Origin of the sequence: Hymenobacter lucidus (genome assembly GCF_020447265.1) — a bacterium.
Taxonomy (GTDB): Bacteria; Bacteroidota; Bacteroidia; order Cytophagales; family Hymenobacteraceae; genus Hymenobacter; species Hymenobacter lucidus.
Genome location: NZ_JAJADR010000004.1, coordinates 1 through 230,686, shown reverse-complemented (window position 1 = coordinate 230,686; position 230,686 = coordinate 1). Strand labels below are relative to the sequence as shown.

182 protein-coding genes and 1 tRNA gene (1 of these 183 cut by a window edge) are annotated in these 230,686 nt (G+C 59.0%); 92 read left to right on the top strand and 91 right to left on the bottom strand.

Going from position 1 to position 230,686, the window contains the following annotated elements:
- Window positions 1–519, top strand: the 3' portion of a protein-coding gene (locus LGH74_RS15065) for a TPM domain-containing protein (RefSeq protein ID WP_226176931.1). It extends 303 nt beyond the left edge of the window; only the last 519 of its 822 coding nucleotides appear in the window; its start codon lies beyond the left edge, outside the window; the stop codon is at window positions 517–519.
- Window positions 520–601: 82 nt separating this feature from the next.
- On the opposite strand, the gene LGH74_RS15060 is transcribed toward LGH74_RS15065, so the two are convergent.
- From LGH74_RS15060 to LGH74_RS15040, 5 genes are all read right to left on the bottom strand, one after another.
- Window positions 602–3,109, bottom strand: a complete 2,508-nt coding sequence (locus tag LGH74_RS15060) for a T9SS type A sorting domain-containing protein (protein WP_226176930.1) — start codon at window positions 3,107–3,109, stop codon at window positions 602–604.
- Between the two features lie 220 nt (window positions 3,110–3,329).
- A complete protein-coding gene (locus LGH74_RS15055) occupies window positions 3,330–3,932 on the bottom strand; it encodes a 3'-5' exonuclease family protein (protein ID WP_226176929.1) in 603 nt (200 codons plus the stop codon).
- Between the two features lie 44 nt (window positions 3,933–3,976).
- Window positions 3,977–4,621, bottom strand: a complete 645-nt coding sequence (locus LGH74_RS15050; RefSeq protein WP_226176924.1) for a DUF1684 domain-containing protein — start codon at window positions 4,619–4,621, stop codon at window positions 3,977–3,979.
- An 84-nt stretch (window positions 4,622–4,705) separates the two neighbouring features.
- Entirely contained in the window at window positions 4,706–4,963 is a 258-nt protein-coding gene (locus tag LGH74_RS15045; protein ID WP_226176922.1) for a hypothetical protein, read from the bottom strand.
- A gap of 66 nt (window positions 4,964–5,029) precedes the next feature.
- Window positions 5,030–5,206, bottom strand: coding sequence for a hypothetical protein (locus LGH74_RS15040; RefSeq protein ID WP_226176920.1), 177 nt, complete (start codon window positions 5,204–5,206; stop codon window positions 5,030–5,032).
- 83 nt (window positions 5,207–5,289) lie between these two features.
- Here LGH74_RS15040 and polA point away from each other — a divergent pair, with 83 nt between their 5' ends.
- Both polA and LGH74_RS15030 read left to right on the top strand, forming a co-directional pair.
- Window positions 5,290–8,157: a DNA polymerase I gene (gene polA / locus LGH74_RS15035; protein WP_226176918.1), complete on the top strand. Its 2,868-nt coding sequence runs from the start codon at window positions 5,290–5,292 to the stop codon at window positions 8,155–8,157.
- Between the two features lie 136 nt (window positions 8,158–8,293).
- Window positions 8,294–8,713 (top strand): DoxX family protein, encoded by a 420-nt coding sequence (locus LGH74_RS15030; protein ID WP_226176916.1) that lies wholly within the window; start codon window positions 8,294–8,296, stop codon window positions 8,711–8,713.
- Between the two features lie 86 nt (window positions 8,714–8,799).
- Here LGH74_RS15030 and LGH74_RS15025 read toward each other — a convergent pair whose 3' ends face one another.
- Window positions 8,800–9,261: a lipocalin family protein gene (locus tag LGH74_RS15025; RefSeq protein ID WP_226176914.1), complete on the bottom strand. Its 462-nt coding sequence runs from the start codon at window positions 9,259–9,261 to the stop codon at window positions 8,800–8,802.
- A gap of 128 nt (window positions 9,262–9,389) precedes the next feature.
- Here LGH74_RS15025 and LGH74_RS15020 point away from each other — a divergent pair, with 128 nt between their 5' ends.
- Window positions 9,390–10,385, top strand: a complete 996-nt coding sequence (locus LGH74_RS15020) for a YpdA family putative bacillithiol disulfide reductase (protein ID WP_226176912.1) — start codon at window positions 9,390–9,392, stop codon at window positions 10,383–10,385.
- 72 nt (window positions 10,386–10,457) lie between these two features.
- On the opposite strand, the gene LGH74_RS15015 is transcribed toward LGH74_RS15020, so the two are convergent.
- From LGH74_RS15015 to LGH74_RS14995, 5 genes are all read right to left on the bottom strand, one after another.
- Entirely contained in the window at window positions 10,458–10,952 is a 495-nt protein-coding gene (locus LGH74_RS15015) for a hypothetical protein (protein WP_226176909.1), read from the bottom strand.
- A gap of 210 nt (window positions 10,953–11,162) precedes the next feature.
- A complete protein-coding gene (locus LGH74_RS15010) occupies window positions 11,163–11,654 on the bottom strand; it encodes a lipocalin family protein (protein WP_226176907.1) in 492 nt (163 codons plus the stop codon).
- Window positions 11,655–11,967: 313 nt separating this feature from the next.
- Window positions 11,968–13,308: an SGNH/GDSL hydrolase family protein gene (locus LGH74_RS15005; RefSeq protein WP_226176905.1), complete on the bottom strand. Its 1,341-nt coding sequence runs from the start codon at window positions 13,306–13,308 to the stop codon at window positions 11,968–11,970.
- Between the two features lie 20 nt (window positions 13,309–13,328).
- Window positions 13,329–14,579 (bottom strand): OmpP1/FadL family transporter, encoded by a 1,251-nt coding sequence (locus tag LGH74_RS15000; RefSeq protein WP_226176904.1) that lies wholly within the window; start codon window positions 14,577–14,579, stop codon window positions 13,329–13,331.
- A 133-nt stretch (window positions 14,580–14,712) separates the two neighbouring features.
- On the bottom strand, window positions 14,713–15,525 hold the full coding sequence (locus tag LGH74_RS14995) for a cyanophycinase (protein ID WP_226176902.1): 813 nt from the start codon (window positions 15,523–15,525) through the stop codon (window positions 14,713–14,715).
- A 474-nt stretch (window positions 15,526–15,999) separates the two neighbouring features.
- On the opposite strand from LGH74_RS14995, the gene mgtE reads away from it, so the two are divergent.
- The 3 genes from mgtE (at window position 16,000) to LGH74_RS14980 (ending at window position 19,208) form a co-directional block, all read left to right on the top strand.
- Window positions 16,000–17,385, top strand: coding sequence for a magnesium transporter (gene mgtE / locus LGH74_RS14990; protein WP_226176900.1), 1,386 nt, complete (start codon window positions 16,000–16,002; stop codon window positions 17,383–17,385).
- A gap of 129 nt (window positions 17,386–17,514) precedes the next feature.
- The gene (locus LGH74_RS14985; protein WP_226176899.1) at window positions 17,515–18,435 is read left to right on the top strand and encodes a magnesium transporter CorA family protein; all 921 of its coding nucleotides are present in this window, start codon (window positions 17,515–17,517) and stop codon (window positions 18,433–18,435) included.
- Window positions 18,436–18,491: 56 nt separating this feature from the next.
- The gene (locus tag LGH74_RS14980) at window positions 18,492–19,208 is read left to right on the top strand and encodes a nitronate monooxygenase family protein (protein ID WP_226176898.1); all 717 of its coding nucleotides are present in this window, start codon (window positions 18,492–18,494) and stop codon (window positions 19,206–19,208) included.
- A gap of 8 nt (window positions 19,209–19,216) precedes the next feature.
- Here LGH74_RS14980 and arfB read toward each other — a convergent pair whose 3' ends face one another.
- Both arfB and LGH74_RS14970 read right to left on the bottom strand, forming a co-directional pair.
- Window positions 19,217–19,624: an alternative ribosome rescue aminoacyl-tRNA hydrolase ArfB gene (arfB, locus tag LGH74_RS14975; protein ID WP_226176896.1), complete on the bottom strand. Its 408-nt coding sequence runs from the start codon at window positions 19,622–19,624 to the stop codon at window positions 19,217–19,219.
- Between the two features lie 48 nt (window positions 19,625–19,672).
- On the bottom strand, window positions 19,673–20,104 hold the full coding sequence (locus LGH74_RS14970) for a hypothetical protein (RefSeq protein WP_226176895.1): 432 nt from the start codon (window positions 20,102–20,104) through the stop codon (window positions 19,673–19,675).
- A gap of 223 nt (window positions 20,105–20,327) precedes the next feature.
- On the opposite strand from LGH74_RS14970, the gene LGH74_RS14965 reads away from it, so the two are divergent.
- A complete protein-coding gene (locus LGH74_RS14965) occupies window positions 20,328–22,382 on the top strand; it encodes a M13 family metallopeptidase (protein WP_226176893.1) in 2,055 nt (684 codons plus the stop codon).
- 296 nt (window positions 22,383–22,678) lie between these two features.
- On the opposite strand, the gene LGH74_RS14960 is transcribed toward LGH74_RS14965, so the two are convergent.
- Together LGH74_RS14960 and LGH74_RS14955 are read right to left on the bottom strand one after the other, a co-directional pair.
- The gene (locus tag LGH74_RS14960) at window positions 22,679–23,149 is read right to left on the bottom strand and encodes a nuclear transport factor 2 family protein (protein ID WP_226176891.1); all 471 of its coding nucleotides are present in this window, start codon (window positions 23,147–23,149) and stop codon (window positions 22,679–22,681) included.
- Between the two features lie 163 nt (window positions 23,150–23,312).
- The gene (locus tag LGH74_RS14955; protein WP_226176889.1) at window positions 23,313–26,108 is read right to left on the bottom strand and encodes a PA14 domain-containing protein; all 2,796 of its coding nucleotides are present in this window, start codon (window positions 26,106–26,108) and stop codon (window positions 23,313–23,315) included.
- 464 nt (window positions 26,109–26,572) lie between these two features.
- Here LGH74_RS14955 and LGH74_RS14950 point away from each other — a divergent pair, with 464 nt between their 5' ends.
- Window positions 26,573–27,580, top strand: coding sequence for a DUF3667 domain-containing protein (locus LGH74_RS14950; protein ID WP_226176887.1), 1,008 nt, complete (start codon window positions 26,573–26,575; stop codon window positions 27,578–27,580).
- A 13-nt stretch (window positions 27,581–27,593) separates the two neighbouring features.
- On the opposite strand, the gene LGH74_RS14945 is transcribed toward LGH74_RS14950, so the two are convergent.
- A complete protein-coding gene (locus LGH74_RS14945) occupies window positions 27,594–28,169 on the bottom strand; it encodes a hypothetical protein (protein ID WP_226176885.1) in 576 nt (191 codons plus the stop codon).
- A gap of 162 nt (window positions 28,170–28,331) precedes the next feature.
- Between LGH74_RS14945 and LGH74_RS14940 the strand changes: the two genes are divergently transcribed.
- Entirely contained in the window at window positions 28,332–29,279 is a 948-nt protein-coding gene (locus LGH74_RS14940; protein WP_226176884.1) for a 3-oxoacyl-ACP synthase III family protein, read from the top strand.
- A 6-nt stretch (window positions 29,280–29,285) separates the two neighbouring features.
- Here the strand turns inward: LGH74_RS14940 and LGH74_RS14935 are convergent, their stop codons facing one another.
- Together LGH74_RS14935 and LGH74_RS14930 are read right to left on the bottom strand one after the other, a co-directional pair.
- Window positions 29,286–31,310 (bottom strand): T9SS type A sorting domain-containing protein, encoded by a 2,025-nt coding sequence (locus LGH74_RS14935; protein ID WP_226176882.1) that lies wholly within the window; start codon window positions 31,308–31,310, stop codon window positions 29,286–29,288.
- Window positions 31,311–31,493: 183 nt separating this feature from the next.
- A complete protein-coding gene (locus LGH74_RS14930; RefSeq protein ID WP_226176880.1) occupies window positions 31,494–32,408 on the bottom strand; it encodes a DUF72 domain-containing protein in 915 nt (304 codons plus the stop codon).
- A 395-nt stretch (window positions 32,409–32,803) separates the two neighbouring features.
- Between LGH74_RS14930 and LGH74_RS14925 the strand changes: the two genes are divergently transcribed.
- From LGH74_RS14925 to LGH74_RS14910, 4 genes are all read left to right on the top strand, one after another.
- Entirely contained in the window at window positions 32,804–33,580 is a 777-nt protein-coding gene (locus tag LGH74_RS14925; protein WP_226176878.1) for a septal ring lytic transglycosylase RlpA family protein, read from the top strand.
- 121 nt (window positions 33,581–33,701) lie between these two features.
- On the top strand, window positions 33,702–34,307 hold the full coding sequence (locus LGH74_RS14920) for an outer membrane beta-barrel protein (protein ID WP_226176877.1): 606 nt from the start codon (window positions 33,702–33,704) through the stop codon (window positions 34,305–34,307).
- A 90-nt stretch (window positions 34,308–34,397) separates the two neighbouring features.
- Window positions 34,398–36,833 (top strand): penicillin acylase family protein, encoded by a 2,436-nt coding sequence (locus tag LGH74_RS14915; protein ID WP_226176876.1) that lies wholly within the window; start codon window positions 34,398–34,400, stop codon window positions 36,831–36,833.
- A gap of 33 nt (window positions 36,834–36,866) precedes the next feature.
- Window positions 36,867–37,259 (top strand): hypothetical protein, encoded by a 393-nt coding sequence (locus LGH74_RS14910; RefSeq protein WP_226176875.1) that lies wholly within the window; start codon window positions 36,867–36,869, stop codon window positions 37,257–37,259.
- A gap of 209 nt (window positions 37,260–37,468) precedes the next feature.
- Here the strand turns inward: LGH74_RS14910 and LGH74_RS14905 are convergent, their stop codons facing one another.
- The gene (locus LGH74_RS14905; RefSeq protein WP_226176874.1) at window positions 37,469–38,689 is read right to left on the bottom strand and encodes an alpha/beta hydrolase family protein; all 1,221 of its coding nucleotides are present in this window, start codon (window positions 38,687–38,689) and stop codon (window positions 37,469–37,471) included.
- Window positions 38,690–38,965: 276 nt separating this feature from the next.
- Between LGH74_RS14905 and LGH74_RS14900 the strand changes: the two genes are divergently transcribed.
- Entirely contained in the window at window positions 38,966–40,003 is a 1,038-nt protein-coding gene (locus tag LGH74_RS14900; RefSeq protein WP_226176873.1) for a hypothetical protein, read from the top strand.
- Window positions 40,004–40,499: 496 nt separating this feature from the next.
- On the opposite strand, the gene LGH74_RS14895 is transcribed toward LGH74_RS14900, so the two are convergent.
- Complete coding sequence (locus tag LGH74_RS14895; RefSeq protein WP_226176872.1) at window positions 40,500–42,071, bottom strand: DHA2 family efflux MFS transporter permease subunit; 1,572 nt, start codon at window positions 42,069–42,071, stop codon at window positions 40,500–40,502.
- Window positions 42,072–42,171: 100 nt separating this feature from the next.
- Between LGH74_RS14895 and LGH74_RS14890 the strand changes: the two genes are divergently transcribed.
- Window positions 42,172–42,561: a four helix bundle protein gene (locus LGH74_RS14890; RefSeq protein WP_226176871.1), complete on the top strand. Its 390-nt coding sequence runs from the start codon at window positions 42,172–42,174 to the stop codon at window positions 42,559–42,561.
- A 63-nt stretch (window positions 42,562–42,624) separates the two neighbouring features.
- Here the strand turns inward: LGH74_RS14890 and LGH74_RS14885 are convergent, their stop codons facing one another.
- The 3 genes from LGH74_RS14885 to LGH74_RS14875 form a co-directional block, all read right to left on the bottom strand.
- Window positions 42,625–43,734 carry an HlyD family secretion protein gene (locus tag LGH74_RS14885; protein WP_226176869.1) on the bottom strand — a complete coding sequence of 370 codons (1,110 nt, stop codon included), beginning with the start codon at window positions 43,732–43,734 and terminating at the stop codon, window positions 42,625–42,627.
- Window positions 43,735–43,807: 73 nt separating this feature from the next.
- Window positions 43,808–44,239, bottom strand: coding sequence for a universal stress protein (locus tag LGH74_RS14880; protein WP_226176868.1), 432 nt, complete (start codon window positions 44,237–44,239; stop codon window positions 43,808–43,810).
- 111 nt (window positions 44,240–44,350) lie between these two features.
- Window positions 44,351–45,688, bottom strand: coding sequence for a TolC family protein (locus tag LGH74_RS14875; protein ID WP_226176867.1), 1,338 nt, complete (start codon window positions 45,686–45,688; stop codon window positions 44,351–44,353).
- 211 nt (window positions 45,689–45,899) lie between these two features.
- Here LGH74_RS14875 and LGH74_RS14870 point away from each other — a divergent pair, with 211 nt between their 5' ends.
- From LGH74_RS14870 to LGH74_RS14835, 8 genes are all read left to right on the top strand, one after another.
- A complete protein-coding gene (locus LGH74_RS14870; protein WP_226176866.1) occupies window positions 45,900–47,993 on the top strand; it encodes a sigma-54-dependent Fis family transcriptional regulator in 2,094 nt (697 codons plus the stop codon).
- Between the two features lie 95 nt (window positions 47,994–48,088).
- Complete coding sequence (locus LGH74_RS14865; RefSeq protein WP_226176865.1) at window positions 48,089–49,417, top strand: AAA family ATPase; 1,329 nt, start codon at window positions 48,089–48,091, stop codon at window positions 49,415–49,417.
- Between the two features lie 9 nt (window positions 49,418–49,426).
- Complete coding sequence (locus LGH74_RS14860) at window positions 49,427–50,458, top strand: 5-methylcytosine restriction system specificity protein McrC (RefSeq protein ID WP_226176864.1); 1,032 nt, start codon at window positions 49,427–49,429, stop codon at window positions 50,456–50,458.
- A 348-nt stretch (window positions 50,459–50,806) separates the two neighbouring features.
- Window positions 50,807–52,456, top strand: a complete 1,650-nt coding sequence (locus tag LGH74_RS14855; RefSeq protein ID WP_226176863.1) for a TldD/PmbA family protein — start codon at window positions 50,807–50,809, stop codon at window positions 52,454–52,456.
- Window positions 52,457–52,504: 48 nt separating this feature from the next.
- Window positions 52,505–52,912, top strand: coding sequence for a four helix bundle protein (locus LGH74_RS14850; RefSeq protein WP_262904670.1), 408 nt, complete (start codon window positions 52,505–52,507; stop codon window positions 52,910–52,912).
- Between the two features lie 56 nt (window positions 52,913–52,968).
- A complete protein-coding gene (locus LGH74_RS14845; RefSeq protein WP_226176861.1) occupies window positions 52,969–54,303 on the top strand; it encodes a TldD/PmbA family protein in 1,335 nt (444 codons plus the stop codon).
- Window positions 54,304–54,384: 81 nt separating this feature from the next.
- Entirely contained in the window at window positions 54,385–55,077 is a 693-nt protein-coding gene (locus LGH74_RS14840; RefSeq protein ID WP_226176859.1) for a hypothetical protein, read from the top strand.
- A 225-nt stretch (window positions 55,078–55,302) separates the two neighbouring features.
- A complete protein-coding gene (locus LGH74_RS14835) occupies window positions 55,303–55,734 on the top strand; it encodes a hypothetical protein (protein WP_226176857.1) in 432 nt (143 codons plus the stop codon).
- Window positions 55,735–55,847: 113 nt separating this feature from the next.
- On the opposite strand, the gene LGH74_RS14830 is transcribed toward LGH74_RS14835, so the two are convergent.
- Window positions 55,848–56,477 (bottom strand): porin family protein, encoded by a 630-nt coding sequence (locus LGH74_RS14830; RefSeq protein ID WP_226176855.1) that lies wholly within the window; start codon window positions 56,475–56,477, stop codon window positions 55,848–55,850.
- 296 nt (window positions 56,478–56,773) lie between these two features.
- Between LGH74_RS14830 and LGH74_RS14825 the strand changes: the two genes are divergently transcribed.
- The 6 genes from LGH74_RS14825 to LGH74_RS14800 all read left to right on the top strand — a co-directional run bounded on the left by LGH74_RS14825 (window position 56,774) and on the right by LGH74_RS14800 (window position 65,104).
- Window positions 56,774–57,397, top strand: a complete 624-nt coding sequence (locus tag LGH74_RS14825) for a DUF4159 domain-containing protein (RefSeq protein ID WP_226176853.1) — start codon at window positions 56,774–56,776, stop codon at window positions 57,395–57,397.
- A gap of 80 nt (window positions 57,398–57,477) precedes the next feature.
- Complete coding sequence (locus LGH74_RS14820; RefSeq protein WP_226176851.1) at window positions 57,478–58,455, top strand: AAA family ATPase; 978 nt, start codon at window positions 57,478–57,480, stop codon at window positions 58,453–58,455.
- 88 nt (window positions 58,456–58,543) lie between these two features.
- The gene (locus tag LGH74_RS14815) at window positions 58,544–59,422 is read left to right on the top strand and encodes a DUF58 domain-containing protein (protein WP_226176849.1); all 879 of its coding nucleotides are present in this window, start codon (window positions 58,544–58,546) and stop codon (window positions 59,420–59,422) included.
- Between the two features lie 77 nt (window positions 59,423–59,499).
- Window positions 59,500–61,053 (top strand): BatA domain-containing protein, encoded by a 1,554-nt coding sequence (locus tag LGH74_RS14810; protein WP_226176847.1) that lies wholly within the window; start codon window positions 59,500–59,502, stop codon window positions 61,051–61,053.
- Window positions 61,050–63,293, top strand: a complete 2,244-nt coding sequence (locus LGH74_RS14805; RefSeq protein WP_226176845.1) for a DUF4175 domain-containing protein — start codon at window positions 61,050–61,052, stop codon at window positions 63,291–63,293. The genes LGH74_RS14810 and LGH74_RS14805 overlap by 4 nt, the downstream gene beginning before the upstream one ends.
- Window positions 63,294–63,304: 11 nt before the next feature.
- On the top strand, window positions 63,305–65,104 hold the full coding sequence (locus tag LGH74_RS14800; RefSeq protein ID WP_226176843.1) for a hypothetical protein: 1,800 nt from the start codon (window positions 63,305–63,307) through the stop codon (window positions 65,102–65,104).
- 25 nt (window positions 65,105–65,129) lie between these two features.
- On the opposite strand, the gene LGH74_RS14795 is transcribed toward LGH74_RS14800, so the two are convergent.
- Window positions 65,130–65,384: a hypothetical protein gene (locus LGH74_RS14795; RefSeq protein ID WP_226176841.1), complete on the bottom strand. Its 255-nt coding sequence runs from the start codon at window positions 65,382–65,384 to the stop codon at window positions 65,130–65,132.
- A gap of 136 nt (window positions 65,385–65,520) precedes the next feature.
- Complete coding sequence (locus LGH74_RS14790; protein ID WP_226176839.1) at window positions 65,521–65,760, bottom strand: hypothetical protein; 240 nt, start codon at window positions 65,758–65,760, stop codon at window positions 65,521–65,523.
- A gap of 134 nt (window positions 65,761–65,894) precedes the next feature.
- Between LGH74_RS14790 and LGH74_RS14785 the strand changes: the two genes are divergently transcribed.
- From LGH74_RS14785 to LGH74_RS14755, 7 genes are all read left to right on the top strand, one after another.
- Window positions 65,895–66,482: an RNA polymerase sigma factor gene (locus LGH74_RS14785; RefSeq protein ID WP_226176837.1), complete on the top strand. Its 588-nt coding sequence runs from the start codon at window positions 65,895–65,897 to the stop codon at window positions 66,480–66,482.
- A gap of 42 nt (window positions 66,483–66,524) precedes the next feature.
- Entirely contained in the window at window positions 66,525–67,688 is a 1,164-nt protein-coding gene (locus LGH74_RS14780; protein ID WP_226176835.1) for a S1C family serine protease, read from the top strand.
- 324 nt (window positions 67,689–68,012) lie between these two features.
- Window positions 68,013–69,695, top strand: a complete 1,683-nt coding sequence (locus LGH74_RS14775; protein ID WP_226176833.1) for a DUF1800 domain-containing protein — start codon at window positions 68,013–68,015, stop codon at window positions 69,693–69,695.
- A gap of 127 nt (window positions 69,696–69,822) precedes the next feature.
- Complete coding sequence (locus LGH74_RS14770; protein ID WP_226176830.1) at window positions 69,823–71,412, top strand: DUF1501 domain-containing protein; 1,590 nt, start codon at window positions 69,823–69,825, stop codon at window positions 71,410–71,412.
- Window positions 71,413–71,580: 168 nt separating this feature from the next.
- Window positions 71,581–71,922: a hypothetical protein gene (locus LGH74_RS14765; RefSeq protein WP_226176829.1), complete on the top strand. Its 342-nt coding sequence runs from the start codon at window positions 71,581–71,583 to the stop codon at window positions 71,920–71,922.
- A 180-nt stretch (window positions 71,923–72,102) separates the two neighbouring features.
- Window positions 72,103–72,321, top strand: a complete 219-nt coding sequence (locus LGH74_RS14760; protein WP_226176828.1) for a hypothetical protein — start codon at window positions 72,103–72,105, stop codon at window positions 72,319–72,321.
- Between the two features lie 168 nt (window positions 72,322–72,489).
- Window positions 72,490–72,714: a hypothetical protein gene (locus LGH74_RS14755; RefSeq protein WP_226176827.1), complete on the top strand. Its 225-nt coding sequence runs from the start codon at window positions 72,490–72,492 to the stop codon at window positions 72,712–72,714.
- On the opposite strand, the gene LGH74_RS14750 is transcribed toward LGH74_RS14755, so the two are convergent.
- Window positions 72,711–73,385 carry an SOS response-associated peptidase gene (locus LGH74_RS14750; protein ID WP_226176826.1) on the bottom strand — a complete coding sequence of 225 codons (675 nt, stop codon included), beginning with the start codon at window positions 73,383–73,385 and terminating at the stop codon, window positions 72,711–72,713. The genes LGH74_RS14755 and LGH74_RS14750 overlap by 4 nt on opposite strands.
- A gap of 277 nt (window positions 73,386–73,662) precedes the next feature.
- On the bottom strand, window positions 73,663–75,843 hold the full coding sequence (locus LGH74_RS14745; protein ID WP_226176825.1) for a T9SS type A sorting domain-containing protein: 2,181 nt from the start codon (window positions 75,841–75,843) through the stop codon (window positions 73,663–73,665).
- 420 nt (window positions 75,844–76,263) lie between these two features.
- On the opposite strand from LGH74_RS14745, the gene LGH74_RS14740 reads away from it, so the two are divergent.
- Entirely contained in the window at window positions 76,264–78,069 is a 1,806-nt protein-coding gene (locus tag LGH74_RS14740; protein ID WP_226176824.1) for a M61 family metallopeptidase, read from the top strand.
- A gap of 131 nt (window positions 78,070–78,200) precedes the next feature.
- Window positions 78,201–78,533 (top strand): hypothetical protein, encoded by a 333-nt coding sequence (locus LGH74_RS14735; protein ID WP_226176823.1) that lies wholly within the window; start codon window positions 78,201–78,203, stop codon window positions 78,531–78,533.
- 126 nt (window positions 78,534–78,659) lie between these two features.
- On the opposite strand, the gene LGH74_RS14730 is transcribed toward LGH74_RS14735, so the two are convergent.
- Both LGH74_RS14730 and LGH74_RS14725 read right to left on the bottom strand, forming a co-directional pair.
- Window positions 78,660–79,202 carry a DUF2911 domain-containing protein gene (locus tag LGH74_RS14730; RefSeq protein WP_226176822.1) on the bottom strand — a complete coding sequence of 181 codons (543 nt, stop codon included), beginning with the start codon at window positions 79,200–79,202 and terminating at the stop codon, window positions 78,660–78,662.
- 113 nt (window positions 79,203–79,315) lie between these two features.
- Complete coding sequence (locus LGH74_RS14725; RefSeq protein WP_226176820.1) at window positions 79,316–80,317, bottom strand: glycoside hydrolase family 43 protein; 1,002 nt, start codon at window positions 80,315–80,317, stop codon at window positions 79,316–79,318.
- 332 nt (window positions 80,318–80,649) lie between these two features.
- Here LGH74_RS14725 and LGH74_RS14720 point away from each other — a divergent pair, with 332 nt between their 5' ends.
- From LGH74_RS14720 to LGH74_RS14710, 3 genes are all read left to right on the top strand, one after another.
- Window positions 80,650–81,105 carry a DUF2141 domain-containing protein gene (locus tag LGH74_RS14720; protein WP_226176819.1) on the top strand — a complete coding sequence of 152 codons (456 nt, stop codon included), beginning with the start codon at window positions 80,650–80,652 and terminating at the stop codon, window positions 81,103–81,105.
- Window positions 81,106–81,376: 271 nt separating this feature from the next.
- Window positions 81,377–82,015: a LuxR C-terminal-related transcriptional regulator gene (locus tag LGH74_RS14715; protein ID WP_226176818.1), complete on the top strand. Its 639-nt coding sequence runs from the start codon at window positions 81,377–81,379 to the stop codon at window positions 82,013–82,015.
- 154 nt (window positions 82,016–82,169) lie between these two features.
- Window positions 82,170–83,093 carry an SMP-30/gluconolactonase/LRE family protein gene (locus LGH74_RS14710; RefSeq protein ID WP_226176817.1) on the top strand — a complete coding sequence of 308 codons (924 nt, stop codon included), beginning with the start codon at window positions 82,170–82,172 and terminating at the stop codon, window positions 83,091–83,093.
- A 96-nt stretch (window positions 83,094–83,189) separates the two neighbouring features.
- Here the strand turns inward: LGH74_RS14710 and LGH74_RS14705 are convergent, their stop codons facing one another.
- Window positions 83,190–83,618 carry a carboxypeptidase-like regulatory domain-containing protein gene (locus LGH74_RS14705; protein ID WP_226176816.1) on the bottom strand — a complete coding sequence of 143 codons (429 nt, stop codon included), beginning with the start codon at window positions 83,616–83,618 and terminating at the stop codon, window positions 83,190–83,192.
- A 313-nt stretch (window positions 83,619–83,931) separates the two neighbouring features.
- The gene (locus LGH74_RS14700; RefSeq protein WP_226176815.1) at window positions 83,932–84,645 is read right to left on the bottom strand and encodes a head GIN domain-containing protein; all 714 of its coding nucleotides are present in this window, start codon (window positions 84,643–84,645) and stop codon (window positions 83,932–83,934) included.
- A gap of 277 nt (window positions 84,646–84,922) precedes the next feature.
- Here LGH74_RS14700 and LGH74_RS14695 point away from each other — a divergent pair, with 277 nt between their 5' ends.
- The gene (locus tag LGH74_RS14695) at window positions 84,923–86,422 is read left to right on the top strand and encodes a gluzincin family metallopeptidase (protein ID WP_226176814.1); all 1,500 of its coding nucleotides are present in this window, start codon (window positions 84,923–84,925) and stop codon (window positions 86,420–86,422) included.
- 551 nt (window positions 86,423–86,973) lie between these two features.
- Here LGH74_RS14695 and LGH74_RS14690 read toward each other — a convergent pair.
- The 5 genes from LGH74_RS14690 to LGH74_RS14670 all read right to left on the bottom strand — a co-directional run bounded on the left by LGH74_RS14690 (window position 86,974) and on the right by LGH74_RS14670 (window position 91,498).
- Window positions 86,974–87,249, bottom strand: a complete 276-nt coding sequence (locus LGH74_RS14690; protein WP_226176813.1) for a hypothetical protein — start codon at window positions 87,247–87,249, stop codon at window positions 86,974–86,976.
- Window positions 87,250–88,047: 798 nt separating this feature from the next.
- Window positions 88,048–88,758 carry a toll/interleukin-1 receptor domain-containing protein gene (locus tag LGH74_RS14685; RefSeq protein WP_226176812.1) on the bottom strand — a complete coding sequence of 237 codons (711 nt, stop codon included), beginning with the start codon at window positions 88,756–88,758 and terminating at the stop codon, window positions 88,048–88,050.
- Window positions 88,759–88,892: 134 nt separating this feature from the next.
- On the bottom strand, window positions 88,893–89,132 hold the full coding sequence (locus LGH74_RS14680) for a hypothetical protein (RefSeq protein WP_226176811.1): 240 nt from the start codon (window positions 89,130–89,132) through the stop codon (window positions 88,893–88,895).
- Between the two features lie 12 nt (window positions 89,133–89,144).
- Complete coding sequence (locus LGH74_RS14675; RefSeq protein ID WP_226176809.1) at window positions 89,145–90,146, bottom strand: SPFH domain-containing protein; 1,002 nt, start codon at window positions 90,144–90,146, stop codon at window positions 89,145–89,147.
- 2 nt (window positions 90,147–90,148) lie between these two features.
- On the bottom strand, window positions 90,149–91,498 hold the full coding sequence (locus LGH74_RS14670) for a transposase (protein ID WP_226176808.1): 1,350 nt from the start codon (window positions 91,496–91,498) through the stop codon (window positions 90,149–90,151).
- A 163-nt stretch (window positions 91,499–91,661) separates the two neighbouring features.
- Between LGH74_RS14670 and LGH74_RS14665 the strand changes: the two genes are divergently transcribed.
- The 5 genes from LGH74_RS14665 to LGH74_RS14645 all read left to right on the top strand — a co-directional run bounded on the left by LGH74_RS14665 (window position 91,662) and on the right by LGH74_RS14645 (window position 98,930).
- A complete protein-coding gene (locus LGH74_RS14665; protein ID WP_226176807.1) occupies window positions 91,662–92,339 on the top strand; it encodes a hypothetical protein in 678 nt (225 codons plus the stop codon).
- Window positions 92,340–92,432: 93 nt separating this feature from the next.
- Window positions 92,433–94,055, top strand: a complete 1,623-nt coding sequence (locus LGH74_RS14660; protein WP_226176806.1) for a Na+/H+ antiporter — start codon at window positions 92,433–92,435, stop codon at window positions 94,053–94,055.
- A 189-nt stretch (window positions 94,056–94,244) separates the two neighbouring features.
- Entirely contained in the window at window positions 94,245–96,026 is a 1,782-nt protein-coding gene (locus LGH74_RS14655; protein ID WP_226176805.1) for a vanadium-dependent haloperoxidase, read from the top strand.
- Window positions 96,027–96,037: 11 nt separating this feature from the next.
- Window positions 96,038–97,570: a hypothetical protein gene (locus LGH74_RS14650; protein ID WP_226176804.1), complete on the top strand. Its 1,533-nt coding sequence runs from the start codon at window positions 96,038–96,040 to the stop codon at window positions 97,568–97,570.
- A gap of 133 nt (window positions 97,571–97,703) precedes the next feature.
- On the top strand, window positions 97,704–98,930 hold the full coding sequence (locus tag LGH74_RS14645; protein ID WP_226176803.1) for a hypothetical protein: 1,227 nt from the start codon (window positions 97,704–97,706) through the stop codon (window positions 98,928–98,930).
- Window positions 98,931–99,202: 272 nt separating this feature from the next.
- Here LGH74_RS14645 and ettA read toward each other — a convergent pair whose 3' ends face one another.
- The gene (gene ettA / locus LGH74_RS14640; RefSeq protein ID WP_226176802.1) at window positions 99,203–100,867 is read right to left on the bottom strand and encodes an energy-dependent translational throttle protein EttA; all 1,665 of its coding nucleotides are present in this window, start codon (window positions 100,865–100,867) and stop codon (window positions 99,203–99,205) included.
- Window positions 100,868–101,389: 522 nt separating this feature from the next.
- On the opposite strand from ettA, the gene LGH74_RS14635 reads away from it, so the two are divergent.
- The 3 genes from LGH74_RS14635 (at window position 101,390) to LGH74_RS14625 (ending at window position 103,861) form a co-directional block, all read left to right on the top strand.
- The gene (locus tag LGH74_RS14635) at window positions 101,390–102,694 is read left to right on the top strand and encodes a DUF349 domain-containing protein (protein ID WP_226176801.1); all 1,305 of its coding nucleotides are present in this window, start codon (window positions 101,390–101,392) and stop codon (window positions 102,692–102,694) included.
- Between the two features lie 133 nt (window positions 102,695–102,827).
- Window positions 102,828–103,049, top strand: a complete 222-nt coding sequence (locus tag LGH74_RS14630) for a DUF2795 domain-containing protein (RefSeq protein WP_019948259.1) — start codon at window positions 102,828–102,830, stop codon at window positions 103,047–103,049.
- Between the two features lie 32 nt (window positions 103,050–103,081).
- Window positions 103,082–103,861: an ABC transporter ATP-binding protein gene (locus LGH74_RS14625; protein ID WP_226176800.1), complete on the top strand. Its 780-nt coding sequence runs from the start codon at window positions 103,082–103,084 to the stop codon at window positions 103,859–103,861.
- A gap of 235 nt (window positions 103,862–104,096) precedes the next feature.
- Here the strand turns inward: LGH74_RS14625 and LGH74_RS14620 are convergent, their stop codons facing one another.
- From LGH74_RS14620 to LGH74_RS14605, 4 genes are all read right to left on the bottom strand, one after another.
- The gene (locus tag LGH74_RS14620) at window positions 104,097–105,269 is read right to left on the bottom strand and encodes a lycopene cyclase family protein (protein WP_226176798.1); all 1,173 of its coding nucleotides are present in this window, start codon (window positions 105,267–105,269) and stop codon (window positions 104,097–104,099) included.
- Between the two features lie 62 nt (window positions 105,270–105,331).
- Window positions 105,332–105,976, bottom strand: a complete 645-nt coding sequence (locus LGH74_RS14615; RefSeq protein WP_226176797.1) for an RBBP9/YdeN family alpha/beta hydrolase — start codon at window positions 105,974–105,976, stop codon at window positions 105,332–105,334.
- Window positions 105,977–106,147: 171 nt separating this feature from the next.
- Entirely contained in the window at window positions 106,148–107,011 is an 864-nt protein-coding gene (locus LGH74_RS14610; RefSeq protein ID WP_226176796.1) for an LOG family protein, read from the bottom strand.
- 206 nt (window positions 107,012–107,217) lie between these two features.
- Window positions 107,218–108,477, bottom strand: coding sequence for an ABC transporter permease (locus LGH74_RS14605; protein WP_226176795.1), 1,260 nt, complete (start codon window positions 108,475–108,477; stop codon window positions 107,218–107,220).
- 202 nt (window positions 108,478–108,679) lie between these two features.
- On the opposite strand from LGH74_RS14605, the gene queA reads away from it, so the two are divergent.
- The 3 genes from queA (at window position 108,680) to LGH74_RS14590 (ending at window position 111,413) form a co-directional block, all read left to right on the top strand.
- Window positions 108,680–109,729: a tRNA preQ1(34) S-adenosylmethionine ribosyltransferase-isomerase QueA gene (gene queA, locus LGH74_RS14600; protein WP_226176794.1), complete on the top strand. Its 1,050-nt coding sequence runs from the start codon at window positions 108,680–108,682 to the stop codon at window positions 109,727–109,729.
- Between the two features lie 103 nt (window positions 109,730–109,832).
- Window positions 109,833–110,558: a 2-C-methyl-D-erythritol 4-phosphate cytidylyltransferase gene (locus LGH74_RS14595; protein ID WP_226176793.1), complete on the top strand. Its 726-nt coding sequence runs from the start codon at window positions 109,833–109,835 to the stop codon at window positions 110,556–110,558.
- A gap of 75 nt (window positions 110,559–110,633) precedes the next feature.
- Entirely contained in the window at window positions 110,634–111,413 is a 780-nt protein-coding gene (locus tag LGH74_RS14590; RefSeq protein WP_226176792.1) for an enoyl-CoA hydratase-related protein, read from the top strand.
- Between the two features lie 198 nt (window positions 111,414–111,611).
- Here the strand turns inward: LGH74_RS14590 and LGH74_RS14585 are convergent, their stop codons facing one another.
- On the bottom strand, window positions 111,612–112,472 hold the full coding sequence (locus tag LGH74_RS14585) for a hypothetical protein (RefSeq protein ID WP_226176791.1): 861 nt from the start codon (window positions 112,470–112,472) through the stop codon (window positions 111,612–111,614).
- Window positions 112,473–112,665: 193 nt separating this feature from the next.
- On the opposite strand from LGH74_RS14585, the gene LGH74_RS14580 reads away from it, so the two are divergent.
- The 4 genes from LGH74_RS14580 (at window position 112,666) to LGH74_RS14565 (ending at window position 115,160) form a co-directional block, all read left to right on the top strand.
- Window positions 112,666–113,250 carry a DUF4142 domain-containing protein gene (locus tag LGH74_RS14580; protein WP_226176789.1) on the top strand — a complete coding sequence of 195 codons (585 nt, stop codon included), beginning with the start codon at window positions 112,666–112,668 and terminating at the stop codon, window positions 113,248–113,250.
- Between the two features lie 38 nt (window positions 113,251–113,288).
- Window positions 113,289–113,525 carry a hypothetical protein gene (locus tag LGH74_RS14575; RefSeq protein ID WP_226176787.1) on the top strand — a complete coding sequence of 79 codons (237 nt, stop codon included), beginning with the start codon at window positions 113,289–113,291 and terminating at the stop codon, window positions 113,523–113,525.
- A gap of 141 nt (window positions 113,526–113,666) precedes the next feature.
- Window positions 113,667–114,329 (top strand): DUF4142 domain-containing protein, encoded by a 663-nt coding sequence (locus tag LGH74_RS14570; protein WP_226176785.1) that lies wholly within the window; start codon window positions 113,667–113,669, stop codon window positions 114,327–114,329.
- 150 nt (window positions 114,330–114,479) lie between these two features.
- Window positions 114,480–115,160 carry a TMEM175 family protein gene (locus LGH74_RS14565; RefSeq protein WP_226176784.1) on the top strand — a complete coding sequence of 227 codons (681 nt, stop codon included), beginning with the start codon at window positions 114,480–114,482 and terminating at the stop codon, window positions 115,158–115,160.
- 75 nt (window positions 115,161–115,235) lie between these two features.
- Here the strand turns inward: LGH74_RS14565 and uvrA are convergent, their stop codons facing one another.
- Window positions 115,236–118,160, bottom strand: a complete 2,925-nt coding sequence (uvrA, locus tag LGH74_RS14560) for an excinuclease ABC subunit UvrA (RefSeq protein ID WP_226176783.1) — start codon at window positions 118,158–118,160, stop codon at window positions 115,236–115,238.
- A gap of 284 nt (window positions 118,161–118,444) precedes the next feature.
- Between uvrA and LGH74_RS14555 the strand changes: the two genes are divergently transcribed.
- The 3 genes from LGH74_RS14555 to LGH74_RS14545 all read left to right on the top strand — a co-directional run bounded on the left by LGH74_RS14555 (window position 118,445) and on the right by LGH74_RS14545 (window position 120,396).
- Window positions 118,445–118,903 carry a hypothetical protein gene (locus tag LGH74_RS14555; RefSeq protein ID WP_226176782.1) on the top strand — a complete coding sequence of 153 codons (459 nt, stop codon included), beginning with the start codon at window positions 118,445–118,447 and terminating at the stop codon, window positions 118,901–118,903.
- Window positions 118,904–119,024: 121 nt separating this feature from the next.
- Complete coding sequence (locus tag LGH74_RS14550) at window positions 119,025–120,080, top strand: hypothetical protein (protein ID WP_226176781.1); 1,056 nt, start codon at window positions 119,025–119,027, stop codon at window positions 120,078–120,080.
- 58 nt (window positions 120,081–120,138) lie between these two features.
- Complete coding sequence (locus LGH74_RS14545; protein WP_226176780.1) at window positions 120,139–120,396, top strand: hypothetical protein; 258 nt, start codon at window positions 120,139–120,141, stop codon at window positions 120,394–120,396.
- 82 nt (window positions 120,397–120,478) lie between these two features.
- Here the strand turns inward: LGH74_RS14545 and asnS are convergent, their stop codons facing one another.
- Entirely contained in the window at window positions 120,479–121,882 is a 1,404-nt protein-coding gene (gene asnS / locus LGH74_RS14540; protein ID WP_226176779.1) for an asparagine--tRNA ligase, read from the bottom strand.
- 241 nt (window positions 121,883–122,123) lie between these two features.
- On the opposite strand from asnS, the gene rpoN reads away from it, so the two are divergent.
- The gene (gene rpoN, locus LGH74_RS14535) at window positions 122,124–123,701 is read left to right on the top strand and encodes an RNA polymerase factor sigma-54 (protein ID WP_226176777.1); all 1,578 of its coding nucleotides are present in this window, start codon (window positions 122,124–122,126) and stop codon (window positions 123,699–123,701) included.
- A gap of 79 nt (window positions 123,702–123,780) precedes the next feature.
- Here rpoN and LGH74_RS14530 read toward each other — a convergent pair whose 3' ends face one another.
- From LGH74_RS14530 to LGH74_RS25120, 3 genes are all read right to left on the bottom strand, one after another.
- Window positions 123,781–126,765 carry a T9SS type A sorting domain-containing protein gene (locus LGH74_RS14530; protein ID WP_226176775.1) on the bottom strand — a complete coding sequence of 995 codons (2,985 nt, stop codon included), beginning with the start codon at window positions 126,763–126,765 and terminating at the stop codon, window positions 123,781–123,783.
- A gap of 240 nt (window positions 126,766–127,005) precedes the next feature.
- Window positions 127,006–129,918 carry a T9SS type A sorting domain-containing protein gene (locus LGH74_RS14525; protein WP_226176774.1) on the bottom strand — a complete coding sequence of 971 codons (2,913 nt, stop codon included), beginning with the start codon at window positions 129,916–129,918 and terminating at the stop codon, window positions 127,006–127,008.
- A gap of 264 nt (window positions 129,919–130,182) precedes the next feature.
- On the bottom strand, window positions 130,183–132,831 hold the full coding sequence (locus LGH74_RS25120; protein WP_226176773.1) for a T9SS type A sorting domain-containing protein: 2,649 nt from the start codon (window positions 132,829–132,831) through the stop codon (window positions 130,183–130,185).
- A gap of 276 nt (window positions 132,832–133,107) precedes the next feature.
- On the opposite strand from LGH74_RS25120, the gene LGH74_RS14515 reads away from it, so the two are divergent.
- On the top strand, window positions 133,108–133,605 hold the full coding sequence (locus LGH74_RS14515) for a hypothetical protein (protein ID WP_226176772.1): 498 nt from the start codon (window positions 133,108–133,110) through the stop codon (window positions 133,603–133,605).
- 36 nt (window positions 133,606–133,641) lie between these two features.
- Here LGH74_RS14515 and LGH74_RS14510 read toward each other — a convergent pair whose 3' ends face one another.
- Window positions 133,642–135,027 carry an FAD-dependent oxidoreductase gene (locus LGH74_RS14510; protein WP_226176771.1) on the bottom strand — a complete coding sequence of 462 codons (1,386 nt, stop codon included), beginning with the start codon at window positions 135,025–135,027 and terminating at the stop codon, window positions 133,642–133,644.
- 534 nt (window positions 135,028–135,561) lie between these two features.
- On the opposite strand from LGH74_RS14510, the gene LGH74_RS14505 reads away from it, so the two are divergent.
- Window positions 135,562–138,291, top strand: a complete 2,730-nt coding sequence (locus LGH74_RS14505; protein WP_226176770.1) for a TonB-dependent receptor — start codon at window positions 135,562–135,564, stop codon at window positions 138,289–138,291.
- Window positions 138,292–138,341: 50 nt separating this feature from the next.
- Here the strand turns inward: LGH74_RS14505 and LGH74_RS14500 are convergent, their stop codons facing one another.
- From LGH74_RS14500 to LGH74_RS14480, 5 genes are all read right to left on the bottom strand, one after another.
- On the bottom strand, window positions 138,342–138,941 hold the full coding sequence (locus LGH74_RS14500; RefSeq protein ID WP_226176769.1) for an alpha-ketoglutarate-dependent dioxygenase AlkB family protein: 600 nt from the start codon (window positions 138,939–138,941) through the stop codon (window positions 138,342–138,344).
- A gap of 2 nt (window positions 138,942–138,943) precedes the next feature.
- Window positions 138,944–139,639 carry a hypothetical protein gene (locus LGH74_RS14495; protein ID WP_226176767.1) on the bottom strand — a complete coding sequence of 232 codons (696 nt, stop codon included), beginning with the start codon at window positions 139,637–139,639 and terminating at the stop codon, window positions 138,944–138,946.
- A gap of 74 nt (window positions 139,640–139,713) precedes the next feature.
- Entirely contained in the window at window positions 139,714–140,997 is a 1,284-nt protein-coding gene (kynU, locus tag LGH74_RS14490; RefSeq protein ID WP_226176765.1) for a kynureninase, read from the bottom strand.
- A 138-nt stretch (window positions 140,998–141,135) separates the two neighbouring features.
- Window positions 141,136–142,164 (bottom strand): amidohydrolase family protein, encoded by a 1,029-nt coding sequence (locus LGH74_RS14485; protein ID WP_226176762.1) that lies wholly within the window; start codon window positions 142,162–142,164, stop codon window positions 141,136–141,138.
- Window positions 142,165–142,214: 50 nt separating this feature from the next.
- A complete protein-coding gene (locus tag LGH74_RS14480; RefSeq protein WP_226176760.1) occupies window positions 142,215–142,748 on the bottom strand; it encodes a 3-hydroxyanthranilate 3,4-dioxygenase in 534 nt (177 codons plus the stop codon).
- Window positions 142,749–142,937: 189 nt separating this feature from the next.
- Here LGH74_RS14480 and LGH74_RS14475 point away from each other — a divergent pair, with 189 nt between their 5' ends.
- The gene (locus tag LGH74_RS14475; protein WP_226176758.1) at window positions 142,938–143,729 is read left to right on the top strand and encodes an SDR family oxidoreductase; all 792 of its coding nucleotides are present in this window, start codon (window positions 142,938–142,940) and stop codon (window positions 143,727–143,729) included.
- A 37-nt stretch (window positions 143,730–143,766) separates the two neighbouring features.
- Here LGH74_RS14475 and LGH74_RS14470 read toward each other — a convergent pair whose 3' ends face one another.
- Window positions 143,767–145,209, bottom strand: coding sequence for a hypothetical protein (locus tag LGH74_RS14470; protein ID WP_226176756.1), 1,443 nt, complete (start codon window positions 145,207–145,209; stop codon window positions 143,767–143,769).
- 185 nt (window positions 145,210–145,394) lie between these two features.
- Entirely contained in the window at window positions 145,395–145,928 is a 534-nt protein-coding gene (locus LGH74_RS14465; protein WP_226176754.1) for a hypothetical protein, read from the bottom strand.
- Window positions 145,929–146,541: 613 nt separating this feature from the next.
- Here LGH74_RS14465 and LGH74_RS14460 point away from each other — a divergent pair.
- From LGH74_RS14460 to LGH74_RS14445, 4 genes are all read left to right on the top strand, one after another.
- The gene (locus tag LGH74_RS14460) at window positions 146,542–148,062 is read left to right on the top strand and encodes an ArnT family glycosyltransferase (protein ID WP_226176752.1); all 1,521 of its coding nucleotides are present in this window, start codon (window positions 146,542–146,544) and stop codon (window positions 148,060–148,062) included.
- 152 nt (window positions 148,063–148,214) lie between these two features.
- Window positions 148,215–150,527 (top strand): DUF6311 domain-containing protein, encoded by a 2,313-nt coding sequence (locus LGH74_RS14455; protein WP_226176750.1) that lies wholly within the window; start codon window positions 148,215–148,217, stop codon window positions 150,525–150,527.
- Window positions 150,528–150,605: 78 nt separating this feature from the next.
- Entirely contained in the window at window positions 150,606–151,355 is a 750-nt protein-coding gene (locus LGH74_RS14450) for a class I SAM-dependent methyltransferase (RefSeq protein ID WP_226176749.1), read from the top strand.
- A 42-nt stretch (window positions 151,356–151,397) separates the two neighbouring features.
- Window positions 151,398–152,354, top strand: a complete 957-nt coding sequence (locus LGH74_RS14445) for a glycosyltransferase family 2 protein (RefSeq protein ID WP_226176748.1) — start codon at window positions 151,398–151,400, stop codon at window positions 152,352–152,354.
- Window positions 152,355–152,411: 57 nt separating this feature from the next.
- Here LGH74_RS14445 and LGH74_RS14440 read toward each other — a convergent pair whose 3' ends face one another.
- Window positions 152,412–154,151, bottom strand: a complete 1,740-nt coding sequence (locus LGH74_RS14440) for a DUF6311 domain-containing protein (protein WP_226176747.1) — start codon at window positions 154,149–154,151, stop codon at window positions 152,412–152,414.
- Between the two features lie 213 nt (window positions 154,152–154,364).
- Here LGH74_RS14440 and LGH74_RS14435 point away from each other — a divergent pair, with 213 nt between their 5' ends.
- Window positions 154,365–155,807 (top strand): aldehyde dehydrogenase, encoded by a 1,443-nt coding sequence (locus LGH74_RS14435; RefSeq protein WP_226176746.1) that lies wholly within the window; start codon window positions 154,365–154,367, stop codon window positions 155,805–155,807.
- Window positions 155,808–155,885: 78 nt separating this feature from the next.
- Here the strand turns inward: LGH74_RS14435 and LGH74_RS14430 are convergent, their stop codons facing one another.
- From LGH74_RS14430 to LGH74_RS14420, 3 genes are all read right to left on the bottom strand, one after another.
- Complete coding sequence (locus LGH74_RS14430) at window positions 155,886–157,235, bottom strand: hypothetical protein (protein WP_226176745.1); 1,350 nt, start codon at window positions 157,233–157,235, stop codon at window positions 155,886–155,888.
- Window positions 157,236–157,319: 84 nt separating this feature from the next.
- Window positions 157,320–158,804: an energy transducer TonB gene (locus tag LGH74_RS14425; protein WP_226176744.1), complete on the bottom strand. Its 1,485-nt coding sequence runs from the start codon at window positions 158,802–158,804 to the stop codon at window positions 157,320–157,322.
- A gap of 110 nt (window positions 158,805–158,914) precedes the next feature.
- On the bottom strand, window positions 158,915–161,137 hold the full coding sequence (locus LGH74_RS14420; protein ID WP_226176743.1) for a S9 family peptidase: 2,223 nt from the start codon (window positions 161,135–161,137) through the stop codon (window positions 158,915–158,917).
- A gap of 250 nt (window positions 161,138–161,387) precedes the next feature.
- On the opposite strand from LGH74_RS14420, the gene LGH74_RS14415 reads away from it, so the two are divergent.
- Window positions 161,388–162,353 carry a hypothetical protein gene (locus LGH74_RS14415; RefSeq protein ID WP_226176742.1) on the top strand — a complete coding sequence of 322 codons (966 nt, stop codon included), beginning with the start codon at window positions 161,388–161,390 and terminating at the stop codon, window positions 162,351–162,353.
- Between the two features lie 69 nt (window positions 162,354–162,422).
- On the opposite strand, the gene LGH74_RS14410 is transcribed toward LGH74_RS14415, so the two are convergent.
- Window positions 162,423–163,913 (bottom strand): OmpP1/FadL family transporter, encoded by a 1,491-nt coding sequence (locus tag LGH74_RS14410; RefSeq protein ID WP_226176741.1) that lies wholly within the window; start codon window positions 163,911–163,913, stop codon window positions 162,423–162,425.
- Window positions 163,914–163,976: 63 nt separating this feature from the next.
- Window positions 163,977–165,356: a YgdI/YgdR family lipoprotein gene (locus LGH74_RS14405; RefSeq protein WP_226176740.1), complete on the bottom strand. Its 1,380-nt coding sequence runs from the start codon at window positions 165,354–165,356 to the stop codon at window positions 163,977–163,979.
- Between the two features lie 197 nt (window positions 165,357–165,553).
- On the opposite strand from LGH74_RS14405, the gene proS reads away from it, so the two are divergent.
- Window positions 165,554–167,029, top strand: coding sequence for a proline--tRNA ligase (proS, locus tag LGH74_RS14400; protein WP_226176739.1), 1,476 nt, complete (start codon window positions 165,554–165,556; stop codon window positions 167,027–167,029).
- Window positions 167,030–167,130: 101 nt separating this feature from the next.
- Here proS and LGH74_RS14395 read toward each other — a convergent pair whose 3' ends face one another.
- Window positions 167,131–167,709 (bottom strand): DinB family protein, encoded by a 579-nt coding sequence (locus tag LGH74_RS14395; protein WP_226176738.1) that lies wholly within the window; start codon window positions 167,707–167,709, stop codon window positions 167,131–167,133.
- A 74-nt stretch (window positions 167,710–167,783) separates the two neighbouring features.
- The gene (locus LGH74_RS14390) at window positions 167,784–168,365 is read right to left on the bottom strand and encodes a Crp/Fnr family transcriptional regulator (protein ID WP_226176737.1); all 582 of its coding nucleotides are present in this window, start codon (window positions 168,363–168,365) and stop codon (window positions 167,784–167,786) included.
- A gap of 114 nt (window positions 168,366–168,479) precedes the next feature.
- Between LGH74_RS14390 and LGH74_RS14385 the strand changes: the two genes are divergently transcribed.
- Window positions 168,480–168,947 (top strand): NfeD family protein, encoded by a 468-nt coding sequence (locus LGH74_RS14385; RefSeq protein ID WP_226176736.1) that lies wholly within the window; start codon window positions 168,480–168,482, stop codon window positions 168,945–168,947.
- Window positions 168,948–169,016: 69 nt separating this feature from the next.
- Window positions 169,017–170,018 carry a flotillin-like protein FloA gene (gene floA / locus LGH74_RS14380; protein WP_226176735.1) on the top strand — a complete coding sequence of 334 codons (1,002 nt, stop codon included), beginning with the start codon at window positions 169,017–169,019 and terminating at the stop codon, window positions 170,016–170,018.
- A gap of 141 nt (window positions 170,019–170,159) precedes the next feature.
- On the opposite strand, the gene LGH74_RS14375 is transcribed toward floA, so the two are convergent.
- Window positions 170,160–172,157 (bottom strand): OmpA family protein, encoded by a 1,998-nt coding sequence (locus tag LGH74_RS14375; RefSeq protein WP_489146037.1) that lies wholly within the window; start codon window positions 172,155–172,157, stop codon window positions 170,160–170,162.
- A gap of 302 nt (window positions 172,158–172,459) precedes the next feature.
- Between LGH74_RS14375 and LGH74_RS14370 the strand changes: the two genes are divergently transcribed.
- On the top strand, window positions 172,460–174,484 hold the full coding sequence (locus tag LGH74_RS14370; RefSeq protein WP_226176733.1) for a hypothetical protein: 2,025 nt from the start codon (window positions 172,460–172,462) through the stop codon (window positions 174,482–174,484).
- A 96-nt stretch (window positions 174,485–174,580) separates the two neighbouring features.
- Here LGH74_RS14370 and LGH74_RS14365 read toward each other — a convergent pair whose 3' ends face one another.
- Window positions 174,581–175,408: a hypothetical protein gene (locus LGH74_RS14365; RefSeq protein WP_226176732.1), complete on the bottom strand. Its 828-nt coding sequence runs from the start codon at window positions 175,406–175,408 to the stop codon at window positions 174,581–174,583.
- A gap of 136 nt (window positions 175,409–175,544) precedes the next feature.
- On the opposite strand from LGH74_RS14365, the gene LGH74_RS14360 reads away from it, so the two are divergent.
- Window positions 175,545–176,522 (top strand): isopenicillin N synthase family dioxygenase, encoded by a 978-nt coding sequence (locus LGH74_RS14360; protein ID WP_226176731.1) that lies wholly within the window; start codon window positions 175,545–175,547, stop codon window positions 176,520–176,522.
- A gap of 176 nt (window positions 176,523–176,698) precedes the next feature.
- Window positions 176,699–177,934, top strand: a complete 1,236-nt coding sequence (gene chrA, locus LGH74_RS14355; RefSeq protein WP_226176730.1) for a chromate efflux transporter — start codon at window positions 176,699–176,701, stop codon at window positions 177,932–177,934.
- Between the two features lie 78 nt (window positions 177,935–178,012).
- Here chrA and rfbA read toward each other — a convergent pair whose 3' ends face one another.
- The 7 genes from rfbA to prmC form a co-directional block, all read right to left on the bottom strand.
- Window positions 178,013–178,891, bottom strand: a complete 879-nt coding sequence (gene rfbA / locus LGH74_RS14350; protein ID WP_226176728.1) for a glucose-1-phosphate thymidylyltransferase RfbA — start codon at window positions 178,889–178,891, stop codon at window positions 178,013–178,015.
- A 132-nt stretch (window positions 178,892–179,023) separates the two neighbouring features.
- Window positions 179,024–180,031, bottom strand: a complete 1,008-nt coding sequence (locus LGH74_RS14345; RefSeq protein ID WP_226176726.1) for an SDR family oxidoreductase — start codon at window positions 180,029–180,031, stop codon at window positions 179,024–179,026.
- Window positions 180,032–180,135: 104 nt separating this feature from the next.
- Complete coding sequence (gene rfbB, locus LGH74_RS14340) at window positions 180,136–181,188, bottom strand: dTDP-glucose 4,6-dehydratase (protein WP_226176724.1); 1,053 nt, start codon at window positions 181,186–181,188, stop codon at window positions 180,136–180,138.
- 131 nt (window positions 181,189–181,319) lie between these two features.
- Window positions 181,320–182,345, bottom strand: coding sequence for a UDP-glucose 4-epimerase GalE (galE, locus tag LGH74_RS14335; protein ID WP_226176722.1), 1,026 nt, complete (start codon window positions 182,343–182,345; stop codon window positions 181,320–181,322).
- A gap of 103 nt (window positions 182,346–182,448) precedes the next feature.
- Complete coding sequence (locus LGH74_RS14330) at window positions 182,449–183,747, bottom strand: nucleotide sugar dehydrogenase (RefSeq protein ID WP_226176720.1); 1,299 nt, start codon at window positions 183,745–183,747, stop codon at window positions 182,449–182,451.
- Between the two features lie 16 nt (window positions 183,748–183,763).
- Window positions 183,764–184,354 (bottom strand): acyltransferase, encoded by a 591-nt coding sequence (locus LGH74_RS14325; RefSeq protein ID WP_226176719.1) that lies wholly within the window; start codon window positions 184,352–184,354, stop codon window positions 183,764–183,766.
- Between the two features lie 129 nt (window positions 184,355–184,483).
- Window positions 184,484–185,347 (bottom strand): peptide chain release factor N(5)-glutamine methyltransferase, encoded by an 864-nt coding sequence (prmC, locus tag LGH74_RS14320; protein WP_226176717.1) that lies wholly within the window; start codon window positions 185,345–185,347, stop codon window positions 184,484–184,486.
- Window positions 185,348–185,439: 92 nt separating this feature from the next.
- Between prmC and ribD the strand changes: the two genes are divergently transcribed.
- Window positions 185,440–186,474 (top strand): bifunctional diaminohydroxyphosphoribosylaminopyrimidine deaminase/5-amino-6-(5-phosphoribosylamino)uracil reductase RibD, encoded by a 1,035-nt coding sequence (ribD, locus tag LGH74_RS14315; protein ID WP_226176715.1) that lies wholly within the window; start codon window positions 185,440–185,442, stop codon window positions 186,472–186,474.
- Window positions 186,475–186,610: 136 nt separating this feature from the next.
- Window positions 186,611–187,093: a GAF domain-containing protein gene (locus LGH74_RS14310; RefSeq protein WP_226176713.1), complete on the top strand. Its 483-nt coding sequence runs from the start codon at window positions 186,611–186,613 to the stop codon at window positions 187,091–187,093.
- 105 nt (window positions 187,094–187,198) lie between these two features.
- Here LGH74_RS14310 and LGH74_RS14305 read toward each other — a convergent pair whose 3' ends face one another.
- The 6 genes from LGH74_RS14305 to LGH74_RS14280 all read right to left on the bottom strand — a co-directional run bounded on the left by LGH74_RS14305 (window position 187,199) and on the right by LGH74_RS14280 (window position 193,413).
- Window positions 187,199–187,963, bottom strand: a complete 765-nt coding sequence (locus LGH74_RS14305; RefSeq protein ID WP_226176711.1) for an SDR family NAD(P)-dependent oxidoreductase — start codon at window positions 187,961–187,963, stop codon at window positions 187,199–187,201.
- A gap of 65 nt (window positions 187,964–188,028) precedes the next feature.
- Entirely contained in the window at window positions 188,029–188,616 is a 588-nt protein-coding gene (locus LGH74_RS14300) for a TetR/AcrR family transcriptional regulator (protein ID WP_226176709.1), read from the bottom strand.
- 218 nt (window positions 188,617–188,834) lie between these two features.
- A complete protein-coding gene (locus tag LGH74_RS14295; RefSeq protein WP_226176707.1) occupies window positions 188,835–189,521 on the bottom strand; it encodes a phosphatidylserine decarboxylase family protein in 687 nt (228 codons plus the stop codon).
- A 279-nt stretch (window positions 189,522–189,800) separates the two neighbouring features.
- Window positions 189,801–191,087 (bottom strand): Glu/Leu/Phe/Val family dehydrogenase, encoded by a 1,287-nt coding sequence (locus tag LGH74_RS14290; protein WP_226176705.1) that lies wholly within the window; start codon window positions 191,085–191,087, stop codon window positions 189,801–189,803.
- 258 nt (window positions 191,088–191,345) lie between these two features.
- Window positions 191,346–192,251, bottom strand: a complete 906-nt coding sequence (locus LGH74_RS14285; protein ID WP_226176703.1) for a phosphatidate cytidylyltransferase — start codon at window positions 192,249–192,251, stop codon at window positions 191,346–191,348.
- A gap of 109 nt (window positions 192,252–192,360) precedes the next feature.
- The gene (locus LGH74_RS14280) at window positions 192,361–193,413 is read right to left on the bottom strand and encodes a CPBP family intramembrane glutamic endopeptidase (protein WP_226176701.1); all 1,053 of its coding nucleotides are present in this window, start codon (window positions 193,411–193,413) and stop codon (window positions 192,361–192,363) included.
- Between the two features lie 69 nt (window positions 193,414–193,482).
- Here LGH74_RS14280 and dusB point away from each other — a divergent pair, with 69 nt between their 5' ends.
- From dusB to LGH74_RS14260, 4 genes are all read left to right on the top strand, one after another.
- Complete coding sequence (gene dusB, locus LGH74_RS14275; protein ID WP_226176699.1) at window positions 193,483–194,472, top strand: tRNA dihydrouridine synthase DusB; 990 nt, start codon at window positions 193,483–193,485, stop codon at window positions 194,470–194,472.
- Window positions 194,473–194,929: 457 nt separating this feature from the next.
- A complete protein-coding gene (locus LGH74_RS14270; RefSeq protein WP_226176698.1) occupies window positions 194,930–195,946 on the top strand; it encodes a YCF48-related protein in 1,017 nt (338 codons plus the stop codon).
- A 232-nt stretch (window positions 195,947–196,178) separates the two neighbouring features.
- The gene (locus LGH74_RS14265) at window positions 196,179–197,144 is read left to right on the top strand and encodes a DMT family transporter (protein ID WP_226176697.1); all 966 of its coding nucleotides are present in this window, start codon (window positions 196,179–196,181) and stop codon (window positions 197,142–197,144) included.
- A 107-nt stretch (window positions 197,145–197,251) separates the two neighbouring features.
- Window positions 197,252–198,013: a PorT family protein gene (locus LGH74_RS14260; RefSeq protein WP_226176696.1), complete on the top strand. Its 762-nt coding sequence runs from the start codon at window positions 197,252–197,254 to the stop codon at window positions 198,011–198,013.
- A 15-nt stretch (window positions 198,014–198,028) separates the two neighbouring features.
- Here LGH74_RS14260 and LGH74_RS14255 read toward each other — a convergent pair whose 3' ends face one another.
- The 4 genes from LGH74_RS14255 to LGH74_RS14240 form a co-directional block, all read right to left on the bottom strand.
- On the bottom strand, window positions 198,029–199,006 hold the full coding sequence (locus LGH74_RS14255; protein WP_226176695.1) for a lipid A deacylase LpxR family protein: 978 nt from the start codon (window positions 199,004–199,006) through the stop codon (window positions 198,029–198,031).
- 42 nt (window positions 199,007–199,048) lie between these two features.
- The gene (locus LGH74_RS14250) at window positions 199,049–199,357 is read right to left on the bottom strand and encodes a hypothetical protein (protein WP_226176694.1); all 309 of its coding nucleotides are present in this window, start codon (window positions 199,355–199,357) and stop codon (window positions 199,049–199,051) included.
- A gap of 327 nt (window positions 199,358–199,684) precedes the next feature.
- Complete coding sequence (proA, locus tag LGH74_RS14245; RefSeq protein WP_226176693.1) at window positions 199,685–204,538, bottom strand: anti-phage protein ProA; 4,854 nt, start codon at window positions 204,536–204,538, stop codon at window positions 199,685–199,687.
- 115 nt (window positions 204,539–204,653) lie between these two features.
- Window positions 204,654–206,405, bottom strand: a complete 1,752-nt coding sequence (locus tag LGH74_RS14240; RefSeq protein ID WP_226176692.1) for an amino acid permease — start codon at window positions 206,403–206,405, stop codon at window positions 204,654–204,656.
- Window positions 206,406–206,720: 315 nt separating this feature from the next.
- Between LGH74_RS14240 and LGH74_RS14235 the strand changes: the two genes are divergently transcribed.
- On the top strand, window positions 206,721–208,454 hold the full coding sequence (locus LGH74_RS14235) for an FG-GAP-like repeat-containing protein (RefSeq protein WP_226176691.1): 1,734 nt from the start codon (window positions 206,721–206,723) through the stop codon (window positions 208,452–208,454).
- 165 nt (window positions 208,455–208,619) lie between these two features.
- Here LGH74_RS14235 and LGH74_RS14230 read toward each other — a convergent pair whose 3' ends face one another.
- The 5 genes from LGH74_RS14230 to LGH74_RS14210 form a co-directional block, all read right to left on the bottom strand.
- Window positions 208,620–208,862, bottom strand: coding sequence for a hypothetical protein (locus tag LGH74_RS14230; protein WP_226176690.1), 243 nt, complete (start codon window positions 208,860–208,862; stop codon window positions 208,620–208,622).
- Between the two features lie 49 nt (window positions 208,863–208,911).
- Window positions 208,912–209,451, bottom strand: coding sequence for a hypothetical protein (locus tag LGH74_RS14225; protein ID WP_226176689.1), 540 nt, complete (start codon window positions 209,449–209,451; stop codon window positions 208,912–208,914).
- A gap of 117 nt (window positions 209,452–209,568) precedes the next feature.
- Window positions 209,569–210,840: an alpha/beta hydrolase-fold protein gene (locus LGH74_RS14220; protein WP_226176688.1), complete on the bottom strand. Its 1,272-nt coding sequence runs from the start codon at window positions 210,838–210,840 to the stop codon at window positions 209,569–209,571.
- A gap of 151 nt (window positions 210,841–210,991) precedes the next feature.
- A complete protein-coding gene (locus LGH74_RS14215; RefSeq protein WP_226176687.1) occupies window positions 210,992–211,843 on the bottom strand; it encodes a helix-turn-helix domain-containing protein in 852 nt (283 codons plus the stop codon).
- A 101-nt stretch (window positions 211,844–211,944) separates the two neighbouring features.
- Window positions 211,945–214,968 carry a metallophosphoesterase family protein gene (locus tag LGH74_RS14210; protein ID WP_226176686.1) on the bottom strand — a complete coding sequence of 1,008 codons (3,024 nt, stop codon included), beginning with the start codon at window positions 214,966–214,968 and terminating at the stop codon, window positions 211,945–211,947.
- A 1,201-nt stretch (window positions 214,969–216,169) separates the two neighbouring features.
- On the opposite strand from LGH74_RS14210, the gene LGH74_RS14205 reads away from it, so the two are divergent.
- The 4 genes from LGH74_RS14205 to LGH74_RS14190 all read left to right on the top strand — a co-directional run bounded on the left by LGH74_RS14205 (window position 216,170) and on the right by LGH74_RS14190 (window position 223,080).
- Window positions 216,170–216,586 (top strand): hypothetical protein, encoded by a 417-nt coding sequence (locus LGH74_RS14205; RefSeq protein WP_226176685.1) that lies wholly within the window; start codon window positions 216,170–216,172, stop codon window positions 216,584–216,586.
- Between the two features lie 292 nt (window positions 216,587–216,878).
- Complete coding sequence (locus LGH74_RS14200; protein ID WP_226176684.1) at window positions 216,879–218,201, top strand: DNA/RNA non-specific endonuclease; 1,323 nt, start codon at window positions 216,879–216,881, stop codon at window positions 218,199–218,201.
- 47 nt (window positions 218,202–218,248) lie between these two features.
- The gene (locus LGH74_RS14195; protein ID WP_226176683.1) at window positions 218,249–221,806 is read left to right on the top strand and encodes a T9SS type A sorting domain-containing protein; all 3,558 of its coding nucleotides are present in this window, start codon (window positions 218,249–218,251) and stop codon (window positions 221,804–221,806) included.
- A 194-nt stretch (window positions 221,807–222,000) separates the two neighbouring features.
- Window positions 222,001–223,080, top strand: a complete 1,080-nt coding sequence (locus LGH74_RS14190; RefSeq protein ID WP_226176682.1) for a lipocalin-like domain-containing protein — start codon at window positions 222,001–222,003, stop codon at window positions 223,078–223,080.
- A gap of 177 nt (window positions 223,081–223,257) precedes the next feature.
- Here the strand turns inward: LGH74_RS14190 and LGH74_RS14185 are convergent, their stop codons facing one another.
- Window positions 223,258–224,469: a sensor histidine kinase gene (locus tag LGH74_RS14185; protein ID WP_226176681.1), complete on the bottom strand. Its 1,212-nt coding sequence runs from the start codon at window positions 224,467–224,469 to the stop codon at window positions 223,258–223,260.
- Between the two features lie 361 nt (window positions 224,470–224,830).
- Here LGH74_RS14185 and hemA point away from each other — a divergent pair, with 361 nt between their 5' ends.
- On the top strand, window positions 224,831–226,102 hold the full coding sequence (gene hemA / locus LGH74_RS14180; RefSeq protein ID WP_226176679.1) for a glutamyl-tRNA reductase: 1,272 nt from the start codon (window positions 224,831–224,833) through the stop codon (window positions 226,100–226,102).
- Window positions 226,103–226,362: 260 nt separating this feature from the next.
- On the opposite strand, the gene LGH74_RS14175 is transcribed toward hemA, so the two are convergent.
- Window positions 226,363–226,671: an ArsR/SmtB family transcription factor gene (locus LGH74_RS14175; RefSeq protein ID WP_129922283.1), complete on the bottom strand. Its 309-nt coding sequence runs from the start codon at window positions 226,669–226,671 to the stop codon at window positions 226,363–226,365.
- Window positions 226,672–226,911: 240 nt separating this feature from the next.
- Here LGH74_RS14175 and LGH74_RS14170 point away from each other — a divergent pair, with 240 nt between their 5' ends.
- Window positions 226,912–228,141: a Glu/Leu/Phe/Val dehydrogenase dimerization domain-containing protein gene (locus tag LGH74_RS14170; protein WP_226176678.1), complete on the top strand. Its 1,230-nt coding sequence runs from the start codon at window positions 226,912–226,914 to the stop codon at window positions 228,139–228,141.
- A gap of 41 nt (window positions 228,142–228,182) precedes the next feature.
- On the top strand, window positions 228,183–229,328 hold the full coding sequence (locus LGH74_RS14165) for a mechanosensitive ion channel family protein (RefSeq protein WP_226176677.1): 1,146 nt from the start codon (window positions 228,183–228,185) through the stop codon (window positions 229,326–229,328).
- Between the two features lie 86 nt (window positions 229,329–229,414).
- On the opposite strand, the gene LGH74_RS14160 is transcribed toward LGH74_RS14165, so the two are convergent.
- Window positions 229,415–230,338: a TerB family tellurite resistance protein gene (locus tag LGH74_RS14160; protein WP_226176676.1), complete on the bottom strand. Its 924-nt coding sequence runs from the start codon at window positions 230,336–230,338 to the stop codon at window positions 229,415–229,417.
- A gap of 272 nt (window positions 230,339–230,610) precedes the next feature.
- On the opposite strand from LGH74_RS14160, the gene LGH74_RS14155 reads away from it, so the two are divergent.
- Window positions 230,611–230,685 (top strand) — tRNA-Val (locus LGH74_RS14155).
- Window position 230,686 lies beyond the last annotated feature (1 nt).

Here is a 230,686-nt window from a genome sequence, read left to right as displayed (position 1 = left end):
ATCGGGCAGAAAGGCAAAAACAACGGCGTGCTGGTGCTGGTGGCTGAAAACGAGCACCTGGCCCGTATCCAGACCGGCTACGGCCTCGAAGGCGCCATTCCGGATGCCCTGGCCAAGCGCATTATTTCCAACACCATTGTGCCCGCCTTCCGCGAGCAGCGCTACTACGAGGGCCTCGACCGGGCTACCAGTCAGCTCATTGCGCTGGCCAAGGGAGAGTACCAGGCCGACCAAGCCCCGCCCGCCCAGCGCGGCCGCCGGGATTCGAGCGGCTCGGGCTGGATGTTCTGGCTGGTTATCGGCATCATCGTGCTCTTCATCCTGATGCGCAGCCGCGGTGGCGGCGGTGGCCGGGGCGGCGGGTTCCGCGGCGGCATGATTCCGCCCCTCATCTTCGGCGACTTCAGTGGCGGCCGCGGCGTATTTGGCGGTGGTGGCGACTTCGGTGGCGGCGGAGGTGGTTTCGGCGGCTTCGGCGGCGGCTCCTCCGGCGGCGGCGGCGCCAGCGGCAGCTGGTAAGAATTGTTTCCGAATCAGTTTCCAACAAAAAGGCCTGAACCGATGTGGTTCAGGCCTTTTTGCTTAGGGTAGAATTTCTGCCTTACTCCACTACCACGCGGCGCGTCACCGGGCCTTCGGCATAGTTCACGCGCAGCAGATACACCCCGGCGCGTAACTGCTCAACTGGCAGCGTGAGTGTAGGCTGCGTTACGGGCTGGTTCAGCACGGTGCGGCCCAGGTTGTCGAGCAGCTGCACCGACTGCGGCCGGGCAACGGCGTCGAGCGAGAGACTCAGCGTGGTGTGGGCCGGCACGGGCCAGGCCTGGGTGCGTGCAGCTACGGCGGCGGAGGCCGCTACGTGCAGCACATTCGGGGCCGTTAGGCGGGCAATGCTCATTGCGGGCTGGCCGCTAATAGCGGCGAAGTTGCCGCCCAACACAATGCCACCATCGGGCTGTACCAGCACGGCCTGCACTGCGCTGTTGGGCACGGCGGTCCGGGCGTAGGTAGCATCGGGCTGCCCATCTTCCAGCACCCGCGCTAGGTTAGAAGGCAAGCCCGAGGAAGTAAAGGAGCCGCCAAGCAGAATACGCCGGTTGGGCTGCACGGCCAGCGTATACACTGCGCCCGTTATGGTGGTGCCCGTTGCAAAAACGGCGTCCAGCGTGCCATCGGCATTCAGACGGGCCAGGCTGGAGCGGGCATTGCCATCATACAGACCAAAGAAGCCGCCCACCAGAATTTTGCCGTCGGCCTGCCGGGCCAGCGCATACACCCGCGCGCTGGCCGGGGTGGTGTTGGTATAGGAACCGGTATTGACGAAGGAATTGTCGACAGTGCCGGTGGCCTCGTAGCGTACTACGCGGGCGGTGGTACTATTCCCCTGCTGATACGTGCCGGCTACCACAATTTTGCCATCGGGCTGCACCAGCACATCCTCTACAACGCTTATCTGGCCCAGGCCGGTGGGCACGCCGGGCAGAAAACCCGCATCCACAGCGCCGGTGCTTCTCAGCCGGACCAGGCCATAGACGGCCGTGCCATTGAGTGAAGTCAGCCGGCCGCCCACCAGTAGGCTACCGTCGGCCTGCAACGCCAGGGCATTGATAAGGCCCTGAAAGAAAGCCGCAGTAAACGTGTTGTCGTAGCTGCCGTTGGCGTTCAGGCGCAGCACCAAGGCCGAGGAATTCAGCAGGATTTTGCCATCGGGCTGAATCTGGATGGCGTTGACGGGGCCGGGTAGGGCGCCGGTGTTGCCCGAAAATGCGGCATCCAAAGTACCATCCGCGTTGAGGCGAGCCAGCCGGTATGCCACCTGCCCGTTGAGCTCCGTAAATGTGCCGCCTACCAGCAGCTTGCCATCGGCCTGTCGCGCCACGGCGTAAATGACCCCGGGCAGCTGAAACGTGGGCACAAAAGCCGCATCCAGCGCCCCGGTGCTGCTTAGCTGCACCAGCGCAGACTGCCGGCCGTTGAAAGCCGAAAAATAGCCGCTGACCAACACGGTGCCGTTGGCCTGCAGCGCCAGCCCGGTGATGGAGCCATTGGGCCCGGCTCCCACCTGAAAAGAGGCATCGAGCGTACCGTTGGCATTCAGGCGGGCCACGCCGTTGGCCGGGCCGCCCGCGCTAAGCGAGAAGAAGCCGCTCACCAGAATTTTACCATCGGGCTGCAGCACAATGTTGTTATCGAAATACAGATTGCCGATGCTGCCGGAGGCAAAAGCCGGGGGCGTAAAGCCGCTGTCGACGGTGCCAGTGGCGGTGAGCCGTAGCAGGCCTATGTTGGTGCTGCTGGGGTTCAGGTTGCCGGCCAGCAGGATTTTACCATCGGGCTGCACTGTAATATCCGTCACGACGCTGCCGGCCTCCAGGGTTGGCACGAAGGTATCGTCGTAGCTGCCGTTGGCATTGAGCCGCGCAATACCGCTGCAGGCCTGCCCATTGAAAGTCGAAAAGTACCCGCCCAGCAGAATCTTGCCGTCGGGCTGCACCAGTACGGTATACACCTCATCACTGGCCCCAAAGCCAATATTGAAGCTGGCATCCACGGTGCCATCCGCATTCAGGCGCACCAGGTTGTTGGCTGGGCTAGTGTTGTAGGTATCAAAATAGCCGGCTACCACGACTTTGCCATCGGGTTGCAGGGCACAGTCGTCCACGAAGCCATCGGTGCCGCCAAGCTCGGCGCCGGTAGTCGAAGTCCAGGTGGCATCAATGCTGCCGTCACTATTGAGTCGTGACAAGCCTTTCTGGATGGCTCCGCCCGCGGTTATCTCGTTGCTCAGCCCTACGAGCAGGTACTTATTGCCCGGGGCATTTTTCACCTTTAGGATTTCATTCACCACGCCCACATTCTGCAGGAAGCTCTGGTCGAGCGTGCCAGCGGCATCGTAGCGCACCAGGCGGCTGGTGGCCACCCCACTGGCGCGGGAGAAAGTACCACTGACCACGCGCCGACCAGCGGCATCCACCAGCACGGAATACACCGAGGCGGGGGCGTAGGAAGTGGCGCGGGTGAAAGAGGGGTCCAGCGTTTGGGCACTAACGGCGGGCGCCAGCAGTGGCAACAGCAGCAGGCTGCACAGCAGGAGTCGGAATAGCTTCATGAAAGGGAGATAAGGAGAAAATAAGAAATCGGTAAGCAGGTGATTCAGACAAGCGGCCGGGCGTTGCAAGCACCCTACCAATCAGGCAGAAAAAGGCCTGATATATAGCAGAACACTCTTGTGGCAGCTTATGCGGGCTGAGGCCAGGCCGAAGGTAGCTCCAACGAAGCTACTTCCCCGCACCAGGCTTGGCCGGAATTCAGACTAAGTCGTTTTCAGTTTACTCCTGGTTGATCTGCTTGTACAGCGGCAGCTCGTAGAACGGACGCAGCAGCTGCACCACGTCAAGGGCATCGGCCAGGGCCTGGTGGGCCACGGTGTCGTCGGCGAAATGGGCGCGGGCCTTGCAGATGCTCATCGTGGGCAGCCGCGTGTCTTTGCGCCAGTTCAGGTAGAAGACGGCCGGGTCGAGCAGGGCGGGCTCGTGGCGCACCAGCGTGCCCCAGCCCGGCAAATGCCGCAGAAACGGCACGTCGAACGGCCCGATGTTCTTGCCTGCCAGCGTCACGACCACGCAGTCGTGCTTGTCCACTTTGAAGCCGTGCTGCAGCAGAAACCCACGTAGCTGCGGCACCAGCTCGGGCGGGGTGCAGAGCTCGGGGTTATCGTCTTTGCGGGCCAGCTCTTCCAGCAGGCGGGCATTCAGGGCCAGGGCGCCGGCCGTGCCCACGTACTCGGGGTGGCGCACCACGCGCCGGAAAGAGGGCAGCGCAGTCAGGGGCAGCAGGTGGCGCGTGTCTTCCACCACGGCCGCGAGTTCAATAATCTGGTGCCGGTCAGCATTGCCGCCGGTGGTTTCGAGGTCTAGGGAAACGTAGCGCATATGCCCCGGCTATACGGCCCGGGCGAGGTTTGTGCCGCCCAGGCTTAATGGTCGGCGCGCACCCCGGCCCGGATGGGTACCGGCAGGCGGTTTTCGGCGGGCGGTACCGGGCACGAGTACTTGCCACTGGTGTTGTAGGCGCAGTAGGGGTTGTAGGCCCGGTTGAAGTCGAGGGGCACCACGCTGGCTTTCGGAATCCGGAAGTCGATATACCGGCCGCCGCCGTAGGTTTCGTGGCCGTTGGTGGGGTCGGTGAAGGGCACAAACAGGTAATCCTCGTAGCCGGGCTTGCGCATCAACTCCAGGCCCTGGTACACGCTCAGCTTCAGCTTTTTACCATCCACCACGAAGTGCAGCTCGCCGTACTTGCGGTATTCGGGCTCCCGCAGGCCGGTGGTTTTCATTTTGAACGGCGCCGACAGCGAGTCGCGCACAAACGTGGCTTCCACGTAGTAGCGGTAGTCGGCCGGGAAGAAGGGCAGGCCCTGGAAAGCCGGCCGCGCCTCGGCGGGCAGCGGCGTTTGGGCCGGGTCTCGGTATTCGGCATCCAGCTCCTGCTGAAATGCCCGGATGCTGTCGGCATGCGCGGCCTTTGTGAGCCGTGAGCCGCTCTGGGCGCGGCCGTAGCTTACCAGGCCCACTACCATTGCCAAAGTCAGGACGATGCCTCGCCAGCTGGTCCTATTCATATCTATTTGACACTAAAAAGCAGGCCGCCTCACCGGGGTGGAACGGCAACAAACATACAAAGCCCGGCCCATACTCCGCCTATTCTACCACGATGCGGCGCGTGACGGGGCCATCGGCGTAGTCGACGCGCAACAGGTACACGCCGGCCCGAAAACCGCGCAGGGGCAGCGTGTACCTGCTGCAGGCTGGGGCTGCGTGAGCACCACGCGCCCTACGGCATCAGGTAGTTCCACGCTCCGGGGCTGGGCCTCCGCATCGAGCGAGAGGTTGAGGGCTTTGTGGGCGGGCATGGGCCAAGCCTGGGTGCGGGCCTGCAGCCAGGCATTGGTTACGTGCAGCACTGCCGGGGCCGTGAGACGGACGATTCCCAGCCGCGCCTGCCCGTATACTTTGGGTGAAGCCCCCGATCAGCAGTTTGCCATCGGCTGCTGCGCCGTCGCGTACACGGCGGCGGCTGGTGCAACAGTTGCCGGGGAGTACATGCTGATGGATGCAAACCCGGGGTCCACAGTCTGGGCACGTACGGGCAGATAAGTGGCCAGGACAGCTACCAACAAAGCCGTAATGCGTAGTAGTATCTTCATTCTCCGTTGCTTAGAATAACCAACTAAGCTAACCCTCATTCCGCTGCTGCAACGCCCTGCCCGTTGCTTACCTTCGCCCTGCTATGACCGACATCACCCAGACTCCCCGCAAGCTTTTCCTGCTCGACGCCTTCGCCCTGATTTACCGCTCCCATTTTGCCTTCAGCAAAAACCCGCGCATCAATTCCAAGGGCATGAATACCGGGGCCATCCTGGGCTTCACCAACACGCTGGTAGAAGTGCTGCAAAAGGAAAAGCCCACCCACATCGGCGTGGCCTTCGACGGCCCCAAGAAGACCTTTCGCCACGAGCAGTTTGCTGCCTACAAAGCTCAGCGCCAGGCCATGCCCGAGGATATCGGCACGGCCATTCCTTACATTAAGAAGATTATCGAGGCCTTTGATATTCCGATTCTGATTCTGGAAGGATTTGAAGCCGACGACGTTATCGGCACGCTGGCCCGACGCGCCGAGGAGCACGGCTTCGAGGAGGTGTACATGATGACGCCCGATAAGGACTACTGCCAGCTCGTCACCGAGAAAATCAAGATTTACCGGCCCGCCTTTATGGGCAACTCGGCCGAAGTGCTGGACCTGGCCCACGTGCTGCAGCGCTTCGAAATAGAGCGGGTGGAGCAGGTCACCGACATTCTGGGTTTGCAGGGCGACGCTTCCGACAATATTCCCGGCATTCCCGGCATCGGCGAGAAGACGGCCAAAACCCTGATCCAGAAGTACGGCTCGGTCGAAAATCTGATTGCCCACTCCCACGAGCTGAAAGGCAAGCAGCAGGAAAACGTCATCAACTTCGCCGAGCAGGGTCTGTTGAGCAAGGAGCTGGCCACCATTCACGTAAACGTGCCCCTGCCCTTCGAGCCCGAACAGCTCTGCTGCTCGGCCCCCGACGAGGAAAAGCTCACCGCCCTGTTCGACGAGCTGGAGTTCCGGCAGTTGGCCGCCCGCATCCTCAAAACCGGTCCGGTCCGTACTTCGGCTACACCTATTAGTCCTGCCAAAGGCAAGAAAAGCCTGGTGCCCACCGGGGCCGGCCACCAGGCCTCGCTGTTCGCAGCCCCTGTGGGCATCACCGAGTTTATCGAAACCGACCCGGCCGACGCGCTGCCCACCACCCGCCGCACCCTGGCCGAAGTCCCCCACCAGTACCACCTCATCGACACGCCCGCGCTGCGCAAAGAACTCCTTAAGTTCCTGCTGCTCCAGAAGGAAGTCAGCTTCGACACCGAAACCACTGGCCTCGATACCATGACGTCGCGCCTGGTGGGTTTGAGTTTTTGCTGGTTGCCCGGCGAGGCCTACTACGTGCCCGTGCCCCACGACGACCAGGCGGCCGCGCAGGCGTTGATAGACGAGTTCCGGCCGTTTCTGGAGCACGAGGGCATTCTAAAAATCGGGCAGAATATCAAGTATGACCTGACCATTCTCAAGCACTATGGCATCCGCATCGGCGGACCGCTGTTCGACACCATGCTGGCCCACTACCTGCTGGAGCCCGACATGCGCCACAATATGGACGTGCTGGCCGAAACCTACCTGCACTACACGCCGGTGTCTATTATCGAGCTGATTGGGCCCAAGGGCAAAAAGCAGAAGACCATGGCCGACCTGCCCCCGGCCGAAGTATCAGACTACGCCTGCGAGGATGCCGACGTGACGCTGCAGCTCAAGCACGTTTTCGAGCCCAAGCTGGCTGAGCTGGGCTTGCTGAAGCTGCTGAACGAGGTAGAAAATCCGCTGGTACCGGTGCTGGCCGACGTGGAGTACGAAGGTGTCCGGATTGATTCCTCGGCCATGGGCGAATACTCGGCCGAGCTGCAGGGCTATATCACCGACATCGAGAAGCAGATTTTCGCGGCGGCCGGCCAGGAGTTCAACATTGGCTCGCCCAAGCAGCTGGGTGAAATCCTGTTCGACAAGCTCCAGCTCGGCGGCGGAAAAATCAAGAAAACTAAAACCGGCCAGTACGCTACTGGTGAGGAGATTCTGAGCGTACTGGCCGTCGAAAACCCGGTGGCGGCGCTGGTGCTGGAGCATCGCCAGCTCACCAAGCTGCGCAGCACCTACGTGGAGGCCCTGCCTCAGCTGGTGTGCGAGCTGGACGGCCGCGTACATACCAGCTTCAACCAGGCCGTAACGGCTACCGGACGCCTTTCCAGCACCAACCCCAACCTGCAGAATATTCCGATCCGGACGGAGAAGGGCCGCGAAATCCGCAAGGCCTTCGTGCCTCGTGATGCCGACCACGTGCTGGTAGCGGCCGACTACTCCCAGATTGAGCTGCGCATCATGGCCGACTTCTCGCAGGACGCCACCATGATTGAGGCCTTCCGCCAGGGCATCGACATTCATAGCAGCACGGCCAGCAAGGTGTTTAAGGTGCCCCTGAGCGAGGTGGACTCGGAAATGCGCCGCAAGGCCAAAACCGTCAACTTCGGCATCATCTACGGCATTTCGGCCTTCGGACTGGCCCAGCGCCTGGGCATCGGCCGCAAGGAAGCCGTGGATATCATCGACGCTTATTTCGAGGAATTCCCGGCCGTAAAGCAATTCATGGACGCCAGCATCAACAAAGCCCGGGAGCAGGAATACGCCGAAACCCTACTGGGTCGCCGCCGCTACCTGCGCGACATCAACTCGCGCAACGCCACGCTGCGGGGCTTCACCGAGCGCAACGCCATCAACGCCCCCATCCAGGGCACGGCCGCCGACATCATCAAGATTGCCATGATTCGCATCCACGACTGGCTGGAAAAGGAAAACCTGGGCACCAAGATGATTCTGCAGGTCCACGATGAACTCGTGTTCGACGTGCCCAAAACGGAGGTCGACTACGTCATTCCCCACATCAAGGAGCTGATGATAAACGCCCTGCCCCTGAGCGTGCCCATGGAAGTGGAAGCCGGCACCGGCCAAAACTGGCTGCAGGCGCACTAGGCGAGGGAATTTGCAGCCTTATTTACTTAGCCCGTCGTGCTGCGCCTGCCGCCGCACGACGGGCTTTTTTGCGCCCGACTAGTATCCGACCGGGCGGTGAGCCGTATAGCCGGATTCACCTTCACCAGGAAAACCCATGCCCGACCAGACTCCCACTACTCCCCTACAAGATGTAGCCCGCGTGCTGTTGGGCAGCTTTATGGTTGTGGCCGGCATTGGCCACCTCACCTTTGCCCGTCGCGAGTTTCAGGCCCAGGTGCCGGATTTTGTGCCGCTCGACAAGGATACGGTAGTGCTGCAGTCGGGCGTGGTCGAAATCGGGCTGGGGCTGGCGCTGCTACTCTGGAAGCGGCGTCGCACCGAAATGGGCCTGGGGCTGGGGGCTTTCTACGCGGCCGTGTTTCCCGGCAACGTGCACCAGTACACTCACCACATTTCCGCTTTTGGCCTCGATACCGATGGCAAGCGGCTCGGCCGGCTGTTTTTCCAGCCCGTGCTCATTGCCACGGCGCTGTGGTCGACGGGCGCCCTCACGAACCTGCAACGCAGAAAATAGTTGCCAGCACCCGGAAAATACAAAAGGCCGGAATCCTGCGCGGGTTCCGGCCTTTTCGTATGCTTACAACAGCTGACTTCGTGGGTTTACTGGGCCGTAAACGTAGTGGTGGTCACGGCCGTCAAGTCGGGCTGCACGATGGTGTTTTTCAGCACCAGCTTCGACGACGACAGCTCGGCAATGTCCATCTGTACGGCGGCACTGCCACCCAGCTCCGGTGAGTTGATGTAGATTTTGGTTTGGTCCGAGTTGATATCCCAGGTACCCATAGCCATCTGCTCGCTATCGGCACACACATTTTTGCCTTCGTTTACTTCCAGCGACTTGTTGGAGTTGAAGACAATGTAGTTATCCTTCTCGCAGGCCTCCAGCGTTTTATACGCATCCTCGGTACCCGTCTGGGAGCCGGTGTACGTGACGGTGGCGGCCGTTACCTGCCATTTTTTGCCGGTCAGCGTACCGGCTTTCGATTCAACCTCATCTTTTTTGCAGGACCCGAGCGAGCCTACCAGCAGTAGAGATAGTACAATAAGGGAAGAGCGTTGCATGAAAGTAATTGAATTAAGAAAAGTGTGGACCAAGTTAAGCTCATTTGCAGCTAGCTACCAAGCATTTCACTCCTCATCAGGCATTTTATCTTAAACACTGGCCCGCTGCCGCTGGTATAGTACCCGATATGAACGAGAATACAATTTCCGCCGCACCGGCTACTTTCGATGCCGTCGTTATCGGGGCCGGGCCCGTGGGGCTGGCCTGCGCGCTGGAAGTGCGGCGCCGGGGCCTCAGCGTATGCGTGGTCGATAAGGGTGCGCTGGTCAATTCGCTGGTGGGCTACCCTACCAATATGGAATTCTTTTCGACGCCCGAGCTGCTCGAAATCGGGGGCTATCCGTTTCCCACCGCCCACTACAAGCCCCTGCGCGAAGATGCCCTCGACTATTACCGCCGCGTGGCCGTGGCCGAGCAGCTGCCCCTGCGCCTCTACGAGCGGGTACTGAGCCTCGAAGGTCAGCCCGGCGCCTACGAAGTCGTCACCGAAAAAGGCCGTCTGGCTACCCGCTACGTCATCGTTGCTACCGGCTTTTTCGATATTCCCAACCGCCTGAGCGTGCCCGGCGAAGATGCGTCCCACGTGAGCTACTACTACAAGGAGCCGTATGCACACGTTGGACAGCAGGTGGTGGTTATCGGGGCCAAAAACTCGGCTGCCAAGGCCGCCTTGCAGCTGGTGCGGGCCGGGGCGCAGGTTTCACTCGTCGTGCGTGGCGCGGCCATTTCCGAGTCGGTAAAGTACTGGATTCGCCCCGACCTAGTAAACCGTATTGCCGAGGGCCGTATCCGGGCTTACTTCCATACCACCGTTCAGCGTATTTCGGCGGCCGGCGTGGCCGTGCTTACCCCGGAAGGCCCCGCCACCTTGCCCGCCGACTTTGTGTATGCCCTCACCGGCTACCACCCCGACTATAGCCTGCTCGCCGCCCTAGGCATTAGTTGCCAGGACGATGTTGCCCGCACTCCCTCCCACAGCCCGGACACCTTCGAAACCAACCGCCCCGGCGTGTACGTGGCCGGTACCGTGTGCGGCGGCCTCAATACCAGCCGCTGGTTTATTGAAAACGGCCGCCACCACGCTGCCGTTATTGCTGCTCATTTGGCTGCAACAAGCTTATAGAAGCGGTAAAAAACACGGGCCCACTGCCTTTGAGAAAGCAGTGGGCCCGTGTAATACTCAGCTAGCTAAAAACTAGAAAGCAGTGTAAGTAACCAGATAGGTTTCCGTCACATTGTTATCCGTTTCCGTCTGCTTGATTTTGAGCGTTGTGGCACTCAGCTCAACGATGTCATACAGCTCACCGGAAGAGCTGGTTGAGGTTTCTGACAACAGCAATTTGGACTCATTCGAGGTGAAGTCCCAAGCTCCTTTGGATGATTGGGGGTCAGATGGTGAGCACCGGGTGGCACCCTCATCGAACACGGCCGACTTATCGGTATTGAACTTGAGGAAATCGTCTTTGGTGCAAGCGGGCGTATAAGGGTTTTTGTTCGGATCTACGCCATTATACAAGTCGATGCTGTTGGTGGCAGTGCCCGATGTTATGGTATATACGGCAGCAGAAGCGCGCCAGCTTTTGGCCGTCAGCAGGTCAGATTTAGACTGCGGCTTCACATCCTCATTATCTTTTTTGCAGCTGGTGAAGGCGCAGGCAAGAGCGAGGATGGCAATGGGTAAACGTTTCATAGAGAGGATAAAAAAAGGTGAAAATACAAGCGGGTACTGGCGACGCATAAGCAAGCCTTAAAGCCTTGACAAACGGCTAATGGGACAGGCACACAAATAGCAGCGTACAAAGCTAATAGAAGCAATGAGTTTCCAGCGCCTAAAAGCAAAGCAGCTGCCTTCTCGGGTGAGAAGACAGCTGCTTTGCTTTTAGAAAATTACCGCGGCAGGCTACTTTTTGGAATAGGTGTAGGTAAACTTATGGTCGCCATCGGTCAACGTCCGGATGCCGCTTACTTTCAACGTGTTGTCGCTTAGCTCAATAATATTGAAGCTGCTGCTGCCCAGGCCCTGCACGTTGGTTTTCAGAATCGTCTCGTTGCTGTCGAACGACCAGGTGCCGGTGTACTGCTGCGGGTTCGATGGGTCGCAGCGCGTGGGGCCTTCGCTCAGCAGGCAGGTGCCATTGGCGTCGTAACGCATCAGGTCGTCCTTGTCGCACTCGTCCAGGTAAGGAAACAGATCTGTTACCACGGTGCCATCGTCGGCCGTCAGGCCGGGCGTCACCGTCTGGGCCGCCAGTTTCCAGTCTTTGCCGGCCAGCAGCTCGGTTTTGGTCTTGGCAGGTGCAGGGTTGCTTTCCTTGTCTTTTTTGCAGGATGACGCTCCCATGGCAGTGGCGGCCAACAAGGCAAGCAGGGGTAAGTTGAATTGCGTTTTCATAGCGCGGACAAAGGGTATGAGGTTGGAGAAAAAAGCCTTTTCAACACTTCCAAACTTCTGTCTGTCAGTGTGAAACAAAGGTATAGCCTCCCTCCCACGCCTTGCAAAAAGCCCGCATCACATGATCCGGCTATTCCCAATACTCGTTGCAGCATCTATACATTTTCCATTATTTTTTTGCATCACATTTACATGTAGCTTATCTGCATTTCCCAGTAGATGAAAAAGCAACATTACCCTCGACCGGAACAAAAAAGCTCCCCCTCTGACCAGAGGGAGAGCTTTTCAACAGCTATTCTACAGAAGGTTGTGCTTATGGGAAACGCACGCCGCGGTAAGCGCCGGGGTTCAGTTGGGGCACGCTCGAGCCGTAGGTTGCATTGATGGCCTTAATCATCTCATTGGCTACAATGGCATAGCCGCGCGGCGTTGGATGCACGCCATCCAGTGAGAACAGGTTGCCGGTCACAAAGCTAGCTGTGTTGGTAATACCGTTGGTGATTACACCGTTACGGGCAACCGTAGTGAAGTAAGCATTGGCATCAAACAGGGCCAGATTGCGCTTCTGGGCTTCTGCCGTGATGACGGCATTCAGTTCGTTGGTACGGTTCGTTACGCTGGTAATTTCAGCAGCATCCAGCACAAACTGGCTGGGCAGCGGGTTGGCCATCGTAGCGCTGTAGCCTACGCCAATAGGCAGCGTAGTTTGGGTAGCACCGGTGCCGATAACGGCCCGCGCAGGCAATAGCAGCAAGTCGTTGGCCGTAGCCTCCCGTATCGTGTTGGTACCAGTCCGGATGTAGAGGCTGGCAGCACTGGCATTCGGAATCTGTGGGTTGGCTTTGATGCTGGCAATAACTGCTGCTACGGGCACCGTCGTGAACAACGGTACGTTGGTCACGTTCGGAATGGTAGCTACCAGGCCTTTGGTGCCACCAGTCGTCAGCACGTCCAACATCTGGTTGTACTTGGTGGTGAATTCGGCCACCGGCGTGAGTGTAGCACCTACGCCACCGGCGGTAGCAAACCCGAGCACGTCGTTGTTGCCCAACCAGTTCGTGAAGAAGGTTGGCTTGATGGTGTTTACCCGCTCCTGCACATACTGCAAGTAGCTGGCGGGCGAAGTACCCAACATACGCTCAAAGTAAGGGTTGAAGCCAACTGGGTTGTTCAGGCCATACCCGGCCGTGGTGATATCGGCGATGCGGATGCCGGGCACACCCAGGTTCTGGTTGCCGGTGCCGGTGTACTTGGCCAGCAGCGGCGTCTTGCTATCGGCTCCGATACCCACGGCAGCATTTGCTGCCACGTTGCCGATAATGGGGTTGCCCGTCGCGTCGAAACCGGTGATACGCAGGTAGCCGCTGCCGTTGCTTTGGGCTGAGTTGAACAAAGGCTGCTCAAACTCGCCCCCGCCGGCTGCCTTAAACTGCGTGGCCAGCAGATTAGGATACGAATTGAGTTGGCCTTCCAGATATAACCCGTTATCCGAGAAGCCCGCCGTCAGGGAATTGCCCACGGCGATGTAGCGCGTAAAGTCGGCAGAACCGGCGCTGGATTTGAAGTCACTTTCTAGGTCGGGTTGGCACGCAGTGATGCCCAGCCCCAGCAGTGCCACGAAGGGCACAAACTTGCGAAACATTGTAGTAGTCATGAGACGAGAGGGGAAGGGAATTAGAAAGTGTAATTCAGGCCCAGGCCCGGAATCACGATGTTGGTCTTGTAGGTGCCGGCTACCCGGTCCGTGGTCTGGTTGTTCTGCAGGTCCAGGGCGGTCTGGGTGCGCTTCTTGAGGGTCACAAACTGCGTAGACAGGTCGATACCGAAGTGCTCGGTTACGGCATAGGAAATACCGGCCGTACCGCTGATGCGGTCAGCATCGGGGGTTTCGGGCGTTACGTAGCCGTTTTTCACCGGCGAGTTGTCGTAGGCACCACCCACACGAGCCGTAAAGGCATCCGTGATTTTATATTGGCCACCCACCCGGAAGGTGAAGGCATCCTGATAGTAACGCTTCGAGGTCGAGAACGTCGAGCCGTTAATCTGCTGGTCGAATCTGAACTCCAGATTGCGGTAAGCACTCCAGTTCACGTAGTTGATATCGAAAGCCAGCGTCAGCTTGTCGCTGGGCATAATACCCAGGCCGATGCTGGTAGTAGCGGGCAGCGGCAACGTGGCGCCGAACTTGGTAGCCTGAAAGCGCGAAGCAAATGTGGGCGAGATGTTGGTGAATTTCACGTCGCCATCTTCCACCTGGGCATCGATCTTGGAACGGTAGCTGATACCCAATGACAGCATCGGCGAGGGCTTGAAGAAGATACCCGCGTTGTAGCCCAGCTTGGTTTTAGCCTTGCCGTCGAGCTCAATGTGGCCATAGGAATCGGGCAGGGGAATATCGCGCTGCAGGTTTACGGCACCGTAAGCCAATACTACCAAGCCCGCGCCCACGCTCAGCTGGTCGGTAAGAGCGTAGCTGAAAGTAGGCTGTACAAACACCGACTTCAGGTCGATATCCGTCAGCGAGGTGCGGCCTTCCCAGCCTTCGGCGTACTGAAGCTTGCTGCCGAAAGGCGTGTAAACGGCAATACCGGCGCGGAACTTGGCCTCGGTCGGGCCGTAGCTGGCAAACAAGCTAAAAGGCGTAACCACGGTGTTGCGCAGCTCGCGCTGCGTATTGCCGCCTTCCGCCACGAATGAGTTGCGGGCGAACGTCAGGTTACCGCCCAGCTGCACTCCCCGCTCCCGGACCATTGCCAGGGCACCAGGGTTGTAGAACATGGCTGCCTGGTCGAGAGAAAGACCTACGCCTACGCCGCCCATGCCGTTGTTCTTTATCCCGGCCAGCGACACTTGGTAGCCGCCCGCAACAGCCGCCGTACCCGAAAGCAGCGCGCCACTCGCGAGGAGTAGAGTTTTTAGATTCATAAAAAAAGAGAAAAGGGTGAGAAGTAGGGTTGTTGGGACTAAATGTAGGGAGAAAAACGAATTAAGTAGTAGGCGTGCCGACTATATAATACCCCGGCGGCGGTGGCTGCCGGGCCCCTTAAAAATGTAGCAATTATTCCGCATTTATCACCTGCCGGGTTTGCAGATTCAGGCGCTGCCCGCTCACGAGAAGGTGCACCCGGAAATCCCGGGCGGCCACGGGCTCCCCGCGGCCGATACGGCCCAGGTTGTTGCCGTGCATGTGGCTGCCATCTACCACCATCACCACGCCGTCGCCGAAGACTTCTACTTCGTGGCCATTACGGATGATGACGCCGGTTTCCTCGGCCAAGCCCAGGCCCAGGCACATAGGGTGGGCCAGCAGCGCGTGGGCTAGGCGGCCAAAGCGCCCCCGCTCTACAAAGTGCTGGTCGATAAGCAGATTAGCTACCAGACTCAGCCCATGATCGGTGCGGATGCCGCCCTTGCGCAGGGCCCGCCAGCCGTAGCCCGATACCAGCATGTGCTCGGGCAGCACCGAAGCGCCGGCACTGGTACCGGCCACCACAAAACCTGCCTCGGTGTGGTAGCGGTGCTGCAGCTGCTGCAAAAACTCGGTGCCGTGCAGAAACTGGGTAATCATTTCCTGGTCGCCGCCGGTAAAAAACACCAGTTCGGCTTCGCGCAGGCGGCGCAGGGAAGCTGGCTTGTCGGCCGAGTGCCGCTCGTCGATTTTGATAGGGTGCACGTTGGTACAGCCCAGCTCGTGCATAGCCCGGGCGTAGCGGGTGCCCGTCACGGTGGCGTCGCTGGCAGCCATGGCCAGAATGACGACGCTCGAATCGGGGCCGGGCAGCATGTCGCAGAGCAGGGCCAGCAGGGCATCATCGTCGCCGCCGCCGAGGGCAACGAGCGTTCCGAGCGGTAACGCGGACGACTGGAGCATAGGAAACAGGGGTAAGCTAGGATCAAATGTACACGGGATATTGAATTCCCAACGGCTGGCCAGAGGCGAGGTTGCCAGCGTTGAGCTGTCGGATTTGCCCGATTGGGCGGTCTGGCAGCTAGCAGTTTGGTTTGTTGCGTCTTATACATGAGCCTGCAGACGACTTTTTTTGAGCAAAAACTCCTTGCGGGCAATATGCCGGAGCAGCGGCCTTAGTGTAACAGAACGCCATGTCGACCATTCTGGAATTCCCGGGCTAAACTCCGTAAACGGGAAGCCCAACAGTTGCCGGAGGTGGCTAACGCGGATTAATCCAAGAATTACGGACGCGGCCGGGAATTGCGGGCGGTGGTTTGGCGTTACGGAAAATGACGCGAACCGGCGCGGCCGGCCCATTTTTTTGGCCTACTTTTGCGCGCCAAATTACTCACTCAATCTGCTGCCTAGCGAAGCACCTCCCTCCTGACTTTTTCCATGAATCAGCACCCGACTACTGACCAAATTACGTCCCTGATTCAGGAGGGCGAGTTTTTCAAATTAAAAGAAATCCTCAAGTCATTTGAGCCCTCGGAGCTGGTCGAGCTGATCGATAACGAAGAGGAGCGCGAGCAGCTCATTATTTTCCGGCTCCTGCCGCTGCAGCTGGCCACGGAGGTATTCGAATACCTCGACCTGGACATTCAGCGCCACTTTCTGGCCAACCTGAGTCAGGACAAGATTTCGGACATCCTCAACGAGATGTCGCCTGATGACCGGACGGCCCTGCTGGAGTTTCTGCCCGATGATTTCGTGAAGGAGCTGATTCAGACCCTCTCGGAGCCCGAGCGCCGCGTGACGCTGGAGCTGCTGGGCTACCCCGAGTACTCGGTGGGCCGCCTGATGACGCCCGACTACATTGCCATCCGCGAATCCTGGACGGTGCAGCAGGTGCTCGACTACATCCGGCGGCACGGCGGGCAGTCGGAAACGCTGAGCGTGCTCTACGTAACCGACCCGCGCGGCATCCTCATCGACGATATCCGCATCCGGGAGTTTCTTTTGGCCGACCCTGACCGGCGCGTGAGTGAATTGATGGACCGCCGCTACGTGAGCCTCAATGCCATGCAAGACCAGGAAGCGGCCATTGATGTGTTTCGCAAAAATGACCGGGTGGCCCTGCCCGTCGTCAATGATGAGGGAGTACTGTTTGGCATCGTCACGATTGACGATATTCTTGACATTCGGGAGGAAGAAGATACCGAAGATATTCAGAAGCTGGGGGGCTCGGAAGCCCTCGACGAGCCGTATCTGGCGACGTCCATCTGGGGTATGGTGAAAAAGCGGGCCGGCTGGCTGGTCATTCTGCTTATCGGCGAAATGCTGACCACTTCGGCTATGCACCATTTCGAAGACGATTTGCAGAAGGCAGCCGTGTTGGGGCTGTTTATTCCGCTCATTATTTCGGCCGGCGGCAATGCCGGCTCCCAGGCTACTTCTCTCATCATCCGGGCCATGAGTCTGGGCGAGTTTACGCTTTCAGATTGGTGGCTGGTAATGCGGCGCGAAATCATTTCGGGCCTGGCGCTGGGCACGATTCTGGGGGTGGTGGGCTCGTTGCGCATCGTGCTGTGGGCCAATTACGTCGACCCCGGCTACTTCGGCCCTTACTGGCTGCTGATTGCCGTGACGGTGGGCTTCTCGCTGCTGGGCATTGTGCTGTGGGGCGCCCTTTCGGGGGCTATGCTGCCCATGCTGCTCAAGCGCCTGGGCCTCGACCCGGCCACATCGTCGGCACCGTTTGTAGCTACCCTGGTGGACGTTACGGGCCTGATTATTTACTTCTCGGTGGCTACAATGGTACTGCGCGGCACGCTGTTGTAAACCAGCCGCCTTAGTACAGCTCTAATAAAGAAAGGCGCAAATCATTGCGCCTTTCTTGCGTATGCCCGGTATTGTCCCACTGGCTACCGGTGCCGGCTGCTCGTCCTGGGCTGCTGCTTTTAACTTGTTATGACCGAAGACCTTCTTACCAAGCAAGAGTGCCATTTCGCCTGGCTTGACATTACTAACCCTTCGGCCGGTGAACTGCAGGCTGTAGCCGAGCAATACGACCTGCCCGACTCTCTGGTGCGCGACTGTCTGGAACCTACGCACCTGCCCAAGTTTGAGACGACCAATGGACTCAACTTCGTGATTCTGCGCGTATTTGTGACGCCGGAAAACAACGAGGCCGATACCATTCAGGAGCTGAGCACCAAGATTGCCATATTCTACGCCGCCGACTACCTCATTACGGTTCACCGCCGGGCCCACCCAGTGCTGAGCCAGCTGAAACGGGTGGCTCAGTCGCCGGGGCAGGAGTGCATTTCGCCCGCCGAGGTAGCGGTGCATCTGGTGCGCTACGCCCTTAACAGCTTTGTGCAGCCCGCTCTGGTGCTAACCAAGGAGCTGGATGACTACGAGGCCGAAATATTTCTGAAGCGCGAAGTGCCCAACGCGTTGCAGGGCCTGTACTTTCTGAAGCGCAAAGCCTCGGCCGCCAAGCAGCTGCTGCTGCTTACCCGCGACATTATGACGATGCTGCGCCGCCAAACGCTGACGTCAGCTACTACCGACTCGACCCTGCTGCAGGACACCCAGGACTTGCAGGTGAAGGTCGAAACTCTCTACCAGCAGCTCGACGGCGCGGCCACCAACCTGATGAATCTGTACCTGTCGTTGTCGTCGCAGCGCACCAACGAGGCGATGCGCGTACTGACCGTATTTTCGGCCTTCTTTCTGCCCCTGACCTTTATTGCGGGCATTTACGGCATGAACTTCCAGTACATGCCCGAGCTCGGCTGGAAGCTGGGCTACCCCGGTGCCATGGTGGCTATGCTGGTTATTTCGGTGGGTATCTTCGCGTGGTTCCGGCGCAAGGGCTGGATCTAAAACGTCCTGTATCATTGCAGGAAATTTCCGCAGCCCAAGCCCGCTTTCAGCCTTCCATGCCGATTCCACGCTTTCGTTCCGTTGCCGCGCTGTTTGGCTTGCAGGGCTTGCTGGCGGGCTGTGCCGCCGTGGGCCACTTGCCCACGCTGGAACCCGGCGACTACCAGTTTTTCCGCACCAACGACCCGATACTGGCGGCGGCCGTGGGTAAGGAGCGGGCCTTCTACGTGGAACAGGCCCAGGATTCGCTACGGTTTTTTGGACAGGCCGATGCCAGCACACCCGACCACCGCTTCAGCTACGCCTTGCGCCGCGGCCACCACGCCATTCTGCTGGACCGCAAGTTCGACCTCGACGTTTTCACGATTCCCTTCAAGGCCCGGCCTGCGCGCGGGCCGGTGCCAGTGCAGCTCAATACCAACTTCAACGCGGCGCTGTATCTGGGCCGCCGCCTCGATTTTTACCACGTGAGCGGCCGGCAGTTGCTGGGCGGGCGGCAGGAGCCCCAGATTCGTACCGTGGGGCTGGGCTACGGCTTATTTACGGGACTGGGCTCTACCGCCATCAGTGCCGATGTACTGCGCCAGCCCGGCACCGGCATCGAGTACGAAGGCTTCGTAGTGCATGCCGGGGCCGCCGCCATCTACGATGCCCGCATCTTCAATCTGGGCCTGGCCATCGGGGCCGACCAGCTGCTGGGGCCCGATGGCCGCCATTGGCTTTACCAGCGCAAGCCCTGGTTCGGGGTGCTGTTTGGGCTCGATTTGAACTAGAAGTTTAGTTAAAAATCCGCTTTGCCCCGATTCGCCTTTTTTTCCCCATGCTTTTTCTTCGATTCGAGGCGCTTGCGCACGGCGCCTTTGCTGGGCTTGGTGGCTTTGCGGGCCTTGGGCTTGTGCAGGGCTTTGCGCAGCGTGTCGTAGAACTTCTGCACCACGATTTCCTTATTGCGCAGCTGGCTCCGGTCTTCCTGGGCCGTAAGCAACAATTCGCCCTCGGTAGTCAGCTTAGAAGCCAGCTTGGTCAGCAGCATCTGCTTTTGCTCCTCGGTCAGCAGCTGGGAGTCGGCTATGCGGAAGCGTAGCTCTACCCGCGACTCTACCTTGTTCACGTTCTGGCCGCCTGGGCCACTGCTGCGGCTGGTTTGAAACTGGAGTTCGGGCAAAAAGGATTCGATGGGTGGCAGCATGGGCAAGGAACGGCAGGAAGGCGGCAAAGTTACGCCTAAACCGCGCTGCTACAGCTGCTGCCAGAGCCAAGCGCCCAGCAGTAGCATCCGGGCCGTCCAGGCAAGAGTACGCAGCCAGTTGGTGCGCACCAGCCCGTCGATGGTAATATAGTTGTAGCCGTCCCGGGTCAGGCGGTTGTGAAATGGCACTGAAATAAAGAATGTCGTCAGCCAGATACCAACTACCAGCGCTAGGCTCCACCACCCGGCCGCGCCCAGCCCTTTAGCAGCCCAGGCCAGCCACCCAGCCAGCAGCAGCTCGGCCACCATCGGGCCCATCACCACCCAGCCCATGCGTCGCAGGTGGGCCTGATGGAAAGCCGCAAACCCCGCGCCGGAAGCCTGCACGAAGCCGGGATAATGCACGAGCTGCACCAACCAGATAACGCCGGTGAGGTAGGCCGCCAGGGCAAAGTTGAGCAGGAGCAGTTTGAGCAGCATAACTAGGCCGGATTGTGTGTTGTAGAGACGCTTCGTTGCGTCTTGGCGTTGAACGGCAACGGGTTGAAATCAACCAAGCGAAACAACGATTGAGACGCAATTACGCGTCTCTACAGCAGGCAAACATACTGTGCGCTGCAACTCTGTAGTATAGAGTTAGTCCTATGTGCTGGCAGAATCTTTACCTTCGACCTCCCTTCCCTATTCTTTCATGTTTCTTTCTATGAATAACGCCTCTGCGCTCAGCAAATGGCTGCTGGTCTGCGCCGTAGCCACGGCGGGCCTTTCCAGCTGCAACTCTGGCAACAAAGCCGGCACCGCTCAGCCCGACCTATTGCAGGCCAACCTCGACACCACCGTGCGACCCGGCGACGACTTCTTCGCCTACGCCAATGGCGGCTGGCTGAAGCGCCACCCCATTCCGGCCTCCGAAAGCTCCTGGGGCATCGGCAAGGAAGTACAGAACGAGGTGTATGCCCGCCTGCGCGCCCTCAACGAGGAAGCCGCCAAAGCCAACGCCGCAGCCGGTACGAGCCAGCAGAAAATCGGCGACTTCTGGGCTTCCGGCCTCGATTCGGTGGCTATTGACAAGCAGGGCACCGCGCCGCTGCAGCCGGAGCTGGACCGTATTGCCGCCATCAAAACTGTGGCCGATGTGCAACGCGTCATTGCCCGCCACAAGGTACTGGGCGTCAATTCGCTGATCGGGCTCTACGTGGGGCAGGATGCCAAGAACAGCGACAAAATGGCCCTGCACCTATACCAGGCCGGCCTGGGGCTGCCCAACCGCGACTATTACTTCAACAAAGACTCGCGCACCAGTAACATTCGTAAAGAGTACGTGCGCCACGTGGCCCGCATGCTGCAGCTGCTCGGCCAAGACTCGGTGGCGGCCCAGCGCCACGCCGGCCAGATCATGCAGCTCGAAACGCAGCTGGCCTCTTCCTCGCGCAAGCTCGAAGCCCTGCGCGACCCGTACGCCAACTACAATAAACGCAGCGTAGCCGACCTGAGCAAGCTCACCCCCGGCCTCGACTGGACGCCCTGGCTAACCCAGATGGAGCTAAAAGCCGATACCGTTATTGTGGGGCAACCCGAGTTTTACCAGAAAGCCGGTCAGCTGCTCAAAACGGTACCTCTCGACCAGTGGCAGGCCTACCTGCGCTGGCACCTCGTAAATGCCTTTGCCGGCCAGCTCAGTCGCCCCATTGATAATGAGCATTTCCGCTTCTACGGTACCGTGTTGCAGGGCAGCAAGCAGCAGCGGGCCCGCTGGAAGCGGGTGCTGGACGAGGAAGAAGCCGGCATGGGCGAAATCCTGGGCCAGCTGTTTGTGAAGGAATATTTCGCGCCCGAAACCAAGGCGCGCTACGCCAAAATCACGGAAAACGTGGTAGCCGCCTTCCGGGAGCATATTCAGGCCCTCGACTGGATGAGCGACTCGACCAAGCAGAAAGCCTTGGTGAAGCTGGCCAAAATCACCCCGAAAGTAGGCTACCCCGACAAGTGGCGCGACTATTCTAGCCTCGCCATTAAGCGCGACTCGTACGCGGCCAACGTGATGCGCGCCAACGAGTGGCAGTACCGCTACAACATCAACAAGCTGGGCAAGCCCGTAGACCGTACCGAGTGGGACATGACGCCCCAGACCTATAACGCTTACTACAACCCTTCCAACAACGAAATTGTGCTGCCGGCCGCCATCTTCGCCATTCCCGGCCTGGAAGACAAAAACGCCGACGACGCTGTCATCTACGGCTACGCCGGAGCCAGCACCATCGGCCACGAGCTCACCCACGGCTTCGACGACGAGGGCAGCCAGTTCGACGAGAAGGGCAACCTGCGCAACTGGTGGAGCAAGAAAGACCGCGCCGCCTTCCAGCAGCGCGTCAATGGCATCGTGCGCCAGTTCAACGGCTACACCGTGCTTGATTCGCTTCACATCAACGGCAAAGCCACGGCCGGCGAGAATATTGCCGATCTGGGCGGCATCGTCATTGCCTTCGACGCCTTCAAGAAAACGGAGCAGTATAAGAAAGGAGAGAAAATCGGAGGCCTCACCCCTACCCAGCGCTACTTCCTGGGTTATGCCTTGGGCTGGCAAAACCACCAGCGCAACGAGGTGCTGGCCCAGCGCATCCTCACCGATGTGCATTCTCCGGCCATGTACCGCGTCAACGGCCCCTTTGCCGACGTACCTGAGTTCTACGAAGCCTTCCAGGTAAAAGAAGGCCAGAAACTCTGGCGCCCCGACTCCGCCCGGGTGAAAATCTGGTAGACTTCTCAGTCATTACGGGGCGACACGTTTGTCATTGCGAGCAGCGTGAAGCAATCCGTCCTCTGCGAAGTATGACACATTCTTTACCCACCAAGCCCTTTCTCGTTGCGACGGGAAAGGGCTTTTGCTTATACCGCACAGTTGCACTTCGCGACGCGTTGAACGATAGTTGTTGAAGCGGCGCACACCTCGCCAAGTGCAACTGCGCAGTCAGGAGTTAGAGCTTGTCAGGCAAGGAAGTGCAGCACATTTCAGCGGACGGATTGCTTCGCCCTGCGTCCTCGCAATGGCAATTCTCAAACGCCGCGTGAGGCTTTAAAGTGCTGCAGGCCCTCGGCCGCCGACTTCCGCACTTTCTGCTGCAGAAACGGCGTCCAGCCCAGCAGCCAGCCCACCGGCCCCAGCGCCTGCCGGCTCCAGCGCCAGAAATTAAACTGGTCGTGGTGGGTCAGGATTTTGCCGTCTTTGAAGGTGAAGCGGGCATTGATATGATTATGAACGCGCCGCTTGGTTTGCGAAAATGTGTAGCGGGCATCCCACACGGCTTGGCCCTGTGCGTCGTCGGCCCGGATATGGTTGTAGGTCAAGGTCAGATCTTTGCCCCGCTCGCAGAGCATGCGCCACATAGCCCCGATGTCGGCACCCCGCAGCGAAAAGGCAGCATCGTCGAAAGTAGCTTCCGGGTGGTAGCAGGCGGCCATTGCGGCATGGTCGCGGCGCTGAAAGCCTTGGTAGAAACGATGCAGTAACTCTTCGTGGGGGTGCATACTTCGGGGTAGTCATGGTTGAGCCTAAAGGTGAAGAATTTCCTGCAGCTACGCCCTACCGGGCCGCTGTAGTTTCGGTGGCGGGCCCCCGGCGACTTTCCTGCAAAGGCACAAAAAAGCTGGCTCCCGCACCCAGGAGCCAGCTTTTACCAATTCAAGGCCGTTATTCCACCACTACTTTCTGCGTGACGATACCCGCTACCGAGGTCAGGCGCAGTTGGTAGAGGCCTACCGCCAGTTGGGGTAGCCGCAGGTCATATTCGCCGATGGCCGCGGCCGGCAGGGCCCGCCGATACACCGTCTGGCCCTGCATGTTCAGCAGTTCCAGCTGGGCCGGCTGGGCGGCTGTTTGCTGCACCCTTACCGAGAAGGAGCCCTTGTTCGGATTCGGGAAAACGGCGGCGCTCAGCGTGCTAGGTTGGGCCACCCGCACTACCACTACCGGCGAGTATGCATCCCGACCGTCTTCATCTACCTGGTGCAGCCGGTAGTAGCTCACGCCCGGCAGTGGGGCCCGGTCGGTAAGCTGGTAGCGTTGGAGTTTATCGGTGTTGCCGGCAGCCTCGCGGCGCTCTACTACCTCATAAAGCACACCATTGGTGGAACGTTCCACCTCAAAATAGTCGCTGTTGCGCTCCTGAGCCGTAGCCCACTCCACGTTTACATAAGTACCCGTAGGCTTGGCCTCGAAGCGCACCAGCTTCACGGGCAGGGGTGCCCCGGTAGCAGCGCTACAGGTGGTAGATCCGGGCACAATCTGGCGGGGTACGCCGGGGCCTTCGTACTCAAATACCAGTCGATTATTACCGGTATCCTCCCCGAAGTGAATCAGCATGTCGTGCAGACCAGCCGTGAGGGTAATAGTTGCCGATTTGGTAATGGCGCCGTGCAGCCCACCATTATCGACGAGAGCTTGATTGAGGCGCGGCGGCGACACCCGGGCCGCGTTGTCAATCCAGAGGTAAGAAGCATCATCCGATGTCAGGTAGAAGGTATAGTCACCGGCGGTAGCTACCTGCAAGCTGCCCCGATACCGGGCGCTGTAGTGGTCAGGATCCATCAGGGTATTGTCGGCGGGGGGCAGAATATTGCCCCAGCCGTCTTCGGAGTCGTAGTTCAGGCCGGGCTCCAATCGGGTGATGAAAGGCGTATTGGTGTCGAAAAACGAAGGCACATCGTTGAAGTAGCCCGTGTAGTACTCCCCGTAGAGGCCGGCCGTGGAGGGGCTGCCGTTGGGCGCGCTCAGGTTGCAGCCCGTCGGCGGCGGCGGCGCTACCTCAAACGTGAAGGCATCCAGAAAAATAGCGGTACCGTCGGCGTTAGTCACGGCTACATCCACTATGTAGGTGCCCAGCGGCACAGTGGCATCCGCCGAAATCTGGCCCTGCGTGGGGTGAATGGTGATGCCGGCGGGCAACGGGGTAGTGTTGGCAATAACATATTGCGCTACCGCCGTAGGGCTGGCCACCACGGGCAGCGGCGAGCTACCCGTAGTGCCCACTACCCGGGCCACCATCTGGGGCGAATACTCCAGACTGGACACCACCGCCTGCGCGGGCTGAATACCGGAGCACAGCAAGCCCGTAGGCACCACCTGCCGGGTAATACCGGGCCCCTGATATTCGAATACCATCGTCCGGCCGCCATCTTGCTCGCCATACAGCAGCCGCACGTTGTGCAGGCCGGCTGCCATGTACAGCGTCACCTGCCGGGTCTGGGGCGCGTGCAGCCCGCCGTTGTTGATGGCCGCGTCGCTGATATTCAGTGGGGAATTTAAGGCCGGATTATCCAGCCACAAAAAGGAAGCATCGTCTGAGGTTAGAAAGAACGTGTAGGTGCCCGACGTGGCAATGCGTAGGCTGCCCCGGTACTGCGCGCTGAAGTTGTTCGGGTTTTCCAGCGTGCCACCTGCCACGGCGGTAAGGTCGCCGAAGCTGTCGGGGGCATCAAAGTTCACCACCGGGTCGATGCGGGTAATGCCCGCGGCCCCGGAAAAGAACGTTAGCACATCGTTGAAGTAGCCGGCATAGTACTGCGCATACAGGCCCGAGGTAGCACCGTTGCCGGCGGGGTCGGTGCCGGTGCAGCCCGGTGGCGGCCCCGCCACTACCACTACCGAAGCCGCGTTGTGAAAAGTGCTTACGCCGTTGGCATTCGTTACGGCAATATCCAGGTCATACGTCCCGAGGGGCACGTTGATACCAACCGTCAGAATGCCGGTATTGGGGTGGATGGAGAGGCCTAAGGGCACGGGAGTGGCAAAGGCATAGTGCGTCACGGCCGAGCCGCCATCGGCCACTACCGGGGCCGCCGACTGTGTGACGTTGCCTACAAAAGCGTTGATAACCGCCGGCGAATAGGTGATGCCCTGGGGCGGACGGGGTGCCTGCGAAGCTGTGCAAAACATGCCGGAAGGCACAACCTGCCGCGGAATACCCGGCCCCGAATACTCCAGCACCAGAATATTGTCGCCGGTAGCTTCGGCGTAGTGAATCAACAGGCTGTGCAGGCCGGCGGGCAGCATCAGCGTCTGGGCCACTTCCAGCGGGGCGTGGTAGCCGCCGTTGTTTATTGTGCTTTCAATAGTAACGGCCGGCAGAGTCACGGCCGCCCCATCGAGCCAGAGGTAAGCCGCGTCGTCGGAAGTGAGGTAGAACGTGTACTCGCCCGTGGTCGGAATATTGATGCTACCGCGCAGTCGCACGCTGAAGTTGTCCGGGTCAGCTACCGGGCCAGTGGCAATACCGGTCAGGTCGCCAAAATCGGTGTTGGTAGCGAAGTTCACCTGCGGCTCGATGCGGTGTAGCAGCGGCGGCGCGGTGTTGGTCGTAAAGAAAGTCTGGTTGGGGTCGAAATAGCCCGGGTAGTACTCCGCATACAGACCATTGGCAGCAGGCTGCCCACCCGGGTCATTGCCCGAGCAGCCACTGGGCTGCGCTACTACGGCGGAGCTTATCAAACAGCTTAGCAGCAAGGTCATGGCACATCCAACCCAGCGAGAAGCAGAAACGAGAGTAAACAACAAGTTCATACTTAAGCTTTATATAGTCCAACAAAACAGTTGCCTTACCAAAGCTAGCAGTTTTTCAATTATTTGCAAGTTTTTAATTTTTATTTGGATTAATTGCTTCATATCTATTTCGCAACGCCTTCCGGTATAGCCTGTTTCAGCCACTGAACTCTCAGGTTGGTCGACCTCCACTCACAGTTTATATTCGTAATATTCCGAATTGCATATATGAATTTGCCGCTATATAAAGTCTTGTCAGTTTGCTGATTAGCTACTTTGACTAGTCCAACTGCCTGGAGTATCTCTTAAGCCGAAGTCTACCTTCTTAGCCGGTAGGGTTAGGGCCTTACCATATTGCGTCTTTTATTTGCGCTAGTCACTTAAGAGCCTTTCCTCTACACCTGCTATTCACCATGGCTCATTCTCACAACAAGCTGTCGGCTTGCGCAAACTGCGGCTACACTTTTCCCGAGGGCCCACCCGATGAGTTCTGCCCCAACTGCGGTCAGCAAAATCAGGAAGTAAGCCTGTCGCTGGGGCACGTGATGGAGGAGTTCCTCGAAGGCATCTTTCACTTCGACAGCAAAGTATTCCGCACGGCCAAGCTGCTGCTGCTGCGCCCGGGTGAGCTAACTAAGCGCTTCCTGGCGGGCCACCGCATGCCGTATGTGCCGCCCATCCGGCTCTACGTCTTCATCAGCTTTGTCTTTTTCTTCCTGCTTTCCCTCAGCGTAAAGCCCAGTTCCGACCGGCCCACCAAAGAGCTGCTCAGACCAAGCCGGTACTTGGAGCAAAAGAACGATTCCATCCGTAAGGCGGTGTCCCAATCGTCGGGGTTGATGATCCTCGACGGGCAGGACAGTATTTCCACGCAGGTTTTCGGCATGAAATTCAACCAGGCCGAGCTGGAAGCCCTCAGCGAGCAGGAGCTCACCCACGAGCGTATCGACTCCATTATTCGGGCCCAAAAGCAGGAGCCCACGCTGCTGCGGCGCACGGCGCTGCGCCAAACCATCCGCTCGCTGAATTCCTCTCCGGATGAGCTGGTGCATAAGTGGATGAAAAACCTGCCCATCCTGATGTTTGTGCTGATGCCTTTGTTTGCCCTGTTGCTCAAAGGCTTATACCGGCGCCAGCACCAGTATTACCTGGCCCATCTCATCTTCTCCATCCACTTCCACTGCTTCGTGTTCGTGCTCTTCATCCTAAATCTGCTGCTGAGCCGAGTGGGCAGCACCGACTGGTTTCAGACGGCACTGGTGTTTCTGCCGGCTGTCTATTTCTTTCTCGCCCTGCGCAACAATTACGGGCAGTCGTTTCTGAAAACGCTGAGCAAGGTGCTGCTGATGATGACGACCTACGGCATGGTACTGGCCGGGACCATCGTCGTGTCGATGCTGCTGAGCCTGCTGACGCTGTAGCTGCGCTGCCGACTTAGAAGTCGAAGAGGCCGCGCCGCTCAGTAGCTTTTTCCTTTTTCTTCTTGGCCGGCTTGTCTTTTCCGTCGCCCAGAATGCCGTTCAGGAAGCCCGTCTTTTTCTCCTTCACCAGCACGTAGCGCACCGAAAAAGCGGTAGGAAACCGGGCCCAGTCGGCCGAGCTGAACTCGACGCTGGGCTTGAAGTCGAAGGAGATGACCACGGGCACGAAGGCAATTTTGTACTCGGCCCCGATGATACCGTCGAAGCCGCCGAAAGCGCCATTGTCCTTGTGGTTGCCGAGGTGGCCGCCCGCGCCCAGGTAGTAGTTCAGGCTGGGGCCCAGAATGGGAAAGTGCCGCTCGGCCAGCACGGTGCCGCTCACCTCGCGGGTGCCCACCAGGCCCAGGCCTTCCAGGGTTACCTTGTCCAGAATCTTCTGCTGCACGGTGAGGCCGTAGTTGCCCGCGCCCAGCCGAGCGCCCACCGCCGTGCGGTATTTCTGGGCCTGTGCATTGGGGGCCAGCAGTTGTAAGGTGGTAGTCAGGAACGCCCAGCCCACGAGGCGGGAGCAGGAACAGGAAAAAGCCATAATCTTTCTTAGAGGTACTGCGAACTTCGCCCGGTAATCAGCGTTTGAACGCGCAAGTGCCCTGCAAAGTACGGGCCGACTGAGCAAAACACCCATTTTGCCCGGCATTGGCGTACCTTGCTCCCACTTTTACCCCTCCTCCCCCGCTTACGTTTCCACCCCGTGTACATTCATCAGGTGGCGGCTTATTTGCCCGCCCAAGTCATTACCAACGAACATTTCACCCGTCTGAATGGACTGTCGCACGAGTGGATAATTGAACGTACCGGTATCCGGGAACGGCGCAAAGCGGCCCCCGGAGAAAACACCAATACCATGGCCATCGAGGCCACGCAGCGGGTAGTAGCCCAATCGGCCCTGTTTCCGGCCGCCGCCGTCGACCTGATTGTGGGTGCCACCTACACGCCCCACGACACGATTTATACCGTGGCCCACGCCGTGCAGCGCGCCATTGGCGTTACCGATATTCCGGTGGTCAGCATTTCATCGGCCTGCTCGTCGCTGCTGAATGCCATTGAAATTGTGGAAGGCTACTTCGCCATGGGCAAGGCCAGTCGGGCTCTGGTGGTGGTTTCGGAGCACAACACGGCCTACAACAACGAGGAAGATACCGTGGCCGGCCACCTCTGGGGCGACGGGGCGGCGGCCCTGCTCATCAGCAAAGAGCGCCTGGCCCCCACCGACCTGCGCATGGTGGATCTGATTACGGCCGGGGCCGGCGGCATTGGCAAAGCCGATACGGCCGTGACGCTTAAGCCCGTCGAAAAAGGCATTGTGATGCCCCACGGCAAAGACGTGTTCATTCATGCCTGCCAGTACATGGCCAGCGTAACCCGGAAGGTGCTGGAGCGCAACAATTTGGCCGTAACTGACCTGAACTGGCTGATTCCACACCAGGCCAACCTGCGCATTACCCGCAACGTGCTGCAAGCCCTGGAACTGCCCGAGGAGCGCGCCGTGTCCAACATCGAGCAGCTGGGCAACACGGGCTGCGCCGGCGCCGCCATTGCCCTCTGCGACCAGCTCGACCAGATTCAGTCGGGTGAGCGGGTCGTCATTACCGTGTTCGGCGGGGGCTATTCCTACGGCGCAATGCTACTGGAGCGGTAAGCCGGGCTAGTTCACTTTTATAAAGGGGGCCGTGCCGGTTTTGCCGGCCTGGTCGCGCCAGCGCAGCACGTACCAGCCAGGGTGCAGGTCGCTGATATCGAGGCTGCGCGTGTTGAGCCCCGCCCGAGAATCGATACCGTGCAGCTGGCACACCCGCCCCACAGCATCGTAGACGTAGACCGAAAGGGTACCATCAGTGGTGCCGGAAAACAGGAACCGCAGCAGATTGCCGTCCACGGGGTTTGGATAAATCTGCAGGACTGCGCTGCTGCCTCCCGCCGCTTGCACCAGCAGAGGAGCGGCGCTATCAACAGAGCCGTCGGGGCGCACCAGGCGTAGGCGGTAGTAGCTCAGGCCCGCCAACGGACTGGGGTCAACTAAGCGGTAGGTATTACCGGCCGCACCGGCTGCCACGCTGCCCACTGGTTGCCAGGCGGTGGTATCGGCACCCCGCTCCACCACGAAGCTACTGAGGAAGCATTCGTCCCGCGTGGTCCAGGCAATTTCAGTTCCGGCGCTACTTCCGGAAGCAGCCAGCTTGGTAAGTGGGGCCGGCAGCATGGGGGCCGGACCACAGCCAGCGGCCGGAAAGCTTTGGGTACGCACTATCCGTCGCCCGCCGCTACGGTCATTCACGGTTAGGGTGCGGTTGGAGCGGCCCCGTGCCACCCCGTAGTACATCACGGCCGTACTGGCATTGACGTGGCCCAGCTGCTGGGCGTGGCCCAGCTCGTGCAACACCACCGTCTCAAAATCGTACTGCTGCCCGCTGGGTAGGCTCGGGCCATACTGCCAGTTCACGCCGTCGTCAAACTGCATATCGATTTCACCGACGCGGAAGCTGATGGTGCCATCGGGATTGAAACAGCCCTGATAGTAGCTGGTAGTGCGGCCTAGCACATTCGTCGGCAACTGAGCCCCTACGTCGAAGCCCACAGAGTTTTCACCATCGGAACCAGCCCCCGCTGCGGTCCGGTTGGGCCCGACAATCCAGTTGACACCCGTTTGGCAACGCCAGCCGGTGAGCAATGCGCGCTGGAAAGCGGCAGCGGCGGGCTGGTTGGTGGCAAAGGCTGTTTCGAACCGAAAGGTGTAGCCCCCTTCCCCATTCTGGTTGATATGATTGGGGCGCACGATGGCCGACGAATTCTGAGCCTGCACGTTGGTAGCCGCGTAGGGAATAACCACTGCCGTACTGCTGGTAGTTTGCAGGCCGGCGGCCGTAGTTACCCGCACCGTGCCGGTGCCCGCCGGGTTGCCGGTAGAGCCATACGAAGGAACTCGCACCCGAATCTGCGTATCTGTCCAGCTTACGTAATCGGTGGCTTGCGCTTGGGTGAAGGTCACGCCGCCGTCGTCGGCGCTGCGAAAATCAACGGTGCCCGTACCCCGCGTGCTGCCGAAGCCCGAGCCGCTGAGCGTCAGAACGGCGCCGATGCCGGCGGGCAGCGTGGTGGGCCCCAGGGAGCTGATAACCGGCGCCTGACCCTTGGCAGCTTCTACGGGGGTACGCCGCAGCTGGGCCTGCCGCAACGCCGGGTTGGGCTGCACTTCGCGGCGCGCCTGGCCCAGCGTGGCGCTCAGCTCAGCGTAAAAGTCGGGGCCAACTAAAGGATAAGCCCGAAAAGGCTCGGCAGCCGAGGCATCGGCCAGTTGGTAGCGGATAAAGCCCTGCTCACTGGCGTAGGGTGTCCAGGCGGGCCCGGCGGGAGTACCAGCAAAAGCGGCAGGGCGCAGGAAAAACACACCCTGGTCGCCGGGTTGCAGCCGTAGCGTGTTGGTTAGCCGTTGCTCATCAAGCTCCACCTGTCCACCTTCCGTAATTATCGTAAGCTCGGCAGGCAACTGGCCTTTCAGCACGCTATATACCCGGAGGCGATGGGACGTGTAGATGCGGCGGTGGCTGGCATCCCAGAAGCCGCGGGCATCGAGCACCTCTGCTTCTACCACCAGTGCGGCTTGGCGGGCCCGCTCGGCGGCCGGCAAAGGCACCAGCAGGCAGTGCCCAACCAGCTCCGCATTCTGGGCCATTCCGGAAGTAGGCAACAGGCCGGCAAGCAGAAAAAGGCCGGTTCCTAACCGGCAAAGAGTACCCCAAGGCTTCATAGTCAGCAGAAAAGCGGCAGAATGGACGTAAGCCCAAGGTACGTTAATTCAGGTAGTCTGGCTTGCGGGGCAGATGGGTAATTGCAGCCATTTTTCGCCGCACTATGCTTAAAACAGGCTGCCTTGCACCGGCTGCGGAATAATGCGCGGCGGCGGTACGGCCAAGCCCGTCAGCTCCCGCAGCTTTTCCAGGAAAAACTGCGTCCAGACCGGGGAATGCATGATATCCTTCTGGTGAATGAAGATGTAGGCCGTGTGCAGGCCGGCCTGCAGCCAGCCTGCAATACGCTCGGCCCAGGCTGTGGCGCGGGCGTAGTCACTGCCCACGAGGCCGTGGCCGTTGAAGCGGATAAAAGCCACCGGCGTGGTCAGGCGCTGGTGCAGCACGTCGCGGCGGCCGGCCACGTCGGTCAGCACCAGGGTTTTGCCCAGGGCTTCGAGCATGGCAAACACTGCGTCGCGCTGGCCTTTATCGGCAAACCAGGCCGGGTGGCGCAGCTCCACGGCCAGCGGTACATAGTCAGGAAAATCGAGCAGGTAACGCTCCAGACGCGGTAGATGCTCGGGGCCAAACGTGGGCGGTAGTTGCAAAAAAGCCATGCCCAACCGCTCATCCAGCTCGCTGATAGACCGGCAGAAGGTGGTAGTCAGCTCATCGGCGTTGTAGAGCTGCCGGTCGTGGCTGATGATCTGGGGCATTTTGGGGCAAAACCGGAACGAGACGGGCACCGCGTCGCGCCATTTGCGCACGGTGGGCGCGTCGGGGATGCGGTAGTGGGTCGTGTTCAGCTCAATGCTGTTGAACTGCCGGGCGTAGTGGTGCAGGTAATCGGTATCCTTGATACCGGCCGGAAAGTATGAGCCCAACCAGGCCTTGTTGGTCCAGATTGGGCACCCTATATATATAGCTGGTGCGGGCGTACCAATAGCCTGGGCCCGGGCCAGTACCGCCGCCGTTTCGGGGTGGTCGGGCGGCAGGCGAAAGTCAACGTAGCGCAGGTCAGAGAGTCGGCCAAAATCCATAGGGCAAAGTACGGCAAAACCACCGCTCCGGACGGCTTACTGCCTTAGCAAAATTCCGGGACTTTTGCAACATAGCTCCAGACATAGCCCGGCGTCGAATGACAAAATTTTTTAACCGGCGCATAGTCTTATTTCCAATATGGTTCGCACAAGCTCTATATAGAGTACAAAATCTGTCTTAAACAAACACAATCAGCTATTTCGGCTTTCCTCTATCGATTAATTAAATGCAAATTTTATATAAATAAGACAATTTCTCAGTCTTGCTGCTGACTAACGTAGTTGGCAACGGGTAGGTGGTTTGGAATCCTCGTCTAGATTTGTTCTGCTTACCAACCAGCAAACGCATGAAGTTGATACCGACCCGACTGCCTGTTCCCGGCTTGCTTCTGACCTTGCTTTTCGCACTGTTCACGTCTTTCCCGCAAGCAGCCCGCGCTACGCGCTTCGAAGAAGAAAAACCGGCCTCGGCCACGGCTTCCCGCGCAGTAGTGCTGCGGGGTCGTGCTTCGTGGTACGGCCGCGAGCATCAGGGGCACCGGACCAGCAACGGCGAACGGTTTGACCGCTTCAAGTATACCTGCGCCCACAAAACCCTGCCCTTCGGCACCAAGCTGCGCGTCACCAACCCCAGCAATGGCAAATCGGTAGTAGTGCGCGTATCCGACCGGGGCCCGTTCCGCCACCAGCGCATTCTGGATTTGTCGGAAGTAGCGGCCCGCCCGCTTGATATCGTGCGCCGCGGCGCCGTATCGGTAGTGGCTGAAGTAGTACCCAGCACCACGCCCCTCGGCCCCACCGACGCTCCCGATAACCTGGCCGCCCTGGCCACCGACTCGGCCGCCACCGTACTGGCCGGCACGGCCCTGACCGACATCATTGCCGGCGAAACCGAAGCCGCCGACGTAGTCGTTATTCCGGCCCCGGCCCCGAGCTTCGTGGTGCAGGCCGGTACTTTCGGCGACCCGCGCAATGCCGAGAGCGTGCAGGCCAAGATTCAGGCCCTGGACGAAAAGCTGACGGTAACTATTGCCGAAAGCAGCCAGAGCGGTAAGCCATTCAAACGTGTAATCGTGGGCAATTTCGCCGATAAGGCCGAAGCCGAAGCCGTGCAGCTGCGCCTCAAGCAGCTGGGCATTAGCGGCCTGGTACGACAGGCCGAAAACTTATAAAGCAGCTTCCGGGCTCGTAAAGGGCCTGTTATATGCTTCGCAACATCAAAAAAGGCCACAATAAGTGGCCTTTTTTGATGTTGTTTGCTTTTGGATCTATTTATCCCACTCTACATTTCTCATGAAAAAGCTATTTACCACCTCTGCGCTGGTTTTTACATCTATTGCCGGGGCCTTTGCCCAAACCGAACAAGGCAGCCTTCTGGTTGGCTCCAGTATTTCCCAGCTGACGTATGCCACTTCCGCCGACGGGGGCCGCAAGGATTTTACCCTGGGTGTTACGCCTACCGTGGGTTTCTTCGTGGCAAACCGGCTGGCCGTGGGAGCGGAAATCAATCTGGCCTACGTTTCCACCAATGCCAGCTACGGCAACGGCGGCTTCAAGGGCAAAGGGCTTGAATATGGCCTGGCGCCTTTTGCCCGCTATTACGTGCTGGATGCCCCCAAGCACAAGTTTTTCGGGCAGGCCTCTTACGGCATTGCCGGCTACTCCGGCAAGTCGGAATCGTATGATGGCGGCTACAGCCAGACCAACAAGGGCTCTTACTGGAGCGGCAGCGTGGGTGTGGGATACAACTACTTCATTTCGCCAATGGTGGCCCTGGAGGTGCAGCCCTACTACCGCCGCACGTCTACCGATCTGGAAGACGACATTCGCAAAAACCGCTGGGGCGTGTCGGTGGGCTTCCAGATTTTCTTCCCCAAAACGGCCGCTGCTGCGCAATAATCGTTTTTAATCCGGTACTTATGCTGGCCGTCCGGACTTCCCGGGCGGCCCGTATTGTTTTATCGAAAACCCACCTCTATTACTTGGTTCATGAAGTGGATTAAGGCCCTACTGGCTACTGCCCTCGCCCTGACACTTACCTGGGTGCTCAACACCAAACAGGGCGACATTCCGCCGTTCGGCAAGTTTCTGAGCCCGTTTGGCGGGTTCTGGCGCAATGCTGAAGCCGCCAACAACTTTGCCGCCACTCAGACGCTGACGATTCCCGGGCTGCAAGAACCGGTGCAGGTGCGCTTCGACGACAAGCGCGTGCCGCACATTTTTGCCCGCAACGACCACGACCTGTACTTTGCCCAGGGCTACCTCACGGCCCGCGACCGGCTCTGGCAGATGGATTTCGTGACCCACGTAGCGGCCGGGCGGCTGTCGGAAATTGTGGGGCCGGCGCGGCTCGAAACCGACCGGTTTTTTCGCCGCATGGGTTTGAAGTTCGGGGCCGAGAAAACGCTGCAGACCATGATGGCCGACCCCACGACCCGCACGGTACTCACGTCGTATTCTGATGGGGTGAATGCTTACATTGCCAGCCTCAGCCCGAAGGATTACCCCTTTGAGTACAAGTTACTCGACTACGCGCCCGAGCCCTGGGAGCCCATCAAATGCTCGTTGCTGCTCAAATACATGGCCTTCGATTTGAGCGGCCGCTCCGACGATTTGCGCCTGTCGAATGCCTTGGGCAAATACGGCTCGGCGGTAGTGAAAGACCTGTTTCCCGACTATCCGCAGCGCGAAGACCCGATTGTGCCGGTAGGTACGCCCCTCGATTTTAAGCCACTGCCCGCGCCGCCTACACCACCGGCCTTCACGGCGGCCATGTCGGAAAAGGTGCCGCAGCGGGAGCCCGACCCGGAGCTGGGCTCCAATAACTTTGCCGTGGATGGGAAGAAATCGGCTTCGGGCTTCCCGATTCTGGCCAACGACCCACATCTGCAGCTCAACCTGCCCAGCATCTGGTACCAGGTGCAGCTCTCGGCCCCGGGCGTGAATGTGTACGGCGTCACGATTCCGGGCGCGCCCACGGTTATTATTGGCTTCAACGACCAGGTGGCCTGGGGCGTGACCAACGTGGCGGCCGACGTGATGGACTTCTACCAACTGAAGTTCAAAGACGCCTCGCAGCGCGAGTACTGGCACGACGGCCGCTGGAAACCAGTGCGCCGCGTGGTGGAGCACATCGTGGTACGCGGCCAGCCCGACCGCTACGACACTGTGCTCTACACCCACCACGGCCCCATCGTGTACGACAAGGACGAGAAGCCCTTCCTGACCCAGACGCCCATCCGGCACGCCATGCGCTGGACGGCCCACGACGCCGACAATGAAGTGCTGGCCTTCTATAAGCTCAACCGCGCCCAGAACTACCAGGACTACACCACGGCCCTGGCTTCCTACGGCTCGCCGGCCCAGAACTTCATCTTCGCCAGCCAGCAAAACGATATTGCCATCTGGCCCAACGGCCGCTTCCCGCTGAAATGGCGTGACCAGGGCAAGTTCATCCTCGACGGCACCGACCCAGCCTACGACTGGCAGGGCTGGATTCCGCAGACTCAGAACCCGCACGTGAAGAACCCGGCGCGGGGCTTTGTGAGCTCGGCCAACCAGTTTTCGGCCGGGCCCGACTACCCCTATTACCTGCACTGGAACTACGCCAGCTACGAGCGGGGCCACCGCATCAACGAGCGGCTGGCGAGCATGACGCGCGTGACGCCCGACAGCCTGCGCCTGCTCCAAACCGACAACCTCAACCTGAACGCTCAGCTGATGCTGCCCCGGATGCTAAGCCTGGTGCAGGCCGCCGGGCTGCCGGAGGGTGCGCGCCGGGCCTATGACGAGCTCAGCCACTGGAATTACTTCTACGAGGCCGACGCCATCGGGCCCAGCATCTTCGAGCTCTGGTACAACAACCTGGTAAAGCGCCTCTGGGAAGATGATTTCGGGCTGAAAGCTACCGGCCTGGAAATGCGCAGCCCCGGCCGCGACCGGACCAACACGCTGCTGCTGCAGGAGCCCAACTCCCGCTGGATCGACGACCGGCGCACGCCCGCCAAGGAAACCCTCGAAACCCTGGCGTTGCAGTCCTTGCAGTTCGCCACCGACTCGCTTACGCGCAAGTTTGGGCCGCTGGGACCCGAGTGGCGCTGGGCCCACCAGAAAAGCACCGACATTCTGCACCTGGCCCAGCTGGTCGGCTTCGGCCGGATGGATCTGAACGTGGGCGGCGGCGCGGGTATCGTGAATGCTACGTCGGAGCGCAACGGACCCTCGTGGCGCATGGTGGTGGCCCTGGGGCCGCGGGTGCAGGCCTACGGCGTGTATCCGGGCGGGCAGTCGGGCAATCCGGGCTCGGCTTTCTACGAAAACATGATTGATACCTGGAGCGCCGGCAAACTCGACGAGCTGGTATTTCTGCACTCCGCCGACGAAAAACACCCACGCCTGCAGGCCGCCTGGACGCTGCAGCAGTAACCGTTCGATTTCCTCATTTCCCTTCGATATCCGATGCGTCTTTTCCTGGCAATCCTCGTTCTAAGCGCCGCGGTGCAGTTTTTCCTGCCGTGGTGGGTTATTACGCCGCTCTGCTTCGCGGCAGCTTTCGTTTTGCAGCGCCACGGCGGCCGGGCCTTTCTGGCCGGCTTCAACGGGGTGGGTATCGGCTGGTTTGGGCTGGCGGCCTGGTGGAACATTGAAAATGAGGGCCTGCTGGCCCACCGCGTGGCCCAATTGCTACCGCTGGGCGGTAATAGCTGGGCGCTGGTAGTCGTGGCGGCAGTGCTGGGCGGATTGGTAGGCGGACTGGCAGCCCTGGCCGGTGCCTGGGTACGGCAGGCCGTAGCTCCGGCCGGGGTAGCAGTGGACGAAAGCGTCGTAGCTGAAACCGCGCTGCACCGCTGACACGTTGTTTGGTCTGTCATCCTGAGCTTGCGAAGGCCCTTCCTCGCCTAGTCCACTCAGGTTTATAACAATGTAAAAAAGCCCTTTACCACATCGGTGGCAAAGGGCTTTTTACGTTTAATCAAGCTTGTCGCTCAAATGAGGCAGGTTCTTCGCAAGCTCAGGATGACAGACCCGGAAAAATGGCGTTCCGTTAGATCGTCTAATCATTAATAATACTGCGAGATGAACGCAAAGGCCTGCAGGGTATAAGTGGCCGCTGAGGAAAAGTGGTTGCCACCGGGAATGGGCCGCAACTGCACCTGCGTCGCGCCTCGGGCCTTCATGGCGTTGTAGGCGTCCTGGGAGTTGAAGAAGGGCACATAATCATCGGCCGTGCCGTGGAAAAGAGCCAGCGGGGCTTTGGGCTGCCAGTCGTAGATGTCGTTGGCGCGGAAGGCGGTCAGCATTTGTTGGTCGGTTTTGTCCAGAATGCCCTGGCGGAAGGGGGCCGTAAACAGCTCCTTGGCGTGGCTGGGCACCTCGCCGTACAGGTTGGCTTGCAGCTGCGCGGCCCAGGGCTGGTTCACATAGAACGGAATAGGCCGGTTGATGTCGTAGACGCGGTTATAGGTATCGAGCACCCACACGTAGGTACTCAGGAAGCTCAGCGGCTCATCCGACTTCAGAATATAGTCGGCAAAGGCCGACTTGTGGTAGGCCCCGGCCCCCGGCGCGCTGGCCGTAACGGTAAACTCGCCGGCTGCTTTTTCCTCCATTAGCTTATGCAAAGCCAGCGTGGCGTAGCCGCCTTCGGAGTAGCCGAGCAAAAAGTTTTTCTGATTGAGCGTCAGCTTTTCCTTGGCCGCAAACTCGCGGGCGGCCCGCAGCATATCCAACGACGCCGACGCCAGGGAAGCGCCGTGCTCATACGGGTGGGGCTGGGCCTTGGAAGCGCCGTAGCCGATGTAGTCGGGGGCCGAAACGACGTAGCCAGTAGAAGCCAGCACCGACACGGCCGACCATACCTCACTGCTCTGGCTGTAGTACGAGGGCGCGCGGCCTTCATCATCGGGACGGATGGTGCCGTGCTGGTAGCTGAGCAGCGGCAGCGCCTGAGTCGTCACGGGCACCAGCAACGCCCCGGAAGCCGTAATGGCCTTGCCGTCGGTGTTGAGCGTGGTGTAGTTGAGGCGGTACACCCGAATCGGGTACTTGACCAGGGCCCCGGCAATGGGAATTTCGGAGACGCGCCCGGCCAGTGTGGCGGCCGAGTACTCGCCAATGAGCGTGCTGCTGACTAAATGGGTTTCCGGAGCAGCTGGGGTTTCGGCAGTAGTCTGCGGCGCAGCGGCATCTTTGGTGCAGCTAAGGCCCGAGGCGGTACTGACGCCGGCCCACAGCAGAAACACCAGGCGGGCGAGGCGGAAGTTGAATTTCGGATGTGTCACGCGGAAGGAAATACGTTGAGTTACCTTTCCATAACACCATGGTCCCCAAAAGATTTCATTGCCGCCGCCTGAAAATCCGGTGGTCTGGAATGAGTCGATAGTCGAATAAGATTTTCGTCGTCGCGCCGCTTAAAAGCAGCTAATGAGCTCATTGCTAACCAATATTGAAAACAACGACAGCAGTAGCGGGGCTTGAATTCGGATTTTTTACGGTTCGGTTCGCGGCAAAAAGGCGTAACTTGCTGACCAGTCTTGCTTTCAACGTTACGTTCTTCAGTGTCTTCCTTTACCCGCTTCTCCCGTTTTTCCCGCCCGCTGCTGCCAGCTTTGGGCCTGATTTTCTCCCTGACCCTGTCCGGCTGCGGCACTCGCACCGAAGGAGAAACCGCCGACACCAAAGCCACCGCTGAGGTTCCCGCCCAGCCCGTCGTAGTCGACAGCGCGGCCCTCAAAAAGCAGGTAATGCTGCGCGACTCGCTCAAGGCCGACTCCATCGTGAAGAAAAGCGGCCAGCTGCCGGGCGCTATTCTACCGGGCAAGCGCATCATTGCCTTCTATGGTAATATCCGCTCGAAGGGCATGGGTATTCTGGGCCGGGAGCCCAAGGAGCAGATGTTCCGCAAGTTTGAAGGCGTGCTCAAGGAGTGGCAGGCCGCTGACCCCAGCATTCCGGTGCAGGCCGCATTGCACAACGTGACCATCACGGCCCAGGGCACGGCTGGTAAAGACGGCAAATGGCGCCTGATGAACTCCAAAGCCACCATCGAGGAAGTACTGAGCTGGGCCAAGGAGCACAACTGCATCCTGTTTCTGGATGTGCAGCCCGGCCACAGCACCCTGCAGGCCGAGTTGCCCAAGCTGGAGCAGTACTTGAAAGACCCCATCGTACACCTCGGCATCGACCCTGAGTTTTCGCTTTCGACGATGCCCGGCGTGCGGCCCAACCAGAAAATCGGCACCCTCGACGCCAAGGACGTGAACTTCACCATCAACTTCCTGGCCCGTATCGTGAGCGAAAACAAGCTTCCGCCCAAGGTGCTGACGGTCCACCGCTTCACCCGGAAAATGCTGACCAACTACAAAAACATCAAGCTCGACCCCCGCGTGCAGGTGGTGATGCACATGGACGGCCACGGCGAGCCTACGCTCAAAAAGGACTCGTACCACGACTACATCCAGACCGAGCCCGTGCAGTACACCGGCTTCAAGCTGTTCTACGAGTACGACGCCCGGCCCAAGCCCCACCACATCATGACCCCCACCGAGGTCCTGACCCAGCTCACCCCCAAGCCACTCTACATTCAGTATCAGTAGCAGTGAGTTAGTGAGTTAGTGAGTTGTCGTTCTAGGCTTACTCTTTCTTCTCTATACCACACCACCAAAAAGCCCCGTCGTGTCGCACGATGGGGCTTTTTGGTGGTGTGGTATAGGACAATACTTGTCCCAGAGTAGTTCCGGACTGCATGCGGTGGCCCGGGACTTGTCCCACTGCTATTCTGGACCTCTTGTAGTGTCCCGGTACAAGTCTCGGGGCACTTCCGGACCTCATATAGGACACTCTGACTTGTCCCGGAGCGTTGTTGTAACGCCGATAGTGCCCCCGGCCAACTCGGGAGGCACTTCCTGCCTTTGTGTGGGGCATGTGGTCTAGGCCAGAGGCACTTTCGGAGGGCCTAAAGGCCCTGTCGAGTTGGCGACAGGACCTTCAGGCAAAAAACAAAGGCGGCCGGGCCAAGCCCAACCGCCTTTGCTGCTGCATAAGCGCCGCCGGAACGACAACTCACTGAATCACTATTTCACAACCTCACCGCTAGTGCGCCGCGTTCAGGTCAATAGCCTCGCCGCGCCGGGCGCGCTTGATGAGCATTACCAGCGGCAGGCAGGCCAGAAAGAAGAAGCCCAGCATGGAGAAGATCTGACCGTAGGTGATGATGGATACCTGCTTCATCAGAATGCCTTCCAGGGCAGCGTAGGCCTGCTGCTGGGCCTGCTCGGCTGAGAAGCCCTTCGACATGAAGTTGGCGGTGAAAGCCTGGACGCGCTGCACCGTTTCGGAATTATAGAGCGAGATATTGGGCAGCATGCCTACGCGGTTCTGGTAGATGCTGCGTTCCAGCACGGTACCCACAATGGCCACGCCAAAGGAGCCGCCAAGCTGCCGGATCATGCCGGTGAGGCCCGCCGCCTGCCCGGCTTCCTTGCCCTGCAGGCCAGCCAGGCTCATCGTAGTAATAGGCAGGAAAATCAGGCCCATGCCCAGGCCGCGCACCATCAGGGGCCAGAAGAAATTATCCTCGCCGGCCGTAGGCGAAATGATTTTGGCCATCCAGAACGTGAAGACGAAGAAGATGAAGAAGCCCACCGGAATCATGTACTTCTGGGGCACGCCGGCTTGCAGCATCTTGCCGATAACGGGCATCATAAACCCCGAAGCCAGGGCGCCGGGCAGCAGAATGAGGCCGGTTTGGGCCGCGCTGAAGCCCAGAATGCGCTGGGTAAAGATGGGAAAGATGAACACCGAGGCAAACATGCCGAAGCCCAGCACAAACGAGAGTACCGCGCCCACGGCCAGGTTGCGGCTCTTGCCCAGCACCCGCAGATCCACGATGGGCTGCTCGGCCGTGAGCTCACGCCACACGAAGCCCACCATCCCGATGACGGCCAGGGCGGTAAAGAACAGAATCAGGTTGTCTTCAAACCAGTCGTTGCTTTCGCCCTGCTCCAGCACGTACTGCAACGAGCCCACACCCAGAATCAGCAGGAAGATACCGGCCCAGTCGATTTCGCGCAGGGGCCGCGGAATGGCATTCTTGATGCGCTCCGGGTCGCGGATGAAGGCAATGGTGAAGATGGAGGCCATGATGCCCACGGGCACGTTCACGTAGAAAATCCAGGGCCAGTCGTAGTTATCCACGATAAAGCCGCCGAGCGTGGGGCCAATGGTAGGCCCGATGATGACGCCCATGCCGAACAAGGCCTGCCCCAGGGGCAGCTGCTTGGGCGGAAACGTATCAATCAGGATAGCCTGCGAGGTAGCCATGAGGGCGCCGCCGCCGATGCCCTGCACAAAGCGGAAGGCTACCAACTCCCAGATATTGGTGCTCTGGCCGCAGGCAATGGAGGCCAGCGTGAAGAGAATCACCGACACGAGGTAGTAGTTGCGGCGGCCAAACTGCTCGGCCAGAAAGCCCGTCATCGGAATCACGATGACGTTGGCAATGCCGTAGGAGGCCACCACCCAGCTTACTTCCTGCTGCGTGGCCGAGAGGTTGCCCATCATCTGGGTCAGGGCCACGTTCACGATGCTGGTATCAATAAGCTCCAGCAAGCAGCACATCACCACCGTAATGACGATGATCCACTTGGTAAATCCGGTTTCCATATTTTGAGGGTAGGAGGGTATGGGGGTAGGTGGGAGGGGGTTGGGGGAATAGTTGTTGTTGTGATTTACTGCTTTCCTTTGGCCTCACCCAGTAAATATCATGACCAACAGCCAGTCCAATTTTAACTTTGCGGAGGAGTTTCGGCAACGAACCAAAGCTTTTGCCCTGCGGATAATGAAGCTGGTTGACAACTTGCCGACTACGACTTCTAGCCGGGCAGCCGCAGCCCAACTGGTCCGGTCGGGCACCTCGGTGGCGGCCAACTATCGGGCAGCCTGCCGGGCTCGTTCCAACCGGGAATTTGCGGCCAAGCTGCACATTGCTCTGGAGGAAGCCGACGAATCGGTGCTGTGGCTGGAGCTACTGAACGAAAACGGCGTTTTACCTGCAGGTCGCCTAGACGACCTGCTCGCTGAAGCAAAAGCGCTAATGGCAATACTAGGCAAAGCCGAAAAGACCGCCCGGGAGAAAGTGAGGAAGGATATATAAGTAAGAAAACCCAAGACCTCATCCCTCCTATCCTCTTACCCCCATACCCACCTACCCTGAAATCTACTTCACCTTCACCGTGGCCGTCACGCTCATGCCGGCGCGCAGGGGGTGTTCGGGGTCTACTTTGTCGAGGGCAATTTTAACTGGTACGCGCTGGGTTACCTTCACGAAGTTGCCACTGGCATTGTCGGGGGGCAGCAGGGCGAAGCGGGCCCCGGTAGCGGCCGACAACGACTCGATGTGGCCCTCGAATTCCTGGTTAGGATAGGCATCGACCTCCACCGTTACGGGCTGGCCTACTTTCATCTTTTCGAGCTGGGTTTCCTTGAAATTGGCCACCACCCAGGTTTTCTCGGAGGCCACAAGGCCCATCAGCTGCTGGCCGGGCGACACTACCTGGCCGGGCTGCACGTTCTTGCGGCTTACGATGCCGTTGCCGGGCGCTACAATAGTCGTGTAGCTGAGCTGCAGCTTGGCGTTGTCGAGGTCGGCCTGGCGCTGCTTCACTACGGCCTGGGCTACGGCTACCTGCTGCTGGGCGGCGGCTACCTGCTGGCGGGCTACCTGCACCTGCTGCTGGGCCGTGGCGCGCTGGGCGCTGGTCGACTTCAGGTTGGCCTGCACCGCGTCGTACTCGCTCTGCGGGATGATGTCTTCCTTGCGCAAAAAGGCGCTGCGCTTCAAATCCTTTTCGAGACGGGAGCGGTTGGCGTCACTCACCCCAATAGTAGCCTGGGCCGTGCTAACGTTGGCCGAAGCAGTGCCCACGCCGGCGCGAGCCGCTACTACGTTGGCCTGGGCGGCAGCCAGGGCCGCTTCGGCGGCATTCACGCGCTGCTGGTAGTCGGCCGCATCCAGAATTGCCAGTACGTCGCCTTTTTTCACGACCTGGTTGTCCTGCACTTTCACTTCCAGCACGGGGCCACCCACGCGGGGCAGAATCGGGTACACGTCGCCTTCTACCTGGGCGTTGTCGGTTTCTTCGTGGCTCTGGCCAAACAGGTAGCGCTGGTAGCCGAAGTAGCCGCCCACTAGTAGTACGAGGGCCAGAATAATGAACACAAATGGGCGCTTCGAGCGGCCTTCCTGCTCTTCCACCTCGGGCTCGTAGGCCGGCGCGGAAACGGAATGGGGTGCAGCGACCTGATCGGGTTGAACGGGAGTTGCCATGAGAATTATCGGTAAGTAGTTGTTCGTGAAGTTGTGTTTCGGATGGAAAGCCAGCCAGGCGGCAGCAATTTCCTTAGGCAGATTTCCGGTATTCGCCGGGGCTCTGCGAGTTGACGAGCAGCGTGGCACACGGCGCGGTGCGCACCACGGCCTCGGCGGTACTACCCATCAGAAAGCGGGTCAGCCCGGTTTGGCCGTGTGCTCCTATTACGATTAAATCGGCAGCGTGACGGCGGGCGGCGGCCACGATTTCCTGGGCTGCGTCGCCGCGCAATACGCTGGTTGTTACCCGGGCGCCCACCTGCTCGGCCGCCGCCCGGTGCTGGGCCATCTGGGCGGCCAAGGCCAGGTCGGCTTTGCCATCGGCCAGCGCCGGCTGGGGCAGCAGCACGTGCAGCAGCCGCAGTTCGGCCTTCGCCCCCGCCGCCAGCGTAGCCGCATACGCCACCAACGACGCCGTAGCCACGGAGAAGTCAATCGGGCAAAATATGAGCGAAAGAGTCATGGGTGAGTTAGTGAATTAGTGAATTAGTGAATTGGTGACTTAGTGAGTTTTCTGTTCTACTTGCACGTATTGCGCGGCATTGAACAGAAAACTCACTAAGTCATTAAGTCACTATTTCACTGTGTCCCAGATCTGCTCGCCGGTGGCGCGCTTGAGTTGGTACTGGCCGAGAGTGTAGTTGTAGATGGACTGCAGGCGGGCCAGACGAGCCTGGGCCAGGGAGGTTTCGGCGTCCAGTACGTCGAGGTTGGTGCCTACGTCGTAGCGGTAGCGGGCTTTGGCGCGGGTAAGCGCGTCGGTGGCCTGGGCTATCTGCAGCTGGGCGTTTTCGTAGCGGGCCGTGCTGCTTTGCATATTATTGGCGGCTTGCCGCACGTCGGCCCGGATCTGCTCCTGGGTATCCTGGATGCGCGACTGGGCCCCGCGAATGTTGGCCAGGGCTTCGGTACGCTGGTTTTTGTTTTTGTTGCCGTCGTAAATCGGCACCGAGAGCTGCACCACCCCCACTGTGTTGGGCCGAATCCGGTTTAGCTCGGGCTGATAGCCGTTTTTGGCACCTACCTGGGCCCCCACGCCCAGCAGCGGCATGTTGCTGCGCTCAATGAGCTTGAGGTTGAGGTTGGCCGTTTGCTCGGCGTCGCGGGCCAGCTTCACTTCGGGGCGGTTTTCCACGGCCTGGTTCAGGGCCGCGTTTACGTCCACGGCCTGGGGCGTATAGGTGAAGGTGCCGCGCACGGGTACCGTTACATACTCAGGCTTGTGCAGCAAGCGGGCCAGCTGCACCTGCTGATTCTGGAGCTGGTTTTCCAGATCAATGCGGGTGTTCTGGGCCTGGGTAATGCGCACCTGTGTAGTCGTCACGTCGAACTTGGTGCTCACGCCGCCTTCCACGCGCTTTTCCATTTCGCGCTGGTGCTGCTTGAGCGAGGCAATCTGGGCGTCCTGCACCTTAATGCTTTCCCGCACGAACAGGATATTGTAGTACACCTGCGCGGCCGAATAGGCTAAGTCGCGGCGCGTCACGTTGATCTGGTCGGCGGCCGTCAGGCGGCGGCTTTCGGCCAGGTTGTAGGTGGCGTCTTTCTTGCCGAAGTCCAGAATACCGTACTGCACGGTAATGTGGGCGTCGTAGTTGTTGTTGGGCTGAAACTGAAATGCCGGGGCATCAGGCGAAATTTGCAGCTTCACGACTGGGTCGATACGGGTGTAGGTAGCCGTACCGGTTACCTGGGGCAGGAAGCCGCCCTTGGCTTGCGTCACGCGGCTACTGGCGGCGTTTACCTCCTCTTCGAGCGTCGTAATGGCCGGGTTGGCATCGAGTACGGAACGAATGGTACCGTCGAGGGAAAGAGAATCGGCAATGACCGGCCCCTGAGCGTGGGCCGCGCCGGCTACCGTCAGCAGCCCGAGGGCAAACAGCGAAGCGGCAAATAATGGTCGGGAGTGCATCGGAAAAACGACTTGTTGGTGAGCCGCCTTTACCTAACTGCATGCCAAGGCATTAAAAAACGATTAACCTCATCAAAAAACAGCCTTAGCATTGCGGAAACGAGGAAAATAATTTTACTCCGGCCCATCGGAAACTATAGACAGGCATACCTGTTTTGCTTATATATCAGGAATACCTGAAAATAAGTCCTGCTATTTCAGGAAAAAAGCCATGCCGAACCAAGACGATTCTCTGCTGCTATACTTGAATGAGGCCATTGCTACCACGCGCAGCAAGGAAAAGCTGTTTCAGATTGTCACGGAAAAGCTGCGGCTCATTTTCCGCTTCGATATGATTGCCGTAGTGACCTTCGACAGCAGCCATCAGTTCAAGCGGCTCTTTATGCGCGACTACCTCGGCGACGTGCCCGACAACGGCAGCCGCTTGTCCGAGCCTACGCTGGTAGCCGGCTCACCCACCGAGCTGTTTGTGCGCGACCCGCAGGTACAGCAGGTTGATATCCGGGAGCTGACACCCGACTACCCCGAGTTTCTGCCGTTTCTGCTGCTGCAGCAGCGTGGCATCTACTATGCCACGTTCGTACCTCTGCGCACCGGCGGCCAGCTCATTGGCCTGCTCTCGATGGCCGCCCGCCAACGGCCCGAGTTACTGCCCGACGACCGGCTGCTGCTCGAAAAAATCGGCAGTTTGGTAGCCGTGGCCGTGAGCAACACGCTGGCCTTCGAGGAAGTGGCCCGGCGGGAGCGGGAAAAGTCGCTGCAGCTGACGGTGACCAACGCCCTGCTCAGCCGCAAAGACCGGGCGGCGCTGTTTCTGACCGTGGCCGAGGAAATTGACCGGATTGTGCCCATCGACTACTTCGGCGTCCGGATTCGGCGGCCGGCGCTGGGCACGCAGGGTTTCGTGGAATTCAGCAAGCAGCCCGACGGCAGCTTTCTGGTGCTGGAAGACAGCCGCTGGGAAGGCGTGCCCGACCGGGAGCAGATGCAGGCCGAAATCATCGGGGTATTTACGCAGCCCTTGCTGTTTACCGGGCCCGAATTTGAGCAGGCCGCCCGCCGCTACCGCCTGCTGCAGTATACGATGGAGAAGAACGGCACCCGGGCCATGCTGGGCGTACCGCTTTGGAACAAGGCCGAACACGCCGCAGCTCTCATTCTGGCCAGCCACCGCCCCGACGCCTTCACCACCGACGACCTGAACCTGGTGATGAGCCTGGCCCCGCAAATCACGCTGGCTATGCAGAACCTGTACGCCTTCGAGCAGATTGAAGCCTTGCGGGCCCAGCTGGAGCGGGAAAAAACCTACCTCATCGACGAAATCAACACCACGGCCAAGTTCGAGGATTTCGTGGGCCAGAGCGCCATTATGCAGCAGGTTCAGACGCGCATTGCGCAAGTAGCGCCCACCGATACCACCGTGCTGATTACGGGCGAAACCGGCACCGGCAAGGAGCTGGTGGCCCGGGCCCTGCACAACCTTTCGCCCCGGAAAGAGCGCGCCCTGATCAAGCTCAACTGCGCCGCTTTGCCCGCCCAGCTTATCGAAAGTGAGCTATTTGGGCACGAGAAGGGTGCGTTTACGGGCGCCCACGACCGGCGCATCGGCAAGTTTGAGCTGGCCGACGGCGGCACTATTTTTCTGGATGAAGTAGGCGAATTACCACTCGACTTGCAGGCCAAGCTGCTGCGCGTACTGCAGGAAAAGGAATTTGAGCGCATTGGCGGCCGGCGCGTCATTCACACCGACGTGCGCGTAATTGCGGCCACCAATCGGGTGCTGGAAGACGAAGTGGCAGCCGGCCGTTTCCGAGCCGACTTGTACTACCGCCTCAACGTGTTTCCGGTGCGACTACCGGCCCTGCGCGAGCGGCCCGAGGATATTGAGCCGCTGATGCGCCACTTCTTGGAACGCTTCACCAAGCAGATGGGCAAACCAGTGCGTGGCCTGCGCGAGCGGGACCTGCGGGCCATGCAGCAGTATAGCTGGCCAGGCAACGTGCGCGAGCTGGAACACGTGCTGGAGCAGGCCGTCATCGTGAGTCAGGGCTCCTTTCTGGAGTTTGCCGGCTTCTCGGCCGTGGCGGCGCAGGCCGGGCCACCCTTGTCGTTTCTGGAGCAGAATGAGCCCCTGAAAACTCTGCGCGAGCAGGAGCGCGACCATATTATGGCGGCCCTGCGGCGCACCGGCGGCCGGGTGAGCGGCCCTAACGGCGCGGCGGCTATCCTGGACATCAACGCCAAAACTCTGGAAGCCCGCATGAAAAAGCTCGGCATCCGGCGCGAGCATCAGGTAGTGGAGTAGTGCACCCAGTAGCACGAAGCTTGTAGTTGACGCTACCGAGCTTCAGCCGAACCCGACGCGGTTTGTTGCCGTTTTGCCCGTACTTTCCAACCTCAATGCCCGACTCCACCGCCCCGTTTACGCCCGCTCAGCTCACCCGCGACCATATCCTGCGGGCCCTGCGCCAGATTGACCGGGAAGCCCGGCCGCTGCCGCCCAGCACGGTGTACGACCTGGTGTATAAGGGCCGGCGCTACCCGCCGCGGCCAGTGCTGCAGCTGGCGTTCCGGCTGGCTAGCGGGCAGCCCGAAGCCACCTTGCCCCTGCTGGCCCGAAACCGAACCAACCAACTACTGGAGCAGCTCGACTTTACCGTAACCACCAAGCGGCCCATCCTGGCCAACTCGCCTCACGACGGCGACGTGGCCGCGCAGGATGCCATGCGGGAGCTGTATACCGGCAATGGGCACGAAGTTGCCAAGCCGGGCAAGGGGCGGGAACAGGAGCCCGCAGAAGCCCCGATACCGGTGGTTGCGGAGCCGAAGCTGGAGTATGAGCTGCCGCCCGCCACGCCCTACACCCACGAAATGGCGCTGGGGGAGCTGTTTTTATCGGCCGAAAATCTGGGGCAGGCGGAAACGGCCTTGCAGCGGCGGCGCAACCTGATTTTGCAGGGGCCACCGGGTACCGGCAAAACGTTTCTGGCCCGGCGGCTGGCCTGGCTGGGGTTGGGCAGCACTGATGCGGCCCGCGTGGAGCTGGTCCAGTTTCACCCCAGCTACAGCTACGAAGACTTTATCCAGGGCTTTCGGCCCGATATACACGGCACGTTTCGCCTCACGCCCGGCGTGTTGCTCGACCTGTGTCAGAAAGCCGCTGCCGACCCGGATAAGCCGTATTTTCTGCTCATCGACGAAATAAACCGGGGCAACGTGAGCCGGATTTTCGGGGAGCTACTGCTGCTTTTGGAGGCCGATAAGCGCGGGCCCCAGCACGCTGTGCGCCTGCCCTACGCCCCGGCCGACGCACCCCGGTTTTTTGTACCCGACAACCTATTCGTCGTTGCCACCATGAATACGGCCGACCGGTCGTTGGCCCCGCTCGACTACGCCCTGCGCCGCCGTTTTGCCTTCGTGCAGATGCGGCCCGAGTTTGGCGCGCCACTACAGGAATTTCTGGCGGCGCAACGGGTGCCGAAAGTTGTCATCAGCCGCTTGGTAAACAAGCTGACCGAGCTGAATCAGGCCATTGCCGACGACCCCGAGCTGGGCCCCGACTTTGAGTTGGGCCACAGCTACTTCTGCCAGCCGCCCGCCCGTCCTGAGCAGGCCGCCGCCTGGCTGGAGTCAATTCTGACCCAGGAAATAGCGCCCCTGCTGGATGAGTACTGGCTCGACCAGCCCGCCAAAGCTGCCGCCCACCGCCGCAAGCTGCTCGGCAAATAGCGCACGGGCATGATTCCAATTCAGAACCTGTACTACCTGCTCTGCTACGCCTGGAACCGGCTGCCGGAGCGCGAGGAGCTGGCGGCGGTGGAGGCTATGCCGTTTCATAAGCCCCTAGAGCTGCTTACCCAGGTGCTGCTCGGCGGTACGCGGCGGCTGTTGCGCCAGGGTCTGGCCATGGCGTATGGCGAGCGGGAAGAGGAGCTGCCCGAGCTGCGGGGCCGCCTGCTGCTCACGCCCAGCCTGAGCCGCGACTTGCTGCGGCGCGGCCGGGCCGTGTGCGCCTACGACGAGCTGAGCCCCAACACGCCCTTCAACGGGCTGCTGCTGGGCGTGCTGGAGCAATTGAGCCGCACCCGGGCGTTGCCGGCCGCGTTGCGCCACGAGGTGGGCACGGTGCGTCGCCGCTTTCCAGCGGCAGTCGTGCCGGTAGCCTGCACCACCCACACGCTGCGACGGGTGCGCAGGCTGCGGCTGCCGGGGCAGGAAGCCTTTCTGCTCAACATCTGCGCCCTGCTGCACCAGAGCCGCCTGCCTGCACCCGCCGCGGCGGGCCGCACCCGCTTCCGGGATTTTCGGCGCGACGAGCGGCTGATGGCCCAGCTGTTTGAGGCGTTTGTGCGCAACTTCTACCGCCACGAGCAGCGCCGGTTTCGGGTGCTGTCCGAAACCATTGCTTGGCAGGCCGAAACCGGGCAAACCGCCGATATGGCCCTGCTGCCGGTGATGATAACCGACACGACGCTGGAAGCTCCCGACCGCAAAGTTATCCTCGACACGAAGTACTACGCCGCCGCCCTGCGCCTGCGCTACGATCAGCAAAAACTGATTTCGCCCCACCTCTACCAGCTTTACGCCTACCTCCAGAACCAGCCCAAAGCGCCAGACCAGCAGCTGGAAGGTATCCTGCTCTACCCCGCCGCCCAGCAAACGGTGGATGTACGCTACACCCTCGGCGGCTTCCCCGTGCGCGTCGTCACCATCAACCTGAACCAGCCCTGGTCCGGCATTCACCATGATTTGCTGGCGCTGATTGAATAAGCTGTGTCATTGCAAGCAGCACAAAGCAATCCGTCCGCTGCGCAGTACGACACGCCCTTTTACCAGAAAGCCCTTCCCCATTGCGACGGGAAAGGGCTTTTCGTTTTAGAAAGTACCGCACATTTCAGCGGACGGATTGCTTCATCCTGCGTCCTCGCAAGGACAAAACGCGCTGCCGCGCAATGACACACGGTGGAATGCGCGGCCAGAACGAAAAATCACAATTTCACCACTTCACTATTTCACCGTTTGCAGCCCCCGGCAGCCACTGCGTGTCTGTGGAATTGAGTTTTCCCGCATTTCTGCCTAAACTGCTTTCACTCCTTCTATTTACCAAACTTCTACCCCTTGAAACGACGCGAATTTGTCGGGCTGACCAGCTTAGCAGCCGGCGCCCTATTCCTGCCCGGTTTCCCCGGTTTCGGCGGCACCCCGGTTGACCCCGAGCGGCTGCTGGAAGGCGTGGACCCCGCCCTGAAAAAGCGCCTAGCCGATGCAGCCCTGAACGCGGCTAAGTCGGCGGGGGCTACCTACGCCGACGTGCGCATCGGGCGCTACCTCAACCAGAGCATCTTCACCCGCGAAAAGCAGGTGCAGAACATTAGCAGTGGGGAAAGCTTCGGTGCGGGCGTGCGGGTGCTGGCCGATGGCAACTGGGGCTTTGCTGCCACCAACACCGTAACGGAAGCGGGCCTGGCCAAAGCCGCGCAGCTAGCCGTAGCCATTGCCAAAGCCAACGCCAAAGTGCAAAAGGAAAAGGTGAACCTGGCCCCGCAACAGGGCTACGGCGAGGTCTCCTGGAAGACTCCTATCGTGCAGAATGCCTTCGAGGTGCCCATTGCCCAGAAAGTGGAGCTGCTGCTGACCGCCAACGCCAAAGCGCTGGAAAACGGCGCGAGCTTCGTCAATTCTACCTTGTTTCAGATCAACGAGCAGAAGTACTTTGCCAGCACCGACGGGTCCTACATCGACCAGGACGTGCACCGCATCTGGCCCACCTTCGGCGTGACGGCCGTAGACCGCGCCACCGGCAAGTTCCGGACCCGTGAGGCCCTGAGCGCGCCCATGGGTATGGGCTACGAATACATGATGCCCAAAGCGGCCGACAAGATTGCCGGCCCCGCGGGCACGGGCCTGATCGGCTACAAGAATAGCTACGACATACTGGAAGATGCCGCCCTGGCTGCCCAGCAGGCCAAAGGCAAGCTCACAGCAAAATCGGTGACGCCAGGAAAATACGACATCGTGCTGGACCCCAACCACCTGGGCCTGACGATTCACGAAAGCATAGGCCACGCCACCGAGCTGGACCGCGTGCTGGGCTACGAGGCCAACTACGCCGGCACCTCGTTTGCCACCCTGGAGTGGAAGGCCAAAAACCAGCCCTACGGCTCGAAGCTCGTCAACATCATTGCCGACAAAACCCAGCCCGGCTCCCTGGGCGCGGTCGGCTACGACGATGAGGGCGTGAAAACCAAGCAGTGGGACATCATCCGGGACGGCAAGCTGGTAGATTACCAGAAAATCCGGGACCAGGCCGCCATGGTGGGCCAGAAGGAGTCGGATGGGTGCTGCTATGCGCAGTCGTGGCAGGATGTGCAGTTTCAGCGCATGGCCAACATCAGCCTCAAGCCCGGTACCCAGAAAATGAGCGTCGACGACATGATTAAGGGTGTCGATAAGGGCATTTACATTGCCGGCCGCGGCTCGTTCAGCATCGACCAGCAGCGCTACAACTTCCAGTTTGGCGGCACAGTGTTCTACGCCATCGAGAAAGGCAAAATTGCCGGTCAGCTCGAAGACGTAGCCTACCAGGCCAACACCCAGGAGTTCTGGAACAGCTGCGCGGCCATCTGCGACGAGTCGGACTACCGGTTGTTCGGCTCCTTCTTCGACGGTAAGGGCCAGCCGCCCCAGGTGTCGGCCGTAAGCCACGGCAGCAGCACCACCCGCTTCAACGGCGTCAACATCATCAACACCGCCCGCAAAATCGGGTAAGTTTTTAATGTGCTCAGGTGCTAATGTGAAGAATGTGCTCTTTTCGGTCTGTTCGGCCGCAATACGATAAAGTCGGATTCAACACCGGCCGATAACCCTATCGTCCGTATCTCTTTCGACTTCGCCTTGCAAATACTGGCCTATGTTCAGGAACTGGAGCAGGTTCGGCGCTTCGTTATTGCGCAGCAGCTGTTGCGCAGCGGCACTTCCATCGGGGCCAACGTGCGCGAAGCTCAACACGCTGAAAGCCGGGCCGACTTCGTGCACAAATGCAAGGTAGCCGCCAAGGAAGCCGCTGAAACGGAGTATTGGCTATTGCTGTGCAAGCATGCTCCATCTTACCCCAAACCGCCGGCTACCCTATTTGCCACGCTGCTCGATATTCAACGGCTTCTGTCGCGCATCATCAGCAGCACAAAGTACAATGCCACCGGCACTAGTAACGACCCGCATTGAACAGCACATTATCCATTAGCACATCAGCACTTTCCCACATCAGCACATTACCCAACATGGCAATACTAACCAAAGACGAAGCCCAGGCTATCCTGAAAAAGGTACTGAGCTTTAGCACGGCCAATGAGTGCGAGGCTACGCTCACCGGGCAGATGGGCGGCAACGTCCGCTCGGCCCGCAACGCCATCAGCACCGCCGGCGCCGTCGAAAACGTGCAGCTGAACGTTGAATCCCGGTTTGGCAAGCGCAGCGGCATGGCCACCTGCAACGAGTTCGACGAGGCCACGCTACGCCGCTGCGTGCAGCGGGCCGAGGAAATTGCGAAGCTGGCTCCCGAAAGCCCCGAATATATGCCCATGCTCGGCCCCCAGCAGTATCTGGACGGCGGCAAAGCCTACGTGCAGAGCACGGCCGACATTACGCCCGACTACCGCGCCCAGCAAACGGCGGCCAGCTTGCAGCTCTGCGAGAAGCGCAAGCTTTCCTCGGCCGGCTTCCTCAACGACAGCACCGGCTTCGTGGCCAAGCGCAACAGCAAAGGCCTCGAAGCCTACCAGCGTGCCACTACCCTGGAATATTCCGTGACGGTGCGCACCCCCGACGGCACCGGCTCGGGCTACGCCACGGCCGACTACAACGACATCAGCAAGTTCGACGCGGGCCGCCTCACCCAGATTGCGGCCGACAAAGCGTCGGGCTCGATGAACGCCAAGGCCATTGAGCCCGGCAGGTACACCGTGATTCTGGAGCCGGCCGCGCTGGTGGCTAATACCGATGCCTCGCTGCTACAGGCCCTGATGGGCGCCATGGATGCCCGCGCCGCCGACGAGGGCCGCAGCTTCCTGAGTAAAAAGGGCGGCGGCAACCGCAAGGGCGAAAAGCTCTTCGATGAGCGGGTTACCATCTACTCCGACCCAACCAGCGCCGACGTACCCGACCAGATTTTTGCCAACGACGGCCGGCCCCAGAAAAAAGTCACCTGGATTGAGAAAGGCGTGGTCAAGAATCTGTATTCGTCGCGCTTCTGGGCCCAGAAAGCCGGCATTCCGGATATTCCGCCGCCCGGCGGCTGGATTATGGAAGGCGGCACCCAGAGCTTGCAGGACATGATAAAGGGCACGGCCAAGGGCATTCTAGTCACGCGCCTGTGGTATATCCGCCCCGTCGATCCGCAGACGCTGCTCTACACCGGCCTCACGCGCGACGGAACCTTCTACATTGAGAATGGCCGCATAAAGCACCCGGTGAAGAACTTCCGCTTCAACGAAAGCCCCATCGTCATGCTCAACAACCTGGAAGCCATTGGCAAGCCCCAGCGCGTGGGCGGCAACATGGTGCCCCCGCTTAAAATCCGGGAATTCAACTTTACCAGCCTCTCCGACGCGGTGTAGCCGGCGGGATTTATTTCCATAATTTGCGGCTTCTTCCCTTGGGAGGAAGCCGTTTTTTATTCTTTTCTCGCCTGTATCCGCATGAAGCAAATTCTCTACGCAGCTGCTTTCTTATTGCCCTTCGTTACTGCCGCCCAGCAAACCACCCCGGCCGCGCCCGCAGCTACCGTAACGTTTGCTGACACGGCCGTGTATCGTGCCAACAACTATCTATCCTTTATGCCCGGCTCAATGCAGCTGATGGATGGCCGCACCGTGCAGGGCTACCTGCCCATACAGACGATGTACCCCGGGATTGATTATACATTTATCTACTATCTGGCCCACCCTAAAAGCAAGCCCAAGCCCGCCAAACAAACCGTGCAGGTAGCCCAGGTGCAAAGCGTAACAGTAGCGGGGCACTACCTCGAGTCGATGCGGGTGCCCGGTGAGCAGAAGGTAAAAATTCTGGCAGAGCGGTTCGTGAACGGGCCGGTGGAGGTGTTTCTGCAGGCAGAGCCTCAGCGCATACCCTTGCCCATTCCGATAGCGGGAGCCATGCTGCATACGGCGGTACCGTATACCAACAGTCACTTTTTTGTTCGCCGCAATGGCAGCCTGATCAAGGTGGAGCGCAGCTCTTTCAAAACCCAAATGAGTCAGTATCTGCAGGATTACCCCGAGTTGGCCACGAAAGTAAGCCAAGGCACAAAAGATTACCACTACCGCAACCTGCTGGCTATTATCACGGAATTCAACGCTCATATCGGCAGTACGCCGGGCTCTGGCCAATAAAGGCTACTACTTCGCATTGCCTGCACAAAGCCTCCGCGCCCAACAGCTGCGGAGGCTTTTGCTTTTGCCGGGGCTGACGCAATGAAGGTGCCGCCCGCGTTGAGTAGCAAGTACACAGCCACATATAGTGCGGCAGCTCTGCAACCATTCGGGCCGGTGGCGTCTCGTAAGTATACCCGCCCCGGCGGTTGCCAGCATTATTTTCCCACTCTACTCTCTTTACTTATGCGTCTGAATTTTACTACTGCCCGTCAATTAGTTGCTGGTATGAGCTTGTTGGCCGGCCTGGGCCTGGCCGGCTGCGCCGACAAATCGGAGGAGCCAGCTCCCGCGGAAGCTCCCTGCGGCACGGTAGCCATTGTGCGGCTCTGCCCCGGCAACACGCTGATGTGCCCCACCGAGCACACCACCCTGGAACTGCCCGACGGCACCCGGCTGCGGCCCACCGGCCCGCTTTGGGAAACCTACGAGCCTGGTCAGGTCGACGGCATGGCTATTAAAATCGGTTACACGCTGGGAACGCCGATAACGAGTGACGGCCCCGGCACATCGTATGCCACCATCACCTGCCTCGACCCGGCAGTATGGTGGTGCGGCACGAGCGACCTGATGAACCGAAGCGCATTGTCGCCCATGCGTAAGCTTAAGTCGCGCTAAGCAGCCAACGAAAGGCCCCGGATTCAGTTGAATCCGGGGCCTTTTTAATGATTACTGGGCAGAGTGTTACTTACCTAACGGGTAGCTCGCCAAAATCTGAATCACCCGGTCAGCTAGCGACCATTGGGTAGCTGAAAGCTGGCGTATACCTGAAAAACACGGTTTTTAAGCTGAGGGTCGTTTACGCCCTGCACCGATTTGACGTTGTTGATGTCGCTGAGGCCGGCGTTGAAGCGGGCTCCCACAGCAAAGCCCAAGGGCAGGTTTAGGCCCGCCCCTACGGCAAAGCCCACGTCGAGCTTCTTGTAGTCGTTCCAGGAGCTACGGTCGTTGCTGGAAATCTGTACTTCGCCGTTGCCTTCCTGGCCTACCTCCATCACGCCATCTTCCCGGGCTTTAAGCAAAAAGCCCACCTGAGGCCCGGCCTCGGCGTACACCGGCCCGATGGTGACTTTGGCCAGCACCGGCAGGTTGAGGTAATGCAGCTTGGAACGGTAGTTTACCAGGTCCGATTTGCGCTCGGTACCCTGCAGCGAATACAGTAGCTCGGGCTGAATGGACACGGGCCCCAGCACTTGCATTTCGTAGAACAGGCCGGCGTGGTAGGAGGTTTGGTAGGTGGCATCGGTGCCCACGGTGCCCTGTAGCACGGTCGAATTAAGGCCACCTTTTACGCCCAGCTGGGCTTGGGCCGAATTCCAGAAAAAGATGCTAAAAAGCAAAAATACGCTGAGTCGTTTCATAGCAGGTTTGTAGGTAGAGGGTTGAGAAACTGCCCGTAAGACTCCTAACGGCCGCCTCACCCCTATTCGTACGCAGACTTTTTGCTAAAGGCTGCGGCCGAGTTGCTGGCTGCACCAATTGCGGACCTGGTAAGCCAATACGCCAAGCCCGGGGTGGCACCGGCGCTGCCCGGGCTGCTCCCAGCGCTACTTTCCCGTACTTTCAGCTCACCTTGCTGGCAGCCCAAGCCACCTTCGGGTCGGGTTGCCGTCTTTGCCCCATCGTTTCCTGTCTGCTCTGCTCTTTTTCGCCCCGCATGCCCGTACCCTTCACCTTCGTGCGCCTCCAGTACCGCTCCGGCGACTGGGATGCTGTGGACGAAAGAATGCCCGCCAACCTGCTGCATTCCCTGATTCAGTACACAACGGTGCCCGTTAGCCAGAAGGAAAAGGCCGTGGCCCTCGACAGCCCCGAGCTGTTCAACTACCCGTTCTGCTACCTCTCGGGCCACCGGCTGGTGCAGTTTTCAACCCAGGAAAAAAAGAACTTCACGCAGTACGTGCGTAACGGCGGCTTTGTGTTCGTGGACGACTGCAACCACGACATCGACGGGCTGTTTGCGCGCTCTTTCGAGGAGCAGATGCGGCAGTGTTTCGGGGCCGGGGCACTGAAGAAAATTCCTAAAACCCACCCCATCTACTCGCAGTTTTTCAAGTTTCCGGATGGCCCGCCGCCTACGTCCTTCGAGCTCAACGGCTGGGGCGACGACCTGGTGCACGACTACCTGAAGGGCATCGAAATCAACGGCAAGCTGCGCGTGCTCTACTCCAACAAGGACTACGGCTGCGAGTGGGACTACGACTTCCGCAACAAACGTTTTTTGGCCGAAGACAACACCAAATTCGGCGTCAATATCCTGCTCTACGCTCTCACGGCGTAGTTTCCATGCTTTTCCTTTAAGAACAACTCTGCGAAAATCTGCGCTTACCTCCGTGAACCGCTGCGGAAAATTTCAACTGCATGACTGAACAAGATGTACGCCACCTGCTGGCCAAGCTACCGCCGCTGCGTCAGGAAATCGGCAAAATAATCGTGGGCCAGCAGCAGGTGCTCGATGAAGTGCTGGTGGCGCTGCTGGCCGGCGGCCACGCCCTGCTCGAAGGCGTGCCGGGCTTGGCCAAAACCCTGCTCGTACGCACCCTGGCCGCCGCCACCGATTTGCCCTTCCGCCGTATCCAGTTCACCCCAGATTTGATGCCGACCGATATTCTGGGCACCGAGGTGCTGGAGGAAGACCACGGCACCGGCCACCGCTCGTTCAAGTTCAACCCGGGGCCCATCTTTGCCAGCCTCGTACTGGCCGACGAAATCAACCGGACGCCGCCCAAAACCCAGGCCGCCCTGCTCGAAGCCATGCAGGAAGGCCACGTGACCTACGCCGGCCAGGAACACGCGCTGCCCCAGCCTTTCTTTCTGCTGGCGACGCAAAACCCCATCGAGCAAAGCGGCACCTACCCGCTGCCTGAAGCCCAGCTCGACCGGTTTCTGCTTTACATCCGCATTGGCTACCCCACCGAGCAGGAAGAACTGGCCGTGCTGAGCGGCACCACTGGCACGGTCCGCGCCGAGGTGCGCCCGGTGCTGGGCGGCGAGGATATCCGGCAGCTGCAGCAGCTGGTGCGCCAGGTCAGCCTCAGCCCCGAGCTGCTCGACTTCGTGAACCGGCTCGTGCGCGCCACGCGGCCAGCTACTTCAGCGGTGAAATTCATCCAGGAATACGGCCGCTGGGGCGCGGGCCCGCGGGCGGGGCAGGCCCTGATTCTTTGCGCCAAAGCTCGGGCGCTGCTCCAAGGCCGCTTCGCCGCCACGCTGGATGATATCCATACCCTGGCCCCGCCTGTGCTGCGCCACCGGGTGCTGCTCAACTTCAACGCCGAAGCCGAGAATATCACCCCCGATGATGCCGTAGCTGAGCTATTAAAGGCGGTATCTGTTTAGTTGTTCGTTGATTGTTGTCAGTTGTTAGTTCGTGCTGACACCTACTCCTAACAACTGACAACAATCAACGAACAATTAACACCTAGAAATGCTAACTCCTGAACTTCTTCACGCCCTGCACAACCTGCCCTTAGCTGCCAAACAGGCGGCCGAGGGCTTTCTGGCGGGCCAGCACCTGAGCCGGCGGCGCGGCGCGGGCATGGAGTTCAGCCAGTACCGCCCCTACCAGCCCGGCGACGACCTGCGCCGCCTCGACTGGCGCCTGGCCGCCCGCTCCGACCGGTACTACATCCGCGAGTCGGAAGTCGATACCAGCCTGACGGTGCATCTGCTGCTCGACGCCAGTGCCTCCATGAACCACCGCGACGACAACGGCCTGACCAAGCTCGACTACGGCCGGCTGCTGCTGGCGGCCCTGGCCTACCTGGCCCAGCACCAAGGCGACGCCGTGTCGCTCAGCATTCTACACCCGCAGGGCTTGGTGCACCTGCCCGCCCGCGCCGATACCCGCCAGCTGCCCCGCATCTATCAGACCCTGCAGAATACTACCGGGGCCGGCCACTTTCCCGCCGCCGCCCAGCTGGCCCCGCTGCTGGCCCGCCGCCAGCGCGCCCTCACCATCTGCGTAAGCGACCTGTACGAGGAGCAAACCGAAATAAGCACCCTGCTCATGCGCCTGCGGGCCGTGGCCGGCGACGTACTGCTGCTGCATCTGCTGGCCGGCAACGAGTTGACCTTCAGCTACCGGGGCGCCGTTACGTTCGAAGATCTGGAATCGGGCCAGCGGCTGCAACTCAATGCCGAAGAGCAGCGCGCCGGCTACCAGCAGCGCCTGCAGGAGTGGCTACGCACCACTGCCCAAACCGCCCGCCGCCAGGGCCTCGACTACTACCAGCTCAGCACGGCCGAGCCGCTGGATGGGGCCCTGCGGGAATTTTTGCGCCGCCGCCAAGCCACCTCTTTCTGATGAGGAGTGTCTTTGCGCCGATTGCCGGCCCGGACGCTGGTCCGTATATGTTTGTTTCGCTTTAACCCGTAGCCGCGTTGCTCACGTTTCTTGCCCCTTCCTCCGGTTTGCTGGCGTTGCTGGGCCTGGTCGTACCCGTGGCTATTCACCTCTGGAACCGCCGGCCGGCCCGCACAGTGCCGGTGGGCAGCATAAGGTGGCTGGCCGTGGCGGCCAACCGCCGGATGCGCAACCTGAAGCTGGAACAGTGGCTAGTCTTGCTCTTGCGCGCCGGGCTGGTAGCATTGCTGGCCGGAGCAGTAGGCGGGCCCGTGTGGCGGCAGCCGCCCCCGCCCCGGCTGGGCCAGGTGTTTATCAGTCCTGATCTGCTGGCCTCCGAATCGGTGGAAGCCGTGCGGGCCACCATCGACTCGCTGCGCCGGCGAGGCTTCGCGCTACGCCAGCTCAGCCGCAACTTTCCCCGCATTTCGGATACGACCTGGCAACAGCTGCGCACCGCACCACGGCCGCCGGCCACCGCTACCTACGATTTCTGGTCCCGTGTGCAGCAGGCCGCCGATTCGTTTCCCGGCCAGCCGATACGGGTGTATACCTCGGCCACGCTGCGCCATTTCCGGGGAAACCGGCCGGCACTGCCCACCACCGTTAGCTGGCAAGCCCTGCCCCTGCCCGGTGCCCGCACTACCTGGCTTACCGGGGCCAGCCTGAGTGCGCCCGACAGCCTGCGCCTGCTCTTCAGCCAAAGCACCACCGAGGCCGTGCTGACCAGCCGCCGCACCGTGGCCCGGCCCCAACAGAATGGCTTGCTGTTGCCCCGCATAGCCGGTTTGCCGCCGCTACGCTACCAGTCAGAGGCTGGCGGGCAAGCTTTTATTCAGGTTCTGGATACCGATTCCAATCGGGTGCCGGTGCAAACTCAGCCGCTGCGGGTGTGGGTCTATCATGACGCGGGCCATGCTCTGGATGCGCGCTATATGCGGGCCGCACTACGGGCCGCTGCCCTCGGGCTGGCGCCCCGCCTGGAGCTGGCAGTGGCCAGCACTCCGCCTGCCCTGACAAAAGAACTCGACTGGCTATACTGGCTGGCTGATACACCGGTGCCGGCTGCCTGGCAGCAGCGCACCGCCCGGGGCCTCATGCTCTGGCAGGACGGTCGGCAGCCCGGCACTTCGGTTGCAACTACTTTTGCTGTAACGCCCCAGGAAGAGCAATACCGGATAAGCCGCCTCGATACTACACTGTCCCACAACTCCGCCACGGTAGTCTGGCTGGCCGCCACTGGCCAGCCGGTACTCACCCACCAGCAAGCCGGCCGCGGCGGATTCTACCGGTTTCATAGCCGCCTGCACCCGGCCTGGAGCAGCCTGGCCGACAGCCCCGACCTGCCGCTGCTCTTACTGCCGCTGTTGCAGCCCGACTCAACCCACACCTTCAGCCCGCACGACCAGCGCCAGCTGGCTCCGGCGCAGATACTCGCCCCGCAACCGCCCAGTTCAGCCCCTCAGCCTGCCTGGCCAGCCCGTGCCTCGGCCATTGATATGCGCCCCTGGCTGCTGCTGGCTGCTGCCCTACTCTGGCTGCTGGAGCGGTGGGTGGCCGGGCGTACTGCCGCTAAACCTCGGGCCGTATGACTAGCGCAGTGACCACACCACCAATTGCCTCGGCCGAGGGCATCAGCCTGCTGCGCCAGATTCGCCAGGCACACCGGTGGCAGCGCACGGCCCGGCTGCTACTGCCCACATTAGCGGCAGCCGGCTTGCTGCTGTTGGGGGCTTACCGGTTGCCCCAGACCCAACTGCTGGTGTTGAGCGTAGCCGTGCTGGGCCTGGGGCTGGCCGGCTGGCAGCTGCGCAATATCTGGCGGCAGCCCCTGGCCGCCGTAGCCCGCCAGCTCGACCGGCACTTTCCCACCCTGGAAGATAGCACCGGGTTACTGCTGCAGCCCACGGCCGGGCTCAACTTGCTGGCCCGGTTGCAGCAGCAGCACGTAGCGGCCCGCCTGCAGCGGTTGCGGCAAGATGAGCCCCGGCCATTGCTGCCGGTGCGTTTTGCCGCCGCGTGGTGGCTTACTACTGGCCTGCTGGCGGGGGTAATCCTGTTGTGGTTTTGGCAGCCCGGGTCTTCCTATTCCCGCAATAATCCGGGCGTAACCATGTGCTTCCCAACGGCCCCGGCCAAACCCGGCCAGGTGGCCCCGCCCACAATTACCACCACCCACATCCGGATTTTGCCCCCGGCCTATACGCGCCGTGCCCCCAGTGCCGCCTCGGCGCCTTCCTTCCGCTGCCCGCAAGGCTCCCGGGTACAATGGGTAGTCGAAGTTTCGCGGGCGGCAACGGCACCGCAGCTGGAAATTGGCCGCCAGCGGCTGGCTTTCCGGCCCGTGCCCGGCCACCCCTTGCAGTTTGCCATTGCCCACACCTTCACAGCCTCCACGCTGTACCGCATCCGGTTTGCCGGGCAGGCTTCCGATGATTACGCCGTAGAAGTAGAGCCCGACCGGGCACCGGCCATTCAGATCCGGACGCCGAAGCCCTATACGCTAGTAGAGTTTGGGCAAAAGCCGGAAGTGGCAGTGCAATTTGCGTTAGGTGATGATTATGGCCTGACCAGCGTGCGGCTGGTAGCCACCGTAGCCCAGGGTCAGGGCGAGGCGGTGAAGTTTCGGGAAGTAGCCACCGACCTGAGTTCCAGCCTGCGCGGCCAGCCCACCCAGGCCACGCTCACGCACCGGCTGCGCCTGCTCGCGCTGGGCCTCACCTACGGCGACGAAGTATATTTCTATGTGCAAGCATGGGATAATAACCGCCACACGTCCCGCTCCGATACCTACCTGGTGCAGTGGGAAGATACCACCGTGGACGATTCCGGCTCGGACATGGCCATGGGCGTAAACGTAGTGCCGGCCTATTTCCGCAGTCAGCGCCAGGTTATCATCGATACGGAAAAGCTACTGGTTGAGCGGCGCCAGCTGGCGCCCACCGGATTCAGCAGCCGGGCCAACGACTTGGGCCACGACCAGAAAGTGCTGCGGCTGCGTTACGGCAAATTTCTGGGCGAAGAGTTTGAGGAAAGCTTTGGTCAGAGCGCCACCCGCCCGCCCACAGCCGACGCCGACCACACCGAAGAACCGGGCCACGCCGAAACCGAGGAGCTCGGTCACGACCACGCCGCTCCGGCCACCGCTGCTGATGCGTCGCCCGAAGCCGCCGCCGCGCTGCTCGACCCCTACGTGCATCACCACGACGACTCCGAAACGGCCGATTTTCTGGAGCCCGCCGTCAAGGCCAAGCTGCGCGGCGTGCTGAGTCAGATGTGGGAAGCTGAGCTGCGCCTGCGCACCGCCCGCCCCGCCGAGGCGCTGCCCTACGAATACCGCGCTCTGCGCCTGCTCAAGCAGGTGCAGCAGCAAACCCGCCTCTACGTGCGCAAGTCCGGTTTCGACCCTCCCATTATTCCCGAAGCCACTTCCCGCCTCACCGGCGAGCTAGCCGGAGCCACTGCCTCCCGACGGCAGCAAACTATTGCCGCCACTTCTTCCCAGGCCACTATTCGGGCCGCGCTGCAAACCCTAGCCCGGCTACGGCAGCACGCTGGCAAAGCCAGCCCCACCGAAGCCTTGGCGCTGGAGCGGGCCAGCGGCGCAGCGGCGCAGGCGGCCCTGCGCAACCCTGGCCGCTACCTTTCCGCCGTACGCGACTTGCGGCAGCTCACCACCGAAATTCGCCGCGGCCAGGTGCCCTGCCAGTCCTGTCTGCAGCAGGTAGCAGCCGCTTTGACTGACTTGTTGCCCCCACCGACGCCCGCGCCGGGCCGGCCAGCCGGGCCCGGCCGCGTGGCCCGGCGGTATTTTCAGGAGTTGAGCCAGTAAGTTTTTCGCCTATGCCTCAGCCGCCTGTCTTCTATCTTTTCCTGGTCCTCTGCCTGCTATTGGCCGGGGGCCTCACGCTGGCCGCCGTGCGCCGCCCCCACCGGCAGCGGCTTTGGCCCCGCCTGCTGGCCGGCTGGCTGGCCGTGCTGGCCTTGTGGTGGCTGGCATATCCGCCGCGGCGTACCGTAAGCGCCAACAGCTCCGAAATAATAGTTCTTACCCCTGGCTACCAAACCGATAGTGTGCGGCAGCTACTCCGAAAACTGGGGCCCGCCACCACGCTCTGGCGCTACGGCTTCAGCAATACCACTGCCGATACACCCAGCCTGCACAGCCTGCAGTTGCTGCGCGAGCGGTATCCGGAGCTGCGCCGGCTGCACCTTCTGGGTTGGGGGCTGCCCGTAGCGGCGCTGCCCGAGCTCGGGCCGTTGCGCCTTATTATGCATCGGCCCACGGCGGTGCGAGGCTTCCAACAAGCTGGGTGGAACCGCCGGGTGGAAGTGGGGCAACGCCTGGTGGTGGAGGGCTTCTTCACGGCAGCCTCGGCCCAACCGGTGTGGCTGAGCCTGCGCGGCGCCGGCCGCCCCGCCGATTCGGTGCGGTTACCAGCCGGCACTGGCCCTTTCCGGCTCCAGACCCTCCCCAAAACGGCTAGCCTGGCCGTGTACCAGCTCGTAGCGCGCCAGGGCCGTAATTTGCTGGCTACAGAGCCGGTACCGGTGGAAGTAAGCACTGCCCGGCCGCTACGAGTGCTGCTGCTGAACAGTACAGCTTCGTTTGAGTTTACTGCGCTGAAAAACTACCTCGGCACCCAGCAGCACCGCGTGGGCCTCCGCACCGGCCTCAGCCGCGGCTTGGCGCAAACCGAGTTCCTCAACCAAACGGCCCACGACCTCACCCGCGTGTCTTCTGCGCTCCTGGCCCACTACGATGTGGTGGTAACAGATGCTGCTACAATAGCGGCCTTCTCCTCTTTCGAAGTCCAGGTATTGCGCGAGTCGGTCCGCACTAACGGGCTGGGGCTGATTCTGCTGGCCGAACCCACAACCCTGCCGCGCGCCCTGCCCAGCCGCGCTGGCTTTACCGTAGTACCTCGTCCTACTGCCGCCGCCCGTTCCCAACCTATCCGCTGGCCCGAATCTACTAGCTCAGCCACCACACTGATTCCCGCTACACTGCGCCTCGCGGCCCCGGCCCGTCCTCTAGTTACCAATAGGCAGCGGCAGGCAGTAGTAGCTACCCAGCGCTTCGGCCTTGGTAGTGTTACCGTATCGGTGCTGCCCCAAACTTATCCGTGGGTGTTACAGGGTGATGGAAACACCTATGCTACCTACTGGAGCACATTGCTGCGCGCCGCGGCCCGGCCTTTGCCTACCTCAACGCAATGGCAGGTAGTATCAGCTTGGCCCCGGGCCCACGATCCAGTAGCGTTGCTACTTACCTCCAGTGTAAGTCCGGATCAGCAGCCTACAGTGGCAGGGCTACAGGGTGCTGCATCGGTTCCGCTGGCCTTAGCACAGGCGGCGCTGCTGTCCGAGTGGCAATCTGGGGTGTTTTGGCCGGCTGGTGCGGGCTGGCACCAAGTGCAGCTTAAGGGCCAGCTACCTTATTCGTTCTACGTTTTTGGGGCGCACCACTGGCTGGCACCCGAACAACGGCGACGGCAGCAAGCAGCACAGAATTATCGGCACCGCGCTTCAGCCAATACATCTTCTTCCGAGGCAGCAACCAGCCTGCCATATCCGGCCGCTTGGTTTTTCGGGTTATTCTTGCTGACGGCGGGCTTTCTGTGGCTCGAAGAAAAGCTCTGAGCCTGCCTGATGACTGATACTGAAGCTAATACCGAATATCCGGATGGCCGTTCAGCAAAGTATCTTCGGCATCCCCCACCAGATATTCGCCGACGGCAAACACTGCTGCGCTTGCCGCTGCGGCTTCCAAGTCGGGATGATCTGGCGACGCGGGCAGTGCTTTATCAGTCCCTAGGTCCGGAGTTTCGGAAAGGGCAGGCTGGGCAGTGCCGTGGATACTATAGTCGGACAAGGCTGATAGATAATAGCTTGAGAAAAATGAAGGATACAAATATTGCATTAAAAAAACTAAATATTTAATCTGTGTACCACTTATTTTTTTTCACTCTTGATTTACTCCAACAGAAACGGCCCGACTTTCCAGGTGGAAAATCGGGCCGTTTGCAGCTACAAGCCGGCTAATAGCCGGCGCGTAATTACTTCGTCTCAGTCGTGGTCGTCGTGGTCGAAGCCTCGGTGGTAGCAGCAGGAGCAGCAGCCGAGTCAGCGGTTACGGTCGTGGTAGAAGCCGAATCCGTAGTGGTCGTAGTGGTAGCGTCCGTAGCAGGAGCTTCAACCGTAGTGGTTTCGGTGGTTTCAGCCGTTTTCGTCTCGCACGAAGCAAGCGTGGTAGCGAATACGAGAGCCAGGGCAGAAACCTTCAGGAGATTCTTCATTTTGGTAGTACGTTTGAAAAAATTTAGTCTGAAAAACTTCCTTCATACCGTCTTTGTAAGAAGGTAACCCGCTATGGAAAAAATAATTTTTTCGGGTTACCAAAGGCCCTGTATTGTATTAACCGACAAAGCGAATGGGTAAGGGCAGTCCTTCCTACACCGATGAAGAGTTCGTGGCGGCCATCCGCCACGGCGACGACCGGGCGCTGGCACAGCTCTACCGCTTGCACTTGCCTATGGTCCTGCACTACGTTCTGCAGAATAGTGGAACCGAAGACGAGGCCAAAGATGTGTATCAGGAGGGCGTGATGGTGTTTTATGAGAAGGTGCGCGAAGGCTCGTTGGAGCTGAGCTGCCAGATCAAAACCTACCTCTACGCCGTGTGTCGCCGCCTGTGGCTAAAGCGCCTCGCCGAGAAAACCCGCTTCGGCGGCCGCCTCGACGACCACGAACCCTACCTCGAAACCGGGGCCGAGGCCGACCTGGCACTGGCTGAGGAGCGCGATAAGCGCTTCGCGACCATGAGTGAGGCCCTGGAACTCGTGGGGGAGCCTTGCCGCTCGCTTTTGGAAGGTTTTTACCTGCTGGATAAATCTATGCAGCAGCTTACGGCGGAGTTTGGCTACACCAATGCCGACAATGCTAAGAATCAAAAATACAAGTGCCTGGTGCGCCTGAAAAAGCTGTTTTTCGCCCATTACAAGGAAGAAGAATCGTTTTAGCCGGCGTGCTTATCCGGCAGAGCACCCACTCTGCATAAGACTATGAAAACGGAAGCTGACTATTACGCTTTGTTTGAAGCCTACCGCACGGGTGGGCTTACGGCCCCGGAGCGCGCCGACCTGGAGCGCCGCCTGGCGGCCGACCCTAACTTTGCCCAGAATTTCGCCGACTTCACCCAGCTCACCAGCACCCTGCACGGCTACGGCGAGCGGCTGGCTACCCGCCGCAAGCTCCACGCTATTCAGGCCGATATGGACGCGGAGCAAGCCGTGCGCCTCGATGGCGAAACCCTGGAAACGGGCCACCCCACGATGCCGCAGCTGTATATCTCGCCCGTGGAGCGCAAGCTGCGCGAGTTCTGGGGCGCCCACCGCGCAACCGCTATGGTAGCGGCTTCGGTAGCCGTAATGGCCGTGTTTGCCACGCTGCTCGGCCTCGAATGGTGGCGGGCGGCCCAGCAGCAGCCTTCGTTGTACGGCTACACGGTGCTGCGCCGCGAGGTAGAGCGCATTAAGCGTACCCAAAAGGCTATGAACCGCGCCATCAATCAGATTGACGGCGGTAAAACTGAGATTGAGACCAACCCCGGCAAGTTCAGCGGTACCGGCTTCGCTCTCACCGCCGACGGCTACTTGGTTACCAGCTACCATGTTATTCAGGGTGCCGACTCGCTGCTGATTGAAAGCCGCGACCGGCAGCGCTACCGCGCTGAGCCCGTGTTTACCGACGTAGCCCACGACCTAGCCATTCTGCGCATTAAGGACCAGAAGTTCAACGGTTTCGGCCGCCTGCCCTACTCTTTCAAGCGCGGCACGGCCGACCTGGGCGAGAAGGTCTTCACGCTGGGCTACCCGCGCGAAGACGTGGTGTTTGGCGAAGGCTCGCTGAGTGCCCGCTCGGGCTTCGAAGGCGACACTGCCTTCTACCAGATTTCGATTCCGGTGAACCCCGGCAACAGCGGCGGCCCGCTGCTCGACGACCGGGGCAACCTGATTGGTATCATCAGCGGCAGGCAGATGGATATGCAGAGCGCGGCTTTCGCCACCAAGTCGTCGTACCTGATGCGCCTGGTCGATTCGTTGTCGGCGGCGGGCACGGCCCAGCCCTACAACATGCCCCGCACCAACCAGATGTCGGGCACCACGCGCCGCCAGCAGATCCGCAAGCTCCAAGACTACGTGTTTGTGGTCAAGGTCTACGAATAGACCGCTGCTCACTTCAAAACCAGAAAAAGCCCCGCTCCCCCAGCGGGGCTTTTTTTGTGCCAGGCAGGCAGCCAACTGGAATTATGGGTTGGCAGCAGTCTGTCGGCCAGTCTAGTGGGCCCTATTGGGACCGAGCAAAGATTAATTATCAGCAGTTGGGGAAGTGCATTAAACTTTCTCTATTTTCTATAGTCCATTGCCCGTTCTGTTAGCTAACGCCGCGCTAATAGCTTACTTTAGAAAGACTTATTCGACCTTTTCTACCGCCTCCCAAACCCACCACGCATGGACAGAAGAGCCTTTCTCCGTAAAAATTCGGCGGTTGTGACGGCACCGGCCACGGTGGTGATGGAGCATATTGCCCCCGACCCGCCGACGGAGCCGGAAACTGTGAGCCGCTTTGCCAACACAGCCCTGCCTAGCACGGCCCGCTCCACGGCGGGCATTGCGCCCTACACCGGCGCCTGGGGCTTCGACCAGGCCGCGCACCTGCTGCGCCGCACGCTGTTCGGCCCCACCCGTGCCGAGATTCTGACAGCGGCCGGCCGCACGCCCGCGCAGGTAGTGAATGACCTGCTGACGGTGCCGCCCACTCCGGCGCCGCCCGTGAACGTATCGGCGACGGATACCAGCGTGGCCATCGGGCAAACCTGGGTGACGCAGGCCTTCGACCAGAACGTTGAGAGTGCGCGGCGCACGTCGCTCCGGTCGTGGTGGCTGGGCCAGATGCTGACCCAGAGCCTGTCGCTGACGGAGAAGATGACGCTGTTCTGGCACAACCACTTCGTCATTGAGTTTGGCGACATCAACGACGCCCGCCACGCCTACCAGTACGCGGCACTGCTGCGGCAGCACGCACTGGGCAATATCAAGCAGCTGGCCAAGGATGTGACGGTGAATGCGGCCATGCTGCGCTACCTGAACGGCAACCAGAGCACGGCTGCGGCCCCCAACGAAAACTACGGCCGGGAGCTGCTCGAGCTCTTTACGGTGGGCAAAGGCCCGCTGATTGGCCCCGGCAACTACACCAACTACACGGAAGCCGACGTGCAGGCCGCCGCCCGGGTGCTAACCGGCTGGCGCGACAATCAGGCCAACATCAACAGCTATTACACCGCCTCGCGCCACGACACCGGCACCAAGGTTTTTTCGGCGGCTTTCGGCAACGGCACCATCACCAACGGCGGCGACCAGGAATACAAAACGCTTATCGATTTGATATTCAGCCAGCCCGAAACGGCGCGGTTTCTGGTACGCAAGCTCTACCGCTGGTTTGTGTACTACGTTATCGACGCTACTACCGAGCAGAACGTCATCGAGCCGCTGGCCCAGCTTCTGATTCAGAATGGCTACAACGTGGCGCCGGTGCTGCGCACCCTGCTGCTGAGTGAGCATTTCTACGATGCCGTGAACATGGGCTGCCTCATCAAAAGTCCGCTGGACTTCACGCTCACGGTGGGCCGCCAGCTGCAGATTACGTTTCCGCCCGCTACTAATGCCGTGGCCCAGTATGGCATGTGGGACTACCTGAACAGCCTGACCAACCTGCAACAGCAGCTGGTAGGCGACCCGCCCAACGTGGCAGGCTGGCCGGCTTATTGGCAGACGCCACAGTACTACGAAATGTGGATAAACGCCGTGACGCTGCCCCGCCGCAACCAGTTTACGGACCTGATGATCAGCACGACGGGCTACACGCGCAACAGCTTTAAAATCAATATCGATGCGCTGGCCCTGGTGCAAAGCCTACCCTCGGCCACGGCCCAGGACCCGAATCTGCTAATTGGCGAGCTGGCCCGACTGCTGTTCCCGATTCAGTTGACGCCCGCGCAGCTCACCTTCCTGAACGACGTGCTGCTGCCCGGCCTGCCCGATTTTGAGTGGACCGACGAGTGGACGCAGTACCTGGCCAACCCGACCAATACGGCCAAGAGAACCGCCGTGAATACCAAGCTACAGTCGCTGCTGCGCACCATGATGGGCTTGGCCGAATATCATTTGAGTTAAAGGTGAATTTGTGAAGGGTGAAGTTGTGAGTTGTCGTTCCAGTAGCGCAAAACCGCGCTAGAGCAACCTTAACCTCCTTTTTTCACCAATTCACAACTTCACCAATTCACAAGTCCACCTTTTGCCCATGAAACGCAGAGACTTTCTCCAGACTACGGCGGCGGCTTCGGTGCTGCCGGCATTGCTGGGCGGCTTCCCCATCGGGGCCTACGGCTACTCGCCCGAGCTGGCGGCCCTCACCAACGCGGCCACCCAAACCGACCGGGTACTGGTGCTTATTCAGCTCAATGGCGGCAACGACGGGCTTAACATGGTGATTCCGCTCGACCAATACCCGGCTCTGATGAATGCCCGCAGCAGCATTGCCATTCCCGAAGCCCAGGTGCTGCGTCTGAGCACGGCTACCGGCATTCACCCGGCCATGACGGGCCTCAAAAACCTGTACGACAACGCTAAAATCGGGGTGGTGCAGAGCGTAGGGTATCCCAACCCCAACTTTAGCCACTTCCGCGCCACCGACATCTGGACCTCGGCTTCCGACTCCAACGTGACCATCACCTCGGGCTGGGCCGGGCGCTACCTCGACGGCGAATACCCAAACTTCCCGACCGGCTACCCCAATGCCCAAAGTCCCGACCCGCTGGCCATCAGCATCGGCTCGGTGGTGAGTAACTGCGTGCAGGGCCCCAGCGTGAACATGGGCATGGCCATTGCCAGCACGGCCTCCTTCTACCAACTGCTTACGGGCGGTGTAGACACGGCGCCCAACACACCCGCCGGCCACGAGCTGACCTTTATCCGGCAGGTGGTGCAGCAAACCCAGGTCTACAACACGTCGATAAAAGCGGCGGCTGACAAGGCCCGTAACCTTTCCCCGCTCTACCCCACGGCCGGTCAGAACAGCCTGGCCGACCAGCTCAAAATAGTGGCGCAGCTGGTAGCCGGCGGCCTGCAGACGCGCCTGTACGTGTGCAACCTGGGCGGCTTCGATACCCACGCCGGGCAGGTGTCGGCCACGGGCAGCACCGCCACCGGCACCCACGCCACGCTGCTGGGCAAAATTTCGCAGGCCCTGGAAGCTTTTCTCGACGACCTGAGCCGCCTGCAGGTGCAGGACCGCGTGGTGGGTATGACCTTCTCTGAATTCGGCCGCCGCATCAAAGCCAATTCCAGCCTCGGCACCGACCACGGCGCGGCGGCTCCGCTTATCGTTTTTGGCAGCAGCGTCAACCCGATTATTCACGGCACCAACCCGGTGCTGCCCGCCAATGCCGGCGTAAACGACAACGTGCCGATGCAGTTCGATTTCCGGGCCATCTACGGCAGCCTGCTCCTGGACTGGTTCCGGGTGCCCCAGGCCACGATAAATGCCCTGTTGCCTCACGCCGGCGCGTCGTTTCCGTACGTGCCGGTATTGCGGCCGGGCGTGGCTACCGGTGTGGCCACGGCCTCCGATATGGGCGTGAAGGGCTTTGCAGTGTACCCCAACCCGGTGCGGGAGCAGGCCACGGTAGAATTTGAGGCCGAAGGCGGGCACGTACAGGTGCTGGTATTCGACACGATGGGCCGCGAGGTGCGCCGCCTGCTGGACCGGCGGCTGCCGCGCGGCCTGCAGCGCCTTAGCCTGCCCGTAGCCGATCTGGCGGCGGGAGCTTACTATTGCCACGTGCAGGAAGGCGGCCGCGTCAGTTCCCGGTTGGTGGCTGTAGAGCGGTAAAAGGCGCCCGGGAGCTCAACAGCGGAAAAAGCCGCGACAGGCGGTAGCGCGAATACTTCACAAAAAAGCCGTTGCCGGGGCAGCCCGCCGACGGCTTTTTGCGTACAGGCACTTCGGTGGCTTGCCCACCTTTGTCCCGACTTTTCCATCAACACCTACCCCTCCGCTATGGAATCCCAGATTGAACAACAATTGGAGAAAATTATGCCCGAAGATCTGGCTCGCACCTTCGAAAGCGCCTACCATGTGCTGGTGCAGGGCAACCATGATCATATGGATGACTTATTGAAGCACGGCGGTACCCTGCTGAAAAAAGCGGCCCAGCGTCTCACGCCTACCCAGCTTATTCTGGGTATTGCGGCCATTGCGGCCGTAGCTGTGGTAGTGGTCAACCGCTCGATGGAACCCTCCGCCGACAGTGCTTCCGATGACGAAGGCACTTCCGCCGAGCCCGTGAAAGACAGCAAGCCCAAAGCGGCCTCGCAAGGCAGCAAAGGCAGCCAGGAGTAACAAAAGCAAGCAGGCTTACCCCTGCCCGTCTACCAAGCCCCGCCGAGTCAGCCCTCTGATTTGGCGGGGCTTTATGCATTCACATCATCATGTGGTTAAAATTTATTGCATTGATCCAATATCATTGTCTAATATTGCATCATCAAAATCGCAAAACATCTCAACAAAATACCAACTACTATGAAAGCATTTTTTCTCCTCGCCCTGGCTGTTGTTCTGGTTGCTCCGCAAGCTGAAGCTAGCTGTGTTAGCAGCACAACGACCACTGAATCAGTTGCTGGCACTGCAGAATTCAACGCCACCGACGATTTCGGCCTGTTCAAGCGCAAGAAGTACAAGTTCAAAAAGCGTCGCAAGGCTGGCAAAAGCCGCCGCCAGCAGCGCCTGTTTGGCCGGTAAGCCACTTCCAACCTCAACGGTCCTTACCCTGGCTTGCCGGCACTATGCGGGCAAGCCAGGGTTTTTTATTGCACTAATACAATTTAATTTTGTTATTAAATAATAAATACCTTATTCTTGTAGCGAATGAGTCATAGTTTTTATTACCATCTTCTACTTCTCGACCTTATGAAAGCCATTACCCTTCTCTTGCTAGCAAGCTTCCTTAGCACCGAGCCATTCGCAGCTGCCGATGCCTCACCGGCAGTAGCTACCGCCACTACTGTAGCCGCAGGCTCCTCCCACGAAGCCATCTTTGGAGCCTCCAAGCGCCGCAAGCGCAAGAAGTCCCGGCCCGCCTACCGCCGTATTGGCCGTTATCTAGCGCCTACCGCGCAGCAGGCAACGGCTTAAGCCGCCGGGGCCAGCAGGGAAGCGTCGTTGTTGGCCGGCGAATTTACCTGGGTGCTCACCACATATTCCTGCATCCGGCTGGCGGGATACGACTGCAGCAGCTGCTGGTGCTGCGCTACTGAGGTGGCGTCATCGAGCCACGCCAGCTCGGCCTGCCGGTCGGGCAGAATGACAGGCATCCGGTTGTGCAGCCTGGCCATCAGCTCATTGGGCTCGGTGGTAATGATAGTGAAGGTAGGCACAACTTCGCCCGAAGCGCGGTCAAGCCATTCATCCCAGAGGCCGGCAAAGGCAAACGGCTGCTCATCGCGCAGCAGAATGCGGTGCGGGGTTTTCGGACCTTTGCCGGAGGCCGTATGCTGCCATTCATAAAAGCTGTCGGCCAGCACCAGGCAGCGGCGGCGCTGCAGCAGCTGGCGAAACGACGGTTTTTCGGGCAGCGTCTCAGCCCGGGCATTTATGGGTTTCGGGGCCGCCTTAACGTCTTTGACCCAACCCGGCAGCAAACCCCACTGAAACAGCTGCACCCGGCCCGGCTCAGCATTGGTAATAATGGGCAGCTGCTGCGAAGGCGCCGCATTGTAGTTGGGTGGCAGGGCGTCGCGGAAGCTAGCCTCGAAGCGCTGCTCAATAACGGGTGCCGGGGTGGTGAAGGTATAACGGCCGCACATAAGTAGAAAGGCTAGGCGAAGCTCGGCTCCGCAGGTGAGAAAAGGCCCTTCTGGTACGTTTCTGGGCCTTTAGGAGTTCCATTTTCACCTACTGCTTATTCGCTTGATTCCGGCTCCGGACTTAGCTGCGTAAGTTTCCTGGAAATCAAAAGACAACTACATAAGCCTATTACCCGCACAATCATGTGACTACAGGTACTTACCATCCAAACAGAACAAGCCGCCGGCAGATACCGGCGGCTTGTTCTGTTTGGGTGGCAGCTTTTCGATACCCCGCTTAGTTGCGCACCAGCGGAAACACGAATTGCGTAGCCTGCCCGCGTACCTGTAGCAAATAAGCGCCCGGAGCCATATTCTGCATATCTAGGGGCTGCTGCTGGGCACCGGCGGCGGTGTAGCGGCGCAGCACCCGGCCGGTGAGGTCGGTGAGCTGCACGGCAAACTCGCCGACGGGCAGTGCGGTCAGATCGAGCGTAGCGGTGCCGGTGCTGGGATTGGGGTACACCGAAATGGCCAGCTTGCGGGTTTCAGCAAACTTCACGGCGCGCACCGGGCCATAGGAGGCTACACCATCGGCATCGACCTGGCGCAGGCGGTAGTACACGGTGGGGCGCGACAATCGGCCGGCCTGCTGGTCGCGGTGCTGGTAGCGCGAGGCGGCCGTGGTGGTACCGTGGCCGGCCACGGTAGCTACGCGCTGAAAGTCCGTGGCATTCAGGGAGCGTTCCACTTCGAAATGGTCGTTGTTTTTCTCGGAGGCCGTATTCCAGCTCAGCACGGCATCGGCTCCATCAGCCACGGCCGTAAAGCTGGTTAGCTCTACGGGCAGGGGGGCGCCCACGTTGGTATTGAGTGAGGCACTGTTGTTGGCCAGGGTGGGGTCGGGCACGGCCGAGGTGGCGTTGGCCCAACTGGTCATGGTGGCAGGCTCAGAAGCCGGCACCGTAAAGGTAGCCGTGTTCGTGACCGGGGTGGCACCGTTGGCGAGGCTACTGATGGCCGAAAACGTAACCCAGCCGCTGGCCGCGTCATAAGTACCATTCGGGGCCGTAACGGCGGCCGGCGTCAGGCCCACGGGCAGCCGTAGCTTGGGCACTACGTTCAGAGCGGTGGTTACGCCCTGATTGGCGGTGGTCATAGAGTACGTTACTACGGCTCCGCGGGCGGCGGTGGCGGGGCCACTGATAGTGGCCGCCACGTCGGCACCCTGCACGGTTACGCGGATGTTGGCCGGGCTGGAGGTGTAGTCTTCGCCTAGAATGGAGCGCATGGTGTAGGGAATGATGACCGGGCCGGCAAAGGTGCCGGAAGGCGTAAACGTGACGATGCCAAGGGCATTGACCGCAAAGCGGCCCTTGCCGGGTACATCAAACGAGGTCTGAATACCGGTGGTGCTCGGGTCCAGGTCAACGGAGGCAACGTCGATGCTGCTGCCAGGGGCCAGATCATTGACCAGCACCGGAATCGTGAGCGGCACATTGTAGAGGGTGCTGACTATATCGGTATTGGCGAAGGGCACCTGCACGATATTCAGGTTGCGAATCTCGTGAATGTTGGTGCTGCCGCCCGTGGAGCCCGAAAAGCCCAGCCGCAGATTGGGCGGCGGCGTGGGCACCAGGAAGTTGTCGATGGCCGTGCGCACGGAGTTGCCATGCTGGATACGCACTGAAATCCGGTAGGTAGTTTCGGTGCCGACGGTGGTTGGTACCACATCGATATAGGCGCGGCGGTAGTCGTCGGAGCCGGGCTGGGCGCGGGTGGTAGGCACGTCGAGGCTGAAATCGAGGGCCCCGGGCTGGGTGCCGGTCAGGTAGGGGTAATCGGTAGCGGCGGAGCCGTTGCCGGCCCCGCGAATGGCAATACCGTTGGGCACTTTTCCCGAAGCATCGAATACGGCGCTGCCGCCCGAGCGGCCTTCGAGCCCATTGGAATAGTTGCCAAACTCGTCGATGCCAATGCCGATATAACCTTTCGAAACACCGTCGGCAACGGGGTCAGCGGTTTTCTGGGCGTAACCCAACGAGCCACCCGAAGCCCCGATGCGGAAGCCGGAAGCAGGCTGATCGGCATCGACGAGAAACACGCTGAAGCCATCGGCGCCGGGGTCGGTGCCGCCGTAGGAGAAGAACTCGAACGAGATGGTGAAGCCCGCCGACGAGGGAAAGCCGACGTTGTCGATAACGTAGCCAGCCTGGTTGTTGGCCGCATCGGTCAGGCGCAGGTAGCCGCTGCCGATAGGGTCGGCGGTGCCGCCGGTGCCGGTGAGGCGCGCCACGCCGCCGAAGCTGAAGTTGGAGGCGGTGTTGCCCTTAAAGGTTTCGTTGCGCGGGAAGGCCGGCGGTGCCACCTGGGCCTGCAGGGAGGACGAGAGCAGCAAGCTGCTGGCAACTGTCCAAAAACCTTTCTGCCAACGCTGCAAAGCAGCGCGGGTAGACGAAATAGTACAATTTGCTTGCATAGCGCATGAGTTGAAGACCGGAAATAGAGCGGCGTATGCAATAGGTGAACAATGAAACGAAAGTTTCTTTTGAAAGACAAAGGCCTATCCAATCATTATCATTTATAAATACCATATTTGACGTAAATACTTAATGTATTCATGTTATTTTTAGATTAAGTACCATTATCAAACAACTCCTTTTATTGCTCTATTGCTGACTTGCTAATCCTGCCGCCGGTGAAGCTCGGCTGTAGGCAGAGGCTACTGCATTGACTGCCTTTCTCAGTATTTTAATCCTATTCACTAATAAGTAGTGGATCCAACAGTGCATCATGGCCAGCAGCGGCATTTTCCACTTTTACACAGATAATCAGCCGGCTAAAGCAACAGTACGACGGTTTTTTGCATCCGTTAGCCCATCATCTTTTCCCTTGCTCTATGAATGCCCTGCGCATCGCTACGCTGCTAACCGGCCTGCTGGCCACTACTACCCTGGCCCAGGCCCAGAAAGCCCTGACCTACACGGTCGACATTGACCCCAAAACCCAGGACCTGTTTCAGGTGCGGCTAGAGCTACCCAAGCTGGGCAAGGGGCAGAACGTGTACCAGTTTGCCGCCACCGCGCCCGGCACCTACCAGGTGATGGACATCGGCCGCTTCGTGCGCAAGTTTGAGGCCTTCGACGATAAGGATAAGCCGCTGGAAGTAAAGCAGATTGCCACCAACCAGTGGCAGCTGCAGCAGCCCGAGAAAACCCGCGCCATCCGCTACACCATTGCCGAAACCTGGGACACGCCCGTAACCGAGCACCGCGTGTACCGCATGTGCGGCACCTCGCTCGAAGCCGACCACGCGTTGCTCAACGGCCAGGGCATCTTCGGCTACGTGCAGGGCTGGCAGGACAAGCCCCTGCGCATCAAGCTGAACTACCCCGCCGACTGGAAGATAGGCACGCCGCTGACCACCGACAAACAAGGCTATTACACGGCCAAAAACTACGACCACGCCGTGGATTCGCCGTTTCTACTGGGCCGGCTGACCGAGGCCAAAACCAAGCTTGGCGACGCGGAGGTGGCTCTATACTGCTACTCCAAAACCGACCAGGTGCAGGCCGAGCCGCTGCTGGGCTACATGCAGAAGATGCTGGGCGCGGCCCAGGCGTTCCTGGTGCAGCTGCCCGTGAAGCGCTACACCTTTCTCTACCATTTCGAGGATCAGAGCCATGGGGCCTGGGAGCATTCCTACAGCTCGGAATACGTGCTGCGTGAAACTCCCCTCACGCCCGAATCGGCCAACGGCATTACCAGCATTGCCGCCCACGAATTTTTCCACGTCGTGACGCCGCTCAACATTCACTCCGAAATTATCGAGCAGTTCAACTTCGTGCAGCCCACCGGCTCGGAGCATTTGTGGCTCTACGAGGGCACTACGGAGTGGGCCTCGGGCATGATGAAGCTGCGTGGCGACCTGGTTTCGCTTGATGAGTACCTCAAAGAGCTCAGCGGCAAAGTGGCCTACGACCACGCTCAGGCCGATACCACTTACTCACTGAGCAAGCTGGGTTTGAACTCCTTTGCCGAAGAGGGCCAGAAGCAGTACGGCAACATCTACCAGCGCGGGGCAATGACGGCTGCCCTGCTCGACCTGCGCCTACTGGAGCTGAGCGGCGGCAAACGGGGCCTGCGCGAAGTGATGAACGAGTTGACCAAGCGCTACGGGCCCGATAAGCCCTTCAGCGAAAAGACCTTCTTCGCCGACTTTACCAAGCTAACGTACCCCGAAATCGGAGACTTCTTTGCTCGCTACGTGCAGCGGGCCGAACCTCTGCCGTTGCAAGACTACTACGCCAAAGTCGGAATTCGCTACGTACCCGTGCTGCACACGGGCCAACGGGTGGTAGCGCTGGGCAATCATAACCCGTCGTTCCGCTTGGCGGGCAATACCGTGCAGCTGACCGAGCTACCCGACACCTGGCAGACCGGTGGCGTGGCCGTGGGCGACGCGTTGGTGGCCATCGGGGGCACCGCCATTACGCCCGAAACGCTACAAACGGCCTTCACCGAGCTCAAAAACCGCAAAGCCGGCGAAGACTATGAGTTGACACTGCGCCGGGAGGGAGTTGAGAAAAAAGTGCGCTTGCGTCTAATCGAGAAGGAGGAAATCAAGCGCTACAACTTTGCCGTAGCCCCCGATGCCACGCCCGCCCAGCTGGCGCTGCGCCAGATTTGGCTGAAAAACCAGTAGCCGCCGTGCCCGAAAAGCCCCAAAGCCCCGACTGCTGCAACAGCCGGGGCTTTTTGCTGCATCCTTTGGGCCAGAAACAGGGTAAGTAGCCTGGGTGAAGCCGTCCGTCATCTGCGCTTTTACTCTTCGGCATGAACCCAGAAAAACTCCTCACTATCGAATCCGGCTTTGTGCTGACTGGCCTGGGTGTGCTGGTGCGTGACATTCCGGATGAGGCCGCGCAGCAGCGGCTCCGGCAATTTGCGCTCCACTCAGCCCTGGCCGTCGTACTGGTGTTTGCTGATGGGACCGAGCTGACTGCCACGGCCAGCGTCGAGGAAATTACCCGTGCCTCCCCAACGAATACCCAGGTCACCCTCACCGAGTACGCGCTGCTGCTTCAGCTCCCTGATTTGCCAGAGCTACCACCAGCCGGCACCGAAGTGTGGCTCACCAATCAGCTTACCCCTTCCGAATGGCTTTAACGGCGTTTGGTGAGAGTGTAATAGCGCAAACTACAAAGTTCGCGCTACGGTCAGGCAGCAGTGCCAAGCAACAAAAAGAGCCACTCGATAATCGGGTGGCTCTTTTGGCTTTAGAAGTCCAAAGCACTACTTGATGGCTACGGGCAGCTCCAGGTTTTCCCAGCGCAGCACCAGGCCATCCTTGGTTACTTCATACACCAAGCCTTCGGTCATGGTAGCGGCTTTGCGCGGCGTGGCCGTTACGCGCAGGGCATCCTGCTTCTCGTCGTACTTAAAAGCGCCCCACTGCTTGGCCGTTTTGTTGAAAATAACGGTCCAGTCTTTCTCGGTCGGGATGGCGAAAAAGGCGTAGGTGCCAGCGGGCAGCTTCTTGCCCTGCACCATCACGTCTTTGCTGAACTCGACGGTGGTAGCCTCGTTGGCCCCAGCCCGCCACACCTGGCCGTAGGGCACCAGGCCACCATAAATCTGCCGGCCTTTTACGCTGGGGCTGCTGTATTTCACGGTCACGGTAGCCGCCCCGATTTTGCCGGTAGCCGTAGCCGCCGGGCTGGCCGGTGCGGGCTTGGCGGCCGGGGCCGTCGGCGTAGTCTGGGCCCAGCTGAGGGACGTGTAAAGCACGCCGGCCAGCAACAGGGCCAGCGTGAGCAGAGTGCGGGGATTCTTCATGGCTATCAGGGTGAAGTTGGTGAAGGGAATGGCCGGCAGGTTACGAATTAACCGCCGTTGCTCAAAGTCGTGACACCGGGCGGCAGGTTGCGTGGCTGCCCGGCGCCGCTTACTTACTCGGTTGTGGGGGCCGGCTGGGGAGTACGTGTAGGGGCCCCGGGGCGGGCCAGCCGGGGCCAGCCGTCGTGGTATTCAAGCTGGTCGAGCAGCAGCACGCGCCGCGAGTAGCCTTGGGCATCATCGATGGCGTCGAAGGTGGGCTGGGTGGGGTCGATGGCGTGGTAGGCCAGCCAGTCGTGGCCGGCGGCATCAGTTACCACGCAGTTGTGGCCGGGGGCGCGCCAGTGCTGGTTGGTTTCCAGAATAATGCTGTGGCCGTGCCCGGTAGCCTGGGCCAGCGTTTCAAACGGGCCGGTAGCGTGGCGCGAGCGGGCCACCATCACGCCGTAGTGGGCATCGTCGCCGCAGCAGTTGTTGCCGGAATAAAACAGAAAGTACCACCCCTCGCGCAGCACCACCCAGCTACCTTCCAGCAGCCGCTGGTAATTGTCGGGGCTGTCATCCTCTACGGGCTGCACCAGCTCTGTAGCTTGGCTGCCGGGCAGGAAGGAAATCCGGTCGGGGGCTAGCTCACGCACCAGCAGCGGCCCGAAGCCCGAGCCCCAGTAGAGCAGCCGCTGCCCGGTAGCCGGGTCGTCGAAGGCCATGGGGTCAATGTTCAAAAAGCCCGGTCCGCACTGCAACGGCTGCCCGATATCGGTGAACGGGCCCGCCGGGTGCTCGGCCGTGGCTACGGCCAGGCAGTAGCCTTCGTCGTTATCGGGCAGGGCCGAGTAGTACATGTAGTAGCGGCCCGCGTGCTCACTCACGTGCGGGGCCCACAGCTTCTGAGTTTCCCGGGCCCAGCGCGGCTTGTGGGGCAGTGCATCAGCCAGCAGTTCCCAGCGCACCAGGTCGCGGGAGCGGGCCACCTGCATGTTGATGATGAGCTGGCCCGGCCGCTTGGTTTGAGTGCCGTAGGCATAATACCAGCCGTCGGCGGCCCGGATGATGGTCGGGTCCGGGAAATCTTCGTTTAGAACCGGGTTCTGATAAGTGGCAGCAATGGAGGACATAAGCACGGCACTTTGAGAGAGAACAACAGACCAGCCGCCGGGGCAGCGGCCAATCCGTCTTCTACGTAGCCACGGCCCGAAGGAGGAGCTTGGGGGCACTATTCTGCCCGCTTTGCTGGCCGCGGCCGCACGCAAGCGGCTGGTCCCGACGCCGGCGGCCAGCAACCCGCTGCTATTCAGCCCGAACTTATTGCCCCGGGGCCGTGTCTACCCAGGCACCGGCAGCAGCGCCGGCGGAGTTGGCCGGCTGCTCACATTTAACGATATTGCCAATCGGGCTGCGCGTTGCAGGGCCCGTTTTCCCGCTCTTTTCCTCCTTCACCTACTTGCTTATGACTCTTCTTCAAGTAGCTCTGCTCAGCACTGGTAGTGCCGTGCTGAGTGCCTGGACGCCACCCCCGATGGCTCCGGCTCCGGCCACTACCTCCCAGGTTCACGTCGTCGTTACCGACCTGCCTTCGACCAAGGCTACGCTGAAGCTGTATTTCTACAACGTGCGGGAGAATTTTCTGAAGCGCGGCAGCTATACCCTGCTCAAATACGTGAAGCCCGCCGGCAACAAGCAGATTACCCTGCCCGTGGATTTGCCCAACGGTGAATGGGCCGTGGCCCTGACCCAGGACCTAAATGGTAACGACCTGGTAGACAAGAATTTCCTGGGCATTCCGACCGAACCCTACGCCTTTTCCAACAACGTGTGGCCCAAGCTCGCCGCCCCGGCTTTCGATGAGTGTAAATTCCTGGTGAATGGCACCGCCAAAGTGGTGACCATTTCTATGAAGAAGTAGCGCGACTTACTCCCGGTACATAGCCCGGCCTAGCAGAAGCAATTCTGGTGGGCCGGGTTTTTTATGTCCGAAAGAGTCCTTTTCCCAGTCGCTACACCGTTTATTTTATATCAATATTTTATTATTTATTATAAATAAATATTGTCAATACTAGATTAATTGTTCAACTTAGAAGGCTTGCCTCATACTGGCAGCCACCCCGCTCTTCTCTACTGCTACACCCTATTGCTACCCCAATTCCCGATTCTATGACCTAAATCCTGCACACACCATGCTATCCTCTTCAGGGGCCGTGTTGATTATTGCCCCGCCCACCCTGTATCGTCAGGGCTTACTGTTTAGCCTCCAGCAGGCCTGGCCGAGTCTTGATGTTAGTCTGACCGCCGATGCCTGCCAGGCTCCGTGTCTGCTGCGCCGCCAGGCCTACCAGCTCGTGGTAGTGGATGGGCTGCTGCCCGACCCGCCCCTGCCCCAGTTGCTGGAACTGCTGCTATTAGCCCGCTCCAACCAACAACTACTCCTGCTTACCGGGCCGCGGGTGGCGCCGGAGCTGCGCCAGTGGCTGCAAACCGTGCCCCGCTTAGTAGCGCTGCTGCCCCGTCATTCGGCCCCGGAAGCAGTACTCATCACCATCGGGCAGCTGCTGGAGGTCGAAACCAGCAGCGGCCAGGCCCCAGACCCGGTCCGTAGCAGCCGCTACAGCAGGCCACCCACGCCCTTCAGCCGCCGCGAGCTGGAAGTGCTGCGCCTGGTGGTAGCCGACTGCTGCAACCAGGAAATAGCCGCCCAGCTAAGCTTGAGCGTGCGCACCGTGGAAAGCCACCGCCGGGCCCTGCTGCAGAAAGCTGGGGCCCGCACTCTGATTGGGCTGGTAGTACAGGCCGTGCGCGACGGATGGGTAGCCGCCTGAAGACGACACACGACGCGGCCCGCAGCTTTCAGACTTGAGTATAAGAAGGGCAGCAGCAGGCTGGCACAGCGCCGCAGTTCGGGGCCGGGGGCTATATTCGCACGGGGCGCAGGGTATGCGCCGCTTTATTTCGCGCATTTTTTCGGCTATTTCCATGTCTCTATTCTCTTTCCGCTCCGGCTTGTTGCTGGCTTTGCCATTGGCTGCCACTTTCGCACTACCCGCCGCCTACAGCCAGCAGGCTCCGACTATTATTGCCGGCAAGGCCCAACCCAAGCTAGTTTCCAAGCAGTTTAAATTCACGGAAGGTCCGGCAGTGGATAAGGCCGGCAACGTATTCTTCACCGACCAGCCCAACAACCGCATCTGGAAGTATGGCACCGATGGTAAGCTCACGGTTTTTCTGGAGAAGGCCGGACGCTCCAACGGCTTGTACTTCGATAAAAAAGGCAGCCTGCTGGCCTGCGCCGACGAAAACAACCAACTCTGGTCTATCGGGCCCGACGGCAAGAAAACGGTGCTGCTCGACAATGTACAGGGCCACCGCCTCAACGGCCCCAACGACCTATGGGTGAACCCCAAAACTGAGGGCATTTACTTCACCGACCCCTACTACCAGCGCGAGTACTGGACGCGCACCACGCCCGACCCCGCCATTGGCGGGCAAAAAGTATATTTCCTGGCTAAGGGGCAGAAAGAGCCCGTGGCAGTGGATTCCCAGCTACAGCAACCCAACGGCATCATCGGCACCCCCGACGGCCGGCAGCTCTATGTGGCCGACATTCAGGCCAATAAAACCTACCGCTACCAGATTGGGGCCGACGGTAAGCTCACTGACCGGCAGCTATTCGTGGAGCAAGGCTCCGACGGCATGACCATCGACAGCCAGGGCAACGTGTATCTCACGGGCAAGGGCGTGACGGTGTACAACCCGGCCGGCAAGCAAATCGAGCACATCGACATTCAGGCCGAGTGGACGGCCAACGTGTGCTTCGGCGGGAAGGACCGCAAAACCCTGTTCATTACGGCCTCGGAAGCCATTTTCACGCTACCCATGCAGGTGAAGGGTGTGCAGTAAGCCGCCGTCGTCTCAATCGGTATTGCCTTCGAAAGCCCCAGGCTGCCACTGGCTGGGTCAGCAGCGGGCCGGTTATTCTGTTTAGAGCAGCACGCTCTAGTACTTAATCTTACCCGTCGAGGTGGTCTTTTTGATGCGGCCGTCGCGCTTGAAGCGGGTGCCGGGCAGCGTTTGCAGGGCCACGGGCGGCGGCTGACAGGCTTTGAGCACCAGTTTCTGGGTGGAGTAGCCCGCCGCGCTGATCTGCAGGTGCACGGCTTGCGGTATCGGCTTTTTGGTGGTGATGATGTACTGGCCCTCAGAGTTGGTGCTGAAAGCATCCTGAATACCCTGCACCACCACCGTGGCGCCGGTCAGGGGCTGCTGGTTTTCGTCCGTGACTACGCCCGTGAGCGTTTGGCACTCCAGTACCGGTGGGGCGGGCTCAGGGGCAGTGGTAGCAGTGCCAGCGGGCTGCTGAGCCAAGGCCTGGCCCGAAAGCAGGCACAATCCAAGACCGGCCAAAATAGTAAATGTGCAACGCATGGGCTGAGGGGAAAGAACGCGCCGAAACAGAGATTCGGCGCACAAAAAGCTAGTGTATTTCTTCTGAAAGTCAATAGCCCCAGGCTGATAGAAGCTACCCGGCGGCCCTTGGCCCGGCAACACGCCCCGAAACCACTTTGGTTCGTCTGGCCCCGCAAAGTTACATCAGCCGCTCCCGGCGCTTCCTACTAGCTACGCCCGCCCGACATACCAACGCCCCAACTGCTAGTGGCAGCCGGGGCGTTGGTATGTCGGGCGGGCTCATAACAGACAATTCGGAATAAGTCAACTGACGGGCCCGAACTGCCGGGCACTACCGCACCGGCTTGGTGCTGCTGCCGCCGCTGGCATGAGAGCTAACCAGCTTCGCGCTGCCCTTGTAGCGCACGCCGCTGCCGCCCGAGGCACTCGATTTCAACTCCCCATCTACCGATAGCTCGGCATCGCTGCCACCGCTGGCGCTTACCTCGGCCGTAGTGCTTTGCAGATTGAAGGCGCGGTAGTCGCTACCGCCGCTGACCGATACTTTCTGGCGCTCGGCACGACCGGCCACCGTGATGTCGCTGCCGCCCGAGGCGTCGCTGGTCAGGGTTTTGGCCGTGAGCGTGAGCTGGATGTCGCCGCCGCCGCTGGCCGACAGGCGCATATTATCGGCGGTGAAGGCTGTTTCGCCGCGGGCATCCGAGCCGCCGCTCACCGAGAGGGCCGTCAGGCTGGGGCAGGTGATATACACGCTGACTTTGCCCGTGCTTTTACCCGGCAGCATCTTTTTCCAGGAGTAGTTGGGTTCCCAGCCCACCACGAGCGTGCCGTTTTTCACGGTGGTCAGGATGTGAGACTGGGCCTCGCTGCTGGCATCCACTACCACGGCGGCCGTGGGGCCCTGGGTCAGAAATACGTCGATGCCGCCGCCGGTATGCACGGCCTCGAAGCCGGCCACGGGGCGGGGTTGCTTTACCTGCGCCTGGACGACGCTGGTGCTGAACAGGGCGGCTCCGCAGAGCAAGGTGAGAATGGCTTTTTTCATGGGTCTGGAGCTTTAGAGTTGGCGTTCTGAGTGGGTAGATGCGCAGGGAGTATGAGGCGTTGCCTACAGCAGAGAAAGAGTTTTTGCCAGCTAAAAAACCCAATAAACTTCAGTGATGGCACTGAAAAAAGCCCGCGAAAGAAAAGGCAATTTAACCTACCCCCAAACGCAACTCACTAGTACGCTGAGCCCTCCAAAGCGCCCCAAAGCGCGAAGCCTTCTTGGCAACTTTAGCTGCCGCCGCCCTACTCATCCTTTATTCTCAACCACTACCATCATGGCTAAAAGTCCCAAAAAGAGCTCCGGTACTGCCGAAGATATTCAGTGTTGGTCTACTGACCCCCGCGACGCGTTGCCTATACGGCGCGCTGTTTCGCCTGCGTTACCCGGGGCGACTCTGGGCATTCATATCACTGGGCTCAAACCTAATCCACAACTGTATTCGCTCGGCACTATCGAATTTCGGTACTGGACGGCAGCCGAGGCCCTGCGCCGGGCGGCCGACTACTGGAATGCGGCCGGTTGCAAACAATGGCAGAGCCAGGTGGGCAAGCTACTGCAGGTAAACTTGGACGCCGGTAATGACCTGAATGCCTATTATTCCCGCGAAGACAAAGGGCTGTCGTTCTTTCACGCTACCATTACAGATGCCAGTAATAATGGCCGGGCCATGACGGTGTATTCAGGCGAAAGCCCAGATGTTATTTCCCACGAGCTAGGTCATGCTATTCTGGATGCCATCAAGCCCGAGTTGTGGGATATTCTTACGGGGGAGGTAGCAGCTTTTCACGAGTTTTTCGGCGACGGCAGCTCTATTCTAACCGCCTTACAGCTTCCCTACGTGCGTGATACGGTCGTTGCCGAAACCCAGGGCCAGCTATGGCGCAATTCATCCATAGCCAGAATGGCCGAGGAACTGGGCTATGCCATTCGACAGGTAAACCCCAAATATGCCGACCTGGACTGCCTGCGCAACGCCTCTACGCTGTGGCTCTATCGCAGTCCGACAGAATTGAGCCCTGATGGTCCAAACTCAATTCTGACCAGTCAGCCACATAACTTTTCCAGAGTATTTACCGGGGCCTTCCTGGCGGCGCTGGGTCGCATGGCCCTGGCCATTGCCGACGACCAGCGTGTAAACGCGGATCATGTATTGCAGGCCAGCCTTGATATGGGGCCATTGCTATTAAAAGCCGTCATCAACGCTCCGTTGCGCACAGACTTCTATCGGTCCGTAGCAGAGCAGATGATTATTGCGGCCAGCCAGCATCTTACGCATGGCGAGGCTTATGTGAAAGCTATTACGGCAGCTATGATCCGACAGGGTATCTTATCGACTCCGGACCCGGTTTTGCGCGCCAAACATACTAGCTTCGCCAGCGCCGTAGCCTTTGCCGCGGTAGCCACCGACCCCAATGGCGTTGCCGATGCTACCGCTACGCAACCCGCCCAATTGACCATTCCTGGGGATGCGCTGGGCCTGACCACGCCGCTGCTGGTGGAAGGGCCGGCCGTGGAGGAACAGGAGAAGCGGCGGCCCGTTGGTATTTCGCCTATGACTATCATGCCCTCCAGTCGGGAGCAGGCCATCCAAAGCTATGTGGAGAGCCTGGCCCGGCGTGGCCGTATTGCCGTCGATGCGTCCGTCGATGCCCCCGATTCCTTTCTGCATCAGGTTGAGATTCCCCATCACGCTACACACGTGCTGGAAACGACAGCGGCCGGGAATCGGCTGCGGCGGATCCGCGTCGATTGCGGCGGCGGCTTTGGGTGGTAGCCACCCCTCATTCAGGGTGAACCTTACCCACTTCAGCGCTGTATAATAGACTATGGCTAAGGACCCTACCAAAAAGAAAGTACTGAAGATGAAAAAGACGGCATCTGCTTTGGGCACTGCTACTAAGCATCCCCGAAAGGCTCCTGCCAAAGCCACGCGGGCTTTTCTGGAGGGGGCGAGACTACGCGGTGAGGTGAGTTCTGACGCGGAAGAATCATTGCCCGCCGGCACCTTGTTCACTGAGTCAGCGGCGGGTGAAGTTACCCGTCGACGCTTTTCTCTATTCCCTTCTCTGGGTAACGGCCCCTCTGACACCGAACAGCAGTAGTCTTGCGCTAACGCCCGACTTTGGGTACCGCGCTGCCCCTAGTACACAGCGGATGTAGCGGTTCCTTTGCGTTGTGGCCACTCTCCTTCTGCTTGCCCGCGAAACAGCAGCTACTCTACCGCTTTAGGGTTGGCTAATGACTATACGTGCCTGCTAAATCAAACAGCCCGCTCCGGAATTATCCGGGGCGGGCTGTTTTACTCTGCTACTAGTGCGGCAACGCCTACAATGTGGCGCGGTGGGCCGTCACGGCGACTTTAAACACGTTTACCTCCGCGACGCGGGTGGCCGTTTCGCCCTGCTCCAGCTCGCGGGCCAGCTGATCGACCGGGCCCTTGGCCTCCATGCGGCTATTGAGCTCGTCGCGGCGGTCGGTTTTGCGCCGCAGCTCATTTACGGTTTTGATGCGCTCATCGCCGGCGTCCAGGGTAACCAGGTGGGAGGTCAGGAACTCGATGCGCTTGTTGAGGCCCTTGAACTCGGCTATCAGTTTGACCACTTAGTGTGTAAAGAGCCGTGTATCTGGGCTGACTCAACTAGTTTTGTGTCTGCTTTGCGATGTATGAACCTGTATTTCAGAGTAGCCGTGCTCATAGCTAGGGCAGGTATGGCGCTAACCCTCAGCGATGAACAGGTAGAATACATAGAAGTAGGTATTTTCAACAATGCATAGACTAGTGAACTTTGAAGTTTCATAGACTTCTTACAAGCTAGCACTTTGATTATCATCTCTACTCCTCTCCAAGGCACGCTGGGTCGGATTAGCCATTGGATACTTTTGCTATTGGTCTTAATGCCAGCAGTAACCCAGGCCCAGTGTGACCTCACCATCACCGTTAGCCCCGTTGGCTCCGTTTCCCTTTGCCCCGGCGGCACCCAGACCTTAACTGCTACTACGGCGCGCCCCGCCCCGAAAACGTCCACGGTGCAGGTGCCCAGCAGCAGGGCGACGCTACCCAAACCCCCACCGGGCCCCCATAATACCTCCGGCCGCCACGGCGGCAACCACGGCAACGATGGCGGCGAGCTGGTGCGCGACGCCCGGGCAGCAGCCATCGCGGCGACGCGCCCAATGACGAATCTGAAAATACGGGCGGCGACAACCAGGGCAAGCACTACACCCAGCACACCATCAAGGACCGCACTGCTTATAACAACGGCGGCTAAACGCTCAGCACCGCCAACGACGGCAAGATTGACAACGCCAACAACAGCTAGCCCGGCTGCCAACGCAAGCACCGGCCGCTTCTCAGTGCAGGCGGCGCGTTTTTCCCTGGAGTAGGCTCACGGCCGGGGCCTACTTGGCAGGCCGGGGCTTTATGGGCCTACTCGCCGCCTTTTTGACCGTAGCTTTTGCCGCTGGTTTCGTTTTGGCCTTAGTCGGCAGCGGCTCGGCCGGGGGCTCGGCTGCTGGTAAGGGTGCCGGCGGCGCTGGAGCAGCCCCGGCGGGAGAAACAGTGGCTGCCACTCGCCTTTTCGGCTTCGTCGGGGCTTTTTCCGCTGGCTCGGGGCGCGGGCTAACCGGTGGGTCAGGCGGCAGCTTCGCCGGGGCGCTTGGGGGCTTAAATACGTCCCGCAATTCCTGGTATACGCTGAGCATGACCCGCTCGCGCTGGGTTTTACTCATGCCCGACAGGGGCTGGCTCGGATTATTTACGGCCTGAAGGATACTGAGCGGGGAATCCTGGAAGGCGCAGGGCCGCACAATAATGGAGAGCAGAATGGCCCCCTCCTGCTCGGCCGCTACCAGCAAAGGCGGCAACTCTTCAGCATGAATGAAGTCGGAAGCCAGAAAATCGGCGCTGACTAGGAAGATGGCCACCTTGGCCTGGGCCAACTGCCGGCGAATCCGTTCCTGCCACCGCTCACCCTTGCGGATGTCCCGGTCGCTCCAGATTTGCACGTGCTGGTCGCGCATGAGGGGATGCAGATGAATAGCCAGCATTTCACGCCAATGACTATCGGCGTGGCTGTAACTGATGAAGACACTGGTACGGGTGGTTTCCATAGCGAGAAAAAGCAGAGCAAGGTTTTACCCAAGCTAATTAGCAAAAACTAATCAAATTAGCTAATATTTCTCTCTACGGGCTCCATTCTGCAGCATCTCACCCCACAACTTCAGGATACCGTCACCACTACCTGCTACCGTCGAGGGTGGGCACGGTGGCCGGTATTCTGGTCGTAGCCGGCGGCGGGGCGGGAGAAGAAGGCAAACCAGACGATAATCAGCACGACGGTGGTGGCGGCCAGCACGGCCAGCGTGGCGCCGCTACGCAGCAGGGTGTAGGAACTCAGCACCGACACGCCCCAGATGCGCAATACGCCGAGGGTAGCCAGGACCAGGCAAAGCAGCAGGATAGCCGCGCCAAGTAGCTTTTTCATGGGGAGCGGGGGTTAGAGCTGGTCGAGCCAGGTTTTTTTCTTTGCGTCGAATTCCTCCTGGGTGATGATGCCTTCGGTGAGCAGCAGCTTGAGCTTCTGGAGCTGCTGCACCGGGTCAGCGGAGGCGGGGGCGCTGGTGGCTTCTGCCTGCTGGGTGGCGAAGACCCGGCCCAGCTCGGCCCCGGCCCCCAGCTGCAGACCGGCGCCTGCTAGGCCGCTTTCGTTGCGGGCGGCGTCGCGCAGGGCCTTCAGCTTTTCCAGCTCCGCGAAGCTGAGCCCCCCGGCAGCGGCGGCCTGGGCATCGGCCGTTACGTCGGAAATACGGCCGATGCGCTGCTGGGTGGCCTTGTCGAACACGGTGCCGTTGATGCGGAAGTCAGTCAGCTCACAGCCGAGGCGGGCAAAGTCAGGCTCCAGCAGTTCCTGCACCGTGGCTGAGAGCGGACCGAGGTGGGCATCAATCTGGGAGTAGGAAAACTGCGCCCCGGCCAGTGCCGTGGCCAGCACCGCCGGAATGCGGCTTTGCAGCATTGCCCGGGCCTGGGGCACGGTGTAGAGGTCGTGCTGACCGGCAATTTCGGCGAAGAACCGTACGCCGTCGTTCAGGCGGAAGGAGAAATTACCGTTGGCCCCCAGCTCTACCGGCAGCTGGTACACAGGGTCGAGGTACTTGATGGGCATGGCTGTGCCCCAGCCCTGATTCACGTTTTCGGCCTGGCGAAAGAAGTACACTTTCACCTTATGCTCGCTCTCGAAGGCGGTGCGCAGCTTGGTGAGGGTGGTGAAGAATGGCGTATTCTCGGTGTCGAGGGTATAGATGCCGGCCGTGGTCAGTACGTCGGCTACGCGGCCCTCGTACACGAGCAGAGCCCCCTGGCTCGGCCCCACGATAAGCTTGCTGGCGTTCTTGAGCTCGTCGTGCTCCGAGGGAAACTTGGCCAGCAGTACGTCGGGCTGCGGGTTGGCCCACTCGATGACGGAGGCCAACTGGTTGCGGAAAAAGCGAAAGGCCATGGCTAAGGAAGTTCAGGGTGTTGGGTTAGTTGCCCGCTCAGGCTGAGAGTATAGGTCTGGCTGCCGTCTTGCAGGGCAAAGCCTGCCGGGTAGCGAATGGCCCGGTCGGGGCTGTCGGACGTGTCCAAGGGCCGCGTGAAGACGATGGCCGCCGTGCGCGCGTTCAGGCATTGCAGCGACACGGGCACCGTGGGCGAGGCGGTGGGTTTAAAGGAAAGCAGCACGTAGTCGGCATCGGCGTAGAGCAGGCGGGGCTCGAAATACAGCCGGCCGGGCGTGAAGTCGGCGTACGACAGCACCCGGGCTTGTTCGAGCTCGTAGGGCCGCACCAGCACTTTTCGGTGCGGGTCGGCGTCGGTGAACACGCCCGAGCCGCCGTAGTCGTCGTTCCACTCGAAGAGCGGCAGGTCTTTGGCCCCGCCCACGTTGTGGCGGTACTGGTACTTGATGAGCTGAATCTTATCCTCGGGGTAGGTGGTGCTTTTGCGGCTGAAAATGAAGGCCGTGCGGGTGGGGCTGCGCGGCAATAGGGTTTTGAACCCGTGCTTGGCGTCGTAGAAGCCATCCTGGGTATACGCCTTATGGATCAGCGGAAAGAACAGCAGGTTACGCCCGTCGTTGGTAAAGAGGTTGAAATAGTCGCCGTAGTCATCGTCGCCAGCCTCCACGGTGGCAATGCCGCTGGCCAGCTCCGGCTGCCCCTGAAACAACGCCTTCGTTACCTCTTTGATGGCATAAGACGCCTTATCCACGCGGTACACGGCCGTTTTATTGACGATTAAGTACAGTTCGCCACTGCCACTGGCAAACTGCTTGAAGTCGTAATTGGGCGAGGAAGTGCCGGGCGCAATGGGCAGAGCCACGCTTTTCAGCGCCGTGCCGGTAGTGGCGTCCACAAACCGGGCGTAGCTACTATCGGCCGAGGTGGCGCGCTGGTAGTGGCGGCTGCCTACCTGCAGGAGCACCGGCTTTTGGGTGGGCGACAGGTAGAGCAATGCCCGCTGGCTGCTGAAGGTGAACTTGTCCGGCTCTTCCTCCGCTTCGGCCGCCGCTACTACCGTCGGCGGCACCACGAATACCGGCTGGGGCGGCGCGGCCTGGTGAAACAGCAGCCACCACACCAGTCCCAGCAGCCCGAGGGCAACGCCCGCCAGCAGGGCCCGGCGGGCCGGCGGCATTACCGGGGCCAGGGGCGGCGAGAAGTGGCGGAAGGTATGATTGACGTTGATGTCGTCGTTGTCGAGAAAGTATTCCGTGCCGCAACTCTCGCACCGAAACACGTCGAGGCGCACCGGCGCTTTCTGGGTACTCCCGCACTTCGGGCACTCAATTGCTTTTATTGCTTTGGCCATAAAGGATAGTTGAACGTGGCGCAGACCGGGCATGAGCCGGCGCCGCAACGGCTGTACGCAAGCTCCGGCTCAACAGATAGGCAAACCTACATATTCGTTGGCTGAACGCACGCTCTAACCGCAATTACCGCTTCCCGCCGTTTTGCCCTTACTTTCGGGGCCTATGAAAGCCCTTGTTGTTACACTGCTAGCCAGCTTGGCGGTCTGCCCGGCGGTGGCCCAAACCCGCGCCGTGCCCAAGGTCGCAACCCAGGGCCGGGCGCTGAGGGCCTTCATCCCGGCCGGCTACGACACGCTGCCCGGCGGCCGGGCCCTCGGCGACCTGAACCACGACGGCCGCCCCGACGTGGCCTTGGTGCTGCGGCCCCAGGCCGAAACCCAAGATGGCTACGACGGCGAAACAATGCCGGGGCGGATACTACTGGTACTGTTCGGCGCCGCGCCGGGCTATACACTGGCCGAGCGGGCAGGCCGGGTAATGATTACCAAAGATGGCGGCGGCCAGTACGGCGACCCTTTCGCGGGCCTCACCATTAGCAAAGGCGTGCTGACCGTGCATCACTACGGCGGCAGCAGCTGGCGCTGGAGCGTGGTCAGCAAGTTTCGCTACCAGCAGGGCCACTTTTACCTGATTGGGGAAACTACCATTCTGAGTCGGACCAGCGGCGACTGTGAGAGCGTCGACGGCTCGCCGGGCGGAGAGCTGCACGATACCAACTTCCTCACCGGCGAGTACGAAATCCGCAAGATTTCGGAAGCCTGCCGGGTGCTGCTCCACCGCAAGGGCCGCCATCCGCCCGTGGCTCTGCGCCGCCTGGCCGACTACACGCCTGCTCCTTAACCTAAGGCCAATGCCGGGCTGCAAGTAGCGTTTTTGCCCGTGAGCAGCTACCTTCCGTCCCCAAGCTCATCTTCTCAAATACCTTCTGCTTCCATGCACGAAACCACCCTGCACGAAACAATCCTGCTGGTCCTGGGCCTGCTATTTGCCATGCTGCTGCTCGTGATGCTGGGCCAGAAGCTACGCATCTCCTACCCCATCTTTCTGGTGCTGGCCGGCTTGGCGCTCAGCTTCGTGCCGGGCCTTCCGCTGGTCGTTATCAGCCCCGAGCTGATATTCCTGATTTTCCTGCCGCCCCTGCTCTACCAAGCGGCCTGGGACACTTCCTGGAAGGATTTCTGGCGCTGGAAGCGGCCCATTGCCCTGCTGGCCTTCGGGTTGGTGTTCTTCACCTCCACCATCGTGGCCTACGTGAGTCGGGCCATGATTCCGGGCTTCACGCTGCCGCTGGGGTTCTTGCTGGGCGGCATCATCTCCCCACCCGATGCGGTAGCGGCTACTTCGGTGCTCAAGGGTATCAAAGTACCGCGCCGCGTGACGAGCATTCTGGAGGGCGAGAGTCTGATCAACGACGCCAGCAGCCTGATTGTGTTCCGGTTTGCGCTGGCGGCGGTGGTGTCGGGGGCCTTTTCCTGGCACGAGGCAGCTACTACATTTCTGCTGGCCAGCGGCATGGGCCTAGTTGTGGGGCTGGCTGTGGGCTACGGCTTCTATCTGATTCATAAATACCTACCTACCACGCCCAGCATCAACACGGTGCTCACCTTCATTGCGCCCTACGTGATGTACCTGCTGGCCGAAGAATTCCACTTTTCGGGGGTATTGGCCGTGGTCAGCGGCGGGCTGATGCTGTCCTACCACTCCCACCGGGTGTTTGATGCCGATACCCGCCTGCAAACCAACAGCGTGTGGGCCAGCGTGGGCTTTGCCCTGAACGGGCTGGTATTTATTCTCATTGGCCTGGAGCTGCCGGTGGCCGTGCAGGGCCTCGGCAACTATTCGCTGCGCCAGGCCATTACCTACGGCCTCATCGTCAGTGCCATCGTCATCATCATCCGAATGGTGTGGATGTTTCCGGCCGCCTTTGTGCCGCGCTGGCTGTTTCGCAGCATCCGCACCCGCGAAACCAGCCCCGGCTGGCAGGGGCCGGTCATTATCGGCTGGGCCGGCATGCGCGGGGTGGTGTCGTTGGCCTCGGCGCTGTCGGTGCCGCTGCTGCTGAGCAACGGGCAGGCCTTTCCGCAGCGCAACCTGATTCTGTTCATCACCTTCGTGGTTATTCTGGTTACGCTTGTTTTTCAGGGCCTTACGCTGCCGGCCATCATCCGCTTCACCGGCGTGGCCGATACGGAGGAGCGGATGCCTACCGACGAGCAGGAGGCCGGTATCCGGCTGCGGCTGCGCCACGTGGCCCTGGCCCACCTAGCCCGCGAATACGCGGCCGACATCCAGGAGAATGAGATGGTGAGTGCCCTACAGCACCGGATGCAGGCCGAAGCCCAGCGCACCGGCAACCTGCTCGAAGCCCTCGACTACGACGAAACCAAGCGCCAGGCGCTGCAGCGCTACCACCAGGTGCTGCTCGACGTGCTGCAGGTGCAACGCGAGGAGCTGTTTGTACTGCGGGCCGAGGATGTGTTTGAGGAGGAGATGCTGCGCCACCAGGAGGCCCAGCTCGACCTGGATGAGGCCAAGATCAGCCACATGCCGCATTAAAAGCTACCCTGGGAGCTTCGAAAGCAACCAAAAGAGGTAATATTCAGTGGTGGCACGGTAGCGGCAAGAGAATTAAGCTGGCACATTAGCTTTTCGAAAGCCCTTACTGCCAGCAAAGCATGCCAACCATGCGTGAGGGGAGCTGAGGGAGCTTAAGCCTGCTTATTCGCCCTTAATTTCCTCGCACTCATGGCTACGACTTCTATGCCCTCGGGTAGTATTATCTTGGTCTGGAACAACATCTACCTCGATGTAGTCCGGCACATCGGGGGAGCGCCGGGCCCGCTGGCGCACATTGGCGGGCGTATGCATCTGGCAATGTATGAGGCCATAAACCAGCTTACCGGCAATACCTATCCCAATGCGCTGGCCCCCGTACCCGTTACCGGCTCTCCCGATCCAACTAGCAGCGCGGCGTATGCGGCCTGTTTCACGCTAACAGACGCTGTAGCACAATACATCGAGCAAGCCAAAAGGATGCAGGGCGGTGCGCTCAACCCCTTTGATCCTTTTCAGGTGCTGGCGGGCGCCCAAACGCATGCTCAGGCTCTAATCAACTCCGGGCCCACACCAGTTGATACAGCGTCGGAAAAGTACGGGCGCGCTATTGCCGATGCAGTAATAGCTAAGTTTCCTGCTGATGCGGGCCTCGGCCCAGTTGTAACTCCCCGGCTCGATCCGGAAAAAGAAGGTGAGTGGCGCGACACTGGCTCGGGCCCCGCTTTGACTCCGCAGTGGGGCATGATACCGCTGTTGCTGTTAAACTCGCGGCAACACCCTATTAAGAGCTATTTACCCAAAACGATACCTAGTAGCTTACTCAACTATAAAGACTTATTGGCATCAACTTTATATGCCGACCAGGTAAATGAAGTAAAGAACAAAGGCGCAGCCCACCACTCCACACGGAAGGAGGAGGAAACTGAAATAGCTTTTTTTTGGGCCAATGATCTGAACGGTACATCCAAGCCGCCGGGCCAGCTCTACACCATCACTCAAGACGTTGCCAAGCAGCAGGGCATTCTTCAGGGAGTCAACGGCCTACTGGAAACGGCTCGGCTTTTTGCCATGGTGGGTACTGCCATGGTGAATGCATCTGTTGTAGCGTGGTATGCCAAATACTTCCATCCCGATACGAAAGGCCCCCTGCGGCTATGGCGCCCCGAAACTGCCATCCAAAGAGCAACCGACGATGGCAACCCCGGCACTGCCGCAGACCCAGCCTGGCAGCCACTGTCGGCCATGATCAACGGCACCCGGTTTTCACCCAATTTTCCAGCCTACGTATCCGGCCATGCCTGCTTCGGGGCTGCTCATGCGGCTGCCATGCAGGCCTTTTTCGGCACTGATACGATTCCCTTTACCGCTACGACGGAAGATCCGCATGCGCTGCGTGATGAGAATGGAATTCGGCGCACCCGCTCATTTCTCTCTTTTAAGAAAGCGGCCCTCGAAAACGGGCGTAGCCGGGTATACCTGGGCGTGCACTACCAATTTGATGCCGTTGGCGGCTATGAGATAGGCACAGCTGTTGGCCAGGATACGGCCGCTTTTTTCCAACCCCAGCCACCTACTAACCGGGCTTTTCTAACAAGGGCCAGCGGCGGCATCCAGTCGGTGTTCCTGGATAATCCCGGTTCAGACGTTGCATTCGACTTGACCGTCAGTACCAAATGTGTTTGGAGCTTCACCCTGTCTTCTACCCCGTCTCCCATTCAGGAAAAGCAGGATTCTCTCAACTCCGCCTCGCGCCGCACCGGCCCGGTGGGCAAGCCCGAAGACCTGATTGGCAAAAACCACTCCTGGTCGCTACACTTAATCAATGAGGATACCCAAAACCCACTTGACTACACGGTAGAGTTTTACCTTCTGCAGGATGGCAAAAGCGTGTACGAGTATAAGCAAACAGGAAAAATAGACACGACAACACCGGATGCCATCTTAGGAGAAACCTTGTCGTACCGTAGTTAACGCCTGATTTTATGCGCCAGCTCTTAACAGTGCCCTCGTTGTTTTTGCTGCTCCTGGTCTACGGTACAACCATCGAAGTAAGCGTGGCCCAAACGGAAGGCCAGGATGCGGAAGCTCTCAATGCGCTCTACGGCGACTTTGCGGCCCCAGACCTAACGGCTCCAACACTCCTGGGTGTTAATTCCAACCAAGTTTCGAAGCCCGCCAACGTTAAAGCCTTTGCCGCCAACCTCATCGGGGCGGTTGCCAACTTCCCGGAAAAGGGGAAAGGACTAGGAATAGAAATTGCGCCCGCTCAGTTTTTTCAGCGGTCGGCTTGGAGAGAAGATGCGGCAAACAAACGTACTCTGAACGAGTCGCTGAAATCGTATGCCCATTGGGGAAATCAGCTCGGACGCAATTTTACCATCTCAGGAGCCCAAATCAGTACCGATTCGACGGCAAAAGTGGCACTGGGTGGGGCCGTAGTACTACTTGACCGTACCGACCCACTCCTGGATGCGGACTATATTCAGGAAGTGTCGAAAGCATTTTCCAGCCAGCCAGCCCTGAGATTCATCGATTTGTATAACACGCATAACAGCGAGGTAGCAACTCGGCGCAATCAAGTATATGCCGATCAGCAGATTTACAACAATGCGTGGCCACAAGCGCAACGCAAAGCGGCACGGCCGTTGTTGCTCGCAGTTGAAGGCTTGCTGAATACGGCTGGCTTACTACCTGATAGCCCAAACAGCCTAGCGGAACCCCAGGCATTCGGCGCTTCCCAAGATACGGCCATAAAAGCCTTGGAAACCTCCTTGAAAGCTGAAGCACGCCTTACTGAAGATCAGCGCACAGCCTTGCTAGACGAAGCAAAGCAGAATAGCAAGGCTGTAAAAGCGCGGTATCAACAGTATTATGAAACCCGGCAACAACTCACGGCTTCCACCAGTGCAATTATCAAGGCAGCACGGGAAAACTTCGATAAGAAGCTTTGGAACGCTACCATCATTCAAGCCGGTGGCGGCTGGACTTGGCAAAGCCCGGATAACAAGTTCAGCACGCTCAAAAATCAGTCGGCTGGCGGATTCCTGCGCGCGGCCTTACGGCCAGCAAGAGCAGACTGGGATAAGGCGGCTGGGGTAGCCAACTTTATGTACTGGCACACGCAGCTCGTACTCAATGTCCAGTATCACGAGTATCATAGCTCGGCACTGCAACTGCCAGCCGAAAACAAGACGGCCGCCGACTCCTTGGATAACCGTTTATGGTACGGAGCACGTTTGCTGGTGGGAGGAGCTTACTTCCGATTATCAATCGAAGGCTCCATTCAAAAGCTTTCTTATAACCAATTGGCAACCAGCGCCGCGGAGAAAGCCAAGAAGTCGCTGTCAGGTACCATTCAGAGTGCTACTATTGGTGCAGAGGTTCGGCTGGTAGATAAAGTATGGCTTGAGTTTGCCATTGGCGGCGCGAAGCCGAAAGGCCGCGACAGTCAGTTACTGGCACTCACCAGTCTCAAATATGCCTTACGGAACAGCCAGCGTTTCAAAACCAACTAACTGGGCTCTACACCACGGCAACCGGGTTTTTACCAGGCTACAAACCACCGGCTAGAGCGCAAATATCCAAAATACGTCTGCCGCTCACTCCGCACAGAGATATTGGCCGGAACACATTATACCTTCTTTCGTCATGCCGGACTCACTGGAAATACAGCGGCTTCGGGAAGAGCTCACGCGGGCTCAGCTCGAAAAGGAAATAGCTACCGAAAGATCAGCGGCCGCCGACTCGGAGAAAAAGGCACGCGCCGCTTTTGCCGAGGCATATAAGGGACCAGCCATCACAGCCCCAACGGGAGCCGCTACCCCAGGTGACGTTCCTTTTATGGAAACCCAAGTGCTGGCTAACGCCACGTTACGCGCCACGCTCAACCAGTTTATTCAGCGCCTCCAGGCAAAGGTCAGTAATGATATAAGTAAAGGCAACCAGGCGGCTAAGCCGCTCGGCAGTCCTGTTAAGCTGGTGCTGATAAATCCCGCCAATTTGCCGGCTTTAGAGCTTTACGCATCCGCTACCACGCAACTGGCCCTGTTGAAGACGGATTACACTCAGGCTGTTGCGGCGGCTCAGGCACTGCTGAATCCTGGCCAGCCCGCACGAGCAATGGCCGCCACAGCCAGCCTTATGGCACCAGCAGTGCTCGGTGGCGCGGCGGCGGGTATGGTGCGCACGGCCGCCGATTTGGTGTCTTTGTTTCTTACCACAACCACTTTTAAAAACACGGTCTTCCCCGAGAATGAAATGCTGCTGGTGGCAACATTTACGCACCTTCTACACACCGCTGAGCCACAATGGCGGGTAATTGCACCAGCCGCATTTCCACCCGGCCTACTAACCGACACGAAGGATTCAGCCTTTTTTATTATGCTGGATGCTATAGCCGCAACTCATAAAACGGGGCAGGCTATACTGCCAATTTTGCAGAACAAGCTACTCTCTTTGCCTATTCCAACCGCGCCCGATTCGCCCGAACAGCTGCAACTAGACCACTACAACAGTCTTATTGCTAAACTCACAGCTCTGCAACAAGCCTACAGCCAACTCCAGACGCTCTTGGTATCGGCAGCAGCACCTACTCAATCCATTCTGCAGGCCGAGCGACTCGCGGCAGAATACCAGGGCACCAATACGTACCTGCTAAAACTACAGGCCAACTCCAAGGGCAGTACCCGTGGAACGCACAGCCTGTGGCGTAATGATCAGCTGAATTTCAGCGCCGGAACCGAGCTGAGCTACCTCGTATTTGGGCAGGCGGGAGAAATTATTCTTGCGGGCAGTTTGTGCAGCTATACGGACTATCTCAGCACCGAAGATATTGCAAAAAATAACTGGAGCCCTAAGCTAGCTCACGGCAAATAGCTTACTCGGACAAGCAATGCTAGCTATGTCAACGAATACCTGACATAGCATAGCCTCCCCCCTAACACATTGTACCCCAGAACTATTCCAGAGCAGGAACTACACCGCAGTAAGATTACCTATTGCCGTTTGTACAAAATAGATTGAGCCCTGGGCCGGAAAATTAATTTCCGGCCCAGGGCTCAATCTGTACTCATCATTTCAAGAGCTGATTATGGCCTAATTCTGCTGGTATTTTCTTGCTTGTACCATGCAGAGTAAAGCTGTATTCCCTACCCCAGCTTCTTATACCGCACGCGCTTGGGCTCAACATCACCCAGTCGCTTTTTCTTGGCCTCCTCGTAGTCAGAGAAGTTGCCCTCGAACCACACCACTTCCGAGTCGCCCTCGAAGGCCAGGATGTGGGTGGCCAGCCGGTCCAGAAACCACCGGTCGTGGCTGATGATTACGGCGCAGCCGGCGAAGTTCTCCAGCGCATCTTCCAGCGCCCGGATGGCATTCACGTCCAGGTCGTTGGTGGGCTCATCGAGCAGGAGCAGGTTAGCACCCTGCTTGAGCGTGGTGGCCAGGTGCACCCGGTTCCGCTCGCCGCCCGAGAGGCTGCCGACTTTCTTTTCCTGGTCGCCGCCCCGGAAGTTGAAGTTGCTCACGTAGGCGCGGGCATTCACCGGCCGCCCGGCCAGCAGCATGGTTTCGGTGCCGCCCGAAATGGTTTCGAACACCGACTTGTTGGGCTCCAGCGTGTCGTGCTGCTGGTCTACGTAGGCATACTGCACCGTGGGGCCCACTTCGAAGCTGCCCGCGTCGGGCTGCAGCTGCTCGGTGATGAGGCGGAACAGCGTGGACTTGCCCGCGCCGTTGGGCCCGATGATGCCCACGATACCACCTTGGGGCAGCGCAAACGACAAATCGTGGAACAGCAGCTTGTCACCGAAGGCCTTGGTGATGCCGTGGGCCTCAATCACCTGGGAGCCCAGGCGCGGGCCGTCGGGGATGAACAGCTCCAAGCGCTGCTCTTTCTCCTTGGCTTCTTCGCTCACCAGCTTGTCGTAACCGGCCACGCGGGCCTTGCTCTTGGCCTGCCGGGCTTTGGGCGACATGCGCACCCATTCCAGCTCGCGGGCCAGGGTTTTCTGCCGCTTGCTCTCGGTTTTCTCTTCCTGGGCCAGGCGGTTCGATTTCTGCTCCAGCCACGACGAATAGTTGCCCTTCCACGGAATACCCTCGCCGCGGTCCAGCTCCAGAATCCAGCCGGCCACGTTGTCGAGGAAGTACCGGTCGTGGGTTACGGCAATGACGGTGCCTTTGTACTGCTTCAGGTGCTGCTCCAGCCACAGCACGCTTTCAGCGTCGAGGTGGTTGGTGGGCTCATCGAGCAGCAGCACATCGGGCTCCTGCAGCAAGAGGCGGCACAGCGCCACCCGGCGCTTTTCGCCGCCCGAGAGGTTGCCGATGATGGCGTCGGCGTCGGGGGTGCGCAGCGCGTCCATGGCGCGCTCCAGCTTGCTATCCAGGTTCCAGGCGTCGAGCTGGTCGAGACGCTCCTGCACGGTGCCCTGCCGCTCCAGCAGCTTGTCGAAGTCGGGGTCTTCACCACCGAAGGCTTCGTTGATTTCCTCGAATTCCTTGAGCAGCGCTACCGTTTCGGCGGTGCCTTCCTGCACTACTTCCAGCACCGTTTTGGTGGGGTCGAGCTGGGGCTCCTGCTCCAGGTAGCCCACCGTGTAGCCCGGCGACCATACCACGTCGCCCTGAATCTGCTTATCGACGCCGGCAATGATTTTGAGCAGGCTCGATTTGCCCGAGCCGTTGAGGCCGAGCACCCCGATTTTGGCCCCGTAGAAAAACGAGAGGTAAATATTTTTGAGAACTTGTTTTTGCGGCGGGTACACTTTGGTCACGCCGGCCATCGAAAAGATAATCGTCTGGTCGCTCATGGAAGGGTGGTTGGAAGTAAAGAGCCTGGGGCTTGAAAAGAAAAGGAAAGAAATACTGCCGGTTCACAACCAGCGCTACCCTATTACAGACCAAATTCTGGCCTCTTTGGGGTGGTTTAGCCCTGGATTCGGGGCCGGCGTGGTGTTTAACCTGACCGCGAGAATAGGTAAACAGTTGGCGGTTTGCTAATACTCGATATTTTGCGGGCTCATTGAGGAGTTTAACCTGCTGGGTTTGCCGCAACTGCACCCCTGATTTGCTGGCCACTGCTTGGCCGCCTGCCATAACCGTGCAGGCAGTCAGTGCGTAGCCTACCTTGCGGAGGCCAACTTCGGATTCGGCTGCCTCTCGGCAGCCCGGCCGGAGCTGGTTCACCAAAGGTAGGTAGCCCGGCGTAAGATTCCGCAGAATGCCTGGCAACGGCTAAAAATCAACCGGAACTATTAGGCATGCCGTAAATCTTGTTCATATTTCCGCTCTGAACTCCCACTTCACCCCTATTCGCCCCGCGTTATTAGTTTATGGAACAACAAGACCACGTACTGGCCGAAGCTCGCCGTTATGGCTACATTGAGGGCGACCAGGTGTGGCTCCGACCGATAATGAACCTGCCCGCCCGGCAGGTAGGCCTAGTAAAAGATTCGGAAGATGCCGCCCTGCTTTACTTTGCCCAACGCTTCGAAAATTTCCGCGCCAAAGTAGACGAGCTCCTCCAGAAGATGGAGGAGTCGGAAAACAAGGGCTCCTTCCTGATGAAGGCCCTGCACCTCAAAGACCAGACTGCTACCTACGACGGCCTCGGCGACTTCGAAACCCTGCACCGCCGCCTTTCCGAGGCCGAGGAGAATATCAAGGTGACCATTGCCCGCAACCGGGAAAAAAACCTGGCCACCAAGATCAGCCTGATTCAGGAAGCCGAAGCCTTGCAGGATACCATCGACTGGCAAGCGGCCGGCGACAAGCTCAAGGATCTGCGTCAGGCCTGGATTAAGACCGGCCCGGTGGAAAAGCAGATTACCGAGGAGCTGGAGTCGCGCTTCCATAATGCGGTGGAGAACTTCTTCGTGAAGAAGAAGGAGTTTATGGCCCAGAAAAAGGCCATGACCAACCGCGTATTCGATAAGTACAAAGAGCTGATTCACAAATCAGAAGCCCTACAGAACACCGACGATTTCGAGAATACTACCGCCAAGCTTAAGCAGCTGCAGCAGGAGTGGAAGGAAGTAGGTGGCTCGTTGCCGCGCAAGCAGGCCAACGAGCTATGGACGCGCTTCCGGGCAGCCCACAACCACTTCTTCGAGCGTCTCAAGGAGCATATTAACACCAAGCGCGTGGAGGCACCCTCCGCCGGCCCCGACGACAACCTGAGCCGCAAGCGCGCCCTGGTAGCCGAAGCCGATGCCCTGCTCGACCGGCCCATGAATGAGGCAGTGGCCCGGGCCAAAGAGCTACAGGCCGCCTGGAAAAAGGTGGGCCCCGTGCGTGGCGAGGAGTCGGATCGGGTGTGGGAGGCCTTCATTCTGGCCTGCGACAAGGTATTTGAAATGAGTGCTTTGGAGCACTATATCCGCAAGCGCCAGGCGGGCAGCACCGAGATTCTGTCGAAAGAAGAGCAGGTAAATACCCGCATTCAGTCCCTGCGCGACTTCATCAAGTCGGATCAGCAGGAGCGCGAGGTGCTGCAGGAAAACCTGGGTAAGCTCAGCGACTCGCCCGGCAACGACGCTTTCCGGACCATGCTGCAGGGCAAAGTGCGGGCTTTCGACCGGAAAATCCGCACCAAAACCGAGCTGATCGAAATCTTACAGCGTCGCTTAGTTGCGTAGCCCAACATTCAGCGGTATTTTACGTTGTCCTGCTGAAGCAACCATTCTACCTGAGCCGTGTTTTGCAAGTAGGCGGCTCCTGCGTTAATTTAAACACTACTTTTGCCAACCTTTTTTTGTAGCACACACGACTATGTATTGGACCCTCGAACTGGCTTCGTATCTGGAAGATGCCCCCTGGCCTGCCACCAAGGATGAACTCATTGACTACTCTATCCGCTCGGGTGCCCCGATGGAAGTAGTAGAAAACCTGCAGGCACTGGAAGACGACGGTCAGCCGTACGAGAACATCGAAGAAGTGTGGCCGGATTACCCGACCAAAGAGGACTTCATGTTCAACGAAGACGAATACTAGGGAAATGTTGATTGTTAAAAGTTGATTGTTGAATGCAGGCTGTAAACTCCGTTTTGAGTAACCAACCGATCAACAATCAGCAACCAACAATTAACATCGAAAATTTGGTTGCGGGGTACGAACAGCGCGTTCTGCTCCGCAACCTTTTTTTGTGTTTGCCCACGCCGGCTTTCGTGGCTATCATCGGGCACAACGGCTGCGGCAAAACTACCCTGTTTCGGGCCCTCACCGGGCAGCTGGCTTACCACGGCCACGTAGAAGTAGCCGGCCAGGACTTGCGCCAGGTGCGGCGGCCGGCCGCTACCGGCCTGCTGGCCCACCTGCCCCAGCGCAGCTCGGTAGGCTTTCCCATTGAGGTACTGGAACTGGTAGTTATGGGCCGCTTCCGCCACCACAGCTTCCTGAGCACCTATACCCCCCACGATTATGCCCTGGCCGAGGCGGCGCTGCAGCGTGTAGGGGCTTTGCACCTCGCCCGCCGCAACTTTACCCAGCTTTCAGGTGGTGAGCAGCAGCTGGTGTGGCTGGCTCAACTGGCCTTGCAGGATGCCCGGCTCTATCTCCTCGATGAGCCCACCCAGCAACTCGACGTGTACTACCGCCGCCGCGTATTCAATTTGCTGGAGGAATGGGTAATCCAGGCCGGCAAAACCATCCTCTGTATTACCCACGACCTCGACAACCTGGCCGTCCTGCCCGGCTACCTCCTAAACCTCTCGCGCCCCGAGCCAGTGCTCCAGCCGCTGTCGGCAGCGGTGGTGCAGGCCGAGCGGGCTTTTCTGGAAAGTGAGGAGAGCTTAGCGGTGAAGTAGTGGTGAGGTGGTGAAATGGTGAGTTAAAATCGTGTCTTAGCGAGGCAGAGCCGAAGCCATCCGTCCCGCAGTATGACCTGTCCCATTACCAGAAAGCCCTTTACTACTTGCGTGGTAGAGGCCTTTTCAGTGAAGGACACTCAGCACATTTCAGTGAATGGATTGCTTCGGCTGCGCCTCATAATGACCCATCATTCGCGTTTACCACATTCAACCTCATCAGCCTTTGAGCACATTACTCCCTTTTTCCCGGCCGGCGGCGCAGCACGTGCCAGATGGAGCGCAGAAAGGGCCAAGGCGTCACGGAGTTCATTACCCGAAAGTTGTCGAGCCAGTTGGTACGTTCGTCCAGGAAGGCCAGGATTCTTTCGAAAGGGTTGTGCCGGAACAACTCGGTGAAAATGGTGCGGGTGGTTTCGCCGCGGCGCCGCATGATGTCCAGCAGCAGGGTGTCGAACAGGTGAAACTGGAGTTTGTCGCCGGTCGGGTTTTTGGGCGGCTGGCCGGTGGCGGCCAGGGCCTGCACCAGTCGGGCGCTATGGTCCTGAATCCGCTTGAAGGCGTAGCCGGTGCTGGGCTTGGCCCGTCCGGCCCGGGTGCCAAGGTTGATGATATGGGCTCCGTCCTGGGCCGCCAGCGGATGGTCGGTCATCGGAATGGCGCCTATTTCCTCGCTCAGAATGGTGTAGGCGCTTACGCGTAGCGTGTTGCGTAGATAGTCGTCCATGGCCGCTTCGTACTCGGCCTTAGGCAGCACCTGCTCCGAAAACAGCGTGTACTCGACCAAAGCCCGCCGTGGACTGAACGGCAGCACGTAGATAAACCGTGCCTCCTGGTGCTGAGGGCCCCTGAAATCCATGAACTCGGCCGTGGCCGGGTCGAATACGTCGTGGTCGGTTTCCACTTCCCAGCCCACGAAATGCTGGAGCAGATACCGGTACTTATCGGGCTGCTGCTCCAGCTGGGGCGGGCGGCTGTCGAAGGCGTAGCGGGCGGTAAGCACACCGGTACTGGTGCGGGCCTCGATGCCGTCGGCCGTATTGACCAACGATTCTACGGTAGCCCGCACGAACGTAAACTGCGGATTTTGGGCCAGCGCGCTCCGCACAAACTGGTAGAAATCCAGGCCCCGAATCATTTTGTAGCGGTAGCGCAGCAGACGAAAGACTTGCTCAAACGTCGGGCTCCGAAAGGCCAGCTGCTGCCACTCGTGCGCCACGATGGGGTCGAAGGCAGTAGGCGCATCGGCCCAGAACGACCAGGTCCGGTCATTCTGATCCTTGGCGTCGGGCTCTACCACTACCACCCGCTTGCCGCGCAGGCGCGGCTCCAGGCTCAGGTGGTAGGCCAGGCTCAGGCCCGCCGCACCGCCGCCGGCAAGTAAGTAGTCAAAGTCGGGCTGCTTCACGAAACAAAGGAAGCACACCGGCCCGGATTTGTTTCCGAACCGGTGTGCTTCCAGCGTTCCTGCTACAATTGACTACCCGCCACTGGCTGCGGTACCTCGCTGGCCAGGTCCCGAATAGCGTCCAGAATATCCGAGTCGAGCTGGGCGCTGAAGTGCTGCCGCTGCCGGCCGGGCAGAATATGCACCTGGGAATGGAGCCGCTCTACCCATAGCCGCTTATTTTCCTGGTAGCCGGACGTGTACGGGTCATCGTCAGAAAGCAGTACTACCAACTTATTATCCGGAATCAGGCGCCGGGCCGCTTCAAAGTCAATCGGGGCATGAATCCAGTTCAGCACTTCCTGCCACGGGCTGTCAACCGAAAACCAGCCCGCCACGCACACCACGCCTCCCACCTGGGGCGGCTGGGTGGGGAATGCGGCTCCCACTTTGGCCAGATAGTGCAGAATAGCTAGACAGCTCACGCTGTGGCCCACCAGCAGCACATCCGCGTTGAGCCTATCGGCCGGCAAAATTGCTGATAGGTGAGCTATAGCGTGGTCAATTTCCGGTAGGTCCCAGGCGGGCATATCCAGCAGGTGCACCTGGTACTCAAAACCCCGTGCCTCCGGCAGGGCTTCCAGCTCCCGCTTCAGCCACGGATACCAGTCGTCGCGCGGGGAACCACCCCACCGGGGGGCTACATAGATGTGTTTGGTTAAAGCCATGAATAAGGGTCGTAAAGAATGGATGGGAACGAACAATAAAGTAGTTAAGCAGAAGCAAACCAAACGCGGCACGACTTTACGACGAATGAATAGTAGTGCTGCTGACGCACCTGGCACCCACAAAAAAAGCCGGGCATTTGCCCGGCTTTCCTGCTTAGTACAGCTGTCGGCCTAGAAGTTAGGCGACAACAGGTACTTGGAGTAGAAATCGTCGATGATTTTCACGGCCGAAGCCGCGTCGTCCACGAGCTGCACCAGGTCCATGTCCTCGGGCGAAATGTTGTGCTCGTCTTCCAGCATAGCCTGCTGAATCCACTCAAACATGCCTTTCCAGTATTTGGTACCCACCAGCACGATGGGGAAACGGCCGATTTTTTTGGTCTGAATCAGGGTAATGGCCTCAAACAGCTCGTCAAGCGTACCGAAGCCACCGGGCATGCCGATGAAGCCCTGGGCATACTTCACGAACATCACCTTACGCACGAAGAAGTAGTCGAAGTTGATGATTTTGTCGGGGTCGATGTAGATGTTGTTGAACTGCTCGAAAGGCAACTCAATGTTCAGACCTACCGACTTGCCGCCCTCGGAGCGGGCACCCTTGTTGCCGGCTTCCATGATGCCGGGGCCGCCCCCCGTAATAACACCGTAGCCGTGACGCACCAGCTTGGCCGCAATTTCCTCGGCCATCTGGTAATACGGGTTGTCGGGCTTGGTGCGGGCTGAGCCGAAAATGGACACGCACGGGCCAATCTTCGACATCTTCTCGAAGCCTTCCACAAACTCCGCCATTACCTTGAAGATCTGCCAGGAGTCGGCAATCTTGATTTCGTTCCAGTCCTTATCGACGAAGGCCTTGCGGATGCGCTGCTCGTCATCTACCTGCACCGTGCGCTCCCCGTGGGTTTGCTCCCGGATGTCGCTGATGCTGGTGACTTTGTTGTCGTTCACGTTGGGCTGTACAATGGTCTGGCCGCTGCCCGCGTTCAACGCTTCGTCGGACGCTTTGGTCCGACTGGTTTTTTTAAGTTTCGTCATGGCTACACATGGGAATTGCAGGGTCAGCTGGAGGCAACGACGTTGCCCGTAGCGGTACAACTGACCCGCTAGTGAAAAAAATAGGAAGGTGGGAGCAAAAGAAAGCCGCCCCGCGCAAAGCAGGGCGACCAAAAATTGGGGCGTGCAAGTTAACAATTTGTTAACAATAGCCTAACCGGCTGCCGTTGAGCCGGCTACTTTACGCCTTACTTGGAGCGAATAGCAATTACCGGGTCCATATTGGAAGCCAGCACGGCTGGAATAATACCGGCCAGCATCCCGATTACTACCGACACCGTGAGGCCCAGCACAATATTGCCGGCCGATAAGAACAACGGCAAAGAATCCTGGGGAATCAGGGTGATAAGAAACACCAGAAAGATGCCCGCCGCGCCGCCAAGTAAGCACAGAAAAACGGCTTCGAAAAGAAACTGAAACAGAATAAAGGCATTTTTGGCCCCCAGCGACTTTTGAATCCCGATGATGTTGGTACGCTCCTTTACCGACACAAACATGATATTGGCAATGCCGAAGCCGCCTACCAGCATGGCAAATGAGCCAATGACCGCGCCGGCCACCCCAATGATGGAGAACAACTGGGTAATGGCGTTGGCCAGCATTTCGGGGCGGTTCAGGGCGAAGTTATCTTCCTGCCGGGGCTTGAGGCCCCGAATGTTGCGCATCACGCCCTGCAGCTCGTATTCTAAGTCGAGCAAGCCGGCGTCTTGGTCGGTGCCTTTTACGGCAATGGTCGGCGTCACGCCCGTCATGCCGCCGGTGTTCAGGGCAAACATTTTGGTAAACATACCAAAGGGAATCAGGCAATTGGTATCATTACTGGGCGTGTCGAGCAGCTTTTTACCTTCCTTTTCCATCACCCCCACCACAATAAACTTCTGGCCCTGGGCCTTAAACTCCTGTCCAATGGCGCTGCCGTTGGGGTAGAGGTTTTCGGCAATAGTAGCCCCAATGATGGCCACGTTGCGGGCTGCATCTACTTCCTGAGTAGTAAAGTACCGCCCCTCGGCCACGGGCACATCCGATACCTTACGGTAGTCGAAGCTGACGCCCTGCAGGGCACAGTCGGATACGCTGTTGTTCCCGGCTTTGAGCACGCGGCCACCCACGGCCCCGAAAATGGCCACGCCGTTGTTATTGGGGCCCAGGTTTTTCTGTAGCTCCCGAAATTCGCGCACCGATGGCACGGGCCGGTTGAAATATTTCCACCACGGATACTCGCCCCCGAACGACCAAGGCCACTTGCCCACGTAAATCACCTTGTCGCCGACGAAGCTCATGCTCTTACGCACATTGGCCTCGAGCGAATCGACGACGGCAAAGACGGCAATGATGGCGAAAATACCCACCGTAACGCCCAATAGCGACAAAATTGTGCGGAGCAGGTTTGATTTGAGGGCTTGCCACGCGAAGCGGAAGCTTTCCAGAGTCAGACGCAGCGTTTTCATGAAGTGAAATAGTGAGATGGTGAAATAGTGAGTTTAATATTCTGATGGTGTGGATAGAGCAGCTTGAACGGCAGCTCCTTATTTTACTATCTCACCAGTTCACCTTTCCGGGCGAAAAGTAACGATTTATCCGGCCATTGTACGTACTTTTGCCAACCCAAAATTTTGTTAGCTTCCCCTCCTATTGCCTTTGTTTTAGCCCATGAAACTGTCCGAGTTCAAATTTGAGTTGCCTGAGAGCCTGCTGGCGCAACATCCGGCCAAGACTCGTGATGAATCACGCCTGATGGTTTTGCACCGCGACAGCGGCAAGATTGAGCACCGCGTGTTCAAGGATATCATCGAGTACTTCACCGAGGGTGACGTTTTTGTAGTCAATGATACTCAGGTGTTTCCGGCCCGACTGTATGGCAACAAGGAAAAGACGGGCGCTAAGATCGAAGTGTTCCTGTTGCGCGAGCTGAACAAGGAAATCCACCTCTGGGACGTTCTTGTAGACCCGGCCCGGAAGATTCGGGTTGGCAACAAGCTCTACTTCGGTGAGAGCGACATGGTAGCCGAGGTTATCGACAACACCACTTCGCGCGGCCGCACCATCAAGTTCCTGTTTGATGGCTCAGACGAGGAGTTCTACAAAGCCCTGAACGACCTAGGCGAAACGCCCCTGCCCCGCGAGGTAATTACCCGCGACGCCGAGCCGGCCGACAAAGAGCGCTACCAAACCATTTATGCCAAGCATAAGGGTGCCGTAGCCGCGCCTTCCGCTGGTCTGCACTTCACCCGCGAGGTAATGAAGCGCCTGGAAATCAGAGGTGTGGACGTGGCAGCCGTAACGCTGCACGTAGGCCTGGGCACCTTCCGCCCCGTGGACGTGGAAGATCTGACCAAGCACAAGATGGACTCGGAAAACTTCATCGTATCGGCGGAAGCCGCCACGCTGGTGAACCGCGCCCTCGACGCCAAGAAACGCGTGTGTGCCGTGGGTACCACCACCATGCGTGCCCTAGAGTCGTCGGTATCGGCCCATGCTCGCCTGAAGGAAAACCAGGGCTGGACCGACAAGTTCATCTTCCCGCCCCACGAGTTCAAGATTGCCAACACGCTGCTGACTAACTTTCACATGCCCGAAAGCACCCTGATGATGATGGCCTCGGCCTTCGCCGGTCATGAGTTGCTGATTGAGGCTTACCAGCTGGCCATTAAGGAGAAGTACAAGTTCTTCACCTACGGCGACGCCATGCTGATTCTGTAGTCAGCTTCCTGCCTAATTTTGTTGAAACGCCGAATGCCCGCAGGGTATTCGGCGTTTTGCATACGGTGGCTTTCGTAATTTGCTGGCCCTTCCTCTCCTTGCTATGACTGATTCTATCAACCCAAACCCCGAGCCTCCGCAGGGGCCCCGCTATGCCATTTTGGTGGCGGGCGGCAGCGGCACCCGCATGGGCGCCGACCGGCCCAAGCAATTTCTGAACCTGCTGGGTGAGCCGGTACTGCTGCACACGCTGCGCCGGTTTGCGGCGGCTGCGCTGGGCGTTGAGCAGTGCGTGGTGGTACTGCCGGCCGAACAGTTTGACGTTTGGCAGCAGCTGTGCGTCGAGCACAACGTCACGATTCAACACGCGGTGGTAGCCGGTGGGGCTACGCGCTGGGCTTCGGTACGCAACGGACTGGCACATCTGGCAACCTACACTGAGGGCATCGTGGCCGTGCACGATGGTGTGCGGCCCCTGGTGTCGGCGGAAGTGCTGGAGCAAACCTACGCCGCCGCCGCTGCACACGGCGCGGCCGTAGCGGCTGTAGCCCCCAAAGACTCGGTGCGGGGACTGGCCCAGCAGGGCTCCTATGCTCTGGACCGCGCCCGGCTGCGGCTGGTGCAAACGCCCCAGTGCTTTGAGCTGAACCTGCTGCGGCGGGCCTACCAATTGCCGGAGCTCAACACTTTCACCGACGATGCCAGCGTGGTAGAGGATCTGCAGCCGATATATCTGGTGCCCGGCGACTACCGCAACCTGAAAATCACGACGCCCGAAGACCTGGTTGTGGCAGAAGCGCTGCTCCGGGCCGAGCTGAAACACGAGTAAGTAGCACGCAGGGTAAATGGTGGCGGTGCATCACTACTTTTACGGCCACCCATTCACTTACTCAGCTCTCTGCTCATGTTTACCAGCCTGCTTTACGACGTCCAGAACGGCATTGCCACCATTACGCTCAACCGCCCGGAGGTTTTCAACGCCTTTAATAACCCACTGAGCTACGAGCTGCAGGACGCCCTGCAACGCACTGCCGACGACGAGGCCGTGCGGGTAGTGGTACTGACTGGCGCGGGCCGGGCCTTCTGCTCGGGCCAGGATCTGAAGGCCACCCAGGATGAAGCGCAGTTTTCCTTTGCCGACACGCTGCACAAGCGTTACAACCCTATCATTCGGGCCATGCGCAACTTGCCCAAGCCTATTATTGGCCGCCTGAACGGCGTGGCCGCCGGCGCAGGCTGTTCCTTGGCCCTGGCCTGCGACGCGCTGATAGCCTCCACCGATGCTTCTCTGATTGAGGTATTTATAAATATCGGATTGGTGCCGGACTCGGGCTCGTCGTACTTTTTGCCGCGCCTGGTGGGCACGCTCAAGGCTTTTGAGCTCTGTACGCTAGGCTCGAAGGTAACCGCCGACGAAGCGCTACGGCTGGGTATGGTAAACCAGGTGGTAGCACCCACCGAACTGGACGCGGCCGTGGCGGCCCTGGCCGCGCGCTACGCCGCCGCACCCACTAAATCCATTGGCCTCATCAAGCAGATGCTCAACAAAGCCGGCGCCGCCTCGCTCGACCAAATGCTCGACTACGAAGCCGAGTGCCAGCAGATTGCCGGCGAATCAGCAGACTACAGAGAAGGAGTAGCCGCGTTTACGGAAAAGCGCAAACCGGTTTTCAAAGGCCTTTAAATAAGTATGCTACCGACTATCAGCATAAGGTTTGGATAGTCAATAATGACTCATAAAAGACAGGCCAGGAGTATATCCGCATACCGTTATTGTGAGCCAACCCTGCCGAAGCCGGATAAAAGAAAAACGGCCCGAAACTCGGGCCGCTTTTCTTTTGCTGATTCCTGCCAAAACAGACAGAATGTGGAGCTTGGTTACTTAGCGCAGGCGGATAGTACGCGTAACACCATCGACGGTGATGCTGGCAATATTGTCGCAGGCAGCGGTACCGGTGGGGTCATAGTTGAGCAGCAGGCTTTTGCCCTTGGAGTTGCTGATGGCTACCGTGCCGGCGGTGAAGTGACGGGCACAGCCGAGGGTGAAGTTTTTCACTAGGGGCTGCTGAATCTGGGCTGTGTAGCTCACGTTTTTGCGGTTGGTGCCGGCGGCTTGGCCAGTCACCAGGTATTTATCATCCTGAATAGTAGGTGTACCAAAGCCAGCCGTGCGGGTGTAAGTGCGCTGCGACGACCAGCTGTGGGTACCATCGGGCGTGATGATGCTAGCATTCTGCACGTCCAGGGTGAAGGAGCCATTGCCCAGGCTGGTGAAAGTGCGCAGGCCAGTGTGCTGCTTGTCATTCACGAAGTAGTTGACCAACGATACGGTGGCCGTGGCTCCGGCCTGCACCGCGCCGCCTACGCGGTAGGGCCCACCGAATACCACCACAATTTTACCGCGCCGGGTCTTGCCATTAGGGCACACGCAGTTGGTGGCGCCGAAATCGATGGTGAGTGTGCGGGTTTCGGCATTGTAGCTGCGCTGGGCGCAGGCCCCAAATACGCGCAGCACATCGGCAGGCTCCCGCACCAGACCGTTCGAGAGTTTCTCATTGTCGGGGGCGGCTACTTCGATGATGTCGCCGATGGCGGCGTTTTCATCCTCCGCATTACCGCTATCCTCGGCCGATTCCAGGTTTTCCGGCGTGGCCGCTTCCCGGTCTTTGTTGCAGGCGGTAAAGAAAAGCAGGGTGCTGGCGCAGGCAGCAAGACCCAAAGAGCGGAGCGTGACGGTAGACATGAGATGGGAGGTTGGAAAAAGTGTGAGTGTGGTTCTTACTGGTTTTGTAGCCGTTAGAGTGCCTTCCGAATCGGTGGTTTAAGCAGGGCGCAAACTTTTTTTTCCTTGCCGGAACTATTCCATACTGAACCACTGCACAAGCAGGCCGTATAGAGAAAAGCTCTGCTGTCGACCATTCCTCAGGCTTCCTACTATGCTCCATTCTTCTCGATTTTTAATGCTGGCCGGGTTCCTGGGACTGGCCTCCTGTTCTCCCGACGCGAGCCAGAAAGACCCGGTAGCGGAAGCGCAGTTCCAGAATGAAAAGCGCATTGGCGACGACAACGTGACCGAGAAGCAGGAGCGCGACGCCGAGTTTATGGTGGAGGCGGCCAGTGACGGAATGCTGGAAGTGGAGCTGGGCAAGCTGGCCCAGCAGAAAGCCACTCAGCCCGCCGTCAAGACCTTTGGCCAGCACATGGTAGAGCAGCATGCCGAAGCCAATGCGGCCCTCAAAACACTGGCTGGGCAGAAAGGCCTCGTGTTGCCGGCCAGCCTGGGCCGCGAGCAGCAAGACACCTACGCCAAGCTTTCGGCCCTCACGGGCACTGCCTTCGACAAGCAGTACATGGCCCTCATGGTTGACGACCACAAGAAGGACGTGGGTGAGTTTGAAGATATGAGCGAAGATGCCTACGATGGCGACATCCGGGGCTTCGCGGCCAAATATGCGCCCGTGTTGAAAGAGCACCTGGACATGGCCAAAGAGGTAAACGAACAGGTGGAAGACCTGCCGTAATGACGTATTCCCGATTTCTTACCAACCATAAAACCCCTATGAAAATCCGCATTTTCTCGCTGCTGGCTCTGGCCGCAACCCTTTCGCTAAGCAGCTGCGACAGCGCCGACAAGCGTACCGATGGTACCTCTGGTGAAGCCGTAAGTGACATGAACGAAGCTGCCGCTGAAGGTGGCGTGCAGGCCGATGCTACGGTAATCGACAACGACGCCGGCGCCACGGTAACCGCCAACAGCGACTCGGCCACGGCCGATAATACCGGAATGGCCAAATAGCCTACCCGGCTGTTAGCCGCTCTGCTTTACCAATTTACTCCGCTCTTTTGCCCTATTCCGGTCAACGCCTCAGAAGCTGTGGCCATTCAGAATACCGCTTACTCCGCCCTCTTTCCCCTGTTAACCAAACCACTACTTACTATGAAACGCATTTCAATGAGCTTGCTGTGCGCAAGCCTGATGACCTTAGCCGCCTGCAGCAGCAACAACAGCACCGCCTCGGAAGCTGGTGACACCGGCAACAATACCACTGCCGGTGATTCGATGGCTACTACCATGCCCGAAGATGCCACCGCCGCCGGCAGCGCTGCCGCCACCGGCACTGCCCCGGCCGATATGAACGCCAACGCGGCCGGCGGCCCGACTGCTCCGCACTCTACCGACCCGGAGTTTATGCAGTCGGCGGCGCACAGCGACCAGAACGAGATTCAGCTTAGCAAGCTGGCCCTCGAAAAAGGCGTGACGGGCGCCGTGAAAGAGCACGCCAACATGATGATTAAGGACCACACCAAATCGACGGCTGACCTGAAGGTTATTGCTGGCAAGAAGAACGTGGTACTGCCCGCCGATATGGACGCGGAGCACAAAACCATTGCCGCCGGCATGCGCGGCCTCTCGGGCAAAGCCTTTGAGGACAAGTACATGACTCAGATGGTGATGGACCACGAAAAAACGCTGAATACGCTCAAGGCCCACCAAACGATGACCCAGGACGCCGACCTGCAGGGCTTCATTAGCAAGGTGACACCCGTGGTGCAGGGCCACCTGGATATGTCGAAGAAGCACAGCGACATGAAGATGTAATTGCGCTTCAATTGACCAGTGAAAGCCGTTGCAGAATCGTCTGCAACGGCTTTTTGCGTTGGGGCACTTTCTCGTGCGGGAGTTGGCCTCTTATACCATAGGGACTATATTTAGGCCGGCCGACTCACTTTCCCCGGCTTTAGCAGCTTTATGGATGGCAATGAAAAAGCGCAGCACAACCGCGACGCATTCCAGATCGAACGGGTTATCCTGTTTACCGACGCCGTGTTTGCCATTGCCATTACGCTGCTGGTCATCGAAATAAAGGTGCCCGAGTTGGAGCATCCCACCGAATCGGCGGTGCTTTCGGTGCTGGCCCATCTGATTCCGAAGTTCGTGGGCTTCTTTCTGAGCTTCTTCATCATTGCCATTTATTGGACGGCCCATCACCGCATTTTCCGCTTTGTGCGCCGCCTCAATAACCGGCTGCTGTGGCTGAACCTGCTGTTTCTGCTCAGCATCATCCTGATGCCCTTTACCACCGCCTACCAGAGCGAATACAGCCTGCTGCGCACTCCCTGGATTCTGTACAGCATCAATATTGCCTTCACCGGTATCATGCAGATTGCCCTGCAGCGCCACCTCAGCAATGCCGGCAACCAGGTAGTAGCCGCTCCCGAGCACGAGCACCCCGACCTCGACATAGCCCGCCCGCTGATGTCGCCGGTGGTGTTTATCAGCAGCATTGCCCTGGCTTTCGTGCTGCCGCCCCTGGCCCTGCGCATGATTCCGGCTGTGGCTTTTCCGCTGCTGGCCTTTCTGCAGCGCAAACGGTATCAGCGCTTGTGTGCCGCTTATGAGCAAAGGCACGGCGGCAAAGTGCTGGCTTGAGCACGGTGTTAGCTCAACAACAAGGCCCCGCTTACGAATCGTAAGCGGGGCCTTGTTGTTGAGTGTATAACTCAGCTATTTCACTTTCTCGTCGGCGTACTTGCTGATTTTCAGCTCCTCGGCCAAGAAACGGGCGGTGTGGCCTTTCTTCACTTTAGCTACCTGCTCGGGCGTGCCCTGGGCCACGATGGTACCACCACCCCCGCCGCCTTCGGGACCCAGGTCGATGATGTGGTCGGCTACTTTGATCAGGTCCAGGTTGTGCTCGATGATGAGCACCGTGTTGCCCTTGTCGACGAGCTTCTGGAGCACATCGGAGAGGTGGTTGATATCTTCGAAGTGCAGGCCGGTGGTGGGCTCGTCGAGGATGTAGAACGTCTTGCCGGTATCCTTTTTGCCCAGCTCGGTGGCCAGCTTCACCCGCTGGGCCTCACCACCCGACAACGTCGTAGCCTGCTGACCCAACGTGAGGTAGCCCAGTCCCACCTCATTCAATACCTGAATCTTGCGAATGATGCGGGGCTGGTTTTCGAAGTACTCCACGGCCTTTTCCACCGTCATGTCGAGCACGTCGGTGATGCTCTTGCCTTTGAAGCGCACTTCAAGCGTTTCGCGGTTGTAGCGGCGGCCTTTGCAGGTTTCGCAGGGCACGTGTACGTCGGGCAGGAAGTTCATTTCGATAGTGCGCATACCGGCGCCCTCGCAGGTTTCGCACCGTCCGCCCTTCACGTTGAAGGAGAAGCGGCCCGGCCCGTAGCCCCGGATTTTGGCTTCCGGCAGCGAGGCAAACAGGCTCCTGATTTCGGTGAAGACGCCCGTGTACGTGGCCGGGTTGGAGCGCGGCGTGCGCCCAATCGGCGACTGGTCTACTTCAATCACTTTATCAATCAGCTCCAGACCTTCGATGCTCTGGTAAGGCAGCGGGTCCTTTTTGGAGTTGAAGAAGAACTGGTTGAGAATCGGGTAGAGTGTGTCGTGAATCAGGCTGGACTTGCCCGAGCCCGACACGCCCGTTACGGCCACGAGCTTGCCCAGAGGAAACTTGGCCGTCACGTTTTTGAGGTTGTGGCCGGTAGCGCCTTTCAGCACCAGCTGGCCCCCGTCGCCCTTGCGTTTCTGGCGGCGCAGCTCAATGTGCTTTTCGCCACTCAGGTACTGCGAGGTGAGGCTGCCCGACTGGAAAATATCCCGCGGGGAGCCCTCGGCCACAATGTGGCCGCCGTGAATACCCGCGCCCGGACCAATGTCGAGCACGTAGTCGGCATTCATAATCATGTCCTTGTCGTGCTCCACCACAATCACCGAGTTGCCGATGTCGCGCAGGTGCTGCAGGGCTTTGATGAGCCGCTCGTTGTCGCGCTGGTGCAGCCCGATGCTGGGCTCATCCATGATGTAGAGCACCCCCACGAGCTGGGTACCAATCTGGGTGGCAAGGCGAATGCGCTGCGACTCGCCGCCACTGAGCGTGCGCACCGAGCGGTGCAGACTCAGGTATTCGAGGCCGACTTCCAGCAAAAAGCCGATGCGCTTGCGGATTTCCTTGAGCAGCTCGCGGGCAATCAGGTTTTGGCGGTCGGTAATGCGGCTTTCGAGGCCCTCAAACCACTGGGCCAGCTGGGCAATATCCATTACCGACAACTCCCCGATGTTTTTATCGGCAATCTTGAAGTGCAACGACTCCTTTTTGAGGCGGTAGCCGTGGCACTCGGGGCATTCCTTGGCCTGGGTGTATTCCTGAATCCAGCTGCGGATGCTTTCTGAATCGGAGTCCATCTGCCGACGCAGAAACGGAATGATACCTTCGAAAGGCTCGACGTAACCGGCCTTTTTGGGGTCGGCGCCTTCCTCTTCCTCGATGCCGTAGAGCAGCTTTTCGAGCAACTCGGCCGGCAGCTTATCGAGGGCCGTGGAGAGGCTGGCTTTGTGGCGCTTGAGGATGGTGCTGAGCTGCTGGAAAATCCAGATGTCGCGGTACTCGCCCAGGGGTGCAATGCCGCCGCGGCTGATGCTCAGCTTCTTGTCGGGCATCACACTTTCCTCGGTAATCTCCTGCACCTCGCCCAGGCCGTTGCAGGTGGGGCAGGCGCCGTAGGGCGAGTTGAACGAGAAGGTATTGGGGGCCGGGTCGTCGTAGGCAATACCGGTGGTGGGGTCCATCAGGAAGCGCGAGAAAAACTGCGTCTTGCCCGAGTCCGAATCCAAGACCAGCATGGTGCCCTTGCCGTGGGTCAGGGAGTTCTGCACCGAGCCCGACAGCCGAAACCGGTCTTCCTTGGTAGCCTTCAGCCGGTCGATAACGATTTCGATGTCGTGGATTTTGTAGCGGTCCACCTGCATCTTGGCCGTAATGTCGAGCAGCTCGCCATCGACGCGTACCTTGGTGAAGCCCAGCTTGGCAATCTGCTGGAACAGCTCCCGGTAGTGGCCTTTGCGGCCTTTCACCACGGGGGCCAGCACCACCAGCTTCTTGTCGGCGAAGTGCTTGAGGATGTAGTTGATGATCTGCTCGTCGCTCTGCCGGATCATCTTGGCGCCGGTGGCATAGCTGAAGGCCTCGGCGGTGCGGGCGTAGAGCAGGCGCAGGAAGTCGTAAATCTCGGTGATGGTACCCACCGTGGAGCGGGGGTTGCGCGAGGTGGTTTTCTGCTCGATGCTAATTACCGGCGACAGTCCTTCAATCTTGTCCACATCGGGCCGCTCCAGGCCGCCCATAAAGGAGCGGGCGTAGGCCGAGAAGGTTTCCATGTAGCGCCGCTGGCCTTCGGCATAAATTGTATCGAAAGCCAACGACGACTTGCCCGAGCCCGAAATGCCGGTGAACACCACCAGTTGCCCGCGCGGAATCTTGACCGATACGTTTTTCAGATTGTGCTCCCGGGCACCATACACCTCAATAAAGGGCGCTTCCACATCGGCGGCCCGCTCGGGTGGGGCGGGTGGGGCGGCCAGAACGGCGGTAGAAGTAGCAGCAGAACGGGAAGCAGTCGTTTTCTTAGCCATGCAAAGCGAATCGAATAAGTCCGCAAAGGTACGTAAAACGCGGCCCTTTGGCTACCCCGAATAGCTTATTTGCCAGTGGTTTTAGCGGCTGGCAGGCTGGGGGAATTCCCGGTAGGTGAATGTCCGGCGGAGGAGGTACAACAGCACACGCCTCGGGATTGTCCCACCGGAAATAAATTATTCCGTTCCCGGCCGCCGGGCTGAACAGTAAAGCCTTGGCTTCGTATTTGCGTTACCCGGTTTTTGCGTTCCTCGTTTTCACTCACTTCACTCCCACCGAACTTATGAAACTGCTCAAAATAGCCGCCGCCGGCCTGTTTGCCCTCACGCTGCACACTACTACGGCCCAGGCTCAGGTCAATATCAACGTAGTGCCGCCGTCCTGGGGCCCGGCCGTAGGCCAGAACACGCAGTACTACTACATTCCGGAAGTAGACGGCTATTACGACGTGCGCGACCGGCAATACGTACTATTGCGTGACGGCCGCTGGGGCCGGGTAGCCAACTCGGGCCGCGACCCACGCACGTTTCACCCGGTAGTCGTTGATTACGTGGGTGCTCAACCCTGGGTGCGCATCGAGGAATACCGTACCAAGTATAAGGGTCACCCGCACGGTATGCCTCCCGGCCAGGCCAAGAAAATGCGCGGCAACCAAGGCGTTATCATTGGTGCTCCAGCTTACGAGGGCAACAATGGCAAAGGCCACGGAAATGGGAATGGCAAAGGAAAGGGCAAACACTAAGTTCCTCTTTGCTGCTGCTTAGCTTAAAAGCCTCTTCTTGGCAGAAGAGGCTTTTTTGTGCCGGAATGTGCGGTATCTCGCGTAACATTACCGGGTAGTTCAGTGGTATTTAACGGTGCTTATGTCTCGTTGGTCGGTGCGGCGCCAGTCGCTGCTGCTTGTATTTCTGCTGGCCCTGGCCTTGCTCTGGAGTAATGCCTACTTGGTGCTGGTCAACCACCCGGCGGCCTATACTATCGACGAGCAAAGCTACCTGCGCATGGCTCAGGGCAATTTCGACGTACCCGTGACGCACCGCTACCGGGTAATTTTGCCTTTAGCCGCGGGTACTCTGGCCTACCTGCTCAATGGCGTTACATCCTTGATATCCGCTTCAGGTAAGCCACCCATCGGGAGTAGCTTTTTCCTGCTGAATGTGCTAGTAATGGCGCTGGCCGGCTTGTTTCTGTACCGCACGGCGCGGGCCTACGGCACGGCGGCTGGCCCGGCCCTGATAGGTATGGCCGCTATACTGTGCAGCGGCGTGGCCAGCTACATTTCTGGTTTGGTGCTCGTAGATAGCGCCGTGGTGCTGGCCGTGGTGTTGCTGTATTATGCGCTACGTACCCAATCTGGTTTGCTGCTGCTGGCCGTAGTGGTGCTGGGCCCGGCACTGAAAGAATCCTTTATCCTGTTTTTGCCCGTGGCGCTGCTGTACGGCCGCTTCGTGCCGCTCTGGCAGCGGCTGCTGACCATAGTGGGCGCGGCCGGGCTGGTGCTTGCTCTGCACGCGGCCATCGATGCACAGGTGCCACCCGCTGCTACCGGCAGCCTGGCCAATGCTTTAGAGCACGGCCGCAACGTGGTCAGCAACCTAGGCTGGCTGCTTTCCCCGCACGGGTTGGTTATCTGCAGCGGCGTATTTGGGCTCTTCAACGGGGTACTGCTGGCTGGCTTCTGGGGCGGGCGAGCGGCCATTGGGCGGTGGCTGCCGCTGCTGCCGGCGGGCCCCACGCTGTTGGGGCTGGCGGCCGTGCTGGCCCACATGCTGCTCTCGGGCGAAATGAGCCGGATGCTGCTGCTGGCCGCGCCCATCGTAGCCGTAGCCGTAGCCCTGATTCTGGACCGACACCCGCTGTTCGGGCCGCTACGGCAGCTACTAGGCACGCCAGCCAATCAGGCAGAAAAGCCCGCCTAAAATCGACCTGACCAGCGGACGGCTACGTATTCAGTACACTCCACCAAGTCCCACACCGATGCCCGCCACCAAACCCGATTACCAGCCCATCAGCTGCAGCTTCTACGACGAGCTGGAAGCCCGCGCCACTACCCGCCAGGTATGCACGCTCACCTACCGCACCGAGCCCGACACGCCGCCAAGCACCTACACCGGCATCATCACCGACTTGTTCATCACCGACAAAGTAGAGTACCTGCGCCTGGAAGACGGCTTCGAGCTGCGCCTAGATGCGCTGGTAGCCGTGGATGACAAGGAACTGCGGAATTACTGCTAGTGAGCAGCAAAAGCAAAAAAGGCGACCTGTACTAGTCGCCTTTTTTGCTTTCTGTAATGTTATAGATTCAGATTTTCCTTTCCTAAAACTCGGCGCTCTTGGGGAAGCGTGGGAAGGGAATTACGTCGCGAATATTGCTCATGCCGGTCACGAACAGGATGAGGCGCTCGAAGCCCAGCCCGAAGCCGGCGTGGGGCGCGGTGCCGTACTTGCGCAGCTCTAGGTACCACCACAGGTCGTGCTCGGGCACATTCATTTCGGCCATGCGCTTGGTGAGTTTCTCCAGGCTTTCCTCGCGCTCCGAGCCGCCGATGATTTCGCCGATACCGGGAAACAGCACGTCCATGGCCCGCACGGTTTTGTCGTCGTCGTTGAGCTTCATGTAGAAGGCCTTGATATCCTTGGGGTAGTTGGTCAGGATAACGGGCTTCTTGAAGTGCTTTTCTACGAGGTAGCGCTCATGCTCGCTCTGCAGGTCGGTGCCCCAGTCCACGGGGAATTCGAACTTCTGCTTGGCCGTTTTCAGGATTTCCACCGCCTCGGTGTAGTTCAGGCGCTGGAAGTCGTTGTCGACCACAAACTGCAACCGGTTCAGCAGCTCCTTGTCGTACTGCTCGTTGAGGAACTTGAGGTCGTCCTGGCATTTCTCCAGAGCGTAGCGCACCAGGTAGCGGAGGAAATCCTCAGCCAGATCCATGTTGTCGGCAAGGTCGTTGAAAGCCACTTCGGGCTCAATCATCCAGAACTCGGCTAGGTGGCGGGCCGTGTTGGAATTCTCGGCCCGGAATGTGGGGCCGAACGTGTAGACCTTGCCCAGCGCCATGGCCGTTACTTCGCCTTCGAGCTGCCCCGACACGGTCAGGTTGGTTTGCTTGCCGAAGAAGTCCTGCTTGTAGTCTACCCCCGACTTATCCTCTGTCAAAGGCGGATTCTGGTCGGGCAGCGTCGTGACACGGAACATCTGGCCGGCGCCTTCGGCATCGGAGCCCGTAACGATGGGCGTGTGCACGTAGAAAAAGCCCCGGTCGTTGAAGAACTGGTGCACGGCGAAGGCCATGGCGTGCCGGATGCGTAGCACCGCGCCAAACGTGTTGGTGCGGGGACGCAGGTGGGCAATTTCGCGCAGGAATTCGAGCGAGTGGCCTTTCTTCTGGAGCGGGTAGGTTTCGGTGTCGGCCTTGCCGTAGACGGTGATTTCCGAGGCCTGGATTTCCACGCTCTGGCCTTTGCCCTGCGAAGCCACCAGCTTACCACGCACCATCACAGCCGCGCCGTTTTCGACGCCGTCGGCCTTAAGCTTTTCTTCGGGAAACTTCTCGGCGTCGGCTACTACCTGAATGGAATTGAAGCCGGAACCGTCGTTGACGGCAATAAACTGCACGTACTTATTGCCGCGGCGGGTGCGCACCCAGCCTTTCACAACTACTTCACGCTCCAGCTCCTGGCTCTGGAGCAGCTCCTGCACACTCGACCTTCTGACAGACATCGGACTCAGCTTTCGGGATTTAAAACTATAAGTCGGCAAAGGTAGGACTTTTGCGGGGCGCAGAAATCAGTTTAGCGGTTTAGCTTCGTTTGTTTTGTGAATCGGGGGCCGCAGCGTTGCTTTGCCAAAATGATGTGGGCCGCCCGGCTCAACTTTTTTGATCAAAGACGAGTACAGAAAGGTCTATATTTGAAGAGAGCCCCGCAGGCTTTTCACCGTAGGGCTACACGCTTTCCAGAGTATGCAAAGACTTGACATGAAGCAGCTTCTCTCGCAGAAGTTGTCTCCCCAACAGATACAGTTCATTAAGCTGCTCCAGATTCCGACGGCCGAGCTGGAGGCGCGCATCAAGGAAGAGCTGGAAGTAAACCCGGCCCTGGAAGAAGGCGACGAAAACACCGATGACGAGCTGGAAGACCAGGAGCGCGACGACGATGCGGAAGATTCCGACGACTACGACGACCCCGATTCCGAATTCGACAGCGACGATAATACCCTGGACGAGGACTTCGACAGCGGCAGCGAAGAGCAGCCCGAAATAGAAATACCCACCAAAGACGAGCCTGCCGAAACCAAGGACAACGACGAACTCGACCTGGGCGACTACCTCAACGACGACGAAATAGCCGGCTACAAAATGCAGGGCGACGGCCCCGGCGAGCCCGAAGACGACCGGGAAATGCCCCTGGCCGACACCGGTGCTTCCCTCACCGACTCCCTGCTCGACCAGCTGGGCTTTGCCGACCTCGACGAAAAGCAGGAAGCCATTGGCCGCCAGCTTATCGGCTCCATCGACGGCGACGGCTACATCCGCCGCGACCTGTCGGCCATTGCCAACGACCTGGCCTTCTCGCAGAACATTGAGGCCGATGAGGCCGAAATCGAGGGGGTGCTGCACCTGGTGCAGAGCTTCGACCCGGCCGGTATTGCCGCCCGCGACCTGCAGGAATGCCTGCTGCTGCAGCTGGAGCGCCGCCACCAGGATGAGGTAACCGAGCACGCCGAGCGGATTCTGCACGACACGTTCGATGAGTTTACCAAGAAGCACTACCAGCGCATTCAGCAGAAGCTGGACCTGGAAGAAGACGAGCTCAAGGAGGCTATTGCCTTGATTCTGAAGCTCAACCCTAAGCCCGGCGGTACGGGTCCGGTGGGCATGGGCAAAGTGCAGTACATCATCCCCGACTTTATTCTGAGCAACGACAACGGCGTATTCAACCTCACGCTGAATTCGCGCAACGCGCCCGACCTGCGGGTAGCCCCGGCCTACACCGAGATGTTCCAGACCTACGACAAGGCCGCCAAGAAGGACAAGAAGATGAAGGAGGCTGTAACCTTCGTGAAGCAGAAGCTCGACTCGGCCAAGTGGTTTATCGATGCCATCAAGCAGCGCCAGCAAACCCTGCTACGCACCATGGACTCCATTGTACGCTACCAGCACGACTTCTTCCTGGAAGGCGACGAAAGCAAGCTGCGCCCCATGATTCTGAAGGACATAGCCACCGAAATCGGCATGGATATCAGTACCGTGAGCCGGGTAGCAAACTCTAAATCGGTGCAGACGGAGTTCGGTATTTACCCGCTGAAGTACTTTTTCTCCGAAGGCATTGCCACCGATTCGGGCGAGGATGCCAGTTCCCGCGAGGTGAAGCACATTCTGAAGGAAATCATTGAGGGCGAAAGCAAAGGCCGCCCGCTCAGCGACGACAAGCTGGAGAAAATGCTCAATGCCCGCGGCTACAACATTGCCCGCCGCACCGTGGCCAAGTACCGCGAGCAGCTGAACATTCCGGTGGCCCGCCTACGCAAAGAGCTGTAATTCAGTACAATTATCAATCAAATGAAAAACGCCGCCGGAAGCAAGTCCGGCGGCGTTTTTTGTAGTGAAGCAAACCAGCTTAGCGGTGCATTACGCGGCGGGTTGCCTTCTGGCCTTCGGCGCGCACTGTCAGCACGTAGCTGCCGGCTGCCACCGTAGCCGGCACCGCTACCGGCACCTGCCGGCTGGTGCTTTGAGTTTTGTGCGAATACACCGTGCGGCCCTGCATATCGGTCAGGGTGACGAGGATGTCGCCGCGCACAGGCTCCCGCAGTTGCAGGGTTAGCTCATTGCCAAACGGGTTGGGGTAGGCGCCGGTAAGCAGCGGAGCGGAGGTGGGTGTCACCTGCACCGTGACAACCGGCGAGTAAGAAACCGTTCCATCAATGTCTACCTGGCGTAGGCGGTAGTAGTATAGGCCGCTGCCGGTGGTGGCATCGGTGTAGGCGTAGTTGTGCGCAATGGTAGACGTGCCGGCCGCCGCTACTTTAGCCAGTGGTTGGAAGGCCTGGTCTTTAGCAGCCCGCTCCACGTCGAAGCGCAGCGCGTTTTTCTCGGAGGCCGTCTGCCAGCGCAGGGCCACGCCCGCCTCGGCTACTTTGCCCGTAAAGCTGGTAAGCTCCACCGGCAGCGGCTGGTCTTTCAGCACATCCGACACGAACAGCCCCCGGCCGTGCGTAGCAGCTACCACCTGCTGGTCGGAGGCGCGAATACGTAGCATATCCACACGCACGTTGGCCAGGCCGGTGCTCGAGGGTTTCCAGGCGGGGCTAGTGGCCGAGAGGTCGTCGGTGCTCCAGATGCCCAGTTCGGTGGCTAGCAGGGCGCGCTTGTTGTTAGTAGGGTCGAATACGGCCCAGCGCACCGGCATATCGGGCAGGTCGCCTTGGCGCTTGGTCCAGGTGGCGGCGGCTACCGTGGCGCTGCCCGTGTTGGTGCCTTCCGTGGTTTCCAGCACTTTGGCTTCCGTGGCGCTGAAGTTCGACATCGTGAGCAGCAGGTGCGCATCGTTGCCGGTTTCAACAGCTACACTCGAAACCGACAGACCGGCCGGAGCCGTGTAAAGCAGCGTTACGATGGGGGTAGCCGAAGCTGCATTGTCGACGCGGTAGAGGTGGCCCTGGGTGGAAGTACCGCCGGCAAAGTCGGGCTCGGTACCCACAAACAGGCGGTCCTGGTTGTTCGGCGACACCGTAACGTGCGTGACCATACCGGCGCCGGTAGCCAGCAACACGTTGGTAGCTGCCGTAGCTGCCGCCGTGGTGGCGTTGGTTAGCCGGAAAAACCGGTCGACCGACCAGCCGCCGTAAAGCGTGTTGCTGCGGCTGTCATAGTCGCTAGGGTTAATGAACTGCCCGTTGGCGGCGCTGATGTTGAGGTTAGTATACGACCCTGCCGCCCCACCGGTAGAAGAGCGCCGGTACTGGGCATACACGTAGGCCGTAAACTGGAACTGCGGCTCGTTCTGGTCGATAAAGCAGAATGCACCGTCGCCGCCGGTAGCCTCGGTCGTAACCTGGCCACCGGCTGTGGTATAGCGCTGCGTACCGTTGTCCTGGGCCCCGGCCAGGAAGTAGTTGACGTCGCTGGGGTGCACTGCCACGGCGTAAAACTGCGTGATGTTCAAGCCATTGTTCCGCTGTCCATACGTTGGGGCTGTAGCATTGGCATTAGACGAGTATGCTACGCCCCCGTCGCTGACGAAAAAGGCCTTGGTGGCCGTACCCGTCGTGGCCGGTACCCAGGCAATGGCGTGGTGGTCGGCATGCACGTAATTGGTATTGGTTTTGGCCGTCGACCAGATCGAGGTCTGCGTCCAGGTAGCCCCGGAATTGGGGTTGCTGGTTTGGGCAGCATCGGCGTTGTTGGTTATCCACAGGTCCAGGCCGCCCACATACAGCGTGTTAGGACTCGTGGGCGACACGCCAATAGCCAGTGCGTACCAGCCCTGGCCGCTGGTGAAGTCGGCCGAGCTACCGCCGGGCTTCCGAATCGTGCCCCAGGTAGCGCCGCCGTCTTTCGACATATAGATGTTCATCAACACGTCGGCCGTGGTAGTAACAATAGCATACACGCGGTTGGCGTCGCTGGGCGCGCAAGCCAGCTCGATGCGGCTGTAGCCCGTAGTCGGCAGGCCCGAGCCCGCCAGCGTGTTGAGGTTGGTCCAGGTGTCGCCGTTGTCGGTAGAGCGGTAAATACCACCAGTTTGGAAAATACCCGCGCCCACGAAAATCGTCCCGTTGGCACTGATTTTCACGTCGGCCATCCGAATGCCAGCTGGCTGGAGCACGGCGGCCCAGGTTGCGCCTTTATCCTTGCTGCGAAACAGGCCCGTGCGGGTAGCGGCAAACACGTAGCCGGTGCCCTGTTGCACGGCCAGCCGTTGCACGCGGTAGAAATCGGAGCTGGTGGGCGGGGCAGTGCTGGCCAGCTGGCTCCAGGTAGCGCCGTGGTCCGTCGATTTCCAGATACCCAGGCCCCGCACGGCGTCGGCATTGTAGAAACCCTCACCGGTACCCATGTACATAATGTCTGGGTTGGTGGGGTCATAGGCTAGCGAGGTAATGGCCAGGTTGGCCATAAAGCCGTCTACGCTTACCCAGGTGGGCGTGGCGGTGGTAGCGTTGGTGCTTTTCCAGAGGCCACCGGCCACCGAGCCTACCCACACCGTGTTGCCGGAAGCATCGGCGGGGTCGATGAGGATGGCCCGGATGCGGCCAGCCACATTGCTGGGGCCTTTTTCAGTCCAGGTAGCCGAGGCCAGCGTGCCGGTTGAGGCCCGCTGCGAAGCCTGCCGTGCCAACAACTCATCGGCCCGGTGACGGGCTACCAGCAGCCGTTCGCGGGGCACCGTGCCGGTAGCAGGGTCGCGGGTGCGGTTTATTTCCTGCAACAGGGCCAGATCGGGCCGGTCGCGGCGGTCTTCGTCCTCTTCTTCGCGCTCAACAGCTGCTGAGAAGTCGGATAGCCGCTGGGGCAGATAGTAACTGACGGCAGCTATCAGCAGTAAGGCACTGAGCGCCGCCCACTGCCAGCGACGCAAGAAAGAGGTAAAAGTTTTCAAAAGGAGTGCAAATAAGTGTGAGCAGAAACGGCCAACAACAAATCTACGGCAACAACTTTATTGATAAAATTCAACTTATTTATATATTCTATTAAATATCCGGTATTAAATCGAGTTGATTATTTCACATTTTCTAATATCCTTCTAGCCATATACCAAAGCAAATACTACCAATCATTATAAAAAAGAGCGGCATCCTTTTGTGGATGCCGCTCTATGCAAAGTGCTATACGGTAGTTATCAGGGCTTGATTATCACCTGACGCGTTGCTTTTTGTTCGCCGCTCTGCACCGTTAGTAGATAAGCCCCAGCACTGAGGCGGGCGGGCGTATGCAGCTGTATCAGGCGGCTATTCGGAGTGGCTTTAGCCCGATGCACCACGCGCCCCTGCATGTCGGTCAAGATTACGGTAGCATCGTAAGCGGCCACCTGCCCCAGCATCACGGTTAGGTCTTGCACAAAAGGATTCGGATATACGCTGCTGAGCAGAGGGGCCGCACTGGGTTTCACCGTCACGGTTACCACGGGTGAGTAAGCCGCTGAACCGTCGACGTCAATCTGGTGCAGGCGGTAGGCGTAGGTACCGGCGGCGGCGTTTTCGTCGAGGTAAGCATAGCTACGGGCGGTAGTGCTGTTGCCCGCGGCAGCCTTGCTGCCCAGCACCTGGAAAGGAGCCCCCTTGGCGGCCCGCTCTATTTCGAAGCGGCTGGCATTTAGCTCCGAAGCCGTTTTCCAGCGCAAGGCCACACCCTGGTCGGTAGCCTGGCCCGTGAAACTGGCCAACTGTACCGGCAGCGGATTGACGATAAAGACGTTGGAGGTAAACAGGCCCCGACCGTGCGTGGCAGCTACTACTGTTTTGTCGGTTTTGCGCAGCCGCAGCATATCCACGCGTACATTGGCAAAGTTGGTGTTGGCCGGCTGCCAGACCACCGACGTGGCTGTCAGGTCGTCGGTAGTCCACACTCCCAGCTCGGTGGCAATCATAGCGCGCTTGCCGCCCGTGGGGTCGAAAAGCACCCAACGCACTGGCATATCGGGCAGGTTGCCTTCGGCTGAAGCCCAGTTGGTTCCACCGTTGGTAGTTTGCAGTACGCTGGTAGTTCCGTAGTTGGAGAAAGTGGTCAGCATATGCTGGTCGGGCTCGGGGCTGGCAATGCTCCGCTCTATGGCAATGCCGGAAACAGAAACACTGGTGCCGCTGGTATACAGCGTGGTAAAGGTAGGCGTAGTGGCCGCGCTGTCGATCCGGATGACGCGGCCTATACTGGTGCCCACATACACGCGGTTGGTAACGTTGGGGGATATGGCAATGTGGGTGACGGTGCCCGAGCCGCTGGGCAGCACGATGGTAGCCAGCGTGCGGGGCGTGCCAGTAGCATTGCTGACCCGGCGCAGCTGCGAAGGGCTGGCCGCAGTGCCGTAGTTGTAATAGAGCCGGTTTTTGCGGCTGTCGTACTCCAGCGGGTTAATGAATGAGCCGGCGTTGTCGTTTTCTTCGATGATGTCCGGAAAGAAGTCATCACCCTTGGTTCTGGAGCGATACACGTTGCTGTACACGTAAGTAGCAAACTGAATATCGGGCGTTTCTTCGTCGATGGCGCAGAAGGCACCGTCGCCGCCGTTTACGTCGCGGGTCTGGGTGCCGGTAGAGCTGCGAAACTGCTGGGTGCCATTGTCCTGCGCCCCGGCTAGGAAGTAACTGTAATCGGTGGGGTGCACCGCTACCGCGTAAAACTGCGTGACGTTGAAGTTGGTATTGATGTGGGTGATGGTCGGAATTGTAGCCGTAGCGTTCAGGCTGCGGGCTACCCCCCCGTCATTGCCAAAGTAGACTATCGAGCCCGAGCCCGGGGCAAAGGCCACGGCGTGCTGGTCGGCGTGCACGTTCTGAAAGCCGAAGCCTCCGTACCAGTGCGTTGTTTGCTGCCATACTACACTGCTGGCAGTGGCAGCCCCGCCGTTGGAGGTTTTGAAGATGTCGATACCGCCGATAAATACGGTGTTGGGGTCAGTAGGCGAAACGCCGATGGACAAGTCGTACCAGCCCTGCCCCCGGGTGAAATCGGAGGCGGCAATGCCGGTATCCGCATCGTCGGGCTCAGGCAACGACTGCCAGGTGTTGCCCCCGTCAGAAGTGCGGTAAATGCCGTAGAGCGTGTAGTCGGTGCCGCAGTACAGCGCGTATAGCCGGGTAGGGTCGCTGGGTGCTATGGCTAGTTCAACCCGGTAATACACGTTGGTGGTAGGCAGGCCCGAGCCGGCCATGCTGCGCAGGTTAATGAAGGAATTCAAGTCACCGGAAGCCGAGCGAAAAATGCCACCGCCCGTGGTGAAGTTGCCAGAGGTAGCATATACGGTACCGTTCGTAGGATTCACGTCGACGTCCGAAATGCTGCTGTTCGTAAGCACCTGAGTCCAGGTAGCACCCTGGTCTTTGCTACGCCGCAGGCCGCCGGTGTTGGTGGCCGCATACACCCAGCCATTCTTATCCACCGCCAGCCGGTTGATGTAGTAATACTGGTTGACGTTGTTGGTGCTGCTGAGCTGGTTCCAAGTTGCGCCGTGGTCCGTCGATTTCCAGATGCCCAGACCCCGGATATTGTCGGCATTACCAAAGCCTTCCCCGGTGCCGAAATACATGATATCGGGGTTGGTGGGGTCATAGGCAATCGTCGTGACGGCTAGGTTGGTAAACGTGTCGTTTACTTTCGTCCAAGTGGGTGTGGTAGCCGCCGCGTTATTGGATTTCCAGAGGCCGCCGCCTACCGAGCCGGCCCACACCTTGTTGCCGGTAGCGTCGCTGGGGTCGACCATGATAGCCCGTACCCGGCCGCCAATGTTGCTGGGGCCTTTCTCCGTCCAGTTGGCAGTGCTCAGGCTGCTGCCAATAGCCCGCTGGCTGGCGCGGGCTTCCAGCATCTGCTCAATCTGTTGCTGGGCTATCAGCAGCCGCTCGCGCGGTATTGTGCCGGTAGCTGGGTCGCGGGTCAGAGCCGCTTCCTGAGCCTGGGCCAGGTCAGGGCGGTCAGGGCGCTTTTCCTCGTCATCCTCTTCTTCTTCCGACTCGGGGCGTAGCCCGTGCGGTACCGGTCGTTTCGAGGACGATTGTTGCTGCCACTCGTAGCTGCCTGTAGCAACTCCTAAAGTCAATAAACCAGCGCATACCCACTGTATGCCGCTTAGGGAGCGTAAAATTGTTTTCAAGCGTTGGGATTAAACCGATTGAATATTGTACTTGGCAAATATATAATCCAATTTCTGATATCCCTAACGCATCAGCAAGCATTTTCTTTAGCAACAGCCGATTATACCGCTCTTTTTTGGGCACCTCGAATCAACTCCTCAATGGAGCAGCAAATAAAAAGGGAGCTCCTTGCGGGGCTCCCTTTTCAATAGGTTATTTCTCGGCAAATACTACCGTTGCACTACCACCTGGCGGGTGGCGGTTTGCTTGGCGTCGCGCACTGTGAGAGTGTAAACACCGGCACTCAGGCCGCTTGGCGTATTGAGCTTCAACAAACGGTCGGCACTCTTCACCTGAGTTTTAAACACTGTCCGGCCCTGCATATCGGTCAGGGTTACGGTAGCACCGCTGGTAGCGGGCTGGCTCAGTTCCACGTTCAGGTTCTGCACGAAAGGGTTTGGATATACGCTGCTGATAAACTTGTTGTTGACTGCAGCAGCACCTTTGTTAGCCAATGGCACAAACACATCCGTCGTGTAGAGGCCACGGCCGTGGGTAGCCGCCACCACTTGCTTGTTCGATTTGCGCATCCGCAGCATATCTACCCGTACGTTGGCCATGCCCAGGCTGGCTGGCTCCCAGGCTACATCGGTAGCGCCCAGGTTGTCGGAGCTCCACACACCGAGCTCGGTAGCGAGCAGGGCACGGCGGTTGTTGTCGGGGTCCAGAACGACCCAGCGCACCGGCATATCGGGCAGGTTACCCTCGATAGAACGCCACGTAGCACCGGCATCCAGGGTTTCCCACACGCTGGTTACGCCATAGTTAGAATACGTTACCAGCAGATGGTTGTCGTTGCCGTCTTCGGGGGCCACACACGAAACGGAGCCTTGACCTGCCCGGATTTCCGTGATGGTAGGCGTAGCCGGCGCAACCGCTAGCGTGTTGTCGATGCGGAATACCCGGCCGCTGTTGGTACCCACAAACACCCGGTTATCCTGGTTTTTCGATGCGGTTACGTGCGTTACGGTACCGGCCGTAGTCGGCAGCGTCAGCGTTGTCGTAACGTTAGCCGTAGTGGCATTGGGCCACATAAAGAGGCTACCAGCGGCAGCAGCGGCATACATGGTATTGCCCTTGCTGTCGTAATCGGTGGGGTTGATAAACGAGCCAGCGTTGTTGCTGACAACCCGCGGGAATGTGCCACCGTTGTTGCTCGAACGGTAGTAGTTGCTGTACACGTAGGAGGTGAACTGGAACTGGGGCTGGTCTTCATCAACGAAGCAGAAAGCACCGTCGCCGCCCGAGGCTTCGGACGTGCTATTCATACCGGCCGTCGTAAACTTCTGGGTACCGTTGTCCTGGGCACCGGCCAAGAAGTAGTTGGGGTCGGTGGGGTGCAGGGCTACCGCGTAGAATTGGGTGATGTTCAGGCCGTTGTTGCAGTTGGTAAAGTTCGGGCTGGTTGTCGCGAAAGCATTGCTGGTCAGGAAAACGCCACCGTCGCAGCCGAAATAAGCCTTGCTGCCATCATTGGACGCAAAAGCAACCGTGTGCTGGTCGGCATGTACATAGCGGGAGTTCAGTTTGCTGATGCTCCAGAAAGAGGTCTGGTTCCAGACTACTGGGGTAGCACTAGCATCGAAGGTGCGGAAAAGGTCGACGCCACCAATATAGAGCTGGTTGGCATTGCTGGGCGAAACGGCAATCGACAAATCGTACCAGGCCTGGCCACGGGTAAAGTCATCCGAGTTTTCCCAACGGGGCTTGGTCATTGCTGTCCAGGTAGTGCCTCCGTCGCTGGAGCGGTAGATGTCCAGCAGGGCATCACTAGTGCTCTGGAACATGGCATACACGCGGGTCGGGTCGCTGGGGGCGCAAGCCAGTTCAATCCGCTCGTAGCCGTTAGTGGGCAGGCCCGAGTTGGCAAGCGTGTTCAGGTTGGTCCAGCTACCGGCATTGCCCGTAGTGGAGCGGTAGATACCGTCGCCGCTCTGAATGCCCATACTCACATACAGGGTGTTATCGGCTCCGATTTCAATATCACCGGCCCGGTCCGTAACAGCACCGGCACTAGCACCCAGAACCTTTTCCCAGGAATTACCGCCGTTGGTGCTACGCATCAGTCCACCACGCGTAGCGGCATATACGTCCCCGGTCACGGGGTGCACGGCCAGCTTCAGGATGTACTGGTAAGTAGTGCTGCGAGCGGTGCTGGCCAGCTGCGTCCAGGTTACACCGTGGTCTACCGATTTCCAGATACCCAGACCGCGCACGGCATCGGCGTTGTAATACCCCTCACCTGTACCGAAGTACATGATGTTGGGGTTGCTGGGGTTAAAGGCAACGGCCGTCACGGCCAGGTTAGAGAAGAAGTTATCAATGCTAACCCAAGTTGGTGCGGCAGTAGTGCCATTCGTGGTTTTCCAGAGGCCACCACCAGCGGCTCCGATCCACACGGTATTACCGGTAGCATCGGTGGGGTCCACGACCATGGCCCGAACCCGGCCACCAATGTTGCTGGGGCCGCGCTCTACCCACGTCGTCTGGGTAAGGCTGCCTACGGGCAAGCGACGGTTGGGCCGCTCAGCCAGCAGTTGTTGCGCATATTCTTGGGCTACCAGCAGCCGCTCGCGCGGTACCGTGCCAAGCGCCGGGTCCAGCGTCCGCTCAATGTCTTGCTCAAGGGCGAGGTCGGGTCGGTCTTCATTTTCTTCCTCCTCTCCCTCTTCTTCGCCTTCCAGGCGTTGTTCGAGGGTTTGAAGAGAAGCCGGGCGGCCGTTGTTCTGCCAGAAAAACAGGCTACCGCCGAAAGCGGCAATGACGCCTAGCAGTAGAAGTGCCCACCACTGACGGGTGCGTGTAGGAGTTGATTTCACCAGTTAGAGAGTAAAATAGAACAAAAGGGAGGTGTGTTACTGAGTGATTTTCCGAGACTTAACAAAGTCTTAGCGAGGAATAAATATAATGCTTTTGGTAGTTTTGACGTTCTATGACTCCTCACATTAATTTTACATTAATACTTGAATAAGCTGATAGCCAATACTTTATCGGGTATATTTCATCCTTTATTGGTGCCTTCGTATCTATTTTATATGATATGTTATCAGTTACCGGGTACAATATGGCTGCCCGCACTGCCTGACCGCTGGATAGTGCTGGCAATTGTTTTTGCGTTTACGTTCCTGCTTCCTTCGTTGGGAACCGGGGCTTTGTACTGGTTTGGTCACGTCAATTCCTTGCTGCTGCGCGAGCGGGCCCAACGGCCCTTACCCCTGCTGTTGGCGGCTTTCAGCTTTGGGGTGGCAGCTGTGGTGCTCTACCAGCCCACTATTTTTGACGCGCTGCTCAGCCAGATCATGACTGGCATGACGCTGGCCGTATTTATCACCTTTCTGCTCTCCCTACGCTGGAAAATAAGCGCGCATGGGGTAGGCGTGGGTGGGGCGCTGGGCCTGTTGCTGCTGTTTCACCTCACGGGCCCTACTGCTGCTACCATATGGGGCCTGGTAAGCATGGTGCTGCTGGCTGGCAGCGTACTCAGTGCCCGCCTGGCGCTGGACGCGCACACGCCCGGTGAGGCCTGGGCCGGCCTTTGCCTGGGCGTCGGGCTGGTTTTTGGCTTCAGCATCGGGCTATGGCTGAACTCCTGACGCAATTTACGCCGGCCCTAGTAAGCAAGCCACAGCCTAGCCGCGCTGCGCCATTTCCTGCTGCACCAGCGCCTGCACCTCGGGCTGGTCGTAGTCGGCTTCGGTTTGGATATGGGACATTAATCGGCGCATGATGCGCTCCTGCAACTGCCCGCTGGCCCAGGCCTCGGCGTAGGGCGTGTGCGAGAAAGTGACCTGCGAGTAGAGCGGCATCCATTTGCCGGGAAACTGCGCCGCAATCCGGCTTTCAATCTTTTTCTGGAGCAGAAAGCGCGGGTCGCCGACCCGGTCGCGCATCTCCTCGAAGTTGTACACGGCCAGATCGGCAATGGCGTCGGCGTTGGGCTTGCGCTGCTGCTGAAATTCGGTGAAAATGGCGTGCCAGTCGTCGCCGAGCCGCTCCATGAGCTGGTCGAGCACTGTGCAGTCTTCAAAGCCTGCATTCATGCCCTGTCCGTAGAAAGGCACGATGGCATGGGAAGCGTCGCCGAGCAGCAGCACATCGTCGTCGAAGGCCCAGGGAAAGCAGCGGATGGTGACCAGAGAGCCCGTCGGGTTGCGGAAATACTCGTCGGTCAGCTCGGGCATCAGCGGCACAATATCCGGAAATACCTCTTCGAAAAATGCCTGTACCTGCGCCGGAGTCTGGAGGGCGGCAAAGGAATGCTTGCCTTCGTAGGGAAAAAACAGCGTGCAGTTGAACGAGCCGTCCAGGTTGGGCAGTGCAATCATCATGTACTGACCGCGGGGCCAGATGTGCAGGGCATTCTTCTCTAGCAGCCACTCGCCGTTGGGGCCAGGCTCAATGTTCAGCTCCTTATAGCCATATTCGAGGTAGCTCTGCGAATAATTGTACCGCTCCGTTTTCTGCAGGGCGCTACGCACGGCCGAAAATGCGCCGTCGGTACCGAACAGCCGCCGGAAAGGCTGCTGCCGCTCCTGCCCCGTAGTAGTGTCGCGCAGTTCCAGCTGCCGGGCCCGCATATCGAGGCCGGCCAGCTGCTGGTTGAAATGAAGCGTAACCCGTGGGTCCGCCTCAGCCAAGGTGAGCAGCGTGCGGTTCAGCCCAGCCCGCGACACGGAGTAAATGGCCTGATTATCCTGACCGTAGGGCTGGTGACTAAGGTTGCCCTGCGCGTCGTGCATCACGCGCCGGTACATCGGAATGGCGACCTGGCGAATTTCGTCGCCGATACCCACTGCTTCCAGGGCGCGCCAGCCCCGGTCAGATAGGGCCAGATTGATGGAGCGGCCTTCAACGGCCCCGCCCTGCCGCATATCAGCCCGGCGCTCAAACACCTCCACCGAGTGGCCCCGGCGAGCCAGAAACAACGATAAGAGGGAGCCAACCAGGCCGGCCCCCATAACGGTAAGCGGAGCGGAAGAATCGGAAGCAGGCAGCGAGGAGGACTGTGTGGGCATATGGGGCGGAGAACAGGAACGGAATGCAGAAGAGCTATGGCGAAAGTTAAGTCTTTCCGCGTGTTGATTGGGCAGGAAATTATCCGCCTTCAACGGGTATTGGGGTAAGGTTGGACGGAAACTTAAAAAAGGCGTTGGCACGCTGCCATATCTTGCGCTGTCAATCAAGGCTTTACCACCGTAAATATCGGTGCATGGGTCTATTTGGGTAGGTGGAAGCTGGAAGGATGACAAACCAAACGCGTTGCTTCGTCCTCCACCGTAGCGCCAGTGTATGCAATGGGCCCAGTAGTGCATTGCGGGTCAGTGGGCTACGCTGAGGAGGGCTTGTTCAGAAGTTGAATAATTTTTACTTCCAGCCAAGCATTCCATAGTTATTCAAGAGCTAAAAAATTTGAATAATACAATTTACAGCGACAACCAATATTATGATAGTCAGCAGCTTGTAATTTGGATGTTCGGCATAACTACTTTATTTTTGCCAGAATTACTGCTGCATAATTCCGAACTCTCCACCTTATTGCACTCTTTTTTATGAGAAAACCCTACAGTTTTCTGCTTCTTCTGTTTTGCCTCTTTCTTACGCGTACCGTTGCCTGGGCTCAGGACGACGTTACGGTCAGCGGAGTAGTACAAACGGAAACCGGCGAGGCCCTGCCCGGCGCTACGGTATTTGTCAAAGGCACCTTTATTGGTAGCAGCACCGACCGGGAAGGCAAATTCCAGCTGCGGGCCGACTTCAGCACGCCGCCGGTAGTGCTGTCGGTGTCGTTTGTGGGCTACGAGAGCCGCGAAATAACCCTGCAGCAGCCCGACGCGGCCGTGAAAGTGCAGCTGAAAGTAAACTCAGTACTGACCAGCGAAGTAATTGCCTCGGCCTCCCGGGTAGAAGAAGGCATTCTGCAGGCTCCGGTGACGGTAGAAAAGCTGAACGCCCAGCAAGTGGAGCGTATCACGACGGCCGATTTGCAGGGTGGCCTGAGCCAGTACAAGGGCATCGACGTGAACAGCAGCAGTCTGCTGATGAACTCAATTAGTACCCGCGGCTTCAACTCGGCCAAGTCGGAGCGCCTGATTCAGCTGACCGACTACTTCGATACCCAAAGCCCCAGCCTGAACCTGAACGGGGGCAACCTGACGGGCCTGCCCGAGCTGGACGTGGAAAGCGTGGAAATCATTCACGGCCCGGCTTCGGCGCTCTACGGAGCCAATGCCTTCAACGGCGTACTCCTGCTGAACTCGAAAGACCCCTTCGTGAGTGAAGGGTTGAACGTGCGGGTGCGCGGCGGCGAGCGGAGTTACTTCGACGGGCAGCTGCGTTACGCACAGAAGTTGGGAGAAAAATTCGCTTTTAAAGTAGTGGGCTCCTACACGACGGCCAACGACTGGCTGGCCAACAACTATTCGGCCACCAGCCCCCTAATTGAGCGAGCCAATAATGCGGCCGGCTCACCGCTGGGCTACAACGCCGTGAACCGCTACGGCGACGTAGGCAATACCTTCAGCAGCACCCAGGCTTTCCCCGGCGGCGTATCGCCGGAGTTGGTAGGCAAAACGGTGTTTATGCCGGGCTTCACCGAGTCGACCCTGATTGCCGATGACAAGCAGACCAAGGCCGTGAAGGTGCACCCCAGCATTTCGTACCTGTTGACCGACAACGTAAAAATGACCGTGGGCTACGCTTACTCGCGCGGCACGGCCAGCTATCAGAGCGCCAGCCGCTACCGCCTGCGCGACTTTGGCATCAACCAACTGCACGGCGAAATCAAGGGCAGCAAGTGGTTTTTGCGCGGCCAGTCGGTGCAGGATTTCGGGGGTAACTCCTACGATCTGACCTTCCTGGGCTCGTTTATCCAGACCTCGCCGGTGGCCGAAGGCAGCTCGGTGCGCTACGTAGACCAGTATTTCGGTACCTACAACGCCGCTTACAAAGGTGCCCGCGCCCAGGGCCAGACGGTGGAACAGGCACATGCGTTTGCCCAGACTCAGGCCAACAACACCCAGCTGGACCCCAATAGTGCGCGCTTCGGCGACCTGCGCAGCCGCATCATCAACGACCCGCGGCCGGGTTTGGGCGCCAAGCTTAGCCCCAGTTCCTACCTCAACGAAGGCAACGCCCAATACAACTTCACCATTTCAGAAACCACCAGCCTGATTGTGGGCGCTGCTTATCGGAAATTCCGCCTGGGCTCGAACGGCAACTTCTTCTCCGACGACAACGAGCGTATCCAAAACCACGAGCTGGGTGGCTACGCCCAATTGACCCAGACTCTGCTGGGCGACCGACTAAAGCTGGCTCTGGCTGGCCGCGTAGATGACTTTAAGAACTTCAGCCCGGCCTTCTCGCCTCGCGCTTCGGCCGTATACTCGGCGGGCGAAAATAAGCAGCACAACTTCCGCGCTTCGTTTGGTCGTGCTTTCCGCTCGCCCACCCAGCTCGATCAGTACGTCCGCATCGATATCGGTCAGGTACTGCTGCTGGGCAACGTAGGCGGCGGCTTCCAGGGCTACACGCTGGCGGCAGCCAATGCCCAGGTTATCGGGGCAGCTCAGTCGAACCCCGCAGTGCTGACGCAGTACGAGTATACCGCTGCGCCCCTGAAGCTGGAGCGCCTGGGTACCTACGAGGTAGGCTACAAAGGCACGTTTAACGACAAAATCGTGGTGGATGTGAACTACTTCCGCAGCTACTACAACGACTTCATCGGGGCTCAGCGCTTCGTGGGCAACCGGGACGGCAGCCGTCCTACGGCCCAGCAACTTGGTGCCAATGCAGCTACGCTGCAGACGGCTGGCGCAGGTAATACCCGCATTCTGCAGGTGTGGACCAATGCCCGCCAGGAAGTGCAAACCCAGGGTGCCGCGTTGGGCATGAGCTACAACGTAATTCGGCCCCTGACCATCACGGCCAACTACTCGCTGAATCTGATTAACGAAGACAAGCTACCGGAGGGCTTTCAGTCGTTCTTCAACACGCCCAAGCACAAGTACAACATCGGGGCCAACGGCTTGGTAGCAAAACACTTCAACTACTCGGTAAATTACCGTTGGGCGCAGGGCCACCTCTACGAAATGCCCTTCGCCGTGGGTACCCTTGATGACTACAGCGCCGTGGATGCCTACGTAGGCTACGTTATTCCGAAGTTTTTCACCACCATCCAGGTGGGTGGCTCGAACCTGCTGGACGCCAACAACACCCAGGTGTACGGGGGCCCAAACATCGGCCGCCTCATCTTCGCCGGCCTGCTGATTGACATTAAGTAGACAGCACTACCGCTTTAAAAAAGGCTCCCCAGCAATTGGGGAGCCTTTTTTTATGAAATAATGATCCGGCGAAAGGTCAGGTTGAGACGGGGTCCGACCAGCTGCACCGTTTTGGGCACAGCGTGCAGCCAGTGCCGCTGGGTAGGGCCGCGCATCACGAGCAGGCTGCCCGAGGTCAGCTCCAGCGTAACGGGCTCGTGCGGGGTCAGCTCGGTGTGGCGGGGCTTGAGACGAAATCGGCGCGTAGCCCCCAGACTCACGGAGGCAATAACGGGCTCGTCACCCAGTTCGGGCTCATCGTCGGCGTGCCAGCCCATACTATCCTGGCCGGTGCGGTAGAGGTTGAGCAATACGCTGTTGAAACGGGTTCCCGTAGCGGCTTCGACCTGGTTACGAAGCATTTGCAAAGCCGGCGTCCAGGGCTGGGGCTGCCAGCTCAGCCCCGAATAGGAGTAGTGCGCGGCCGGGTCGCCGTGCCAGGCGGTGAGGCGGGGCTGGGGCACGGCTTTGCCGAATAGCTTAATCGACTCCTGTCGCCACGCAATGGTATCAGTCAGCTCCCGGAGCAGGGCTTCGGCAGTGTCAACCGGCAGGAAATTGGGTTCCAGCAGCACTTCGGCCCGGGGCAGCGCCAACGCAGTAAGGGCCACGGCTACCGCTGCTCTTTCATAATCTGCTCCATTTCCTTCTGCACGGCCTTGGGTTGCTGCTTAATCAAGTAGGGCAGCGCTTGGCGCAAGCCCCAGATCAGGGCAAAGCTTACCAGGATGGGAATAATAACGCCCCGGCTGCGGTAGTGTTCAGTGTGCACATAGCGCGGCCAGAACCAGCGCAGGTACACGATGACGGCGGGCACGTTGAACAGCAGGCTGCCCAGAAACGGGTTGAGCCCCTGAATCAGCATGTAGGTAATAACGTTGGCGGCTACTAGCAGATACACGAGCATAAACAGGCCCAGGCCCACTAAAGCCCGCTTCCGGCCCAGCCGGAGCAGATTCAGGCCCAGCAGCACGCCGCCGCCAATCATGGAGGTGGGCAGAATCGAGAACAGCGCAATAGTACCCTGAGAATACAGTTCCGGCGCCGTAGCGGGCAATTCCTCGGCGGTGGCGTCGCGCTCGGCCAGCTGCCGGGCTTCCGCTTCGCGGGCTGCCTCGGCCTGGGCCTGCACCACGGCTTCCAGCTCGGGGCGCACTAGGGCATCGTCGGGGTGGGGCTGACCACGCCGGGCCAGTTCGTCGAAGGCGGCCAGTACGGCATCGTCGCGGTACTGGGCGCGGCCCGTTACGTACTGGCGCAGCTCGGCGTCGGTTTTGCGGGCCATTTTATCCGCGTATTCTTCAGCCATGACTTAGAGGAAAGGAAAGCGTAATCGAAGGTATTGGCTATACTTACGTAAAGCCGATCAGAAAAAATGAACAACTATTTGGCTTTTCCGGCCCACTCGGCCAGCACCTGCCCAGCGCGCTGCACATCCCCGAACGAGTTGTAGAGCGGCACCGGCGCCAGCCGGATGACGTTGGGCTCGCGCCAGTCGGCAATGATGCCGGCCGCGGCCAAGAAGTCGAACAGCTGCCGGCCGTTGTGGTGCACCAGCATGGAGAGCTGACAGCCCCGGGCGGCGGGGTCGGCGGGGGTAATGATTTCCAGCATTTCGCGGGGCAAATCCAGATTGCGCACCAGAAACTCCAGGTAGGCCGTAAGCAACTCACTTTTCTGGCGCAAAGCGGCCATGCCGCCGGCCTCATCCACGAGGCCCAAAGCGGCGCGGTGAATGGCCATCGGGAAGATCTGGGCGTTGGAAAGCTGCCAGCCGGCCGCCCCGGTCATGGGCCGGAAGCCTTTCTTCATCTGGAACCGGTCGGAAGGGTCGTGGCCCCACCAGCCGGCCAGGCGCGGCAGGTCGGGCCGGTTGGCAAACCGCTCGTGCACGAAGACGCCGGATGTGCCGCCGGGGCCTGAATTGAGGTATTTGTAGGAGCACCAGCAGGCAAAATCCACGTCCCAGTCGTGCAGCGCCAGCTTGAGGTTGCCGGCCGCGTGAGCCAAATCGAAGCCCACGGTAGCGCCCACGGCGTGGCCGGCCTGGGTAATGGCGGCCATATCGAAGGCCTGGCCGGTGTAGTAGTTCACTCCGCCGATAATAACCGTAGCCAACGTGTTGCCCAGCTCCTGAATCTTGGCCAGGATATCCTCGGAGCGCAGCGTATGCTCGCCGGGGCGCGGCACCAGCTCCACAATGGCTTCCTCGGGCGCCAGCCCGTGCATTCGCACCTGCGACTCTAGCGCGTACTGGTCGGAAGGAAAAGCACCGCCTTCCATGAGTACCTTGTAGCGCATGGCCGTGGGCCGGTAAAAGGAAATCAGCAGCAGGTGCAGGTTAGTGGTCAGATTGTTCATCACCACTACTTCCACCGGCTTAGCTCCTACCAGGCGGGCAGTGCTGGCGGTGAGGGTTTCGTGGTAGTGCATCCAAGGCGACGTACCGTGGAAATGACCTTCCACGCCCTGCTTTTCCCAGCTCTCGAACTCAGCCTCCACAGCTGCCCGGGCTGCTTTGGGCTGCAGCCCCAGCGAGTTGCCGCACAGGTACACCGTGGACCGGCCTTCGGGTGTCAGCGGAATGTGGAACCGGTTGCGGAAGTCGCGCAGCGCGTCCTGGGCATCAAGTTCAGCAGCAAATTCGGGAGTCGGCAGAAAATTCATAGCGGAAAACAGCAGGCAACAGGCGGCGCAAGGCCGGCGCAAAAATAGCAGTGGCAGCGGGCTTGGCTGGCTCACTATAAACGTGAGCCGGCACCGCGCCAACTACAGCCGGTGAAGTTGTAAAGGTAGAGGCAAATCTTACTTGGCGGCGAGCAGCTTAGCAAAGTGCTGCTGGGGCAGCCCCAGCCACTCTAGGGCGTTGGAACCGAGCATGCGGGCCTTCATTTCGTCGGGGTACGGCATCGACTCAATCAGCTGGCCGGGTTCCAGCTCGCCTAAGGGGAACGGGTAGTCGGTGCCCAGCACAATCTTGTCGGCCCCGATGGTTTTGACCAGGTACTCCAGCATCAGCGGGTCGTGCACCAGCGAATCGACCCAGAACTTGCCCAGGTAATCGCGCGGATTCACGGGGTTATCGACAGCACACAAGTCGGGCCGCACGTGGAAGCCGTGCTCGATGCGGCCGATGGTGGAGGCAAACGAGCCGCCGCCGTGGGCCACGGCCACGCGCAGCCGGGGCAGGCGCTCCAGCACGCCGCCAAATATCAGTGAGCAGAGCGCCAGGGTGCTTTCGGCGGGCATGCCCACCAGCCAGGGCAGCCAGTATTTGGGCATTTTTTGCTGGGCCATCATGTCCCAGGGGTGCACGAAAACGGCCGCGCCCAGCTCTTCGGCGGCGGCAAATACCTCGAACAGCTCGGGCGCGTCGAGGTTCCAGTCGTTGACGTGGGAGCCAATCTGGACGCCGGCCAGCCCCAGCTCCTTCACGCAGCGCTCCAGCTCTTTGATGGCCAGATCCGGAGCCTGCAGCGGAATGGTGCCCAGGCCCACGAAACGGTCGGGGTAGCGGCCCACCACGCCGGCAATATGGTCGTTGAGCAGGCGGCTCAGATCCAGCGCGTCGTGGGGCTTGGCCCAGTAGCTGAACATGACGGGCACCGTGCTGAGCACCTGCACGTCGACGCCAAACTGGTCGTACTCGCGCATGCGCACTTGGGGGTCCCAGCAGTTGTCCTGCACTTCGCGGAAGAATTTATCATCCTGCATCATACGGGCGCAGCACGGCTTGTGGTGTTCGAGCCGAATGAAGCCGCCGTAGCCGTACCGCTCGCGCAGGTCGGGCCAGGTTTCGGGCAGAATGTGGGTGTGAATATCAATCTTGAGCACGGGTGGGATGCTGCGGGTGGTAAGCGGGTGAAACAGGGAAAAGCCGTGGGTTAGTCGGCCTTTACGGGGGCGGGCGGGGCCATTACGGTGCCGCAGTTCGAGCAGGTGCGCTTTTCTTCCGAGGCCCAGAAGCGGTTCATAATGGGCGGCAGCTGCTGCACGATGTCGGTGATTTCGGCAAATTCCTCGTAGAGCTTGGTGCCACAGTTTTCGCAGTACCACTGAAAGCCGTCCAGCTCGCCGGCCGTGCGGTAGCGCTCCAGCACCATGCCCACGGTGCCAGCTGGCCGCCGCGGCGAGTGGGGCACGCCGCCGGGCAACAAAAACATTTCCCCGGCCTTGATTTCAATATCTACCGGCTTGCCGTCCTCGATGATCTTGACCACGATGTCGCCTTCAATCTGCAGAAACAGCTCCTCGCCTTCGTCGTAATGGTAGTCTTTGCGGGCATTGGGGCCACCCACTACCATCACGATAAAGTCTTTATTGTCTTTGAACACCTGCTGATTACCGACCGGCGGCTTAAGCAAATGGCGGTGTTCATCTATCCATTTCTGGAAATTGAAAGGGCGCGAGACGGGCATAAGGCGAAATTGTGAAGTTGTGGAATTGTGAAGCTGAAGGATGAAAATGAGTCGGGGAGCCAGGGCTAGTGAGGCAAAAACTCACAAATTCACCTTTCACAACTTCACCGTTTTCGTCGCCCAACTTACGCAAAACCGCGCAACTGCGGCCACCAAGCCTTTAAAACCAGTATTCCCTACTTTTAGCACATGAATCTCGACCTTACTTCCCATCGCGCCCTCGTGGGCGGCAGCACTCAAGGCATCGGCCGCGCCGTAGCCGAGGAGCTGGCGCAGCTCGGGGCCACCGTCACGTTGCTGGCCCGCAACGAAGAAACCCTGCAAAAGGCCGTGGCTGAGCTACCCCGCCCCCACGGCCAGCCACACGACTACATCGTGGCCGATTTCGACGACCCAGATACGCTGGCCGCCCGCCTGCATGATTATCTGGCAGCCCACCCCGAAGGCTTTCACACGTTGGTAAATAACACCGGCGGGCCGGCCGGTGGGCCGATTCTGGCCGCGCCGGTTGCGGCATTCCGGGCCGCTTTTGAGCAGCATTTGGTATGCAACCACCTGCTGGCCCAGGCCGTGGTGCCGGGTATGCAGGCGCGAGGCTACGGGCGCATCATCAACGTTATCAGCACCTCGGTGAAGCAGCCGCTGGCGGGCCTGGGCGTGTCGAATACGATTCGGGCGGCGGTGGCGAACTGGGCCAAAACCCTGGCCAACGAGCTGGGTGGCAGCGGCATTACGGTGAATAACGTGCTACCCGGCGCTACCGTTACCCAGCGCCACACCTCGCTTATTGACAAGAAAGTAGAGCAAACCGGCCAGACGGTGGAGCAGATTGAGGCGGCTATGCTGCGCACCATTCCGGCCGGGCGCTTTGGGCAGGCCCAGGAAGTAGCGGCGGCCGTGGCGTTTCTGGCTTCCCCGGCGGCGAGCTACATCAACGGCATCAACGTGCCGGTAGACGGTGGCCGGACTGGCAATTTGTAAACCGCCACTCACAAGAAAACCGGCCGGCGGCTGCGTTTTATGATTGGGGTTGAACGGTACCTTGCTTAACTTCGAGTTGGGCCTGCGTATTGGCCGAAAGTGTGAAGCACAGCCACAGAAACAGGCCATAGCTTAACCCTACGGCCAGCTTTTGCCAGAGCTTAGTGCTTTGCCATTGCCACTGCGCCGGCCAGCCAAAACAAGCCACCGCATAGAGTAGCAGGTGCAGCGGAATCAGAAACCGGCACTCTACGATGAGCGGTACCGAGGCGACGCTGGTAATCAGGATGGCCGCGAGCAGGACCCAGTGCCCGAACGTGAGCCGCCGAATGCGCAGCACGATGACGAGCAGGGCGGCAAACAAGACAGAATACACCACCACTGCGTTGAGTAGTGAAGGGTGGTACACGTTGTATATATACGGGCCCGAATACAGCAGATCGAGGCTATTGAAAAGATGGCGCAAGTAGAGGCCGGCCATGTCGATGGGGTGCCGGAGGGCAAAGGAAAAATAGTCACCGTAGGAGGCGAAGTCACTTATGCCTTCCTCTTCCAGCAGCGCTTTGCCCACCGGGTCCATGAAACTAACCTGCGGTTTGGGGTACCCCACGCCTATGTTGGTTTCGTAGCGCTGCCGGCCGATTCCCTCGCGCAGCAGAAATAGGTACAGGCTCTGGTCTTTCTTGTCCACATCACCGGCACCCTCGGCCAGCACCAAGTAGCTGTTCGAGTCGAAGTTATTGGTATTGAGCAAATACTGCGGAAATCCAACCAGCAGAAAAGCGGCGGCAAAGACTACCAGTCGGCTAGCTACTGCTTTCAGCCAGCCCGTAGTATCGGCTGGGTGCCGCACCCAGAGCTGCTGCACCAGCACCGCCACTGCAAACGGCACACTCAGCAGGTAAATGGGCCGCATATACACAGCTGCCGCTACTAAGGCCCCGGCGGCAAAGATGGAGAAGAAGCGCGTAGAGCGGTACAGCAGCAGCAGCGCGGTGAACAGGGCCAGCACGCTGGGAAAGTCGGTCAGCGTGAAGTTGAAATAGTCGCGCCACAGCACGAAGCACACCACAATAAAGAGCAGCCGGCGCAGGCTACCCACAGGCCGGCCCGTCACTTTTTCCCACAGCGCCGGACACACCACGCCAAACAGCGCGGCCGCCCACAGCGCCCCGAAAAACTTAAGCACGCCACCCGACTGCCCGTCGAACATTTCCCGCACCAGTACCGCCGCCGGGTAGTGCAGTAGTGGGTAGAGGTAGCCGCGCAGGGCGGTATCGAAGTTGTAGAGTGAGAATTTGCCGCCGCCATCCACGTCGAAACCCCGGGCCAGCTGCCAGTAGAACTCCGCGTCGTAGCGCTGTTCCTCGAAGCGGGACGTGTAGAGGTGCGCGGCAAACAGCACGAAGGTCAGCAGAAACCACAGCCAGCTGTTGCGGCTTTCCCACCAGCGCCCTTGTAAGGATTTAGAATCAACCATACCGAAAGTGAATAGCAAACGGCCCGCTTGGTAACAGAGGACTCGTCGGGAAAATACCGCCACACACCAGGCGGAGCCCCACGGCGGGCCTCACCGGGTAGGGCTATAACCTAAGCGGGCAAAGAAAAAGGCGAATGGCAATTCGCTTTCTTCTTTGCCCGCTTAGCTCGGGTATCTATGATTTTCTAGCCTTCGCTAGTGATTTCCAGGTCGTCGAGGTAGATGTTCTGGTTGCTGTTGCCACGCCACATGTAGATGTTCAGCAGCGAGGTGTAGGCCGCAGTAGCAGGTATTTCGATTACCTTCTCAATCTCAACCCACTTGTTGACGGTTTTGGTCTGCTTGGCAATTTCCAGACCATCCCATATGATGTTTTTGCCGGTTACGGGGTCTTTAATCTCCGTTACGATAATGGCATTCGACTGCTTGTCGGGCAAAAAGGCCCAGCCGTGAATTTTGATTTTCTTAACCCGGTTGGCACTGAGCTTCCCCAGCTGCGACGAGTAGCCCAGGCTGTATTCAACCGCAGGTCCTACTTTGACGGAATAACGGCCTGAATGAGCCTTCTCTGTGGTCAACGACGGGGTTGGGATACCACCCACCCAACCTTCGAGTGATTCAAAATCGTTTTTGGCCAGCTGGTTAGCTGGAATTTCGCTTTTGTTATCACCGCAGGCAACTACGCCCAGAGCAAAGACGGCGTAAAGCAGTTTTTTCATAAAAGTATGGAGGATTTATTCGGGTCAAAATTAGAACAAATTTCAACACCAAGCTAAGCTCCAGAGGGCATTTCTCTCAGCCTTAGATAGTAGGCCGCATCACTGCTGCGCCGCAAATTCCGACATATAGCCAGCTGCCGCCTACGCCCGGCTGGCCGGCTATGTGCCGATAGCACTTTTTAGCGAAGCCCTCCCCTGTATCTTACGAAGACGGGCTGGTGATATAATTCTGTCGGTGGAAGCTACCGGGTACTGAAGTGCCGCCAATGGATACTCTGTCTGCGAATACCACCGCTTTTTCAAACCCATAAACGGGTTTTCCCCACCAAGCTATTAGTTATCTTTGCTTCTCACCCTGCCCCTGCCCAGTTGCACCCGCCCGCTCAGTCAGCCTGCTCTACGCTGCTCATAGCCGCCCAGCGCATAGCCTCCGGATTTGGAGCTACCGATGCGCACGGCCGGCCCAGTACCCGCCCTGATTTTGCAACTCCGCCAATGCTTTCGGCGGCCGGGCACTACGATAGAGTCGCTCAGGGTGGGGACATTCTTACCCAGTATCTGCGTACCCTGCTTTCCTTACCATCTTTTAGCTTATCACGTCACCGTTTCAGGCATGTCTATAGTTGATACGAAAATAGCAACCCGGCCACCCCGCTCCCTGCAGATTTTGCGCCTGCTCGGACTGGGCTTACTGCTGGGCATTGTCCTGTTTCCGCTGGTTTTCGACCTGCATCGTATTCCTATTCAGCCCTGGGATGAGGCCCGCATGGCCCTGAGTGCGCACGAAATGTACGAGTCGGGCAACCTGCTCATTACCACCTATGTTCAGCAGCCCGATCTGTGGAATACGAAGCCGCCGCTGCTTGTTTGGCTGCAGGCGGCCATGATTGGGCTGCTGGGCCCCACGGAGTTGGCCATCCGGATTCCGTCGGCTCTGGCGGCACTGGCTACAGTATTGTTCCTGGTCGGCTTCAGTGCCCGCGCCCTGCGCAGCTTGGGAGCCGGCCTGGCGGCAGCCTTCATTCTGGTTACTATTCCGGGCTACATGGCCCCGCACGTGGCCCGCACCGGCGACTACGACGCCCTGCTGATCTGGTGGCTGGTGCTGGGCTTGGCCTGCTTTTTTCAGTACCTGGAAACCAACCGTCCCCGCTACCTCGTGCTCTGGGGCATTGCCCTGGCAGCCGCTATTATGACCAAGGGCGTGGCGGCTTTGCTGGGTAGCCCGGCGCTGGTGCTGTATGTTATCCTGCGTGGCAAGCTGCTGACGCTGCTCCGGCAGCCGCGGGTCTGGCTGGTGCTGGCAGCGGCCCTGGCCGTACCGGCCCTGTTCTATGCGGTGCGCGAAGCGGCGCTGCCCGGCTACTGGGAAGCCGTAAAACTCAATGAGTTGGGCGGGCGGTTTTCCACCGCTCTGGGCCCTCACGCGGGCCCGTGGTACATCTACCTAGAAAGCCTGCGGGACTACCTGCTCGACCCCTGGACGTACTGGATTTTCCCGGCTCTGGTGGTGCTGGCCCTCGACCCCCGCCCCGCTTTCCGGTGGCTCACGCTCCTGCTCACGCTCTTTATCATCTGCTGGCTCACGGTTATTTCCAGCGCCCTAACCAAGCTGGAATGGTATCCGGCCCCGGTCTACCCCGTTCTTGCCTGGATAATAGGCATGGCCCTGGAATCGGTGTTTCAGCGGGTGCGCCAGTGGCTGCCGGCCTCCACCCGCCCCTGGCAGCCGCTGGCGGGCGTGGTGCTGCTGCTGGCCCTGGTGGCTCTACCCTATAAGGTCACAATTGAAACCATTATTGCGCAGCGACACGACAGTTTTTCCTGGGCGGAAGACAAGGGAGCCGGCTCATTCTTGCGCCGCTATCTGCGTGAGCATCCCGATTTCCGGCAGGTGTATATAGTGTATCCCGAAGGCTACCACCCGACGCTACTTTTCTATATCAGCGCCTTCCGCACCCGGGGAATTGAGATTGTGCCTGTTTTGCCCAAGGCCATTCAGCAGTTTGAGCCCGGCACGGAGGTAATTGTGGCCAGCCCAGAAATGCGCGACACACTCCTGGCAGCCTACCAGGCAGTGCCAGTGTACGAGCAGGACCAGTACACCGCCCTACAGATTCAGGGTCGCAAATAAAGCCGTGGCCAGCTGGCTGCCTGATCTATTATTCGTTGACAATGGCCTCAATGCTGTAGTTTTGACTGCGGCTTTGTGGGTACTGCTCCCGGACGCTGGTTTTGTCTTTTAACCGGGTGTTTCTCCGGGTTATTTTCTCTTTTACTGTTCGCATGATTTCTTCTCGTCGCAACACGCTCCACTGGCTGGGCATGGCCGCTGTGGCCCTGGCGGCTGCGGTGCTGCTGCTGGTGCTCTTTTCGGCGGTGCTGGCCAACCCAGATGACTACTTCTTCGCGGCGGGCGGCGATGGGCTGCAGAGCTATTTTGCTACGGCCTACTACGCCTTCTACGATACCGGCGTGCATTTCTCCGGCATGAACTACCCGGCGGGCGAGAACTTCAACTACCCCAACCTGCAGCCGCTCATTGCCTGGAGCATTCGCACCCTGCAGCAGCTGGGCATTCCGGCGGCTCGGCACACCATTGGCATCGTAAACGTGCTGGCCTTGCTGAGCGTCTTTTTCACGCCCGTTATTCTCTACGCCATTCTGCGGCGTATGCGCATGCCGGTGTGGTACGCGGTGGTACTGGCTCTGATTATCGGCTTTCTGTCGCCGCAGCTGCAGCGCCTCGGCGACCATATGTCGCTGAGCTATTCCTGCTTCGTGCCGCTACTCTGGTACTATATCATCCGGATGCAGGAAGCGCCCCGGCAGTGGCGCTGGTACGTGCTGTTCATAGTCAGCACGCTGCTCATGGGCCTGATAATGCTGTACTTCCTGGCCTGCGGCTGCCTGTTTTTGCTGGCGCACGCAGCCGTTCTGGCCCTGCGCCGGCCGCGTCCTCTGGCGTTGCTGTGGCGCATGGCCTTAGCAGGCATTCTGCCACTGGTGCTGATGCGAACCTGGCTCTGGGCTACCGATACCGTGACGGACCGCCCACCTAATCCCTATGGCTTTCTGACGTACATGGCAACGCCCCGGGGCGTATTTACGCCCTACCTGGAGCCTTTCCACGGCCTGTGGCAAGCCATCTTCCCGACGGAGGAAATCAGCTATGAGTCGATGTCGTACGTGGGACTGGTGTGCACCGGGGTGCTGCTCGTATCGGGCCTGCTACTGCTGGCTCGCCTGTGGCAGCGGCGGCGGCACCCCGGCCGCATGCTGGGCCGCAGCCTGCCCGAATCCCTCCAGACCGGCCTGTGGGCGGCCACGCTGCTGCTGCTTTTTTCCTTTGCTGTCCCCTTCATTTTCCCCGGCTTTGCCAACCTGATTGACTACCTCGGCCCGCTGAAGCAGTTCCGGGCGCTGGGGCGTTTTGCCTGGCCTTTCTACTACGCCCTGAGCGTGTACACCGCCTATTACCTCTACCGGCTGCTGCGTTACCAATTGCAGCACCGCGTGCCGGTATTGGCGTTGCCGTGGCTGCCGCTCCTATTGGTGCTCTGGGCCACTGAAGCCTGGATCAATATTTCGGCCAAAGCCAAAGCGGCCGAGCAAGGTGCCGGAGCCCAGGCCTTCATGGACCCCAACGATACGCTGCTCCAGAAGCTAAGCTGGGCCAACCGAACCGGCACTGATTTTCAGGCCGTGATGCCGCTGCCCTACATGAACAAAGGCACCGACCGGATTGACCTAAGCGGCTCGGGCGCGTCGGTGTACCACGCCCACAAGCTGGCCCTGGCCATGGGCCTGCCCGAGCTGTCGACCTACGTGTCGCGGCCTTCGGTGGAGCAGGCCCTACGCCACGTGCAGCTGCTGAGCAGCCCGCTGGTGGAGAAGCCCCTGTTGCAGCAGTTTCCCTCCAACAAGCCCATTCTGCTGATAGTAGCTACCGGCGACGCCCTGACGCCCCAGGAGCAGCGCTTGGTCAGCATTGCCAAGCCGCTGTTGCAAGAGGAAAACGGCATTGCGCTCTATGAGCTGCCCATTGCCGCCCTGGCCGCTACCACCCTGGAGCAGGAGCGCGCCAAAGCCGCCACCTTGTTGCCCACGCTACCCAAGCGCCCCAACGGCCTGTATGCTACCACCAACTTTGGGGTCATCTGGGAGTCGTTCGACCAAAGCCCCGACCGGCGCGGCCGCCTGGCTCCAGGTGCGCTCTACGAGCCTGCCGAAACCATTACCATGCTCTATGATGGCCCTCTTCCAACACCCGCCGACACGGGCCGCTACGATGCCAGCATCTGGATCAACGGCAAGCTCGACTATGGTTACGGGTTTCTGAAAGTCAAGCAGTTCAGCAAAGGCAACCAGGTCGCCGAGCAATTTTCCGACGGCCGACTGGCCACTGAAATTCAGGGCGACTGGCTGCGCATGAGCGTCGTGTTCCGGCCCCTGCCCGACGTAGACCGCATTGAGGTGCTGTATGGCAACCGCGACCTGCTGGCCGACGACCTGCTGATCCGGCCCCTGAATACTGACGTGTATTGGTACGACTCCCGGCAGCAACCCGTGTTTAACGGCTACCCGCTGGGCCGCTGAGTGCAGCCGGCCTCTGCCCGCGCGGCGGGGCCGACATAGTTTAGTTTGTATCTTTGTTTTCTTATTAATTCTCAGTCTGTGCATCCAACCTACGAACAAGCCTATCATCAGCTCGAAGAGCAGCATTGGTGGTTTGTAGCCCGGCGCGAAGCAGTATTTGCTCTGATTCGGCAACTCAACCTGCCCCTCGATGCCCGCATTCTGGAAATAGGCTGCTCGGGCGGGCCTTTGCTGCTGGCGCTACGGGCGGCCGGCTACCAGAACCTGAGCGGCATCGACGTAAGTGAGGCAGGCATCAGGGTGGCCCAGAGCCGGGGCCTGACCAACGTGGCCGTGATGGACGGCACCCAGCTGACTTTTCCGGACAACTCATTCGACCTCGTCATTGCCTCCGACGTGCTCGAACATATCGATGACCAGCACCAAGCTCTCAGCGAGTGGAAGCGGGTGCTGCGTCCCCAGGGCCAGCTCATGCTTTTCGTGCCCGCCTTCAACGCCCTCTGGAGCAGCCACGACGACGTGAACTATCATTTCCGGCGCTATTCGGTGCCCGAGCTGAAGCAGGTGGTGCAGCAGGCCGGGCTGCGGGTGCAGCGCACCTCCTACTGGAATTCCACGCTGTTTTTGCCGGCTGCCATGGTACGGGTGCTCACGCGGGCCATTGGGAGCAACCGCAAAGCGCCCCACACCAGCGGCGACCTGGAAATGCTACCCCGCTTTCTGAACAGCAGCCTGCTGAACCTATTGCGGGTGGAAAATCTTTTTTTCCGGCGCTTTCGTCTGCCCGTAGGCATCAGTGCCTTTCTAATGGCGACCAAAACGCCCTAAGTCCGCTACCGCCTTTCCCTTCTCCCACTTTGCCCTTTCCTCGTGGACCTCTCCGTCATTATTCCCATCTATAACGAAGAAGCCAACATCCCGGCCCTTTACACGCGCCTGGGCAGCGTGCTGAATCCGATGGGCGTGCAATACGAGTTCATCTTCATCAACGACGGCTCGCGCGACAAGTCGCTGGCGCTGGTGCAAAACCTGGCCGCCCGCGACCCGCGCGTGCGCTACATCGATTTCAGCCGCAACTTCGGCCACCAGATTGCCGTCACGGCCGGCCTCGACTTGGCCGCCGGGCAGGCCGTGGTCATCATCGATGCCGACTTGCAGGACCCACCCGAGCTGATTCCGCAGCTCTACCAGCGCCTGCAGGAAGGCTACGAGGTGGTATATGCCAAGCGCCGCTCGCGCCAGGGCGAAAGTGCCGCCAAGAAACTCACGGCCAAGCTATTCTACCGCCTGCTGGCCAGCATTACCAACATTTCCATCCCCGTCGATACCGGTGACTTTCGCATTATTTCGCGCAAAGTAGTAGAGGCGCTGAAGATGATGCCGGAGCAGAATAAGTTTATCCGGGGTCAGATTTCGTGGATCGGCTACCGTCAGACGTTTATCGAATATGACCGGGCCGAGCGGGCTGGGGGCGAAACGGGCTACACCTACCGCAAGATGATCAAGCTGGCGCTGGACGGTATTACCGGCTTTTCCGATGCCCCCCTGAAAGCGGCTACCATCAGCGGCTTTCTGGTGTCGGGTGTGGCCTTTCTGGTAATGGTTTACACGCTCTACGCCCGCTTCGTGAGCCACGAGTACGAGCCGGGCTGGGCGTCGCTGATGGTCAGCATCCTGTTTCTGGGCGGCGTACAGCTGATTGCCGTCGGCATCATCGGCGAGTACATTGCCCGCCTCAGTGCCAACGTGCGCCAACGGCCGCTCTATATCATCTCCGACACCAACATTCCGGTGGCCGAATACACCGAGCCGCTCCCGACGCGCTAATAGTTAGCGCATTGCAATGGCGGACCTGAGCGGCACTTCTGCTCAGGCCCGCTTTGGTTAGCGCCGTAGCCGGATGTAATTGTCAACCGACTCTTCCCGGTAGCCTTGGCTCTGCAGCAGCTCCCGCAGCAGCCGGTGCACGGGCGTATTGCGGTAATCGGGGTAGATGACGAAGGCAGCCGGCTGGTAGGTCTGCAAAAAAACCGCTACCTGCGCCGAAGTAGGAATAGTCGTCAGCACGGTGTCGGGGTGCGTCTGCACCGTGAGCAGGGCGTGGACTACCGGGTCGTGGTCGAAGCTGGCGAAGGCAGCAGCCGGCACCCGGGAAATGTAGGCGCTGGACAGAGCCTTATGGTGAAACGTCTGGTAAAACAGCTCATCAGGATTCACGCGGCCCAGCTGCCGGTAGCCATCCAGCAGACCAAAGGGAATAGTAAATAGCCCCGCGCCGGGCAGGCTGGCAGCTTCGCGATACACGCGCGGCACCTGCGCCACGGTTTGCAGCGGCATAGGATTCGGCTGGTATTCAACCAAAACTACTAGCAACAGCACCGCCGCGCCAGCTAGCTGGCTACGCCAAGCCCAGTGGGCGCGCAGCCACCGGTCGAGGGGCACGAAGGCTACCAGTGGCAGCAGCAGTGCCACGTAGGACACATGGCGGGTGGGGCAGCGGATGTTGTTGAAAAACGGCACGAAGTGCAGCAGCCCCGTGGGTAGGCGCAGTATATTTTTTCCAAATATCTGCAGCTCAGGCATTGTAAGCAGGAAAAAGAGTAGCAGCAACGCCGGTAGCGGCTGCCACTCGGGGTGCTCGGCCACGGCCTGCTGGCGCTGCCGGGGCAGGCACAAACTCAGCACCAGCACCACAAGCAGCGCATAGCCCATAAACATAACGTTTTCGACGGAGCCGGGCATGGAGAAAATGTCGCTCTGCTGCAGCGCGGCGGTGGCGGGCGTGCCCAGCCAGCGGTTATTCAGCGGCGGCAGTAAGTAGCCGGCCACGTCGCCACCCCACCAGAAGCCGTCGTTGTCGGGCACACCGGCCAGCTTTAGCAGGCGCGAGGCAATATGGCCTACCACAAAGACAGCTGTTAGAACCAGCCAGGTGCGGGGCCGCCGCCACGAAATCCGGCCGATGCTCAGGGTGTAATAGGCCGCGTAGCCGACAGAAAAGTACAGCAGGCCAAACAGCGTGTAATAGTCGCTGAGCAAGGTAAGCAGGCCCAGCACGACACACAGCAGAACCTGACTCCAGCGCCGCACCCGGGGCCAGAGTCGGCCGGGTGCAAAGGAAAAGGCCTCCAGAAACGCGTAGATGTAAAACGGGGCCGGGGCCGTAAGCAGCAGGTGGTAATGCTCGGGCAGATGCGCCAGCTTGTAGGGCGTGAAGGCAAAGGCCACACCGGCCAGCAAACACAGCACCGGGTTAGTCACCCAGCGGGCACATAACCGGTAGGCCCCTACCGCCGACAGCGTGAAGCTCAGCCACAAACAAAGGTTTACGGCCAGAATATTGTGCCGCAGCACCACATTTGCCAGCCCCATAATGGGTGTGTAGGTGTGCATCACCAACGACGAACCGACCGGGTATAGCAGCCGCGGCGTAAACCACGGATTGTGCCCGGCCGCTACCTGTTGCTGAAAGTTGTAGGCGTTCCAGACGTACTGGTTGGCATCTCCCCCGCCCGGCCCTACGAAGCTCGTAGTAAAATGCGTAGCCAGCGGCCAGGTGAAAGCCACAAACAGCAGACTGTAAACCAGAAACAAACCTGCCAGCCTTACTCCAGACACTTTCATCGGCTCGCCGTGTTAGCCGGGGCAGGCGTGAAAATCAGCACTAGCTGAGCCCACAGTAAGGCCGGCCCCGGCAATACCAGCCCAAAACCGCGCGGCATTGGGTAGCCATCCAGAAAAGATAGTTGCATAAGAGAAGATTACGGCCGGGCCGGAAGGACAAAAGTAGTGGTTTAGTATGGCTAGATTTGCACATAGCCCAGCCCCCACCGCTCCATGCTTCAGCTCCAGAATTTCATCAACGGCCAGTTTGTGCCGCCCGCCGCCGGCCGCTACCTCGACAACGTAGAGCCGGCTACCGGCCAGGTATTCAGCCAGATTCCGGATTCCGACGAGGCTGACGTGCAGCAGGCTGTGGCCGCCGCGCAGGCCGCTTTTCCGGCTTGGCGAGCTATGTCGGCCGAAAAGCGGGGCCGGCTGCTGGTGCGCATTTCCGAGCTGATTGAGCAAAATCTGGAGCGTCTGGCCCAGGCCGAAAGCCAAGACAACGGCAAGCCCGTGGCCCTGGCCCGCACCGTAGACATCCCAAGGGCGGCCAGCAATTTTGCTTTTTTCGGCACCGGCATCAGCCATTTTTCCTCCGAAAGCCACTTCCAAGAAGGCCTTGCGCTGAACTACACCGTGCGCCACCCGCTCGGTGTGGTGGGCTGCATTTCGCCCTGGAACCTGCCGCTCTACCTCTTCACCTGGAAAATAGCGCCGGCCCTGGCTGCCGGCAACTGCGTGGTGGCCAAGCCCTCGGAAATTACGCCGGCCACGGCCTACTGGCTGGGCGAGCTGTGCCAGGAAGCCGGCTTGCCGCCAGGCGTGCTCAACATCGTGCACGGCACCGGACCGCGCGCTGGGCAGGCTATTATCGAACACCCGCTGGTGAAGGCCATCAGTTTTACGGGCGGCACCAAAACCGGCGAGCATATTGCCCGCACCGCCGCGCCCATGTTCAAGAAACTCTCGCTGGAGCTGGGCGGCAAAAACCCCAACCTCATCTTTGCCGACTGCGACCTGGCCGCCGCCGTAAGCACCAGTATCCAGTCGAGCTTCGCCAACCAGGGCCAGATTTGCCTGTGCGGCTCGCGCATCTTCATTGAGCGCAGCATTTACGAGCTGTTCAAACAGGCGTTTCTGGCGCGGGTGGCGGGCCTCACCGTGGGCGACCCGCTGCTGGAAAGCTCCCGGCAGGGTGCGCTGGTAAGCGAGGCGCATCTGGAAAAAGTTATTTCCTACATCGAGCTGGCTAAGTCGGAAGGCGGGGTGCTGCTGGCCGGCGGGCAGCGCGTGCAGGTGCCGGGCCGCTGCGCCGAGGGCTTTTTCCTGCAGCCCACTGTGTTCGAGGGTTTGGCGCCCGACTGCCGCACCAACCGGGAGGAAATCTTCGGCCCCGTCGTTACACTCACGCCCTTCGATACCGAGGAAGAAGCCCTGACCTGGGCCAACGGCACCGATTACGGCCTCTCAGCCACCATCTGGACCCGCGACCTGGACCGCGCCCACCGCGTGGCCCACCAGCTGCACGCCGGCGTAGTGTGGGTCAATACCTGGCTGCTGCGCGACCTGCGCACGCCGTTTGGGGGCATGAAAAACTCGGGCGTGGGCCGGGAAGGCGGGCTGGAAGCCCTGCGCTTCTTCACCGAGCCCCAGAACGTGTGCGTGAAGCTATAAGACAGGTTCGGAGCCAGTACACAGTAGCGCGAACTTTGTAGTTCGCGTGGCTGAACAACACTCTTTCTGGTACGCGAACTACAAAGTTCGCGCTACGGCCGGGTTGGCTTCACTCTCTGCGAAAGGCTGCAGAAACGGCGCCTTGCGGCTAAGCAGCAGCACCACGAACAGTGACGTAAACAGGCTCACGGAAGCCAGATAAGTGTAGGGTATAATCAGGAAGCCATAGAAGGTAGCTAAGTACACTTTCAGGCTGAGCAGGGCGGCCAGGCGCGGGTCGAAGCGGTGGCGGAAGCGCCAGAACAGCCCACCGCACAGCACTACCACCGCCACGCAAGCCCCGAAATGCACCAGCTGCAGCCGCGTAATTCGCTCGGTAAGAGTCCCGGGCAAATCATAGAACCAGGGCGCAAAACCCACGCCGTTGAACAGGTGCATGGGCACGGCTACGGGCGCCACGGGGTCGATGTGCTGCCACTCGCCTTCGGCAATACCGAGGTTTTCGAGCTGAGCCCGCAGGAAAATGGTCGGGTCGTGGAGCAGGAAAGGGCCGAAGACGAGCAGCACGCCGGCCAGCGTGAGGCCCGCCGTAAGCCAGCCCCGGCGCGGATTTTCCCAGAGCAGCAACAGCCCGTAGAGTGGTACCCACAAGGCCAGTGAGAAGCGCGAGAGTAAGCATAGCACCAGCCCCAGGGCCTTGAGCCACGGACTTTTGCTGAGGATGCCACCCGCCAGCACGCAATAGAAGCCCACAATTAGGCTTTCCACGGTGAAGGTGAACATTGGCTTGTCGGTGAGCACAGCGAAGTGCAGCACCAGCACCGGCAGCACGGCCTTCAGCAGCCACTCCCCCAGCGGCAGCGCCAACCGGGCCAGCTGCCATTGGTACACCAGCAGCAGCGCCAGCAACAGTCCCCCAAATGCCCAGCTCCGGTAGTCAACGCCCAGCACCTCGGCCGGCACGAAAGGCAGCCACTGCAGCGGCGGGTAATTGGGCAGAAACGTGTAGCCCAGCAGCGTGATAGGCTCGTAGACGACCTTGGGGCCCAGAAAGCGGGTGACGTAAACCTGCAGCGCGGGCAGAATATCGGAGCGGGCCCCAATATCAGCCACATCGGCCCGGGCCACGAGCTTGCGGACAACGGGTGCCGTTATCAGCCAGCTAACGGTTGTGAGGACCGCTCCTATACCCAATCGGGTAAGTATTGGTCGGCTAGCCACGGCGGGCCACGCAAAGCGGTAGCCCAGCGCAGCGCGGGCTGCAAGGAGGCACAGCGCTGCTCCCAGCGCATACAGCACCACCGGACTCCAGTAGGGCCCCAGACTATTGCGCCAATAGGTGAAAAACAGCACTTCCAGCCCGAAGACTAGGCTTCCGCCCAGCAACAACGCGGAACTGGTGGCACGGGGCGCACCGGGAGAAATCATGAGCAACGGGCAGCAGGCGTAACAGGCAACCCGGCAAAGCTACCAGGCCGCCAGAAAATCAGGTCTGGCAAAGAGCCGCCAATATTATTGGATTTTTTCCATTGCCCGCTCCAGTTCAGCCAGCGTGGTTTCCTGAAACACCAGTTCCTCGGAGGCCGCCTGCCCCGTAACGGTGCGGCGCATAGCCAGAAACGGGGTACCGTTGCGGTATTGGAGTCCGATGAGCAGCACTTTGCGGTTGGCCGGAATCCGCTGGAAGGCGTAGCCCTCGGCCTGGGGCTGGGCTTCGGCAATGGTCAGGCAGTCTTCGAATACCAGCCGGATAGTGGTGCCGGGTTCCACATCCACGGGCACGGCAAAATCGACTGGCGAACCGGCCGCTACGGGCTTATCGGCATTGAGCCAGCCCAACCGGCTGCAGGTATACACGCGCCGGTCAGAATTTTCTTCGTCGGTGGGCTCCTCCTCGGCAGCTTGCCGGGCAATGGAAGCAGGCACCACCGAATCGGTGGAAGCCGTGGCCGTTTCGGCGGAATTAGCCAGACCGGCGTGAAACGAAAACCGGATGGGCAGCACCATTTTTACCTTCACCAATTGGCCACCGCTACGGGCGGGGGTCCAGTGGCCGGAGGTTTGGCGCAGCACCCGTAGTACTTCCTCGTCGCAGCCACCCCCAATGCCGCGCACAATCGTCGGGTCTTCGACCTGGCCAGCTTCATTCACCATAAACGAGGCGTAGACGATGCCTTCGGTTTTGTTTTCAACGGCTGTTTGGGGGTAGCGCACCAGCTTGTTGATGTCGGCCGGACCGTTGCCGTAGGTGGGCATCTGGTCGGCAGTGGCGGCGGCTCTGGTGGCTAGCGGCTGCTCGGCGGCGGGCCCGGCGGCTACCCAGCGCACGGGCTGCACGCCCCGGCCGCCCTGCCCGTAAAACAGCTTCAGCTCTTTGCGGCGCGAAGCCGGACCGGGCATTTCCAGCTGAAACGCCTGCCCCGGCGCCAGCCGCAGCTGCTGCCCCTGCGCTGAAGCCCGCACCAGCACAATGCCGCCTGATTCGAGCAATTCGCCCTCAGGCGTTACCGTCGTCAGGTTGGAAAGCAGCATATCGGCCACGCTGTAGCATTCCTTCAACTCAACCCACACGGGCTTGACGGCGGGCTGGTTGCGGCTGTCGACGAGTACCCCGGCCGGAATCCGGACCACGGTACCTTCGCGGCCGTGCACTTCAGCGGGCTGGCTAGGGTCAATCTGGAAATACTCGCTGGCCTTGAGCGTCAGGTCGTGGAGGCGGGCCTCGGAGGGTGGCGCGGCGGCCGTATCAGCCCCGGGAGCCCGCAGCGTGCCCCGCTTATACACGATGAGGGGCGCGGTGCGGCTAGTGCGCTGGCCCAGCCGGTGCCAGTCGCGGCGGCTGCCCACGGCCCCGGACGATGGAGTTTCGGGCAGAGAATCGGCCAAAGCCGGGGCTATTTCAGTGGGGGCCTTGGTTTCCGATTGAGCGGATTTCTCGCTCTGACAACCCACGGCAGCCAGCAGGAACAAGGGGTAAAAAAGCAGACGGCGTTTCATTCGGAGCATACGCATAAAGTCCCTCTACGCGAAAACTATCCGAAAGAAACGCCGCCGGGCAGCATTTTCTCGTGCTAAGACTGATTTTAGCGGTGCGTAGCACCGGCTAGTTACAGGTTTTTCAGCACGAAATCAGTCATTTGCCGATATAAGTGCAGCCGCGTGTTGCCCCCGTAGATGCCGTGGTTGCGGTTGGGGTAGTATAACGACTGGAAATCCTTGTTGGCTTTTACCATGGCATCGACCCAGGCCGTAGAGTTCTGGAAGTGCACGTTGTCGTCGCCGGTGCCGTGCACGAGCAGGTACTTGCCCTTCAACTGCTGGGCAAACTGCACGGGTGAGTTGTCGTCGTAACCGCCGGGGTTTTCCTGGGGCGTTTTCAAAAACCGCTCGGTGTATACCGAATCGTAGTAGCGCCAGTTGGTAACGGGCGCCACCGAAATGGCCATCTTAAACAGGTCGGCGTTTTTGGTCATGGCCAAGGCCGTCATGTAGCCCCCGAAGCTCCAGCCCCAGATGCCGATGCGCGTCTTGTCCACGTAGGGCAGCGTGCCGAGGTACTTGGCGCTTTCGCCCTGGTCGATGGTTTCGAGCTTGCCCAGATTGGCGTAGGTGCTTTTCTTAAACTCGGCACCCCGGGCGCCCGTGCCCCGGTTATCCACCGACACGACGATATAGCCCTGCTCGGCCAGCAATTGGTGCCAGAGGTAGTTGGTAAGGGCAATGCCGCCACCTACATCGTCCTTCACCGTCTGGGAGCCTGGGCCGCCGTACACGTACATCAGCACCGGGTATTTCTTGTTGGGGTCGAAGTTGGCGGGCTTCAGCATCGAGCCATTCAGGGTCACGCCTTCCGAGGTTTTGAAGCTGATAAATTCCAGCTTACCCAGGTTGTACTGGCTCAGGGTCTGGCGCAGTTTGGCGTTGTCTTCCAGCACTTTCACCACTTTGCCGTCTTTGCCGGTGCGCACACTCACCGTAGTAGGCTCGCCGGCGGCCGAGAAGTAGTTGAGGAAATACTTGCAGTCGGGGCTCAGGTTCACGGTGTTGTTGCCGTGGGCCGCGTCGCTCAGGCGCGTTTTGCCGCTACCCTTCAGGTTGATGCGGTAGAGCTGGCGCTGCAAGGGCGAGGCCTCGGTGCTGGAGTAGTACACCAGGCCCTTGTCTTCGTCGAAGCCGTCGATGCTGGTTATTTCCCAGTTACCCTTCGTGAGCTGGCGCACCAGCTTGCCCTGCATGTTATAGAGGTAGAGGTGGCGGTATCCGTCTTTTTCACTGCTGAACAGGAACTGCTTGCCGTCGGAGAGGTAGCGCAAATCGTCGTTTACCTCCACGTAGGCTTTGTCGGAATCGGTCAGCACCACCTGGCTTTTGCCGCTGGTGGCGTCGGCGTGCAGGATTTCGAGCTTGTTCTGCAGGCGGTTCAGGCGCCGGATGCTGAGCAGGTTCGGCGTTTCGGTCCAGATGACGCGGGGAATGTACTGGTCGGCTTCCGGCCCCACGTCCATCTTGGTCGTTTTGCCGGCCGCCACATCGTGCACCGAGATGCTGACCACCGAGTTTTTCTCGCCGGCTTTGGGGTACTTATAGCGGTAGTCTTTGGGGTACAAGTCGCCCCACATCTGCATGTTATACTCAGGCACCTGGCTTTCGTCGAAGGTGTAAAAAGCCACCTGCCGCGAGTCAGGCGACCAGAAAAATGCCTGGGCAAACTCAAATTCTTCCTCGTACACCCAGTCGGCCGAGCCGTTGATGATCTTGTTGGCCGCACCGTCGTTGGTCACGGCTTTTTCCTGCATCGTAGCCAGGTCGGTTACGAACAGGTTGTTGTCGCGCACGAAAGCCACGCGCTTACCATCGGGCGAGAAGGTGGCGTAGCTCTGCTTGCCGCCGGCACTCAACGGCGTCAGCTTTTTCGCAGCCCGGTCGTACACGAAGTAGGTAGCCCGGGAACTGCGGCGGTAAATGGGCTCCTCGGCGGTCCAGAACAGAATTTTCTTCTCGTCGGAGTTAAACGAGTAGCCTTCTACCGGCAGCGGCTGGCTGCTACCGTCTACTTTCAAATCCTGGCCGGCCACGAGGGTTTGCACGGCTTGGCCGCTCGTCACGTCGTGCTGTACTAGGTCGCCATTATCGAGTGAGGAGTAGTAGCGGCCGTCCAGCATCCAGTTGAAGCCGGGCACCGAGCGGGCCTGAAAGGTGCCTTTGGCCCAGATGTCTTCGAGGGTAATATTCTGTTTTTGCTGGGCTACGGCCATCGGGACCGAAGCGGGCAGGAGCACGGGGCTGGCAGTAGTCAGAAAGAAAGCCAGACCGAGAAAGCGAAAATTCATAGAAGCGGGAAAAGTGAGCGGCTAAGAGTCGGATGTCAGCCGCGAAAGATACGCACGGAAAGATGGCCCTAAAGTCGAAGTTGCCCGCCAGAAGTTGCGCTGCCCTTCCCGCGCGACCCGAAAATTTATGCGGCGCCCAGTCTTTTGGCTACGGGGTGTATGAATCGGGGACGGCACACGTTATAGGCTGCGGATATCTTTCTGGCAGCTGCCAGCCAAGTTAGCCCGCCACTTCCGACCTTTGCTCTCTATGCGTATTCGTTTGCCTCTGGTTGCTTCCGTATCTGTGTGCCTGTTGGCGGCCTGCTCGCCCGATTCCGACTCCTCTCCCAGCCCGTATCTGGAGTTGGTCGGTAGCACCCGCTTTGTCAGTGCCAACCGTAGCGTCACCTCGCCCGGCGATACGCTCACAACGCGGCTCTACGCTGAGGCCTCCGATGCGCAAAGCCCCTTGCGCCGGTTGCTTATCACCGTCAGCTACGAGCCCAACAAGAATCCTATCCTGTATACCTCCACTTTTGACCCGACCGAACTGGCTGATCAATCAGAGAAGCTGGTGTACCTGGACACGACTTTCAGCACTACTGCGCCCACTACGGCCTTGGCTTACCAGTTTACATTTGGCACCCGCACCACTTCGGGCCGGGAAGTGTGGCGCTTTGAAGCTGAAGATACCCAGCAGCGCACGGCCAGCCGCAGCTACCGCCTAACGCTCCGCACCGCCGATTCGGCCTTAGTCTACCACCGCTACAACGTGCGCCTCCAGGCCCCCCAAACGGCGGCCAGCCGCAGTTTCCTGTCGTTGTTGTCGGGCTTGGCCCTGCCTAAAGTCACAGTTCGAAAGAATCCCGAAGCCCAGGAGCTGATTGATTTGATCTACTTACCTACCGCTGCCGGCGCACCCTCACTGTCAACCCTCACCGATGATACGCTGAGACTGAAGCTCGGCCGCAGCTGGAGTAAGAAACGAGCTACCCAGCTGCGCCTGCTTCCTCTTTCCGACTCCACCAGCTTTGCCAATGCGAATACCGCCGCCAGCTTTACGACGCTCTTCAATCAGGTACTAACTCCTTCGGCCACGAGCACCGGGCCTTTGCGCGAAAAGCAGATTATTGCCTTTCAAACCGAAGACAAGAAATACGGTCTGATTCAGGTAGTCGATATTAAGACCACGCCTACTCCGACCGTGGATCTGCAGATCCGGATTGCGAAATAGCTACCGTATTGAGCAAAAAAGGGTGGTCTTGTTCGACAAGACCACCCTTTTTTTGCTCAATACGGGGGATTAAAATGTCCAGCCCGCCGTTACGGTCGTCGTATACTGGCTGCCGTCCACACTCACCACTGGTGTGTTGCTGTCGAGGGCGTAGGGACTGTAAAAGCGTTTATTGGTGCCATATACACCCGCCACATCCAGGAAAAAGTTTTTCTGGCGAATACCGGCTCCCGCCGTAGCGTAGTTGCGGGTGCGGTCGAAGGCATTTTTCTTGTAAGGGTCGCCGTAGCGGGCATAGCCGGCCCGAACCCGGAAAATATCGAACCGCAGCTCACCGCCCACCCGAACATTCACCGCTGAGCGGTAGAGCTGGCGCACGTTGTCGTTGCTGTTCCCGAAATCGAAGTTATTATTTACCGTCGGGTCGCTGTTATCATTGCTCAGGCGGGCTTGGCTGTAGTTGAGGTATTCTACGTCGCCACTCACGAAGCCATGCTTGCCAATAATAGCTGCTACCCCACCGGACGCCTTAAATGGCGTTGTCAGCGCGTAGCTGAATTCGCCCGGGTCGGTGGTCGAAGTTTGGGAGGTAATCGATTTACCTGAAACCACAATAGCCTGATCATACACGGCGCTCATCGAAGAGCCGTAGGTCTCCGACAGCGTCATGAAGGTTGGCGTCTGAATAGCCGCTCCGATTCGGATTACATCATTGGCGCGATAAATGGCGCCGATGCGGGCATTAATGCCAGCACCGTTGGTTTCCAGGGTTTCGCGGTAGCTCAGTGAGCCAAAAGCAGTGCCAAGTGCAGTGCTCGGGGCCGCCGGGTCGGTAGCCGTCAGTGTGCTGGTCGAGCTAAAGTGGGTACCCACGATACCAATTGCGCCACCTACATAGAGCCGGTCACGGTAGCTGGCACCGTAGCCGATATCGAATTGCGTCTGGGAACCGGTAGTCAGCACAGTTTCTTCCTGCGTCAGGTTGCCTCGCGAAGCGCTGTAGTCACTGGGCAGATAGGTGCCATCGGCATCCCGCTCGGTGAGGTACACATCGTAGGCCAGATCGTCAAGGGTTTCCAACCGGTCTTCGCTCAGGCGCTGCAGAATATCCTGCTCCCGACTGGGGTTGCCCCGATACCGGAAGCTCTGGTTGAAATCGTTGATGCGAGTAAGACCCAGGGCAAATGTTCCGCCCCGCCAAGCATTATCATCGTCGTCCGACCGGCGGTTGGCAAACACCAGCCCTAGGCTCCCGATATGCAGGCTGTTGCGGGCATCGGAAGTAGTAGTGCCAAAACCATTGCTTTGCGTATTGCCTAAGCCCAAGCCTGGCGAAAAGCTAAACTCAGAGCGCTGATACATACCCAGACCGGCTGGGTTGGTTACCAAACTGCCTAGATCGGCACCTACCGCTACGTTGGCGCCGGCGCTACCCAACGTGCGGGCCGTGCCCCCAAACTGTGTTTGCGAAAACCGCAGCGCATCCACTTGATATTGGGCAAAGCCGTAGCTGGCCTGGCCCATAAAGGCCACGGCAAGTAAATATTTCAGGTTTTTCATGGGAGGAAAGAAAGGTGGCCAGCGCAAGGCCGGCCACTATAAGACTTCCAGATAAAGTGTTACTTATTCGCGGCCCCGGCCGCCGCTACGGCCACCACCGCCGCTCGAGGGAGCAGAGCTGCGCGAAGGCTCAGCCGAGCGGCTGGGCGCCTCGTAGGAGCGTTGCTGCGGAGCTTCATACGTGCGCTGTGGGGCCTCATAGGTGCGCTGTTGCGGCTGCTGCGGGGTTTCGTAGGTGCGCTGCCGACGAACTGGCTGCTCTGTTACCTGGCCACCGCCGTTTTGCCCGTTGTTCTGCTCATTGCTATACTCACGCACTCGGCTACGACGCTGCTCCGAATACGTCGGGGCGGGCGTAGCGGCGGGTTGGCTGCCAGCATCACCGGTATTCTCCACTACGCGCCAGCGGCGGCCCCCACTCTCCGTAGTACGTGGTTGCTCGGCACCTTCCCGACTGCGGGAGTTAATCTGGGCACCCCGCTCGTCTTCAAAAACGGCGCTTTTTCTCAGCACCTGCTCACTGCCTTCGCGGCCACGGCCGGAACGCACATCGGCCGGCGTGGCAACAGCATCCGTTGAGCCACCAGCAGCCTGGGTGCGGCCCCGACCATTCCAGGCAGGAGCCGTTGCGTTGCCGGTGGTATTGGTGCCGCCCACCGGAGCAGCTACGCCGCCCTCACGGGTGCTGCGGCCCCGGCCCACGCCACTGCTCACCGTACCATTGCGGCCATCGGTAGTAGCCTCCACGCTACGGGTGCCGCGCGGACCATAATTAACATTGCGAACAGTACCAATACTGCCGCCATAGTACGCACTGCCGTAGCCATAACCATAGCCGTTGTAAAGGCCATTGCGGTAACCATCGTAGTAGCCCATGCCATAGCCACCGTAGCCGCCATAACCATAACGCCACGGATTGTAGTAAGGACGGCCAAAGCCGATGTTGATAATTACGGCTGAGCTGCCGTAGTAGGGGCTATAGAATGGGTCGTAGCCACCGTAGTAGCCAGGGCCCCAGCCATAAGGCGAGTAGCCGCCTCCGTAGTAGGAGTAAGCACTACCGCCGTACCAAAACGGGTCGGAGTAAAATGGGTCGTAGTAGCCGTAGCTGAAGCTACGGTAGGCCGGCTGATGAAAGCGCCGGATCCGTTGGGCATAGCCGTAGTCCTCATCATAGTACTCAGAGCTGCTACCCTGTGACGATGAGGATGACTTGCCGGAGGCACTATAATCCGGGTTGGTTTCGGCATCGGAAGCCGTGCTTTCCGGGGCGGCATCCTGCACCGCGGCCGTAGTCCGCGCCGGCGCATTATAGGTCGTGCGGTCTTTGGAGGAATAATAGACCCCGTCGCCCTCCGTAGTGGTAAGAGCCGAGGTAGTTGCGCAGCCGCCCAGCGCGAGCAGGGCCATGGCGGGCAAAACGGTGTTAAGAATTGATTTCATGGCTGCTGACGCTGAAAAGATTAACACTGCAAGGAACAGATATGAGAAACCTCGAAATGGTTGTCTGACTTATAACAGACCGGCGAGGTGAGCTCCGGTTTAATAACGTAATTTGGCCCCGAAACGGTGCCCTTTTCCTATGTCAAATCTTATACCAGATTTGGGAACTATTTCGCTTACCCAAAGATACCCAGAAGATGAGTAAAAGTTTGCCGAAGCGCAGTGAAGATTATTCGCTGTGGTACAATGAGTTGGTAAAGCGGGCCGGCTTGGCTGAGAACTCCGCCGTGCGCGGCTGCATGGTCATCAAACCCTATGGCTATGCCATCTGGGAGAAGATGCAGCGCCAGCTTGATGATATGTTCAAGCGTACCGGCCACCAGAATGCGTATTTTCCGCTATTCGTGCCCAAGAGCCTGTTTGAAGCCGAAGAGAAAAATGCTGAAGGCTTTGCCAAGGAATGCGCCGTCGTAACCCACTACCGCCTCCAGAACGACCCCGACCGGCCCGGCAAGCTCCGTGTAGACCCGAACGCCAAGCTGGAAGAAGAGCTGATTGTACGGCCCACCTCGGAGGCTATTATCTGGAGCACCTACAAAGGCTGGATTCAGAGCTACCGCGACCTGCCACTGCTGATTAACCAGTGGGCCAACGTGGTGCGCTGGGAAATGCGCACCCGTTTGTTTCTGCGCACCGCCGAATTTCTGTGGCAGGAAGGCCACACGGCCCACGCTACCGCCGAGGAAGCCGTAGCCGAAACGCGCCAGATGCTGGAAGTGTACTCGCAATTTGCCGAGGAATGGATGGCCCTGCCCGTAGTGAAGGGCGTGAAAAGCGAGAATGAGCGGTTTGCCGGTGCCCTCGACACGTATTGCATCGAAGGTTTGATGCAGGATGGCAAGGCGCTGCAGGCGGGCACCTCGCACTTCCTGGGGCAGAACTTCGCCAAGGCATTCGACGTGCAGTTCACCAACAAAGAAGGTCTGCTGGAGCACGTATGGGGCACGAGTTGGGGCGTGAGCACCCGCCTGATGGGTGCTTTGGTAATGGCCCACTCCGACGACGAAGGCCTGGTGCTACCGCCCAAGCTGGCGCCTATTCAGGTGGTTATCGTGCCGATTTACAAAACCGGCCAGCTGGAAGAGCTGACCGAGCGTATCCGGCCCATGCAGCAGGGCCTCATTGAGCGTGGCATCAGCGTGAAATTTGATGACCGCGACACGGAGCGCCCCGGCTACAAGTTTGCCGAATGGGAGCTAAAAGGTGTACCCGTGCGCATTGCCGTGGGTATGCGCGACCTAGATAACGGCACCGTGGAAGTAGCCCGCCGCGACACCAAGGAGAAGATGAATCTGCCGCTGGCCGACATCGTGAACAGCGTGGACCAACTACTGACCGACATCCAGACCAACATTTACCAGCGCGCCCTGAAGTTCCGCGAGACGCACACCACCCGCGTGGACACCTATGAGGAGTTCAAGCAGGCCCTGGAAGGCGAAGGAGGCTTCGTGGTGGCCCACTGGGACGGCACTTCCGAAACCGAGGAGCGCATCAAGGAAGAAACCAAAGCAACCATCCGTTGCATTGCCCTGAACGAGCCCGATGAGGACGGCACCTGCATCCTGACCGGCAAGCCCAGCGCCCGGCGCGTCTATTTTGCCCGCGCCTACTAGGCTTGGCTGAAATACAATTGGCATAAAAGGGCCGGCAACACACGTTGCCGGCCCTTTTTGTCTACTCGGGGCAATGGTTTGCTGACCGTTGCCTCCTTCTCTCACACCACCAGTACCGGCGCATTGGCTTGGCTTTGGGCCGCCGTAGCCGCCCGCAGGGCCTGTTGTACGTGGCGCTGCTCGTGGGCTACCACAAACTGCAGTGCCTCCCCTACCCGCAGCTTAAGCAGCCGGAAAAACTCGATACGCACGGCTTTGCGGTTCAGGTTGGCGCCTTTGGCAGCACCCAACACCTCCAGCAACTGCTCCTGGTGCTCCAGAAACTCCTGCAGCACCGCCGGGCCCAGCGCGCTGCCAGCGGGGTTCATGTGCTTGATAGTTTTGTGCTGCTGGCCGTTGTCGGGCCGTACCGTGTCGTACGACTTGCGCCCCAGCCAAGTGAAGCCGACTTCGTGTGGGTTATAGCGTTGATTCTGCCCGTGCAGGGCCTTGGCCAACTCGGCGTTGTAGAAGCGGCTATAGCGGTTCAGGTGCTCCAAGCATTCGAGCACACTCCAGCTGGTGGCCGAGGGCTTGAAGTTCAATTGGCGGCTACTCAGGGGGCGCAGCTGGGTATCGACGGTGGCGCGCAGTTCCTGAACCTGGTCGGTGAGCTGGCGCAAAAGAGTAGTGGAAAGCATGGCGTAAGACGTTGGCGTTGATAGCGTCAAAGGTGGGAGCCAGTACTTTCCCAAACCTTGACTGAAATCAATAGTTAGCGCAGGCGGCTCAACGTTTCGGGCGTCATACGCAGGTAGGAAGCAATATACTTTTTGGGCACCAGCTGAAACAGATGCGGGCTGCGAGCCATCAAGCGCGCCAAGCGCCGCTCGGGCTCGGGCAGCAGCAAGTCGATTTCCCGCTCGATGCGGCCTACCAATACCCGTTCCAGCTCGGTGCGCCAAAATCGGGCAAAAGGCGCGTTGCGCTCCACAAACGCACTGAAGTCGGCGCGGGAAATAGCCAGCAGCTCACACTTCTTCAAGGCCTGCAGGCAGTAGTCGGAGGGCCGATTATCGACAAAGGAGGGAAACGAGCACACCATGTTGTTGGCGTAACCAAAGCCTACGCAGATTTCCTCGGCCTGCGTGGGGTAAAAAATGCGCAGTACGCCACTCACCACGAAATACAGGTTGTGCTCTACCTGCCCGGCCTGAATAAGAAAGTCGCCGCGCCGCAGCACGACGCGGCGCTGCCAGAGCAGCAGGAATTCCTGAATATCAGCTTCGCTCAGGTAAGGCACCTGCCGCAGCAGCGCCGCCAGCATCGACAGATTTTCGGGGAGCACGGCAGTCATGGATACACGCAGAACAGGTTGGCGAGGGCCGAAAATAATGACTTGGCCGGGCACTGCCTGTCATCTGCCCCGGCTTTCTGCGTATATTTAGCATACCCTATACCTTTCTCTGCCATGGACTGGATTACCATTGCGCTGCTGCTCTTCTTTGGCCTACTGTTTCTGGTGGCCGAAGTACTCTTTATTCCCGGCACTACGCTGGTGGGCCTCGTGGGCTTTGCGCTGCTGGCGGCCGGCATCTGGTTTGGCTACCGCGACCTGGGCAGCACCGCCGGGCACGTTACGCTGGTTACGGCGGCGGTGCTGGCCGGCATTATTATCTACATCGGCCTGCGGCCCAAAAACATGCAGCGCTTTGCCCTAACTGAGGTAAATAACACCAGCGTGTGGGACGTGCGCCGCTCCGATATCGAGCCGGGCTCCGTAGGTCGAACATTGTCGGCGCTGCGGCCGGCGGGTACAGCCCTCTTCGACGGCGACCGGCGGGAAGTGGTGACGCGGGGCGAATTTCTGGCTGCCGGCACCGTGGTGCGGGTGCTGGGCATCGAGCAAAACCGGATTGTGGTAGAGCAGGCGGCGTAGCTGAAGGCCACTGTGCGGGGAAACAGTTAAAAACTCGTAACTCGAACCCGGTATCTAGCCCTTCCGCCCATGAATATACCTTTTGCCCCTTTTATCATCGCAGCCGTTGCGCTGCTGGTGTTCCTGTATTTTTTCCCCATCAGCCTCTGGATTACGGCCATGTTTTCCGGGGTGCGGGTGAGCCTGATCCAGCTGGTGCTGATGCGGGTGCGCAAAGTGTCGCCCACGCTCATCGTCAACTCGCTGATTACGGCCACCAAAGCCGGCCTGCACATCACTAGCAACGAGCTGGAAACGCACTTTCTGGCCGGCGGCAACGTGCCCAACGTTATCAAGGCCCTGATTTCGGCCGACAAAGCCAACATTCCCCTCGATTTCAAGCAGGCCACTGCCATCGACCTGGCCGGCCGCAACGTGTTTGAGGCCGTCACGACTTCGGTTAATCCGAAGGTGATAAACACGCCCAACGTGGCCGCCGTGTCGCAGGATGGTATTCAGCTCATCGTTATTGCCCGCGTTACGGTACGGGCCAACATTACGCAACTCGTGGGCGGCGCCGGTGAGGAAACCATTCTGGCGCGCGTTGGGGAAGGCATCGTAACCAGCATCGGCTCGTCCGTCTCGCACAAGGAGGTGCTGGAAAACCCGGATAAGATTTCCAAGCTCGTGCTCAGCAAAGGCCTTGATGCGGGCACGGCCTTCGAAATTCTCTCTATCGATATTGCCGACATCGACATCGGGGAAAACATCGGGGCCAAGCTGCAAATCGACCAGGCCACGGCCGACCTGAAAGTGGCCGAGGCCAAAGCCGAGGAGCGCCGCGCTATGGCCGTAGCCGTGGAGCAGGAAAACCGCGCCAAAACCCAGGAAGCCAAAGCTCGCGTGGTGGATGCCGAAGCCGAAATTCCGAAAGCCATTGCCGAGGCCTTCCGCTCGGGCAACCTGGGTGTGATGGACTACTACAAGATGCGTAACGTGCAGGCCGACACCGACATGCGCGACTCAATTGCCAACCCCGGCGGCCAGAGCGGCAGTATTAAGCCCGGCCGCGACGAAAATCGGCTCAGCTAAATTCAGCCAGAAGGACAACGTACCAGTTGCTGCCAAACCGGTAGTATCTGCCAACAAAAAAGCCCCAGTGCCTTTGTGGCATCGGGGCTTTTTTATTGGCTTCCAGGATGAACCCAACTGTTGGGCAGGGCTGCTGGAAGGTTATTTCTTGGTAATCCGGAACTCCACGCGGCGGTTCAGCTTGCGGCTCTCCTCTTGCTCGTTGCTGGCAATGGGCTTGGTGTCGCCGAAGCCTTCGGTGGTAATCCGGTTGCCACTGATGCCTTTCGAGACGAGGTATTTTTTCACCTCGTTCACCCGGTCCAGGCTCAGCTTCAGATTCAGCGTTGGGTCGCCCTGGTTGTCAGTGTGGCCTTCCAGCTTGATTTCCACCGATGGATAGTCCTTCAGTACCCGCACCAGGCGCAGCAATTCCGGATAAGAATTGTCGCGTAGGTAATACTTGCTCTGCGCAAAGAAGATGTTATTGAGCTTAATAGTAGAGCCCACGGCAAACGGTACCAGAAACAGGTCGTGGGTAACCTCGGAATAGTTTTGCCGGTCCGTTACGTCCAGGTTGTCACTTTCCGCCAGGTAGTTTTCAGCGTCGGCGCGGTAGCCATAGTGCGCCCCCGACGGCAGCACGATGGTGTAGGAGCCATCCACGGGGCTGGTTTCAGCCACCCCGATTTCCTCGCCGGTGAGCAGGTTCTCATACTTAATAGTAGCGGCCACAGGCTTCTTGGTAGCCGCGTCCAGCACCCGGCCCCGTACCAGCGTCACCACTTCCGGCTTGAACTGGGGCGTCATGTTGATGCGGAAAATGTCGCGGGAGCCACCAATGCCGTTGCGCGACGACACTAGGTAGGCATCTTCCCCGGCGGCCGACAGCGTGAAGTAGCCATCGAAGTCGGGTGAGTTGATGTTGGGACCCAGGTTGCGCGGCTTGCTCCAGTTGGTCCAGGTGTCATCGAGACGCTTGCTGGAGAAAATATCACTCTTGCCGTAGCCGCCCAAGCCTTCGGAGGCAAAGTAGAGCGTTTTGCCGTCGGCGGCCAGGAAGGGGGCAAACTCCGCTTTCTTGGTATTCACGCTGCCGCCCAGGTTTTTAGGCTTGGTCCAGGTGCGTCGGTCTTCCTTCAGAAAGCTGACGTAAATATCCTGCTGCCCCTGGCCATCCTTGCGCTGCACGGCCATCAATAGCACTTTGCCCGAGGTGCTCAGGAAGTAGTCGACGTTTTCCTCGTCGTCGTTGTAGAAGTCCTCAATTTCAATCTTGACCGGCATTCCCCAGCCCGTTTTGGTCCGGCGCGAAATGCTGGCACCTTTCGGATCCAGCGTCCCGTCGGGTTTATACACGTTGATGAGCACAGCCGTATTGCCATCCGACGACACCGAAGCCAGCCCGTTGGGGCCGGGCGTGTTAATGGGGCCGCCGATGTTTTTGGCCTGGTTCCAGGTTTTCTTGGCCGGGTTAGCCAGCGTGCTGTACCACACATCCTGCACGTCGTTGCCGCCGCCTACGTTCTGCGGACTTTCCTGGCGGGCAAAAAACAGCGTCTTCCCGTCGGGTGAAATAACCGGGTGCGTGTCGACGTACTTGGAATTGACGTTCTGCCCCAGGTTTACCATAGCCGAGTCGAAGCTTACGCCTTCCGACTCACCTTTAAATTCCTTCTTCACCATTGTCTCGGCCACGTCGGCAATGCCGATGGCGTCGATCTGGTTGACGCCTTCCACGGCCTTGGTATTCATCGATACCAGTACGCCGATAGTGCGGTAGGTGCCGGCGGCAAACGTGACGCTCAGGGACCGAAAGGCCTCGGGAATCGGGCCGGGACTCTTGTTCTCGTACACCTGGTGTTTGGTGCCGCGCGTGTCAATCAGCTCTATTTTGGTGATAGAGCCCGGATTGAAGTTTTCCACGACTGTCACTTGCTTGGCAATAATGGATTTGCCGTAGCGCACCTCGATAAATTCGTTGGTTCCTTCTTTTTTCGGAATCCAGGCGTCGTTGTTGATCTGCCCCAGCGGCTGGGCATTGGGCTCACCCAAGACCTTTTCCGGAGAGAATGGCTCTTTTCCCTCGGCTTTCTGGGAGGATACCGCGGCTACTTTTGCCGCCCATATGGCCCGCTGCGCCTGCGCCCAGCCTCCCATTCCAACAATCAGCCCTAAAGAGAGAACAAGTTTTCGAACAAACATAAGCTATATGGCAAAACAAAGGCCTCCGGGAGCAACGAAGCCGTCAGTGCAACGGTTCCGCACACTCAAGACGTCCTGAACTGCAAGGAGGTTTCGGTGGGAAGCGAAAGGCAGGCCAAAAATAGGTGTTGCGACAGATGCGGCGGCTTTTTTTTGTCTAAAACCCAGATTTACCCGATGGTTGCGGCCTGCTTCCCGATTAGCTAACTTACGCAATATCGGTTGCCTTCTGCTACGGGGCCCTTTGTTTTGCTGCCATGCCCTGCTGTCGAGCTTCTGCGTCTGCCGTTTGCCTGTTGCTGCTCACGGCGTTGCTGATTCTCGCCTTGCCGACCGCCGCGCAGGTACTGGCTCCGGCAAGCTCCTCCCCCACCACTGATTCGCTGTTGCTGCTCTCGTTTCGGGCCCGGCGGGTGGGCGTGAGCACCTACGCCCAGCAAACCGACCTGCGCGGCCGCACCCTACTCTCGCCCCGGCAGTCGGTGCAGTACCGCTTGCTCAGCGACTGGATTTATGACGACCGGGGCCAGCCGCCCTTTGTGCGCGAAGACTACGCTGCATACCTGCTGCACACCCTGGCCCTGACCCGCCGCTGGCAGGTAGGCCAATTAGCACATTACGAGCAAAGCCGCGCCAACGACACGCGCACCGGCGCCTGGCTGGCCCGCCTGGGTTACCAGCATCGGCTGCGGCCCGCTACGGCCCTCGATACGCTGTCGGTAGCGCGCTACGTGCTCTTCGGCGGCGTGGCCTACGACTCGCGCAATGCCCGTCGCGACGCGGGCCCCTCCTACGGCCTGGAAGTCACCACGCTAATTTATCCGGGGCAGCAGGCGCGGCAGCCGGTGGCCTTGCGTTTGTTTGGCACCCGCTCGCAACTGGGGCCGCGGGTGTGGCAGCGCACCTTGGCCGAAGGCTATTATGAGCGTAGTTTCGACGAATTTTCCAGCGGCACGCTCCGCCTGGGCTACCGCTCCAACCGAGCCGAGGACTACGTGCCCGGCAACGTACAGCGCATTCAGAGCGACACTATTGCCACCCAACTCAGCTGGGTGTATCAGCTCAGCGACAAAGCCTCGTTCCGGTCCGACAACTCCTTGGCCCTACCCCGGCGCGCGTTTGCCTACCGGCAGCTCGGGGCCGAGGCGGATACGGTGCAGAACCTGGGCTACCACCAGCAGGAGCTCGACACTCGCCAGGAAGTGCGAGTTAATAGCAAGAAGTTGCAGTTTATGCTGCTATTCAACTACCGGGAGCGGAACCGCAACTATTCGCTGGAAAACAACCGCGGCCTCTCGCCCACCCGGCTGACCACGGCCATCGAGCGGGAGCAGATCAAGGACATTTCCGAGAAAACCACCCTGTGGCAGTCGGAGCTGACGTGGCTGCCACGGCCACGCCATTCCCTCTCGTTGCTGGGCTCGGCGCAGCTGCTGCGCGTAGACACGCCGAGTGACGACAATGACCAAGACCGCGACGAGGCCCAGCACTCGTTGCGGCTGGTGTGGGTGGGGCGCTGGGCCGGGGCTTTTCGTACGTCGCTGGCCGCCGGGGCCGAGCTGCGGCAGTTTGTATTTATCCGGGCTTCGCAAAGCGCCGAAAACTACACCGACCGGCTGCTGCACTGGGAACCGTCGTTTACCTGGGCCCCAGGCAAGTTCAGCCTGAAATCGACCTACCACCTGTGGGTGAGCTACCAGGTGCGCGACCGGCTCAGTGAGCAGCTTAAAAACCGGGCCAGCCGCGTGCTGGAGCAGCAGCAGCACCTCAGCTACCAGTTTACGCCCCGCCTGCTGACTTCCATCGACTATATCCGGCGCGAAAACCGCATCGGGCTACTCAACTGGCCGCAGTTCAAGGAAAGCCCGTTGGATACCACTATTACCCACGACTTATCGGCAGCGGTGCGGCATAGCTGGGGCAAGCTGCGCGGGCAAAACAGTATCCGGCTGGGCTACCGGTTTCTGGAGCAGCGCACCCACGGCCGCGCCGCCCTGCTCGATGCCGCCGGCGGCAGTGGCTCTACCCTGATATTTCTGCGTAGCCTGACGCGGCAGCAGGGCCCCGAACTGGCCTATGAGCGCCGCACCCGGGCCGGCTTCTCCCTGGAAGCCAGCCTGTGGCTGCAGCAGTTGCGCACGTTTTACCGCTACACGCCCGGCCAGGGCGCCTATGCGGGCACGGGTTACACCAGCGAAGACCTGGCCCGCGAAACCCGGAATCTGTACCCCTACTTCGAGGTGGCCGTGAACTGGCGCATCCGCAGCTTACGCCGGGTATAACAGACCTGCAAATAAATATCATAAACGCATGAAAGCGCCCGACTACCGCAAGGCAGCCGGGCGCTTTCTGTGGTAACTACTTACGCTAAGTGGGCACTAGGGCTGCAGCGTGAAGTTGCGCGTTACGGAGTTGAACGGGCCGGGAATCAGGTTGCCACTGGCATCTACCAGCTCCAGCTTCACGGTGTTCTGGCCGGCGGGCAGGCCTTCCATCATGAAGGGCGCCCACTGATCCAGCATAAACTCGGTACCGTTGATGGTAGCGCGCACCTTGTTGCCTTCCGGCGACAACGTGGTGTTTACTAGGTAGAAGTCCAGCATTACCTTGGCCGCATCCTTACCCGAATACGTGTCCTTGGGGCGGCTGTAGAACAGGTGTGGAGCCTGCAGATCAGCATTCAGGGGCGTAGCTGGCGCGTTGCCCACTGTAATTACCCGCAGGTCGTAAGCGCCGCGGTGTTTAAGACTTTCGTGGTAAGAGCGCGACAGAAACGACAGTACCACGTGTTGGCCGTCGGCAATAGGTTTCGTAAATTCAGTGGTATAGTGAGCGGTGTAAGGCTCATTGTCCACGATATTATGAATATGCTGCCCTTTTTCCGAGTTGGCCATTTCTTCCGAGTGCATGCCCCCGGTCATCTTGGTGAGCTGGAAGTTGGTGATGTCGTAGTCGAATGATACGCTGCCACTGGGCACCACCGAGCCCGTCACCGGTGACTTAAGCTGCACCTGGGCCTCTGGATTTTTGGGCGAATCGGTGAACGGCGTCAGACGGATACCGTTTTTCTCCATGGAAGCGGTATTCGCTGAGGATACACGTTCGGCAGTGGCCTGGGAGCCCGACTCTTGTTGTTGGCGGGCCGTGTCGCAGGCGCCTAGACCGAGCAGCATAGCGCTGCTCATTAGTAAAGCAGATGCTTTCATGAGGGAAATGGTGGAAGGGTTAAGATGGCCACCGGACCGTTTGTCCGGCCGCGCCCCGACACCGGGACGACGAATGATTTTTTAAGTACCTTGCGCAATACGTAAGGTTTGCTCAAAAGTATATTGATTTTCCGCTATGGAAGAAAAATTGTTGGAAGAAATTCCCTCCCTCGACTTGGCCGATTTCCGTTCCGGTGACCCGGAGCGTAAGGCCCGCTTCGTACAACAACTTGGCGAAGCGTATCAAAACATCGGTTTTGTGGCCCTGAAAAACCATGGCCTCACCGATGAACAAACGGCGGCCCTTTACAACGACGTAAAGGCCTTCTTTGCATTGCCCGACGATGCCAAGCAACGCTATGAAAACCCCGAACTGGCAGGCCAGCGCGGCTATATCAGCAAGGGCAAGGAGCACGCCAAGGGCCGCAACACCGGCGACCTGAAAGAGTTTTTCCACGTGGGTCAGGAGGTTGATGATGAAACTGACCCCATCGGCAAGGAGTATCCGGCCAACATCTGGCCTGAGGAAATCCCTACGTTCCAGCAGAGCACCTTCACTACGTACCGCACGCTGGAAGCTGCTGGTAAGGATGTATTGCGGGCCATTGCCATCTATTTGAAACTGCCCGAGAATTATTTCGACGACAAAGTACGGAACGGCAACAGCATTCTGCGCCCTATCCACTACTTCCCCATCGAAAACCCCGATGCGGTGCCGGCTGATGCCGTACGTGCCGCCGAGCACGGCGACATCAACCTGATTACCTTGCTCATGGGCGCCTCAGCCGATGGCCTGCAGGTAAAGCGCCGCGACGGAAAGTGGATTCCGATTACGGCTCTGCCCGACCAGATTGTGGTGAACGTGGGTGACATGCTGCAGCGCCTGACCAACGGCGTACTGAAGAGCACTATTCACCGGGTAGTGAACCCCGCCCGCGAAAAGATGAACTCTTCACGCTTCTCGGTACCGTTTTTCATGCACCCCCGCTCCGAAATGAGCCTGGCGGCACTGGAAAACTGCGTAACGCCCGACAACCCCAAGAAGGAAGCCGACATTACGGCCGGCGAATTCCTCAACGAACGGTTGATTGAGCTGGGCCTGAAGAAGAAGTAAGCACTTTGGTCGATTGTTAGCTGCCGGTTGTTGAAGGGTTGGGTTCGGAAAATTTCCCGGCCGCCCATTCAGCAACCGGCAGTTTTTTTGGCTGGAACTGGTAGCAGAGCCTGGAACTCCTCCATTGTATTTTGCCTGGCTTTCCGCGTCCTTGCCTGACCACTAAGTACCCTGTTTTGGAAACAGAAGAAATTCAGCTCGCGCCACCACCCCGGGGTACTCGTGGGGCCCGCACCAAGCGGGTACGCGGCATTATTTTCCTGAAAGACGTGGCCGCGCTGGGGCTCACGGCCTTCGGCGGTCCGCAGGCCCACCTGGCCATGATGCTGCGGCTGCTGGTGGATAAGCGCCGCTACCTGACGGCCGCCGAGTTGCTGGAGCTGACGGCCCTCTGCCAGATTCTGCCCGGCCCCACCTCCACTCAGACCATTACGGCCATTGGCTACCGCCTCGGCGGCCCCAACCTGGCCTACCTCACGGTGCTGGTCTGGATGCTGCCTGCCGTGACGTTGATGACACTGGCCGGCCTCACCATCTCCTACCTCGACAAAGACCAGGTAGCCAACCTGGTGCAGTATATCCAGCCTATTGCGGTGGGGTTTGTGGCGTACTCGGCCTATAAGATTTCCGAGAAAGTCATTCACACCAAAACCTCGGTGGCCCTGATGGTGGCGGCGTCCATGCTGGCTTACCGGTTCCAGCTACCGTCGGTGCTGCCGCTGCTGCTTATTGCGGGCGGCATCATTACCACCTTCCGCTACCGCAAGATGCCGGTGCTGGAAAAAAAGCAGCCACTGAACATCGAGTGGGCCAACTTCGTGCTGTGGCTGGCCGTGCTGATTGGCGCGGCCGTGCTGGGCCACTACACTCGCTTGCTACCCGTGCGCCTGTTCGAGAACTTCTACCGCAACGGCAGCCTCGTCTTTGGCGGTGGGCAGGTGCTGGCCCCATTGCTCTACGCCGAGTTTGTGGAATTCAAGGAATACCTCACCACGCAGGAGTTTTTGTCGGGGTTGGGGCTGGTGCAGGCCATGCCGGGCCCCAATTTTTCGTTTGCCTCCTACATCGGGGCGCTGGCTATGCGGCAGGAAGGTGGCGGCATCGGCAGCCAGGTGCTGGGCGCGGTAGTAGCCACAGCCGGTATTTTCATGCCCGGCACGCTGCTCATCTTCTTTCTGATTCGCTTCTGGGACCAGCTCAAACAATACCGGGTCGTCAAGGCGTCGCTCGAAGGTATCAACGCCGTGTCGGCGGGGCTGGTGTGCGCGGCCACGTTTCTGCTGTATCACCCGCTACCCGATACGCCCGTCAATCTACTACTGGTGGCTGCCACGTTTCTGGTGCTGCTCTGGGACCGTTTCCCGTCCTACGTTATTGTGCTGGCGGGTTTGCTGGCGGGAGTTCTGTTTTGATACCGGCCACCGCATCAGCAAAAAAGGCCCACGCTGTAATCAGCGCGGGCCTTTTTTATGCAGCAATCAACCTTGCGCCTACTTTTCCAGCAGCAACGACTCGGGCAGGCTCATCAGGTAGTCGCCGTAGCCGCTCTTGCGCAGGGGCTCGGCAATGGCACGAAGCTGGTCGGCCGTAATAAAGCCCTGACGGTAGGCTATTTCCTCAATGGAGCCTACTTTCAGGCCCTGCCGCTGTTCGATAACGCGCACAAACTCACCAGCCTGCATCAACGACTCGAATGTACCGGTATCGAGCCAGGCAGTGCCCCGGCCCAGAATGCCGACTTTTAGCTTGCCACGCCGCAGGTACTCTTGGTTGACGTCCGTTATTTCGTACTCGCCTCGGGGGCTGGGCTTCAGGTCTTTGGCAATCTGAATGACCTCGTTGTCGTAGAAGTACAGACCCGGTACCGCGTAGTTGCTCTTCGGCTGCTTGGGCTTTTCCTCGATGCTGAGGGCCTTTTTATTTTCATCAAACTCCACCACGCCGTAGCGCTCCGGGTCGTGCACGTGGTAAGCATATACCACACCGCCGTCGGGGTTGCTGTTGCTTTTGAGCAGCTCTTCCAGGCCTTCACCGTGGAAAATATTGTCGCCCAGCACCAGGGCTACAGTATCGTCGCCGATAAAGTCGGCTCCGATTACAAACGCCTGCGCCAGTCCGTTGGGCACTTCCTGCACCGCGTACTGAAAGTCGCAGCCTAGCCGCTGCCCGTCGCCGAGCAGACGCTTGAACTGCTCCTGGTCGTGAGGCGTGGTGATGATGAGGATTTCGCGGATGCCCGCCATCATCAGAATCGACAGCGGATAATAAATCATCGGCTTGTCGTACACCGGCATAAGCTGCTTGCTGACGGCCAACGTGAGTGGGTGCAAGCGGGTGCCGGAGCCGCCGGCGAGGATAATGCCTTTCATCGGTGAGTTAGTGAGTTAGTGACTTAGTGAGCTAGACCGCCGTGCTGAGCTTTTCGAAGCATTTTTACCGCCAAAGTAACTATTTACTATTGCGGAAGAGAGGCGTCGAAAAGCTCAGCATTAAAGTCAGAATTAATTCCGCTCGGCAATAAACGCCTGATTCTCTTTAAACCAAGCCAGGGTTTTCTGCAGGCCTTCCCGGATGCGAATCTGCGGCTGGTAGCCGAGCAGGTTGTTGGCCTTGCTGATGTCGGCCAGGGAGTCGCGGATGTCGCCGGCGCGGTCGGGGCCGTACTCAGGCGTGATGTCGGAGCCGGCTTCCTCTTTCAGGATGTTGAACAGGTCGTTGAGCGACGTACGGTCGGCCACGGCCACGTTGTACACCTGGTTCACGGCTTCCGGTTTCGTAGCCAAAGCGGCTTTGATGTTGGCCTGCACGCAGTTTTCCACGAAGGTGAAGTCGCGCGTCTGGCCACCGTCGCCGTTCATGCGCGGGGGCTTGCCTTCCAGCACAGCATCAATGAAGAGCGGAATAACGGCCGCGTAGGCGCCATTCGGGTCCTGGCGGGGGCCAAAGATGTTGAAGTAGCGCAGTCCGATGATTTCCATGCCGTAGGTTTTGCCAAATACGTCGGCGTACAGCTCATTGGCATACTTGGTCACGGCGTAGGGCGACAGGGGCTTGCCAATCCGGTCTTCCACCTTGGGCAGGGCCTTATGGTCGCCGTAGGTCGAGCTAGATGCCGCGTACACGAAGCGCTTCACGCCGGCCTCCTTGGCGCCCACGAGCATGTTGACGAAGCCGCCCACATTCACGTCGTTTGAGGTTATCGGGTCGTTGATGGAGCGGGGCACCGAGCCCAGCGCCGCCTGGTGCAGCACCACATCCACGCCCACGCAGGCGTCGATGCAGGTTTGCCGGTCCCGGATGTCGCCTTCGATGACTTCCAGCGCCGGATTATCGGCAAACAGGTTGACGTTCTTGCGGAAGCCGTTGGAGAAGTTGTCGAGCACGCGCACCTTTTTGGCGCCGTACTTCAGCAGGTATTCCACCAGATTCGAGCCAATAAAGCCCGCTCCGCCCGTTACCAGGAAAGTCAGGTTATCGAGCGGCTGGTCGTGAAAAGGAGTTTCGTACATTCTGTTTAATGTGCTAATGTGCTAGTGTGTTTGAATGTGAGAAATGTGCTGATACTGGCCGTTTAGAATTTAGCACATCAGCACATTCAATCACATTATTCACATTACCGATTGTACTGCTGCTGGTAGTATTGCTGGTAAGCACCGCTGGTTACGTGCTCCAGCCACTCGGTGTTTTCGAGGTACCAGTCTACGGTTTGGGCCAGCCCCTGCTCGAAGGTCACCGAGGGTTTCCAGCCCAACTCGTTCATGATTTTGCTCGAGTCGATGGCATAGCGCAGGTCGTGGCCGGCGCGGTCAGTTACGTAGGTAATGAGCTTGCGCGAGGTACCTTGCTCCCGGCCGGTTTTCTCGTCGATAACGTCGCAGAGCAGATTGATGAGCTCAATATTCTGCCACTCGTTTACGCCGCCGATGTTGTAGGTTTCGCCCACTACGCCTTTGTGGAACACGGCATCAATGGCGGTAGCGTGGTCTTTCACGAAAAGCCAGTCGCGCACGTTTTCGCCTTTACCATATACCGGCACGGGCTGGCCGTGCTGAATGCGGTGAATAGCCAGTGGAATTAGCTTTTCGGGGAAATGGTTGGGGCCGTAGTTGTTCGAGCAGTTGCTCAGCTTCACCGGCATGTGGTAGGTGTGATACCAGGCCCGCACGAAGTGGTCGGAAGCCGCTTTCGAAGCCGAATAGGGCGAGCGGGGGTCGTAGGGCGTATCCTCGGTGAACATCTCGGGGCCCATTTCCAGGGAGCCGTACACCTCGTCTGTGCTCACGTGGTAGAAGGTTTTGCCCTCGTAGCCCGAAGCCTTCCACAGGTTTTTGGCCGCGTTCAACAGGTGCACGGTACCCAGCACGTTGGTTTTCACGAAAGCCAACGGGTCGGTAATGCTGCGGTCCACGTGCGACTCAGCCGCGAGGTGAATCACGGCGTCGGGCTCCTCATTGGCGAAGAGTTGGTCCACGAAAGACTGATCGGTAATGTCGCCCTTCACCAAGCGGTAGTTCGGCTCATTCTCGATGTCACGCAGGTTTTCCAGGTTGCCGGCATACGTCAGCGCGTCCAGGTTCAGAATCTGATACTGGGGATATTTGGTGACGAACAAGCGCACCACGTGCGACCCAATGAAGCCGGCCCCGCCGGTGATGATGATTTTCATAAGTGGTGAGTTGTTGATTGTTGTGTTGTTGATTGTTGAGAGGTGATTGTTGGTTCTGAATTTCTTATTTCTGCTTGACAAGTGCTTATCACAACGCCAACCAGAAGCTAGCAACAATCAACTAGCAACAACTAACCTTTCAATGTCTGCTGCCATTTCCAGGCGCTGGCCAGGGAGTCTTCCAGGCTGGTCGTGGTAGTGAAACCCAATTCCTGGGTGGCTTTGGTAACGTCGGCGTAGATGGCCGGCACATCGCCGGGGCGGGGCGGACCAATGACGTAGTTCAGCTTCTGGCCCGAAGCGCGCTCAAAGGCCTGCACCACTTCCAGCACACTATTGCCGTGGCCAGTGCCCACGTTGAAGGTTTCTACCGCGTCGCTGTGGCCTTCCAGCAGCCGGCGCACGGCCACTACGTGGGCCTCGGCCAGATCTACCACATGGATGTAGTCGCGGATGTTGGTGCCGTCGGGCGTGTCGTAGGTGTCGCCGTAAATGGTGAGCTTCTCGCGGATACCGGCGGCCGTTTGGGTTACGTACGGAATCAGGTTTTGTGGCACTCCCAAAGGCAATTCGCCAATCAGGGCCGAATCGTGGGCGCCAATGGGATTGAAGTAGCGCAGCAGAATGGTGCGTAGCGTTGCGTCGGGCGCGGCTACTACATCGCGCAGAATGTCTTCGCACATCTGCTTGGTAGCTCCGTAAGGCGAATTGGCCTTTTTAGTGGGCGTTTGCTCCGTTACGGGCAGCGCATCGGGCACGCCGTATACAGTGCACGACGAGGAGAAGACCAAGGCCGATACGCCAAACTCGCGCATCACGGCCAGCAGCGTCAGCAGGGAGCCTACGTTGTTCTGGTAATACTCCAGCGGCTTGGCCACCGATTCGCCTACCGCTTTGAAGGCGGCAAAGTGAATGACACCCCGCAGCGAGCCTTCCTCGGCAAATACGGCCCGCAGAGCCTCCATATCGTTGCAGTCGATGCGGTGAAAGGGCACTTTCACGCCCAGAATCTGCTCGATGCCCGTCAGCGCCGACTCTTGCGAATTAGCGAAATTATCGACGATAACCGGCTGATAGCCGGCTTTGTACAGCTCCACTACCGCGTGCGAGCCAATGTAGCCCGCGCCACCCGTCACCAGTATTTTCGTTCTTTCCATTTTGGTGTGATTTAGTGATTTAGCGACTTAGTGAATTAGTGCGCTGTCTTTCCGATTGCGCGGCCTTCGACAACTCACTAATTCACCAACTCACTGAGTCACACTACAGGCTCCAATACTGAATTTCCTCCATTTTGCCGCGGTACAGGCCTTTAATATCGACCAGCACCGGGTTTTCGGAGGTAATGGACTTGAAGTAGGCTTCGTCCAGGGCCAGGTACGGGTGGTGGCTCACAGCTACCAGCACCGCATCGTAGTCCTTGCGGATGTCTTCCTCCCGAATCAGGCGGAAGCCATACTCGTGGTGCAGCTCGTCGGAGTCGGCGTGGGGGTCCACGATGTCGACGTTGACGGAGAAGTTCTTCAGCTCCTGAATCACATCGGCCACCTTGGAGTTGCGGATGTCTTCCACGTTTTCCTTGAACGTGGCGCCCATCACCAGCACGCGGCTCTTGGCCACGTCCTTGCCCTGCTTAATCATCATCTGCACCGTTTTGCGGGCGATGTATGCTCCCATGTTGTCGTTGGTGGTGCGGCCGCTCAGAATCACCTTCGCGTCGTAGCCCAGCTCCTTGGCCTTATAGGTCAGGTAGTAAGGGTCTACGCCAATGCAGTGGCCACCCACCAGACCGGGCGAGAACTTCAAGAAGTTCCACTTAGTACCGGCCGCTTCCAGCACTTCGTAGGTGTTAATATTCATGCGGTCGAAAATCATCGACAGCTCATTCATCAAGGCAATGTTGACGTCGCGCTGGGTGTTTTCGATGATCTTGGCGGCCTCGGCCACCTTGATGCTGCTGGCGCGATGTACACCGGCCGTAATAACCAGTTCATACACCTTGGCAATGATATCGAGCGACTCAGCGTCGCAGCCCGATACCACTTTCACGATGCGGGCCAGCGTATGTTCTTTATCGCCGGGGTTGATGCGCTCGGGCGAGTAGCCCACTTTGAAGTCGCCGTTGGCGAAGCTCAAACCCGAGTGCTTTTCCATCACCGGAATGCAGTCTTCCTCGGTGCAGCCGGGGTACACAGTGCTTTCAAACACCACGTAGTCGCCTTTCTTGAGCACTTTACCCACGCTGGATGAAGCGCCTAGCAGAGGCTTCAGGTCGGGCATGGCGTGCTCATCGATGGGCGTAGGTACGGCCACGATGAAGAAGGTAGCCTCCCGCAACACGTCCAGCGAATCGGTGAAGGTGATGTCACAGCCTTCGAAGTCCTTTGCTTCCAGCTCGCCGCTGGGGTCAATATTGTTGCGCATCAAATCCACGCGGGCGGCGTTGATATCGAAGCCGATAACACTGAGCTTGCGGGCAAATTCGAGGGCGATGGGCAGGCCCACGTAGCCGAGGCCGATGACGGCCAGTTTGGTCTGTTTCTGGAGGAGTTGCTCGTACACGTTGCGAAATTCAGAGTTAGCGGATGCTAATACGGGAAACCTGATGGTTGGTAAGCAAATATTGTTCGCCGCTTTCGGGGCAAGCGGCATGGCCGGCGGCATCAAACTGGAGTCGGTGCCCAAAGGCGCTCATCCAGCCATGCTGCCGGGCCGGGTTGCCATATACCAAGGCATACGGCTTTACGTCTTTGGTAACCACCGAACCGGCTCCGACGAAGGCGTATTCGCCCAGTCGCACGCCGCACACGATGGTACTATTGGCCCCAATGCTGACGCCCTTTTCCAGCACCGTAGTCTGGTACTGGTCGCGGCGCACCACGGCGCTGCGCGGGTTACGCACGTTGGTAAACACCACGGAAGGGCCCAGAAACACGTCGTCGGCACACTCCACACCAGTGTAGAGGCTCACGTTGTTCTGCACCTTCACGTTGCGGCCCAGCTTCACGCCGTCGGCCACCATTACGTTCTGGCCAATGCTGCACTTTTCGCCTAGCTCGCAGCCGGGCATCAGGTGGGCAAAATGCCAGATGCGGCATCCGTCTCCAATGCGGCAGCCTTCGTCGAGGACGGCGGTAGGGTGCGCAAAGTAGGCGGGGGCATCCGTCACAGAGGTGAAGCTTGAGAAAAGGTCGGCAGTTTTTGAGCCCGCAAAGGTAGGGTTTTTCGAAGGTTTGTCCGTTAAGCCTGCAAGAAGTTTAGCCGCCAGCCGGTTGCACGCGGTTTGGTAGTGAGAACTTTACCCGTTTTGAGTGGCCCGCATCATTCGGTCTTTGCCGAAAATATCCTGTCGGGGCTCTACCCGCGCGTAGCCCTGACCCTGTAGCAGCGTTACCAGCTCGGCAGCGTATTGCTCGTTGATTTCGAAGTACAGGCTCCCACCGGGTTGCAGCCAGCGCCGGCCCAGCGCCCCAATGCGCCGGTAAAACAGCAGCGGGTCATGGTCGGGCACAAACAGGGCGGTGGCGGGCTCATAGTCGAGTACGTTGCGCCGCATCAGGGGCCGCTCGTTTTCCAGCACGTAGGGCGGGTTGCTGACGAGCACGGCCAGTGAGTAAGCCGCAATTTCGGCTGGCTCCTGGGTTAGAATATCGGCCTGCAGAAACTCCACCGGGCTATTGTAGCGGGCCGCGTTACGGCGAGCCACCGCCAGGGCAGCTGCGGAAACATCTACCCCAATCACTCTTTTCGGCCGCAACGCCTGCTGCAGGGCAATGGGAATACAGCCGCTGCCGGTTCCGATATCTACGATGGTCAAATCAGGCTGCCCCTGTTGCTCGGCAATAATCAAGGCCACCAGCTCCTCGGTTTCGGGCCGGGGAATAAGCGTGGCCGGCGTTACTTCCAGCTCCAGCCCGGCAAAGTAGGCCACACCCAGCACGTACTGCAGTGGCTCGTGCAGCAGCAGCCGCGCCTGAATCGGCGGAATCTGCGCCGCTACTTCGGCTGGCACTGGTTCCGCGCTGCGCATCCGGCGCTGCAGGGGCGAAAGTTGCAGCAAATGCTCCACCACTATACCGGCAATGCTGTCGGCTTCGGCCGGTGGGTAAACGGCGTGCAGCGCGGTGGCAAGGCCGGTAGTAAGCTGGCGGATGGTGGGCATGGGCAAATGGGTTCGGTGAAGCTCGACCGGTAGCTCGGCTCAACGCCAAGTGTGTACCTTCGGGTACTGCAAAGCTACGCTCTAACCCACCCATGACCGACTTTGACACCTTAATGATGCGCCGGGCGCTGGACCTGGCCCGCCTCGGCACCGGCTACGCCCGCCCCAACCCCTTAGTTGGCTGCGTGGTGACGCACGAGGGCCACATCATCGGGGAAGGCTGGCACCGCCAGTACGGTGGCCCCCACGCCGAAGTAAACGCCCTGGCCTCGGTAGCCGACCAGCGCCTGCTCAGCCAGGCCCGCGTCTACGTCACACTGGAGCCCTGCTCCCACTTCGGCAAAACCCCACCCTGCGCCGATTTGCTCATTGCCAAGGGCGTGAAGGAAGTCGTAGTCTGCAACCTCGACCCGAACCCGCTGGTAGCCGGCCGGGGCCTCGACAAGCTGCGGGCCGCCGGGATTCACGTTGAAACGGGTGTATTGGAAGAAGAAGGCCGCTGGCTGAACCGACGTTTCTTCACGTTTCAGGAAAAGCAGAGGCCCTACGTAGTGCTGAAATGGGCCGAAACTGCCGACGGCTACTTGGCCGGGCCCTATTTTCAGCCGGTGCGCATCAGCGGGCCGCTGGCGCAGGCCGCCGTGCACCAGTGGCGCACCGAGGAGCAGGCCATTCTCGTCGGCACCCGCACGGCGCTACACGACAACCCCCGCCTCAACGCCCGCGAATGGCCGGGCCAGAATCCAATTCGTGTCGTCATCGACAAAAACCTCAGCTTGCCGCCCACTCACCACTTATTCGACGGACAGCAGCCGACGCTAGTGTATACCTATCGGGAGCGGGCCACCAAGGATAATGTGGGCTACATCACGCTTTCGGAGGCCGACGACCTGTTTCCGCAGCTCTTCAACAACCTCTACCAGCGCCAGGTGCAGTCGGTATTGGTCGAAGGCGGGCCCACGGTGCTCAACTCCCTGCTGCGCGATGGACTCTGGGACGAAATGCGCATTATCCGAAGTCGCCAGAAACTTGGCGGCGGCATTGCAGCTCCTAAACATGGCCTCTCCGGCCTGCACGAGCAACTCACCCTCGGCGACGACGACGTATTTGTATACTACAATCGGTGAAATAGGAATTTGTCGTTCTATCCGCGTGAATTGCGGCAGCGGAACGTTCCACATCCTTTTCCCTGTCTCATCTGTTTCAACCGCGCAACCCACGCCGCCTGAACGAAAAAATCACCACTTCATTATTTCCCTTCTCATGGCTGAAGAACTCATCCTTGATACCACACTTACCAAAGCCGAAAAATACCGGCAGCTTCTTCCCCAGATTGAAGCCCTGACTACCGGTGAGCCCGATTTGGTGGCCAATCTGGCCAACACCGCTGCGGCCCTGCGCCAGGCATTCGGCTTTTTCTGGGTCGGCTTTTACCTCATAAAAAACGATGAGTTGGTGCTGGGCCCGTTCCAGGGCCCTATTGCCTGCACCCGCATCCGCAAGGGCAAAGGCGTGTGCGGCAGTAGCTGGGCTCAGGCCCAAACCCTGCTCGTGCCCGACGTGGAGCAGTTTCCCGGCCACATTGCCTGCAGCTCCGAGTCCAAGTCCGAAATCGTAGTTCCCATCTTCAAAGACGGCCAGGTAGTAGCTGTACTCGACGTCGACAGTGACCAGCTTAACGACTTCGACCACGACGACCAGGCGGCCTTGGAACAGCTTATGCAGCAGGCCGCCGGCTGGTTTTAGCGTTCAACCATCTGAAAAAAGCAAGGCTGCTTCCCAGGTTGAGAAGCAGCCTTGCTTTTTTTCAGATGGTCTCTAAATGGTTTCCAGCAGCTTTAAGTCAAGCGCTTAACTCCAGTTGCCGCCGTCGGCATACACGGTCTGACCCGTTATCCAGCGCGACGAATCCCCGGCCAGAAAAGCCACCACATCCGCAATTTCCTCAGCCTCACCCATCCGGCCCAGAGCAGTAGTACGCGCCACGTGCTCCTGAATGGCCGCGGGCATGGCCGTGCCCATGTCCGTCACGGTCAGGCCCGGTGCCACGGCATTCACCCGAATACCTTTGGGGCCCAGTAATACCGCCAAGCTCTTGGTAATGGAATCCACAGCCGCTTTAGTAGCTCCGTAAGCCACGCCAAAAGCCGACGGCCGGTTGCCCAGCACCGACGAAAGGTTGATAATTCGGCCCCCATCAGCTCCAAACCGCTGGGCCGCTTCCTGCGCCGCAAACAGCACACCCCGCACATTCACGTCGAAAATGGCGGCGTAGCGCTCCGCATCCATTTCCCCGAAAGCCGGCTCCCCACCAATACCGGCATTGTTGACCAGAATATCTAGGCGGCCAAACTGCGCCTGGGTCTGCTCGAATAGGCGGCGCACGTCGGCTAGGTTGCCCAGGTCGGCCTGCACGGCTATGGCCTGGCCACCGTTGGCCGCCAAAGTTGCCACCAGTTCCTCGGCCTTGGCCCTATTCTGAGCGTAGTTGACGACGATTGTCGCGCCGTCTTTGCTGAGGCGCTGGGCAATGGCGTGGCCAATACCGCGGGAAGCACCCGTAACGACGGCAACTTTACCGGCTAGAGGTTGGACGGAGTTTGAAGAATTTTCCATTGAAACTGAGAATAAAAAAGTGAGAAAACAAATTTGACCGAATGGTCAAAAACAAGGCAAAAAAATTAATCGAGAGCGGCTAAGGCTAAATTTGCGACCTGCTGGAGCTCGGCAAAGTGGGTGTGGGTGCGGGCCAGCACCCGCAGGCCCTGCAGGGTAGTGAGCAGAAACAGAGCCAGCGTCTGTAGCTGTTCGGGCGTGCGGGGCGCTAGGTCGCCATCAGCCACGGCCTGCTGAAGGGCTTGTAAAAATCCGTCGGCAAAGCGCTGCTGGTTGAAGCCCACCCGGGCCGCTACTTCTGCGTCGCTCAGGGCCAGCTCCATGGCCGCGTTGGTCACCAGGCAGCCCCGGCGGCCGGTATCCTGCCCAAAGTTGCGGACCAGGGTGGCGAACAACTGCTCAATAGCGACTTTCTTGGAACCGGGCTGCCAGAGCAGGGCCAGCAGCGGCTTGCCTACTTTGTCCTCATAATAGGCCAGCACCTCCAGGTACAGCGTGTGCTTGTCACCGAACGAGTCGTAGAGGGTGCCGCGGTGAATGTCGAGCCCGGTGAGCAGATTCTGCACCGACGTAGCCTCGTAGCCCTTGGTCCAGAATAGGTCCAGGGCGCGTTGCAACATCGTTTCACGGTCGTATTTGGCGGGGCGGGCCATTGGGTTTTGTAGTAAGAATGGGACGAAGATAGGTAATTGAACGATCAGTCAAATATAAAGTTATTTTTATTTTTCTCCGTGCTATAACTTAGAACTGGTAACGGGATGCAGCGGGGCATACCGTTGCTGGCTACGCCAAAACGCAGAAAGCCCGCCTGAGTAGGGCGGGCTTTCCGTATTGATACTACATTACTGTGAGGATGCTAACGGGGCAAGCTTTAGTTGCCGAACAGCGAAGGATTCGTGGTTTTGAGCTGGGCAATAACCGTCTGGCCGCCTTTCACCTTCTCCCCGATCTGCACTTTCACTTCGGTATCGACGGGCACGAACAAATCGACGCGGGAGCCGAACTTGATGAAGCCGAACTCCTCGCCCTGGCTTACCTCGTCGCCCTCGTTTACATACCACACAATACGGCGGGCCATAGCCCCGGCAATCTGGCGGAAGAGCACCATGGGGCCGGCTTCCGACTGCACTACTACCGTCGTCCGCTCGTTTTTGGTGCTGCTCTTGGGGTGCCAGGCCACCAGGTAGTTGCCGGGATGGTACTTGAAGTAGCGCACGATGCCCGAAATCGGGTTACGGGTAATGTGCACGTTAATCGGCGACATGAAGATGCTGATCTGCTTGCGCACATCATCGAAGTACTCCGGCTCGTGTACGTCCTCGATTACTACCACCTTGCCGTCGGCGGGCGCGATGAGCAGATCTTCGTGGGTGAGCAGGTTGCGGAAGGGGCTGCGGAAGAATTGCAGCAGCAACAAAAACGCAATGACGGAGGCCCCGACAAAAATCAGGTTGAAGGTTTCGGCGCGCGCATTGAACTGAAACAGCAGCAGATTGATAGCCAACAAGGCCAGCAAAGTGAAGAATAGTATGCGTCGTCCTTCTTTATGAATCTTCATATATCACAGATTAGCGCTGAGCAGCAGGCAGTTGGGCTATTCTAGGCGCTTTGTCAAAAACAGAAGCCGGCAAACAGATGAGCTCCGGCTAAGCCTTTACGTGTCAAGCTACACAAAGATAGCCCGAGCCAGCAGGCCCGGGCTATCCGAAAGCAAAATATCTGAGTGGTAAGATAATGAGTTGGTGAAATGGAGAGTTGCTGTTCAATTCGCGCAAGCGGCAAAAACCGTACTGGCCAAACGAAAACTGACCATTTCAACAGCTCACTATCTTACTTCTTAGAAGCCGCCGCGGAATTTGTAGGTCTGGGCTACTTTGTCGATGGCGACGATGTAGGCCGCAATGCGCATGGGCACTTTGTACTTCTGCGAAGTGGCATACACTTTCTCGAAGGCATCGGTCATGATGCGCTCGGCGCGCTCAATCACCATGTCTTCGCTCCACTTGTAGCCCAGGCGGTTCTGCACCCACTCAAAGTAGGAAACCGTAACACCGCCGGAGTTGGCCAGGATGTCGGGCACCACCATGATGCCTTTCTCGTTGATGATCGGGTCGGCGGAAGCCGAAGTGGGGCCATTGGCACCTTCTACGATCAGCTTGGCTTTGATGTCGTGGGCGTTATGCTCAGTAATAACGTCTTCTACGGCGGCGGGCACCAGCACGTCGACGTCGGCGAGCAGGAGCTCATCGGCGTTCATGAGGGTAGCGCCGGTGTAGCCTTCGAGGCGGCCGTTGTGCACGTTTTTGTAGGCAATGGCCTCATCGATGTTGATGCCGTTGTCGTTCCAGTAGGCGCCGCTGATGTCGGATACGCCCTTAATTTTCACACCTTTCTCAGCCAGCAGCTTGGCAGCCCACGAGCCTACGTTGCCAAAGCCCTGCACCACGGCCGACGACTCTTCGGGCTTCATGCCCAGCTTGCTCATGGCAGCCAGCGCCGATACCATTACGCCGCGGCCGGTAGCCTCGGTGCGGCCCAGCGAGCCACCCATTACCAACGGCTTGCCGGTAACGACGGCGGGCGAGGTAGCACCCACAGTTTTGCTGAATTCGTCCATCAGCCAAGCCATTTCGCGGGGGCCGGTGCCCATGTCGGGAGCCGGAATGTCGCGGTCGGGGCCGAATACGTCCTTCATGGCCAGGGTGTAGCCGCGCGTCATGCGCTCCAGCTCACCGGCACTCATGCTAGTAGGGTCGCAGATGATACCACCCTTAGCACCGCCGTAGGGAATGTCAACCACGGCGCACTTCCACGTCATCCAGGCCGCCAGGGCCTTTACTTCGTCGATGTGCACGTTCATGTCGTAGCGGATACCGCCTTTTGAAGGACCCAGAATGGTGTTGTGCACCACGCGGTAGCCTTCGAATACGCGCACCGTGCCGTTGTCCATCGTCACCGGAATGCTGACGATAACCTGCTTGTCGGGCGCTTTGAGGACGTTATACGTTGAATCGTCGAGGCCCAGAATTTCTGCCGCGATATTGAAGCGCGACATCATTGATTCGAGGGGATTTTCGCGGTCCACGATTGGGGCCGGCTCTTTGTACACCGTGGTGGCAGCCATACGGGAAGAGGTAAGATGAGTGGGTGGGGAAGAAAAAGAAACGACGGCCGTCAGCGGTGGGAAGCCGGAACGGTGCGCCGGATTTGCGGGGCCAAAGGTACTAGATTATGCCATACGCAGGAAAAACTCTGCCGGATGCTGCTTTGTCCGACAGAAGCTTGCTACAGCAGCAGAACGTCAGCATGCGGGATGTTTCGACAAGCTCAGCACAACATGCCGATGGATTGACGTGCTGCTGGGTTTATGGCCGACCTGAATTTAGCCGAAGAGCAACTGCAGCAAAGCCAGCACGGGTAGGATAAACAGAAAGGCGTCGAACCGGTCGAGGAGGCCGCCGTGGCCGGGCATGATGCGGCCGGAGTCTTTGACGCCCACGCTGCGCTTGAGCATGGACTCGGCCAAGTCGCCGAGGGGGCCGAAAACGGCTACCGCGCCGGCCGCTACGAGGCGGTAGGCGAGCGGAATATCGGTAAGCCAGAAGCCCAAGGCCCAGCCCATGACGAGCGTGAGCAGAAAGCCGCCGATGGCACCTTCCCAGGTTTTGCCGGGCGAGATTTTGGGGGCAAGCTTGTGCTTGCCAAAGGTTTTGCCGGCGGCATAGGCCCCGATATCGGAACACCAGACCAGGAAGAGCAGAGCGAAGATGCGGCGGTAGTCGTAGCCGCTGGCAGTGAAGGCCACCACGCTCAACAGGCTCATGGGCAGGCTCACGTAGAACAGGCCCAGCAAAGCGACACCAACGTTGGCAAAAGGAGAAAATGCCTGGTTTTCGCGGGGCCAGGCCGCCATTTCCCGCATGATCAGAATGGTGGGCAGCAGCAAGCCCAGGGCCAGCAAAGCCGGGCTGATAATTCTAAGGGCAGAGCTGCCGAAGGTTTCCTGCAGCGGCGGATACACGGTGCTGGAACCGGGCACCAGCGGATACATAGTAGGCGTGCTGCTCAGCAAGTAGATACCAATAAAAATGAGCAGGCTAATGGCCCCGCCCAACAAGGCGGCGGGTTTGTAGCCGGCTTCCCGCATCATGCGGTAGAATTCCCACAGCATCCGCATCTGCACGGCCGCGAAAAACAGCGCAAACGACCAAGCGCTGAACCACACCGAGCCTAGCAGCAGCACGGCCCCGATAACGCCGAAGATGACGCGCTGAGCGAGGTTGGACATAGGCTTTTTACCGTCGGCAGGCGCAGCTTCGGGGGCAATAGTGGGCGAGGGTGAGGGCTCTGACAACGGAAGGAAGAATTCGGAGACGGGAGATAAAACGGGCGCGGCGCTAGTGGTTGTCAGCCTCTACGCCTTTGCTGCCGAGGGTACGGGTTTCGGTGGGCGCGGTTTCGGTGGAGGCCACGGCTACGCCGCCGCTGCTGAGCGTGTGCATCTCGGTGGGAGCTTCGGGCTGGCGGCGCTGGTAGAGAAAATACAGGATGGCCCCGGTGAAAAGCATGGAGAGCAGCACCAGGTACCAGGGCATGCTCTCGGTGGAGTCGGGGTTGAATTCGGGGCCGGTCCACTGGTGCTGCTGCACGTAGAGGAGCACCAGCTGAAAGGCATTCTGGGTGAAATGCGCGGCTATAGGTACCAGAATATTGCCGCTCCATTCGTAAAGGTAGCCCAGAATGAGGCCCAGTACGAAGCGTGGCACGAAGCCCAGAAACTGCATGTGAATGGCGCTGAAAATAGCGGCGGCCAGAAACACGCCTACGTGCCGCGACTTAAACCAATCAACCAGATTGCGCTGAATTACGCCCCGAAAAAACAGCTCCTCGCTGATGGCCGGCACCACGGCAATTACCAGCAGGCCCACCGCCAGCCGGGCCGGGGAGTTGAAGCGCGTCAGATACGCCGTCAGGCCTTTTAGCTCTTCTTCCTTAGCCTTGGCCCAGTCGCCAAATTCGGGCAGCCAAGTGAAGCGCTTTAGCATTTCGGGTACGTGGAAATTGGCATTCCACTCGATGAGCGAGGCCATAAAGGGCAGACTCAGAATAATAAGCGCCGCCGCCGCTACCGGCCAAACCACCGATATGGGCCAACGCGGAGCGAAATACTCGCGCCACGAGCGGCCCGTGAGCCACACCAGACTCAGGGCGGCCCCGGCCAGCATGATGAAGAGCGTCATGCCCTGGCTGAGCATCAGCACACCCCAACCCTGGGGGTAGGCCTGCGGGTTTTGAGCCACGTTGCCCATCTCTTTGAGGCCAATGCCGAAGAACAGATTGCTGAAGACGGCCGTCAGGAAACCGGCCACGCAAAAGGTAGCCAACGCCAGGACCAGCAGCAGCAGCAGGTTCACAAACGGGTGCAAACGGCTGGACACGAAACCTTTCATAGGGGGCAGGCGGTTACGGAAACTTGGAAGAGTCGTAAATTTGCGCAAATTCCTGTAATAGCTTTTCCTGTGGTACACATCCGCGACCTTGTCCTGCCTGATTTCCCATTGCTGCTTGCTCCCATGGAGGACGTCTCTGATCCGCCATTCCGGGCCGTGTGCAAGGCCAACGGGGCCGATTTGATGTACACCGAGTTTATTTCCTCGGAAGGCCTGATTCGGGATGCTGCCAAAAGCCGCAAGAAGCTCGACGTGTTCGACTACGAGCGGCCCATCGGCATTCAGCTCTTCGGCTCCGACGTGGAAACGATGGGCGAGTGTGCCCGCATCAGCACCCTGGCTGGCCCCGACCTTATCGACATCAACTACGGCTGCCCGGTGAAGCAGGTGGCCTGCCGGGGCGCGGGTGCCGCGCTGCTGCGCGACATTCCGAAAATGGTGGAAATGACCTCGGCCGTGGTGAAAGCCACTCACCTGCCCGTGACGGTGAAAACCCGCCTGGGCTGGGACGACAGCACCCTGAACGTGGAGGAAGTAGCCGAGCGGCTCCAGGATATTGGTATTGAGGCCCTCACCGTGCACGGCCGCACCCGGGTGCAGATGTATAAGGGCGACGCCGACTGGCGCCTGATTGCCAAAATCAAGGAAAACCCCCGCATTAAAATCCCGATTTTCGGCAACGGCGACATCGACTCGCCGGAAAAGGCGGTGGAGTACAAAAACCGCTATGGCGTGGACGGTATCATGATTGGGCGAGCCAGCATTGGCTACCCCTGGATTTTCCGCGAAATCAAGCACTTCGTGGCGACCGGCGAAAAGCTGGCCGCGCCTACCGTGGAGGAGCGGGTAGCTATGTGCCGCATGCACTTCGAGAAAAGCATTGAGTGGAAAGGCCAGCGGGTGGGCATCTTTGAAATGCGCCGCCACTACGCTCAGTATTTCCGGGGGCTGGAAGGGGCCAAGCAGTGGCGCATGCGCCTCGTGGAAACCGATTCGGTGGAGGAAGTGCTCAGCATCCTGGAGGAAATAGCCGCCGCCGAGCCTGCATTAGTTGGCTAATCACCAATAACTTATCATGGACTGACTCCCAGACCAATTCGTTTAAATAGTACTGATAACCCAGGCAACTCTTTTCCTTCAGAGTTGCCTGGGTTATTGCTTTTCATGTATACATTTAGTTATAAACCGCTGTCTATATTTAAACGAAAAGCAACCCATGTCCTATTCTTCTACCATTCGGCGATTATTGCGTGGCGCAGGTTTCTTCTACTTGGCGGGGCTGGCCCAGCTAGCTCAGGCACAAGGCCCTTGGGTGGTTCAAGCTAGCTCACCACCCTCCTCCTACTTTCAATACAGCTCCACTCTATCTCCCTTACGGCTGCTTGACGCTAACGGCCTTGTATTTACCAATGTCACCACCTACGGCCAGGGCAACGAAACCTCCTTTATCTATTATTCGCCTGACGGGGGCAGCAGCTGGCAATCCAAGTTCATTTCTAACTCCAATAATACCATTATGGACTTTTGGGCTCTGGATAATCAGCGCATGTGGATGATACAGCTGGCAAACTCAGTATTTACGCTACAGCGTACTACCACGGGTATCAATGGCTTTATAGCCGTATCTACCCCACCAATCGGCATTGCTAAAATTCGTTTTTTCAGCCCCACTACCGGTATTTACCTGGGCCCAGGGACGGCAGCCGCTACTACCTGGAAAATTTACCGGACTACCGACGCCGGTGCAACCTGGACGCTGGTTAGCAATACCCTGCCCCGAGAATCGAACGATATTTTGACGGAATCCGCGCTGGTCGGGTCTTCCGCCTGGCTGGTTTCGGAAAAAGGGCAATTGTTACGCACCACCGACGCAGGGTTGACCTGGAGCTCACCGAGTTTTCCTTTGGAGAAGATGAAGACGTCGGCGGCCTTTCTGGACGAAAATAACGGCCTGGCAATGAATGAGTACTATGGCAATGTAGCGCGCACCACCGATGGGGGCGCTACCTGGCAGCGTATCCCAACGACGGGCAACACCCCGGTACGCTGGGGCCTGACGGCCATACCCGGCACCACGGGCACCTACATTGCCCGCGGCATGCGCGGACTATATCAGGACGTTCCGGGTAGCGCTATTACGACCGACAACGGCGCTACCTGGCAAACGTTGGAAAACACGTACGTTCATAGCAGCTCGGCCGCCGGCTCCCCTTCTCGAATATATTCGGTTGACAGGGCGACGGGTAACATCCTCAAGGCCACCGGCCTGCCACTCAGTACCGCCGCCGCCAAGCCGGTGGCGGCACAGTTGGCTTGGCCCAATCCCAGCGCAGGCCGGCTGTATTTCGAAGCCCAGCCCCAAGTTCGCACCATCACGCTGCTCGATGCTACCGGCCGTCGGCACGGCCCGTACACACTGCCCGCTCAGGCCACCACGCTCGACTTGACCACTACTGCGCCAGGCCTCTACGTGCTGCAATGCGCCAGCGGCAACCAAGTGCTAACTCAGCGGGTGGTGCTGACTGCCCCGTAATTAGCCGTGGTTAACCTACAGACTTTAAAAAGCCCCGGTCGACTATCGACCGGGGCTTTCTTTCTATCACCCCAGGCTGAAATGCGGAAACGGTGCGCTTTCCCAATCCTGTATCTTTGCGGCATTCCTATTTTCTCTGACCTCCACGCAACACTGGTTTCCAGCGGTGGTCTATCCAAGCTAGCTGTTGCCAATCTACTGGGGTATTGCCCCTGGTCAGCCCCCGCCCCAAATGCCTTCTACTAACCCGCCCGCCCCCGCCGTTACCATTGCCCCCGAAGCTGCGCCGGTAGCCTCACCCCCGCCCCACCGCACGCCGGCTTCGGCCTGGGTACTGCTTTTCACGCTGGCAACCATCTGGGGCACATCGTTTATTCTGATGAAGAAGGGCCTGGTGGTATTTTCGGCTATGGAGCTGGGGGCCACGCGCGTGACGGTAGCGGCCCTGCTGCTGCTGCCCTTCGCCCTGAAGCACCTGCCGCAGCTGGAGCGGGGCCGCGTGAAGTGGCTGGTGCTCAGCGGCGTGGTGGGCACCCTGATTCCGGCCTTCCTCTTTGCCTACGCCGAAACCAAGCTGGCCTCGGGCCTGGCTGGGGTCCTCAATGCGCTGACGGCCGTCTTCACGTTGCTGGTGGGGGCGCTGTTTTTCGGGCAGAAGCTCACGCCGCTCCGGGTGCTGGGCATCGTGCTGGGGCTGGTGGGCACGGTGGTGCTGATGCTGCTGGGCGGCAGCGGCGGCGCGGCCACGCCCAGTGGCGAAGGCAACGCTTGGTACGGCCTCTACATCGTGCTGGCTACGGCGGGCTACGGGGTAAGCGTGAACGTCATTAAAAACCGGCTGCACGGTATTCCGCCGCTGGCCGTTACGGGGCTGCTGCTGCTCTACATCGGGGTGCCGGCAGTGCTGTATCTGCTGTTGGGAACCGGGTTTCTCTACAAGCTCCAGCACGTGCCCGGCGCCTGGACGGCCTTTGGCTACATCACTCTGCTGGCTACGATGAGCACGGCCGTGGCCATGGTGCTCTTCAACAAGCTTATTCAGCAGTCGACGGCGCTTTTCGCGGCTTCCAACACCTATATCGTGCCCATCATGGCTCTGGCCTGGGGCGTGCTCGATGGTGAGGCCTTCAACCTCTGGCACCTGCTGGGCATGGTTATTATTCTGATTAGTGTGGCTATTATTCACCGGGCCCGGTAAAGGCAAGCTTCCGGCTTTGCAACATATGGTTTAGCTTTCGTGCTCTATTCAGCAAACGAGCAGGATTTACCTCGTAAGCGTCGCCTTATTTTCCAGCATCTTCCATTATGCGCAAGTCTTCCGCTATTCTGGCAGCTTTCTTATTTACCGCCACCACTGCCTCGGCCCAAACGACCTACCGCTTCGGGGTGCGGGTGGGCGGCAACCTGGCTACTACCACCGAAAAAGGCCCGCAGCAATATGCCGTAGCCAATGCCTCCGGAACCTACAGCAAGTCGCCGGTTTTTGCGGGGCAACTAGGCGTGGTGATGGAAGTGGCCCGCGGCAATGTTGCGTTTCAGCCGGCCCTGGTGTTTTCGCAGAAGGGCACGGATATCGACGGGGTGACGACCATTGTCGATGGGACTTCGGGTTACGAAGTCCGGCGGGAAGGCCACAGCAAGGCCCGCTACCACTGGCTGGAGCTGCCCCTGAACGTAGTATATACCCTGCCGGGCACCACGGGCCTGCAGCTCTTTGCCGGCCCCTATGCGGCGGTAGGCGTAGGCGGGCAGGTCAAAACCGTTATCGACAATACTACCACCGACCCCAGCCAGGGCACGGTGCCGCCCACTCGCTTCAAGGCCGAAATCACCTACGGTCTGGACAATACCCCGGCCGGCGGTGGCGGTTTATCTATCCGGGAGTTCTACTCGCGGCGTTTTGATGCCGGCTTCAACGCGGGAGTGGGCTACCGGCGCGGCCCGTTCCAGGTGCAGGCGGGCATCGGCCTTGGGCTCGTAAACCTCTACTACAGCAATGCAGAAGGCTACGACGAGCAGAGCGGCTACAACCGGATGGCGCAGCTGACGGGCACCTACTTTTTTTAAGTAACCTGCCCCCGCCTACAACGCCATGCCCAGCCCAAACTGCACCCAGGCGTGTGAGCGGCTACCCCGGAACTCGGGCGTAATCCAGGTGGCCGAGGTGCGGAAGCTCACGCCGCCATACGCGGCCACGACGCTGGCAGTACCCTGAGCCACGACGCGCTTTATAGCCGAGGCCGGTAGCGTGTAAGGGTTGCGGCGGTTGAAAAGTCCGCCCTGCATAGTGGCGTTATAGCCCACCACCCGCGCCTCGGCCTGCCCGGTGGCATACAGCTGCAACTGCTGCAAGCCGGCCCGGTTGGCCCGCGAGGCCAGCCCCAGATTCTGGAAATACGGGTTCATTTTGCCCACGCGCAGCAGCAGACCAGTACCGGCAAACGTGTTGAGTGTGCCCACGGCAGCCTGGGCCTGCCCGATCAGCTCCCCGACTTTGCCGACGGCAGCCAGCCGCTGCTCCAACGTGGCCTCGTAGCCCAGCACCAAGTCGTTGCGAATCTGGTAGTCCCAGCCGCGGGGCGTGGGGGCGTCGATGAGCTCGTGCACCTTGGTCTGGAAGCCTTTGGCCCCGGCTGCCGGCCCGATAAAGCCCAGACTCAGCCCCGAAGTTAGGCGGCGGTGGCGGGCGGCACTGGTGGCAGTGCGGTAGAGCGTGGCGTAGATGTAGGACGCGTAGGGCCGGTCGCCGCGCCGGATGGTGTCGTCCTGGATGCGCAGGGGCGTAAAGCCGTCGTAGAACAGCTTCACGCCGTGGTGAAGTACGCTGCCGGCTGGGCCCGGCAGCAGCAGCCTATTCACCGGCGACTTACTAAATACCGGCAGCACCACGTTCAGCGTCATGCCCTGGGTGAAATAGTAATCGGTACGAAAAAAGGCGTCGTTGGCGAAAGTGTAGCTGATGAGCCGGTCGGTACTGAGGCTGTCGGCAGTTTGGGCGGCCGCAGAGCTGAGTTGCAGGAGCTGTAGCAGGAGGAAAACGGCCAGCGGAAGACGTAGCATGAGGCTTGGGTATCGTTTTGTTGCAGCCATCTTCGCTAGCCATCAGGCAAAAGCCGGGGCTAGGTAGCAATAGGGCCAGTTGAGCCAGCGGCCGGTTTTGCCGCACCGTTCGGCGTTGCCGCGCACATAGGCCACGAGGCGCAGCAGCTCGGCGGCATCATGTACGACGTAGTCGTAACTGCCGGTTTGCCAGAAATCGGCTTCCCACGGCAGCGCGGCCCGTAATACTCGCCGACGCTGCGCGGTAGTGCGCTGGTGCAGCAGTTGCAGAGCGTTGTAAAATGAGACGCTGCTGCCCGCCGGCAAGTGCAGCACGGCATGCACTTGCCGGCGGGCAGCAGTGCGAAACACAACACTTGAAACCCAAACTTCTCCAGCACCAGCAGCTCGGCGGCCACGATGTCGGCTATTTTCTCCTTCTCCAGCCACATCGGCCCCACGCTGGCTGCATCCAACAAAGTATCAAAGCCCGCAAAAAACGTCTTTTCTGCCCGCCGACGCGCGGCTGAAAAAGCGGCAGCATCAGTTAAAGTACGGGCTGTTTCCTGGGTTACCTGCCGCTACCGGTGCAGCTCCCGAAACACCCGCGCCGGTACGGAGCCGGCCAGCCGGAAGGTCACGAATAGAGTTTCGCTGGCAGCCAGCAGCTGTTCAGCAGTGAGTTCGGGCGGCATCTTCTTACCCTACTGGCTGCAGCACTCCGTTGGTTTCCAGCACGGCGCCTTGCTCCACCAGCGCCTGCACAGCCGCGTCGATCTGCTGACGCATTTCCTCGCCGGGCCGGGCAAAGCCCAGCAGCCGGGCCGTGGGTAGCACCACGGCAGCCCGTTCCAGGGCAAAGCTGTGCTGCACGATGGTCAGAATGGCTTTGGCTACTTCCTCGGGGGCCACAAAATGCAGCTTGCGCGAGGCAGCCGGCAGGGTGCTTCGGTCGCGCAGCGGCACGGTGGCGGCCGTCATCGTCGGCGCCCACAGAAACGCACCTTCCGGCCGAATGTGGCGCAGGTTGCCGGCCAGCCGCACGGCATCGGCCACGCTTTTGCGGATGCGCACCCCCACCTGCGTGGCACCAGTCGCCAAGGCAATGCGGCGCGTCACCTCATCAATATGCACCGGGCTTTCGATGGCCACCACCTGCGCTACCCAGCCCGCCAGCCGCCCCATTGGGTGCTGATGCACTTCCTGCTGCCGGGCGGCGGCGGGCAGCTGAGCCAATTGGTACGGCTCGGCCAAGGCTACCGGGCCGCTCGGAGCGTCTTCCCGCGTGATACCGGCCGGCATTTCCACCGTTTCCACTGCTTCTTCCACTTCCTCAGTCTCATCGAGAGCAGCAAGGCGGCGGGCTTCTTCAATGGCCTGCACCGCCCGCTCGGTTTCGCGCTGCGGGTCCCGAAACCAGTCGGTGCTCCAGATGCGGTGCAGTTTCCAGCCCACGTTTTCGAGCACCTGCTGGCGCAGCCTGTCCCGGTCGCGGGCCGAGCGGGCGCTGTGGTACATGGCCCCGTCGCACTCAATGCCCAGCACGTAGCGCCCCGGCTGGTCGGGGTCCACAACAGCTAGGTCGATGTAGAAGCCCTGGGAGCCAACCTGGGGGCGCACGAGGTAGTCGCGGGCGGTGAGGGCGCGGTGCACGGCTTCCTCAAACGGCGACTCCATGGCCCGGCTGGTTTCCTGGTTTTGGTTGAGCACTCCGCGCTGGGCGAAGTTGAGGAAGGTTTTGAGCGCCGCCACGCCCTTGGCTTTGGTACGCGTGAGGTCGAGGTCGTCGGCGGTGAGGTTGGTAAAGACTTCGCAGCGCTGCTTGGCGCGGGTAATGAGTACGTTGAGCCGCCGCTCGCCGCCCTCCCCGTTCAGTGGGCCAAAGCTCATGCTCAGGTAGCCATCCTTAGTGCGGCCATAGCCGATGCTAATCAGAATCACGTCCCGCTCGTCGCCCTGCACGTTTTCCAGGTTTTTCACGAAGAATGGCTCGTGGGCGTGGCGGTTGAAAAACTCCTCGGTTTCGGGGTGCTGGCGGCGCAGCTTTTCCAGCGCATCCTCAATGGCCTGACGCTGGGCCATGCTAAAAGCCACCACGCCCAGCGTGAGCCGGGGCGTAGTGCGGGCGTGGTGCAACACAGCCTGGGCCACGGCTCCGGCTTCGAGCGGATTGGTACGGGTGGTGCCCCGCTCGTAGTGCGTACCGGGCAGGTGGTGGTATACCAAGCCCATTTGTCCCTGCCCGCCAGGACTCGGAAAAATGACCAGCTTATCGTCGTAGAATAAGTGGTTGGAAGCGGCAATGAGCGACTGATGCAAGCTGCGGTAGTGCCAGCGCAGCATCCGCTCGGGCATCTGCCGGGCCTTGCACAGCTCCAGAATGCTTTGAATATCGGCCGTCACGTTTTCCTCGTCGGCCTCCTCCCCCGCCCCGGTCAGGGAGTCGAAAAAGGAAGTGGGCGGCAGCTGCTTCGAGTCGCCGACTACCACCAGCTGCCGGCCGCGGGCAATGGCGCCCAGTGCATCGACGGGCTTCACCTGCGAGGCTTCGTCGAACACCACCAAATCGAATTCGACGGCACCCGGCGGCAGGTAGCTGGCCACCGACAGCGGCGACATCATAAATACGGGCTTGATGGCCTGGATGGCGCGGCCGGCCTGCTGCATAAGCTTGCGCAAAGGCAAATGGCGGGTTTTCTTGGCAAACTCGTTGCGCAGCAGCAGCATCTGCCCGCTGGCCTGGGCATTGGGCAATTGACTGAAATGCTGCTGCATAGCCCGCACCCGGTGGTAGAGCGAGTCTTCGTCGGCTTCCCGGAAGCGCGCCGCCGTTTCCTCGTGACTGGCCCGCTCAAACTGCCGCAACGCCGGGTGCTGGGCGTAGGCTTGCCTCTGCAGAAACTCCAGCCACGTCTGGCGCACGGCGGCGGCCAGGTGGTGGGCCGCCGGCTCCCAGGTTTCGGCCAACAGCAGCAGCTCGGGCAGGTTTTCAGCCGTTACGGCGGCCACGTTGTTCCATTCCGTGGTCAGGCGCAGGGCCGGCACATCAGCCAGCCAAGCCGCTAGAATTTCCTGTTGCGTGGTAAAAGGTTGAAATTCCAGCCGGCCTTCGGGGCCAAAGCGGCGGGCTTCATTAAGCTGTAACGCCTCGGCTACGGCCTGCACGGCGGCGCGGTGCCGAGTCAGCGCTGTTTCCAGAGCGGCCAGCGGAGCCCCTATTGCCGCCGTACTAGGTGCGTTGCTTAGGTAGGGCAGCAATTCGGCGGGCAACTGGCGCTGGGCTACGCGCTGGTGAGTCAGGGTAAGGTAGTCGGTGGCTTTGCGCAGCTGGGGCCAGTCGGAGCGCAGGCCTTGCCAGGCGGGGCCCAGCAGCCGGCCGGCCCAGGCCTCGGCTTCCTGCACTGCCTGGGCGTGGCGGCCGGCTTCGTGGATGGCATCAATGACAGGTAAAATGGCTGACGCCTCGTCGGGCAAGGGTCCGCGCCAAAGGCTTTGCAGCCGCTTTTTAGCCCGCCGGTAGTCGCCGTTGAGAAATTTCCACCACTTCTCGCCGTAAGAAAGCACGGCCGCGCGCTCGGCCAGCAGCTGCTGGCTCCAGGCTTCGGGCAGCAGCACGGCATCATATTGCTGGTGCAAAGCCGTGTAGCTGGTCCCGGTGTTTAGCAGCTCGCCAATGCGGCCGGCCGAATGGCTCCAGACTGCATCGGCAACGGCCATACCGGCTAGCGGCGGGGCTAGCTGGGCGTGGCGGGCGGCGGGCAGCAGGGCTTCGGCGGCGGCTCGTTCGGGGGGAGCGGGCAGGCCGAGCAGGTGGGCCAAGGTGTCGGCAGCGGCTTGCAGGGCAGCCACGGTGGTTGGGGCTTCGCGCAGCCGCTGGGTTAGGGCCTCCTGGTCGGCAGGCAACAGCACGGTCAGCTCACTGCCCCAAAAGAGCAGGCTTTTCGGCTTGCCGATTTTCTGCAGCGTGGCTTGCAAGCGGGCGGCCTGGGCTTCGGCATGAGCCGCGTCGGCGTCGGTCCAGTCGGCTAGCCGGGTAATGGCCAGGCGGGGCAACTCTACCGCACCGCGTTCCTCGTTCAGGCGCAGCAGCTCACCCACCACCTGCTGGGCGGTAAGGCGGCTGCGGCCGATAGGGGCATTCACGGCCAGGGCGTAGTCGTTCAGGGCTTGGCGGTAGCGGGGCAGCTGGGCCATCTGGTCGGCTACGGCGGGGGCGGCGGCCGGGCGGCCCAGGCTGAGCGTCTGCTTCAGCTCGTCGTGCAGGGCTTTTTTGTTGGCTTTGTGGCTGTGCAATTCCAGGCAGGCCGCGCCCAGGCCCAGGTTTTCGAGGCGGCGCTGCACTACTTCCAAAGCCGCCATCTTCTCGGCCACAAACAGCACCTTCTTGCCCGCCCCAATGGCCTCGGCCAGCAAATTGGCAATGGTCTGGGACTTGCCCGTGCCGGGCGGACCCTGGATAACGAGGTTGCGGCCTTCCTGCACGGCCAGCAACGCCAGCAATTGCGACGAATCGGCATCGAGCACTTGGTGTAGCTCTTGCGCGGGGCTTTCGGTGTCGAGAAAAGCCGTGTCGCCGATGGTAGGAGCCGCGTCCGAGAAGCCGGTATCGGTGCCGAGCAGGGCAGCAATGGCGGGGTGCTCCAGTAGGCCGTTTTCGATGGGCCAGGTGGCCGGGTCCAGGTCGCGGTAGAGCAGAAACTTGCCGAAGGAAAAGAAGCCCAGAGCAATGCTGTCGGGCGCTACCTGCCAGCGCGCAAGGCCTGCCACGGCCTGCGCTACGGCTCCAAAGTAGTCGGCTACGCGCAACTCTTCCTCCACCTCAGGCAGAGGCAGACTCACCCCGAAGCTGGCCCGCAGCTTGGCCTGCAAGCTCAGGTTGCCCTCGATTTCAGCCCCGGTATGGCGCAGCTTAAACCGCTCGGCGGCTGTGCCCCGCTCCAGCAGCACGGGCACCAGCAGCAGTGGGGCTTGGCGCGGCTCCTGGCTGCTCTCGGCCTCATACCACGTAAGCTGACCCAGCGCCAGATACAGGATGTTTACACCCTGCTCTTCCAAACTGGTGCGGGCCGTGTAATAAGTGTTGAGCAAGCGGGCTTCGAGCTTAGCTAAAGGCTCGGCAGTTTGCAGCTTGTTATCGGTGAGCAGGCTGTGGCGCTCAGCTTCCGAAAGGCCCGGCAGCAGATTGGAGGTTTCCTCGAGCTGCGCAGTTTCGGGTGCCTCCCCCCTCGCATCTACTTGAGCCGCAGAGTCCGACAGTGGCGGGAGAGAACCAGACGGTTCGGGGAGAATGGCGGCAGTAGTTACGGACTCAAATAGCGGCGTTGCCACCAGCTTTTTCGCCTCGGGGGCAGCCAGGAAATACATGGGTTTGCCCTGGCGTACCAGCACCTCATACACGGCCGCCGACTGCTCCTGCGTCACGACCACGCCGCGGGCCGGGGAAGGCCGGAAGTTCAGCAGCGGGTTGCGCAGGCCCAGGTCGAGCAGCTCCTCGCGGGAGGCGTGTAGGCGGGCAAGCAGGGTGGCAGATGGCGAAACCGGAGTAATTTCCATAGAGCAGAATCGGATAGTCGTAAACGCGAAGCGGGCTTTGCCCGGGGAGCTTAGCTAACCAAAGTACTCGGTTACAGCTCCACCGGACAAAGCCCGCACTACTTTTTGTCGGTCTTTAGCGCGGCGTATTGGCCGTATTGCCGGCGTTCAGCTTGCTGTGCTTGTAGCCGTAGTTAAAGTACAAAGCCAGACCCAGCACCAGCCAACCGAAGAACAGCAGCCAGTTGTTGATACCCAGCTGGGTCATCAGGTAGAGGTTGGTGAGCAGGCCCAGGGTGGGCAGCAGCGAGAGGCGGCGGCGCACCGAGGCAATGGTGAGGTAGATGCAGAAGCCGAAAAACACCAGCATTGGAATGTAGTGCTTGAAGCCCTCGACACCATCGCCACCGCCCACGATACGGCCCATTTCGCCCACGGCGGCGCCGTTATAGAGAAAGAGCAGCCCGATGCCGACCAGCATAATGATGGGCAGCAAAAACTGGCCGTTGATGTAGGGCACCTTAAAGCGGGCATCGGAAGTGCCGTGCGGGTCGATAATCAGGATGCCGCCGCACACCAGAGCAAAGGCAAACAGAGTACCGATGGAGGTCAGGTCGATTACCAAGTCCATGTTCAGCAGCAAGGCCGGCACGCCCACGAAGAAGCCCGTGACGATGGTGCTGAACGAAGGCGTATGAAACTTGGGGTGTACCCGGGCGAAAATGGGGGGCAGCAGACCGTCGCGGCTCATGCTCATCCAGATGCGGGGCTGGCCGATCTGGAACACGAGCAGCACCGAGGCCATGGCAAAAATGGCACTCACGGCTACCACGCCCGCCAGCTGGGGCAGGCCTACTTTCTGGAACACGAAAGCCAGCGGGTCGCCCACACCCAGCTCCTTATACGATACCATGCCGGTGAGTACCAGCGTGATAATGACGTAGAGCACAGTGCAGATAATGAGGGCGTAAATCATGGCCCGAGGCAAGTCGCGCTGAGGGTTTTTGCACTCCTCGGCCGTGGTCGAAATGGCATCGAAGCCGATGTAGGCGAAGAACACCGCCGACACGCCCTTGAGCACCCCGGCCACACCGTTGGGAGCAAATGGGCTCCAGTTGGCCGGATTCACATAAAACACGCCCACGGCAATAACCACCGCTACCACAATCAGCTTGAGCAGCACAAGCAGGTTGCTGGCCGTTTTGGATTCCTTGATGCCCACGTACACCACAGCCGTAATCAGGACGGTGATGAGGAAGGCGGGCAGGTCGCAGACGAGGTGGAAGTCGCCGAAGAGCACCGGGGCCGAGTTCCAGGTTTTGTAGGCTTCCATCGTAGCCGGGGCCACGTCGGCCAGGGGCTTGTTGGCCAGCATCAGCTCCAGCACTTCGTGGTAGCCCTTGTAGGCGCTTTGGGTGCCCATAGTGAGGTAGGTCGGTATTTTTAGCCCCACGCCCTCCATGAGCCCGGTAAAGTAGTCGGACCAGGAAATGGCCACCACGATGTTGCCCACGGCATATTCCATGATGAGGGCCCAGCCAATAATCCAGGCCGTGAGCTCCCCGAAAGAGGCATAGGCGTAGGTGTAGGCCGAGCCGCTGATGGGAATGGTAGCCGCAAACTGCGCGTAGCATAAGGCCGAAAAGGCGCAGGCAATGGCGGTGAAGACAAACAGCAGCGACACGGCCGGGCCGCCGTCGTGGGAGGCATTGCCGATGGTGCTGAAAATGCCAGCCCCGATAACGGCGGCAATGCCCAGGGCGGTAAGGTCGCGCACCGTCAGGTTACGCTCCAGGCCACCGTGGGCGTGGCCCTCTACGTCGGCCGGCGGGTTTTGCAGAATAGCGCCGATGTCCTTGCGGCGAAACAGATTGGAGAAAGAACTCATTTATGGGTTGTGAGAGAGCAGGGGATTTGAGGCCCAAAAGATAAAGAATAATGCGGCAGGGCTTGTATAATGGCGGGCCTAGCTTCTACTCTAAAGTTATTACGGCTCCATTCCGGCCTTTTTCAGTGGTTCGCAAATCTGCTCCGGCCCTCTGGCACGCAACCTGCCGAGTACTGTCATTAGCCTTGGTGTTCTAATTAGTAAAGACCTTATTGTGGCAGGAGGCTAGTCGCTGTATATTCCATTCCGGCAGGGTTTCTGTTGCCCTAGCCTCCTGACTATCTTTTTGCGGCGGTCCACTTTTATTATACTCCAATGAACCACCGCTTTACCCTAAGCCGGTTAGTAGTCAGTTGCTTATTACTGGTCCCACCGTTGTTCGGACGAGCCCAGGGACCCACCATTACGGCGGTTGTGCCCAGTGTCAATGCCCAAACGGTCTCCCCTACCGGCCCAGTCACGGTTACTTTCAGCCAGCCGCTCACGCCGGCCTCCGCCGGTGCTCTGCAGGTATTCAGCAGCCAGCGGGGCGGGCGGCGCACCGGAGCTTCACCCGCTACCGTAAGCGGCTCTACGCTAACATTCTCACCTGGTACTTCGCCCTTTATGCCGGGTGAAACCGTGCAGTATACCATTACCCAGACGGCAGCCAGCAGCACTGGCCCGCTGGCCAAGCCACAGGTAGGGCAGTTTACCACCGCCGTAGGGGGTACTGGCAACGGCAACTTCCAAGCTAGCTCCAATGTATTTCTTAGAGGCGCGCTCTACAGCCTGGTAACGGGTGATTTGGACGGCGACGGTGACTTAGATATCGTTACGGCCAGCCGGTACGACAACATAATGCACATAGGGCTTAACAATGGCCAAGGTGTGTTTAGCAACAGCCAGGAATTAAGTTCCCCCAATCAGAATCCGATGGATATAGCGCTGGCTGACGTAGATGGCGACGGCGACCTGGACATGCTCGTTGCCTATGGCTATGGCAATGTTCGTGTTGTGCGTGTATCTCTCAACAATGGCAACGCCACTTTTAGCAACAGTCAGGATGTGGCCGCAGGATCTTATCCTTATTACTTACAAGTGGGTGACGTGGATGCGGACGGTGACCTGGACTTTCTTGTGCTTAACCCTGATAAGACGGTAGCTGTGCGCATCAACGATGGAACAGGCATCTTCACAGGCAATCAAACCGTGTCTGTAGGAGCCATTATATCTGGTACGCCTTACGCTAGCGAGTCTATAGACCTCAAACTGGGCGATATAGACGGCGACGGCGACCTGGATATGATGGTGACTAACATATTTCACCCTGACTGGCAGGCTACTATGAGTGTGCGGCTCAACAATGGTAGCGGTATCTTTAGCGGAAACCAGGAAGTAAGCGTAGGCAGTGGCTACAAAATGATAGAAGCCGGCGACGTGGATGGGGACGGCGACCTGGATTTAATTATGGGCGCTGGCAACTTAATACTCGTACGGTTCAATGATGGCAACGGGCTATTTACCAGTGGGTACGTGGTCAATATAGATAATGGACCTTCAGGCGGGGTCGATTGTATAGCACTCGGTGACGTAGATAGGGATGGCGACCTGGATATGGTTATAAGTACGAATAGTCCTGGCTCAATCACTGTTTTTATCAACGACGGGCACGGCGTCTTGGGTAGAACCCGGAGTTATACAACACAAACTTCCAGCGCCAAGAGCGTGGTGTTGGGCGACGTGGATGGAGATAAGGACCTGGATGTACTCTACGTTTACGAACGTCAGGGCGGCGTACTCCTAAACCATCCTCAAGTGCTGGCTACCGGCAACGGACACACGGGAGGCAGCCTGGCGTTGTTTCCCAACCCCGCCTCTCGGCATACCACCCTCACTGGAGCGGCGCCTTATGCTCCGCTAAGCGTACTCGATGCCCTAGGGCGGCTGGTTTTCACGGCTACCGCCACTGTGGAGGGAAAGGCTCAGCTTGCGCTACCCGCTGAGCTGCCTGCCGGAATGTATTTGGTTCGTTGTGGCAGCCAGACCCGGCGCCTGCTAATCGAATAACGACAGAACACGGCTACTATCCGAAAGCGGCTCCTCATCAGTAATGGGGAGCCGCTTTGGCATACTGTGCCAGGCCAGCGCCGGGGTTTTTCAGTGCTATACTGCCCTGAGTAAACTACACTGCTCGTTGCCGGGGTGAGCGACTTGCCAGAACTGACGTCCGCGCTACGCCACCGCCGCCCCCAGCACCCGTTGCAGAATCTGCTCCAGGGCCGAGAGCGTGACGACGTCGCCCTGGGCCAGAATGCGGCCCCGCTGCCAGAGCAGCAGCTTGCGGGGGCGGCCATCTTCGCCGGTAGTGCAGAACATAGGGCCGCCCTGAGCCGCGGCGGTGTTAGGGCGGGTATAAAAGCCCGGCCGCTGCTGCACAAAGCCGTAGCGGAGCAGAGTGTCGTGGAAATACTGCATGAAACAAGTCTAAAAGGCTGAAACAGATACAGGACAGCTATTTACCACCTTATTCCGAGCGAGTAAGCGCCTGTAAGATAGTGCGGGCTTTGATGGCCTGCTGCCGGCCGGGGTTTTTGCCCAGGCATTGCTCGTAAAAGTCCGGGGCATAAAACGAGGCGGCGCGAATGGTCTGCCGGTCAATGAGGTAAAATATGTTGTCGTCGGCATCCTCTACTACGCAGGTAGCGGTGTTTGCCGGAGTCTGTTGGTCATCTTGCACCCGCCACAACTGGCCGGGGCGCAGCTGTTGCCACGCGCGCTGCAACGTAACTGGCCTGAGCGGTTGGGGCAACAGGTAGCGGTTGGTATCAGGTACCGTAGCGCGGAAGACCTGATCCTGGGCGGCAAATTTTCCGGTAAGCCGGCCCGGGTAGTACTTGCCCGTAGCGTCACGGTAAGGGCTGGTATACGTGAAAAAATAGAGCTGCCCCTGGTGCTTGGCCAGAATCAGGTAGTTGGGCGAATTATTCCAGTTAGAGCCACTATGGTAGATAATGGTGCTGTCGTAGTTCTGCTGGAAAAAGGTGTGCAGGGGTGTACGTTTCACTGCCGGCTGAGCGTGCAGCACATGCAAAGGCAGTAGGCAGAAGCCGGCAGCCAACAGATGACGGGCGAGCAAATGAGACATCTAAGTAAATCAGGCAGCCACGGGTTTGATACCGTATTAGCGAGAATCAGGGTTGCGGACATTTTTGCCTCCTCCCTTTGCCTGCAGAGTCTGGAGCTTCTGCCGGGTTTCGGAGTACTGGTAGATGGTCAGGGCTTTGCTGAATTCTCGGGTGGCATTCTGCTTGTCGCCGACGGCGCTGTAATAATCACCCATAGCATCGTACACGTTGAAGCTGTCGGGGTAGTTCTGCTGGTTTAGCTGGAAAAAGGCCCGGGCCGCCGCAAACTCTTTCCGCGCCAGATATGTGTAGCCCAGGCGGTTGACCAGCGCCTCCGGGGGCCGCACAGTGTAGCCCAGCTGCCGCGACACAGCTCGGCACACCGCCAGCAGTGAGTCTTGCAGGACCGGTGCCCTCAGCTTAGTTACGGCCGGTTCCAGCAGCGCTACGTTGTCGATAGAAAGCTGCTGATGTGTGCTAAAGGCATGGCGCAGCGCGTCGTAGGTGCCGGGCAGCGGCACGGAGTTGTGCCCTTCGGTGCGGTAGTACTTAGCCGCCCACCGCAAGCCGCTCGCCGGGTGCTTGCGCAGCTCCGTGATGAAATCGGGAATGGCCAGAAAGGCGCGGCGCTCCACGGTATTGCGCGCCGCCGCGGCCACCGTATCGCCGGCCTCCTTGAAGGCCGTAGCCACGGGCAGGTACAGCGTTTTGCCGGCAAACTTGGGCTGGGCTAGCAGGTTACCGGCCTCCCGCACCAGTTTGGCGTCGTCCCACCAGAGGCTGGGGTCGATGGCGACGTAAGCCTGAAACAGGTCGGGATGATGCAGCAGGGTATTGACGACAAACAGCCCGCCCAGCGAGGTGCCGATGAGCATACGGTACGGCGCCGTGGCGTAGGTAGAGTCGATACGCGGCATCAACTCCTGCTGCAGAAAGCGGGTGAAGGCTTCACCGCCGCCTGAAGTGGCCGCGCCCCGCTGGTCCATGTACAATCCCGATTTAATGTGGGTGGGCGTGAGGTCCCGGATTCGGTCGGTATTATGGATGGCCACGATAATGGCTTCGGGCAACACCCGCTGCCAGCTGAGCTGCTCCAGAACAGTGGCAGTGTTCTGAAACTGCGATTCGCCGTCGAGCACGTACAGCACCGGGTAGCGCTGCCGGCCCACCAGAGAATCGTGGGCGCTCTGGGGCACATACACAGTATAGGTGCGCTGCTCCTTCAGAACGCGGGACTGAATCTGCCGGATGTGGGCGGCCGGCCAGAGGCCTTGGGCGTGCAGGTTACCCAGTAGCAGTACGCCGCACAGCAGCAGAAGTAGCTTCATTAGTTGCCAAAATGAATAATAAGGACACATAGCAATAGAAACGGAGGTGATGCGGCGGAAACTCCCGAGTATAGCGAAGGTTACAACAGCAGCTAAAAAAGTCGTGCCGTTGGCCTGGCCCTCCGGCCCGGTAAGCAATAGGCGGCCCTGTCTATGCTTTACCGCCCTGCTCCAGGCGCTGCACCCGACTCAGCAAGTCCTGCAGGCTGGCTTCCAGTGTAGCAGTCTTTTGCTCAGAACCCTGGCCAGCCGCCGTCAGCTGAAAGCTCAGCCGGCCCCGCATGCTCCACAGCTCCACGATATCGGTGAGCGGGCACTCGGTTTCGGGCTCATTGCCAGCATCGGCCCTGAGCAGCAGCACGCGTTGGTTGGTGCCGGAGCCGAACACGCGCCGGATGTGCAGCGCGCTTTTCGTTACCACCACGCAAACGGTGCCACTCTCGGGTGGGGCCGTGGGCAGCTCGCGGTGGGCAATAACCCAGTCGTGGGCCAGCAAAGCCGGTTCCATAGCCGCGTCTGGTACCTGAAAGCCACGAAACAGACCTTGGGCCACTTCCGGCAACGCCAGCGTAAGCGCGGGCAGGTCTTGGCAAAATGCTAGGTCGGCGTGCCGGGCTGGGTAGTGCTGCCGGGCGGCCTCATCGACCATACTGATAGTGGCCGGGACTGAAGCTACCGGCTGCTTAGCGGGGCGGTAGCCCACGGGTTTTTCCTCCTGGGCCAGCGCAGTCAGCGGCTGGTCTTCGGCGGTGGCATATTTCTTTACCGACCCGGAAAAAACCACTGCATTAGCCTCGGCCGGAGTCGAATCGGCAAACAGCCAGTTAAGATCGACGCCCCGGGTATGCAGAAAGTGAATAAACTCTTTGGGCAAGCCTTCCTTCCGGCCGTTTTCCAGCTGACTGATGTCGCGCTGGGATAAACCGCTGGCCTGCGCCAGTTCCAGCTGCGTCATTCGGAATTCCTGACGGATAATGCGCAGCTTGGCAGGAATCCATTTCATAAAAACCTCCATTTGAAAGGATGGAAAAATCAGCTTTCAGCAACAAATGTGGCAGCAATAGAACTGACACTCCCACTATTAATGCTTTAATAAAGCACCTATCAATTAGCAGCTATAAAATCCGCAGTAATTGCCTCTGTGATATTATGGTAACTATCTACACTAATGCCAGAGTCTATCATAAGATGCTCATCTCTTTTCATACTATTTTTAAAATCAAGAACATTATTAAACTTATTCAGTGATTTTTTATAATTTTCAAAAGCTACTGAAACATTACCAGCAATAAGCTCAAGATGACCAAGATTCCCATAATCCATATCGGATTGCCTCTTTGCAGCAGAACGAACAAGATATATCCTTGCTTTGTCCAAATCGGCATTAGGCCCAAACATTAATGTTCGTCCCAAAGACATAATGTTTTCTGCATTAGCTGTATCTGCCTCAAATGCTAAACTAGCGTATTTGATAGCTTCTTCATATTCTTTAAAATACAGATATATTCCATTAAGCAAAGAGTTTATCTCTACAGTTTCTTTCTCATCCGCCAATGGCTGTGCCTTGAAAGCATATATTTTTGCATTAGCATAATCCGCATTATTATAATAAGAAATAGCCAATAAGTATACCATATTATAATATTTAGGAAAAAACTCTACACCTCGCTTAAGGTTGGTTATAGCTTTATCCCAATCTTCTTTTTTAGCATAAAAATGACCAATATTAAGAATAGCAGTTCTATTATTAGGCTCTATTTTCAATACATCATTAAGCGCTCCTAGCTCTTCATTTTCTCGATTAGCAACATTATAACACTCTGCCATTTTCAAAATAATTCTCACATTATCAGGATTAACACCATGTACTGTTTTAAGAAATTTCAGAGCGCTAAAAGCATCAGGTTTATTCAAACTCAAATAACAAGTAGCAATTTTAAGATTACCTCCATAATTTTTTTCGTCTATTTTTAACAGATCCAATAAAGAACTTATAGCACCCTTATAATCTTTTGCATGCATCTTTGCTTCTGCATTTATTTCAAGCGCATTTGATTTTTCAAGTATCACATTTTTAAGTTTTGTTTCATTGATACTCAAACTAGATGTAAATAATTCACTGATATTAGACAAGGGATAATATTTAAAATAGCTATAGTATTCAGTAACTAAGTTTTGATAGGGATGTAATATTGTGGCTATTTTCAACTTGCTAATATAATTATACACCGCTTTGCCTTTAAGTTTTCTTTTTGACAATGATCCGTTTTGCACAGCAAGGCATAATGCATATTTGTAGCTATCAAGAAACGGGGTTTTTTCCATATCCTTTTCGAAAGCATCTGTATCAACATTTGCCTCATTGACATCTAATGCATAAGTGAGTATCGGATTTTTACTATAAAAAGGAAGAAAATAGCTCGAAGGCTTATTGAAAAAAGGCAACTTGTATACATTTTCATAAGAAAAATTATTTTTATATAACTCCATTCTCAAGATCTGTTCAATATTGTATAGGCCTGATTGCACTTTATCTAAGTGTTGCAAACTAGTCAACCGTTCCTTTAGATTGGTAAATCTCTCCCATTTATTTACATTATATAAGAGAGAAAACACCAAACCTGTCAATGCATTTTTCCAAACATTTTTTTCAAAATCAGTCAAAAAATCTATCAACAAATCAACCTTCTTCGGACTAAACTTTTTAAATGACATCAGAGATAATGCTATTGAATTTATAATCAATTTTCTTTCATACCACTTGTAAGATTCTTTATCATCCCTTACTAGCTGTATATCTCGAAGTACATTACTATCGAACTCCTCAGCAGTATATATTCTCTCAAAAAGTGATTCAATAAACTTATTTTGCAGCGCAGGAATATTTCTTATTTTTTCATTCAGTGGAAATGCAAGGTTATTGAAAATCTCCTTTTCAATATTTTTGATGAATTTAAAGTCCTCGACAGTACTGCTATAATTTAACTTTAATGACTCCTGTCGATAAATCTCTATAGCTTTATATATAGCATCTGCATTATCACCATCGGACAATGCATATGTTTTATGATTATCTACTGTTGATAGCTCTTCATTAACCACTAGATTATATTCTTTTTTTTTAATAGAATCGCCCGATTTCATTTCAAATGCATGGTATCCATCTCTTGCAAGATCAACATCCTTATCGAATTCATTCCGAGAATGTATGTATTTACGATAATAGCATTCAATTTTTGAGCCATCAAAATCAAAGTCTATTACAGTGTACCCAGGCCTGAAGGTATCAATTGGCTGTAATGCATCAGAAAAACCCGTTCTTGATGTAGAAATGAATAAAGATCCATCATTACCTGTATTGAGGCTTGATTTACCATGATGAGTATGTCCAAATAGAACTGTATCATACCCAAGATTTTTCAACAATATCTCTGCCTCGTCTTTTTCTATTTCACTAACGAAATCTAATGGATGGTGCATTAAACCAATAATAAATTCACAGCCAGCATCTTTTAATTTTTTGGCAGCTCTTCTTATTTGCACTGTACCAAAAACCAAATCACTAACAGGAAGTTTACTAGAACACCTCCATGCTGTATTCAAACAAGCAAACCCTATCTTTCCAATAGACAGATCTAAAACATGGCAAGACTCAAAATTTGTTATAAATGAATTAGCACGGTGCATATATATACGATTTTCAAACTTTTTGAATTCATCCTGGCGATTTATATTAGATCTACTATCAGCACTATGCTCTATAACATAGGCATCAATATCACTTATTGTTTTCAAACTTGCAGACAACCCTTTCTCATAAATAGCCTCTATCTTGCTTTCATCAATATCATGATTACCTGGTATTATAAATAGTTTATGAGTGTCGACCCCCACTTGTGTTGCTATTGGCTCCCAAAAGCGTTTCATAAAGAATTCATAGTTATCTTGCTTTGGTTCGAAAAAAGCGCCTCCTTTATCTATTAGGTCACCAGTTAAGCAAATTGCATCGATTTCTTTCTGCTGATTTAAATTTTTCAGATCCTTAACAATTGCATTAATGTAGTACTGATCAAAACTATCGATATTTTGAGTCGAAAGGTGAATGTCAGATAGGTGAATGATTCTCATGACTGGTTGTAATTATAAGAGGCATGTTATTGCCTCTCATGTTTGTGTAAACAGGAAACAGAAGCTCAATATAGCTTGAATGTGCTTGTCTTTCAAATTGTAGTCGAATATAAATACAAACACATGTGTGTTGTTTTTTTAACAAAGCCATGCAACTATCAAAGTTTCTATTGTCAATAGCTCAAACCATGTAATTAATTAATAGCCAAGCATATAAGCAGTAATTACACGCACAATGACACGAGTACTTGACAGAAATAATAGTTTAGCTTGAGCCATATATAGTCTCTCCATCATCGATTACACATATTCTACCGGTATGTGCAACTCATTATATATATACTCACATATTATCTGCCACTTTTCTGTGTCAATCAAAATTATTTTTGTCCATTTGACACAATATCGTGTCAAATGAATTTATTTTTATTTATTTGACACAACATTTCAATTTATCTTCTATCCTTGCCACGTCGCTCCATCTTTTCCTCCAGCCTATCTTCTATTGTGCGTGCCCATTTCAGCCTTACACAGGCCGAATTGGCTCGTTTTCTAGACGTTAGCCGGTCATTAGTATCAGAAGTGGAAGCTGGCCGGCGCGACTTTGCTGATGCCCCGCGTCATAAGCTGTGGGTTCTAGCCCGCTACTTACCGCCGCCCGATGGCCAGGGACCAACCCCGCCACCCTTTGCCACAAGTACAGACCCTGACCTCCCCGAAGCTCTAGCGACAGACTTACCAGGTAGCATTGACCAAGAAAGTATTGAGACGCGGCTGCGACGATGTCGTTTTTATGCCGTAAAGCTGCGTTTCCAATTGGGGCAACTCAAGCGCCCAACCCAGAACCACGCCCGCCGCTTGTGGGCTTTGGAAGTGTTACGCACAGCTCTTGCGCCGCATGACCCAATGATGTCCACATCTTCACGCATGACTTTCATGGGTGCAACTCCTGACCCCGTCGAAGACTTGCTGTGGCTGGAACGCCTGACTAAGGATACATCTACCACTCCCCCACCGCTCACCACTACTGAGCGGTTTTTGCTGTTTGCAAAGCTGCGCGGTCTAGAGGCAGAGATAAAGGCTTTAGAAGAAATATAGTTGCACTATATAATATATATTATATATTTAGAAAATCCTTTTATCTATAGCCGGACAAGGAGCAATTCAAGTGAAAATTTAAACTTTAACTCTCTGTATTAAGATGCCGTATTCCCTTTCTCTCCTCAAGACTCGTGCTCAGTGTGATGCCTTGTTGGAAATAGCAAACGAGAAGATTGCTGTGCTCACCTTCCGTGGGCAAGAAACCGTTTTCCGTACAACCAATGCTGAAGGCGCAACTATTGAACTCAGCAATGAACTGAATAGCCTCAATACCTATATCACTGCAATTACTCCAGCCTTGGCAACTATGGATGCTAGTAATGATCGTGATGCCCTAGGTGATGAACTACGCCGCAAAACTGACCGCCGCGATGAACTGATGCGGCGGCAGACCAAATCCGGACCCGAACTACTGGTAGAGCGTGAGCTAGAAAAGGCCCTGCTTGAACCACAACTACCTATTGTGCAAGACCTCATAACTGAGGTCACTGCCCACCGCGCTACCCTAACCGCGTAGGCAAGTACCCGGTGAGTCAAATGACTTGACCATCGGGGTTCGGCTGTAATAAATCGTTTTTTAGAAGCCTCGTAGCCTTGGTTACGGGGCTTCTTTGTGTTTTCGCTAGACCCTTAATTCTTAAGCAACTAATTACCCTATATCTTATTTTTAACATATTCACACAGCAGAATAATGTCGTATCCACAGAATGACCGCATGTGCGTAATGTTCACGTAACATAATCGTGCTATTTTTGCTGATGAGCCTTTTGGGCAGATGTGCGGTGGTTTCTTCTTATTTCTTTTTCAGTATGAAACACTCTTACCGGCGCGCCCGCTGTTTCTGGTTGGTGGCCTTCGTCGTGTCCTTCGTGGCGGGGCCTTTGACAGTCCAGGCGCAGACCACCACGCGGGAATCCTTTGAAACAGGGAGCAAGACCACCTACCCCGCCGGCCCGGTCACGCTGAGCACCGGCAGCTGGACCTTCGACGACGCGCTGCTGGGCTCCTCGGCCCTGGACCACAAGAACGGCCTGCAGGCCCCGCGCCTGACCCAGGCCGGCAAGCTCACCATGGGCTTCTTCCTGCCCGACGGCGCGTCCACCGTCACGGTGCAGCACGCCCTCTACGGGGCGGAGGCCAGCTCGGCCTTCGAACTCTTCTACCAGAGCCAGAGCTGCGGCTGCAACACCTGGATCAAGGCCGGCTCCACCGTGCTGGCCAGTTCGCCCGCGCTGCAGACCGCTTCCTTCGCCGTCAACGTGCCCGGCGCCATCCGCTTCGAGCTGCGCAAGGTTTCGGGCGGGGACGCCCTGCTCAACCTGGACGACTTCACCGTCACGCCCTTTACCGTTACCCCGCCGCCGGTGGCCGGCGACAACGACCATCTGACGATGGGCAACCCCAGTGGGGCCGTGACGGATGTGAACTCCCCCACGAACTACCTGATGCGCAAGCCCCAGTTTGCCTTGTCCTACCACCGCGACCAGGGCAAGCCCAACTGGGTGAGCTGGTATCTGGCTCCGGTCTGGCTGGGCAGTACCCCACGCCAGGATAATTTCCGGGCCGACACTGAATTGCCTGCCGGCTGGTACCAGGTCGGCAGCAGCAGCTACTCGGGCTCGGGCTTTGACCGGGGACACAACACGCCCTCAGCGGACCGGACCAGCTCGGTGGCCGATAACTCGGCGACCTTTCTGATGACCAACATGATTCCCCAGGCGCCCAACAACAACCAGATTACCTGGGCCGCGCTGGAAAACTACGGCCGCACCCTGGTGGGCCAGGGTAACGAGCTCTACATCATCATGGGCAGCTACGGCCAGGGCGGGACTGGCTCTAACGGCTTTGCCCAAACCATCGACCAGGGCCGAGTCCGCGTCCCCAGCCGGGTCTGGAAAGTCATCGTCGTGCTGCCTACCGGCACGAACGACATCTCCCGCGTGGGCACCGCCGGCACGCGCATCATCGCCATCAATACCCCCAATGAGCAGGGTCTAACCTCTAACTGGGGCCAGTACCGCGTTTCGGTCGATTCCATTGAGCAGGCCACCGGCCTGGATCTGCTGTCCTCCCTGCCCACCGCCGTGCAGGAAATTGTCGAAGCCGCCATTGATAACGGTCCGACCCAATGAGCCAGTTCTTTTCCTTTCGCCTTCCCGGCCGTTTGGCCCCGCTTGCTATGCCCTCTTCCTTTCTGCGTGGTTCCGGCCGGCCGGCGCTCTTCGCCCTGCTGCTAAGTTTGTGGCTGCTGCCCTTTGGCAGCCAGGCCCAGCTGCTGTTGCCCGACGCCAATCCCGTCACCATCACCTTCGATGAGCTGGGCAGCAGCGGCACAGCCGCGCTGCCTGCGGGCTTCGTGCTGGCGGGTGGCTCGGCGCCGACCTACGCCAATACCAACAACACGGCGGCCACGACCCAGGCGGCCGGCACCACCGGCACGGGCGCGCTAAGCAGTAACTCTTCGGGCGGGGCCTATAACTATGCCGCTGGTGTGAACAGCAGCTCGACGGACCGGGGCCTGGGCTTTCTTTCCTCGGGCAGCTACAGCTCACCGCGCAGCATTCTGCTGGCTGTGCAGAACACCTCCGGCTCCACCCTGACGGACCTGGCCGTAGCCTACGACGTAGAAAAGTACCGGCTCGGCGCCCGCGCCTTCGAGTGGCAGTTTTTTACCAGCCCCGATGGCAGCGCCTGGACCCAGCTGACGGCCCTGACGCAGAGCTACGCGGCCGATGCCACCACCGGCGCGCCGGTGAATCCGCCCACGAGTGTTTCCAAAACTACCACGCTGACTGGCCTGAACCTGGCCAGCGGCTCGACTATCTACCTGCGCTGGTCCTACGTGGGCAGCGGCGGCAGCACCAACGGCCAGGGCCTGGGCCTGGATAACCTGGTGCTCACGCCCACCTTGTCCGGCAACCCGGTTACACCCACCATTACCACGGGCACGGTGACCGGCAGCCCGTTCTGCGTGACGGCCACCACCGGCAGCAGCCTCTCGGTGCCCTTTACCAGTACAGGTGGGCTCAGCGGCACCTTTGCCGTGCAGCTTTCCTCGGCTACGGGCACCTTTCCGGCCGCGCTGACCGCGGGCCTGATCGGGCAGGGCAGCACCAGCCCGATTGCCGCTACGCTACCAGCTGGCACCAGCGCCGGCACCGGCTACCGGGTCCGGGTCGTGCATGCGGCCAGCAGCACGGCCGGCACGTCCAACACCGCCAACCTGACCGTGACCACGCCCCCGGCCACCAACGCCGTGAGTGTTACGCCCACGGGCAGCCAGGCGGTAACCACCACCAGCACGGGCGCCACGCTGACGGCCACCTCGACGGCGGCCTCCACGTTCGTCTGGGCCTATAGTACCAACGCGGCCGGCCCCTTCACCACCGCCATCAGCGGGGCGACCAGTGCCAGCTACCAGTTGCGCGGCGCCGACTTCGGCGGGGCGGGCACCTATTACCTGGTAGCGCGGGCCACGAGCACCTGCGGCAGTATCGTGGGCACGAGTGCCCCCATTACTGTCTCGGTGACGGCCCCGCCGCCCGTGCTGACCATAACGCCCTTGACCGTGCCAGACTTCGGCAGTGTGTATGTGGGCTCGGCCTCGGGCAGCCAGCCCGTGGCAGTGCAGGGCAGCAACCTGACCGGCACGGTGACCTTCACGCCCCCGCCCGGCTTTGAGATTCGCACCGGCACGGGCGTCTTTGCCTGCTGCGCCATCACGCTCACGCCCCAGGCCGGTACGCTGACGCGCACCGTCATCGACGTGCGCTTCGTGCCCGCCCTGGCCCAGCTCTACAGCGACGTCATACCCGTCAGCTCGGCCGACGTCCCCGCCCAGGACCCGGTGGCCGTTTCCGGCACCGGCGTGGCCCCGATTTACCCGGCCACCGTGCAGACGGCTCCGATTACGGGCATTACGGCTACGCAGGCCGTCACTGGCGGCACGGTTAGCTCGGAAGGCAATGATGCCGTCACCGAGCGCGGGGTGGTGTATGCTACCACGGCCAGTCCGACCCTGAACAATCTGAGCACCCTCGACGGGGCCGGAGCCGGCGCCTTTGTCAGCCAGCTCACCGGCCTGCAGCCCAACACGCGCTACTTTGTGCGGGCCTACGCTACCAACGAGGTAGGCACCAGCTACGGCCAGGAGCTCTCCTTTACCACGGCCCCGGTGACGCTGGCCGCCGAGCCCAGCCAGTCCTCAACCTTGACGGCCAGCCAGCTCACGCCCACCTCGGTGCTGCTGACTACCAGCGGCGGCACGGGCAGCAAGCGCCTGATCCTAGTAACCCAGGCCGCCGACCTGCTTACGCTGCCCACGGACGGCACGACCTACGCGGGCAACGCCACGCTGGGTCAGGGTGACCAGCCCAGCCCGGGCGTGTACGTGCTCTACGCCGGCGCCGGCACGAGCGTGACCGTCACGGGCCTGCAGCCCAACACGGAATACACCTTTGCCGTCTTCGACTACAACGACGCTAACACGACCGGGGCGGAAAACTACCGTACCCAGGACCCGGGCACGCTCACACTCAGCACGCCGCCGCAGCCGGCGCAGCTACTACTGGAGGAAAACTTCCTCTACGTAGCCGCCGACCCGCTCACCGACCACGGCTGGGCGGCCCACAACGGCGGCGGGAGCAACCCGGTACTGGTCAGCGCGGCCGGCCTGAGCCGGGCTGATTACAATGCTACGGGCGGCAACGCAGCCTCCCTGACGGCCACGGGCGAAGACGTACACCGCACCTTTGCGCCCGTGGCGCCCGGTACGCCCGTGTATGCTTCCTTCCTGGTGCAGGTAAATAGCTCCCCAAGTGCCGATTATTTTTTCCACTTGGGACCCGACCCGATCAGCACCACCTACCGGGCCCGCGTGCTGGTCAAGCCCGCGGCCACCGCTGGTAAAATTCAGTTTGGCGTGAGTGGCAGCGGCACGGCCGCCGTGTACGATGCCACCGAGTACGAGACGGGCACGCCCTACCTGCTGGTGGTGCGCTACAGCTTTGGCAGCAGCGGCACGGAAACGCGCCTGTACGTGAATCCGGGCACCAGTGAGCCCACGGCCGCCGGCGCGACCAGTACGGAAGCGGCTTCCTCGGCCCCGTTGAACATCGGCGCCGTGGCCCTGCGCCAGGGCAGCAATACCTCGCCGCTGCTCTTCGACGGGCTCAGAGTGGGCACCACCTTTGCCGTCGTGCGCCAGCAGGTGCCCGCCCCGCTGCCCGTGCAGCTAACACATTTCTCTGGCAAGATGCAGCAATCCTCGGTAGTGCTACGCTGGAAAACTGCTCAAGAGCTACATAACGACAAGTTTGAAGTTGAGCGTGCCTTTGACGGAATGACCTTCACGCGCATCGCTACGCTAACCGGACGAGGTACAACGACAACAGAGTCTACTTATACCTACGCTGATGCTAACGCGGTACAATCCTCCCCAAAGTTGTATTACCGCCTTCGTCAGGTAGACACGGACGGGACGGCTAGCTATTCGCAAGTAGTCGTGTTGACTAATGAGCCAGTTAAAACATTAGTTTCTTTGCGAGTGGTGCCTAACCCAGCACATAGCCAAGTACGCATTGAAGGTGCTACTGCTGCCATGGCACAGATACTAGACTTAACGGGGCGAGTATTACGGACCATCTCGACCACTCAACCAGTCTCTCTAACAGGAATTGCTCCTGGTATGTACTTGGTACGTTGCGGTAGTAATGCGACTCGCCTGCAGGTAGAGTAAGCAGAAGTAGGAACGGATAGTTAGCATTCCTACTTTTACTACGCCTAACAGTTTAAGGTGCTGCAACAGGTCCTTAACGCATGCATAGGCATCAAAAAGCCCGGTCGATTAGACCGGGCTTTTTTCGCATTATCCTACTACCTATTGTTTGCAGCATTCAAACCTTTTGCCCCCGAAAATCCTTTTTCGGGGGCATGAAGAACTTACTGCTTTCTACTCTCCTCCTTTTCCTAGCTACCGCCTGTGCCCTTAAGCCAACCAATAAGCATGATGTGTTTCTGGAGCGGGCCCAACTGCCCCAGGAAGAGGCACCTCACTTGCGTAACTCCCTGGAATGGTGGTATTTCACTGGCCACCTGCGCGACAAAGCTACCGGGGAAACCTACGGTGTGGAGTACGTTTTCTTCCACTTCAACCCCACCGGTAAGAAGGACTGGCAGATGGTGAACTTTGCCCTCACCGACCCGCAACGGAAGCAGTTCCGCTACGACTACCAGCTCGAGAGTCTGCCGCAGCTGCTGGCGCCTACCCTGCCGCTCAACTTACTGGTGGAGAAGAAAGACCAGCAATGGACTCTTACCGGGCAGGAAGGCAGCTACCATTTGCAGGCCCGTATGACCAATGTAGCCGGCCATGCCATCAACCTCGTAACCACGCCCGCCAAGCCCATTCTGTTGCACGGCGGCACCGGATACGAGCAGTATGGCCCCGTGGCCCGCGCCGGCTATTATAGCTACTCGCGGCTGGCTACGACCGGCACTATAGAGGTAGATGGCAAGCTACGGCAGGTGGAAGGCGAGCTGTGGTACGACCGGCAGTGGAATTGCAACTCGGTGCTGGCTAAGGATACCGGCTGGGACTGGCTCAGCATTCAGCTCAACGAGCCCCGGGAGGAAATAATGGCTTATCAGCTTCGTAACAACATTACCGGTGAAAGCCTCGGTGGCGGTTCACACTACTCGGCTCAAAATCAGAATACCCACCTCGCCGGTTCCGATATTCAGCTGGAGCCGCTGGAATACTGGCTCAGCCCCCGCTCCAAGCAGCGCTACCCCATCAAGTGGCGGCTGCGCATCCCTAGTCAGGGCTACGATTTGCTCATCGAGCCCGTTATCCCCAACCAGGAGCTGAGCCTGCGCCTATTCAAGGCCATCAACCTGCATTACTGGGAGGGCATGTGCAAAGTAACCGGCACCCATAACGGCCAGCCGGTAACCGGCAACAGCTACGTGGAAATCACGAATCCAGGTGCGGTAAAAAAAGTGAAGCCGTGAGTAGAATAGTCTGTCTTTGGGAGGAGTACGACATGCGCTTTACCCAGAAGCCCTTTCCTGCCACGTGGCAGGAAAGGGCTTCTGGGTAAAGCGTTTAGCTCATTGTAGAGGACGGATGGCTTCGTTTCTGCTTCATGCGCAGAATGCTCACAATGACACAAACTGACTGATTCACCCTTATTCGCCCTTCAGCACAACCCGGAACGTGGTGCCTTTGCCTACTTCCGACCAGCGCACGTAGAGGCGGCCCTGGTGGTAGTTCTCGATGATGCGCTTAGCCAGGGCTAAGCCCAGGCCCCAACCACGCTTTTTGGTGGTGAAGCCCGGCAGGAATACCGTTTCAATCTTGCTTTTCGGGATGCCCTTTCCGGTGTCGGTAATGTCGAGGGCAATGAGCTGCTTGCCTTTGGTGGCCCGGCGCAGGTGCAGCGTAATGTGACCTTTGCCGTCCATGGCGTCCACGGCGTTTTTGCAGATGTTCTCAATTACCCAGTCGAACAGCGGTACGTTGATCTGGGCGGGCGTGTCGGTGGGCAGGTCGGTCTTGATTTCGAAGATGACCTTTTTCGACACCCGGCTCTGCAGGTAGGCAATGGCGTTTTTGGTGGCCTGCAGGATGTTTTCATCCTTGAGTACCGGCACCGAGCCAATGTTGCTGAACCGCTCGGTAATGATTTCCAGCCGCCGCACGTCCTTGCCCAGCTCGTCCACAATGGGCTCATCCTTCCACTTTTCCGAGTCTTTGAGGTAAGTGTGCCAGGCCATCAGGCTGCTGAGCGGCGTGCCGAGCTGGTGGGCTGTTTCCTTGGCCAGGCCCACCCACACGCGGTTTTGCTCGGCTCGGCGCGAGTAGCTGAACGAGAAATACGCCATTACGCCCAGGCAGGCAATAACGGCCAGCTGCACCAGCGGGTAGGTCCGGAGCTGGGTGAGTAGCTGCGAGTCCTGGTAGTAGATGTAATTACGCTGCCCAGCCCCCAAATTCACCACGATAGGCGGGTGCTGCGACTTCATGACGGCTATTTCGCGCCGCAGAAAGGCATTTACCAGCTTCTCCGACGCGTTTTTGGGCACGTCCACATTGCGCGTGCCCAGAATGTTGGCGTCGCCGTCGGTGAAGATGATGGGAATGGTATTATTGGCATTGATAATTTCCTCGAATACGAAATTGGTGTTTGAGTCTACCTCCGAACTGATAATGAAGCGCTGGGCCTTGGCGTAGAGGTCAATCTGCTGCTGCTCCCGCTCCGAGAGGCGCTTCACCAGAATGTTGGTATACACCACCGTGGCCGCGGCAATGAGAATGGCCCCAGCTAGGATACCGAGCTTGATGCGGGACTTTTGGTCGTAGATGGGTAACACTTGCCGGGGAATCGAAAAAATAGCCATGAACGAGTAGGCGGAGAATCACTCCTCACGAAGGTAAGCAGCCCCAAACTTCCTTGGCGCGTGTGCGGTCCTAACGGCAGAAACCCGATGGGGTTATATCCGGGGCCACTAGCATATTATCGGGCGCAGGCCAGAGAATGAGGCAACCAAAGCCCGCCATTGGCCGAGTCTACGGATGATTTTAGTCAGGAAGTGAAATGATTTTCCGCAGCTGGCCTCCCCACAATCTGCCTGTATGGGGCCAATAAGCATTTTTCGCAACTACTATAGCACCCAGCCGAACCCGCAGCCCGTCTCAACTGTTTCAGACTATCGATTTACGCCGTAATTTTGCGTTCTACAATACGCCGTAGCCCCAGCTATGCTCCATCCATTTAAGGCCGTTAGTTTATCCTTCAAGAAAGCCCCACTCGAAATCCGGGAGTTGATTTCTTTGGACGAAGCTGCCTGCCGCCGCTTTCTGCACACCCTGCACCACGACCTGGGCCTTACCGACCTGCTCGTGCTAAGTACCTGCAACCGCACGGAAGTCTACTACGCCGCCGACCGTGACCAGAGTCCCGAAATTATTGAGGCCCTCGGTCAACTCAAAGGCCTGGGCAGCGTAGCTTCGTACTTTCCGTACTTCGACATCCTCGACGATTACCAGGATGCCGTGCAGCACCTGTTCGAAGTCGCTATGGGCCTCGATGCCCAGGTAGTCGGCGACCTACAGATCAGCAACCAAGTGAAGCAGGCCTACCAATGGTCGGCCGACGAAGATGCCGCCGGGCCGTTTCTGCACCGCCTGCTGCACACTATCTTCTTTACCAACAAGCGCGTACAGCAGGAAACCAGCTTCCGCGACGGCGCCGCTTCTACCTCCTACGCCACCCTGGAGCTGGTAGAAGAGCTGACCGCCGACGTAGCCAACCCGCGTGTACTAGTGGTGGGGCTAGGCGAAATCGGGGCCGATGTGTGCCGCCATTTTGCCGACAGCAAGGTCTTCACCCACGTTACGCTCTGCAACCGCACCCGCGCCAAGGCCGAAGTTCTGGCCGCTGAGTGTAGCCTACCCGTTCTTAACTTCGAGGACCTGGTGCAGGGAATGAAGGAAGCCGATGTGGTTATTTCCTCAATTTCCCGCGACACACCCTTCTTCACCCGCGAAATGGTGGAGCATCTGGATGTGCTCAGCTATAAGTTTTTCATCGACCTTTCGGTACCGCGCAGCATCGAGGCCGACGTGGAAAAGGTACCTGGCGTACTGGTCTACAACATCGACGCTATCCAGAGCAAAGCTTCGGCGGCCCTCGAACAGCGCCTGGCTGCCGTGCCCCACGTGCGGGCCATTATTGCCGAAAGCATTGCCGGCCTTTCCGACTGGACCAAGGAAATGATGGTGTCGCCCACCATTCAGAAGCTCAAGAACGCGCTGGAGCAGATTCGGCAGGAGGAAATGGACCGTTTCCAGAAGAAGATGAGCCCCGAGGAAGCCCGCCGCATGGACGAAGTCACGAAGTCCCTGATGCAGAAGATCCTGAAGCAGCCCGTACTACAGCTCAAAGCCGCCTGCAAGCGTGGTGAAGCCGACCAGCTCATCGACGTACTCACCGACTTGTTTGACTTGGAAAACCAGACCACGCCTGCCTAGCCAGCTCAGCGTGTAGCCGGCTCAGTATCTGCCGACTACCCATTGCGCCCATAATTACGAAGTCCCAACGTCTGCCATAAGCGTTGGGACTTTTCACTTTAGCAGGATCAGCGCACCGGCTCCGGGCCATATATATGCGCAGTTACGCATATATCCGGCTGCCCCGACAACGCCAAAATCATATTCACGAAAAAGGACCGTCGTTGGGCGGTCCTTTTTCATTTTTCCGGCGGAAAAAACGTCCTGAGCACTACTGAGCACTACAGCGAGTCGCAGCAGTCTTCGAGCGAGTCGATTACGTCGAGCAATTTCGGGATGGATAACGAGTAGTAGATCTTGGTGCCTACTTTGAAGGAAGATAGAATACCACGGTCTTTCAGCGTAATAAGATGCTGAGAAGCAATGGCTTGAGGTAAGTCGAGCGAACGGTAAATTTCCGTTACGGTCATCTTATCCTCTTTGCCGAGCAAATCGACGATGGCAAGGCGCTTCGGATGAGCCAGCACTTTGAGCATGGCGGCGGCCTTATCTACTTTTTTGGATTCTACGCGCGAGAGCAATGGTTTCATGGGACAGTTACAACGGTGGTCCTACGGGTGGTTCGGGCAGGAATATGCGTAATACGATATTCCGGGCTCCAAGAGTTCCGTTTTCGGAGGATTTTGCGGAGAAAATTTGATTTAAACGGTAATTCTGCCAGGAAAAAGGCCTTTTTATTGACGGAGCACAAAGACCCTGCCTGCTTGTGGAGGGCTGCTTACCTTTGCACAAATATTTCCTCCCATCTATTCCTTTACCTTCTTTTGCTGATGAAAGACCTGCTGGCTAAGTTCGAGAACAAGCGCCCTGAAATCGTTTTTGAGTGGAAAGATGCCGAAACTGAAGCCGAGGGCTGGGTCGTCATCAACTCGCTGCGCGGCGGCGCGGCCGGCGGCGGTACCCGCATGCGCAAGGGTCTCGATAAGCGGGAGGTAGAAAGTCTGGCAAAAACGATGGAAGTGAAGTTCACCGTATCCGGCCCGGCCATCGGCGGCGCCAAATCCGGTATCAACTTCGACCCCCAGGACCCCCGCAAGCGGGGCGTACTGGAGCGCTGGTACCGCGCCGTGATTCCGCTGCTCAAGAACTACTACGGCACCGGCGGCGACCTGAACGTGGACGAAATTCACGACGTAATTCCGATTACGGAGAACTACGGCCTGTGGCACCCGCAGGAAGGCGTGGTAAATGGCCACTACCGCGCCACCGAGCCCCAGAAAATTCAGAAACTGGGCCAGTTGCGCCTAGGCGTGATTAAGGTGATTGAAGACCTGGCCTTTACGCCCGACCTGAGCCGCCGCTACACCATTGCTGACCTGATTACGGGTTACGGTGTGGCCGAGGCCGTGCGCCACTATTACGAGCTCTGGGGTGGCCGCGACGTGCGGGGTAAACGCGCCATGATTCAGGGCTGGGGCAACGTGGGCGCGGCCGCGGCTTATTACTTAGCTAGTCAGGGTGCGCTTATTACTGGCATCATCGACCGGGCCGGTGGGCTGCTCAAGCCCGAAGGCTTCTCGCTGGCCGAAATTCGCCAGCTGTTTCTCGACCGCCAAGGCAATGCCCTAACGGCCAATAATATGCTACCGTTTGAAGAAATCAACCAGCGCATCTGGAGCTCGGGCGCGGAAATTTTCGTGCCGGCGGCCTCTTCTCGTCTCGTTACGCGTGAGCAGATGGAGCAGATGATTGGCAGCGGTTTGGAAGTAGTGAGCTGCGGAGCCAATGTGCCCTTCGCCGACCCCGAAATCTTCTTCGGCCCCACCGGCGAATATGCCGACCAGCATGTGAGCGTCATTCCCGACTTCATTGCCAACTGCGGCATGGCCCGGGTATTTGCTTACCTGATGGAAACCAACGCCGAAATTACCGACCAAGCCATCTTCGACGATACTTCACGCATTATTCGCCGGGCCCTGGAGCGCACCCGTCAGCAGGGCGACAGCACGACCGGCGTAGCCCAGAAGTCGTTTGAGATGGCATTGCGCCAGCTGGTATAGCTTTGGCCTAGTTGTTTATTGCTGATTAAGAAGGTCATCAAATGTCGCTGCACGAAATTCTGAACATTCGCTTTCTAGGCAACAACATCGGTGCATACCTGACCTGTGCGGGTATTCTGCTGTTCGGCTATGTCTTTAAAACGCTGCTGTCGAAACTATTGTCGAAGCTCGTGTTCCGCTTTATCCGGCAGCGGACCGAGGGCGTGAGCGAGGTGCAGTTTCAGGCCCTGCTGATTCAGCCGGTAGCCATCGTAGTGTTTCTGGTCACGGTGTATCTGGCGTTTCAGGTGCTCGACTACCCCGTGCACAGCTCCGAGCTGAAGCGCAATGAGCCTTGGCCGCAGGTAGCGCTGTTCCGGCTCTATCAGCTGGGCATTATTTTCGGTGTGGCCTGGATTGCGCTGCGCCTCGTCGATTTTATGGTGCTGGTGTTTCGCCGCCGCGCTGAGACGAACACCTCCCGCCTCAACGACCAGCTCATTCCCTTCGCCAAGGACCTGCTGAAAGTGCTGGTGCTCACGATGGCCTTTCTGGTAATGCTCAGCCGCGTATTTGGCGTCAACGTCACGGCTCTTATCGGTGGGTTGGGTATCGGTGGCCTGGCAGTGGCTTTTGCAGCCAAAGAAAGCCTCGAAAACCTGATTGCCTCTTTCACCATCTTCCTCGACCGGCCCTTTGCCGTCGGCGACCTGGTGGAAGTTGGGGGCGTAACGGGCACCGTGGAGAAAGTCGGGTTTCGGAGCACCCGCCTGCGCACGGCCGAAAAAAGCTACGTCACGGTGCCCAATAAGTCCATGATTGACAAGCCCCTGGATAACCTGAGCCTGCGCACGGCCCGGCGCGTTACGTTCACGCTGGCCCTAAGCCACGCCACGACGAGTGAGCAGCTGCGCGGCATTGTACAGGATGCTCAGCAGACCATTCAGGACTATCCGCTCACCAAGGACGATGTGCAGATTAAGTTTTCGGCCCTCACGCCGGCAGCCAAGGAAGTAACGGTGCAGTACTTCGTGGAAACTACTGACTACGAAGAGTATCTGAACGTGAAGGAGGAGTTAAACTACCGGCTTGTGGAGCTGGTCGAAAAGCACGGTGGCACGTTTGCCAGCACCGGCACGACCATCGTGCACCTCCCGAACCCCGACCGGCTGCGCGGCCTGCAGTCCTCGGAGCAGCACGTTTTGTAGCTTTACGTACGAACAGGAACCACACAGAGAGGCCCCGACAATGCATTGCCGGGGCCTTTCTGTGTTTTTCAGACTATGTCGTTAGCCTAGCGGCCGCCCAGCAGGCCGCCCAGCAGGCCACCAAGGCCGCCACCACCGCCACCGAGCAAGCCACCGAGGCCGCTGCCGCCGGCGCTACGAGGTGCCGAGCCGGGCTGACCACCCAGGCCCCCCAGAATCGACATCAGGGAGCCCAAGCCGCCGCTACCTACGTGTGAGCCTTGCTGCGGCAGGTTGCCGTAAGCGCCACCGGCACCGGAGTTGCCGCCCATTGCACCACCCAGCAGGCCGCCACCGAGTAGGCCGCCGAGCAGACCGCCCATAGAGCCGCCGCCCATCATGCTGCCAGCTGCACCGCTGAGGAGGCCACCCATTGAGCCGCCGCCCATCATACCACCCATGCCGCCCGACGATTGGCCGCCGCGGTTCATAACGCCCGAAATAACCATGGGTGCTACCACGCCAAGCAGGCCGGCCATCAGCGCACCTTTGGGAATGCCTACGCTGGCCAGCTTATCGGTTACGCCGCTCAGAAAACCCTGCTTGCCGGGGTCATTGGCATCGTGGGGCACGGCCGCGGCCTGGTCTACTACCGATTCCAGGGCCTGCGTCTGCTGCTGATTTACGCCGAGGTAAGCGGCCATTTTATTAACCATTTCCTCTTCCGTGTTGGAATAAGCCCCGTCGGCACGGGCAAAGCTGATGAGGTCGGTAATGAGCGAGAAGCGCAGGTCGCTGCCGCGTAGGGCATCCAGGTTCTGCTTGATGCTTTCGTTGGAGGCATCTTTGGCGGCCGTCAGCACCTGCTGAGTTGCGCCACCCGATAGGCCCGCGCTGTGCGCCAGCTGCTGCAGAAACTCTACTTCGGCGGCGGAAGCTTCGCGGTCGGCCGAGGCCAGACTGGCAATAACACTGAGGTAAGCGGCTTTTTCCTGATCGGAATAGTTTTGCAGAAGTTGAGTATCGGCCATGTGCGTAGTGGTAAATGGGTGAGAGAACAAACCGGGAATCTTAACGGCAACTATCTGATTAGGTTGAACCATGCGAGGCAGTTCTTCCACCAGTCTACTGTGGGGGCTTAAAAGTGCTTCTTCGTCTCTTGGCGCTTCATTCTAGAAAATTCTGATAGTAAAATAGTTGCGCGTATTTTTCTACTGCCGAAAGAATTTTCTACCCGGAATTTTGCCTAAATGGTTGCGTATTCGAAAACGACCCGCCATATTTGCATTCCCAAACGGGACCCGGGAGATTAGCTCAGCTGGTTCAGAGCATCTGCCTTACAAGCAGAGGGTCACTGGTTCGAACCCAGTATCTCCCAC

Excerpts from the sequence above, each read along its gene's own strand:
- LGH74_RS15060 (WP_226176930.1), bottom strand. The coding sequence starts at position 3,109 with ATGAAGCTATTCCGACTCCTGCTGTGCAGCCTGCTGCTGTTGCCACTG.
- LGH74_RS15055 (WP_226176929.1), bottom strand. The coding sequence starts at position 3,932 with ATGCGCTACGTTTCCCTAGACCTCGAAACCACCGGCGGCAATGCTGAC.
- LGH74_RS15050 (WP_226176924.1), bottom strand. The coding sequence starts at position 4,621 with ATGAATAGGACCAGCTGGCGAGGCATCGTCCTGACTTTGGCAATGGTA.
- LGH74_RS15040 (WP_226176920.1), bottom strand. The coding sequence starts at position 5,206 with ATGAAGATACTACTACGCATTACGGCTTTGTTGGTAGCTGTCCTGGCC.
- polA (WP_226176918.1), top strand. The coding sequence starts at position 5,290 with ATGACCGACATCACCCAGACTCCCCGCAAGCTTTTCCTGCTCGACGCC.
- LGH74_RS15030 (WP_226176916.1), top strand. The coding sequence starts at position 8,294 with ATGCCCGACCAGACTCCCACTACTCCCCTACAAGATGTAGCCCGCGTG.
- LGH74_RS15025 (WP_226176914.1), bottom strand. The coding sequence starts at position 9,261 with ATGCAACGCTCTTCCCTTATTGTACTATCTCTACTGCTGGTAGGCTCG.
- LGH74_RS15020 (WP_226176912.1), top strand. The coding sequence starts at position 9,390 with ATGAACGAGAATACAATTTCCGCCGCACCGGCTACTTTCGATGCCGTC.
- LGH74_RS15015 (WP_226176909.1), bottom strand. The coding sequence starts at position 10,952 with ATGAAACGTTTACCCATTGCCATCCTCGCTCTTGCCTGCGCCTTCACC.
- LGH74_RS15010 (WP_226176907.1), bottom strand. The coding sequence starts at position 11,654 with ATGAAAACGCAATTCAACTTACCCCTGCTTGCCTTGTTGGCCGCCACT.
- LGH74_RS15005 (WP_226176905.1), bottom strand. The coding sequence starts at position 13,308 with ATGACTACTACAATGTTTCGCAAGTTTGTGCCCTTCGTGGCACTGCTG.
- LGH74_RS15000 (WP_226176904.1), bottom strand. The coding sequence starts at position 14,579 with ATGAATCTAAAAACTCTACTCCTCGCGAGTGGCGCGCTGCTTTCGGGT.
- LGH74_RS14995 (WP_226176902.1), bottom strand. The coding sequence starts at position 15,525 with ATGCTCCAGTCGTCCGCGTTACCGCTCGGAACGCTCGTTGCCCTCGGC.
- mgtE (WP_226176900.1), top strand. The coding sequence starts at position 16,000 with ATGAATCAGCACCCGACTACTGACCAAATTACGTCCCTGATTCAGGAG.
- LGH74_RS14985 (WP_226176899.1), top strand. The coding sequence starts at position 17,515 with ATGACCGAAGACCTTCTTACCAAGCAAGAGTGCCATTTCGCCTGGCTT.
- LGH74_RS14980 (WP_226176898.1), top strand. The coding sequence starts at position 18,492 with ATGCCGATTCCACGCTTTCGTTCCGTTGCCGCGCTGTTTGGCTTGCAG.
- arfB (WP_226176896.1), bottom strand. The coding sequence starts at position 19,624 with ATGCTGCCACCCATCGAATCCTTTTTGCCCGAACTCCAGTTTCAAACC.
- LGH74_RS14970 (WP_226176895.1), bottom strand. The coding sequence starts at position 20,104 with ATGCTGCTCAAACTGCTCCTGCTCAACTTTGCCCTGGCGGCCTACCTC.
- LGH74_RS14965 (WP_226176893.1), top strand. The coding sequence starts at position 20,328 with ATGAATAACGCCTCTGCGCTCAGCAAATGGCTGCTGGTCTGCGCCGTA.
- LGH74_RS14960 (WP_226176891.1), bottom strand. The coding sequence starts at position 23,149 with ATGCACCCCCACGAAGAGTTACTGCATCGTTTCTACCAAGGCTTTCAG.
- LGH74_RS14950 (WP_226176887.1), top strand. The coding sequence starts at position 26,573 with ATGGCTCATTCTCACAACAAGCTGTCGGCTTGCGCAAACTGCGGCTAC.
- LGH74_RS14945 (WP_226176885.1), bottom strand. The coding sequence starts at position 28,169 with ATGGCTTTTTCCTGTTCCTGCTCCCGCCTCGTGGGCTGGGCGTTCCTG.
- LGH74_RS14935 (WP_226176882.1), bottom strand. The coding sequence starts at position 31,310 with ATGGCCCAGAATGCGGAGCTGGTTGGGCACTGCCTGCTGGTGCCTTTG.
- LGH74_RS14930 (WP_226176880.1), bottom strand. The coding sequence starts at position 32,408 with ATGGATTTTGGCCGACTCTCTGACCTGCGCTACGTTGACTTTCGCCTG.
- LGH74_RS14920 (WP_226176877.1), top strand. The coding sequence starts at position 33,702 with ATGAAAAAGCTATTTACCACCTCTGCGCTGGTTTTTACATCTATTGCC.
- LGH74_RS14915 (WP_226176876.1), top strand. The coding sequence starts at position 34,398 with ATGAAGTGGATTAAGGCCCTACTGGCTACTGCCCTCGCCCTGACACTT.
- LGH74_RS14910 (WP_226176875.1), top strand. The coding sequence starts at position 36,867 with ATGCGTCTTTTCCTGGCAATCCTCGTTCTAAGCGCCGCGGTGCAGTTT.
- LGH74_RS14895 (WP_226176872.1), bottom strand. The coding sequence starts at position 42,071 with ATGGAAACCGGATTTACCAAGTGGATCATCGTCATTACGGTGGTGATG.
- LGH74_RS14890 (WP_226176871.1), top strand. The coding sequence starts at position 42,172 with ATGACCAACAGCCAGTCCAATTTTAACTTTGCGGAGGAGTTTCGGCAA.
- LGH74_RS14885 (WP_226176869.1), bottom strand. The coding sequence starts at position 43,734 with ATGGCAACTCCCGTTCAACCCGATCAGGTCGCTGCACCCCATTCCGTT.
- LGH74_RS14880 (WP_226176868.1), bottom strand. The coding sequence starts at position 44,239 with ATGACTCTTTCGCTCATATTTTGCCCGATTGACTTCTCCGTGGCTACG.
- LGH74_RS14875 (WP_226176867.1), bottom strand. The coding sequence starts at position 45,688 with ATGCACTCCCGACCATTATTTGCCGCTTCGCTGTTTGCCCTCGGGCTG.
- LGH74_RS14870 (WP_226176866.1), top strand. The coding sequence starts at position 45,900 with ATGCCGAACCAAGACGATTCTCTGCTGCTATACTTGAATGAGGCCATT.
- LGH74_RS14865 (WP_226176865.1), top strand. The coding sequence starts at position 48,089 with ATGCCCGACTCCACCGCCCCGTTTACGCCCGCTCAGCTCACCCGCGAC.
- LGH74_RS14860 (WP_226176864.1), top strand. The coding sequence starts at position 49,427 with ATGATTCCAATTCAGAACCTGTACTACCTGCTCTGCTACGCCTGGAAC.
- LGH74_RS14845 (WP_226176861.1), top strand. The coding sequence starts at position 52,969 with ATGGCAATACTAACCAAAGACGAAGCCCAGGCTATCCTGAAAAAGGTA.
- LGH74_RS14840 (WP_226176859.1), top strand. The coding sequence starts at position 54,385 with ATGAAGCAAATTCTCTACGCAGCTGCTTTCTTATTGCCCTTCGTTACT.
- LGH74_RS14835 (WP_226176857.1), top strand. The coding sequence starts at position 55,303 with ATGCGTCTGAATTTTACTACTGCCCGTCAATTAGTTGCTGGTATGAGC.
- LGH74_RS14830 (WP_226176855.1), bottom strand. The coding sequence starts at position 56,477 with ATGAAACGACTCAGCGTATTTTTGCTTTTTAGCATCTTTTTCTGGAAT.
- LGH74_RS14825 (WP_226176853.1), top strand. The coding sequence starts at position 56,774 with ATGCCCGTACCCTTCACCTTCGTGCGCCTCCAGTACCGCTCCGGCGAC.
- LGH74_RS14820 (WP_226176851.1), top strand. The coding sequence starts at position 57,478 with ATGACTGAACAAGATGTACGCCACCTGCTGGCCAAGCTACCGCCGCTG.
- LGH74_RS14815 (WP_226176849.1), top strand. The coding sequence starts at position 58,544 with ATGCTAACTCCTGAACTTCTTCACGCCCTGCACAACCTGCCCTTAGCT.
- LGH74_RS14805 (WP_226176845.1), top strand. The coding sequence starts at position 61,050 with ATGACTAGCGCAGTGACCACACCACCAATTGCCTCGGCCGAGGGCATC.
- LGH74_RS14800 (WP_226176843.1), top strand. The coding sequence starts at position 63,305 with ATGCCTCAGCCGCCTGTCTTCTATCTTTTCCTGGTCCTCTGCCTGCTA.
- LGH74_RS14795 (WP_226176841.1), bottom strand. The coding sequence starts at position 65,384 with ATGCAATATTTGTATCCTTCATTTTTCTCAAGCTATTATCTATCAGCC.
- LGH74_RS14790 (WP_226176839.1), bottom strand. The coding sequence starts at position 65,760 with ATGAAGAATCTCCTGAAGGTTTCTGCCCTGGCTCTCGTATTCGCTACC.
- LGH74_RS14785 (WP_226176837.1), top strand. The coding sequence starts at position 65,895 with ATGGGTAAGGGCAGTCCTTCCTACACCGATGAAGAGTTCGTGGCGGCC.
- LGH74_RS14780 (WP_226176835.1), top strand. The coding sequence starts at position 66,525 with ATGAAAACGGAAGCTGACTATTACGCTTTGTTTGAAGCCTACCGCACG.
- LGH74_RS14770 (WP_226176830.1), top strand. The coding sequence starts at position 69,823 with ATGAAACGCAGAGACTTTCTCCAGACTACGGCGGCGGCTTCGGTGCTG.
- LGH74_RS14765 (WP_226176829.1), top strand. The coding sequence starts at position 71,581 with ATGGAATCCCAGATTGAACAACAATTGGAGAAAATTATGCCCGAAGAT.
- LGH74_RS14760 (WP_226176828.1), top strand. The coding sequence starts at position 72,103 with ATGAAAGCATTTTTTCTCCTCGCCCTGGCTGTTGTTCTGGTTGCTCCG.
- LGH74_RS14755 (WP_226176827.1), top strand. The coding sequence starts at position 72,490 with ATGAAAGCCATTACCCTTCTCTTGCTAGCAAGCTTCCTTAGCACCGAG.
- LGH74_RS14750 (WP_226176826.1), bottom strand. The coding sequence starts at position 73,385 with ATGTGCGGCCGTTATACCTTCACCACCCCGGCACCCGTTATTGAGCAG.
- LGH74_RS14745 (WP_226176825.1), bottom strand. The coding sequence starts at position 75,843 with ATGCAAGCAAATTGTACTATTTCGTCTACCCGCGCTGCTTTGCAGCGT.
- LGH74_RS14740 (WP_226176824.1), top strand. The coding sequence starts at position 76,264 with ATGAATGCCCTGCGCATCGCTACGCTGCTAACCGGCCTGCTGGCCACT.
- LGH74_RS14735 (WP_226176823.1), top strand. The coding sequence starts at position 78,201 with ATGAACCCAGAAAAACTCCTCACTATCGAATCCGGCTTTGTGCTGACT.
- LGH74_RS14730 (WP_226176822.1), bottom strand. The coding sequence starts at position 79,202 with ATGAAGAATCCCCGCACTCTGCTCACGCTGGCCCTGTTGCTGGCCGGC.
- LGH74_RS14725 (WP_226176820.1), bottom strand. The coding sequence starts at position 80,317 with ATGTCCTCCATTGCTGCCACTTATCAGAACCCGGTTCTAAACGAAGAT.
- LGH74_RS14720 (WP_226176819.1), top strand. The coding sequence starts at position 80,650 with ATGACTCTTCTTCAAGTAGCTCTGCTCAGCACTGGTAGTGCCGTGCTG.
- LGH74_RS14715 (WP_226176818.1), top strand. The coding sequence starts at position 81,377 with ATGCTATCCTCTTCAGGGGCCGTGTTGATTATTGCCCCGCCCACCCTG.
- LGH74_RS14710 (WP_226176817.1), top strand. The coding sequence starts at position 82,170 with ATGTCTCTATTCTCTTTCCGCTCCGGCTTGTTGCTGGCTTTGCCATTG.
- LGH74_RS14705 (WP_226176816.1), bottom strand. The coding sequence starts at position 83,618 with ATGCGTTGCACATTTACTATTTTGGCCGGTCTTGGATTGTGCCTGCTT.
- LGH74_RS14700 (WP_226176815.1), bottom strand. The coding sequence starts at position 84,645 with ATGAAAAAAGCCATTCTCACCTTGCTCTGCGGAGCCGCCCTGTTCAGC.
- LGH74_RS14695 (WP_226176814.1), top strand. The coding sequence starts at position 84,923 with ATGGCTAAAAGTCCCAAAAAGAGCTCCGGTACTGCCGAAGATATTCAG.
- LGH74_RS14685 (WP_226176812.1), bottom strand. The coding sequence starts at position 88,758 with ATGGAAACCACCCGTACCAGTGTCTTCATCAGTTACAGCCACGCCGAT.
- LGH74_RS14680 (WP_226176811.1), bottom strand. The coding sequence starts at position 89,132 with ATGAAAAAGCTACTTGGCGCGGCTATCCTGCTGCTTTGCCTGGTCCTG.
- LGH74_RS14675 (WP_226176809.1), bottom strand. The coding sequence starts at position 90,146 with ATGGCCTTTCGCTTTTTCCGCAACCAGTTGGCCTCCGTCATCGAGTGG.
- LGH74_RS14670 (WP_226176808.1), bottom strand. The coding sequence starts at position 91,498 with ATGGCCAAAGCAATAAAAGCAATTGAGTGCCCGAAGTGCGGGAGTACC.
- LGH74_RS14665 (WP_226176807.1), top strand. The coding sequence starts at position 91,662 with ATGAAAGCCCTTGTTGTTACACTGCTAGCCAGCTTGGCGGTCTGCCCG.
- LGH74_RS14660 (WP_226176806.1), top strand. The coding sequence starts at position 92,433 with ATGCACGAAACCACCCTGCACGAAACAATCCTGCTGGTCCTGGGCCTG.
- LGH74_RS14655 (WP_226176805.1), top strand. The coding sequence starts at position 94,245 with ATGGCTACGACTTCTATGCCCTCGGGTAGTATTATCTTGGTCTGGAAC.
- LGH74_RS14650 (WP_226176804.1), top strand. The coding sequence starts at position 96,038 with ATGCGCCAGCTCTTAACAGTGCCCTCGTTGTTTTTGCTGCTCCTGGTC.
- LGH74_RS14645 (WP_226176803.1), top strand. The coding sequence starts at position 97,704 with ATGCCGGACTCACTGGAAATACAGCGGCTTCGGGAAGAGCTCACGCGG.
- ettA (WP_226176802.1), bottom strand. The coding sequence starts at position 100,867 with ATGAGCGACCAGACGATTATCTTTTCGATGGCCGGCGTGACCAAAGTG.
- LGH74_RS14635 (WP_226176801.1), top strand. The coding sequence starts at position 101,390 with ATGGAACAACAAGACCACGTACTGGCCGAAGCTCGCCGTTATGGCTAC.
- LGH74_RS14630 (WP_019948259.1), top strand. The coding sequence starts at position 102,828 with ATGTATTGGACCCTCGAACTGGCTTCGTATCTGGAAGATGCCCCCTGG.
- LGH74_RS14625 (WP_226176800.1), top strand. The coding sequence starts at position 103,082 with ATGCAGGCTGTAAACTCCGTTTTGAGTAACCAACCGATCAACAATCAG.
- LGH74_RS14615 (WP_226176797.1), bottom strand. The coding sequence starts at position 105,976 with ATGGCTTTAACCAAACACATCTATGTAGCCCCCCGGTGGGGTGGTTCC.
- LGH74_RS14610 (WP_226176796.1), bottom strand. The coding sequence starts at position 107,011 with ATGACGAAACTTAAAAAAACCAGTCGGACCAAAGCGTCCGACGAAGCG.
- LGH74_RS14605 (WP_226176795.1), bottom strand. The coding sequence starts at position 108,477 with ATGAAAACGCTGCGTCTGACTCTGGAAAGCTTCCGCTTCGCGTGGCAA.
- queA (WP_226176794.1), top strand. The coding sequence starts at position 108,680 with ATGAAACTGTCCGAGTTCAAATTTGAGTTGCCTGAGAGCCTGCTGGCG.
- LGH74_RS14595 (WP_226176793.1), top strand. The coding sequence starts at position 109,833 with ATGACTGATTCTATCAACCCAAACCCCGAGCCTCCGCAGGGGCCCCGC.
- LGH74_RS14590 (WP_226176792.1), top strand. The coding sequence starts at position 110,634 with ATGTTTACCAGCCTGCTTTACGACGTCCAGAACGGCATTGCCACCATT.
- LGH74_RS14585 (WP_226176791.1), bottom strand. The coding sequence starts at position 112,472 with ATGTCTACCGTCACGCTCCGCTCTTTGGGTCTTGCTGCCTGCGCCAGC.
- LGH74_RS14580 (WP_226176789.1), top strand. The coding sequence starts at position 112,666 with ATGCTCCATTCTTCTCGATTTTTAATGCTGGCCGGGTTCCTGGGACTG.
- LGH74_RS14575 (WP_226176787.1), top strand. The coding sequence starts at position 113,289 with ATGAAAATCCGCATTTTCTCGCTGCTGGCTCTGGCCGCAACCCTTTCG.
- LGH74_RS14570 (WP_226176785.1), top strand. The coding sequence starts at position 113,667 with ATGAAACGCATTTCAATGAGCTTGCTGTGCGCAAGCCTGATGACCTTA.
- LGH74_RS14565 (WP_226176784.1), top strand. The coding sequence starts at position 114,480 with ATGGATGGCAATGAAAAAGCGCAGCACAACCGCGACGCATTCCAGATC.
- uvrA (WP_226176783.1), bottom strand. The coding sequence starts at position 118,160 with ATGGCTAAGAAAACGACTGCTTCCCGTTCTGCTGCTACTTCTACCGCC.
- LGH74_RS14555 (WP_226176782.1), top strand. The coding sequence starts at position 118,445 with ATGAAACTGCTCAAAATAGCCGCCGCCGGCCTGTTTGCCCTCACGCTG.
- LGH74_RS14550 (WP_226176781.1), top strand. The coding sequence starts at position 119,025 with ATGTCTCGTTGGTCGGTGCGGCGCCAGTCGCTGCTGCTTGTATTTCTG.
- LGH74_RS14545 (WP_226176780.1), top strand. The coding sequence starts at position 120,139 with ATGCCCGCCACCAAACCCGATTACCAGCCCATCAGCTGCAGCTTCTAC.
- asnS (WP_226176779.1), bottom strand. The coding sequence starts at position 121,882 with ATGTCTGTCAGAAGGTCGAGTGTGCAGGAGCTGCTCCAGAGCCAGGAG.
- rpoN (WP_226176777.1), top strand. The coding sequence starts at position 122,124 with ATGCAAAGACTTGACATGAAGCAGCTTCTCTCGCAGAAGTTGTCTCCC.
- LGH74_RS14510 (WP_226176771.1), bottom strand. The coding sequence starts at position 135,027 with ATGCCCACACAGTCCTCCTCGCTGCCTGCTTCCGATTCTTCCGCTCCG.
- LGH74_RS14505 (WP_226176770.1), top strand. The coding sequence starts at position 135,562 with ATGAGAAAACCCTACAGTTTTCTGCTTCTTCTGTTTTGCCTCTTTCTT.
- LGH74_RS14495 (WP_226176767.1), bottom strand. The coding sequence starts at position 139,639 with ATGGCTGAAGAATACGCGGATAAAATGGCCCGCAAAACCGACGCCGAG.
- kynU (WP_226176765.1), bottom strand. The coding sequence starts at position 140,997 with ATGAATTTTCTGCCGACTCCCGAATTTGCTGCTGAACTTGATGCCCAG.
- LGH74_RS14480 (WP_226176760.1), bottom strand. The coding sequence starts at position 142,748 with ATGCCCGTCTCGCGCCCTTTCAATTTCCAGAAATGGATAGATGAACAC.
- LGH74_RS14475 (WP_226176758.1), top strand. The coding sequence starts at position 142,938 with ATGAATCTCGACCTTACTTCCCATCGCGCCCTCGTGGGCGGCAGCACT.
- LGH74_RS14470 (WP_226176756.1), bottom strand. The coding sequence starts at position 145,209 with ATGGTTGATTCTAAATCCTTACAAGGGCGCTGGTGGGAAAGCCGCAAC.
- LGH74_RS14465 (WP_226176754.1), bottom strand. The coding sequence starts at position 145,928 with ATGAAAAAACTGCTTTACGCCGTCTTTGCTCTGGGCGTAGTTGCCTGC.
- LGH74_RS14460 (WP_226176752.1), top strand. The coding sequence starts at position 146,542 with ATGTCTATAGTTGATACGAAAATAGCAACCCGGCCACCCCGCTCCCTG.
- LGH74_RS14455 (WP_226176750.1), top strand. The coding sequence starts at position 148,215 with ATGATTTCTTCTCGTCGCAACACGCTCCACTGGCTGGGCATGGCCGCT.
- LGH74_RS14440 (WP_226176747.1), bottom strand. The coding sequence starts at position 154,151 with ATGAAAGTGTCTGGAGTAAGGCTGGCAGGTTTGTTTCTGGTTTACAGT.
- LGH74_RS14435 (WP_226176746.1), top strand. The coding sequence starts at position 154,365 with ATGCTTCAGCTCCAGAATTTCATCAACGGCCAGTTTGTGCCGCCCGCC.
- LGH74_RS14430 (WP_226176745.1), bottom strand. The coding sequence starts at position 157,235 with ATGATTTCTCCCGGTGCGCCCCGTGCCACCAGTTCCGCGTTGTTGCTG.
- LGH74_RS14425 (WP_226176744.1), bottom strand. The coding sequence starts at position 158,804 with ATGAAACGCCGTCTGCTTTTTTACCCCTTGTTCCTGCTGGCTGCCGTG.
- LGH74_RS14420 (WP_226176743.1), bottom strand. The coding sequence starts at position 161,137 with ATGAATTTTCGCTTTCTCGGTCTGGCTTTCTTTCTGACTACTGCCAGC.
- LGH74_RS14415 (WP_226176742.1), top strand. The coding sequence starts at position 161,388 with ATGCGTATTCGTTTGCCTCTGGTTGCTTCCGTATCTGTGTGCCTGTTG.
- LGH74_RS14410 (WP_226176741.1), bottom strand. The coding sequence starts at position 163,913 with ATGAAAAACCTGAAATATTTACTTGCCGTGGCCTTTATGGGCCAGGCC.
- LGH74_RS14405 (WP_226176740.1), bottom strand. The coding sequence starts at position 165,356 with ATGAAATCAATTCTTAACACCGTTTTGCCCGCCATGGCCCTGCTCGCG.
- proS (WP_226176739.1), top strand. The coding sequence starts at position 165,554 with ATGAGTAAAAGTTTGCCGAAGCGCAGTGAAGATTATTCGCTGTGGTAC.
- LGH74_RS14395 (WP_226176738.1), bottom strand. The coding sequence starts at position 167,709 with ATGCTTTCCACTACTCTTTTGCGCCAGCTCACCGACCAGGTTCAGGAA.
- LGH74_RS14390 (WP_226176737.1), bottom strand. The coding sequence starts at position 168,365 with ATGACTGCCGTGCTCCCCGAAAATCTGTCGATGCTGGCGGCGCTGCTG.
- LGH74_RS14385 (WP_226176736.1), top strand. The coding sequence starts at position 168,480 with ATGGACTGGATTACCATTGCGCTGCTGCTCTTCTTTGGCCTACTGTTT.
- floA (WP_226176735.1), top strand. The coding sequence starts at position 169,017 with ATGAATATACCTTTTGCCCCTTTTATCATCGCAGCCGTTGCGCTGCTG.
- LGH74_RS14375 (WP_489146037.1), bottom strand. The coding sequence starts at position 172,157 with ATGGGAGGCTGGGCGCAGGCGCAGCGGGCCATATGGGCGGCAAAAGTA.
- LGH74_RS14370 (WP_226176733.1), top strand. The coding sequence starts at position 172,460 with ATGCCCTGCTGTCGAGCTTCTGCGTCTGCCGTTTGCCTGTTGCTGCTC.
- LGH74_RS14365 (WP_226176732.1), bottom strand. The coding sequence starts at position 175,408 with ATGAAAGCATCTGCTTTACTAATGAGCAGCGCTATGCTGCTCGGTCTA.
- LGH74_RS14360 (WP_226176731.1), top strand. The coding sequence starts at position 175,545 with ATGGAAGAAAAATTGTTGGAAGAAATTCCCTCCCTCGACTTGGCCGAT.
- rfbA (WP_226176728.1), bottom strand. The coding sequence starts at position 178,891 with ATGAAAGGCATTATCCTCGCCGGCGGCTCCGGCACCCGCTTGCACCCA.
- LGH74_RS14345 (WP_226176726.1), bottom strand. The coding sequence starts at position 180,031 with ATGTACGAAACTCCTTTTCACGACCAGCCGCTCGATAACCTGACTTTC.
- rfbB (WP_226176724.1), bottom strand. The coding sequence starts at position 181,188 with ATGAAAATCATCATCACCGGCGGGGCCGGCTTCATTGGGTCGCACGTG.
- galE (WP_226176722.1), bottom strand. The coding sequence starts at position 182,345 with ATGGAAAGAACGAAAATACTGGTGACGGGTGGCGCGGGCTACATTGGC.
- prmC (WP_226176717.1), bottom strand. The coding sequence starts at position 185,347 with ATGCCCACCATCCGCCAGCTTACTACCGGCCTTGCCACCGCGCTGCAC.
- ribD (WP_226176715.1), top strand. The coding sequence starts at position 185,440 with ATGACCGACTTTGACACCTTAATGATGCGCCGGGCGCTGGACCTGGCC.
- LGH74_RS14310 (WP_226176713.1), top strand. The coding sequence starts at position 186,611 with ATGGCTGAAGAACTCATCCTTGATACCACACTTACCAAAGCCGAAAAA.
- LGH74_RS14305 (WP_226176711.1), bottom strand. The coding sequence starts at position 187,963 with ATGGAAAATTCTTCAAACTCCGTCCAACCTCTAGCCGGTAAAGTTGCC.
- LGH74_RS14300 (WP_226176709.1), bottom strand. The coding sequence starts at position 188,616 with ATGGCCCGCCCCGCCAAATACGACCGTGAAACGATGTTGCAACGCGCC.
- LGH74_RS14295 (WP_226176707.1), bottom strand. The coding sequence starts at position 189,521 with ATGAAGATTCATAAAGAAGGACGACGCATACTATTCTTCACTTTGCTG.
- LGH74_RS14290 (WP_226176705.1), bottom strand. The coding sequence starts at position 191,087 with ATGGCTGCCACCACGGTGTACAAAGAGCCGGCCCCAATCGTGGACCGC.
- LGH74_RS14285 (WP_226176703.1), bottom strand. The coding sequence starts at position 192,251 with ATGTCCAACCTCGCTCAGCGCGTCATCTTCGGCGTTATCGGGGCCGTG.
- LGH74_RS14280 (WP_226176701.1), bottom strand. The coding sequence starts at position 193,413 with ATGAAAGGTTTCGTGTCCAGCCGTTTGCACCCGTTTGTGAACCTGCTG.
- LGH74_RS14270 (WP_226176698.1), top strand. The coding sequence starts at position 194,930 with ATGGACTTTTGGGCTCTGGATAATCAGCGCATGTGGATGATACAGCTG.
- LGH74_RS14265 (WP_226176697.1), top strand. The coding sequence starts at position 196,179 with ATGCCTTCTACTAACCCGCCCGCCCCCGCCGTTACCATTGCCCCCGAA.
- LGH74_RS14260 (WP_226176696.1), top strand. The coding sequence starts at position 197,252 with ATGCGCAAGTCTTCCGCTATTCTGGCAGCTTTCTTATTTACCGCCACC.
- LGH74_RS14255 (WP_226176695.1), bottom strand. The coding sequence starts at position 199,006 with ATGCTACGTCTTCCGCTGGCCGTTTTCCTCCTGCTACAGCTCCTGCAA.
- proA (WP_226176693.1), bottom strand. The coding sequence starts at position 204,538 with ATGGAAATTACTCCGGTTTCGCCATCTGCCACCCTGCTTGCCCGCCTA.
- LGH74_RS14240 (WP_226176692.1), bottom strand. The coding sequence starts at position 206,405 with ATGAGTTCTTTCTCCAATCTGTTTCGCCGCAAGGACATCGGCGCTATT.
- LGH74_RS14235 (WP_226176691.1), top strand. The coding sequence starts at position 206,721 with ATGAACCACCGCTTTACCCTAAGCCGGTTAGTAGTCAGTTGCTTATTA.
- LGH74_RS14230 (WP_226176690.1), bottom strand. The coding sequence starts at position 208,862 with ATGCAGTATTTCCACGACACTCTGCTCCGCTACGGCTTTGTGCAGCAG.
- LGH74_RS14220 (WP_226176688.1), bottom strand. The coding sequence starts at position 210,840 with ATGAAGCTACTTCTGCTGCTGTGCGGCGTACTGCTACTGGGTAACCTG.
- LGH74_RS14215 (WP_226176687.1), bottom strand. The coding sequence starts at position 211,843 with ATGAAATGGATTCCTGCCAAGCTGCGCATTATCCGTCAGGAATTCCGA.
- LGH74_RS14210 (WP_226176686.1), bottom strand. The coding sequence starts at position 214,968 with ATGAGAATCATTCACCTATCTGACATTCACCTTTCGACTCAAAATATC.
- LGH74_RS14205 (WP_226176685.1), top strand. The coding sequence starts at position 216,170 with ATGCCGTATTCCCTTTCTCTCCTCAAGACTCGTGCTCAGTGTGATGCC.
- LGH74_RS14200 (WP_226176684.1), top strand. The coding sequence starts at position 216,879 with ATGAAACACTCTTACCGGCGCGCCCGCTGTTTCTGGTTGGTGGCCTTC.
- LGH74_RS14195 (WP_226176683.1), top strand. The coding sequence starts at position 218,249 with ATGCCCTCTTCCTTTCTGCGTGGTTCCGGCCGGCCGGCGCTCTTCGCC.
- LGH74_RS14190 (WP_226176682.1), top strand. The coding sequence starts at position 222,001 with ATGAAGAACTTACTGCTTTCTACTCTCCTCCTTTTCCTAGCTACCGCC.
- LGH74_RS14185 (WP_226176681.1), bottom strand. The coding sequence starts at position 224,469 with ATGGCTATTTTTTCGATTCCCCGGCAAGTGTTACCCATCTACGACCAA.
- hemA (WP_226176679.1), top strand. The coding sequence starts at position 224,831 with ATGCTCCATCCATTTAAGGCCGTTAGTTTATCCTTCAAGAAAGCCCCA.
- LGH74_RS14175 (WP_129922283.1), bottom strand. The coding sequence starts at position 226,671 with ATGAAACCATTGCTCTCGCGCGTAGAATCCAAAAAAGTAGATAAGGCC.
- LGH74_RS14170 (WP_226176678.1), top strand. The coding sequence starts at position 226,912 with ATGAAAGACCTGCTGGCTAAGTTCGAGAACAAGCGCCCTGAAATCGTT.
- LGH74_RS14165 (WP_226176677.1), top strand. The coding sequence starts at position 228,183 with ATGTCGCTGCACGAAATTCTGAACATTCGCTTTCTAGGCAACAACATC.
- LGH74_RS14160 (WP_226176676.1), bottom strand. The coding sequence starts at position 230,338 with ATGGCCGATACTCAACTTCTGCAAAACTATTCCGATCAGGAAAAAGCC.